Below are 230686 nucleotides of genomic sequence, written 5' to 3' on the forward strand. Positions count from 1 at the left end.
GAGCCGTCGTCGAAGATCAGCGCCTGCTTCCCGTCGGGAACGTGCTTGAACAGCGTGGCGATCGACACGTCCGCCGCGTCGGCGATCTGCGTGACCGTCACCCCGTCGTAGCCGTGCTCGAGGAACAGCCGCAGCGCGGCGTCGGCCAGCGCCCGCCGGGTCGCGGCCTTCCTGCGTTCGCGCCGTCCCTCCGCGGGGTCCGTCCGTGCCATGCGCCCATCGTACGCAGCGATGGAATGACTACGAACTCATAATCGTTATGTTTTCATAGTCGCTCTACTTCGACCCGCCGGGAGGCGATCACCATGACCACCGCTCACCACCCCATCGCGATCATCGGGGCCGGGCTCGGCGGCCTCACGCTGGCCCGCGTCCTGCACGTCCACGGCGTCCGGGCGACCGTGTTCGACCTGGAACCGGGCCCGGACGCCCGCACCCAGGGCGGCATGCTCGACATCCACGATGACTCCGGACAGGCCGCGCTGCGCGCCGCGGACCTGCATGAACCGTTCCGCGCGATCGTCCATCCCGGCGGACAGGCGATGCGCGTCCTGACCAGCGCCGGCACCGTCGCCCTCCAGGAGGACGACGACGGCACCGGCGGCCGTCCCGAGGTCGACCGCGGCCGGCTCCGCGACCTGCTCCTGGACTCGCTGCCCGACGGGACGATCCGGTGGGGCGCCAAGGCGGCCGGCGCCCGTCCGCTCGGCGACGGCCGCCACGAGGTGACCTTCGCCGACGGCTCCGCCATCACCACCGACCTGCTGGTCGGCGCGGACGGCGCCTGGTCCCGGATCCGCCCGCTGGTCTCCCCCGCGCGTCCCGCCTACGCGGGCATCTCGTTCGTCGAGGCGGACCTCCTGGACGCCGACGTCCGCCACCCCGGCAGCGCCGAGATGATCGGCGGCGGCTTCTTCCTCGCGCTCGACGGCGAGCGCGGCTTCCTCGCCCACCGCGAGACCGACGGCAGCCTGCACGTCTACGCCGCGCTCCGGACCGGCGAGGACTGGCTGGACGGCATCGACTTCACCGACACCGCCACCGCCAAGGCCGCCGTCCTCTCCCAGTTCACCGGCTGGGACGCCGCGTTGCAGGCGCTGATCGCCGACGCGGACGGCCCGCTGGTGCCGCGCCGTATCAACGCGCTCCCCATCGGCCACCGCTGGGACCCGGCGCCCGGAGTGACGCTCCTCGGTGACGCCGCGCACCTGATGTCGCCGTTCGCCGGCGAGGGCGCCAACCTCGCCATGCTCGACGGCGCCGAACTCGGCCAGGCCATCGCCGCCCACCCCGGCGGCACCGCGGCCGCCCTCACCGCCTACGAGCAGGCGCTCTTCCCCCGCAGCGAGGCCTCGGCCACCGAATCGGCCGCGTCCCTGGACCAGCTGTTCGGCCCCGACCCGGTCGGCCGCCTGGTCGCGCGGTTCGCCGCCCACTGACCCCTGCGCAGCACCCGCACCCGAAAGGACACCACCATGACCGCCATCGCCGTCGTCCTGGCCGGCACCCGCTCCCGGGCCGAGACCGCCGCCTGACCTCGCTCTCGGCGGCAGGTGAACGGCAAGCGCCTCAGCTGCCGCCGTCGGTGAATTCTTCGAGCGATCCCAGCAGCGCGTCGGGGGCTTCTATCTGCGGCAGGTGCCCGGCCCGCTCGATGACCTGGAAAACGGCTCCCGGAATGGCGTCGGCGTACTCCCTGCCGTATTCGGGGGTCACCATCCGGTCCGCTTCCCCCCACACCACCAGCGCCGGCACGGAGACGGCCGCGAGCCGCTCTTTCAGACTCGGGTCGGCCATCGACTCGCCCCCGTAGACGAGCAGCGACTCCCGGTTTCCCGCCGCGATGCGCTTCTGCTCGTCGCTCATCGCGGAAAGGTCGATCCGGTACGCGTCCGGATCGGCGTAGCTGAGGTCGGCGACCTGGTCGAGCGTCAGCGAGAAGAAGTCCGCGACGGGGTGCTCGGCGCTGGCCAGGCCGACGGCGTCGAGCAGCACGAGCGCCCCCATGCGTCCGGCCGCGACCAGGGCGAGTTCCGCCGCGATCCAGCCGCCGACGGAACTGCCGATGACGGTCGCGTCCTCCAGCGCCGGCTCGTCCAGCAGCCGTGCGTAGACCTCCGCGAGGCCGCGGACCGAGTCGAGCTTCTCCGGACGCGGTGTGCCGCCGAACCCGGGATGGACGGGCGTGAACGTTCGCCACCCCCGCGCGGCCAGCAGTTCGGCGAGACCGCGCACGGAATCGGGGCCGGCCCCGCCGTGCAGCAGCAGAACGGGCCTTCCCTCTCCCTTCTCCTGCACGGTTACCGGAACATCTCCAAAAGACGTGGGCAAAACGTGGTTCGACATCCGTCTCCTATTCGGCGTACTCGGTGGCGGGTTCGGTCGCGTAGCGCTTCATGACCTCGATGGTCGCCTCGGGGGTGAATTCCCCGCCCGACTCGATCATTTCCTTCAGGTCCCGGAAGTACTGCACGTAAAGGTCGGGCGTGAAGGTGTTCAGCAGCACGAGCGGCTCGTCGCCGGGGTTGGCGAACGTGTGCGGCGCGCCCGGCGGGATCATCGCGAGCGTCCCCGCAGGCACGTCGTAACTGGTCTCGCCGACGGTGAACCGGGCGGTTCCCGACACCACGTAGAAGCCCTCGTCGTGCCGTGCGTGCCGGTGCTGCGGCGGCCCCTCGGTGTGCGGGGCGACGGTGATCTCCCCGACGCCCAGCCGGTGGCCGGTCGTGGAGCCGTCCTCCAGGATCCGCATCGTGGTCGGCCCGAGCTGCACGCGCTCCCCCTCGTCCGGCCGGACGATCACGGCTCTGCCCATGACGCTCACTCCCCTTCGTAAGAGCTGACTCTCATGAAGATAGGTGGCTTTCACCAATTCATGCAAGTAAGCTCTCACGAAGAGAGCCACCACTCAGGAAGGACCCGGACGATGGAGACCGCCCCCGGACGCGCGAACCAGAAGGTCCGGACGCGCAAGGCGATCGTGGACGCCTGCCGCGACCTGGCCCGCTCCGGCGCCGAGGTGACGATGCCGCAGGTGGCGGCCGAGGCCCTCGTCTCCGAGGCCACCGCCTACCGCTACTTCCCCGACCTGACCTCGCTCCTCCAGGAAGCCCTGGAGACCGTCTGGTCCGGCCCGGAGGAGGCCCTCGCCCCCGTCGCGGCCTCGACGGACCCCGCCGAGCGCATCGCCTTCGCCACCGCGTATCTGCTCCGGCACGTCCACGCCCACCAGGGCGCCGTCCGCGCGATGATCTCCACCACGATCACCGCGCCGGCCCGCGCCGGCGCCCGTCCCGGCATGCGCTTCGCCCTGATCGACCATGCCCTGGCGCCCTTCGAGGGCCTGCAGCCCGCCGCGATGGCCCGCCTCAAGCGGTCCCTCGCGCTGGCCTGCGGCGCCGAGGCGTTCTTCGTCCTCACCGACCTGTGCGGCCTGTCCCCCGACGACGCCATCGCCACCGCCACGGAAACCGCCACCATCCTCACCAAGGCCGCCTTCGCCGCGGACTCGTAGGGTTCCGGCCCGCGGCCGCTGCGAGCAGCACCCATGCCGTCATTCCCTTGAGGGAATCGCGTCTTTGCAGGTGGGGGCGCAAACTGCTGCACATGAGCGAAACACTCGAACTCAAGCGATGGTCCGACCGCTACATCGCGCAGTGGAACGAACCCGACCCCGCGGCACGGCAGGCACTCGTCCGGGAACTGTGGGCGCCAGACGGCCTCCAGGTCCTGGTCAACCCGCCCCAGGAGGTCCGTGAGGCCGCCGCGAACCTGGCCGTCCCCCATCCTTCGCTCGAGGTCCGCGGCCATGACGGCCTGAACGCCCGGGTGTCGCGCGCCTACGAGCTGTTCGTCGCGCCGGGCGAGCACGTCTTCCGGGCCGCCGAGGAGGCCGCCGTCCTCATGCCCAACGTGATCGCCGTCCGCTGGTCGATGGTCTCGATCGCGACGGGCGAGGTCATGGGCGGCGGCCTGGAGGTCATCACCCTCGACGAGGACGGCCGCATCCGCACCGACCACCAGTTCGTCGGCGTGGGCTGACACACCGCGCCTTCGGCGCCTGGTCACGGGGGGCGCACCTGTTTGCGTGTATAAGTCCTTTCGTGACTGATTCGATCGAGCTGGTGATCTTCGACTGCGACGGCGTGCTGGTCGACAGCGAGCCCATCGCGGTGCGCACCCATTCCGCCGTGCTGACCGCGCTGGGCTGGCCGCTGAGCGAGGCGGAGGTGACCGAGCGGTTCGTCGGCCGCTCCACCGCCTCGATCAACGAGCTGATCGAGGCGCGGCTCGGGCCCGAGCTGACCGCCGAGGCCGGACGCCGGTTCGAGCGGCTGCACGCCGAGGCGGTGGACGCCGGGCTCGCACCGGTCGACGGCATCGCCGAGGCGCTCGCCGCGATCACCCTGCCGACCTGTGTGGCGTCCAGCGGCAGCCACGCCAAGATGCGCCACACGCTCGGCCGGACGGGCCTGCACGCGCACTTCGAGGGCCGGATCTTCAGCGCGACGCAGGTCGCGCGGGGCAAGCCGGCGCCCGACCTGTTCCTGCTCGCCGCCCGCGAGATGGGCGCCGACCCCGGCCGCTGCGTCGTGGTGGAGGACAGCCGCTACGGGGTCCAGGCGGCCCGCGCCGCCGGCATGCGCGTCCTCGGCTACGCGGGCGGCCTGACCCCGGCGGAATGGCTCGAAGGCCCGGGCACCGTCGTCTTCGACGACATGCGCGATCTCCCGCGCCTGCTCGCGGCGGCGGACGAGGCCCCCGTCGCGTCCGGTCGCGCGCAGGGGTAGAACGGGGGGCATGGACGCAGACGAGGGCGCGCGCGGGCCGGTGCCCGTCCGGGTGAGCTGGGACCGCGACGACCGGCACCGGCGGCTGCGCATAGTGGCGGTGGCGGGGCTCGTCGCCGGGGCGCTGATGGCGGTGTTCGGGCTGCCGCCGATCGCCCTCCACAGCCCGCTCCGGCTGATCGGCATGGTGTGCCCGTTGTGCGGCGGCACCCGCGCGGTGCAGGCGTTGATGCGCGGCGACGTCGTCACCGCGTGGCACTACAACCCGCTGGCGTTCGTCGTCGTGCCGGGAGCGCTGCTGGTGCTGGCCAGGTGGGGCGTGGGGCTGGCCACCGGACGGTGGGTGAACGTGCGCGTGCTGCGCCCGGCCGTCTTCTGGACGCTGGTCGCGCTGCTCGTGGCGGTGCTGTGGACGAACCAGGCGTCGCACGCGGCGATGCTGCGCAGCGGCGACGGGAGCTTCCGGGACCAGGTGATGGGCCTCGGCCTCGGAACGGCCGTCGTCGGGGCGGCCGCCGCGGTCCTGATGCTCGTCGTCCTGCCGCTCGCCCGCAGGGTCAGGTCCCGCGCCGCGCAGCGCCCGCGCGGCTGAGCCCGCCCGGCCCGCCCGGTCCCCCCTGCGGAAGGGTGGAGGGACCGGGCGGGCCCCGGGCGGGCGGGTCGGCGCGGGATCAGGCGACGTCGAGCTCCCGGCGCCGCTCGGCCCACTGCAGGGAGTGCCGGATCGCGTCCTCGATCGTGTACTCGGGCTTCCAGCGCAGCAGCTCCCACGCCTTGTCCGGCCGGACGAACGCGCCGACGACGTCGCCGGGACGGGCCGGGGCCTCCTCCGCGACGAACGCCTCCCCGACCACCTCGCGGAACGCCTCGACCAGCTCGCGGACGGTGGTCCCGTCGCCGGTGCCGAGGTTGACCACCTCGTAGCCGGAGCCCTCCCCCGCCGGCCGCAGCGGCGGGACGACCGAGTCGAACCGGTCCGCCGCCTCGCAGAACGCGCGGGCGATGTCCCAGACGTGGATGTAGTCGCGGATCGCGGTGCCGTCGCGGGTGTCCCAGTCCACCCCTGTGATCTTGAACGGGACGCCCAGCTCGTAGGACTCGATCATCTTGCCGAGCGCGTGCGTCGGCTTGCTGCTCTGCAGGCCGGTGCGCAGCTGCGGGTCGGCGCCGATCGGGTTCAGGTAGCGCAGCGAGACGACCCGCAGCGAGGTGGCGCGGCAGACGTCCTCGAGCATCAGCTCGGCCATCATCTTCGAGCGGGTGTAGGGGTTCTGCGGCTCCAGCGCCGAGGTCTCCGTCACCGACAGGTCGGCCTCCGGCCGGTACATGCCCGCCGTCGACGCGAAGATCATCCGGTCGCAGCCGTTGCGGACCAGGTGCTCGGCGAGGTCGCGGGTGCGCCCCAGGTTGACCCGGTAGTAGCGGAGCGGGTCCTTCATCGAGTCGGGCACCACGATCAGCGCCGCGCAGTGCACGGCGACGCCGATGTCCGGATGCTCCCGGAAGATCGCGTCGACGAGGTCCCCGTCCCCGATGTCGCCCTGGTAGAAGATCTTCCCGTCGGTGAACTCCTGCCGGCCGGTGATCAGGCTGTCGAGCACCACCGGCGTGATCCCGCGTTCGGCGAACGCGGACGCGATCGTGCTGCCGATGAAGCCGGCTCCCCCAGTGATCAGGACTTTCATATGGCATCCCCTGAGCCAGTGCGTCCCTGCTCGGTCACGCACAGGATCAGCAGCCGGTCGCGGATGGTCAACGGACCGCACTCCAGGTGACCGGGTCCGGACGGCGGTGAACCGGCGGCCGGGGCGCGGCGTCCGCACGCGGTTCCCCGCACGCGCGCCCGTCACCTGCGATGATCCGCGGGCGGGCGGGCGAGCCGGGTTCGGTGCCCGGTGCGCCGGCCGCCGCGGCCTGTCCGAAACGACTACAGCGTTTGCAGGATCCGGATCACGCCGGCACCGGTCATCGTCGGTGGATGCAACCGATCCGGGTCCTGATCGTGGACGACCACGCGCTGTTCGCCGAGGCGCTCGCCGCCCGGCTGGGCCGCGAGCCCGACCTGGTGATCCTGCCGATCGCCGCGGACTCCCGCCGCGCGCTCGCGCTCGCCGGCACCGAGCGCCCGCAGGTGATCGTGCTGGACATGACGCTCGGCGCCGAGAGCGGCCTGGACGTGCTGGCCCGCGTCCGCGAGGACCACCCGGACGTGCGGGTGGTGGTGCTGACCGCGATGAGCGACCTGGACGCGCTGGTGCAGGCGGTGCGGCGCGGCGCGGTCGGCTGGCTGTCGAAGACCGAGGGCGCGGACCTGGTCGCGCGGGTGATCCGGTCGGCGGCGCGGCAGGGCGGCTGGATCCCGCCGGAGGTGCTCGGCGAGGTGCTGCGCCGGCTCGTCGCGGGCGACGCGCGGGACGCGGGCGGCGCGCGGCTGCTGGCGGACCTGACGCCCCGCGAGCGCGAGGTGCTGCAGTGCATGGTCGACGGCCTCGGCCGGGCGGAGATCGCCGAGCGGCTCGGGCTGTCGGCCAACACCGTCCGCACGCACACGCAGAACCTGCTGGCCAAGCTCGACATGCACTCGGCGCTGGAGGCGATCACCCTCGCGATGCGCGCCGGCATGCGCCCGGGCTCGGGCTGAGCGGCGCGGCGGGCCGTCCCCTCGCGGGGCCACTGATGCAAACGGCGTAGTGGGGGGTCGTCGTTTGGGCGATTCGGGCCGCATCCGGCCTTCCTACGCTCGGCCGTACGAAGCCGGAGGCCGGAGGGGAGACCCGTGGAGATCGATGAGGTCGCGGCGCGCGTCGTCCGCAGCTACTGGGCGCTCCTGCTGGTCATGACGGTCGCCCCGCTGATGCTGGTGGGCGGCGTGATGAGCCGGCAGGACCCGCCCGCGGTCGCCAAGACGCGGCTGCAGGCCACCGCGAAGGCCGCGGACGCGGCCGCCGGGGACGCGGGCGTCAGCACCGAGGTCAGCCAGGTGAAGGCGTTCGCGACCAGCGAGAACCTGCTCGGCGGGGTGCTCGGGCAGCTGCGGCTGCACCGGTCCACCACCAAGCTCGCCAAGGACATCGGGGTCGCCGGGCTCGGCACCTCCACGGTCGTCGAGCTGTCGGTGAAGGACAAGGACCCGCAGGCCGCGCGGCGGCTGACCGACGCGATCGGCGCCGCCGTGGTGAAGGAGATCAACGACTCCAACCAGGGCGCGATCAACCAGCAGCTCGCCACCATCGACAAGCGGGTGCGGGACCTGGAGAAGCGGCTCGGGCCGCTGTCACGGCGGGCGGGCGCGCAGCCCAACCCCGACATCGGCGCCGCGAACGAGCGGGAGCGGGTGCAGGCGGAGCTGACCGACCTGCGGTCGAACCGGTCGGACCTGCAGGCGCAGCTGCTGACGGCGGGCAACGCCTCGGTGGTGCAGCCGGCGGTGATCGCGCCCAAGAGCGACCCGGCGGTCATGATGGCGGTCGTCGCGGGCCTGGCCGGGCTGGTCGCCGGGATCCTGATCGCGGTGGTGACCGAGATGGCCCGCCCGACGATCCCCGGGCAGCGGCGGGTCGCGCGGCGGCTCGGCGTCCCGCTGCTCGGCTGGGCGGACAAGGGCCCGGCGGAGCTCGCCGACCTCGGCCGGCGGGTCCGGCTCGCCGCCCGCAAGGAGGAGGTCGGGCAGGTCACGCTGGTCGGCGCGCCCGGCCCGCTGCCCGCCGACCTGGTGTCGGCGGTGGCGTCGGCGGTGTACGGGGACCGGACGAAGGTGGTCGGCGCGCGGCCCGTCCGGCAGCGTCCGGGCGAGGACGGCGGCACGGTCGCCGGCGCCGCCGCCGCGAAGCGGAAGAACGACGGGCCGAAGCAGGACGGGCCGAAGAACGACGGCGGGTCCGGCGACGGCCCGCCGGTGAACAGCTCCGGCCCCGGCACGGGCAAGAGCACGTCGGTGGTCCGCGCCGGGGGCGGCACCGCCGTGATGACGAAGAAGTCCGGCGAGGCGGTCTCCCCCTCGGAGATCACCCAGCCGGTTCCGGTGCCCGCGCGCGCGGTGTGCCACGTGCACGCGTTCGAGGACGTCGATCCGGGCTCCGACGACGAGGTCGGGGTGGTCGTGGTGGTCGGTCCGGTGACGCGGGTGTCGGGACTGGAGACGGTCCGGGACCTGGTCGCCGCGTCCGGCTGGCCGCTCCTCGGCGTCATCGCCACGTCCCGCAAGATCAAGGGGTAGAAGATGGGTTCAGCCGGTCAGTCCACCGTTCCGTTCACGATCCCGTCGGTGTCCGGCGAGGTGTCGGACGCGGTGGTGAAGGTGCTCGACTCGGGGTGGATCACCACGGGGCCGCAGACGGCGGCGTTCGAGCAGGAGTTCGCCGATCACCTGGGCGCCGCGCACGTCATCGCGGTCGCCTCGTGCACGACCGCGCTGGAGCTGTGCCTGCGCGGGCTGGAGCTGCCGCCGGGGTCGGCGGTGCTGACGCCGAGCCTGACGTTCTGCGGCGCGATCAACGCGATCCTGCACGCGGGCCACCGGCCGGTGCTCGTCGACATCGACGAGGACACGCTGGTGCCGAGCCCCGAGACGGTCGCGGCGGCGGCGGCGCGGGTGAAGCCGGCGGCGATGGTCGTGCAGAACCAGGGCGGCTACCCGGTGGACGTGGCGGCGCTGGCGGAGGCGGCCGGGCTGGACCGGACGCGGATCGTCGAGGACGCGGCGCACGGACCCGGTGCGGCGCGCGGCGGCAAGCCCGTCGGGGCGGAGTCGTTCGCGGCGTGCTTCTCCTTCTACGCCACCAAGAACATGCCGATCGGCGAGGGCGGCGCGATCGCGACCAGCGACGAGGGCCTGCAGGAGAAGGTCCGCGCGATGCGGCTGCACGGGATGAGCAAGGACTCGTGGAAGCGGTACCTGCCGGGCGGCAGCTGGCGCTACGACGTGAAGCAGGTCGGCCTGAAGGCGAACATGACGGACGTGCAGGCCGCGATCGGGCGGGCGCAGCTCGCCGCGCTGCCGGAGTGGCAGCGGCGCCGCGCCGAGATCGTCGCCGCCTACGACGAGGCGTTCCGGGACCTGCCCGGGCTGACGCTGCCGCAGCGGGACCTCGGCGGGATCCAGCACGCCTGGCATCTCTACCAGGTGCGCGTGCCGGACCGGGACGCGATCAGCTCGGAGCTGGAGGCGGCGGGCGTGTCGACGTCCGTGCACTTCATCCCCGCGAACCAGATGACGTCGTACCGGGACATCCTCGGCGCCGACGAGTGCGCGCGGGTGCCGGTGACCGACCGGGTCGGCGAGGAGCTGCTGTCGCTCCCGCTGTATCCGGGGCTGACGTCCGACGGGCAGGACCGCGTCGTGGCCGCACTCACCGAGGCGCTGCGGACCCGGAGCTGACCGTGCGATGGTTCCCGCCGCGCCCGAACCGCCGGGCCGCGCCGCCCCCGCCCGTCCCGGTCAGCCCGCTCGCGCTGCTGATGGGGCGGGACGAGGTGGCCCTCGCCGGGCTGCGCGGGCGGCGCCTCGTCCGGGGCCGGCGCGTGCTGGTCACCGGCGCCTGCGGGACGGTCGGGTCGGCGCTGTGCCGGCAGGTCCGGCGGCTGGAGCCGGAGGCGCTGTGCCTGGTCGACAAGGACGCCGCCGGGCTCGCCCGGCTCGGCCGGGAGCTGTCCGCCGGGCCCGGCGGCGAGCCGGGCGGGACCGCCGTCACGCTCGCCGAGGCGGACGTGCGCGACGGCGGCCGGGTCGACCGGGTCGTCCGGGACGCGCGGCCGGACCTGCTGTTCCACACCGCGGGCCAGAACGAGCTGGCGAAGGTGGAGCAGGACCCGTGCCGGGGCGTCGCCGACAACGTCGTCGGCACCCGGCACGCGGTCGACAGCGCGGTCCGGCACGACGTGCAGCGGATGGTGTTCGTCTCCTCCGACAAGGCGGCCGAGCCGACCTCGGTGTTCGGCGCGACGATGCGGCTCGGCGAGCTGCTGCTGCAGACCGCGACGGGCGGCCCGACGTGCTTCGCGGCGGTCCGCGTCGGCAACGTCATCGGCGAGGCGGGGGCGCTGCTCAGCCTGCTCGCGCACCGCATCTCCTCCGGCGAGGTCGTCACGATCACCCATCCGGAGGTGGCGCGGCACTTCATGACGGTGGCGGAGGCGGCGGGGCTGCTGATCGAGGCGGCGGCGCTGGCGGAGGAGGCGGAGACGTTCGTGCTGGACATGGGCCGTCCCGTCCCGGTGGTGGAGCTGGTGCACCGGTACGCCGAGCAGCTGCGGCTGCCGGAGGTGACGATCCGGTTCAGCGGGCTCGGGCCCGGCGAGAAGCTCGCGGAGAAGGCGTTCGCCGACTCCGAGCGGCGGATCCGCACCGCGCACCCGAAGATCTGGGGGACGCGGCCGGCGCCGCCGCCGGCCGGGCTGCCGCAGCTGCTGGACGAGCTGGCGGCGGCGGCCGGGGCCGGCGACGACGTCCGGGTCCGGCTGCTGCTGCGCCGGCTGCTGCCGGAGTACCACCCGGTGCGGCGCCCGCTCCCGGCCGGCGACCCGCCGCCGTCCGGCCCGTCCGGTCTGTGTGACGCCCGCTCTTTCCATACAGGGTGCAGCCCCGATCCTCCCGGCCTGTGAGGTGCGCGTTGAGTACGAGCAGGAAGCTCCGAGTCGCCACGGTGATCACCCGGTTCAACGGCGGTGCCGGCCAGGTCGCGCTGAACGGCGCGCTGGCGCTGCCGGACGGCGCGTACGAGCGCGCGATCGTCACCGGCGGCGTCGGCATGGACAGTGAGGCACGAGCGACACGCGACACCGTTCTCTACGGCGACGAGGCGGTGGCGAACGCGGCGGCGGGCGACCTGACGCCGCGCGCGCACGCCGCCGGGATGGAGATCGTGCAGGTGGGGCCGCTGGTCCCGCAGATCTCGCCGCGCGACGACCTCGCCGCGCTGAAGACGCTGACGCGGGTGCTCGCCGAGGGCCGCTACGACGTCGTCCACACCCACAGCGCGAAGGGCGGGGTGATCGGGCGGGTCGCGGCGGCCCGCGCGGGCGTCCCCCGAATAGTCCACACCTGGCACGGGTTCCCGTTCAACGAGTTCCAGTCGTGGGCGCGGCGCGGCGTCTACGTCCGGCTGGAGCGGATCGCCGCGAAGCGCACCGACGCGTTCCTGGCGATCGGGTCGGAAACGGTGACGACCGCGCTGCGGCTCGGCCTCACCACGCCGGAACGGGTCCGGCTGTCGTGGCCCGCGGTGGACGTGGACGCCTACGCGACCGCCGCCGGGTCCCGCGCGCAGGCCCGCCGCCGCCTCGATCTGCCGCTCGGGGTGAAGGTCGTCGGCGCGATCGGCCGGCTGACGTTCCAGAAGGGCCCGGAGATCTTCGCGAAGGCGCTGGCGCGGCTGCCCGACGACGTGTTCGGGCTGTGGGTCGGCGGCGGCCCGATGGCGGACGAGCTGGACGCGCTCACCGCCAAGCTCGGCATCGGGGAGCGGATGCGCTGGCTCGGGCACCGCGACGACGTCGCCGAGGTGCTGCCCGCGTTCGACCTGATGGCGATGCCGTCCCGCTGGGAGGGCCTGCCGTGCGTGCTGGTCGAGGCGATCGGCGCGGGCATCCCGCTGGTCGCGACGGCCGTCCCGTCCAACCAGGACCTGGTGCTGGCCGGGGAGACCGGGATGCTCGTCCCGCCGGAGGATCCCGAGCAGCTCGCCGGCGCGATCGGTGCGCTGCTCGACGACCCGGCCGCCGCCGCGCGGATGGCGGAGCGGGCCCGCGGCCGGGTCGGCGACTGGTTCTCCCCCGCGCACCTCGGGACCGTCCTGGACGAGACGTACCGGGGAACCTCCAAGCGCCCGTGGCGGCGCCCATGACCGTACTGACCAAGGCCCTGCCCGTCGCGGACGAGCCCGTCGACGGGCCGCCCGGCGAGCCCGGCGGCGGCGCGCCCGCGCTGAAGAGGCGGTGGCCGCTGACGTCCGTCGCGCTCGTGCTCGGGATCGCGTCGCTGCCGATGCTGATGCCGGCCGGGCTGCCGCCGGGCCCCGGCAACACCGGCCTCCCCGACCTCGCGCTCATCGGGCTGTCCGCCGTGACGCTGCTGTGGGCGGGCACCCGGAAACTGCCGGTGCGGTGGCCGTTCCTGATCCCCACCCTGATGACGATCATCGCCGGCGGGATCGCCGCGGTCGTCAACCAGGCCGGCACTCTCACCCTGGTCAAGGACCTGTTCGTGCTGATGTGGGCGGTCAGCATCGCCAACCTCGGCCGCGACCCGAGGATGCTGCGGCTCGCGCTGCGCTCGTTCGTGGTGATCGGCACCGTCTACGCGGTCGTCGAGATCCTCGGGATGATCCTCGGCATCGAGGCGATGTCGGGCAAGCAGCTCGACGGCGAGCGCGCGATGTTCACCTTCGGCGACGCCAACTACGCCTCCAACTGGTTCATCTGCATCCTGTTCATCATCCGCGCGACCCGGTACCCGGACCGCCGGTGGCTCCGCTGGACGGTCTGCGCGACCGTGCTCACCGCCGAGCTGCTGACCGGCTCCAACGGCGGGCTCCTCGCCCTGTGCGTCGCGCTGCTGCTCGGCTACCTGTTCCGGCTGTTCCGCGAGGGCAAGGCGCACCACGCGATCGCGACCGGCGCGCTGGCCGCCCTCGTGGCCGGCACCGGCGTCGCCGCCGTCACCCTGATCGACATCCAGCCCTACCTGGACCAGGCCAGCCAGATGTCACCGGTGCTGCGCGACTCCATCGGCCGCACCACCGGGGAGAGCACCGAGTCGCGCAGCTCCGTCAACGCCGCGACGATCCAGATGCTCGAGGAGCAGACACACCCGTGGGGCATCGGCCCCAACCAGACCCGCCCGCAGATGCTCGCGCGCCAGTACGGGTACGTCCGCGAGGCGCACAACGACTACATCGCGGCCGTGCTGGAACGCGGGTTCCTCGGCGGGGTCGCGCTGATCACGCTGCTGTTCGTGCTGATCCTGCGGTGCGTGCGGATCGCCCGGCGCGGCGCGCTCACCCCCGAGTACGCGGCGCTCGTCCCGCGCCCGGAGATGTTCGGCGCGCTCCTCGCGGTGTTCCTGGTCTCCGCGCTCTTCTACCAGACCCTGCACTACCGGCACGGCTGGGCCGTCTTCGGCCTGATCGCCGCCCTGGACCTCTTCGGCAGACGCGACCGCGACCCCGCGGAGGGAGCCCGATGACCGACACCCAGCAGCCCGCGGCGGCGCTCACCGCCGAAGCCGACGCCGGACGGCTCCGGCGCCGGCTCCTCGCGCTCGTCGCGGGGAACATGGCGGGACGCATCGGCGCGCTCGGCTCGCTCGGCGTCGCCACGATCCTCGTCGCGCGGATCGGCGGGCCGAAGCTCGTCGGCGCGTTCACGCTCGTGCGGATCCTGCCGGGGCTGCTGTGCCAGCTGTCCAGCGCCGGGCTGCCCGGCGCCGCACCCTACTTCCTGGCCCGCGACTCCTACGACCAGAGCCGGGTGCGGCCCACGCTGGCGTGGCTCACCGTCATCGGCGCGGTCCTCGGCGGCGTCGGGTGGCTCGCCCTCAGCCCGCTCGCCTACCTGGTGTTCTTCAAGTCGTTCGGGATCTGGGTCACGCTCGCCGCGGCGGCGCCGTCGTTCACGCAGGGGTTCGTGTCGGTCGGCAAGGGCCTGCTGCAGGGCACCGACGACCAGCCCGGCGCGAGCCTCGCCATCGCGGTCGAGGAGTTCGTGTTCGTGCCGATCTACCTGCTGCTGCTGACCGGCTGGTACGGGCCGGGCGCGCTGATCGCCGGGCTGGTGCTCGCCGACGTCGCGGCGGCCGCGTGGATCGCGCGGCGCCTGGCGACCCGCGGCTTCTTCCGCGGCTGGGGACGCGCCGACGCGCGCCTCGGCCGGACGATCGCCGGATACGGCGTGCGCGGCTACGTCGGGCAGCTCATCGACCTGCTGCAGCTGCGGTTCGACATGGCGCTGCTCGGCGCGCTCGCCGGCCCGAAGGTCCTCGGCGTCTACACCGTCGCCAGCAAGTTCGCCGAGCTGGTGCAGCTGCCCGGCCTCGCGGTGAACTACGTCCTCTACCCCGACTTCGCCAAGGAGGACCGGGCGAAGGCGACCAGGCGCACCGCGCGCCTCATCCTGCCCGCGCTCGGCGTCTCGGTGGTCGCCGCGGTCCCGCTCGCGCTCATCGCCGGGACGGCGCTGCCGTGGATCTTCGGGAACGTGTTCGACGACGCGGTCGTGCCCACCTACATCCGGCTCGCCGGCGTCGTCACGTTCGGCGTCACCGGGCTGATCATGGCCTACCTGTACGGGGTGGGGCGGCCCGGCGCCGCGTCCACCGGGCAGGGCCTCGGCCTGGTGGTCGTCGTCGTGCTCGGCGCGATCCTCATCCCCCGGCACGGCGCGGTCGGCGCGGCGATCGCCACGTCCATCTCGTTCGTCGCGACCACCGCCGCGCTGCTCGCCTGGTTCCAGCACGTCCGCAAGTCCGCCGTCCGCGCACCCGCCGCCGATCCCGCGCCGGAACCGTCCGGCACCGGGCCCGCGGCGGCCGACGACCCTGCTCCGCACAGCAAGGGGTGACCATGTCCGAGGACCACACCGAACTCGCCGCCCGGCCCGTCGACCCGTCCGACGGCGTCGCGCCGTCGCGCGCGCGCCGCACCCTGGACGTCGCCGGCGCGCTCACCGGGCTGGTGCTGCTCAGCGTCCCGCTGGCGCTCGTCTACCTGCTGGTCCGGCTGTCCAGCAAGGGGCCCGGGGTGTTCCGGCAGACCCGCGTCGGGCAGGGCGGCCGGCCGTTCACCATGTACAAGTTCCGGACGATGCGGCAGGGCGTCGGCGGGCTCACCGTCACCGCCAACTGCGACCCGCGGCTCACCCGGATCGGCAAGCTGCTGCGGCAGTGGTCGCTGGACGAGCTGCCGCAGCTGGTGAACGTGCTGCGCGGGCAGATGACGCTGGTCGGGCCGCGCCCGGAGACCTACGACCTCGCCGTCCACTACGACGCGGACTCGCGCTGGATCTTCGACCACCGGCCGGGGCTGACCGGGGTGTCGGAGGTCCGGTTCCGCGACTTCGACGTGCTCGGCCCCGGCGAGGAGGTCGACCTCGTCAACTACATCGAGCGGATCGTCCCGGCGCGGGTCGCGGTGGACGCGGTCTACCTGCGCGACCCGTCGATGCGGCAGACGCTGCGCGCGCTCTGGGACACCGTCAAGCACATCCTCGGCTTCACGATCCCGCCGCTCCAGGTGGCCTCGGACGGGACGGTCGAGCGGGCGCCCGAACCGGCGCCCGTCCACGAGGCCGCGCGTACGGCAGCCGAGGAGCCCGGCTCCGCGGCCTGAGGACCCGCACCGGTCAGGCCCGCATCGGGGAAAGGGAGACATGGACATCCGGGACGTCCGGTTCAAGGTCTCGGCCGTCGGGGCCGCGGTGGTGCTGGTGGCCGGGTTCCTGCTCTACCTGCAGCACCGGTCGTCGTCGGGCGGGGACGAGCCGTACACCGGCCCGCCCGCGACGCCCGGCACGCCCGCCGCGCAGCCGGGCCAGACCCGCCGCATCGCGCTGAACACCCAGCCGTCGGACTACCCGCGGCTGAAGGAGCTCGGCTACAACCTCGTCGACGCCAAGCCGGACGACTCGCTCGTCGCCGGCGTCCCGGACGGGATGCAGGCGCTGCTGTGGGTCGGCAACTTCACCTGCGGCGCCTTCGACCTCGACTACGACGGGTTCGTCCGGGCCGTGCAGCGGTACGGCCACAACCCGAAGGTGTACGGCTGGTACCTGTCGGACGAGCCGGACACCGGGCGCTGCCCGAAGATCGCCGGGGAGATCCGGCGCCGCGCCGACTACATCCGGCAGAACGCGCCCGGCCAGGTGTCGTTCATCTCGCTCACGGACTGGCCGATGAAGCAGCTCGCGCCGAAGCGGGTCGGCGTCGACCTCTACGGCCTCGACCCGTACCCGTGCAAGGGCTCGGCGGACGCGCAGGACTCGTGCAACATCGGGGCGATCGACCGGATGGTCCGGCTGGCCGACGACGCGGGCATCCCGCGCGCGCGGGTCGCGCCCGTCCTGCAGGCGTTCGGGCAGAGCTGCACCAAGGGCGACAAGCAGTACTGGCTGCCGACGCAGGCCCAGTTCCGGAAGATCCTCGCCCGCTGGGACCGGCTCGCGCCGCGCCCGAAGCTGGAGATCTCCTACTCCTGGGGCCACCAGTCCGAATGGGCGTGCCCGTCGCTCGCGGACGCGTCCGGCGGCGACCACCCCGATCTGCAGAGCGTCATGAAAGCCCGCAACACCGCGAGGTGAGGCCCGCGCCGGGAGCCGGCGGGGGCGTCAGTGCCTCAGTGCTCGGGCGTCAGTGCTTGGGGTGGTCGGCGACCGCGGGATGCGAATCGGGCCCCAGCGGCACGTTGAACGCCCCCATCTTCAGGGCCAGGACCTCACCGCCGGCGACGAGCAGGACGAACACCACCGCCATCAGGCCGAGCTGCGCCCGGCTCGGCTTCCTGATCTTCAGCTTGCCGCCCAGTTTCCCACTGAAAGCCGCCTGAGCACCGCGGTTCACGCGCACCACTTCAACCCCCCAGTTACCGCAAGAAACCTAACACAACACGACACGGGGCCCGGGCCGGACACGCCCCTGCCGGCGTCCCGCCCCGGGCCCCGCGCGCCCCTCCCGCCGACTTGCGGCGTGTCGGCCTTAAGACCGCGGTCTTAAGGCCGACACGCCGCAAGTGAACGGGGTTCGGCGGGTCAGGAGACGCGGCGGCTGGTCAGGTTCGCCGCGCGGGCGTTCACGCACGCGCCGGTCGCCAGGTCGAACGCGAAGTTGTGCGCCAGGCAGTGCACCTGCCCGTCGCGGATGACCGCGCCGACCGACAGGTCCTCGCCGGCGTGCGGGCAGTAGCGCGGGATGTCGTAGCACCCGCCCGACCACTCCACGGTGATCCGCTCGCTCTCGTCCCGCCCCGTCTCATAGGCCTCGACGGCGTTCAGCGCGGGCGCGTTCGCGTGCTTGAGCAGCCCCACCAGGTAGTCGTTGTAGACGTCGGGGTCGCGGTACAGGCTGAGCCGGAAGGAGATGAGCAGGTCCTCCCAGGCCATCCGGCCGGTCAGCACCGAGTCCAGCCAGCGGCCCGCCGTGGTGATCCGGTAGTGCGGGCGGACGTCCGGGGACGCCTCCCCCACCGCCAGCCCGTCCGGGGAGAAGTCCACGTCCCAGACCCCGCCGTTCGGGCCGGTGATCTCGAACCGGACCAGCATCGCGATCTGCCGCAGGAAGTAGTCGCTGAGCGTGCCGAGGTGCTCGAAGTGGGCGACGAACCGGTCGAACAGGTCCGGGCCCGGCACCGGGTACTCGGCGAGGACGCCCTCGATCAGCTCCTTGCGGTCCTCGGCGTACTGCTTGAGGTAGGCGGGCCGCTCGTCGTCGGCGAAGGAGAACTCCGCCGAGACGGGGTCCCGGACGACCTCGCCGGTGTCGAGGTCGACGGAGTCGCCCGGCTTGAAGTAGTCCCAGCGCTGCCCGGGCAGGTGCTCGCGCAGCCACTCCGTCGAGACCTCGGGGTCGCAGAACGCCCCGTCCCGCTGGCCGAGCACCCAGTTGAGGTGGTCGACCTCGCCGTCCAGGAAGCACGGCGGCCCGGCGAACGGGACGGCGAGCTCCGGCTGCGTCTGCCGGACGAGCCGCTGCGCGGCGCGCAGCTTGGAGACCCGCTTGTCCATCGAGACCTTGGCCATCTCCTCGGCCGGGTACTCGTAGCAGATCGGATGCCAGGACGCGCCGGAGGTCTGCAGCGCCATCAGGTCGAGCCGGCCGCCCGCCAGGTGCTTGGCCCGGCGGGCCTGCGCGGCGGTGAGCCGGGCGTCGTTGCAGTGCAGGACGCCGCGGCCGTCCGCGACCACGAGAAAGGCCGCGTCATGGCACATAGGGGAGAGTTCCGGAATGACCGTTATCCAGGAGCCCCGATTGTCGAGCGGGAATTTCTCCCAGGGCTCTATCTCGATTACCTGGCGGGAACCCGCGGCTTCCGCCATCCGTTCCCGGAAGGCCGGGCCCGGATAGCGCGGAATGAGGATCCGGGTCCGCTGCGGAAGCCGGTCGATGACCCAGGGGTCGAAATGATCAAGGTGCTCGTGCGAGACCGCCACCCAGTCCGCGGCGAGCAACCGATCGGTGTCGAGGTGATCGTTTCTGGGGTACTGGTGCCAGGCCCCGATAAAGGCACCCGTCGGAGCGAGCCACGGGTCTGCGAGCAGGTGGAACGCCCGGGCGTGCACCGACACCCCCGCGTGTCCGAGAAATGTGACCGTCGGCATGCCGATACGGTCCCTCGCCGGCCCCGCGGGCGCACCCGCCCGAATGCGCAAAGCGGCTACGCCGTAGGCATGAAGGAAATGCCACAAGCCGAACTGACAATCCTGACTTAGACGCTCGGAGAAAGACCCGAGTTTACCCGGATGGAGGCATGTCCACTTCCGGTCAGGCACCTGTCTGTTGCGGTGAATTGACTGGACACGAGCGGCCGCGGGGGGTGACCGTCGAAGCGGTGCTGGTGAATACGGACGGGGGTCCTTTCATGATCAACGGGCGGTCACGATCCTCCCCCGGTGCCGGCGCGGGCGTGGGGACGCTCGCCGCCGCTCCGGTCCGGGAGGACGGGCGGGAGACCGCGCGCGAGCCCGCGCGGCCGGATCCGCCCCCCGCGCCGGAGACGGCCGGCGAGCACGCGCTGTGGAAGCGGCGGCTGCGGCACGACATCCGGCACGAGCTCGGCACGATCATCATGCTGGCGTCGGCGGTCGTCGTGGCCGAGGACGTCGGCGACGGCAGCCGGGCGCGGATCGAGCAGCTGCTCGGCGAGACCCGCTGGCTCGACCACCTGCTGCGCCGGCTGGACGAGGACGACGACGACCAGCCCCTGCCGAGCCCCGAGCGGATCCGGGTCGACGAGCTGACCGCCGAGGTCGTGACCGGCATGCGGCTCGCCACCCCGCACGAGGTCTGCTTCGGCGGCGGCGAGGCGTGGGCGCACATGGACCCGGTGGCGCTGTGGCGGGCCGTCCGCAACGTGCTCGACAACGCCTGCCGCGTCGCCGAGGGCCGCGTCAACGTCCAGGTCGAGGCCGACCAGGGCTGGGTCGTCATCCAGGTCGACGACGACGGCCCCGGGTTCGGCGCGGGTCCGGGCAGCTCCGGGGCGCGGCGCGGGCTGGCCTCGCTCGGCCTCGGCATCGTCCACGACCTCATCTCCGGCTACGGCGGCAGCCTGGAGATCCGCACCTGCGAGATGGGCGGGGCGCGGGTGCGGATGCTGCTGCCGTCGGCGCCGCCGCCGCGCGAGCCGGACGGCGCGCACGCCGACGACTGGCGGCCGCACCCATGAGAGTGGCCATCTGCGACGACCACGCCGTCTTCGCCGACTCGCTGTCGCTGGTGCTGTCGGACGCCGGGCACGTGGTGGTCGGCGTCGCCTACTCGCCGGAGGAGGCGCTGCCGGTGCTGCGCGGCCGGCAGGCCGACGTGTGCCTGATCGACCTGCAGTTCCCGTCCGGCACCGCGCTGGACTGGATGCCGCGGCTGCGCGCCGCCGCCCCGCAGACGCAGTTCGTGGTGCTGACCGGGTTCCTGGAGCAGCACGTGCTGGAGGCGGGCGTCGCGGCGGGCGTGCGCGGGTTCGCGCACAAGGGGCAGCAGGCCGGCGACGTCCTGACGGTGCTGCGCCGGGTCGCGGCGGGCGAGGTCGTCGTCGACCAGGTCGCCCGGGGCGACGCCGTCCGGCCGCGCACCCAGGCGCAGCGGGTCGCGCGGTTCCTCACCCCGCGCGAGCGGGAGGTGCTGACGCGGCTCGCGCGCGGCGAGTCGACCCAGGCGCTGGCCAAGGCCATGGGCGTCACCCGCAGCACGGCGCGCAGCCACGTGCAGAGCGTGCTGAGCAAGCTCGGCGTGCACTCGCAGCGGGAGGCGGTCATCGAGGCGGCCCGGCACGGGCTGGTCAGCGTCGAGACGGGTGAGTGGCTGGCGGGCTGACCCATGGCAGGGAACGGCCGAATCCGGACATACGGGATTCGGTCCGGACGCGTTAGCGTCCACCTGGGAGGGAGGGGTTCCCATGCCTCGACGGGGAGGCGCGCTGCCCGTCTCGGACGCGGCGGCCCTCGGCTGCCCGGACGCCTTCGCGCGCGGCGTCCCGCACGACCGGCTCGACCGGCTGCGCTCGCGGACGCCGGTCGTGTGGCAGGACGCGGGCGCGGCGGAGCGGCCGGGCGCCTGGGCGGTGCTGCGGTACGCCGACGTCCACTACGCCCTGACGCGCCCGCAGCTGTTCCTGCCGGAGGACGACGGCGTCCTGCACGGCCCGCGGACGGACCGCCCCGGCCTGGAGCACACCGGCCTGGAGCACACCGGCCTGGAGCACTCCGGGCTGGAGCACACCAGGCTGGAGCACACCAGGCTGGAGCATCCGGGCGGTGCGGAACGGCCGCGGGGACGCGGCGACGATCCCGACGCGATCCCGGACGGCGAGCCGTCCCGCGCGCCGATCGACATGGACCCGCCGATGGCCGCGATGCTGGACCGGATCCCGCCGGGCGACACGGTCGACTTCGTCCGGCAGGTGGCGCACGAGCTGCCGGAGACGCTGCGCAACACCCTCGCGGGCGGCCTGCACGCCCTGCTGCGCCATCCGGACGAGTACGCCCGGCTCCGCGCGGAGCGCCGCGACGAGCGGCTGATCGACAGCGCCGTCGAGGAGATGCTGCGCTGGTGGACGCCGGTGCTGCAGGTGCGGCGGCGGGTGCGGCGCGCGACCCGGGTGGGCGCGGTGCCGCTGCTGCCCGGCGAGCGGGTGGCGCTGTGGCTGGTGTCGGCCAACCACGACGCGGAGGTGTTCCGCGAGCCCGGCCGGTTCGCGCCCGAGCGGTTCCTGGCCGAGCGGTCCGCGCAGGGCGGGCGCCCGCATCTGTGCTTCGGCACGGGGCGGCGCGCCTGCCTGGGCGCCCGCCTGGCCCGCGCACACCTGCGGGCGTTCCTCGTGGCGCTGCTGGAGCGGCCCGCGCTCGCGCAGGCGGGGGGCGAGCCTGTAATGTCGAGGTCAAGTGCCCGTCACGGTTTCGAGCGGCTACCCGTCCGCTGGAACGGCTGAGGGCGGGCCCGAGCGCTCTGTGCGCCACATCACCGGAACGCGGCGTCACCCCGCCGCCTTCTCAGCGATCCCCGAAACGGCTCCGGACCGCCACGCCGCGGCTCCGCGCCCTGCCGGCGGTCGCGGCGGAACGGTCCGACCACGTGACCGTCTTCGGAGTTACCCGTTGCGCGCCCGCACCCCGGGCGCCGCACCAGAGGGGGCTGGTTGTGGGGCTGACGAGTTCGGGCCTGCTCGCCGTGCTGTCGCTGCTCACCGCGGCGTGCCTGGCCGGCACCGTGTGGCTGTGGCCGCGCGCCGCCGGCGGCGGCGTCCGCGCCGCCGCGAGCCGCGCCGCGCTGCTCGCGGGCTGCCAGGTCGCCGTGCTGCTGACGCTGCTGACCGCGGTGAACACCTACTACCTGTTCTACGGCTCGTGGCGGGACCTGCTGAGCGCCGCGGGCGGGAAGGCGACGCAGGCGCAGCACCCGCCGCCCGCCGGCCCCGGGACGCTCGCCGCCAGCCAGGCCGTCCGCAAGGTGCGCGCCGACCTCGACCCGGGCGGCAAGGGCAGGCGCACGCCCGCGCGCAACGGCCAGGTCGAGCACCTCGACATCCGCGGCATCCGCACCGGGATCTCCGCCGAGGCCTACGTCTACCTCCCGCCGCAGTACTTCCAGCCCGCCTACGCGGCGCGCCGCTTCCCGGTCGTGCTGCTCATCGCCGGCTACCCCGCCGCCGACCGGATGGTCTGGATGAACAAGGGCCACATCCCCGAGGACGTGGCGAAGGCGCAGGCGGCGGGCCGGATCCAGCCGATGATCTACGTGATGATGCGGCCGACCGTGGAGGAGGGCTGGGACACCGAGTGCGCCGACGTGCCCGGCGGCCCCCAGGTCGAGACGTTCTTCGCCCAGGACGTCCCGGAGGCGGTCGCCGGCGTGTACCGGACGGCGCGCGAGCGCACCGGCTGGGGCCTCGCCGGCTACTCGACCGGCGGGTTCTGCGCGACCAAGCTCCTGCTGAAGCACTCCGACCGGTTCGCCGCGGCCGCGTCCATGGCCGGGCACTTCGACGCGCTGCTCGACCGCACCACCCGCGAGCTCTACGGCGGCAGCAAGACGATCCGGCGCGGCAACGACCTGATCTGGCGGCTGCGCAACCTGCCGCAGCCGCCGGTGTCGGTGCTGGTGGCCTCCGCGGACGTCGGCGAGAAGACGTTCCCGTCGGCGGAGAAGTTCATGGCGGCGGCGCGGCCGCCGCTCGTCGTCGACAAGCTGCTGCTGCCGACCGGCGGCCACAACTTCAAGACCTTCCGCAAGTACATCCCGCCGTCGATCGCGTGGCTGAGCGCGCACCTCAAGGGGGAGTGATGGAGCCGATCGGTGCGGGCTTCCTCGCCCTGGTGTGCGTGCCGGCCGTCGCGTGCCTGGTCGCCGCGGTGGTGCTGTGGCCCCGGTTCGCCGGGCGCGGCGTGCGGCCGGTGGCGGCCCGGACGGGGCTGCTGCTCGGCTCGCAGGCGCTGCTGACGGCCGCGGTCGTGCTGCTCGTCAACCGGTACTTCGTCTTCTACGCGACCTGGGACGACCTGCTCGGCGGCACCACCACGAACGCGAAGGTGAAGCAGGTGCAGCCGAACCGCGGCGCGGAGGCGGCGCCCGCCGGGCTCGCGCACCGCGTCACGACGGCGCTCGGGCCGAAGCGGCGCGGGCACCCGCGCGACCCCGGGAAGGACGGACGGGTCGACCGGCTGGACGTGCAGGGCGCGCGCAGCGGCCTGGACGCGCAGGCCTACGTCTACCTCCCGCCGCAGTACTTCCAGCCCAAGTACGCGCACCAGCGGCTGCCGGTCGTGATCACCATCGCCGACGACGCGTCCGGCGGCGCGGCGGCGTGGCTGCACCAGGCGAAGCTGCCCGACGAGGCCCTCGCCGCGGCCGCGACGGGCGGCGTCCAGCCGATGATCTACGCGATGCTGGGGCCGGTCCGCAGGTTCACGCCCGCCAGGCCGCGGTCGGCGGAGCCGCCGTCCGCGGCCACCCCGCGCACCGGGCCGAGCGGGCGTCCGGGCGAGCGGGGCGGGCGCGGCCACAAGCACCGGACGGACGGTTCGCGCGGGCCCATCGGCGTCACGCCGGTGACGAAGCGGGGGCCGGCCAAGCCGCGCGACGTCCGCCCGGCCGGGTGCCTGGACCTGCCGGGCGTCGCGGGCGGGCAGGCCGAGACCTTCCTCTCCAAGGACCTGCCGCTCGCGCTGGCCGGCACCTACCGGCTGCCGGAGACGCGGGCGGGCTGGGGCCTCGCGGGGCTCACGGCGGGCGGGCAGTGCGCCGCGCGGCTGGCGATGCTGCACTCCGACCTGTTCACCGCCGCCGCGTCGCTGAACGGCCGGTTCGGGCTGCCGACGGACGGGACCGGCGCGCGGACGGTCGTCAAGGTCGCCCCTCCCGCGGCCGGGACGGGCGCAACGGCGAGCGGCGGGTCCGGGCGCCCGGTGAAGCAGGGTCCGGACGACCCGTACGGGGGCAGCGAGGCGTACCGGCTCGAGCAGGACCTGACGTGGCGGCTGCAGCACCTTCCACCGCCGCCGATCTCGGTGCTGGCCGCCGCGCAGTCGGCCGGCGCCGACGCCCAGGCGGCGGAGCGGTTCACGGCGCTGGCGAAGCCGCCGATGCGCGTGGACAAGCTCCTGGTGCCCGGCGCCCGGGTGACGCTGGGTGAGTGGCGCTCCGAGCTGCCGGCGGTGCTGGCGTGGCTCAGCGCCCACCTGAAGGGCGAATGACCGCTATGCCCGCATTGCCCCCGACCGGCCCGCTACCTCCCAGGGAGTAGGCGCGCTGCCTCCTGCCGGCCGACGTGCCGCGCGCCGGCGGTGGCTACCGTGCAGGAATGAGCACTTCGCCGCCGCACGCGGCGGCCCGGCCGCACTGGCCGCGGCCGTCCGCCTGGCCCGTCTGGGTCGTCCCGCTGCTCGTGCTGCTCGTCGAGTTCTTCGGGGCGATGGCCGCGCAGCACGGTGCGACCCGCGACCGGGCGTGGGACCGCGGCGACGGCTGGGGGCGCGGGCACGGCTGGGGCGACGGCTCGCAGGGCTACGGCATCACGCACCTGGACGCGCTCGGGTTCGCGATCGTCCTCGCGGGGCCGGCGCTGCTGCTGCTGCGCCGCCGCTGTCCCGTGCCGACGCTCGCGGCGACCGGCCTGCTCACCGGCCTGTACTTCCTGCGCGCCTACCCCTACGGCCCGGCGTTCGCGGCCGTCGGCGTCGCGATGCTGGGCGCGATCGTCGCCGGGCACCGGCTCGTGACCTGGGCCGGGACGGCGGTCTCGGTGGCCGTGTACTTCGGCATCACCGCGCTGATCGGCGTCCCGTTCGACCAGCGCGGCAAGCCCGGCGTCCTCTTCCCCGTCGAGGAGCCGAGCGTCGGCGGGGTCAGCGTCGTCGTCGGCTGGTCCCTCGCGGTGCTGGTCACCGCCGAGCTCGTCCGGATGACCGGGCAGCGGGCCGCCGAGCGGGACCGCACCCGCGCCGAGGAGGAGCGGCGGCAGGCCAGCGAGGAGCGGCTGCGGATGGCCCGCGAGCTGCACGACGTCCTCGCGCACAACATCTCGATGATCAACGTGCAGGCGGGCGTCGCGCTGCACCTGATGGACGGCGACCCCGAGCAGGCCCGCACCGCGCTCACCGCGATCAAGGACGCCAGCAAGGAGGCGCTGACCGAGATGCGGTCGGTGATCGGGGCGCTGCGGGCGCAGGGCGAGACCGCGCCGCGCTCCCCCACCGCCGGGCTCGCCCGGCTGGACGACCTGCTCGACCGGGCCCGCTCCGCCGGGCTCACGGTGGACGCCGAGACGGCCGGGGAGCCGCGCCCGCTGCCGGCGGGCGCCGACCTCGCCGCGTTCCGGATCGTCCAGGAGTCGCTGACGAACGTGACCCGGCACGCGGGCCCGGGGCCGGTGACGGCGCGGGTCCGCATCGCCTACGGTGAGCGGGAGGTGGAGGTGCGGGTCGAGGACGACGGCCGCGGCGCGCCCCTGCTGGACGACCATCGGGGCGGCAGCGGCATCCGCGGCATGCGGGAGCGGGCCGCCGCGCTCGGCGGGACGTTCGACGCGGGGCCGCGGGCGGGCGGCGGCTTCGCCGTCCGGGCGACGCTGCCGCTCACCGGGGAGCCGGCCGACGCCGCGGACCCCGGTGACGCCGGCGGCGCCGACGACGGCCCGGGCGACCCCGCGGAGAGGGACGGTCAATGATCAAGGTGCTGCTCGCCGACGACCAGGTGCTGGTCCGGGCGGGGTTCCGGGCGCTGCTGGACGCCCAGGACGACATCGAGGTGGCCGGGGAGGCGAGCGACGGCGAGGAGGCCGTGGCGCTGGCGCGCCGGCTGCGCCCCGACGTGATCCTGATGGACATCCGGATGCCGGGCCTGGACGGGCTCGCCGCGACCCGCCGGATCGCCTCCGACGAGCGGCTGGGCGACGTCCGCATCGTGATCTTGACCACGTTCGAGCTGGACGAGTACGTGTTCGAGGCGCTGCGCGGCGGGGCGAGCGGGTTCCTGGTCAAGGACACCGAGCCGGTCGAGCTGATCCACGCGGTGCGGGCGGTCGCGGCCGGCGACGCGCTGCTGTCGCCCGGCGTGACCCGGCGGCTGATCGCCGAGTTCGCGGCGCGGGCGAAGGAGCCGGCGCCGTCGCCGCGGCTGAACGCGCTGACCGACCGGGAGCGCGAGGTGATGGCGCTGGTCGGCGAGGGGCTGTCGAACGAGGAGATCGCGGCGCGGCTGGTGGTCAGCCCGGCGACGGCCAAGACGCACGTGAGCCGGACGATGGTGAAGCTCGGCGCCCGCGACCGGGCGCAGCTGGTGGTGTTCGCCTACGAGTCGGGACTGGTCAAACCGGGCTGGCTGCCCTAGCGTCACGAGCCGGCGCCGGCGGCCCGCGGCGGCGCGGTCCGCGGGCGGGCGGCCCCTGCCCTGGAAATTCGCACTCTGTCGCGATTCACTGTCCCCGTCCGTGGTGACATGACAAGGTGGAACGCACAGGCCGTCACCGAAGCGAAGGAGTCCGGTGCCGCACGACACGAGGATCCTCGCCGTCGACGACCGCGAGGAGAACCTCACCGCCCTTTCGGCGGTGCTCGACGCGCTCCCGGTCGAGGTGGTCCCCGTCTCGTCCGGCCAGGCGGCCCTCAAGGAACTGCTGAGCGACGACTTCGCGCTGATCCTGCTCGACGTCGTGATGCCCGGGATGGACGGCTTCGAGACGGCCCAGCACATCAAGGCGCGGCCGCGCACCCGGGACATCCCGATCATCTTCCTGACCGCGGCCGGCGGGGAGAGCGAGCAGGCGTACCGCGGCTACGCGGCGGGCGCGGTCGACTTCCTGACCAAGCCGTTCGACCCGTGGCTGCTGCGCGCCAAGGTGTCGGTCTTCGTCGACCTGCACCGCAGCAACCTGGAGCTGCGCCGGCAGGCGGCGCTGCTGCGCCGCACCATCGCCGGGAACGGCGCCGCCGGCGCCGGCCTCGACGGCGCGCCGGACGCGGCGGCCTGCGAAGGGCTGCTGCCGGAGCTGGACCGGCGGCTCGCCGAGGTCGAGGACGCCCTCGCCCGGATGCGGTCCGGGGAGCCCTCCGACGACCTCGAGGCGCGCGTCGCCGATCTGCGGCTCGCGCTCGACGCGTTCTCCGCCGGAAGCTGACCCGGCGCGAGGCGCCGCGAACCCCTGCCGTGGCGGGGTTCCGGACGCCCGTCAGTAGTCACTTACCGTAGTGGGTTGCGGCCCGCCCCTCACCCGCCTCGCCGCCCTCCGCGGTGATCAATTTCGCAGGTCAACCGCCCTGATTCTTTACCTTCGAGTTCCCTGGACGGGTTTGCCGCAAGTAAGTACTTGAGGGTAACTTGCACTCAGTGTCACGCACGTGACCCGCATCACCGGGCACCCCCCGCCCGGCCCCCCGACCCCCGAACCCCCCAGGAGCCCCCTATGACCGACTCCGCCGACGCCGGTCTCGGCCGCGTCCGCTGGAAGCGCTTCGCCGCCATCGCCGCCCCCGCCGCGGTCGGCGCGGGCGCCCTGGTCTTCATGACCGCGCAGGGCGCCATCGCCTCGTCGTTCGCCGTCTCCGGCAGCAGCTTCAAGGTCAGCGCCGCCTCCCTCAACGGGACGGGCTTCGTCCAGTACGGCGACGTCGACACCAGCAAGGACGGCGCGAAGCACCCGGTGCAGATCTCCGGGATCAAGAACGCGACGATCACGGACATGTGCCAGTCGATGAAGGTCGGGCCGTTCACGCTGCGGCTCACCGCGGGCGACAAGGGCACCCCCGTCAAGGCGTCCGACCTCGTGCTGGACGTCGAGCAGCTGGACGCGAACGCCGAGTTCTCCAACATCGAGATCGGCCGGGACGCCAGCACCCTCGACAAGGGCCCGAGCGGCGCGAAGGGCGCGGCGGGCATGTTCGGCCAGCAGGCCGACTCGATCAAGCTGACCGGCGTCAAGCAGGTCGCGTGGGCGACCACCGCCGGCACCTTCAAGCTGAGCGACCTCAGCATGAAGCTCGGCAAGGAGTGCTTCTAAAGGCCATGACGGACACGACACCCCACGGGTTCCGCCGCTGGCGGCGGACGCGCCCCTTCTGGGGCGGCGCGTTCGCCGTCCTCGGCGGTGCGGAGCTCATCGCGATCCCCCTCGCCCCGATGCCGCTGGTCGTGCACCAGGGCATCGCCGGAGTGGCGAGCTGGCTGATCGGCGCGCTGCTGGTCGCCGCCGGCGCGCTGATGTGGTTCCAGCCCGCCCAGCGCAGCTTCTTCGGCGTCCTCGCCGTGCTGCTGTCACTGGCGTCGTTCCTCACCTCCAACTTCGGCGGCTTCGTCGTCGGGATGCTGCTCGGCCTCCTCGGCGGCGCGCTCGGCTTCGCCTGGTCGCCGGCGCGCCCCCGCGCCCAGGCCGGGCCGGACGGGCCGGACGCCCCGGAGCCCGCCCGGCCCCGCGCCGGCGGGCACGGGATCGGCGCGCACGCGGCGCCGCGCGGCGGCCGGTTCACCGCGTTCGCGCTGCCGCTGGCGCTGCCCGGCGCCCTGGGCCTGCACCTGCTGAACGCGGCGCCGTCCCCGGCACCGTCGGCGTCCGCGTCCCCGGCGAGCGCGTCTCCGGCCCCTCAGGCCGCGCAGGCGCCCGCACCGGCCGCGAGCACCACGCCCTCCCCCACCGCGACGCCGACGCCGAGCGCGACGCCGTCCGCGACGCCCTCGGCCTCACCGTCCGCCTCGCCGTCGCCGTCGCCGTCCTGCCCGGCCGTCCCGGCGAACGGGGCCGGGCTGTCCCAGGACCAGGCGCGCAAGCTGCTGCAGGAGTTCCGGTCCGCCAAGGACCCGGCCGCCTGCGCCAAGCCCGGCGGGCAGGCCACCGCGGCCGCCGCGGCCGGCTCCCGCGTCTACAGCGACGCCGGCACGCTCCGCGCCTCGTCGCTGACGATGTCGGGCCTCAGCTACGACGGCGTCGCGTCGCTGCCCTCGGCGTCCGGGACGGTGAAGGCGCTGAAGTTCACCATGTCCAAGGCCGTCCTGAAGGACGTCGACCAGACCGCCGCGCGGGGCGGCGTCACCAGCCGGACCAGGACGGGCTCGCTCACGCTCAGCGGCGACGTCGTCATGTACACGACGAAGATGTCGTCGAAGCTGCTCGGCATCCCGCTGACCTTCACGCCCGAGCAGCCGCCGCCGCTCACCCTGCCGTTCATGGTGATGACGGACGTGGTGTCCGAGCAGCCGTCGGTGACCGCGAACGGCGCCCAGATCAGCGGCCTCGCCCAGACGACCTGACGGCCGCGGCCCCGGGCGCCCGGCTAGGGGTGGACCAGGGTCAGGACGGCCATGGTGGCCGTGTGGCCGGAGCCGGCGAGGCCGAGCGTCTCGACCTGGAGCTTGCGGCGCAGGATGAACGCGCCGGCCAGCACCGCCGCCACCACCAGCACCACCGCGACCACGATGATCAGGATCGTCTTGCGGCGCTCCGCCCCGCGGACGTCGTGCACGGGCGGCGGCCCCGGCGGCTGCTGCCAGTTCGAGAACTGGTGCTGCTGCCACGGCGGCGTCTGCGGCTGCCCGTGCTGCGGCGGCGGCGCCCACTCGGTCTCCAGGAGCGTCCGCTCCTCCTGCTCCTGCGCGGGACGGCGCTGCGACGGGGGCTGCGGCGGGTAGGAGTCGCGCTCGTTGCGGACGGGCGCCGGTCCCGGTCCCGGACCCGGGTCGCGGCGGGTGACCGGATCCAGGTCGTCCGGGTCGAGCACGGTCTCCGACGCGTCGTCGCCATAGCGGCGCGGCGGGCCGTCCATCACCGTGTCGTCGGCCGCGGGGGGCCGCGGCATCGCCGCCACCTGCGTCAGCAGCGGCTGCGCCTGCGACGCCGTCATCCGGTGCACCGGCTCGCGCGCCAGCAGGCCGTCCAGGACGCGGGCGAGCGGCCCCGCGTTGCGCGCCGGCGGGACCGGCTCGGACAGCGCCGCCTGCAGCGACGCCATCGCGTCCGGCCGCTCGTACGGGGAGCGGCCCTCGACCGCCGCGTACATCGTCGCGCCGAGCGCCCACAGGTCCGACGCCGGGACGGCGCGCTCGCCCTGCGCGCGCTCCGGCGGGATGTAGGCGGGCGAGCCCATGACCAGGCCCGTCTGCGTGAGGGTCGCGTCGCCCTCCACCTGCGCGATGCCGAAGTCGGTGAGCACGACCCGCCCCGAGTCGGTGATCAGCACGTTGCTCGGCTTGACGTCGCGGTGCAGGATCCCCTTCTCGTGCGCGTGGCGCAGCGCGCCCAGCATCTGCAGCCCGATCGCGGCGACCCGGTGGTGCTCCATCGGCCCGCGGTCGAGCAGGTCCTGCAGCGACGGCGCGAGGACCAGCTCCATCACGATCCACGGCCGGTCCGACTCCTCGACCACGTCGTGGACCGTCACCACGCCCGGGTGGTTCAGCCGCGCCGACGCCCGCGCCTCGCGGAACGTCCGCTCGTACAGGACGGCTCGCTCGGCGTCGTTCAGCCCCGGCGGGAGCAGGACCTCCTTGACCGCGACCTCGCGGTCGAGCATGACGTCGAAGGCGCGCCACACGGTGCCCATCCCGCCGCGGCCGACCACCGAGTCCAGCCGGTAGCGGTTGCCGAGCAGACGTGCCTGTGCCATCTCTTTACGGTCCCCCCAGTGATCATCCCACCCCGGCGGGCTGGAACGTACCGAGCACATCCTTCACTAGTCGCCCGTTGCCGTTCCACTGGGACTCCGGAAGCGCCACCACGACGGCGTACGCGTGCCCGTTCACGATCACGCCCCGGTCGAGGGCGTGCGTCAAGCCGGTGGACCGCGTCCAGGTGAACTGGATGTCGGCGGCCGGGTAGCCCGCCACGCTGGTGCTCGTGATCGGCCCGACCCGGCTGAAGTTCGCCAGGTTGCCGTCGCGGATGGCCTGCTTCTCCCACGTCTTCCAGTGCTGGACGGGGTCGCCCTGCCATGGGGTCTCCTCGACCTGGACGTAGCCCTTGGTGGCGGGGTCGGACCAGATGGCACCGCGGGCCGTCGTCCTCTTCGTCCAGCCGGGCGGCACGCCGATCGAGTAGGTGGAGCTCTTCGCCTTGGTGAGGCCCGCGGGCCAGGTCTTGGACGGGGACGGCGACGGGTCCTGCGACGCCGGGGGGTTCGTCTTGCCCTGACCGGAAGGGTCGCCCTGCGCGGCGGGGTTGTTGTCCACCGGCCCCGGAGTGCGGCCGGAGTCGTGCGGCCAGAGGAAGACCACGGCCGCCGCGACCGCGGCAGCGAGGACGACCGCCCCGGCGAGGATCGGAAGCACCGGCGACCGGCGCTTCGGCGCGACGCCCATCGTGCCGGGCCCGCCCGGCATCGGCGCCCACTGCTGCCCGGCCGTCTCCGGCGGGTAGTGCGCCGTCATGTCCGGGACCGGGATGTGCTGGTCCGGCACGTGCAGCGGCGGCGCCGACCGCGTCGGGCCCGTCCCGGCACCGACCGCCCCGTGCTCGCCCGCGGCCGTCGCGTGGCTCCAGGCGAGTTGCGCGGCGGCCTGGTCCGCGGCGTGCCCGGACGCGATCGCGGCGAGCGCCTCCTCGGCGCGCTCCGCGCCCATCCGCCGGACCGGGTCGCGCTCCAGCAGCCCGAGCAGCACCGGCGCCAGCGGCCCCGCGTTCTTCGGCGGCGGCACGTCCTGCGTCATCACCGCCGCCAGCACCGCCATCGCGTCGCTGCGGTGGTGCGGCGCCCTCCCCTCGCACGCGGCGTACAGGGTCGCGCCGAGCGCCCACAGGTCCGACGCCGGGATCGCCCGGTCGCCGTTGACCCGCTCCGGCGGCATGTACGCCGGCGACCCCATGATCAGCCCGGTGCCGGTCAGCGTCGCGTCGCCCGCCATCTGCGCGATGCCGAAGTCGGTGAGCACCGCCCGGTCGTCCGCGGCGACCAGCACGTTCGCGGGCTTGACGTCGCGGTGCAGGATGCCGATCGCGTGCGCGGCGCGCAGCGCCCCGATGATCTGCCGGCCGACCTCCGCCACCCGCCCGGGCGGCAGCGGCCCGTCCTCGTCGATGATCTCCTGGAGCGAGCGCGCCTGGACCAGCTCCATGACGATCCAGGGCCGGTCGTCCTCGTCGACGACGTCGTGGACGGTCACGACGCCCGGATGGTTCAGCCGCGCCGACGCGCGCGCCTCCCGCAGCGTCCGCTGGTGCCGGGTGTGGCGCTCCTCGTCGCTCAGCCCGGACGGCAGCAGCACCTCCTTGACCGCGACCTCCCGGTCGAGGGTCTCGTCGAGCGCCCGCCAGACCGTGCCCATGCCGCCGCGTCCCACCACCGACAGCAGCCGGTAGCGGCCGGCGAGCAGGCGGCCCTCGTCCATCACGCCTCCGCCGGCTTGAAGTACTGGTACACCGGCTGCAGCTCGGCGAACGTCCGGTCCCAGGCGTCCTGGGGGGCGCGCAGCAGGATCGCATAGCCGTGCCCGTTCGCGACGAACCCGCGGTTCAGGATGTGGATCCGGCCGTGGTCGCCGTTGAAGGTGAACTCCCAGTCGGCCGACCTGTCGCCGTTCCCGGTGTCGGGGACGGGCGGGTGGTCGCCGGTCGGCTCGATCTTGATCCGCTGGTAGCCGGGGAAGCCGGCGCCGCCGTGCTCCTGGTTCCGCCAGTCGCCGATCGCGCTCTTGCCGGGGCTGTCGGTCTGATCGATCTGCACGTAGGTCCGCCGGTCCTTGGCATAGAAGAAGTCACTGGAGCCCTTGCGCTCGGGGCCGGTCCACCCGTCCGGGACCATCACCGAGTAGCCCGAGCCGTCCTTGTGGGTCCGGAACCCCGCGGGCAGCGAGGGGCTCGCGGGCGCGGACGAGCTCGCCGAGGTCGCGGGCGCGGCCGGGCTGTGCGTCGCCGGGGGCGCCGTTCTCGGCTTCGGCTTGCCGTCGCCCGAGCTCGCCCACGCGATCCCGGCGATCACCACGATCACCAGCAGCACGAGCGCCGCGACGATCAGCACGTTGCGGTTGGAGGCGAGCGCCGGCCGCCCGGACGCGGCCGTCGCGCCGGGCGGCGGCGCCGGGCTCTCGGCCGGGCGCGTGTCGGCGCCGGACGGCCACGGCTCGGCCCGGTTCGGGTCGCTGCGCGCCGTCGCGCCCGCCGGGACGTCGAACCGGGTCAGCTGGTCGGGCCGCGCGTCCGGGGACTCGGCGTGCGGCGCCGCCACGCCCTGGCCGCCCACCCAGGGCGCCGCGCGCGTCGCGCCCGCCGAGGGGTCCGGTTCGGGCTCGGGCTCCGCGGGGGCCGGTTCGGTGTAGGGGTCGGGGAGCGTGCTGCCGGGTGCGCCGCCCTGAGGCTCCTCCACGGGGTACTCGACGGCCATCGTCCGCTGCGTGTCGATGGTCTCCTGCCGGACGATGTCGTCCAGCAGCGCGCCGGCCGCGATCGCCTCCATCCGCTGGTCGGGGTTCTTGTGCAGCAGGCCCTCGATCACCGGGGTGAGCCGGCCGCCCTTCTCCGGCGGGTCCGGCTCGTCGGAGATCACCGCGACCAGCGCGGCCATCGGCTCGGAGCGCTCGAACGGCGACCTGCCGTGCAGCATCGCGTACAGGGTCACGCCGAGCGACCACAGGTCGGAGGCGGGGCCCGCGGTGCGGCCGCGGGCGCGTTCGGGAGCGATGTAGGCGGGCGAGCCCATGACCAGGCCCGTCTGGGTGAGGGTCGCGTCGCCGGCGGCGGTGGCGATGCCGAAGTCGGTGAGCACGGCGCGCTCGCCCATCCGGCCGGTGCCGGTGATCAGCACGTTGCTCGGCTTGACGTCGCGGTGCAGCACCCCGGCCTGGTGCGCGGCGTGCAGCGCGGCCAGCATCTGCCGGCCGATCTCGGCGGCACGGCGCGGCTCCAGCGGCCCGTCCTGCTTGATCACCTGGTCCAGGGAGCGGGCCTTGATCAGCTCCATGATGATCCAGGGCCGGCCGTCCTCCTCCACGACGTCGTAGACGGTGACGACGCCGGGATGGCCGAGCCGCGCGGCGGTGCGCGCCTCACGGAACGTACGCTTATGGTGGACAGCGCGTTCCTCATCGGTGAGACCATGCGGGAGGATGACCTCCTTCACCGCGACGTCTCTGCCGAGGACCTCATCGTGTGCCTGCCAGACCGTCCCCATGCCGCCTCGGCCGACCTGGGTCACCAGGCGGTAGCGGCGGGCGAGCAACCGCTCACCGGTGGTCTCATTTGGCATATCCGCGACCATATCGACTTTTGCTGACAACCTTGGATCGAGCTTGCAAGCGACATCCCCCCACCCGTACGACGTCCGGCGCCGCGCCGAGGTTCGCCGCCGGGCGGGCGGGCCCGGACGGGAGCGTGGTGCGCGTGACACCCGGTATGAATAAGCCCGGAACGACCAACAGGGCCACGCACGGCGACGGGGGGACCATGGCGGAGAAGGGTCTACTGGGCGAATGGCGTCGCCTCCTGCAGGCCGCGCCGACCATCTTCTTCTGGTACACCCGCCTCTCCGGGATCCTCTCGCTCCTTGCCTGGGTCTCCTATGGTCTCATCCGCGAGATAGCCGATATCTGGCCCCTGCGGTGGATCGGCTACCTCGGCTGGTTCCCCAGCGTCCCCATCGGGTTGCTGTGGATCCTGCTGTCGATGGGCATCCGGCGGCGCAAGAAGGCCGCCTGGCGGATCCTCGTGCTGATCTTCTGCCTGCCCGCCGCGGTCGGCGTGAGCACCGTGCTGACCACCCTGTTCGACCCGTCCGAACCCACCTCCATCGGAGAGATCGTCACCGCCGGCGTGTACCTGGCGGTGCTCGGCCTGCTCGTCTCCGCCCGCGGCCAGTTCACCACGCTGCCCGACCGCGCCAACCGGCGGCTCGCCGTCACCGTCTTCACCAGCCTGCTGATCGTGACCTGCGGAATCGGCACGTTCCTGGTCACCGTCACCGACGCCAACCCCAAGGGCGGGTTCTGGACGCACCCGTTCTACGCGGTCCTGCAGACCGTCCTCGGGCCGCGCGTCACCGGCAAGCCGATCGACGTGTCCGTCCCGTTCTGGGTCGACGCGATCCTGTGGGTGCTCGGCACCGGGCTGATGATCGCCACGTTCTGGGCGCTGTTCAAGCCGGGCCGCCGCGACCCCGTCCTCAGCCCGCCCGAGGAGCTCGCCGCGCGCCGGCTGCTCGCCGAGTGCGGCGACCAGGACTCGCTCGGCTACTTCGCGCTGCGCCGCGACAAGGACGTCATGGTCGCACCGAACGGCAAGGCGGCCATCGCCTACCGGGTCGAAGGTTCTGTCTCGCTCGCCAGCGGCGACCCCCTCGGCGACCCCGAGTCGTGGGACCAGGCGATCGAGGCGTGGCTGGAGGAGTGCCGCGAGCACGCCTGGATCCCCGGCGCCGTCAGCGTCGGCGAGCGCGGCGCCCACGTCTACCGGCGGCACGGGTTCGACGCCCTGGAGCTCGGCGACGAGGCGATCATCGACCTCACCGACTTCAACCTGGACGGCCGCGAGATGCGGCAGGTCCGGCAGGCCGTCCGGCGGGTCGAGCGGGCCGGGTACACGATCCGGATCCGCCGCCACTCGCAGATCCCCGCCTGGGAGATGGCCAAGCTCATCCGCAACGCCGACGCCTGGCGCGGCGAGGAGACCGAGCGCGGCTTCTCGATGGCCCTCGGCCGGCTCGGCGACCCGACGGACGGGCGCTGCGTGATGGTCGAGGCGTTCGACGCAGGCGGGGAGCTGCGCGGCCTGCTGAGCTTCGTCCCGTGGGGCCGCAGCGGCCTGTCCCTGGACCTGATGCGCCGCGACCGGGCCGCCGAGAACGGCCTGAACGAGTACATGGTCGCCAAGCTCGCCGAGAAGGCCGCCGCGGTCGGCGCGCAGCAGCTGTCGCTGAACTTCGCGATGCTGCGCTCGGCGTTCGAGCGCGGCTCCCAGATCGGCGCCGGGCCCGTCTCCCGGCTCTACTACCGGTTCCTGTCGTTCGCGTCGAAGTTCTGGCAGCTGGAGTCGCTGTACCTGTCCAACGCCAAGTACCTGCCGCACTGGCGGCCCCGCTTCATCTGCTACCGGCAGGGCCGCGACATCATCCGGCTCGGGCTCGCCTACGCCCGCGCCGAAGGCTTCCTGCCGAACCTGAACCGCCCCAAACTGGACCGTGCCGCGGCGATCGTCCCGTCCCCCGACCTGGTCGAGGAGATCAAGCGGATCGAGGAGGCCGCCGACGCGGCCCGCGCCCCGCACCGCCGGCTGTCGGAGCAGGAGCGGGTCCGGCACGCCAAGCTCGACCAGATCCGCGCCGCCGGGATGGAGCCCTACCCGCTCGGGTTCGACCGCGGCGACTTCGCCGCCGGGATCCGCGAGCGGTTCGCCGGCCTGGAGCCCGACACCGGCACCGGCGAGCGGGTCGCGATCGCCGGGCGCGTCGTGCTGGCCCGCGAGCACGGCCGGCTGATCTTCGTGACGGTCCGGGACGAGACCGCCGACCTGCAGGTCATGCTGACCGCCGACGCGCTCGGCGAGGAGTCGCTCGGGCAGTGGAAGTCGATGGTCGACCTCGGCGACCAGGTCGGCGTGCGCGGCGAGGTCGTCACGTCCCGGCGCGGCGAGCTGTCGGTCCTCGCGTCCTGCTGGCAGCTGACCGCCAAGTGCCTGCGGCCGCTGCCGAACAAGCGCACCGGCCTGTCCGACCCCGAGGCCCGCGTCCGGCAGCGCTATGTGGACTTCATCGTCAACGACGAGGCCCGCAAGATGCTGCGGATGCGCGGCGACGCGATCGCCGCCGTCCGCGACCGGCTGCGCGCCGGCGGCTTCCTCGAGGTCGAGACGCCGATGCTGCAGCCGATCCACGGCGGCGCCACCGCCCGGCCGTTCACCACCCGCATCAACGCCTACAACATGCAGCTCTACCTGCGAATCGCCCCCGAGCTGTACCTCAAGCGGCTGCTGGTCGGCGGCGTCGGCCGGGTCTTCGAACTGAACCGCAACTTCCGCAACGAGGGCGTGTCGCAGAAGCACAACCCCGAGTTCACGATGCTGGAGGCGTACGAGCCGTACGGCGACTACGACACGATGGCGAAGCTCACCCGCTCCCTCGTCGTGGACGCGGCGAACGCGGCGCTCGGCACCACCGTCGTCGTCCGCGACGGCGTCGAGTACGACCTCGCCGAGCCGTGGCACGAGATCACCGTGTACGAGTCGGTGTCCAAGGCGCTCGGCGAGGAGGTCACCCCGGACACGCCGGTCGCCGCCGTGCGGGCGCACGCCGAGCGGGTCGGGCTGAACTTCGACCCGGCCTGGGGGCAGGGCAAGGTCGTCCAGGAGCTGTTCGAGGAGCTGGTCGAGGAGCAGCTGACCGCGCCGACGTTCGTCCGCGACTACCCGGCGGAGACCTCGCCGCTGACCCGCCCGCACCGCGACGACCCGCGGCTCGCCGAGAAGTGGGACCTGATCGTCTTCGGCCTGGAGCTCGGCACCGCCTACTCCGAGCTGATCGACCCGATCCTGCAGCGGCAGCGGCTCACCGAGCAGTCGCTGCAGGCCGCGGGCGGCGACCCCGAGGCGATGGAGCTGGACGAGGACTTCCTGCGCGCCCTGGAGTACGCGATGCCCCCGGCGGGCGGCATGGGCATGGGCATCGACCGGCTGCTGATCACCCTCACGGGCCGCAGCATCCGCGAGACGATCCCGTTCCCGCTGGTCCGCCCCGGCTACTGAGCTTCTAAAGGACGCGGGGCCCGGGCCGGAGCCCCTGGCCGGCGAGCCAGCGCCGCGCCCGCCCCCGGCGCTCCTCCTCCGGGGATCCCGCCGGCGCGCCGGGCGGGATCGGGACGTGGCGGCCGCCTTCACCGGACGGCTCGTCCGGCGCGAGGACGTCGCCGCGGTCCAGGTCGAGCAGCCAGAGCCCGTCCGCCGGGCCGGCCTCCAGCGCCTCCGCGACCGCGCCCAGGTCGGCGGGCAGCACCTCCAGGCCGGACGGCCTGCCGTCGAGAGCGGCGGCGAGTTCGGCCGCCAGCTCGGCGTCACCGGGCAGGCCGCGGGCGTCCAGCCGCTCCAGGCACTCGCGGGCCGCCGCCTCCGCACCGTCGAGGGTCCCGGCGACCGCCGCGGCCAGCACGTCCCCCGCGTACTGCAGCACCGGGCCGAGCGGGCGCCCGGCGAGCGCCGCCAGCCCGGCGCGGGCGTCGCCGCGCGCCACGGCCGCCCGGAGCTCCGCCAGCGCGTCCTCGTCCCACCCCGTCACGGGCACCTTTGTACCGACAACCCCTGACCGAATATGGCGAGTGGCGGAAAATCCCACTTCAGCGCCGTGCGGCGAGCCCGTCCATCACGAGCCGCAGCAGGTGGTCGCGGCGCGGGGCGAGGGACGGCGCCGTGTCGGCGATCGACCCGACGGCGCCGAGCAGCGCGAACACGTCGGTCTCGTCCACGTCCGGGCGGACGTCGCCGGATTCCTGCGCGCGCTGGAGGAGGTCCGCGCCCGCCGCCCGCATGCGGCCGCAGGACGCGTGCAGCGCCGTCGTGTCGTCCTCGATCGTGGCGACCAGGGACGCGGCGAGCCCGCGGTAGACGCCGAGCCCGCTCGCGAACTCCCCCAGCCACGCGGCCAGCGCCTCCCCGGGCGGGTGCGCGTCGCGCAGCGCCGCGGCGCGCTCCGCCAGCCGGTCGAACCGCCCGCCGAGCAGCGCTTCGAGGAGTTCCCCGCGGGTCGCGAAGTGCCGGTAGAGCGTGCCCATCCCGACCCCGGCGCGGCGCGCGATGTCGCGCAGCGACGCCTGGGTGCCCTGCTCGGCCACGACCTCGGCGGCCACGTCCAGGATGCGCTCCCGGTTCCGCCGGGCGTCGGCCCGCAGCGCACGCGTCATGCCCCGCATCCTAGGGCGTTGACAATCGGAGCACTGCTCCGGTTACTATTCCGGAGCACTGCTCCATTTTCTCCTTGGAGGCCCTCCGTGAAAGCGATCCGCGCGCACGGCCCCGGCGACCCCGGCGTCCTCGTCCTCGACGACGTCCCCGTCCCCGAGCCCGGCCCCGGCGACGTCCTCGTCCGCGTCCACGCCGCCTGCCTCAACCCGCCCGACTGGTACGCCCGCCGCGACTACGCGATGTTCCCCGACCACCTCTTCCCGGCCGGGGGCCGCCCGCACGTCCGGTTCCCCTGGACGCCCGGCTCCGACGCGTCCGGCGTCGTCGCCGCCCTCGGCCCCGGCGTCACCGGGTTCGCCGTCGGCGACGCCGTCTTCGGCATGATCCGATTCCCCAGCGTGGACGACGGCGGACGCGCCTACGCCGAGTACACGACCGCGCCCGCCGCGCACCTCGCCCGCAAACCCGACTCCGTCGACCACGTCCAGGCCGCCGCCGTCCCCATGGCCGGGCTGACCGCCTACCAGTTCCTCTTCGACCACGTCCGGCTGCCCGAGGGGCAGAAGGTCCTCGTCAACGGCGCCGCCGGCGGCGTCGGGCACTTCGCCGTCCAGCTCGCCAAGACCCGCGGCGCGCACGTCATCGCGGTCGCCTCGTCCCGCCACGAGGACTTCCTCCGCGACCTCGGCGCCGACGAGTACATCGACTACACCGCGACCGCGGCCGAGGACGCCGTCCGCGACGCAGACCTCGTCATCGACACCGTCGGCGGCCCCGACGCCCACCGCTTCCTCAAGACCGTCAGGGACGGCGGGACGATCAGCCCCGTGTTCCACGGCGACTACCACCGCGAGGAGGCCGCCCGCCGCGGCATCGAGTTCCGCGGCGGCCAGGTCCACTCCGACGGCGCGCAGATGGCCGAGCTCGCCGCCCTCCTCGCCGACGGCTCGCTGCGCGCCGGCATCGACTCCGTCCACGACCTCGCCGACGCCGCCGCGGCCCACGAGCGCGCGGAGCGCGGCCACATCCAGGGCAAGATCGTGCTGAGCGGCGGCTAGGCTCGGCCGATGGAGATCATCAAGGGCGCGGGCGCGTGGGCGCCGCCGCAGGCCGGGGACTGGACCGAGCACCTGCGCACGCCCGACCTGTCCGTCGGGACGTACTGCATCCCGGCCGGCGGCGCCGACGGCCAGAGCCCGCACACCGAGGACGAGATCTACGTGGTCACCGCGGGCCGCGCCAGGATCGTCACGCCCGGCGCCGCCGCGGAGGTCGGCCCCGGTGCGGTGATCTTCGTTCCGGCGGGCGAGGAGCACCGCTTCACCGACGTCACCGAGGACCTGGCGCTCCTGGTGGTGTTCGGCCCGGCCTACGGCTCGCGCGGCGCCTGACTGCGCTAGCCGGCCGACTGCTCGCGGTAGACCTCCACCGCGTAGCGCAGCCGCGCGCCGACGAGCAGCGCCTCGTCCTCCGGGCACGCCAGCAGCCGGCTCACCAGGTCGACGAGCTGGTCGTCGTCCAGGTCGGGCTCGTGCTCGGCGACGCGCGCGACGATCTCGATCAGCTCGGGCCGCCGGTACGTCGCGATGGACCGGCCGCGCCGCACCCGCGGCGACTCCCCTCGCGGCGGCGGCACGGGCGGCGCCTCCCGGACACCGCGCCATTCGTCCTCCGCCTGCCCCTGCCCGCGCCGCGGCTCGGGGGGCGCGTTCGGGCCCTGCGCGGGCGGGCCGGCCTGTTCGGGGGGCCTCGGGGCCGAGCGCTCCGGCGCCTCGCCGGGGCGCTGCCCGGGGACGCTCGGGCGGGCGTGACGGCCTGCGGACGGCGGGTCCGGGCGCGGGCCGGTGCGCTGTTCGGGAACCTGCGGGACGTGCCGTTCGGGGGTGCGCGGTTCCTCGGACGGGCGCGCGTGGCGGGCGGCGGGTCGGTCCGGCTCTTGCCGGGCCGCGGGGCGTTCCGGCTCCTGGCGCGCGGCCGGGCGTTCCGGCTCCTGGCGGTCGGCCGGGCGTTCCGGTTCGGGTGCCAGGAGGCCGTAGAGGGTCGCGGTCGGGGTGATGGCGTCGCGGAGGGACGCGGGCAGCGGGGTCGCGGGCGGCGGCCCCTCGGGCTCGGGGAGGTCCGGGCCGGCGGGGCCGACGAGGATGGTGCGGGGCGCGAACCAGAGCAGGAAGAGCGCCTCGGCGCCCGCGTCCTGCCCGCCGTCCACGATGACGGCGTCGAAGGCGTCCGACCGCGGCGGGAGGACGTCGGGGACGCGCCAGAGCGGGACGATCCACGCCGGCACGGTGTCGAGGGGCGGGGCGGGCGCCGGCGGCAGGGACGCGCGGACGGCCGTCCAGGCGCGCGCGGAGGCGAGGGCGGCGCCGGTGCTGCGGAGGCGTTCCTCGGCGGCGCCCAGGGACGCGCGGAGCCGCTGCTCGGTCGGCGACAGGGCGGTCTCGGCGAGGCGGCCGGAGGCGCGCGCCCACGCCCAGGCGTCGTCCCAGCGGCGGGTGCGGTCGTGCCAGGACTCGTCGCCGTCGGTGGCGAGGAGGAGGTTGGCGAGGTCGGGGTGGACGGCGCGGACGCGGTCGAGGAGCTCCTCGCAGCGCAGCTGGAGGGCGCGCTCGTGCCGGGCCTCGGCGAGGGCGCCGAGGCAGCGGCCGTAGGCGGCCGCGTCGCGGGCGTCGATGGCGGCGCGGGCGGCGGTGAGCTCGGGGGGCGCGCCGGGCCCGGCGGGACCGATCGAGTCGCGGAGCGCGTCGAGGTCGGCGGCGGCGCGGTTGACGCCGAGGCCCTCCAGGGCGCTGTCCAGCGCGGCGGCGTAGCCGTGCCACTGCAGCGGATGGGCGAGCGGGACGGCGAGCCCGGCGCGGTCGAGGAGGTCCTTGGTCTCCTCGACGTACGGGACGGCCTGGTGGACGCGTTCGAGCCGGGCGTGCGCGCGGACGAACCGGGCGACGCGCTCGGCGGGCGGGAGGTCGGCGGGGAAGGAGATGCCGGCGGCCTCCCACACGTACTGGAGCTCCTGGCAGGTCATCCGGATCATGACGTCGGTGAAGACCAGTTCCAGGGCCTCGGCGGTGGCGGGCGGCTCGCCGTCGACGGTGACGCCGGCGAGGAGCGCGTCGGCCTGCTTCTGCGCCGCGGACCGCAGCGGCCCGCGCTTGAGGGTGCCGCCTTCGGCGAGGTGGTTGCGCAGGTCCTGGGCGGCGCTCGCGACGCGGCGCAGGTGCACTTCGCCGGGCGGGAGCCGGACGCGGTGGCCGCCCATGCCGTCGAGGGCGCGCTCGGCCCAGCCGGCGCGGGCGGCCGTCTCGACGACCCGCGTCCACACGAGCGGGCGGCGGCGGGCGAGCGCGTCGGCGAACGCGCGGACGGCGAGGTCGGCGGGGTTCCAGCCGCCGGGGTGGCCGTCGAGGCCGAGGTCGCGCAGGGCGGCGCCGACGTTGGACGCGGCGCCGTCGAGCCGGGCGAGCAGGGTGACGTCGTGGGCGCGCAGGCGGCGTGACAGGTCGGTCTCGGAGCGCTGGACGCGGTCGGCGGCGGCGGCCTCCGCCTCGATGAGGGTGCGGACGTAGGGGGCGCTCGGCAGGGCGCCGGGGTCGACGTCGCGCTGGGCGGTGCGGGCCTTGCGCTCGGGGGTCTCGGAGGCGAGCAGGGCGGTGAGCTCGGCGGCCTCGACGGCGGAGATCGGCGGCGTCGGCGGCAGGTCGGGCGCGACGGGCATCCAGGACAGTCCGGGCGCTTCGGCGCGGAGCCGCTCGGCGAGTTCGCCGCGCGCGCCCCGGTAGCCGGATCCGAGGTCGGCGACGGATCCGCTGCGCAGGTGCTCGGTCAGTTCGGCGACGTCCTGCTCGGCCTGCGCCTGCTTCTCGGCGAGGTCGGTGGTCTCAGGGACGGGCGCGGCGGCGCGCGCGCGGACGGCGTCGGCGGCCTGCTCGGCGGTGGCGGGGTCGGCGACGGTGAGCGCGGCGAGGTCGGCGGGCAGGGCGGCGCGCAGCGCGGCGGACGCGGACGCGCCGGACGTGGCGACGAGCACCCGGTGGCCGCGCACCAGCAGCCCGGTGAGCAGGTCCGGGACCGTCTGCGGGGTGCGTTCGGGCACGTGCATGACCTGCGGGCGGCGGGCCGGGTCGACGAACCGGGCGAGGCCCTCGGGGACGCCGCCGGACAGCAGGCCGATCAGCCGGGTGCAGTAGTCGGCGGCGGCCTCGCGGCCGGGCGGCCGGACGACGAGGGCGGGCGCGAGCCGCACCCGCGGGACGGGCGTCGGGCCGCCCTCGGCGGCCCAGTCCTCGCGGTAGTCGACGGTGCCGGTGATCGCGGCCGCGCACCATTTGCGCAGCACATCGCCGACGGAGGCGGTGAGCCCGAAGCCCTGACCGGCCTGGACGGCGTCGGACACCCGGTCGGCGGGCCGGAACCCCGGCGTGTCCGCGAGGAGTTCGCGGTCGCGCAGCGCGGTGCGTCCGGCGAGGACGACGTCGATGCGCTCGGTGCGCTCGTCGAGCGCGATGCGGACGGGGGTGCCGAGCAGGTGGTCGTGGACGGGCGGGGCGTCCGGCGGGCGCCAGGCGAGCAGGCCGGCGGCGAGCACGACGTCGTGGCCGGCGAGGTCGCGCAGGATCCGGTACCAGTGCCGCAGGCCGAGCCAGCCGTCGAACTCCTCCAGCACCGCGGGCGGGGACAGCGGGATGACGGGGACGCTGAACAGCACGTCGCCGGGACCGGCGTCGGTCTCGACGTAGACGTCGCCGGGCAGGTCGGCGAGCCAGTGGACCTGCTCGTGCGCGGTGAGGTCGCGGGAGGGCCGGCGCCGGGACCGCGCGAGGTCGCGCAGGTGGCCGAGCAGCCGCGCGGCGCCCTCCGCCGCACCCGCCTCGGGCGGCGCCTCCGGCGCGGTGCCGGGCACGGCGCCGGGCACGGCGCCGGGCAGCAGGCAGGACAGCAGGGCGAGCAGCCGGACGGTCCACGGCGCCATGCCGAACCGCTGCGCGAGACCCGCGCAGACGCCGCCGATGATCCGGCCGTGACGCGGACGATAGAGGCCGTTCATGGTTTCTTGTCTCCCCGATCCGTCGAGCTGTGAACGCCGGGCCTCGCGGCCCGGGGGCCGCGCTCCTCGCGGCCAACACCATTCACGCTACGAACCGGACACCCGGCCTCACATCCCCCTTCCGAACCCTTCGGACGTCCCCCTCGCGAGCTACGGGATGTTCCCTAGGGGGCGTTGTAGCGGGCGACGAGCGCGGGAAGACTTTCCAGATCGTCGAGGACGAACAGGCACTCGGCGAGCGTCTCGTCGTCCTCCTGGATGTGGCCCCACGGGCCGCGCCGCAGGAACGCCGCCCGCATCCCGAACGCGATCGCGGGACGCGCGTCGTTGTCGATGCGGTCCCCCACGTACAGGACGCGGTCGGGCAGGACGTCGGCGATCTGCGCGCAGCGCTCGAAGAACTCCGTCGCCGGCTTCTGCACGCCCCACACGTCGGAGATGCCGATGACGTCGGCGTCCAGGCCGAGCGCCTCCATCTGCTCGGCCGCCTGCACCGGCTGGTTCCCGGCGATGCCGACGTAGAGGCCCTGGCCGTGCAGCGCCGCCAGGCACTCCCGCGCGTCGGGGTACAGGTCGTCCGCGCCGAACCCGTTGGGGACGCCCGCGTCCGCGCGCCGCTTCTCCTCCGCCTCCAGGTCGAAGCCCGGCCGGAAGTACTCGAACAGGTCCTGGTGGGTGCCGCCGGTCGCGAGGATCGCGCCGAGCTTGGTGAGGAACGTGTGCCGCGGGACGCCGAGCCAGTCGGCCCAGCGGCCGTAGATCTCGCCCTCGTTGATGAGGGTCTCGCCGATGTCGAAGAAGACGGCCTGGATCGCGCGGGGGGCCGCAACGCGGACGTCCTCGCCTAGCGGCTCGGACGTCCGCGCGGAGGCGCCGCCCGCGCGCGCGGAGGCGCCGCCCGCGCGCGCGGAGGCGCCGCCCGCGCGCGCGGAGGCGTCATCCGTCGAGGTCGAGGCGCCGCCCGCGCGCGTGGAGGGGCCGTCGGCCGGGGTGGGGGGCGGGGGGTGAGGGGTCATGGGCGGGCCAGGTCGACGGTGGTGCCGGGGGCCAGGCGGCGGAACTCCCGGCCGAGCTCGTCGCCGGCGCCGGTCAGAACGCGTTCCATCACCGACAGGCCGACGTCGTTGAGCAGGCCGTCGTGGATGGCGAAGGCGCGCTCCGGGCGGACGGCGCGGGCGTACTCGTACAGGTCGACGGCCCGCATCCAGGGCGCGTTGCCCGGCAGGCACAGGGTCGGGACGGGCTCGCCGGGGACGGTGAGCGCGTCGCCGGGGTGGAAGACCTCGCCGTCCACCAGGAAGCCGACGTTGGGGATCGGCGGCAGGTCCGGATGCATGATCTCGTGGTCCTCGCCGTAGACGTGGACGTCGAAGCCGGCGATGGTGAGCGCGTCCTCGTGGCCGACCTGGTGGACGCGTCCGCCGAGGTCGGCGAGGTTCTCGGCGACGACCCGGGACGTCCAGGCCTCCAGCGCGGGGTCGGCGGCCATGGCCCTGCGCAGGCCGTCCGCGTCGAAGTGGTCGAAGTGCTCGTGGGTGATCAGGACGGCCCGCGCCCCGGCGTAGGGGTCGGCGTCCCCGCTGAGCCCGCCGGGGTCGATGACGAGGGTGCGGTCGTCCTCGGTGAGCCGGACGCACGCGTGGCCGAGCTTGGTGAGACGCATTCCGCCAGTTTTCCACGCTGGTGCAATGAACGGACCGCCACCTCCCGAGGGGGGACGACCCCCCACGCCCCCCGGCCGACTTCGTCGGGTTCGTTGACCGGCCCCGTCGCCGCTGATACAACACGGTGAACGTTGCTAGAACGCGTTCTAGTTAGGCGTGCACCGGACCGAGGAGGCGGCGAATGCCCGTTCCCGACCAACGCGATCCCGAGGTCACCAGGGCCGCCCTGGCGGACTGGCTCGGCGAGCGGCTGCCCGGCGCCGCGATCCCGCATCTGGAGACGCCGCAGACCAGCGGCTTCTCCAGCGAGACGCTGATGTTCGACGCCGAGTGGACCGAGGACGGCGCGCGCAGGCGCGAGCCGTACGTGGCGCGGGTGGCGCCCGCGAACTACCAGATCTTCCCCGAGCCGCGGTTCGAGGAGCAGTACCGGCTGATGCGGATCCTGGACGAGCGCACCGGCATCCCGGTGCCGCCGATCCGCTGGTACGAGCCGTCCGACGGCGTGCTCGGGGCGCCGTTCTTCGTGATGGGCCGGATCGACGGCCAGGTCCCGACCGACATGCCGCCGTACCACATGGACGGCTGGGTGACCGAGGTCGCGCCGGACGAGCGGGCCGCGATGTGGTGGTCCACCCTGGAGATCATCGCGCGCCTGCACCGGCTGGACGTGGAGGAACTCGGCCTCGGCTTCCTCGACATGCCCGCCTGGGGCGCGCCGGGCCTGGAGCAGCGGCTCGGTTACTACGAGCACTACCTGCACTGGGCGTACAAGGGCCCGCAGGAGACGGCGCTGAAGGCCCTGGAGTGGCTGAAGGCGAACCGTCCCGAGGAGCCGGACCCGCCGGTCGCGCTGTGGGGCGACGCCCGCATCGGCAACGTGATCTTCCAGTCGGGCGTGCCCGCGGCCGTACTCGACTGGGAGACGGCCATGCTCGGCGCGCCGGAGGAGGACCTCGCCTGGTTCATGTTCCTGGACCGGCACCACTCCGAGGGCGTCGGCGCCGCGCGGCTGGAGGGCTTCCCGTCCTACGCCGACACGATCGCCCGCTACGAGGAGCTGCTCGGGCGGCCGGTGCGGAACATGCCGTACTACGAGATCCTCTCCGGCTTCAAGTTCGCGGTGATCATGGCGCGGATCGGGCAGGCGATGGTCGACTTCGGCTGGATCGACGAGGACTCCGACTTCCCCTACAACAACAACTGCACGCAGCTGCTCGCGCGCATTCTCGGAGGCGACGCGTGACCCTCTCGCCGCTCGACGACTACCCGATCCACCAGGCGCCGGAGGTGATGCGGCACGTCACGACGTCGGACCGCAACTTCTACGACCGCTACTACTTCAACGTCCACCCCTGCTCGGACGAGATGATGATGCTCATCGGCATCGGGCAGTACCCGAACCTCGGGGTGATGGACGCGTTCGCGGTGGTCCGGCGCGGCCCGCTGCACAAGGTGGTGCGGGCCTCGCGAGAGCTCGGGAACGACCGGATGGACACGACGGTCGGGCCGTTCCGCGTCGAGGTGCTCGAAGGGCTGAAGCGGCTGCGGGTCGTGCTGGACGAGACCGAGCACGGCCTCTCGTTCGACCTGACCTGGGAGGGCGCGATCCCCGCGACCCTCGAACCGCCGCACTACCTGCGCTGGCAGGAGCGCGTCGTGTTCGACTCGCGGCGCCTCGCGCAGACCGGCCGCTGGACGGGCACGATCACCGTCGAGGGCGAGACGATCGACGTCACGCCCGACCACTGGCGGGGGTCGCGGGACCGGTCCTGGGGCATCCGCCCGGTCGGCGAGCCGGAACCGCCCGGCATCCAGGTGAAGAACGCCGGGACGTTCTACTGGCTGTACGCGCCGATGCAGTTCGAGGACCACTCGATCCTCTGCATCGTCCAGGAGGACGAGAAGGGCCGCCGGATCCTGGAGGAGTCGACGCGCGTCTGGGCGGACGGCCGCGAACCCGAGTACCTGGGACGCCCCGAATACCGTCCGGAGTACGCGGAGGGGACGCGGGACGTGGTGACGGCGACGCTGCGGTTCGCGCCGCCGGGCGGCGAGCCGTTCGAGATCCGCGCGACGCCGATCCTGCCCGTCCACCTGATGGTCGGCACCGGGTACGGGCTGGAGCCGGACTGGAAGCACGGCATGTACCAGGGGCCGGACCTGAAGGTGCAGGGCGTCGCCTACGACACCCGCAAGCCGGACGACGCCGCCCGCATGTGGGGCATGGTGGACGCCGTCGGCCGCTACGAGTACCTGGACGGCGCCGCGCCCGGGGACTCCGCGACCGGCCACGGGCTGTTCGAGTACTGGGCGCTCGGCCCGCACCCGTCCTTCCCCGAGAACGGGTGAGCGCCGCATGGGTTCTGCCAGACTTGCGGGCGTGACGACGCCGCCATCGCAGGACCCGGGGGACGACGAGCGCCGGGCGCGGCGGAGGGAGCTGGACCGGCAGGTGCGCGACCGCTACGGGACCTGGCGCGACCAGCCGCGCGGGCTGGCCTGCGCGGTGATCGCCGCGTTCCTCGTGCTGACGACGGCGGCGTTCGTGTTCGCGGTCGTCGCCGTGGTGATGGCCGTCCGTTGACAGGACGAAACCGGGGTGCCGATCGCGTGGATCGGCACCCCGGCCCTCGTCTCGGGCCCGCCCGGGGGCGGGCGGTCACCTCACATCGCGGTTCCCTCGGCGATGGTGAAGGCCACGTCGCCCTGCGGGTCGACCTGGGCGTCGAGGGTCTTGTCGTCCAGCATCTGGGCGACGGTGGGCTCCAGGTAGACCTTCGCGCCCTCCTCCTCGACGACCTGGTCGCCGGCCTCGGGGGCGGGAGCCACCGAGAGGCGCAGCGCGTCCGAGCCGTCGAGCCCGGACTCGATGCGGATGCCGGTCTCGGGCGGAAGCTCAGGGCTGGCGGTCACGGTATTGATGACCTGGACGGCACCGCTGGTCAGCGTGAGCACGATCAGCTCCTCACGTCTCATGTCGTTCGTTTCGGATCGGGATCTGCCCCACCCTCCCCGCTGCGCGGCCCGGTAAACCATCGCGGCGGGCGAACTTCCGGATGCGAAGAGCGACGAGTCCCTGCGAATCCCCTCGAAACGATCAGCCGGCGTTGGGGGCGAGGGCCCGCACCGCCTCCGCCGGGGACAGCCCGCCGCCCGGCACGATCGCCAGGACGGGGGTCGTGAGCCCGTTGTCGACGTACTCGCGGATCCGCGCCCGGCACGCCTCCGGCGACCCGTGCACGATCAGGTCGTCGACGACCTCGTCCGGGATGACCTCCAGGGCCTTCTTGCGGTCCCCGGCGGCCCACGCCTCGTTCATCGGGCGCAGCGCGTCGCCGCGGCCGAGCCACTCGTGGAACTTCTGGTAGACGGGCACGTTCATGTAGGCGGCGATCATCCAGCGGCCGATGCCGCGGGCCTCCTCGGCGTTGTCGGTCGGGCAGACGAACAGCCGCGCGACCAGCTCGGGGTCGTCGCCCAGCTCGCCGCGGACCGTCCGGACGTCCTTGGGCGCGAGCCAGTTGGTGATCGCGCCGTCGGCCTCCCGGGCGGCGAGCCGGAGCATGCCGGGGCGCAGCGCGGCCAGCACGATCGGCGGCGGCGTCGCGGGCGCGTTCTCCAGCTTGAAGCCCTTGACCGAGAAGGTCTCGTACTCCTCCTTGACCTTCTCACCGGCGAGCGCCTTGCGCAGGAAGCGCAGGGTGTCGCGGGTGCGCTTGTACGGCTCGGTGAACGGGATGCCGTTCCAGCGCTCGACGATCGTGTCGGACGAGGTGCCGAGGCCGAGCACGAACCGGCCGGGGGCGAGGTCGGCGAGGGTCGCGGCGTGCGAGGCCAGCAGGGCGGGCCCGCGGGTGTAGACCGGCACGATCGCGGGGCCGAGGCGCAGCGCCGGGTCCCACTGGGACGCCAGGGCGAGCGGCGTGAAGGCGTCGGTGCCGTTGGTCTCGGCGGACCAGGCGTCGGTGTAGCCGAGCTCGGACAGGCCCGCGACGATCTCGCGGTGCTCGGCGAGCGGCACGCCGGTCAGCGGAATGGTCAGTCCCCAGCGAGACATGTGCGCCCTCCTCAGGCGATCGATGGGCGGACGGTGGAGCCGCCGTCGACGACGAGGGTCTGCCCGGTCATCCAGGACGAGGCGTCGCCGGCGAGGAACACCGCGGCGTTGGCGATGTCCTCGGGCTCGCCGATGCGGCCGAGCGGCATGTGCTTGCCGATCTGCTCCTCGTTGTTCTCCCACAGGGCGCGCGCGAGGTGGGTCTTGACCAGGCCGGGCGCGATGCAGTTCACGCGGACCCTGGGTGCGAGCTCGATGGCGAACTGCCGGCTGAGGTGGATCACCGCGGCCTTGGTGGCGTTGTAGTAGCCGATGCCGTGCTCGGTGACCATGCCGCCGACCGAGGCGATGTTGATGATCGCGCCGCCGCGCTCCTGGAGGGAGGCGCGCCACGCCAGCTGCGTCCACTGGACGATCGCGAACTGGTTGATCTCGACGGTCTTGGCGGCGGCGGCGGGCTCGATGTCGGCCATCGGGCCGTAGTAGGGGTTGGTTCCGGCGTTGTTGACCAGGACGTCGACGCCGCCGAACTCGGCGACGGCCGCGTCCACGCACGCGGCGGCCTCGTCGGCGTGGCCGACGTGCGCCGCCTTCGGCAGCACCCCGACGCCGGGGCTGGCCGCGCGGATCTCCTCGGCGACCGCGTCCAGCGACTCCTGCTTGCGGGAGGAGATGACGACGTTGGCGCCCTCGGCGGCGAGGGCGACCGCGATGGCCTTCCCGATGCCCCGGGACGCCCCGGTGATCAGGGCCGTCTTCCCCTGAAGTCCAGTCCGCATCCGCATCTTCCCTTCTCGGCCGGCCCTGCGCCGGGGCGCGGGCAACAGAATCAGGCTCGGTCGTTCACTGTACCGAAGTGACTGACGAGTCAGTTAGCTGACCCGCGCAGCTCGCCGCCCCGCTCCAGCACGAACGCCCGGAACCCCTCCACGACCGGCGGCCGCGACCGCTCCGCCGCCCAGACCAGGCCGATCGTCCGCACGCCGCCCGGATCGGCGAGGGTGAGGTGCCGCACGCCCGGGACGTCCTCGCCCGCCGGCGGCGGCGCCACGACCGCGACGCCGAGCCCCGCCGCGACCAGGCCCCGGACCGTCGAGGTCTCCTCCCCCTCGAACGCGATCCGCGGCCGGGCCCCGCACGCCGCGAACAGCTCCTCGGTCACCGCGCGCAGCCCCGTCCCCACCTGGAACGCGACGAACGGCTCGTCCAGGACGTCCCGTACCCGGGCGCGGCTCCGCGACGCCAGCCGGTGGTCGGCGGGCACCGCGAGCTGGAGCCGCTCGGTGACGAGCGGCCGCCAGGTCAGGGACGGGTCGTCCGGGCGCGGGCTGGTGATCGCGAGGTCGGCGCGGCCGTCGAGGACCAGCGCGGCGACCCGCTCGGACCGGTCCTGGCTCAGCCGGAACGCCACGCCGGGATGGTCGCGCCGGTAGCGGCGGATCAGCCCCGGGACGAACGACGGGCCCTGCGTGTGCAGGAAGGCGAGGGACACCTCGCCGCGCTCGGGGTCGGCGGCCTGCGCGAGCGCGCGCCGCGCCGCCTCCTCCTCGGCGACGAGCCGCCGCGCGTGCTCGGCGAACACCCGCCCGTACCGGCTGAGGACGACGCCGCGCCCGACCCGGTCGAACAGCGGCGCGTCCAGCTCGCGTTCGAGGCGGGCGATGGCGCGCGACAGCCCGGGCTGCGAGACGCGCAGCTCGGACGCGGCGTTCGTCACATGCCCGTGCTCCGCGACCGCCAGGAACCACCGCACACTCTGCAGATCCATGCACTCATGATGGATCCGCATTGGTTTCCGCACAAATGCTCATTGGACGCATCACTCCTGGAAGCGGACGCTGGACCCCATGACCGTCGCCGCCTCCCTGGAGGCCCCCGAACGGCACCGGCTCGGCTCGCCCGGCCTGCGCCGCGTCAACCTCGCCCTGTTCGCGGCCGGGCTCACCACGTTCATGTCGCTGTACTGCACGCAGGCGCTGCTGCCCGAGCTGTCGGAGAGCTTCGGCGTCTCCCCCGCCCGGTCGAGCCTGCTCGTCTCGCTCGCCACGGGCGCGGTCGCGATCGCGGTGATCCCGGTCAGCTCGCTGTCGGAGCGGTACGGCCGGACCCGCGTGATGATCGTGTCGTCGGTCGCGTCCGCACTGGTCGGGCTGCTGATCCCGCTGTGCGGCTCGTTCACCGCGCTCGCCGCCGTGCGGGCCGTCCAGGGGCTCGCGCTCGCCGGGGTCCCGGCGGTCGCGATGGCCTACCTCGCCGACGAGGTGCACGGCGAGCACCTGGGCAGCGCGATGGGCCGCTACGTCGCCGGGACCGGCATCGGCGGCGTGCTGGGGCGGATCGTCCCGGGCCTGGTCACCGACGTCGCGGGCTGGCGGTGGGCGCTCGCCGCGACCGGGTTCCTGGCGCTCGCGTTCACCATCGCGTTCTGGCTGCTGCTGCCGCCGTCCCGGTTCTTCCGGCCGGGCCGCGTCGACTACCGGCCGCTGCTCACCCACCTGCGCGACCCCGGCCTGCGCCGCCTCTACCTGATCGCGCTGACCGCGATGGCCGGGTTCGTCACCGTCTACAACTTCCTCACGTACCGGCTGCTCGACGCGCCGTTCCACCTGCCGTACGCCGTGGTCAGCCTGATCGCGGTGATGAACATCGCCGGGTCGGCGGCGTCCGCGCGGGCCGGCATCCTGGCGGACCGGTCGGGGCGGCGCAAGGTGCTCATCGGGTCGCTGGTGCTGGCGGCGGCCGGGCTGTGCCTGACGCTGCCGACCGTCTTGCCGCTCGTCGGGATCGGGCTGCTCGTCTTCACGGTCGGATTCTTCGGGACGCACGCCGTGGCGAGCGGCTGGGTCGGACGGCGCGCGTCCACGGCCCGCGCGCAGGCGTCCGCCCTGTACCTGTTCGCCTACTACCTCGGCAGCAGCATCGGCGGCACCGCCGGCGGCGTCGCCTACGAGCACGGCCATTGGACGGGCACCGCGCTGTACGTCCTGGTGCTGCTCGGCGTCGCGCTGCTGGCCGGGGCCGGGCTGAAGAGTGCCCGCTGGGTGGGACGGCGTTCTTTCTAACAGACGTTTGGTTGTTACTCTGCCAGCGTGACGACCACCGCCAAGAAACGCCTTCCGGCCGTCGAAGGCTGGTTCACCACCGAGAGCGGCGACGTGCGGCTGCTCGGCACGCGCTGCTCGTCCTGCGGGACGCCCTACTTCCCGCGCAACGAGCTGGCCTGCCGCAACCCGCACTGCACCGGCCCCAAGGACGGCTCCGAGCTGGCCGAGTACGCGCTCTCCGCGCGCGGGCGCATCTGGTCCTACGCCGACTCGCGCTACAAGCCGCCGGCCCCGTACGTCTCGCCGGACCCGTTCGTCCCGTACACCGTCGCGGCCGTCGAGCTCGACGCCGAGAAGATGGTCGTGCTCGGGCAGGTCGCGCCGGGCCACACCGTCGACGACCTCGAGGTCGGCATGGAGGTCGAGCTGACCGAGGGCGTCCTGTACGAGGACGACGAGGCCGAGTACACCGTCTGGATGTGGAGGCCCGTCAAGTGAGTCGCGACATCGCCGTCCTCGGCGCGGGCATGCACCCGTGGGGCAAGTGGGGGCGCAACTTCGTCGAGTACGGCCTCGCCGCGGCCCGCGCCGCGCTGGCCGACGCCGGGCTGGCCTGGCCGGACGTCCAGTACGTGGCGGGCGCCGACACCATCCGCAACGGCTACCCGGGGTTCGTCTCCGGCGCGACGTTCGCGCAAGCGCTCGGCTGGAACGGCGCGCGGGTGTCCAGCTGCTACGCGGCGTGCGCGTCCGGCGCGCAGGCCATCGCGACGGCGCGCGCGCAGATCCTCGCCGGGCTGTGCGACGTGGCGCTCGTGGTCGGCGCGGACGCGGCGCCGAAGGGCTTCTTCAAGCCCGTCGGCGGCGACCGCCCCGATGACCCGGACTGGCTGCGGTTCCGCCTCCTCGGCGCCACCAACCCGATCTACTTCGCGCTGTACGCGCGCCGCCGCATGGCGATGTACGGCGCGACGCTGGACGACTTCGCCGCCGTGAAGGTGAAGAACGCCCGGCACGGGCTCGCCAATCCCAACGCCCGGTACCGCAAGGAGGTGACGCTGGAGGACGTCCGCGAGTCCGCCGTCGTCGCCGACCCGCTGCGGCTGCTGGACATCTGCGCGACCAGCGACGGCGGCGCCGCGCTGATGCTGACCTCGATGGACTTCGCGCGCGAGCACGGCATCGCCGACCCGGTGCGGCTGTCCGGCCTGTCGACCGTGACGCCGACGTTCCCCAAGACCGTCGTCGACCTGCCCGACTTCGCCACCGACTCGGCGCTCGCCGTGCCCGAGCCGGAGCGCCCGTTCCGGGCCTCGCTCGCGCACGCCGCCTACGAGGAGGCCGGCATCGGCCCGGACGAGCTGTCGCTCGCCGAGGTCTACGACCTGTCCACGGCCCTGGAGCTCGACTGGTACGAGGACATCGGGCTGTGCGAGGTCGGCGGCGCCGAGGAGCTGCTGCGCTCCGGCGCGACGGCGCTCGGCGGCCGGATTCCGGTGAACCCGAGCGGCGGGCTCGCGAGCTTCGGCGAGGCGATCCCGGCGCAGGCGATCGCGCAGGTCTGCGAGATGACCTGGCAGCTGCGCGGGCAGGCCGAAGGCCGCCAGGTCGAGGGCGCCCGCGCGGGCATCGCGGTGAACCAGGGGCTGTTCGGCCACGGCTCCGCCATGATCGCCGTCCGCTGACCCGCGGCGTGCCGCCCTCCCCCGGCCGGGCGAGGGCGGCACCGGCACGCAGTCCGTGGGCGGGGATCGGCGCCCGCCGGGCCCGCTCACTTCACCGTGAAGCCGTCGCAGCCCATGTAGTAGGCGTCGCCGTTCGGTTTGACGTGCAGCCAGATCGCGGTCCAGTCGCCCTTCGCCAGGGCGAACGCCTCGCCGCCCGCGCCGCTCCACTTGAAGTCGGCGGGGTAGTGCACGTAGAGCCATCCGCTGCCGCCCGGATACGGCCGCGGTTTGCTGTTGACGACGCCCGTGACCATGTTGCCGCCCATCCCCGCAGGCGGGCGCATCTGGACCGCGAGGTAGTAATGCGCCGGCCCCGCGAACTTGAAGCGGACCCCGAGCTCGACGTTCTTGCCGCCGTAGGGCACGCGCGGGGCCGAGGTCTGCATCTGGGTCGCGAGGTTCCCGTTCTCCGGGCGTATGGCGGGCAGGCAGTTGCTGTTCGCCTTGGTCCAGGCGAGGCTCCCGAAGTCGTCCGTCGGCTGCTTCACCAGGACGTTGTCGGGCGGTCCGCCGGTACGGGTCGCGCCGGCGGCCGGTGAACGCGTCGAGCCGCCCGCGCCGGGGCTCGAACCGGTCGGCGCGCCGCCCGCGGTCGTGCCGCCCGTCTTCGCGGCGGCGGCCCCGCCGGAGCGGGTGGCGGACGGCCCGCCCCCGCCCCCGTCCCCGCCGTCGAAGGCGTAGCGGGCGGCGAGCGCACCCGCCAGCACGACGGCGACGACCCCGGCCCCCGCCGCGAGGGCGGCGGCGCGGCGGCGCCCGCCGAGCAGGCCCGGGGCCCGCGCCCGGTCCGGCGGGACGAGCCCGGCCGCGGCGGCCTGCGCGACCGTCACGGGCAGCGCCGGTGGCGCGCCGGCCAGCCGCCGGTACGCGGGGTCCTCGGCGAGCGCGCCGGCGGCCGCGGTCAGCTCGGCGAGCCGGTCCAGCGTGATCCGCTCGCCCGGTTCCTTGCGGGCGCACGCCTCGACGAGCTCGGCGACGCGCGGGTCGGCGCCGTCGAGGTCGATCTCGCCGCTCAGCGTCCGGTGGATGATCGCCTCGATCCGGCCGCCGCCGAACGGGGGCCGTCCGGTCGCGGCATAGGCGATCGTCCCGGCGAGCGAGAAGACGTCGGACGCCGGGAGGGGGCTCTGCTCGCGCACCACCTCGGGCGCCACGTAGCCGGGGGTGCCGTTCCACGCGCCGGTCCGGGTGATCTGCGTCTGGTCCTCACCGCGCGCGATGCCGAAGTCGATCAGCCGCGGGCCGTCCGGCGCGAGGATCACGTTGCCGGGCTTGAGGTCGCGGTGCTGCACGCCCTGCCGGTGGATGTCCAGCAGTCCCCACGCCAGCGCCGACAGCAGCCGCAGGCAGGTGTCGGGCGGCAGCGGCCCGTGCAGTGCCACGGCCTGCCGCAGGGTCGGGCCGGGAACGTACTCGGTCGCCAGCCAGTACGGCGGCGCGTCGAGCCCGGCGCCGACCATCGCGGCGGCGAACCGGCTCCGCACCCGCTCGACGGTCGCGACCTCGCGGCGGAACCGGGCGAGCGCCTCCGGGTTCTCGAAGCCGTCCCGGATCACCTTGAGCGCGATGTGCCGCGCGCCGCCGGTGACGCCGAGATAGACCTGCCCCATGCCGCCCGCGCCGATGCGCGCGAGCACCGGGTACCCGCCGATCCGCGCCGGGTCCTCCGGACGCACTGGTTCCACGTTCGGCCTCCACGCCCGCTTTCAGGAAGACCGAAATGATCTCATTCGCGGCGCGCCGGGGCGACCCGGACCGGGCGCTCAGCGCGCCTTGCGCGAGACGTGCAGGGCCCAGGCGATGAGGGGGGCCTGGAAGGGCAGGCGGCCGTAGGCGGCGGCGCGGAGCGGGAGGGGCTTGCCGCGCCAGTCATGGGCCATCTTGATGTTGGCGGGGAACACCGCGGCCATGAGCCCCGCGGTGGCGAGCGCGCCGGTGCGCCGGGTGCGCGGGAGCGCGACGGCCGCGGCGCACGCGAGTTCCGCGACGCCGCTGGCGTAGGTCCAGGTCCGGGCGCTGCCGGGCAGCTGCTTCGGGATGAGCGCGTCGAACGGCTTCGGGGCGATCAGGTGGGCGGTGCCCATCCCCGCCATGAGGGCGGCGAGACGGCGGGCGGCGCGCGGCGAGTCGGTCATGCCCGAAGTCTGGCAGATCAGACGGCCCGTCCAATAGAGCCGGACGCCCGGTGCCCGGTGTGACCGAGGTCACCGTCCACCACCCGTGTGGCCTGCGGCGGAGCGGTCACGTGTCTGATGTCACCGATTCGTCGGGTGTGTTCGGTTTCCCGGCAGAGCTATCTTTGTACTGACCAGTCAGTGCAAAAACGCTCCGCGGAGGTACCGATGGCATCCGAGACTCCAGGGGCGGTCGCCGCGGCCGGGGGGACCGCCGCGGCCGTCTCTGGACCCTCCCGCGGCTCCGGGACTGGCGGGGGCCGTCCCGGAGCCGGAGCCCCCCGCGCCGCGCGCACCGAAGGGGCGGCCGTCCGCACCCGCGGGCTGTCGCTGCGCGGGGCCCGCGGGTGGGTGTTCCGGGACGTCGACCTGGACGTCCCCGCCGGCGGCCTCGCCGCGGTGAGCGGCATCGCCGGATCCGGGCGCACCGCGCTCCTGCTGGCCCTCGGCGGCCGCATGAAGCCGACCGGCGGCACCGGCACCGTCGGCGGGCTCGCCTTGGACGACCTGCGGGCCGTCCAGCGGATCGCGGCGCTCGGGATCGTCCCCGGCGTGACCGACCTCGATCCGGCACTGACCGTCCGGGAGAACGTGCGGGAGGCGCTCGCGCTCCACGAGGGGATCCTCGGCCGGTTCCGCGGCCGGGACGCCCGGATGCGCGCCGCCCTCGACCGCGCCGGCCTGAAGACGGACCCCCGCACGCTCGCCGAAGACCTCGCCCCCGAGGAGGCGCAACTGCTCGGCGCCGCGCTCGCGCTCGTCGGCGACCCCCGCCTCCTGCTGCTCGACGACATCGACGAAGGCCTGCCCGCCGACCGGCAGCGCGCGCTCTGGCGGCGGCTTTGCGCCATCGCCGACTCCGGCGTCACCGTCATCGCCACCTGCCACGACCCGGGCCCGGCCGAGGGCCTCGCCCGGGCCGTCCGGCTCCCCTAGCCCACACCGCTTCAGAAACAGGGAGATCCCCCCGATGAGGCTTCCCGCACTGACGCCGGGCGGTCTGGAACTGCGCCGGTTCGCCCGGAACCGGCTGACGCGCATCGCGCTCGCCGGACTCGTCCTGCTGCCGCTGCTGTATGCAGGTCTCTACCTCTGGTCTTTCTGGGACCCGTACGCCCGGCTCCGGCACGTGCCGGTGGCGCTCGTCGTCGAGGACCGGCCCGCGAAGGCCGGCGGCGAGACCGTGCACGCGGGCGCCGACCTCGCCGGCGAGCTGAAGAAGCGGGAGGTCTTCGACTGGAAGACCGTCTCGGCGGAGAAGGCCGCGAAGGGCGTCCGGTCCGGGAAGTACTACATGTCGCTGACGATCCCGGCGGACTTCAGCGCGCGCATCGCCTCGCCGTCCGGGAACGGGACGCCGACGGCGGCCGGGCTGCGGCTCCAGATGAACGACGCGAACAACTACGTCGTCGGGACGCTCGCGCAGGCCGCGTTCAAGGAGATCAGCGCCGCCGCGAGCGGGAACGCCGTGCACGGCTACCTCGACCAGATCTTCCTGTCGTTCGACAAGCTCCACACCAGGCTCGGCAAGGCGGCCGAGGGGGCGGACGAGCTCGCGAGCGGGTCCGGGCAGGCGCACGACGGCGCCGGGAAGCTCGCGAAGGGCGCGGGCGACGCGAAGGCCGGCGCCGGAAGGCTCAAGGGCGGCATCGACGAGGCCCGCTCCGGCAGCGGACGGCTCACCTCCGGGCTCGACGACCTGCGCACCGGGACCGGGCAGGTCGCGGCCGGGATGCAGCAGCTGACCACCACCGTCGACAAGGCGGGCGACACCCTCGTCCCGCTGCTGCGCGACCGCGCACCGGAGATCAAGCAGGCGGCGCTGCTCGTCGCGCAGGGCGCGGACGTCCTCGCCGACGGCGCCGGGCGGCTGCCCCGGCAGACCGGCGCCGCCGTGAAGCAGGCCGAGAACGCGCAGGCCGAGCTGAAGACCTACCTCGCCGCGCACCCCGAGGTCCCGGCGAACGTCCGGCAGGACCTGACCCGGGCCGCCGCGCAGGTCGTCACCGTCGCCCGGCAGGTGGACGGCTACATCCGCGACCACACCGGCGACCTGCGCAAGGTCGCCGCCGACGCCCGGACGGTCGGGACCGCCGCGCGCGAACTCGCCAAGGACGCGCCGACACTCGCCGCGAAGGTCGAGAACGCGCGCCGCGACGTCGACCGCCTCAACGCCGGGACCAAGCAGGTCAACGCGGGCGCCGGGCAGCTGCTGTCCGGATCGTCGCAGCTCACGAGCGGTCTCGGCACCCTGTCGGGCGGCGCTGGGCAGCTGGAGACCGGGCTCGGGCGGCTGTCCGGCGGCGCGGTCACGCTGGAGACCGCCCTCGCGCAGATCTCCGACGGCAACCAGCGGCTCGCGAGCGGCCTGAACGACGGCGTCGCGCAGATCCCGTCCTACAGCGACGGTGAGCGCAACGCCCGCGACGACATGATGAGCAACCCCGTCCGGCTGGCGTCCTCGACGGACAACAAGGCGCCGAACTACGGCACCGGCTTCGCGCCGTTCTTCGTGCCGCTGTCGCTGTGGGTCGGCGGGATGATCATCTACATGCTGCTGCGGCCGCTGAACCCGCGCGCGCTCGCGGGCACCGCGCCCGGCCGCCGCGTCGCGCTCGCCGGGTGGCTGCCCGCCGCCGCGGTCGGCGCCGCGCAGGCCGGCGTCGTGCTGGCCGTCCTGCACGTCGCACTCGGGCTGCGCGCCGAGCACTGGGCCGGGCTCACCGCGTTCCTGATGCTGGCGTCCGCCGCGTTCCTCGCCGTGATCCAGTGGGTGAACGCCCGGTTCGGGCCGATCGGCCGGATCATCGCGCTCGCGCTGCTGATGCTGCAGCTCACCTCCGCCGCCGGCACCTACCCGATCGAGACGAGCCCCGGCTTCTTCCAGGCGATCCGTCCGTGGCTGCCGATGCCGTGGGTCGTGGACGCCGTCCGGCACCTGATCGGTGGCGGCGACCTGACCCCGGTATGGCAGGGTTGTGCGGTGCTGGTCGCGTTCCTGGCCGGCGGGCTCGCGCTCACCGCCCTGGCCGTCCGGCACAACCGGGTGTGGACGATGAAACGCCTGCACCCGGCGCTGAAGCTCTAGAAGGCCCGATCGTGGGAGGCAGGGACGTGGCGCGCAGCGCGACCCGGGAGAAGCTGTTCACCGCGGCGATCGAGCTGATCGCCGAGAGCGGGCTCGCCGCCACCACCGTCGACCAGATCGCCGACCGGGCCGGCGTCGCCAAGGGCACCGTCTACTACAACTTCGGCAGCAAGGCGGCGCTGTTCTCGGCGCTGCTGGAGTACGGGGTCGACCGGCTCGCGGGCGCGCTGCGCGACGCCGCGTCCGGCCGCCCGCCGCTGGACGCGCTGGAGGCGGTGGTCAGCGCGGAGCTGGCGTTCATCGGCGAGCACGAGTCGTTCGCGCGGCTGCTGATCGCCGAGACGTGGCGGTCGGGCGGCGACTGGCAGCACACCGCCCGGCTCATCCGGGAGCGCGCCATCGGGGTCGTCGCGGACGTGCTGCGCGGCGCGGTCGAGGCCGGCGACCTGCGCGCGGACCTCGACACCGGCACCGCCGCGTCCGCGGTGTTCGGCATGGTGCTGACCGTCGCGCTCGACTGGCGCGCGCTCGACCCGGACCGCTCCTTCGCCGACGTCCACGCCACCCTGATGGACCTGCTGCGCGGCCGCCTCACCGCGGTCTAGCCGGTCAGGGCAGGTTGCGGACCTGCTCGATCACGCCGGGCATCGCGGCGTTGTTGGCGCCGATCCAGTCGAGGAGGACGGCGATCTGCTCGTCGCTGTAGGTCGCGAGGCGCTCGCGGAAGACGCGGGCGATGGGCTCGAAGTACTCGCCGAACCGGGCGACGTTCTCCGGGACGAGCTCGACGATCACGCGGCGGCGGTCGTCGGGGTCGCGGGTGCGCTTGACGTAGCCGGCCTTCTCCAGCCGGTCGATCACGGCGGTGATGGCGCCGCCGGTGGTGATGCCCATCAGCTCGGCGAGCCGGCCGGGGGTCTGCGGGCCGTCCAGGGTGAGCGCGTTGACGCACTGCGCGTCGGTGACGTTCATCCCCGCCTTGCTCGCGGTCGCGTGGTGCAGCAGCACGGTGAACATCGTGGAGCGCTGCATCCCCGCCTGCAGTTCCGCCATCATCCGCTCGCGGTCCGGGATCGCCACGCCCCACCCCTCGTTCTTTTCTCTGAAATAGAGAGGCTCAGTCTAGTGCGCCGCGGCCGGAACCGACACACGCGCCGCGACGGGAACCGACATCCGCGCCGCGGCAGGAACCGGCACAGCCGGGGGGCGGCCCGGCTGTGTCGCACGAGACACCGGCCGCGGGACGGGGCGGAACGGATCGCCACTAAACTGGCTTTTGTTAGGACCACTAAACAAGCGGTCCGCTCCTGGCCCCGGATCCCACGAAGGTTCGGGGCCGCCCCCTATCCGGCCCCTTCGCCCGCAAGACCGGCTCGCCCGCCGGTCCTGCTCAGCCCTCGTCGGCCTCCCCGGCGACCTGCTTCGCCCACCGGTAGTCCGCCTTCCCCGCCGGGGACCGCTTCATCTCCGGGACGAACGCGTACACCCGCGGCACCTTGTACCCCGACAGCTCCCGCCGGCAGTGCGCGTCCAGCTCCTCGGCCGAAGGCCGCTCGCCCGACGGCTGGATCACCGCCGCGACCCGGTTGCCCCACCGCTCGTCCGGAACGCTCGTCACCACCGCGTCGTACACGCCCGGATGCCCCTTGAGGACGGCCTCGACCTCCTCCGGGAACACCTTCTCCCCGCCGGTGTTGATGGCCTGCGACCCCCGCCCGTAGACGGCGATCGTCCCGTCCTCCTCGACGGTCGCGATGTCGCCGGTGAGCAGCCAGCGCGTCCCGTCGACGACCGGGAACGTCCGGGCCGTCTTCTCCGGGTCGTTGTAGTAGCCGTGCGCGATATAGCCGGTGCGCGCGACCTGCCCGATCACCCCGGAACCCGGCTTCACCGGCTGGAGCGCGTCGTCCAGCACCGTCACGTTCTCCACGTCCGGCGCGAACTTCAGGCCCTTCTCCGGCGTGGAGCCCGCCGTCGCCTCCGCCGTCGAACCCGACTCCGTCGACCCGAACCGGTCCAGGATCATCGTGTTCGGCAGCAGCTTCTGGATCCGGTCGCGGACCGTCCCGGTCAGGATCGCGCCCGTCGACACGAACGCCAGCAGCGACGAGGTGTCGTACCCGCCGCGCCCCAGCTCCTCGGCCATCGGGATCGCCATCGCGTCGCCGGTGATCGTCAGCGAGTTGACCTTCTCCCGCTCGATCGTCCGCCAGATCTCCGCCGCCTCGAACTTGCGCGCGTAGACGAGCGTGGCGCCCATGAACCAGGCGATCCACGTGGCCATCTGCGCGGCGCCGTGCATCAGCGGCGCGATCGGCATCATGATCATCGGACCGCCGCCCGCGGCCATCGCGACGACGTCCTCCGGCTTGCCCGGACGCGGGAACGTCGGGTTCCAGAACGCCAGCAGCATCTGCTCGGTCGACCACATGACGCCCTTCGGCATCCCCGTGGTCCCGCCCGTGTAGATGATGTAGGTGTCGTCGGCCGAGCGGGCCGGGAACCCGCGCGTCCCCGGCTGCGCCGCCAGCGCCTCGTCGTAGGGGACGGCGCCGTCGATCGACGGCGCGCCCCCCACGGCGATCAGGTGCCGCAGCTCCGGCGCCTCCGGGACCGTCGCGGCGACCCGGTCCTCGAACTCCACGTCGTACAGCAGCGCGACGCTGTCGGAGTCCTTGTAGACGTACAGGAGCTCGTTCTCCACGTACCGGTAGTTCACGTTGATCGGCACGGCCCGGATCTTCAGCGCCGCCAGCAGCGCCGCGGCGTACTCGACGCCGTTGTACAGCTGCATCGCGACGTGCTGCCCGGGCCGCACGCCCGCCGACTCCAGATGGTGCGCGAGCCGGTTGGCGTGCTCGTCCAGCTCGGCGTAGGTGAGCCGCCGGTCGCCGCAGACCAGCGCGACCCGGTCCCCGATCGCGTCCGCGACTCCTTCGAACAGGTCAGCGTGGTTGTACTCCATCGGACGTCCTCCGGAGGGGTAGTCGCGCCTAGAAAACGGGGAACAGGGGAGCTGGGAAACGCGAGGATCTACGGCTTGTCGCTGCCGACGACCCACACCGCGAAGAACTGGGCGCCGCCGCCGTAGGCGTGGCCGAGCGCGCGCCGCGCCCCGTCCACCTGGTGGTCGCCCGCCTGCCCGCGGACCTGCAGCGCCGCCTCCGCGAACCGGATCATCCCGGACGCGCCGATCGGGTTGGACGACAGCACCCCGCCCGACGGGTTCCACGGGATGTCCCCGTCGAACGCCGTCGCGCCGGACTCGGTGAGCTTCCAGCCCTCGTTGTCGCCGCAGAACCCGAGGTTCTCCAGCCACATCGGCTCATACCAGGAGAACGGCACGTACACCTCGGCGCAGTCCAGCTCCCGGCGCGGGTCGGTGATGCCGGCCTGCCGGTACACGTCCGCCGCCGCGTCCTTGCCGCCCTGCGGGGAGACGCTGTCGCGGCCCGCGAACTGCATCGGCTCCGACCGCATCGCCGTCCCGTGCACCCACGCCGGCTTGCCCGGCGCCTTCTTCGCCGCGTCCTCCGAGGCCAGCACCATCGCGCAGGCGCCGTCGGACGACGGGCACGTCTCCAGGTAGCGGATCGGCTCCCACAGCATCGGCGTCGACTCGACCATCTCGCGGGAGATGCCGGGGATCTTCAGGTGCGCGTACGGGTTGCGCAGCGCGTTCTGCCGGTCCTTCACCGCGACGAGCGTGCCGATGTGGTCGGGCGCGCCGGACCGCGCCATGTACGCGCGGATGTGCGGCGCGAAGTAGCCGCCGGCCCCGACGACCAGGGACGTCGTGAACGGCCCGTTCACCGTCAGCGCCCACGTCGCGTTCGACTCCGACTGCTTCTCCCACGCGATCGTGAGGACCCGCTCGTGCACGCCGGACTGGATCAGGTTCGCCGCGACGATCGCGGTGGACCCGCCGACGGACCCGGCGGTGTGCACCCGCATCAGCGGCTTGCCCGTCGCGCCGATCGCGTCCGCCAGGAAGACCTCCGGCATCACCACGCCCTCGAACAGGTCGGGCGCCTTGCCGACCACGACGGCGTCGATGTCCTTCCAGGTCAGCCCGGCGTCGTCGAGGGCGCGGCGGGCCGCCTCGCGCAGCAGGCCCGCCATCGACACGTCCAGCCGCTTGGTCCGGTACTGGGTCTGCCCGATGCCGATGACCGCACAGGGGTTAGCCATGGTTCTTCTCTCCCGACATCACGCAGACGAGGTTCTGCTGCAGGCAGGGGCCGGACGCGGCGTGTCCGAGCGCCCGGGACGCCGTCCCGTCGTGGATGCGGGACGCGGCCTCGCCGATGCGGATGAGGCCCGCCGCCATCACCGGGTTCGCCGACAGGGCGCCGCCGGACGGGTTGACCGTCACGCCGTCGCCGAGGCCGAGCGCCTCGCGCAGGATCAGCTCCTCGTGGCTGAACTGGGCGTGCAGCTCCGCGACCTCGACGCCGGCCGCGCCGGCCCTCTCGCCCGCGAGGCGGGCGGACTCCGAGCGGGTCAGGTCGCGCACGCCGAGGGCGTGCGGCTCGGTCCGGTGGTCGATGCCGGTGATCCACGCGGGCCGCTCGCACAGCTCGCGCGCCTTGTCGCCGGCCGCGAGGACGATCGCCGCCGCGCCGTCGGTGACGGGCGCGACGTCGTAGCCGTGCAGCGGCGCGACGTCGTAGTCGTCGCCGTCGGGGTCCGGCAGGTGCAGCGCGAACGGGTTGTCGCGGCCGGACGCCCGGGACCGCGCCGCGACGGCGCGCAGGTCGTCCTCCTTCGCGCCCGCCTTGTCCATGTACGCCCGGGCCTGCATCGCGGCCATCGACACCTGGTCGACGCCGAGCGGCGCCAGGTGGTACGGGTCGAGCTGCTGGGTCATGATCGCGCGCACGTCGCCCTGGGACGACTTGCCGAACCCGTACACCAGCGCGGTGTCGATCGCGCCGATCTGGAGCTTCACCCACGCCTCGTACAGCGCCCACGCGCCGTCCATCTCGACGTGGCTCTCGGAGATCGGCGGCCACGCGCCGAGGGTGTCGAGGGCGGACACGAACGCGAACGGCGCGCCCTGCAGGTAGTCGCACGAGCCCGAGCAGGTGAACCCGAAGCGCGACAGGCCCGTCCGCTCCTTGATCTCGGTGATCACCGGCAGGACCATCTCGGTCTCCGCGAGCCCCTGGTCCTCGGCGCTGTGGTGACTCTGTGCGAACGCGACGACTGCGACATCACGCATTACATGAAGTCCTTGATCTCTTCGAAGGGGACGTCGGGCTCGTCGATCGGCTCGAACCACTTGATGTTGGCCATCGACCGGTCCCACTCCTCGCGGGGCCGCCACGCCGCCTTCACCCGCATGCCCATCCGGACCTGGTCGGCCGGGACGCCCGCGATGAGCGTCAGCATCGTCAGGCCCGCGCCGTCCAGCAGGACGTAGCCGGACACGAACGGCACCTCGGGCGCGCGCGGGTCGGGGATGTTGTTGACCGCGAAGGTGGTGACGGTGCCGGTGTCGGGCAGCTCCACCTCCTCGGTCGTCGGCACGCCGTCGCGCGTGCAGAACCCCTTCATCGGGACGATGACCTTGTCGCACACGGGGCAGCGCTGCCCGATGATGCGGCCCTCGGCGATGCCGTCGAGGAACCGGCCGAGCGCCTGCCCGCCCTTCAGCCGGAACTCCAGGCTCGCCTGCGCGTTGATCATCGTGACCTCGGGCAGGAAGCACTCGATGTCGCCGATCGTCCCGGTGCGCTCCGCGCGGTACTTCGGCCGCACCCGCATCCCGGTCTTCAGCGTCTTCGGCGGCTTGGCGCCCGTGTCGAAGACGCCCATGTCGAGGGCGTGCAGCAGCGCCGTGTCGGCGCCGTCGGGGCGGACCAGCGCCCACGCGAACGGCCGGTCGAACGGGTGCTCCTTGGCCGGGTTCGGCACCCACGACCAGGTCGTGACGGTCCCGCCGGGGCCGACCTCGACGAACTCGCCGGTGACGTCCTCACCGGTCTCCGGGTCGTGCTCCGACGGCGGGACGAGCACCCGGCCGGCGGCCGTGCGGACGCCGACCATCCGGCCGTCGCGCAGCTCGCTCAGGAACCGCCCGATCACCGGGCCGACCGAGCGGGTGTAGCCGCCGGGGAACTCGACGACGTGGTTGATGTCCGTGGTGTCAGATGGCACTGTCGCGGTCCTTCCAGTACGGGTCCCGCAGCTTGCGCTTGAGCAGCTTGCCGTTGGGCTCGCGCGGCATGGTCTCGATGAAGTCGATGCTCTTCGGCCACTTCATCTTCGCCAGCCGCCCCTCGAGGGACGCCAGGATCTCCGCGGCCAGCTCCGGCCCGGGCTCGGTGCCCTCGGCGGGCTCGACGACGGCCTTGATCTGCTCGCCCCACTCGTCGTCGGGGATGCCGAACACGGCGACGTCCGCGACCTTGGGGTGCAGGGTGATCTCGTTCTCGATCTCGGCCGGGTAGATGTTCGCCCCGCCCGAGATGATCATGTCGGCCTTGCGGTCGGACAGGAACAGGAACCCGTCCTCGGTCAGGTAGCCGATGTCGCCGACCGTGAAGAAGTCGCGGAGCCGGTTCTTCTCCGTCTTCTCCTTGTCGCCCTTGTACTCGAACTGGACGCCGGCCATCTTCATGTAGATGGTGCCGTGCTGCCCGGTCGGGACCTCGTTGCCGTCGTCGTCGACGATGAGCAGCTCGCTGATCGCCCACGCGTTGCCGACGGTGCCGGGGTGCGCGCGCCAGTCCTGCGGGCTGGCGATCGTGCCGCCGCCCTCGGTGGCCGCGTAGTACTCCCAGATGCAGTCGCCCCACCAGTCGAGCATCTGCTGCTTGATCGGGACGGGGCACGGCGCCGCCGCGTGGATCGCCCACTTCATCGACGACACGTCGTACTTGCCCCGCACCTCCTCCGGCAGCCCGAGCAGCCGCTTGAAGTGCGTCGGGACCATGTGGGTGTTGCTGATCCGGTGCTCCTGGATCAGCTTCAGCGTCTCCTCGGCCTCCCACTTGTCCATGTAGACGAGGGTGTGGCCCATCTGCAGCGCCGTCCCGCCGAACTGGGTGACGGCGGTGTGGTAGTTCGGCGAGGTGATCAGGTGCGCCTGGTGCTCACCGGTCGCCGGCTTGCCCGGCGTCATCCCGAACAGGCCGAGCAGGAACGTCATCAGCTCTGCGCTGTCGTCGGGGTCGAGCCCGTTCAGCGCGCGCTTGACGCCCTTCGGCCGCCCGGTCGTCCCGGACGTGTAGTGCATCGTCGCGCCGGCGCTGCGGTTGTCCGGCAGCGTGTCCGGCTGCCCGTCGACGAGCTCGGCGTAGGGCCGGAAGCCCTCGACCTTCCCCCACCCGAACCGGCGGGACGCCTCGAGCCCCGCCTCGTCGGCGGCCTTCACGCCCTCGGCGGCGTACCGCTCGTGCACGAAGAACGCCTTGGCCTCGCTGTCGGCGACGATGTAGCCGATCTCCGGGCCGGTCAGATGCCAGTTGATCGGCGTGTAGTACCAGCCCGCCTGGAGCGCCGCCAGGTAGAGGACGAGCCCCTCGACCCCGTTCGGGACGAGCCCGCAGATGCCGTCGCCGTCCTTGAGGCCGAGCTCGCGGAGCCCGTGGACGAGCCGGTTCGCGCGGGCGAGCAGGTCGCCCGCGGAGTACTGCGTGCCGTCCGGATCGACGGCGGCGACCCACTCGGGATCGGCCTGCGCCAACCGCCAAAAGCCCAACGACCCCATCGGATCTCCCTTGAGTGATCACGGTGAGCACCGCCTGCCGGCGGCGCCCGGCGACCAAAGTAGATCACGTTCTCGTTTTGCAGGGCAACCCCTACCGGTAGCGCATCGCCTTAACTAGAATCTGTTCTTGTTTTGCCCATCGCAGGAGGATGTCCATGGCCGAGCTGCTGCCGATCAGCACCGAGCACTGCACCGTCGAGCGGGACGGCCACGTCGTCATCGTCACGATGAACCGCCCCGAGGCGCGCAACGCGCTCAGCACGGCCATGCTCGTCGGCCTCGCCGACGCCTGGGCCTACATGTCCGACACCCCCGAGGTCCGCGCCGGCATCCTCACCGGAGCCGACGGCACCTTCTGCGCGGGCGCCGACCTGAAGGCGATGTCGCAGCCGCCGTCCGACCCCCGCGTCGCGGAGCGCGCCGCGCAGATCACCGACTACCACTGGAAGGGCCTGCTGCGCGACGGCCGCCCGACCAAGCCGCTCATCTGCGCCATCGAGGGCTACGCCGTCGCCGGCGGCACCGAGCTCCTCGCCGGCACCGACCTGCGCGTCGTCGCAGAGGGCGCCACCCTCGGCCTCTTCGAGGCCAAGCGCGGCCTGTTCCCCATGGGCGGCTCCGCCGTCCGCCTCCCCCGCCAGATCGGCACCGCCGCCGCCCTCGACATCCTCCTCACCGCCCGCGAGGTCACCCCGCAGGAGGCCCTCGCGATGGGCCTCATCAACAAGGTCGTCCCGGACGGCCAGGCCCTCGCCGCCGCCCGCGAGATGGCCGACCGGATCGCCGCCTGCGCCCCGCTGTCCGTCCAGGCGATCCTCCGCGCCGTCCGCGAGACCGAGCACCTCCCCGAGGAGGAGGCGCTCAAGGTCTCCGACGAGATCGGCTGGCCCGTCTTCACCACCGAGGACGCCAAGGAGGGCTCGAAGGCCTTCAAGGAGAAGCGCGACCCCATCTACCACGGCAAATAGAACTTCCCTCGCGAAAGCGACGTCGTCCGAGCAGCGCCGGTGCCCTGTCGCTCCGGCGCTGTAGGCTCCGGAACCATGAGCGCAGAACCGATCGAGCCCACTCCGGCGGAGGCGACGACCGAGCCGTACGAAGTCATTCATCTGGGCGGCGAAGCCGCAGCCGTGGTCCCCCTGCGCGACCTCAGGCGGATGAAAGCGCTCGAACGCCGCGCGTCGGCCGATGACATCGAAGAGGCCGACGCCGAAGCGATGTACGCGGAGTTCGAAGAATGGGAGGCGGCGGGCCGGCCGGGAGCGATGTCCCACGAGGAGGTCACGCGCTTCCTTCTCGGTGAAGCCGAGTGAAGATCGAATGGTCGCCTGCGGCCAAGAGGTCCGCGGCACGGTTCATGCGCGACCAGGACGGCATGCGCCGGCTGCTGGCCGCCATCGACCTGCTGGCGGACGACCCCCATCCCCCTGATGCCTTCGTCCGGGGTGAGTACCACCGCCTCCGGGCCGGGCCCTATCGCGTCATGTACCTGGTGCAGGACCAGCTGATCACGGTCGACCACGTCGACCGGATCGCCGACCAGGGCGAATAGCGTCCAGCACAGGCGCCGATGGCGGGCACCGACCGCTGCCGGTTCTACACGACGCCGCCGGCGCCCGTGTAGATCGTCTCTGCGGTCGCCGCCGTCGTCCGGTGGTCGTGCTGCTCTACCGGCTGAACTGCGCGTGAGGCCGCGCTACGGGACGGGCGGGGTCTCGGTGCGGAAGCTGTGGCCGAGCTCCGGGCCGAGGCCGAAGTAGTGCCGGAAGTTGTAGATGAGCGGGCTCCACTCGGCCGGGTCCACGTGCTGCGTGCCAGGGACGACGATGCGCGGATCGGCGTGCACCCGCAGCACCTCGGCCTCGGCGATGACGAAGCCGCTGGCGGCGCCCGGCTCCACCCGCACGGCGTGGGCCTCCAGCTGCAGCGGGCACTCGGCGACGCGGGGCGGCCCGACCGTCTCCGACGCCCTGGGCCGCAGGCCGGACGCGGTGAACTTGTCCGGCTCGAACCGGAAGCGGTCCGCCTTCGCGGCGGGCACCGGGTCGCGGCCCGTCAGCGGCGCCAGCCGCTCCACGGCCCGCCACTGCTCCGGACCGGGCACGTTGATCACCAGCCCGGGGCGCGCCGTCAGGTTGCGGGCGGTCTGCCCCTGCGCGCCCAGCCCCAGCACGACGCTGCGGCCGAGCGCCCACGCCGACGACATCGGCGCGAGGTTGGGGGTCCCGTCCTCGTTCTCCGTCGACAGCAGCACCACCGGCGTGCCGAAGTACAGGATGCTGGGCTCGATCGCGATGTGAGCGGCCTGCTCGGCGGCTGCGGTCTCCATGAGCCGCAGCGTAGGACGCGGTCGTTTCGACGCCCGCCGAACGATCTCCGGCGGGCCGGCGCCCGTCCCTTTCCGGGACGGGCGCCGGTCTCGCTACTTCAGCCTCACTCGCCGCACCGTTACTTGCGGCGCCAGTGCGCCAGGTCGGCCCCCTTCGTCGCCGTGGTGGAGGTCTGCCCGACAGCCCACATGGTCGTGGTCCCCGGGCGGAGGGCCAGTGCGGACGCCCTGACCGTGGTCCCCGCGGGCGCGGCGAGCGTCTCGTTGGACCAGACGCCCGCCTTGGTGCGGTGGCGCAGGGTGCTGCCGGACGTGACCCAGATGCCGCCGGCGCCGTCGGAGGCGATCTTGCCCATGGAAGTGCCGGCGGCGCCGAGGACGTTCGTCCACTTGGTGCCATTCCAGTGCGCCAGCATCGCCCGGGAGGAGGCCTTGCCCGCCGCGTCCGCGACCCGGGCCGTACCGACCGCCCAGACGTCGTTGTCGGAGGCGGCGTACACGTCGCTCAGCGCCGATGCGATCTCGCCCTGGACGGTCCCCGCGACGTCCGGGAACGGGATGGTGGTCCAGGACTTGCCATTCCAGTGGGCGGTGGCGGGCTTGCCCTCGCCCGCCCAGCCGACCACCCACGCGCTGGTGGGCGAGACGGCGGTGATGGCGTAGGGCTTGACCCCGATCGGGGTGTCGGCCCAAGCCGTTCCGTCCCAGTGCTTGGCCTCCGAGAAGCCGACCACCCACGTGCTGCCGGCGCCGGCGGTGGCGATCTCCCTCGGCGTGAAGCTGTACGGGAACTTGGCCGTGCTCCAGGTCTTGCCGTTCCAGTGCAGCACGGCGTTGGTGTCGCCCGAGGTGTTCAGCTGGCCGGCCACCCACAGATTCGACGCCGACGTCGCCGCGACGGCGTTGAAGTAGTACGGGCTCGCGGCCGCGGGCAGCGCCACGTCGGTCCAGGTGTCGCCGGTCAGCCGCTGGAGGATCGGCTTGGAATCCGAGGAGCCGTACTGGCCGCCGGCGGCCCACATGGTGCCGTCCGGGGCCGTGGCGAGACTGCCGAGGGCGTTGCTCTTGTCCGCCGTGGGGGTGCTCTGGACGATGGGCCACACCGTCCCCTCGGCCGCCGCGACCGAGGACGCCGCGTGCTTCTCGCCCGACCCCGTCGCGGTGGTGATCCCGGCCGTGACCGCCGCCGCGCCCAGCGCGACCGCCGCTCCCGTGACGACCAGTTTCCTGCGTGTCTTCACCCTGCTCCTTCGCCTGCCGAAATTGATCTTGAAAGGGCAGAAGCTAACAGGGCCCGGCACGGACGCGTGGAAGAATCTCGAATTTTACCGCTTTGATCATCTTTTTCGGCGATCCTGGATCGGGCCGGAGCGGTTCACCGGCGCGCTGCGCGTCGACGCCATCGAGTACCCGCCGACGCGGCGGCGGCCGGGGCGCGCGATGCGCCCCGGCCGCCGTCCCTGCCCTGGTGGGGGTCAGCCTTCGGTGATCGTGTTGAGCCGCTCGATCGACTCGACGTACTCCTCGATCAGGTCGTAGACGACCTGGGCGGCCGGCTTCACCTGGTTCATCGAGCCGACGATCTGGCCGACCGGGAAGGTGACCAGCTCGCCGTCGCCGGACCGGGCGATCCGCGGCAGCGCGTCGGCGATCAGCATGAACTGCATCGGCATCGGCAGGTAGCCGGGCGACTTCTCGCTCTCCCACGCCTCGGTCCACGCGGTCTTGAGGAACCGCGCGGGCTTGCCCGTCCAGGCCCGGGACCGGACCGTGTCGCGGGAGGTGGCCGCGAGCAGCTTCGGCAGCGCCCGCTCGGGGGTGTCCGCCTCGTCGACGGTCAGCCAGATCGACCCGGTCCAGACGCCGTCGGCGCCGAGCGCGAGCCCGGCCGCCATCTGCCGGCCGCGGCCGATGCCGCCCGCCGCGAGGACGATGGTGTCCTCGCCGACCGCGTCCACGACCTCGGGGATCAGCACCATCGTGGACACGTCGCCGGTGTGGCCGCCGGCCTCGGTGCCCTGCGCGATGATGATGTCCACGCCGGCCTCGACCTGCTTGCGGGCGTGCCGCGCGTTGGAGGCCAGGCCGCCGACCTTCACGCCGTGCTGGTGGGCCAGCTCGGCGACGTCGGCCGGGGGCGGGCCGAGGGCGCTCGCCAGCAGCGCGATCGGGTGCTTGAGGGCGATCTCGACCTGCGGCCGGGCCGTCTGGTCGGTCCAGCCGAGCAGCACCTTGCTCGCGCTCTCGGTGGACGCCTCGACGCCGTGCTCCTGGAGCAGGTTCTCCAGGAACTGACGGTGCTCGGCCGGGATCATGCCCTGGAGCTTGCCGACCAGTTCCTCGGCGTCGCCGAGGTCGGCGCCCTCGTACTTGGCGGGCATCACCACGTCCACGCCGTACGGCTTGCCGCCGACGTGCTCGTCGATCCACTTGAGCTCGAGCTCGAGCTCCTCGGGGGTGAAGTACAGGGCGCCGAGGACGCCCATGCCGCCGGCGCGGCTCACCGCCGCGACGACGTCGCGGCAGTGACTGAACGCAAAGATCGGGTACTCGATGCCGAATTGTTCGGTGACTCGTGTCCGCACGGTCTCGACCCTAGGCGCGTCCGCCCAAAACTGCAACAGGTTCTAGTTGAGGAAATCTCCTGGGCACGCAGAACAGGTGGTCCGAACGTTGCAGACGCCCCTAGAACACGTATCAACATGCGGCCGGGACACGCGAAGGCCCCGCGGCCGGTGCGGCCCGCGGGGCCCGGTGGTGGACGTGAGGGGTCAGCGGCGGCGCGACGGCAGCCGGCGCTGGCGGCCGTCGGACGGCGCCCGCCGTGCCTGCGGCTTGCCGCCCTGGGCGGGCGCCGGTGCGGCACCGTCCGGCTTGGCCGCGGGGGCCGCGCCGCCGTCCGCGAACGACCCGGGCGGGGCCGCGGCACGCGCCGCGAACGACCCGGGCGGCGCGGCGGGAGAGGCGGCCGCGCCCTCACCGGACGCACCGGGGGCCGCGGGCGCGCCTGGGCCGCCGGGTGTTTCGGGGCCGCCGGGTGCGCCGGGTGCGCCGGGTGCGCCGGGGGCCGCCGAGGCGGCGAGGGGCTGGGGCGGGCCCGCGTCGCCGAACTTGCCGTCGGCGCGCCGCGGCGCCTCGACCGGCGGCGGCGTCCGGTCGCGCGCCAGCCCGAGCAGGCCGCCGGCGAGCAGCAGCACCAGCCCGGCGAACACCGTGCCCGCCGGCACGTAGCTGCGCACGAGGTCGATCTGCAGCGCCGTCTTGTCCGACATCTTGACCAGGTCCCGCTGGTCCTTGTCGAGGGTGATCAGGTCGGCCTGCGCGACGAGCATCTTGCCCTTGCCGTCGGGCGTCTGCACCCAGCTGCGGATGTTCTCCCGCTGCTTGACCGGCACGCCGGTGCGCGGGTCCACCCACATGGTGTTGTAGGCCTCGGTGTAGCGGTCGGCCTTCTGGGCGCCCTTGTCGGCGGGCAGCCCGAGCATGTCCGCCGGCATCTTGGTGTCGAGCGAGGCCGTCTTGGTCAGCGGGATGTGCTGGGTGAACCGGTAGGTCGCGAGGCCGCGCACCCGCTCGACGGCGCCGAACTGCATCGGCGCCTGCTGCTTGGTGGTCATGTCGAAGAACGGGTAGTCGCGCTTCTGCACGTTCCCGATCGGGAACAGCAGCCCGTACCCCGACATCCGGACGGTGCTGTCACCCTCGACGTTGGCGCCGCAGCAGTTGACGAGCAGGCCCGTCCGGCGGTCGAACGCGATCCGGAACTTCTGGATCTGCACCGGGGTGTCGGGCTTGGCCTGGTCGTAGATGTCGGTGGTGGAGTCCCAGACGGCGATCTTGTTGTTGCCGCCGTTGGCCCGGACGTCGCCGCGGATGGTGTTGTTGGCGCGCAGCGTGACGCCGTTCTTCAGCTTCAGGTCCGACTGGTCGAAGTAGGTGCTGTTCGGCGACTCCAGCCGGGTGACCTGGTAGTGGTTCAGCGGCGCCTGCACCACCTGGTCGGCCACGTAGAACCGGACCAGCGGCGCGAGCGCGAGAAAGAAGGCGCCCAGGCCGATCAGGATCAGGCCGACCACCGGTCGCCGCATGAACACCTCCGGGACTGCGGTCCGTTCCCCGTGCCGTGAGGCCGGATTCCGGCGTGCGCGGTCAGGCTACAGGACTTGCCAAACCACCCGTCCAATAGCATCCGCCACTCACCGCGCGAATCTGAAGAATCTTCCCATACCGGCGGCCGGTAAGCTCCGCCTGTACTCCCCGTGATCCGTGAGGTTGCCATGGACCGACCGGCCGCTGCCCCGGCGCCCGAGCAGGACCGCCGCGCCGCGCCCGGCCACCGCGCCACGTTCGGCCGGTGCCTCCGGCTGTTCGGCGCGTTCCGCCGGGAGGGCACCGACCCGGAGTACTTCTACGGGCTGATGGCGCGGGACACGGCCGCGCAACTCGGCTCGTACGCCCGCCTGGACGGCGCGACCGTCATCGACGTGGGGACCGGACTCGGCCAGTTCGCGCGCGCGCTGGAGGCGGCCGGGGCGCGCTGCACCGGCATCGACCACGACATCAAGGAACTGACCGCGCTCGGCCCTTCGGCGCCGAACACGCTCGTCGCCAGCGCGCTGGCCCTCCCCTACCGGACGGGCGCCGCCGACGTCTGCTTCTCCTCCAACGTCCTGGAGCACGTGCCCGACCCGTGGCGGATGGCGGGCGAGATGGTCCGGGTGACGCGTCCGGGCGGACTGGTGTTCCTGTCGTTCACGAACTGGCTGTCCCCGTGGGGCGGGCACGAGACGTCGCCATGGCACTACCTCGGCGGTGACCGGGCGGCCCGCCGGTACGAGCGGCGCACCGGACGCCCGCCGCGGAACCGGTACGGCGAGAGCCTGCACCCGGTGTCGGTGGCGGCGGCGCTCGCGTGGGCGCGCGGCAACGCGGACGTCGAGGTGGTCGCGGCGCTGCCCCGCTACCTGCCCCGCTGGGCGGCGGTGATCGTCCGCGTCCCCGGCCTGCGGGAGATCGCGACCTGGAATCTGCTGCTGGTGCTGCGGAAGAAGAGCCCGTGAGGCCGGCGCCGCCGCAGGCCGGGCCCGCTCCGCCGCCGATCTCCGGGCACCAGGACGCGCTGGACGGCGTCCGGGCGCTCGCGGCGCTGGCCGTCCTGGCCTTCCACGTGGCGAGCGCATCGGGGGCGATGACCCGGCAGGGCGGCTCCGGCTGGCTGTTCAACGGCGGCCAGGTCGGCGTGCCGATCTTCTTCACGCTGTCCGGCCTGCTGCTCTACCGGCCGTGGGCGGCGGCGGTGCTGGCCGGGCGGGCCGCGCCGCGCACCGGCGAGTACCTGCTCAAGCGGGTGCTGCGGATCATGCCCGCGTACTGGGCGCTGATCGTCGTCTTCATGGTCACGTCCGCGCGCGCGCACATCGGGGACCCGCTGACGTGGGGTTCGCTGCTGACGCTGACGCAGACGTACCTGCCGCACCCGTGGTGGGGCGGCGGCCTCGGCCCGGCGCGTATCGGGCAGACGTGGAGCCTGGTGGCGGAGGTCGGCTGGTACGCGCTGCTGCCGCTGACCGCGCCGGTGCTGGCCTGGTACGCCAAGCGGGTCCCGACGCACGACCCGGGCGTGCGGGCGAAGCGTCTGCTGCTCGCGATCGGCGTGTACGGGGCGCTCTCGTTCGTCTATGTCGTCCTCATGTTCGTGCCGCACCGGCACAAGCAGATGGGCCTGTGGCCGCCGCACTTCTTCGTGTGGTTCGCGATCGGCATGGCGCTGGCCGTGGTGACGGTGTGGGCCCGGCTGGACCAGCGGCGGCCGGTCGCCGCGATGTGCCGCGCCGTCGCCGACTCCTGGGGCGCCTGCTGGGCGGCGGCGGCGATGCTGTACGTCATCGCCGCGACGCCCGCGACCGGCCCGTACACCCTGCAGACGCCGGACCGCCTGTGGACGTCCGTCCTGCACATGGTCGTGTTCGGGCTCGTCGCGGTCGCGCTGGTCGCGCCGATCGCGTTCGCGCCGGCCGGGCACCCGGTGATCGAGGGCGTGTTCGGCAACCCGGTGATGCGGTTCCTCGGCCGGATCTCCTACGGCGTCTTCCTCTGGCAGATGATCATTCTTCTGGCCTGGTACGACGCGGCGGACCGGCTGTACCAGGGGAACGTCCTGACGGATCTGCCCCTGCTGGCGGCGGCGTCCATCGCAGCGGCGACGGCGAGCTACTACCTGGTGGAGAAGCCGGTGATGGCGCTGCTCTACCGGCGCCGTCCCCGCGGCGGCCCCGACGACCGCGACGACCCCGGCCGGACGGTTCCGGACCCGGTGCCTGCGGCGCGGGCGCGGTCCCGGGCGCGGCGGGCCCCTGCCCGGGAGCGGCCCAGCTGAGCGCGATCCGCCCGGCGGATCCGCCGCCGGGCCCGCCGGGCGGCCGGGGCCGCCACAGCTCCACCGCGACCCGTCCGACGATCACCAGCCCGAGCAGCTGCGGAACGACGTCGCCGAGCAGTCCGTCCGGCTTGGACGGGTTGTCCAGCAGCCCGAACCGGTTCCCGGCGGCGAGGCAGCCCGCTCCGGCGACCATCGCGATCACGACCGTCCACGGGGAGGCGAGGGCGCGCAGCGGCCAGGCCCGCCCCGTCCGCGCCCAGCCGCAGCCGGCCGCCACCGCGGCGGTGACGGCGAGGCCCGGGATCCCGGCGATCCAGCCGCCGAGCGCGGCGGCGAGGCCGATCGCGGCCCAGGCGGGCCAGCCCGTCCCGGGGACCAGGGCGCGGCCGCCGGACGGCCCCGCCCCGCGCCGCTCCCGGGCCGGCCAGACCGCGACCAGCAGCAGGACGAGCAGCAGGTTGAGGCCGGCGACGACGGCGATCCGCTGCGACCGGTCCGGGGTGTAGGTGAGCTGGACGACACCCTTGGTCCCGGCGGGAACGAGCCAGCCCTGCTTCCAGCCGTCGAGCCGGACGGCGCGCAGCGCGGTGCCGCCGGCGGTGGCGCGCCAGCCGGTGTTGAAGTTCTCGTTCACGGTGAGGAACGAGTTCTTCGCGGCGTCGACCTCCAGCTTGCGGGAGCCGGATCCCCAGTTCAGCACCTTGACCGGCTGCGGCTCGTCCGCGCTGCCCGCACCGTCGGCACCGTTCGCGACGGCCTGCGGGCCGGCGGTGACGGTGTCGATGCGGTAGGCGTCCAGCGGCACCGAAGTCAGGTGGTTCAGGCCGGCCTTCAGCGGCGCCTGGCGGCAGGCGGCGAAGCGCAGCGGCCGGCCGGCGAGCAGGTCGCCGAACGTGCCGGTGGCCTTGGTCTGCACGGTCGTCCCGTTCACGCGCAGCTTCGGCCCGTACCCGCACGCGAGCGTCAGCGGGGACTCCGCCACGTCCGGCAGCGGCCGGACGCCGGGGATGGTCAGGTCGGTGAGCTGAACCGGCCCGACCTGGTCGTCCTTGGGGAAGGCGACCGTCAGCCGGTCGGTGGTCATCGGCGCGAACGACAGCCGGCCCAGCCCGTCCGACAGGCCCTCGCGGTACTCGCCGTTCTGCCCCTCGATCCGCACCCGGACCGGGCCGGACGCGCCGGGCGGCCGGTTCAGGGTCAGCTTCGACAGCCGCTTGCGGCCCTTCCACTGGACGGAGATCGCGGGCGCCCGGTCCTTGTCGGCGGCGATCCATGTGGTCGACGGGTCGCCGTCGAACGCCGACCGCGCCTGGTCGGCGGGGTGGTCGGACTGGACGGACGTGGCGGTGACGAGCGGCTGCCCGGCCACGGCCGTGTACCGGGCGATCAGTTGCTGGTCGGTGAGGACGGCGGTCCCGGTGAGCGGCGTCTTGCCGCCCACGGCGGAGGTGTAGGCGCGGTCGAAGCCGTCGCCCTCCTCGTCGCCGGACGCGAGCGACGGCGAGCACACCCACCGCGCGCTGCCCTGCATGCACTCGGACGTGCCGCCGGGCGCCCGGCTCAGCACGTACGTGGCCTGGCCCTTCACCCCGGACGGCGCCGGCAGCGTGTACGTGCGGGTCGGGTGGACGCCGCCGATGCCCAGCTCGGACACGCCGGCGCTGGCGAACGCGGGCACCGCCGGCTTCGTCGCGAGCCCGGTGATCCGCAGCTTCACCCAGCGGCTCGTCCCGTCGGGGGCGCGGAGCGGCTGGGCGGCGGAGGTCCGCTGGACGTCCTGCTCCACGGTGCCGTGCTCGGTCTGGACGGCGACCCGCGCGACGGCGGGGCCGAGCGTGGAGTCCTGGTCGAACACGGCGGTCAGGTTGCGGACGTCGCGGGGTTTGTCGAAGTCGATCCGGAGCCACTGCCCGACGGGCCCGTTCCAGCCGCCGGTCCGCCAGGCGGTGAACGGGTCGCCGTCCAGCGCCGCGTACGGTTCCGCGCCGGGTTTGCGGGACTGCGGGATGGCGTCGTCGGCCGCCGCCGACGTCGACGCGGTGACGTCGCGGACCCCGCCGCCGTAGGTGACGTGGGTGGTGTACCGCTCCCAGCCCTTGTCCAGGACGTCGGTGGCCTGCCCCTTGTGCGCCTGCGTGAGCGTCGGGGACGTCTGGTGCAGCTCGCCGTAGTTGCGTTTCAGCAGCCGGGGCGAGTCGGTCACGACGGGTTCGCCGCGCAGGTCGGGGGCATCGTCGTCGAGCAGGACGGGCCCGGACGGCAGCGCCCGGTCGTCGGCCATCGCCAGCAGCGACTCCGGCCCGCCGTAGACGCGGAGGGCGCCGGACGCGTCCGACAGGTTCGCGACGTCGTCGGCGCCGGAGACCTCATAGACCTCCAGCGCCGGGTACTTCTGGTCGGTGGCCGACACCGCATCGTCGACCAGGTCGCCGCCGACGGGCGCGCCGAACGAGGCGGCGCGGCGGATGCCGGGCGAGTCGGCGAGCGCCTGGTGCAGCCGGGCGGGCCAGGCGCCGCGCAGCGCCTCGCGGCTCAGGTCGTTGCGGACCAGCAGATACCGCACCCCCATCCGGCCCAGGAACGCGGCCAGCCCCGGCGAACCCTGGCCCGAGCGGACCTGCAGATCGATCGCATCCAGCGCCCGCGTGTAGCCGGGCGACCCGGCCGGGACGAGCTGCCGGACGCCCCAGCGGGCGGTCAGCAGCGGCTGCACGATGTCGTCCATCGGCCGGCCCCACACGTACTCGCCGAACGGCGCGCCGGGCAGCGCCAGCACGCCCTGCTGCCCGGCCCGCGCGTTGATCCACGACGCGGCGTCCCGCCAGTACTTCGGCACCTCCGGGAAGGAGCCGGGCCCGGTCAGCCCGTTCGACACGGCCGTCGCGCCGATCCCGGCCAGCGCGACGAGCGCGACGGCGGGCACGCTCAGCACGGCGCGCATCGCGCCGCCGAAGCCCGGGGCGCGCACCCGCGCGGCGTCCTTCCTGCGGACGGCCACGACGAGCAGGTGCGCGAGCCCGAGCGCGAGCGGCAGCCGGACCACCGCGTCGAACTTGTGCAGGTTGCGCAGCGGCGCGAGCGGGCCGTCCAGCAGGTCGCGGGCCTGCGCGGCGAACGGGCCGGGGATGTCGCTGAGGTGCCCCATCGTGATGACCGCGACCCCGGCCAGCAGCGTGAGGAGCAGGAAGGTCCGCTCGGGCAGCAGCCGGCCGAGCAGCCCGGCGAGGCCGAGCGCGGCGATCAGGCCGGTGCAGACGACAGGCAGGGCGCTCACCGACAGGCCGTGCCCGACCGGCCACCAGACCTGCCCGTCGACGATCAGGTAGTTCACCCAGCGCTCGGCGCCGCGGAAGATGTTGATCAGGCCGGTCGGCGCGGTCGTCGTCGCGGCCTTCTCGGTGTAGGTCAGCCAGGAGAAGCCGTAGGTCCCGGTCAGCATCAGCGGGACGAGCCACCACGCCATGGCCGCGCCGGTGCCCGCCGACCACCATGCCAGCAGCCTGATCCGGTGCGACCCGCGCGGCCGCGTGACCACGTACACCAGCGGGACGATCAGCACCGCGACGGTGGCGGTCGCGTTGATGCCGCCGCAGCAGGCGACCGCGAGCCCCGACCGGGCCGCCGCGCGCACCCGCCCGCCCTCGCCGGACGCGGCGGTGACCAGCGGCAGCACGATCCACGGCAGCATCGCGACCGGCATGTACTCCGAGGAGATCTGGCCGAGGGTCGCCAGGGCGTTCGGCGCCAGCGCGTACGCCATCGCGGCGATCAGCCGGCTCCCGGGCCCGCCGATCCCGAGCCGGTTCGCGAGCTTCCACGTCCCGGCGAACGCCAGGCACAGCAGCAGCGACGTCCAGAACCGCTGGGTGATCCACGGCGGCATCCCGACGACGTGCCCGAGCGCGTAGAACGGGCCCATCGGGAACAGGTAGCCGACCGCCTGGTTCTGCAGCTGGCCGAACTGCTCGGCGTCCCACAGGTGCAGCGCGCGGCCGAGGAACCCGAGCGGGTTCACCGCCATGTCGATCTTGGTGTCGGCGAGGATCAGCCCGGGCCGGGTGCCGAACGCCAGCGCGGTCAGCGCCAGGCAGCACGCCGCGACCCGCAGCCGCTCGCGCAGCCGGGCGGCGGCGTCCGGGCCGTCCGGGGGGCGCGGGCCGGAGGCGGGCGGGCTCGCCGGTGGCAGGGAGCCGCCGGCGCGCGGCGGGCTCGCCTCTCCCACTGCCATGCTCGCCCCTTCTGCTCCCGCCCCTTCGCCGACGTCGCCCAGCGCGGCCTACCCGAGGTCGCCGCGCGCGGCCTCGCCGGTGGAACGCGGCCGGCCGAGGAGCCGCTCCACGGCGGTCGCCTCGCGGACCTCGCGGACCTCGCCGGGTCCGGCGAGCAGCTCGTCGCGCACCGGGCCCTCCACCACGCGCAGGTGCACGTCACCGTACCGGTGCACGACCTGTGCCCGGTCATCGGCGGTGGACGACGACCCGGCCCGCACGGCCGCCTCGACCAGCTCGCCCATCCGGCCCGCGGTCCGGGCCCAGTCGAACTCGGCCGCCCACGCCCGGCACCGGGCGGCGACCTCGTCACGGCGGCCCGGCTCGTCGAGCTCCTTGAGCGCGCGTTCCACCACCTCGGCCGGTTCGTCGCCGGGGCCGACGAGCCAGCCGGTGACGCCGTCGCGGACGGCGTCGCGCAGCCCGTCCACGTCGTAGGCGACCGAGGGGACACCGAGCGCGGCGGCCTCGATGACGCTGAGCCCCCAGCCCTCGCCCTGCGAGGTGCTCAAGTGCAGGTCGGCGGTGGCGACGAGGGCGGCCTTGACGTGCTCGGTCACGTAGCCGTGGGCGACAGCGACGCCCCGCAGGCCGCGCTCGTCGATCCCGGCGGCGAGCGCGTCCGACTCCGGGCCCGTCCCGATGATGTGGACCCGGAGCCCCGGGTGCCGGTCGGCGAGGACGCGGACCAGGTCGAGTAGCAGGCCGAGCCGCTTGTGCGGGACGAGCCGCGTCACGCAGGCCAGCTGCGGGTGGCCGGTGGCCACGGCGCCGGTGACGTCCGGCGGTTCGTCGCCGCCGTTCGGGACGAGGTACACCGGCCCCGTCCAGGCGAGGCGTTCCCGCACCGCGTGCAGCGTGGACGGCGACACGGCCACGTACGCGTGCCTCCGGTACGTCCAGCGGCTCACGGGCCCTTCCAGCACGCGTCCGATCCAGGCTAGCCACGGCGGGAAGTGCACGCCGAACTGGGCGTCGTGCACGTGGTGGATCACGCAGAACACCGGGACGCGGCGCGGCAGCGCCCACGGCGTGAAGAACGGGATGCCGTTCTGGCAGTCGATCACTGCGTCGAACCCGCCGCCGCGCCCGAACCGCCGCCCGAGCAGCCACAGCAGGACGAGCGGGTACACGGTGAACCGGCCGCCGAGCCGCACGAAGTCGACGCCGTCGACCCGGTCGCGGCGCGGCTGCCCCGGCGCCCGGGACGTCACGTAGTGCACGCGGGCGCCGCGTTCCGCCGTCCGGCGGGCGATCTCCCACGCGTACCGCTCGGCGCCCCCGGCGGCGGGATGCCAGGGATCGCGCCAGTTGACGACCGCCAGCCTCAACGGCGTGCTCATCCCTGGCCGGCGCTCGACGGCGAGGGCAGGCCGCGCTCGGGCAGGCGCGGCAGCGGGCCGAGGACGGGCTCGGACGCCGGCGCGGGGACCAGCGGGCCCGCGACGCGGGCGCGGATCCGGGCGAGGTCGATCAGGCACTGCAGCGAGTGCCGGCGCACCGAGAACGTCGACCCGGGCCGGTCGCGCCACACGACCGGGATGGCGGTGACCGGCGCGCCGCGCCGCACGCAGTGCGCGAGCAGCTCGACGTCGAAGGAGAACCCGGTGGTGCGCAGGTCGCGGGCCGCGGCGCGGCCGAGCGGCCCGGCGAAGAACTTGAACCCGCACTGGGTGTCCTGGATGCCGCCGACCAGGTCGCGGACGATCCGGTTGAAGGTGATCGCGCCGAGCCGGCGGACCGGCAGCGCGTACCCCTCGACGACGGAGGCCTCGTGCCGCCGCGACCCGACCACCACGGTGCGGCCCTCGCGCAGCAGGGCGAGCGCGTCGTCCAGCGCGGCGAGGTCGGTGGCCATGTCGGCGTCCATGAAACCGATGTAGGGGGCGCGGGTGGCGAGCAGGCCGGCGCGGACCGCGGCGCCCTTGCCGGGCCGCTCGCAGCTCAGCAGCCGTACCGGGACGGGACCGCGCCAGGACCGGACGATCCGCGCCGTCGCGTCGGTGCTGGCGTTGTCGACCACGATCACCTCGGCGCGCGCGGGCAGCGCGGCCAGCCTGCCGCTCAGCAGGTCCAGCCCGGCGGGCAGCCGGCCGGCCTCGTTGCGGGCGGGCACGACGACCTCGAGCAGGGCGGGACCGGGACGCCGGTTCCCCATCAGGTCACGCTGGTCAGGGGGCGCCGTAGTTGTACATCGGCTTGATGACCGGGTCCTTCTGGGACGAATTCGCAAGCTGCACGACGCCGAACGAGGTGCCGGCGGCGAGCAGGACGCCGACGAGTGCGGCGATGGCGATGCGCATCAGGGGGCCCTTCGACTGTGGTGAGGGAGGCGGTCGGGGCTGCGTCTTCGGATACTCCCGAGTAACGGAAGCCCCAGAGTAGTGCCTGGGATCAGGAATGACCAGAAAACCACCGCACTCGCCGCTATCCAGGCAACGATCACCGGCGCCGCCGGAACCCGGTCCTCGTGCCCCGCTTTCGCCCCGTCGACGCGGTAAACGGCCAGGTCAGGGCCGGTGAGCACGGGCACCGCCCCGATGGGCCGGTACTTGGCGGTCTCCGCGTCGACCACGACGTAGCGGACGTCCCGATCACGGAGCGTGGCCGAGTCGGGGTGCGCGGCGGCCAGGGCCAGCGCGATCGCCCGCGGGTCCTCGGCTGGGATGGTCGTCCGGCCGACGATCAGCGCGTCGTTCACCACCACGCGCCGGTGCAGGTAGCGGGGCAGCGGGTCGAGGACGCGCCGCCCGTGGTTCCAGGGGTAGCTGCGGTAGAGCGCCCACGGCAGCACGAGCACGTCCCCGGGCGCCGAGTCGCTGTTGATGATCTCCCGCGCGCGCGCCCAGTCGGCCGGGTAGCGGACGGCGCGCAGGTCGCCCGCCGCGCCCCATGCCAGCGTCGGCAGCAGCAGGACGGGCGCCGCGACGGCACCGACCGCGATCATCGGGAACCGCGCGCCGATCGCCTTGTCGGCGGCGACGCCGAGGCCCACCGCGACCACGACGGCGAGCGGCGCGACGTACTGCTGGCCGTCCCGCAGCACCGCGAACCCGGACCACAGTCCGACCGCGCCCCGCAGCACCGGCGGCGCCACAGCCCCGAGCGCCGCCAGGACGAAGCCGACTGCCGCGGCGACGGCCGCGCCCCGCCGCCACTCCGGCTCCCGGCACCATTTCCAATACGCGAACAGGGAACCGAGCACCACGGCCAGCCAGAACCCGGCCAGGACCGGCGTCCCGTAGCCGCGCGGCACCGTCTCGCCGTTCCAGATGCCGCCGAGCGTCAGCAGGCTGCCGAGGACGCCGAACGGGGTGTCCGCCCGGGCCGCGAACACGTCGACCGCCGTGCCGTCGCCCGGCACGCCGGCCGGGCGCAGCGCCCCGGGCACCAGCCACGGCAGGCTCAACACGACCACGATCCCGACGACCCGCACCGCGCCTTTAAGCCGTTCCGCACCGTTGACCCGTTCGCCGCCGCGCGACCGCGACGACGCCAGCGCGACGACCAGCGCCACCAGCCCCGACATGGCCAGCGCCGCGAACCCGCCGATCGCCGCAAGGACCAGCGCGCGGACGAGCCGCCGCGTCCCGCCACGCTCGCACGTTCGCACCGCCGATGCGACCACCCACGGCAGCGCCGCGTACCCGAGCAGCAGCGCCCACTGGCCGAGCAGCAGCCGCTCCGCGACGAACGGGTTCCAGGCGTAGCAGACCCCGGCGGCCAGGCGCGGCAGCAGCCGCGGCGACGGCACCAGCGACGCCGCCGACATGCACGCCATCACGAAGATCGCGAGCAGGACGAGCTTCTGCACGGCGTCGGAGGGGATCACCGTCGCCAGCGCCGTCACGAACGCGTCGCTCGGCACCTGCCTCGGGACCGTCCCGGTCAGCCCGAACGTCATCGGCGTGAACGCCGGATCCGGCGTGAACACCATGTCGTAGGACAGCACGAACCCGGGCGCGAGCCCCGGCCCGAGTGCCGCAAGCCCGAGCCCCAGCCCGGTCAGTGCGGCCACCAGGTGCCGCCAGCGCTTCCCCATTGCGCCTGGACGCTACCCGGTGGGCTCGGGGTCGCGGGGAAGGCCGAGGATGCGCTCGCCGATCACGTTGAGGTTGACCTCCGTGGTGCCGCCGCCGATCGACATCGCGCGGGACGCCAGCAGGTAGCGGGTCCAGCGCGCGCGCAGGTCGTCCTTCCAGCCGCCGGTCAGCGCGCCGTCCTCGCCGAGCAGCGTGAACCCGAACTCGGTGACCTGCTGCCCGTGCTCCATCGCGACCAGCTTCCGGACGTTCGCCGTCGCGCCCGGGTCGGTGCCCGACAGCTGCTTGAGCGTCGCGCGCAGGCCGAGCAGGTTGAACGCGTGCTCGTCGCAGGCGAGCCGGCCGATGCCGTCGCGGACGAGCGGGTCCCCGTCCAGGCCGAGCTCGGCGGCCAGCCGCAGCAGCTTCGGGACGTCCCCGCCGAGCTGGAACGAGCTGGTCAGCCCGACGCGCTCGTTCGCGAGGGTGTTGCGGGCGACCCGCCACCCCTCGTTGACGGGGCCGACGACCCGGTCGTCGGGGACGAACACGCCGTCCAGGAACACCTCGTTGAACACCGCGTCGCCGGTGCACTCGCGCAGCGGCCGGACGTCGATGCCCTCGGACGCCATGTCCACGATGAAGTAGGTGATGCCGGCGTGCTTGGGCCGGTCCGGGTCGGTGCGCGCGATGCAGATGCCCCACTGCGCGTCGCGGGCCAGGGACGTCCAGATCTTCTGGCCGCTGATCCGCCAGCCGCCCTCGGCCCTCTCCGCGCGGGTGCGCAGGCCGGCGAGGTCGGAGCCCGCGCCCGGCTCGGAGAACAGCTGGCACCAGATGATCTCGCCGCGCAGCGTCGGCGGCAGGAACCGCTCCTGCTGCTCGGCCGTGCCGTACTGGACCAGCGACGGGACGACCCACGCCGCGATCATCAGCGGCACGGGCCGGACCTTCGCCGCCTTCAGCTCCTGCTGGATGACGATCTGCTCCAGCGGTCCGGCGCCGCGTCCCCACGGCTTCGGCAGGTGCGGCGTGACCCAGCCGCCCTTCGCCATCGCGGCGCGCTGGTCGAGCGGCTCCATCGCGGCCATCTCGGCGACGCGCGCGCCGATCTCCGTACGCAGCGGCGCGGCGTCCTCGCCCAGCTCGATGCTCATCGGGCGGCGGACGCCCTTGACCGCGAGTTCCGCGACGTCCGCGCGGTGGCCGCTCGCCCTGCCGATCAGCGCGCGCAGGGTGAGAGCGCGCCGGTAATAGAGGTGCGCGTCGTGCTCGTAGGTGTAGCCGATGCCGCCGTGGACCTGGATGTTGCCCTCGGCGCACAGGACGGCCGCGTCGGCGGCGAGCGCGCCCGCCACCGCGACCGCGTAGGCGCGCTGCTCGGGCTCGTCGCCGAACGACCGTGCCGCGTCCCAGACGGCCGCCCGCGCGCGCTCCAGCGCGATCAGCATCCGGGAGCACTTGTGCTTGACGCCCTGGAACTGGCCGATCGGACGCCCGAACTGCTCGCGGAGCTTGGCGTAGGAGACTGCGTCGTCGAGCGCGCGTCCCGCGACGCCGCACGCCTCTGCGCCCAGCAGGACGACGGCGAGGGCGCGGGCGTCGGGCGCGTCCACGAAACGGTCGTCCGGGACGTCCAGGCCGTCCACGGTCACCGAGCCGACCGGACGGGTGATGTCGAGCGACTCCAGGTCACCGACCTCGACCTCGTCCCGGCCGGCGACCACCCAGCGGCCGCCGGCGGGGAGCAGGAACAGGTCGGCGAGCGGCGCGCCGAGCACCGGGCGCACCGTCCCGGACACCGTGGAGCCGTCCACGTCCAGGCTCCCCGACAGGGCGACGGCGGCCTTGCGGGAACCGTCCGCGAGGCCGGCGAGCAGGCCGGTGCCGGCCCCGGCGGAGTGCAGGATCGCCGAGGCCAGGACGGTCGGGGCGTACGCGCCGGGCGCGACGGCCCGGCCGAGCTCCTCCAGCGCGACGGCCTGCTCCAGCAGGCCGAAGCCCTGCCCGCCCGCGTCCTCGGGCAGGTGCAGGCCGAGCAGCCCCTGCGCCGCGAGCGCGGGCCAGAACCCGGTCCCGGCCGCGCGCGCCGCGTCCGGCGGGATGTTCCGCTCGGCGAAGCCGCGCACCGACGCCGCGAGCGCCTCGTGCTCCTCCGTCAGCCCGATCGCCATGACTGCACCTCTCCGTCGGGGATCGGAGCCAGCCTATTAGAACGGCATTCGGTACTTAAGGGGGGTCAGGCCGCGACCTTCAGCTGGCCCAGGAACTCGTTGAGGTCCGGCCACAGCTTCCTGTTGGTGTTCGGCAGCGACGCGAACACCGCCGCCGGCGTCTTGCCCCCGGTGTCGATCACCGCGGTCGCGACGATCTCCCCGGTCGCCCGCACCCCGGCCCGCTTGTAGGTCAGGTACGAGGCGATCAGCCAGCCCTTGTGCCCGCCGACGTTCAGCGCCTGCGACGCCAGCGGCGCCGTCTTGTGCGGGAACGCGTAGTACTGCGACTCGTAGCCCTGCGCCGCGAGCGCGGTCGTCTTCTTCACGCTCCCCGGCCCCTTGAACGCCCCGAGCAGCGTCGGCGGCAGCACCCCGGTGAGGAGCTGGCCGTACCAGAGCTGCTGCCCGTGCCGCTCGGTCACCACGATCTGCTGCCCCGACCAGCCCGGCGTGCTCAGCTTGTTCTTCTTCGTCGGCACCTGCCACGGCGGGCCGAGGCGCGGGTACGACAGCCCGGACGCCGCGTCCGTCAGCCGCCCGAGGACCTTGCTCGGCTTGCCCGGGAACCGCTTCATCGGCCGGTCCGCCGGGATCGTCACCTGCGGCTCGTCCGGCTGCTCGGCCGCGCCGGTCGGCCCGGCCTTGGCGGGCGGGTCCGCCGGGACGTCGTCGGTCCTGTGCGTCATGTAGTAGACGCCGCCGGCCGCGAGGATCGCGACCACCAGCAGCCCGACGCCGCCGATCAGCACCAGCCGGGACCGGCCGCCGCCCTCGTCGAACCCCTCCGCGGGCGTCCGGGGCGAGCCGCCGAGCTTGGCGTCCGCGGCGGCCTCGTCGGCCATCCAGTCCGGCATCTGCCAGTTGCCGCTGCTCGGCTTGCCGGCCTTCGCCGGGCCCGCGAGGCCGACCTGCACCGCGGGCGCCTCGTCGCCGGCGGACGCCGGCCCGCCGGGCCCGTCCTCGAACAGCGAGCCCTCCCAGCCGGGCGGCTCCTGCCCCGGATCCGGCGCCCCGCCCTGCGCGGGCACGGGCGCGACCCGCACGTCGTCGGCGTCGGGAAGCGCACCGCTCCCGGCCGCGTTCTCGGCGCCTCGCCGCTCCGGCTCGGCCTCGGACGCGGGCTCGCGGCGGGCGGCGGGCTCGCGCTCGGCCGCCGGCTCCTCCCACGCGCCCGGTCCCCGCCCGGCCGCGGGCTCGCCCCAGGGGCCCGGCCCCTGCTCGGCCGGAGGCCCGCCCCAGGGGCCGGGCCGCTGCTCGCGGGCCGGCTCCTCCCAGGTCAGGGGACCCTGGCCGGACGCCTCCGGCTCGTCCGCCGGCTCCTGCGCGGGCGCCTGCTGCGCGGGCGCCTGCTGCGCGGGCGCCTCCTCCGCCTCGGGGGCGTGGCTCTCGACCTTGCCCCAGACGTCGTGCGGCGGCTCCCCGCCGGCGTCGGACAGATCCGGGCGGCCGTGCGGTGCGGGCATGAAGACCTCCGGCACCTTCGGCTCGGAGGAGACCACCTGCGGGCCGGTCGCGCGCCCCGCGTCGGGCGCCGGCGGCCGGCCGGCCGCGTCGCTCTCGCTCATGTCGGTCCAGCGCACACCGCGCTCCCCCTGATCGGACATGCGGAACACGGTACGCGAAGATCATTCATTTCGTACCGCGGGTCATCACGCCGAGGACACATCTTGTCATCACCTCAGCGCGGCCCCGCGGACGCGGGCGCGCCGCCCGCGACCAGCGGGTCGTCCGCGAGCCGCTCCCTGGCCAGCAGGGTCGCGCCGGCCACCGCGCCCGGCATCGCGAACACCGCGCCGAGCGGGATGAGAAAGACCACAAAGGTCGCCGCGCCGAACCCGACGGCGAGCGCCCGGTTCGCCCGCAGCCGCACGAACCGCTCCTTGCGCAGCAGCCCGCGCCGCTCCAGCGCGATCGACGTCAACTCCCCGGCCAGGTAGTAGCCGGACACCAGGGCCGCGATCACCGGCACCACCGTCTGCCCCACCACCGGCAGGAACCCGGCGGCGAAGAACACCACCGCGAACAGCAGCGCGACGAGGCCGAGCAGCACCGCGTCCTTGAGCGCGCGCCCGATCTGCACCAGCAGCGGGACGTCCGGCTCCGGCGGCGCGCCGCCCTGCGACTCCTCGACCCGCACCGCGATCGCCTCGTAGAAGGGGTCGCCGACCAGCAGCGTCACCGCGGTGAAGGTGAGGACGGCGAGGAACACCGACGCGCCGTAGACCGCGATGCCGGCGACGACGCGCGTCGCGGTCCGCGCCGCGCCCGACCAGCCGTCCGCGAACGGCGTCACCCAGTGCGCCAGGTCGTCCAGGTAGAACGCCAGCGCGACCAGCCCCGCCACGTAGACGGCCAGCACGATCAGCGCCGGGATCAGGCCGAACAGCCACTGCGCGGGGTTGCGCGCCGTCCAGCCGATGCCGCGCAGCAGGTAGCGGACGCCGGTGAACAGGTCCTTGAGGGCCGACGGCTTGGGCGCGCCCGGCCGCGGCGCGGCGGCCGCCTGCGGGTGCGGCTGCGGCCCGGGCGCCGGCATCGGCGGGCCGGGCGGCTGCGGGCCCGGCGGCCGGTTCCACGGCGCGGGCTGGTTCGGGGGGACGTGGCTCACGCACCCAAAGCCTAGGGCCTCGCCCAGCCGAGCGTGCGATACCGCGGTTAACGGACCGGAAGGCCGACGAGCCGGGCCGACTGGTCCCACACCGCGCGGCGGAGCACCTCGTCCTTTAGCGGCCCCGCCGCCGGGATCAGCCCCGCGCCGGGCGTCGAGCTGTAGAAGCCGCCGGTGCGGCCCTCGTACTCCTCGTCCAGCGCGAGCTTCAGCGCCATCCGCGCACCCTGCGCCGGCGTCCGCATGACGGGGGTGTGCGACAGCAGCCCGCCGATCCGCCCGCTCCCCGGCAGGTCGCGGGCCAGCCCGGTCGCGACGAACCCCGGGCACATCGCGTTCACCGTGACGCCGGTGCCTTCCAGCCGCCGCGCCAGCTCCTGCGCGAACAGGATGTTCATCAGCTTCGAGCGCCCGTAGACGCGCAGCGACCCGGCCGCCCCGTAGTTGCCCGGTTCCGCCATCCGCGGCACGTCCAGCCGGTCGGCGAACCGGTGCGCCTCGGACGCGACCACGACGATCCGCGACGGCGCGCCCTTCTTCAGCGGCCCGAGCAGCAGGTTCGTCAGCAGGAAGGGTCCGAGGTGGTTCGTCGCGACCATCCGGTCGAACCCGTCGGCGCTCTCCTTCGCCCGCATCAGGTGGACGCCCGCGTTGTCGACGAGCACGTCCAGCCGGTCGAACCGCTCCTCCAGCGACGCCGCGACCCGCCGGACGTCCTCCCGCGCGGACAGGTCGGCGAAGAACGCCTCGACCCGCGCGCCCGGCACGTCCGCGGTCAGCTCGTCCACCGTCGCCGCCGCGCGCATCTCGCTGCGGGCCACGATCGCGACGAGGAACCCCGCGCGCGCCAGCCCGCGCGCGATCTCCTTACCGATCCCGGACGTCCCCCCGGTCACGATCGCGATCTTGTCCCTCATCCCCCCACCGAACCACCGCGCCGAACGCGTGAGCAAGGGGTCGATGTGATTTCTTGCACAAGCCGTGATGCGCGGCCGCCGCGCCGCCCACCGGGACGCCCCCTGGCGACGAACTGAAACCGGTTCTACTATCGGGCGCCATGAGGTTCACCTACGCCGAGGCGATGACCGACCCGTCGTTCTACCTGCCGCTGGCCCGGGCCGCCGAGGCGGCCGGCTACACGAGCATGTCGGTCGCCGACTCGCTCGTCTACCCGCGCGAGTCCGACTCGACCTACCCCTACACCGCCGACGGGAACCGGGAGTTCCTCGAGGACAAGGCCTTCATCGAGACGTTCACGCTGATCGCGGCCATGGGCGCGGTGACGGGCACGCTCCGCTTCACCCCGTTCGTGCTCAAGCTGCCCGTCCGGCCGCCGGTGCTCGTCGCCAAGCAGGCCACCTCGATCGCCTGCCTCACCGGCGGGCGCCTCGGCCTCGGCGTCGGGCTCAGCCCGTGGCGGGAGGACTTCCAGGTCATGGGCGTGCCGTGGGAGCGGCGCGGCAAGCGGATGGACGAGGCCATCGACATCGTCCGCGGCCTCAGCGGCGGCGGCTACTTCGAGTACCACGGCGAGTTCTTCGACGTCCCGGCGATCAAGATGACCCCGGCGCCCGCCGAGCCGATCCCGATCCTCGTCGGCGGGCACAGCGAGCCCGCGCTGCGGCGCGCCGCCGTCCGCGGCGACGGCTGGATGCACGGCGGCGGCCCCGACGACCTCGACGACCTGCTCGGCCGGCTGAACCGGATCCGCGAGGCGGAGGGCAAGGCCGGCGAGCCGTTCGAGGTGCACGTCATCTCCGCCGACGCCTACACCCCCGACGGCGTGAAGCGGCTGGAGGACAAGGGCGTCACCGACGTGATCGTCGGCTTCCGCGTCCCCTACATCAAGGGCCCCGACACCCAGCCGCTGGACAAGAAGGTCGCGGCCCTCGAGCGGTTCGCCGAGACGGTCATCGCGAAGGTCAACGGCTGACCGGAAAACGAGAACACGTTACAGTTCGCCCATGGACGCCCTCATCTGGCACGCCCCCGACGCCGACCACCCGGCCCGCCGCGCCGCCCGCGCCTCCATGACCGCCGTCGGCGCCGGCCGCCGGGCCGAGTGGCTGGCCCTGTTCGCCCCCGACGCCCGCGTCGAGGACCCCGTCGGCCCGTCCTTCCTCGACCCCACCGGCGAGGGCCACCGCGGCCCGGACGGCATCGCCGCCTTCTGGGACTCCTTCATCGCCACCATCAGCGGCTTCCGCTTCGAGATCACCGACTCGTTCGCCAACGGCCCCTGCTGCGCCAACGTCGCCACCATCACCACCACCACGGGCGACGGCTCCACCATGACCATCGACTGCGTCCTCATCTACACCGTCGACGACGCCGGCCTCATCACCTCCCTGCGCGCGCACTGGGAGCCCGACCGCGCCATGGCCACCCTCACCAAGCCCGCGACCTGATCAGTCCCCCGGCGGCAGCAGCAGCCGGGCGGTCGTCCGCTCCAGCCGCCGCACCGCCATCGACTCGCCGACGAACCCCCGGACGGCCTGCAGGAACTGCTGCAGGCCGCCCGGATAGTCCAGGCACGTCTGCAGGATCGCGAACAGGTCCGCCTTCGCCTCCGGCGACCGCGGGATCACTCCCGCGATCATCGGCGACAGCGCCCCCACCAGCCGCTCGCGCCCCCGCTCGTTGCGCATCTGCGGGATGCCCAGCAGGTCGTCCACCATCTGGAACAGCACCGGCACCGGAACCTCATCGGGCGCCACGAACCCTCCACCGCCCTCGGCCGGGCGCGGCTCGTCCTCCCGCACCGCCGGCGGCCCCGCCGGCACCGGCGCCGGCCGCGCCCCCGGCACCATGATCCAGGCCTCGCCCTCGGTCTCCTTCACCGCGACCTCGGCCCGGTACCAGTCACCCGGATCGACGAGCCCCCGCCCGTGCCGCACCACGTCCTCGTACACCCGCCGCGACACGATCACCGCGATCCCCGTCTCCGCGGCGGCCACCGCCTTCTTCAGCGGCTCCGCGTCCAGCAGCCGGAACGCGTGCGTCAGCTCCTCCCCCACCACCCCGTGCGCGTCCGCCTCCGCCTCCCCCACGTTGACCGCCACCCGCAACCGCATCAGCGCCGCCTCGTTCGCCGCCCGGTTGTGGTGCCGCACCTCCGCCCGCAACCGCTCGACCACCCCCGTGAGCAGCCGCTCCGTCCGCACATCCGGCGGCACGATCACCATCACCCCGTCGCCCCGGTCCTCGTGGTAGCAGTCGTCCAACTCCAGCCCGGCGCCGTCCCGCAGGCTCCGCCCCAGCCCCTCGTACATCGACCGCCGCACCCGCAACCGCACCGGATCGTCCCGCGCCGAGGAACTGAACCCGGCGATGTCGCAGACCAGGAACGAGCACAACCCGGCGGGCCGCCATCCGCCCGTCCGCGCCCCATCACCCACGCGCCCCTCCTTCCACCCCCAACAGCGTCCTCGACCACCGAGGCGGACGGCAAGAGCACGGGCACGGGTTCTCGGGCGCGCATCCCATGTCCCTCGGCGTGTCTTCGCGATACCGCCGTCGGGCACGGGGGCGAATCCCTATGATCGTCACGTCGCGGTTAGGCTGGTGCCCCTGAGAACGGGGAGTCGCGACGCTTTTTTGATTGCGGACGAGAGGGGGAGACGGCTGTGCCGAACACTCACGGCAGCGCATCGGCGTCCGTCGGACGCGCGGCCCCCTTCCGCTGGTCCAGACCCGGCTTCGCCGAGCTGGACCGCCTGACGTCGAGCGCGAACGAGATCCTCCGCGCCAGCGCCGTGTACGCAGGCGCCCAACGCCGCACCGCCGGCCGCGTCGTGGCCCACTTCGACAACAAACTGACCGAAGACGACGTCCCCGGGAACAACGGGTAACCGCAGTCGGGAAACGGTCTGGAGCCCGGGAATACGGGCGGCGTCATCGGAAAGCCCCACCTCCGTGACCGCCACAGGGCGACGCTTCGCCCCCGAGTGGGAAAAGGGGCGCCGCGTTTCTCGGCCGAGGAAGGAACGCCGCCATGCCGGATGCCGCCGAAAGCGGGCCCGAATGGCCGTCGGACGGCCTCGACGTCGCGGGCCTGGTCGGCGGAGGGTGGCGGCCCGTCCCCTTCTCCGAGGTCGTGCTCAAGATCCACGGCCGCTGCAACCTGGCCTGCGACTACTGCTACGTCTACGAGAGCACCGACCAGACGTGGCGGACGCGCCCGCGCGCCATGGCGCCCGACGTCGTCGCGAAGACGGCGGCACGGCTGGGCGAGCACGTCCGGGAGCATGCGCTCTCGGAAGTGACGGTCGTCCTGCACGGCGGCGAGCCGCTGCTCGCCGGAGGCTCGGCGATCGCCGGGGCGGTGGAACGGTTCCGGTCCGCCCTCCCCGGTTCCTGCGCCGTTGAGGTCACCACGCAGACGAACGGCGTGCTGCTCTCCGACGCGATGCTCTCGATGCTCGACGACAACGGCGTGGGGGTGGCCGTCAGCCTCGACGGCGACGAGGAGGGTCACGACCGGCACCGGCGCCGCGCCGACGGGCGGGGAAGCCACGCCGACGTCATGCGGGGGCTGAACCGGCTCGCCGGGGCGCACCGGCGGCTCTACCGCGGGCTGCTCTGCACGGTCGATCTCGACAACGATCCGATCCGGACGTACGAGGCCCTCCTGGAGACGCGGCCGCCGCGCATCGACTTCCTGCTTCCGCACGGCACCTGGAGCGCCCCGCCGCCCCGACGCCCCGTCGACGGCGACGCCACGCCCTACGCGGACTGGCTCATCGCGATCTTCGACCGCTGGTACCACGCACCGCGCAAGGAGACGGGCGTGCGGCTGTTCGAGGAGATCCTCAACCTGCTGCTCGGCGCGCAGAGCCGCAGCGAGAACATCGGCCTGTCGCCGGTCGCCATGATCGTCGTCGACACGGACGGGACGATGCAGCAGGTCGACACGCTGAAGACCTCGTACGCCGGGGCGCCGGAGACCGGCCTCACCGTCTTCGGCAGCAGTTTCGACGACGCGCTGCTGCACCCGGGCGTCGTCGCCCGCCAGATCGGCCTGGCGGCTCTGTCGCAGACATGCCGTTCGTGCGGGGTGCGCGACATCTGCGGCGGCGGCGCCTACGCGCACCGCTACCGGGAGGGCGACGGCTACCTCAACCCGTCGGTGTACTGCCCCGACCTGATGGCGCTGATCAGCCACATCGGACGCACCGTCCAGCACGACCTGGCCCTCGCCACGACCGCACCGGGCCACTGACCCGCCGCGTTCACAGGGCGGTGGGCTCGATATCGCATTCGAGCAGTTCGCCGCTTTCGGCCGCCCGCACCTCCGGATGGTCCGCGCCGAGCACCTGCCTCAGCGAGGCCAGTACCGCGCCCGCACCGCTCCCGTCCCCGCTCATGGCGGCGTGGGCGCGTCCCAGGTTCAGCTCGACGGCGAGCGAGTACGGATGCCGCCCGCCGAGACAGGCGATCATCTTCTCCCGGACGCCGGACAGCAGCCGGACCGCGGCCTCCAGCTCACCGAGCAGGTAGTAGTCGCCGGCCAGGCCGACCGTGCCGCAGAGCGCGTAATAGTGGTTCGCGCCGAGATCGCCGGACTCAAGGGCCGCGAGGGCCGCCTGGTCGGACTCCTGTGCGGCGTAGACCTCACCCAGGCGCCGTAGCACCACGCCCCGGCCGATGGCGCAGACCTGGACGAAGGGATGCCCGCTCCCCATCACCTTGCGGTAGCGGTCCAGTGCCCGGTCGATGAGCGGAAGCGCCTCTTCCGGACGTCCGATCGAGCTGGTGGCGAGCGCCAAGCACACCTGGCTGGCCAGGGTGTTCGGATGGGTGTCGCCGAGCCGGCGGACATGGTCGGCGAACGTCTCGGCGGCCAGCCGGTACGCCTCCTCGAACCGGCCGAGCTTGCGCAGCGTCCCCGCGTGGCTCATCTTCGCCTGCAGGACGAGCGCATGGCCGGGCGCGAGAACGGGCCGCAGATTGGCCAGGCTCTCCGCCTGCAGCCGGTGCGCCCTGCCGTACTCTCCCAGCGCGTGCAGGTCCCGGGCGAGGTTGTGGGTGGCGCGGAACCGCTGCCGGTAGGCCTGGTCCTTGCCACCCCAGACCTCCAGGTCGATCTCGTGGGCCCGCTGGAACTCTCCCAGGATCCGCAGGTCGAGAGCGAGGTTGCTGGCCGCGAGCCGGATGTTGGCGAGGCCGTCCCCATAGATCCTGCGCAGGCGCAGCCAGGCGTCCTGGTCGATCTCGTGGGCCCTGCGGAACTCGCCGAGGAAGCGCAGGTCGGCGCCGAAGCCGGTGGCGGCGAAGAGGGTCTGGAGGTGGTCGGCGCCGAACTTGCGGCGCGTCCGCGCCAGGTTGTCCTCGCTGAGTTCGGCCGCAGCACGGTTGTCGCCGAGGCTGCGCAGCGCGTTGGCCAGGACGCGGGAGATGTCCAGGACGGCATCGTCGTCGGCTCCATACCGCTCCAGCCAGCGGGCGAGGGCGATCTCCGCGAGCCGCCGGCTGCCCTCGTACTCCCCCGACTGGTACAGGAACTTCGCCTGGTCGATGCCCACTTCCCGGATGCCGGGATCGTCGGCCTCGAACACCCCCGCCGGCACGACGTGCGGGGTGATCTGGGAGCGGCGCTCCCAGGTCGACTCGACCTCCGGCTCCTCCTGCGGCGTGGCCGCGGCGAGGATCGCGTGGACGGCGGCGCGGACGCGGCGCCGCCCGTCCTCGCCGAGCCGGTCACCGAGGATCGCCCGGACGAGCCGGTGCACCTGCAGGCTGCCCGCCTCCTCCTCGAAACGGGCGAGCGAGAACCGGGAGATGCCGCTCATCGCGTGCCGCAACCGGGCATCGTCGGCGAGCAGGCCGGCCAGTTCCCCGGGCAGCGGCGCCGAGCGGCCGGCGGCCAGCAGCTCGCAGGACACGGGCTCGGAGTCGAAGACCGCCCACAGCTCCAGCAGCAGGCCCGCGACCGGGTCCTCCTCGCGGAGCAGATCGAGGTTCAGGCTGACGCCCGCCGCCAGCGGACCCGGCAGGTCATCGGACACGGCCGCCCCGGCCAGCTCGGCGAGGCGCCCGTCGAACCGGCCGAGGTAGTCCTCGACGGTGCCGCCGGTGACGTCCTGCCAGGCCGCCGCCGGGTGGACCGCGAGCGGAAGGTCGCCGACGCGCTCCGACAGCAGGTCGGCCTCGTCCTCCGTCAGGCGCGGCACCAGGCGGCGAAGCAGGGCGATGCTCTCGCTCCGCTCGAAGACCCCGACGTCCACGACGGACGCGTGCCGTTCCCAGCGCCGGTCCCGCGACGTCACCAGGACGTGCCGCCCGGCTCCGAGATCCGGCCCGGCCTCGCCGCCGGAGAACGGGGTCAGCGGGACGACCTCGTCGGGATCCTGTGCATTGTCGTAGATGAGCAGCCAGCGGCCGTACCTCCGGCCCTCGCGCAGTTCGCGCAGGACGCCGTCCACGGTGTCCTTGATGTCGTCGCTCAACGGCAGGCCGAGCCGGCGCGCCAGCAGCGCGAGGGCCGCGCGGGCCGACGTCGCCTGCTCCGCCGGCACCCACCACACCAGGTCGTACTCGTGGGCGTGGCGATAGGCGTACTCGACCGCGAGGTTGGACTTCCCTTCCCCGCCCGTGCCGAACTCTGACTGGGGCAGGAGCGCCGCGATGCCGCCCTGCAGAGCCGTCCGGACCTCCGCGAGAAGACCGTCGCGTCCCGTGAAGTCGAGGTTGCGGGGCGGCAGCCCGCTGCCGAGCACAGGCTCCCGGGCTTCGGTCCGTGATCCGGCGGGCGCCGGCACCTCGTGCGCCGCCGGCCCGTCGGCGGCCGGGGGCTCGCCCGGCTCCGCGCCGTCCGAGGCCGCCAGCCGCCGCGCCACTTCCCGGTAGGAGCCGCCGAGCCCGGGCAGGGCCTGTGCCGCCACCTGCGCGAACGGAAGATCGGGCGGGAGCCGCACCTCGCCGCGGCCCACCGCCGCGAGCAGCGCCGGGAAGTCCAGCGACGAACCGATCCGGTCGCGGACGACCTCCCACACCGCGCGCAGCACCTGGTAGATCTCGCGCCTGCGCAGCCCCTGCAGCAGGATCTCCCGGACGCCGTCGTGGAACTCGTACGCGATCTCCTCTTCGCCGCCCTCCGCCGGGCGCCCGGTCATCCGCAGCAGCCCGCTCAGGAACACCTCGGCGAGGACGGCGGACGTGGAGGACGGGAGCATCGCCTGCTGGACGAGCCGCATGACGGGCAGCCGCAGCGGAGCCGCCGCCAGGTAGGTGGCGAGCTTGAACGCCGCCGGCGACGACGACGCCCGGAACTGCTTGACGCGCATCTCCGGCGGCATCAGGTCGCCGTCGGCAGGCGGGGCGTCGGCCACCGGCCGGCCGGTGAACAGCGCCGCGCCCTTGATGTCCCGCCCCCCGTGGGCGACCATGTTCGCCCACGACCGCATCCAGCGCTCCTCCAGCTCGACCACCGGGATCGGAATGCCGAGCGGGCGGCCGTCGGGCGGCTGGAGCGGTGCCCGCGACACGGTCAGCCGCTCGTTGGTCACCGCCGGTCCGGACGCGCCGAGCCGGACGGGTTCGATGGCGGCGGCCGTCCGCCACCACAGCCGCTGCGGCAGCGGCTGCGCGATCGCGACGGTCCCGTTGCGGCCCCACCGATCGAGCAGCGCGGCGGCCCGGCCGTCCTGCCACGCCGCGCCGATGCAGTCGCTGACGACCAGGATGAGGCGCCGGCGGGTCGGATCGACCAGCTCGTCCGGATCGCGGTCCGCGCCCGCGCCGAACGCCGACCCGGTGCGCAGCGACAGCCGCTCGCCGCCGGTGTCGAGGTACCACGTCCGCAGGTCGCGGAACGCGCCGAGCTGCTGCAGCAGCGCCCGCAGCTCCTCGACGGTCCGCCGCCACACGACCATCGACGGGCCGACGTCGGCGACGAGCGCGAGGTCGTGGCGGCGTTCCCGGGCCGGGACGAGGACGGGGTCGAAGACGCCGGTCTCGGCGATGTGCTGCGCGGTCGCCGCCTCGTCCAGCTGCTTGCGGGTCAGCGCGGGCACGGTCGCGCGCAGCGGACGCAGCCCCCGCGCCAGCGGCAGCGTCCGTGTGAGGGCCGGCATAGCGGGCAGGCGGACGGGGAACGAGGTCGCGGGCACCTCCTGCCCGGCCATGTAGACCCCCGCCTCCACCGGCTGCGGCGGCGCGGAGTCGTGCTCGGGCGGCACGAGCGGGCCGGCCGGACGCGCCGCCGGCGGCGGATCGGCGGGCTCGCCGCCCTCGTCCGCGCCCCGGCCGCCGGCGGCCCGGTGCGCGGGGCCCTCGTGCGTGCGGAGCCAGTCGGCGAGCCAGAGCGCGTCGGCGACCTCCTCCGCCGTGGGCTGCGGGTCGAGGGCCTGCAGCGCCTCGACGAGCCGGCCGATCATCCCGCGCCGGGCATCTCGATCGGGCGGAGCACCGTGTCGAGGATCTCCTTCAGCCGGGTCTCCGGCGGCCTGCTCCCGGACGTCGCGAGGTAGACGGCGTTGAGGAGCTGGTCGGTGGCGAGCGCCCCGTCGGCGCGGCGGGCGAGGAACTCGTCGATGAGCGCCCCGCTCGCCGCCCGGGCGTCCGCGCCGAGATGCGCCTCGATGATCTCGGCGAGCCGCTCGCGGCCGGGCGGCTCGATCATCAGCCGGATGCAGCGGCGCAGGAAGGCCGGCGGGAACTCGCGCTCGCCGTTGCTGGTGATGACGGCGATGGGGAAGTTCGCGCAGCGCACCTCGCCGTGCTCGATCGGCACGCGCGCGCCGCCGTCCTCGGTCATCACCTCAATCCGCGCCTGCTCCTCCGGGAGCCGCTGCAGCTCGGGGACGGTGAACCGGCCCTCCTCGAACACGTGGAGCAGGTCGTTCGGCAGGTCGATGTTGCTCTTGTCGAGTTCGTCGATGAGCAGGACGCGGGGCCGGTCGCCGGGCAGCAGCGCGGTTCCGAGCGGGCCGAGCCGAATGTAGCGGCCGATGTCGGGCGGGTCGGCGGTGTCCGCCCGGCCGCCGGCTCCGCGCAGGCTCGTCTCGTGGAGGCGGCCGATCGCGTCGTAGTGGTAGAGGCCCGTCTCCAGTGTGGTGTTGCTGGTGATCGACCAGTACAGGACCGAGCCGAGACCGAGTTCGTAGGCGACGTTGTAGGCGAGGGTGGACTTCCCGGACCCGGGTTTCCCCGTCACCAGCAGCGGGCGCCGCAGCAGGACCGCCGCGTTCACCTTGTCGACCACCGACTCGTCGGGCCGGTACGAGATGGCCCGCTGCTCCCGGCGGCCGCGCCCCTCGGCGGTCTCCTCGGGGCTGAACCGGCGCCATGGCGGGGGCGGCGGCAATCTGCGGACGCGGTCGTGGGGCAGGCCGTCACCCCGGTAGATGCGCCAGTCTCCGAGCGGATCGCTGATTTCCGGTTCTGTCGTCATGGCGGTCTCCGGTGCTATGCGGGGGGTCGGAGTCGGACGTACGGCTCGGGAATGCGGTCGGCGTCGTCGAACACCAGCGTCAGATGCAGGCCGAGATGGCCGGAACCGGCGCCCGCGCCGGACAGCGCCTGCCTGCGCAGCTCCATCGTCCGCCGGGGCAGCTTCATCAGGTCCGCCGCCAGCAGGTCCTTGACCTCGCGGGCGAACCGGGCCGGATCGCGGCCGTCCCGGCACCAGGCCATCACCGGGGCCCCCGACAGCAGCCCGACCCAGTGCTCGTCCGGCTCGTCGCTCTCCGCCCAGGGCGGGAACGCCAGCGCCAGGACGGCGGGCGCCTCCGCCAGCCTGGAGAACAGCTCCTCCTGGTCGAACTCGCCGCGCTGCGTGACCAGGCAGACGGGCGCGTCGACCGAATTCCCGCACAGCGCCGCCCACTTGCGCCGCCAGTCGTGGTGGACGGCGGCCAGCCGCATCCGGTCGAGGCTGCGCACCACGACCGGGTACTTGATCCCGATCCGGTACTCGAATCCCGCGACCTTGATCTTCGAGTCCTCGACGGGATGGCCGAGCAGCGGCCGCGGGAGCACGAACTCCACGGTGAGGTCCGGCGTGGGCCGGCCGACCACCGAGCTCTCCGCGGTGAGCAGCCGCTCCAGCAGTTCCGGGATCCGGCTGAGCGGCATCGCCTCGTCGCTGCTGTGCAGCGTGCTGCCGGGCTCGCGGTCCACCTGCAGCCACGCGGTCACCAGGTAGCGGTCCGGGTCCAACGCGTCCGGCGTGCAGGCGATGATCAGGTACGTCTCGGACGGCTCGGGCGCGCTCCTCGCCTCCACCTCGGTCGGCGGCGGCCGGAACCCCACACCGTTCAGCCCCTGGACCGCCGCCTGCCGGCTCACCCATTCCCGCAGCGCGGGCGCCGTCGGCCGGTCCGCGTACTCGGCGAGGTCGCGGACGAAGATCAGTAACGGCGGCACGCCGTCCGGACCGGCGGGCATCTCCTCCAGCAGCGCCACCACGTCGTGCAGGCTGTGCATCTCCCGCTCCAGCAGCGGCCAGGCCGGCCCCACCGCCCGCCGGTAGAGCATCGGGAACCGGCCGAGATGCGCGAGGCCGGGGTCGGCCCGCTCCAGCGAGGTGATCAGCTGGTGCAGCTCGCGCCGCTCGGCCTGGCCGAGCCAGGGGTCGGGGAGCAGTTCGCGCACGAGGTCCGCCAGGGCCGCCACCGACAGGCTGCGCTTGTAGAAGCGCTCCAGGTTGCGCACCAGCGCCTGCGCGGCCCCCGGGTAGTTGAGCAGGACGTCGACGAGCGCCCAGACGTCGAGCTTGTCCTGATCATGGTGCTCGAAGGGCAGCCGGTGCCCGAGCTCGCGCTCCAGGGCGGTCAGGTGCACCTCGCGGCCGCGCCGAACGCTCATCCCGTCGATCCGCAGGATCGCCTCGACCAGCCGATGCTGATCTTCGAGGTTCAGCGACGCGCTCAATGCCCCGTGCCTCCGCCCCGGCCCCGCACGCGGCGGATCACCCCGCCTGCTCGGCCATCCGTGTGCGCCCGAGAATCAACCGACACACTATGACGGAACGAAGCCGCCGGAAACCGCGTCACCTGACACACTTCGGACAAGATCCGGCGATGGCGTCGACCGTCGCATTCTCTCCCCGGTCACATGGGAGTCAGCCGCGCCGCCGAAGGAACGGACCTCGGCCGCGGCCGACCCGTTCATCGAATTCGCCGACACGTGCGACGGCGGTTCCGTGCCTGGCACCGGCGTCTGCAGACTCGCCTCAACGGCCGCCGACGGCTCGGAGACCTCTCCCCGTGCCGCTTCTTGGACCGGCCCGATCAGATCTGCACCGACGCCCAGATCACCCGATGTGAAACCATTGCCCGAATAGCGCAGATGCAAACTGTCGGGTGCGACGCCTTGCGCCGGAAGCCCGGCGAGCACTCCACGGAGAACAAAGGACGTGACGCCGTCCGCGACTCTCTCGACCGATGCGAAAACGATCAAACTTTCGACCAGCACCTCCCCGCGCGCGAACTCACTGCGTAGCATCCATACGAGCAACGGCGCGATGAGGGCGAAGACGAAAGCGATGAGGTATGCAGAGCAGCCGGTCCCCAGGAAATGGATGATCCACCCGCCGCTGAGCGCCCCCAGCGCCACCGCCCCGACACTGAGGAACCGGGTGATGCCGGTGACGAGGCCGAACAGTTCACCGGGGACCACGTTCGCCTGATGGGTCTTCAATGCGATGTTGATGGGGGCTCCGACGACACTGCACAATCCCCAGCCGACCAACCCGATCGCAGGATTCGCCGGAACGGCGACCATCCATACCACTGGAATCCATGCGAGAACGCAGAGCAGGACCGACAATGCCGGGCTGCGCTTCCGGAGAATGAAGGGCGCCAGGACGGCGCCGACGGTGCCCCCCAAACCGGAAAGGGAGAGCAGCAGCCCGACGACATAGCTGGGAATGCCCTCGCGCTCGGCCAGCAGGATCTGCAGCAGCACGATCACCTGGAAGAAGAAGTTCGCCAGGAAGCAGACACCGATGACCGTGCGGGAGAGCACGTCACCGGCGATCAGTCCGAACGCGCGGCCGAGCGTTCCCCGCGCCACCCTCGCCGCACGGCCTTCCGCTCCCTCGGTCCCGTTCGGCCCTGCGTCCCCCGCCGCAGGGGAGCCCGCTCCGGCCTCTCCCTGCCCTCCAGAGCGTCTCCCCAGCTCAACCGGGCGTCTCAGCGCGGTCAGAATGCCGACCGGAAGGAAGGACGTGCAGGCGTCGACCAGGTAGGGCATGGCAGGGTGGATCGCGAGCAGCGCACCGCCCATCGGACGCCCGAGGAGCATGGAGGCGTTCAGTTTCGCCTCATTGCTGCCGATCGCGACGGCCAACGACTCCTTCGCTATCAGTTCCGGGACGGTGGCGATCTCCGCGACCTCGTAGAAGATGGCGCAGCAGCCGTCGATGAATGCCGCCAGTATCAGGACGGGTACGGAGAACGGCATCGACACCAGGTAGAGGCATGTGGCGAGTGCGGAGATGATGCGCACCACCTGGCTCGTCCACATCACCGTGCGCCGGTCGACCCGGTCGGCCAATGCACCGGCCGGCAGATGGAGGACGAGACCCGGAAGAACGCTCGCCGCGGTCACATAACCGGCAGAGATCGGCGACTCGGTGCGGGAGAGCACCAGGAGCGGTCCCGCCGCTGCCACGCCCATCGATCCGAGTTGCGATACCGCCGAACCGGCCGACAGGACAGTGAAATACTGGTTACTATATGACTGCCCGCGAAAAGACCTGTACGATTTTGCGGTGAATCGGCGCAACGTGCCAAAGGACTTGCCAAAGAGCGAGACCTTGGACACCGACTGCCCTTTCCAGCGTTCGCGGCAATCGATTTACCGGGATGACGCTACACAGAGACACCAGGCCGCTTTCCTGGATAAACGTGATTAAACTGGACAAACATCCACATAAATACATAAAGAAGAAGGTAACGCTTTCCAAGACGGCTTGAGTCGCATGGAAATGCATGCTACCAAGAGATATTCCCGCATCCGGTCGTGGTGACCACATCGTTTCCCCGTAGAGCCCCATGGCCGGTGGCATTGAACGGCAAAATGACCAGGGTAAGCCTTAGGTCACCAAAACGACACGGTAAGTGATCGTGTTGCACTTCAAGCGGGCGCGCGAAGTCGAACGCGTGTTCCCTTTTCTGCGGGACGGATCAGCTGGTCCCCGTCAGGGCGCGCTTGGCGATGAGGGCTTCGCGGTTGCGGCTGTCGTGGCCGAGGACGTCCTCGAAGACCGCGCGTGCGGCGCGCGTCCGGCCGGACCGCCAGAGCGCCTGGCCGAGGGCGGTCTGGATCGACAGCTCGTGCGGCAGCCGGCTCGCCGCCGCCTGGAGCTGCCGCACGGCCTCCCCCGCGTCGCCCCCCAGCAGAATCCGACCGATTCCGGCCAGGATCCACCCGACTGCGGCGTTGTCCGGAATGGCCTCGCAGATCGCCGCCGCCTCCCGGTAGCGCAGCACCGCGTTCTTCGTCTCACCCTGCTCGTAGGCGATGTCGCCGAGGAAGGTCGTCGCGGCGGCGAGGACCTTGAGGTCGCCTTCGCCGCAGGCCCGGACGGCAGCCTCCGTGTGGCGCCGCGCGAGTTCCGGGTCGCCGTCCAGGAGCGCCCGGTGCGCCTGGTCCAGACGTATCGAAGGTCCGGGCCGCCGGATGGGCACCGCCCCGCCGTCGAGCCTCCCGATCGGCTCGATCAACCGGGGATGCTGCAGTTGGTAGAAACGGGCCTTGTCACGCAGGCGTGCCCGGATGAGGTGCCCGTCCTGGACCGCGTCGACGACCGCTCGCGGGACATCGTCGTACAGGCGGGTCTCGGACACCCCCGCACGCCCCCACGGCCCGCCGAACACGGCACGGAACCACGACTGGACGTTCGCCGGCCGGAGGCTCTGATCAGCGGCGATCGTGGCGAGGCCGTGCGCGCAGTACTCCCCCAGCGCCCGGTTCACCTCGCCGTGCAGCCGCCCCGCGGACATTGCGGCGTCGGCGGGCAGGTCCTCCAGCAGGCGGGCGCAGACGAGTTGCAGGAGTGCGGGCTCGACGCGCGATGTGGTCTGGACGCCGCCTGCCGTACGGACCGTCCGCAACTCCAGCACCAACGCCTCGGCCAGGTCAGAGTCACAACGACCGGAAGCGCTCAAGAGCGCATACGCGGCTTCGAGCGCCGCTTCGGGCGTCATCGGGTCCAGAGAGCAGGTCGCCGGCGACTCGTGGCCGAGCCGTCCGGCGAGTTCGAGCGCCTCGTCGAGGGAGTCGTCCCGCACGGCCAGGAGCAGATGGAGGCCGGGCTCCTCTTTCATGACCGTCGTCAGGTCGTCGAGGAACTCCCGGCGATGTCGTTCATGCCACGTCGAGGACCTCAGGAGCGCCTCGGCTCCGTCGATGGCGGCGAGCGTGGGCAGCTGCGCGCCGAACCGGTCCATCCGGCGGTGCCTGCGCAGGAACGTGCCGATCGGCTGCTCGGAGATCTGCACCGGTGACGCGCGCGTGTACCACGAGGCCAGCACGGCGATCCTGAAATGGTTGTGCTCCGGAAGCGCCGCCACTGGAAACGACGGCCGATAGGCGACATTCGCCACGGGAAGCACGTTCGCACCCTGATCCCGCAGCAGCGGAACGGCCCCCGCACGCAACAGCGACGTCTTTCCGACGCCGGCGCCGCCGTGCAGAACGGTGATCCGGTTCTTCGCCCACTTCCCCAGGACCTCGCGCGTCTCCGCGGTTCTGCCGCGGAACACGTCCTTATCCGTTTCATCGAGCGCGCGAGCGCCCGCATGCGGACCCGGTGAGCCGAGGGAAGAGCGCGTGACCATCATTCCGTCCCCAGGAGCGGATATCCGCCGGAGAGCTTCGGTGACATCGGATTCAGGATGCCCAGGTCTCCCGAGAATAACGCACCGCCGTTCCCCACGGAGCGGGATCCGGTGGACGCGCTCTCACCGCCGCCATGGCCGGCATCCGGGACGGTATTCGGCCGCGTTCACCGGCTCAAACGCCGTGCAGAGCGCTCCGCTCCGGGTCGGGGGCGAGCCGGTTATCGAATCCGCGGCCCGGCCGGTTCGGTCGCGACACTTCCATCGCGGCCCGCTTGACCCCCGGCGGAACGGAGAAGGAGCGCTCCGGGGCCGGGAGCTCGTTCGTCAGACGGAAGGAACGTTCCTGCATCTGTGTCTCCTCCAACGTCGACACTGCAGAGAGGCACATCCACTTCGCACTTGCCCGCTACGGCAAGGCGATCGTGACCATGGTCTCAGAAAGCCGCCTGCAATGCCATAGGCCGCGTCGCGCGCCGCCACCATGCGGACCCGCACAGAATCGAAATAGGGGCGTCCGAAAAGCGGATCATGATCCGTGTGTCATCTGACACAGACTGGTACGAGCAGCTTCAATACACTATCTTCATTGGCGGAATTACTTGACCACGACGTGATGCGGTGTGTCCGGTGGGGGCGCCGGCATGACGCAGGGGGATCGAGTGACCAACGTACAGCCGGACTCATCGTTCGCCACGGATCGGGTGCCGCAGATCTGGGGCAAGGTCCCTCCGAGAAACAAGAACTTCACCGGCCGGACGGATCTCCTCGAACGACTACGCGGAGGCCTGGACAACCGGGTGACGGCGGTGGTCCCGCACGCGTTGCACGGCCTCGGCGGTGTCGGCAAGACCCAGATGGCGGTCGAATACGCCTACCGGTACAGATCCGCGTACGACCTCGTCTGGTGGATCCCCGCCGACCAGCCCGTCCTGGTGCGCTCGTCCCTCGCCAGCCTCGCGCAGCCCCTCGGCCTGCCCTCCGCCGCCGTGAGCGGCGTCGAGGACGCCGCCAACGCCGTCCTGGACGCGCTGCGCCGCGGCGAGCCCTACACCAACTGGCTCCTGATCTTCGACAACGCCGACGAGCCCGAGGAACTGACCGAGACGCTCCCGCAGGGCCCCGGCCACGTACTGATCACATCGCGGAACCACCGCTGGGCGGGCGTGGTCGACGCCGTGCCCATCGACGTGTTCACCCGTGAAGAGAGCATCGAGTTCCTCACCAGGCGGGTCCCGCGCGGCATCACCGACGAGAACGCCGACAAACTCGCCGAAGAGCTGGGCGACCTCCCGCTCGCGTTGGAACAGGCCGGCGCACTCCACGCAGAGACCGGAATCGAAGTGGAGGAGTACCTGCGGCTCCTCGGGGAGCACACCAGCCAACTGCTCTCCCAGGGAAAGCCGACCGAGTATCCGGCGTCGATGACGGCCGCCTGGGCGCTGTCCGTCTCCAGTCTCAACGAGAAGTTGCCGGAAGCCCTCGACCTCCTGCGATACTGCGCTTTCTTCGGCCCGGAGCCGATCCCGCGCGACGCTTTCAGCAAGGCTCTGCCGGGCCTCAGCCCGCAACTCTCGAAACTGCTCAAGGACCCCATCCGGCTTGGGCGTGCCATCGGCGAACTGGGACGCTTCGCTCTCGCGAGGCTGGACATTCCGGCTCGGACGATTCAGGTCCACCGGCTGATCCAGGCCCTCGTCCGCGACGAGATGCCGGAGGCGGAGCACGAGCGCCTCCGGCATGAGGTTCACCTGCTACTGGCCGGCTACACCCCGGAGACCCCTACCGACTCCTCCAACTGGCCCAGATTCCTCAACACCCTCGGGCATCTGGAACCGGCAGGCATTGCTCAATGCTCCGATCCATCGGTGCGCCGGCTCTGCCTCAACATGATCACTTATCTGTACAGCACGGGTGACTACTCCTCCGCCCAGTCATTCACGGAGTCTTTCCTCGAAGAGTGGGCCGCCTCATCCGGCGCCGACCACGAGGACGTGGTACAACTCCGCGTGGAACAGTGCAACCTCGTTCGCGAACTAGGCAATTACGGAGAAGCCGCCAGGCTGGGCGCACAGACGCTCGCCGTGGCGGAGAAGGCCCTCGGGCTTGATCACGACACGACACTGCGCGCGCTCCGGGGGCGAGCGACCGACCTGAGAGCGAGCGGCGACTTCCAGCAGGCCCATCAGATCGATGAAGACGTGCTCCGGCGTTTCGAGTCGCAGTTCCCAGACGACGACTTGAACATCTGGCGCGCCAAGAACAGTGTCGCACTCGACCATGGGCTCAAGAGCGAGTATGCGAACGCCCGGCTCCTTCTCGAGCAGGTCTATCTCGAGGTGCTCGAAACAGGCAAAGCCGCAGGCGACCCCGCGTCCTACCTGAACATCTATACCGGCCTGGCGCGGGCCGTCCGGCTCGGCGGGGACTTCTCCGAGGCGTGCGATCTCGGTGAGGACGCCTACGCGTTCGGGATCGAGGAACTGTCCCCCGACCACCCCTGGACGCTGCGTACCGGCAAGGACCTGTCGATCGCGCGGCGCCGAGCGGGCGATTACGAACGGGCGCAGGAGATCGCCGAGGACATTCATCAGCGCTACGTGCGCGCCTTCGGCATCGACCATCCCGACACGCTGGCGGCCGCGACCTGCCTGGCGAACATTCGCCGCACCACGGGCATGTTCGAGGAGGCGCTGAAGCTCGCCGAGGACACCGTCCGCCGGTACCCGCGGGTCTATGGCGCCGATCACCCGTACAACCACGCATGTGCGGGGAACCTGGCCATCCTGCAGCGGGTCACCGGCGATCCGGAGGTGGCCCGGAAGACCGACGAGGCCGCACTGGCGGGCCTGGAGGCCAAGCTGGGCCGCGATCACCACTACTCCCTCACCGTCGCCCTCAACCTGGCCAGCGACCTGGCCGTGCTGGGCGAGAACGAGTCGGCGTACCGGCTGTGCTCGGGGACGCTGCGCCGTTTCCGCGCTCTCCTGGGCGACGACCACCCCGTGACGCTCTCGGCGGCGGCGAACGCCGTCGCGGACCTGCGCGCGGTCGGACGGGACGAGGAGGCCGAGGCGCTGTTCGCCGACACCGAGCAGCGCTACCGCCGCACCCTCAACCTCGAGCACCCCGACGCGAAGGTCTTCCTGGAGGGGCGCCGGCTCGACGCCGACTTCGACCCGCCGCCGATCTAGCCGACGGCGGCCGCCGGCCGGACGGACGGGCCGTCCAGGTCGCGGCTGAGCACGTCCCGGATGTGCGTGATCAGCTTGAGCAGGTCGCGGCAGTAGACCGACGGGTTCCGGAAACCGGTGCCCGACTTGTACCGGTGCGGGTAGAGGCCCGCGCCGCAGACCTCGTGCGCGTCGCAGGCCAGGCACTGGTCCGACAGCGCCTGCCGGCCGATCTGCCGCGCGGCGACGGACGGCAGCGACAGCACGGTGTCGAACGGGTCGCGGGACACGTGCAGCCGGGTGCCCGCCGCCCCCTCGTACACGGACTTCAGCGAGTCGACCTGCTCGATCTCGCCGTTGGTCTCCACCACGGCGACGGCGACCGGGGACAGCCCCACGGCCTCGCTGGCGGACATGCGGCCGAACAGCAGCCGGATGATCTCGCTGAACAGCCGGATCCGCACCTCGCCCGCCTCGCCGCCGTACCAGCGGTCGAAGATCGCGATGAGCCAGTCGCCGTACGGCGTCGACTCGTCCGGCGCACGGCCCGGAGGCGGCGCGTCCCAGTTGCCGTGCGGCAGCAGGAAGTCCATCTCCGGCGGCCCGAACTCCAGCAGCGCCTCGTAGGTCGCGACCGGGTCGTTGCGCAGTTCGATCGTGCTGAGCAGCCCACCGAACAGGTGCCGGTACCGCGGATCGTTCAGCCTGTCCAGGCCGGCCCGGACGTCCTGATAGCTGCCGCGTCCGTTCGCGCGCCGCCGATGCCGGTCGTGGCCCTCCTCGTCGCCGTCCACGCTCACGCCCACGCTGACGCCGTGCTCGGCGAACAGGTCGAGGAACATCTCGTCGAGCAGGACGCCGTTGGTCTGCATGCTGAACCCGACGCGCACGTCGGGCTCGCCGGCGGCGCGGATCGTCTCGACCGCGTACCGCAGGTGCTCGACGCCCGCCAGCAGCGGTTCGCCGCCGTGCAGGACGACCTCGACCTCCGGCAGCAGGTTCATCCGCGCGTGCTCGGCGATCCGCTCGGCCACCCACCCGATGACCTGCCGCGACATCCGCCGCGGCTGCCGCCGCCAGCCCTGGTCGGCCATCTCGTACATGTAGCAGTAATCGCACGCGAGGTTGCACCTGCTGTGCACCTTGAGGATGAAGTCGCGGATCGGGGTCGGCCGCCAGCCGCCCTCCAGCAGGGCGCGCACGTCCAGAGCGCCCGGCCACTCGGCTCCCTGGCCGGGTTCGTCCCTGCGGACGCCCACGCTTGCCGACCTCCTAGCTGAGACCAAGACGCGGCGCTGCGTTCGATTTCTTCGGCCTTACATGATCAATAAACGCGATCAACTCTCGTTCGTCAAGGCCCACCGCTCATGGTCCCGCCACGTACCCTCGATCTTGATGTACGCGGGCGAGAACCCCTCCCGGCGGAACCCGAGCCGCTCGACCAGCCGCACCGAATCCACGTTCCCCGGCTGGATGTCGGCCTCGACCCGGTGCAGCCCCAGCCGATCGAAGGCGTACCGGACCGCCAAGGCCACCCCTTCGGTCATGTAACCCCGCCCCGCATGCGGTAAGAACGCCGCGTACCCCAGCACACCGCGCTGGTACGACCCACGGACGATCTCGTTGATGTTGACCATGCCGGCGAGGTCGCCGCCGTCCCGCAGGCAGACCACCATGCCCACCGCGCTCGCCTGGTCGAACCGCGCGAGATAAGCCGCGAACTCCTTCGCGGACCGGGGCAGCGCCACCCACGACCGATGCAGCTCCGCACTCGCCGCCGCGAGCTCGAGGAACCGCCCCTCGTCGTCCGCCCGCACCCGCCGCAACAGGACCCGAGTCCCCACCGTCAGCTCCGCGCTCACCCGCGAAATCTACGCCACAGCCGGACGCCGGTCGGGAGGGGGTGTGGGGGCGTAGCCCCCACACGGGGGTTCCAGGGGGTCGTCCCCCTGGGTGGACATGACGAAGGAGTGGCGGTCCGCGCTGTACGCGGACACACCACTCCCGACGACGAGTGGAGGTGGCGGGAATCGAACCCGCGTCCTTCGGTGATGAGCTAGGGCTTCTCCGGGCGCAGCCTGCTTGGCGTTTTCTCAGTCCCGGCGCTCACGCAGGCGTGTCGCCGACGGACTCAGTCGCTGTTTGTTTTTCCTACCGGTCCCGCGACCGGGCCGGTAGGTGGAGTCTCCTTACGATGCCAGACCCCGGTTCGGAGACGCTACCGGGCTGACAGAGTTCGCTCCTCGCTCAGGCGGCGAGGGCGAACTCGGACTGCTTCTTGTTGGCAGTTATTGGTTTGCTGTCACAGGATTTACGAGGTCACGACAGCAACCCTCGACCCGCTTCCCCTGGCTCGACCTACCGAAGTCGAAGCCGGTCACCCCCATGTTGAGTTGTCAAAGCGGTTGCCCCGGAGGACGCCCGCACGATGACGTTACAAGGATAACGCCCGCCGGGGCAACGTGATTCCCGGGCGGACGGGGCCGGATACGCAGGAACCCCGGTGGCGTGACCGAGTCGCGCCACCGGGGTCGACCGGCAGGGTCAGGCCGGTCCGGACGGCAGAGCCTCCCCCGAGACGAGGCTCTGGTCTCATCACTGCGACCGAGTCCCGCAACCCCCCAAGCGGATTCTCGGTCACCTGGGAAGACGCCGTCCGGTGCCGGGTTGGTTGCACCTCCCGTGCAAAGGGTTCACAAAGTCGCGGCGGCGGGCCGTCAGCCTGCGCTACGGCCGGTCGTCTTGGCGGGCGCGCCGCGCAGGAACTCGGCGGCGACGGAGGACGCGGACGCGGACCCTTCGATCGCGATCGCGAACGCGAGGTCGTTGCCGGCGCCGACGAACCAGGACACCGTCCTGCCCCGCCCGTTGACGGTGTCCTGGGCGAGGGCCGCGGTGCCGAGGACCGAGCCGCCGACGTTCGCGGCGTGGGCGACGCCGGCGGAGCCGGTGACGCTGCGGCCGAGCACGTTCTGCAGCCCGGAGAGGGGCTCCGCAGGCAGGACCTGGGACGGGACGTCCGCGGGCTTGGCCGGGTTGCTGAGGACGTACGGGGACCGCCAGACGCCGGTCCGGGCGGCGCCGGCCAGCAGCGCCATGGCGAGGGGGCTCGCCTGGACGCCCTCGCCGACCATCGCGGCCGCCTTGGCGCCGTCGCCGTTCATCGGGGGCAGCGAGCCGGTGAACGCGGGGACCGACGCGGTCCAGCCCCGGCCGATGCCGAGCTGGGCCGCCTCGGCCTGCAGGCCGCGCGCGTCCAGCTTGCCGCTGAGCTGCGCGAGGGTCGTCCGGCAGCCGAGCGCGAACTGGGTGGAGAAGGGCGCGTCGGGGTGCGCCTTGTTCGTGAACGTCTTGCCGCCGACGGTCACGCTGGCGGGGCAGCTCGTCTTGGTCTTCGGGTCCATTCCGGCGCGCGCGAACAGGGCCTCGGCGGACACGATCCCGAACGCCATGCCGGCCGGGTAGCGGGCCTCGAACGCGCGGTTCTCGCCGCCGGTGCCGTGGTTGGCGACCGCGACGACCTGGCCGGTGCTCGGCTGCACCGCCACCAGGGACGCCGGGTAGGGCAGGTTCTGCAGGGCGGCGTCGGCTCGGCGCTGGGTGCGCGGGACGAGCGTGGTGGAGATCTCCTGCGGCGGCAGCCCGTCCCACTTCTTCAGCACCTGCGTGGTCCGGCCGGAGGGGTCCTGCGCGACGACGCTGATGGTGGGCGTCCCGGCGAGCCGGCGCTGCTGCAGCAGCTGGATGCCGCTGACGCCGATGGTGTCGCCCGGCTGGTAGGGGGCGCCGACCTGCTGGAGCAGGTCCGCGGTGGCGGGGCCGAGGTTGCCGACCAGTTCCGGCGCGTAGTCGGGCGCGCTCGCGGTCTCGATCGGCTCGTTCCGCACGCCGGGGATCTGGATGAGCCGGTTGGCGAGCGGCTTCTGCTCGGGGTACCGCAGGGTCAGCAGCGACAGGAACTTCTGCGGCGGTGCGGAGCGGACCCGGCCGAGCAGCCGCTCGGAGTCCAGCCGCCGGCCGCCGTCGAACTTGGCGGCCTTGGTGATCTGCTCGACGGTGCGCTGCGGGTCGGCGAGGTGCCCGGGGACGACGCCGATGTTGTAGGTGGGCACCTTGTGCAGCACGGTGCGGCCCGTGGAGTCCTTGATCGGGGCGCGGGCCGGGACGTCCGACACGACCGCGAGGCGCTGCCCGGGGCCGAGCTGCGGGTTGATGATCGAGGGGTTCCAGACGACCTTCCACTTGCCGCCGATGCGGCGCAGGTGCATGTGGCCGAGGTACTCCCAGGGCTGCCCGTTCTCGCCGAGGTCGACCTTCACGGAGAACCGCGCGTCGGCGTCGTCGCCATTCTTGGCGATCGCCTTGACCTTGGCGTCCTCGACGCGGCCCTGGTCGCCGGACACGCCGAGCGACAGCCGCAGCGACGCCGCGTCGAGCTGCGCGCGGACGGCGCCGAGCGCGGACGCGACGGACTTGTGGTCGGCGCCGACGGTCTTGTTCGCGGCGGCCGGGTAGTTGCCGACCTGCCAGGCGATGAGGAAGTCGCGGACGGCGGGCATCGCGGACGGCTCCGCCCAGCAGCCCGTCGTCATCGTCGCGACGAGGGCCCCGCAGGCCGCGAGCGAGACGGCGCGGCGGCGCATGGTCCGGCTGCCGCGCGGGAGCCGCCTCGACGCGCGGGCGGCTCGGCCTCGGTTGGTCATCGGCACCCTTACCGTCTCCTGAACCGGGCGGCCGCCGCCTTCTGCATCTCCCGGTCGGCTTCCCGCTTGGCGATGGCCTGGCGTTTGTCGTAGGCCTTCTTACCACGGGCCAGGCCGATCTCGACCTTGGCCTTACCGTCCTTGAAGTACAGCGCCAGCGGGATCAGTGTCCAGCCCGGCTCGGACGACTTGGCGATGATCTTGCCGATCTCGCGCCGGTGCAGCAGCAGCTTGCGGCGGCGGCGCGGCGCGTGGTTGGTCCAGGTGCCCTGCGTGTACTCGGGGATGTGCACGTTCTCCAGCCACACCTCGCCGTCCATCACGTGGGCGTAGCCGTCGGCGAGGGAGGCGCGGCCGGCGCGCAGCGCCTTGACCTCGGTGCCCATCAGCACCATGCCCGCCTCCCACGTCTCGTCGATGTGGTAGTCGTAGCGGGCACGCTTGTTCTGGGCGATGAGCTTGCGCCCTGTGTCGCGTGGCACTGTGATCAGTCCTTGTCCGGCGTCGTCGCTAGCAGGCCGCGCAGCACGCTCCGGCCGCGCTGCTCGGCTACTGAGGGAGGGCGGTCGGCGGAGACCGCCACGTCGGGTTCGATCCCGACCCCGTCGAGGTTACGGCCGCCGGGGGTGCGGTAGCGACCCACGGTCAGCTCGATCGCCGATCCGTCGGCCAGCCGGACCGACTCCTGCACCGAGCCCTTCCCGTACGTACGCGATCCTATGATCACCGCGCGGTCGCGGTCGCGCAGGGATCCGGCGACCACCTCGGCGGCGCTGGCGGTCCCGGCGTCGACCAGCACGACGAGCGGGGTCCGCGCGTCGCCGGGAGCGGTGACCGTGCGCCGCTGGGCGGGCCCGCCGCGCGGTTCGTAGGTCACGACGAGGCCGCCGGGCAGGAACGCCGACGCGGTCTCGACCGCCTCGTCCAGCAGGCCGCCGGGGTCGCCGCGCAGGTCGAGCATGATCCCGCCGGGCGGGTCGCCGGACGGCGGCCGCCCGGTCACCTGCCGTCCGGCCACCGCGGCGCGGACCTGCCGGCCGGTGCCGCGGGTGAACGCGCCGACCCGGATCATCCGGACATGCCCCGGCAGATCGGTCACGGTGACGTCGCCTCCCGGGACGGATGCGCGGACGAGCTGGAACTCCTCTGTCCGACGCCCGCGCAGCACCGTGAGTTCGACGGACGCGCCGGGACGTCCGCGCAGCGCACGGGCGACCCTCGTCACGTCCCAGCCGTTGGCCGGCGTCCCGCCGACCGCGGTCACGACGTCGCCGGCCAGGACACCGGCGCGGGCGGCGGCGGTGCCCGGCTGGACGCTCGCGACCCGCACCCGCGGATCGCCGTCGGCGCTGCCGAGCCACACCCCGACCCCGCTGTAGCGGCCGTTCAGGCGGCCCTCCATGTCGTCGTACCTCGCGGCCGGGTAGTAGCGGGCCCACCGGTCGCCGAGCCCGCGGAGCATGCCCTCGATCGCGGCGCGGTCGAGCTCGCCGCGCCCGACCGGGCGCGCGGCCCGGCTGCCGATCTTCGCGGCGGCCTCGTCCAGCACCGACCCGCCCGCGGCTGCCCGCCGGTCCGGACGGCCCTCGCCGCTCAGCACCCCGAGCCCGTAGGCGCACAGGATCGCGGTGGCGACGGCGGCGCCGCGCAGCAGGCGGCCTGGGGCGGACATGTCGGCCAGTGTAAAACCGGGCCGCGCCGCCCCGGCCGCGTCCGCTAGATCTTCAGGTATCTGCGCAGCGTGAGGAACGACGACGCGGCACAGAGCAGCACGCCGAAGCAGATCGACACGATGATGACCATGATCACCTGGGTCCAGCCGAGCTGGCTGACCAGCTGCACCGTCCCGGCCAGCCGGTCGATCAGCAGCTTCTTGCTGATCACCAGCAGCACCGAGGCGAACAACCCGCCGATCAGGCCCGCGATCGCGCCCTCCAGGATGAAGGGCAACTGGATATAGGTGTTGGACGCGCCGACCAGCCGCATGATGCCGGTCTCCCGCCGCCGGTTGAACGCCGACAGCCGGACCGTGTTCCCGACCAGCAGCACCGACGCGATCACCTGGATCAGCGCGATGCCCAGCGCCGCGGCCTGCAGCCCGTTCAAGATCTTGAAGAACTTCTTCAGGATCTGCTGCTCGTTGATCACCGTATCGACGCCCGCATGCCCCAGCATCGCCTGGGCGACCGGTTTGTACTCCTCCGGGTTCTTCAGCTTCACCCGGAACGAGTCGGGGATGTCGCCCTCACGGGTGCTCTGCACGAACCCCGGCGACCCCGAGAAGCGGTCCTTGAAGCGCGAGAACGCCTGCTGCTTGTTCTCGTACTGGACGTTGGAGACCTGCGGCATCTTCTCCAGCTGCGCCTTGATCTCGCTCCGCTGCTGGTCGGTGACGTCCTGCTGGCGGCAGTTGGCGTTGGAGCTGCTCTTGGCGCACAGGAAGATCGAGACCTCGATCTTGTCGTACCAGTAGTCCTTGGACGCGGCCACCTGCTGGCGCAGCAGCAGTCCGGTGCCGAAGAGCGCCATGGCGATGGCGACGGTGATGACCAGGGAGATCGTCATCGTCAGGTTCCGGCGGAGACCGATCCAGATCTCCTGCATAACGAACTGTACGCGCATGCCTCGCTGTCCTTGATCGCCTGTGTCCGCCGCCGGCACGGGCGCCGCGGTGCGGGCCCGGAACGGGCGTCCCCTCTGGTCTGCCTCTGCTGGGTCGTACGCCCGGTGGGGTCCGTCGGTTCAGATGGAGCCGCCGCTGGAGGGGTCCGCGGCGGTGGCCCGTCGGGCCTGGGTCATTGGGGCTGGGTCATTGGGGCTGCTTGAGGACTGGTGGGGCTCGGTCGCCCGGGCCCGTGCCGGCCGGTGCGCCCGCCCCGCCGTCAGTACGCCTGGCCGTACACCCCGCGGGACTGGTCGCGCACGACCCGCCCGTCCTCCAGCTCGACGACGCGCTTGCGGAACGCGTCGACGATGGCGGCGTCGTGGGTGGCCATGACGACGGTGGTGCCGGTCCGGTTGATGCGGTCGAGCACCTTCATGATGCCGATCGAGGTGGCGGGGTCGATGTTGCCCGTCGGCTCGTCCGCCAGCAGGATCATCGGCCGGTTGACGAACGCCCGCGCGATCGCGACGCGCTGCTGCTCGCCGCCGGACAGCTCGTCCGGCATCCGGTGGGCCTTGCCCTCCAGGCCGACCAGGTCGATGACCTCGGGGACGACCTTGCCGATGAAGCGCCGCGGCTTGCCGATCACCTCGAGGGCGAACGCGACGTTCTCGAAGACGTTCTTGTTGGGGAGCAGCCGGAAGTCCTGGAAGACGCAGCCGATCCTGCGGCGCAGGTGCGGCACCTTCCAGTTGCTCAGGCGGCTCAGGTCCTTGCCCGCCACGTGCACGTGACCCTGGGACGGGCGCTCCTCCTTGAGGATGAGGCGCAGGAAGGTCGACTTCCCGGACCCGGACGGGCCCACCAGGAACAGGAACTCGCCCTTCTCGATGCCGACGTTCACATGCTGAAGGGCGGGGCGGTTCTGGCTTGGATAGACCTTGGTGACGTTGTCGAAATTGATCACGGCTGCATCACGGCGGTTCAGTCTAGGGGTTGGGGAGCGGCCCGGCCGCCGGCCGCGGACTGGCCGTCCGCGTGCTGCGACCTGCGCCGCCCGGCTCCGCGACCAGGGGGGCCGTGGAACCTTCGAGCAGTGTAGAGGGGACAGTCAACTACCTCGTCCCGCTCCGTGGGGTGGGAACGCCCGGGGCCCGCCGCGTTCAACGGCGTGTCGCGCGCGGACGGGACGACGGCGCGGACGGCGCCCCGCGGGGCCCCGACCTGTCCGTGCTGTGTCATGTACCGTCTCCCGACGTCCGGCCGTTTCATGCCGTCAAGCTCCCGGACTTGCCGGAACGACCATACAGTCCGGCTACGCTGGATGATGGTGAAAGATACCTAATCGGTCGACGATCGACGTCATCCCCGCACGGAGCCACGTACCGTTCACGGAGATTGGGGCCCACGACATGAGCTGCGAACATCTGATCTGCGCTCAGTGCTCGAATCCGGTGGTCGAGGGACGCTGCCCCACCTGCCGCGCCGCGCGCGCGGAGCTGCACCACCACGGCCCTTCCGTCCCGCCCGCGGTGGTGCTGGCCGTCCTTGTGGCCCTGCTGTTCGCCGCCCTCGTCCTGCAGCGCGTCTACGGCTGACGGACCGTCCCGCGGGGGCACGCGGAACGCCCCCGTGACGAAGACCTCTTAATCAGGGCCTCTTGAGTGTCAGGGCTTCTTGATGGGCGGGGTGGCGGCCTTGGAGACCGCGCCGCCGTCCGCCACCAGCTCGGCCTTGGGCTGCGGCTTGCCGCTCTTGGAGCGCGGCGGATCGTAGGCGGCGAACTGGAACGTCGCCGTGGTGTCGATCTCGTCACCCTCGACGGTGCCGTCCAGCAGGTGCTCCGCTTCCTTCGGGATCTCCGGCTTCGGTGCGCCGTTCCCCGGGCCGATGAGCGCGTTGTTGCGGAACAGCGAGTACAGGATCAGCCCTCCACCGGTCTTCGTCCGCAGCCCGAAGTAGGGATAAGGCGTGGCCGTGTAGACGATGGTGAGGGTGACGTCCTGTTCCTTGGCCTTCTTCTTGGCGCGCTTGGTCTGCTGGTAGTAGCCGGACGTGAGCGGACCGGTCTCCATCACCTTGGCGGCGACGCTGGCGGAGCCCTCGGCGGCCATGGTCGCCTGTATCCCGCCGACGTCACGGGGCCTGATCAGGATTTTCGAGTCGTCCGCGCCCAACGGCTCCGCATAGCCGTTCGCGTCCAGCTGGATCTTCGGCAGTTGCGCCTTGGGCGAGAGCCGCGTCGCAAGGGTGAGGTGCCAGTCGTCGGCCGGGCTGCGCAGGATGAACGCCATCAGCGCGCTCTGCTTGCTCTTCTTCTCGCCCGGCACGGACCGGTCCACGGACGCGACGAACCACTGCGGGTATGCGTCGGCCTTCAGCTTCGGCACGTACAGCTTCGGCTTGCCATAGGAGAAGCGGCGCACCGGGTCGCCGTCGAAGGCGGCCTTGCGGAACTCGGCGGCGGTGAGGAGGGACTGCCCGTCGGACGTCCAGGTCAGCGCCAGCCGCTCGTCGGCGGCGGCACGCGCCACGTCCTCGTCGGTGATGTAGGTCTGGAACGCCTTGCGGGCGACGTCGAGGGTCAGCGGCACCGGCTGCGGCGGGGTGGTCGACGGCATGCTGGGGGTGGGGCGCGCCTGCGGCTTGGCGCCGCCGGCGCAGCCCGCGGCCATGAGCGGCGGCACCAGCAGCACGGCGGCCGCCACCGCCCGCGCGATCCTTCGCAACTACCGCCCCCCGGCACCGACGCCTCGCCGGGCCGTTTCCCGACCCTGCCTTCGGCCCGTGATTCTGCCATCAGCGCGGGGTGCGCGGGCGTCCGGGCACTGCCCGCACGGCGATAAGCTCGAAGCGTGGCAGGCATCGAACCGGAAGAGCAGCTCAAGGAGCTCGGCTCGACCCTCGCGGGCATCGAGCAGGTGCTGGACCTCGACGGCATGCGGCGTGACATCGCCGAGCTGCGCGAGCAGTCGGCCGACCCCGATCTGTGGAACGACCAGGAGCGCGCCCAGTCGGTGACGCGCCGGCTGTCGTACCTGGAGAGCGAGCTCGGCCGCGTCGAGGGGCTGCGGCAGCGGCTGGACGACGCCGCCACCCTCTACGAGATGGCCGCCGAGATGGACGACGCCGACACGCGCGCGGAGGCCGACGAGGAGCTGGCGTCGCTGCACAAGGCCGTCCAGCAGCTCGAGGTGCGCACGCTCATGTCGGGCGAGTACGACGCCCGTGAGGCGCTGGTCACCATCAACGCGCAGGCCGGCGGGGTGGACGCGGCCGACTGGGCGCAGCAGCTGCAGCGGATGTACCTGCGCTGGGCGGAGCGGCACGGCTACCCGACGGAGATCTACGAGACGTCCTTCGCCGAAGAGGCGGGGATCAAGTCGACGACGTTCACCGTGAAGGCGCCCTACGCGTACGGGACGCTGCGCGGGGAGCACGGCACGCACCGGCTGGTGCGGATCTCCCCGTTCGACAACGCGGCCCGGCGGCAGACCTCGTTCGCTGGGCTGGACGTCGTGCCGGTGGTGGAGCAGAGCGACCACGTCGACATCGACGAGAGCGAGCTGCGGGTCGACGTGTACCGGTCGTCCGGGCCGGGCGGCCAGGGCGTCAACACGACCGACTCGGCGGTGCGGATCACCCACATCCCGACCGGGATCGTGGTGTCCTGCCAGAACGAGCGCAGCCAGCTGCAGAACAAGGCCACGGCGATGAACGTGCTGCAGGCCAAGCTGCTGGAGCGCAAGCGGCAGGAGGAGGCGGAGAAGATGTCCGCGCTGCGCGGTGAGGGCACCAGCAGCTGGGGCACGCAGATCCGCAACTACGTGCTGCACCCGTACCAGATCGTCAAGGACCTGCGCACCGGCGTCGAGGTCGGCAACCCGACCGGGGTGCTGGACGGCGACATCGACGAGTTCATCGAGGCCGAGATCCGCTGGATGCGCCAGCAGGAGACCTCCGCCTGACCCCGGCCCGCGCGGTTTCCGCGCGGTCGCGCCTGCTCTCCGGGTGAGGTCGGCATGCGAGTTTCCGCATTCGGTGAGTGACTGTACGGTCACTCTGCGATTATCTTCCGTGGACCGGATCGCCGACTCCACCACGGGGGGCCGCATGCCCGCACGACGCACCGCCATGTCCACGGCTCTGCCGGCCTGCCTGCTGGCGGGCGCCGCGCTGGCCGCGGCGGGCTGCAACGACAACACCTCCTCCGCCGGGGTGAGCCCGCCCGCGCTGTCCAAGCAGCAGGCCGGGCAGGTGCTGGCCGCCTACACCACCGCCGTGAACCAGGCGGGCCGGCGGCTGGACGGCAAGGCCCTTCCCGGCATCGAGGCCGACCCGCAGCTGTCCATGGACGAGGCCGCGCTGAAGCTGCGCCGTGTCATCGGCCAGAAGCCGCCGGCGATGAAGTTCACGCACACCGTGTACTACATCCCGCGCCTGCACGGGTACCCGCACTGGTTCGCCGCCGACGCGATCACCGGCAAGGGCAAGCAGACGCTCCGGCACGCGCTACTGTTCACGCAGGCCAAGGCGGGTGCGCCGTGGCTGCTGGCGGCCGACCCGTACCCGGCGGACGCGGCGCTGAGCAAGGTGGCGCTCGACCCGGACGGCTACGCCACCCCGGTCGACACCGGCGACAAGGGGCTGCCCGTCGCGCCCGCGAGGCTCGCAGCGATGCACGCCGCGCTGCTGTCCGGCGGCCCGTCGGCGCCCGGGGCGTCCGCCCTGGCGAAGGGCCCGAAGACCAGCGAGACCTACGACGCCCTGAAGCAGGGCGAGCAGACGCTCGCGAAGCGGGGCGTGACGCTGTCCTCGACGTTCGCGGCCGCGCCGTACGCGGTGTACGCGCTGCGCACCAAGGACCGCGGGGCGCTGGTCTGGTACGTCGTCAAGCAGAACGAGGCGTATTCCGCCGCGAAACGGGGCAGGCTGGCTGTGAGCGGTGATCTCACCGGACTGGCCCCGGCGGCGTCCGCCCGGACGCGCATGGACACCACCGTCCTGGTGCAGTACCTGGCCACCGTTCCGCCCAAGGGCCGCGCCACGGTCACCGGCATGTACCGCAAGGCGATCGCCGCCCACGGCTCCTGATCTCCGTCGGGTGCCGGGCCGTCCCGCTCTTCTCGACCGCTGCAGTGGGACGGTCCCGGCATCCGACGGGCCTGCGTTCTTCTACACTGGCGCGACATAGTCGACATTCCGTCCGCCGAGGTGGGAAGTGCGCCGAGCGCCCCGCATCGTCCTCGCCGTGGCCATGGTCGGCGCCACCGCTCTGACCGGGGCCTGCTCCGGCGGCGGCGCGGACGGCGGGACCGCCGAGGCCGCGCCCACCGGGTCCCCGGCGGTCGGCGCGGACGAGTCCCTCAAGGTGCTGCGCGACTGGACGGACCGGCACAACAAGGCCATCACGTCCGGGGACGAGCGGCTCTGGCGCGACACCGTGACCGGCGCCCTCGCCGCGCCCGTCACCGCCCGCGTCCACACCTACGGCCGGCTGCCGGAGTCCGCGACGATCTCCCTGGCGAACCCGGTGCTGTACGTGCCGCGCCGCCCGTCGTACCCGAAGTGGTTCGGGGTGGCGGCGCTGGAACGCTCGGACGGCAAGGACCAGCAGGTCCTCGGCGTGTTCGTGAAGACGACCGCGAAGGACGCCTGGCGGGCCGCGCACTGGCTCACGTTCCGGGGCGACGCGCCCGACCTCACCTACGACGCCGAGGGCTACGCGATCCCCGCGCCCGACCGGGGCCTGCCCGCCGCGCACGCCGCCTACCTGGGCAAAGGCGACACCGGCGGGCTGATCCCGGACGCGTTCTCCGCGAACGCCCGCAAGGCCGAGCAGGGCGGCTGGAAGGTGACGCCCGGCCGGTTCAGACCGGGCCCGGGCCCGTCCTACGCGCTGCGCACCAGCGACGGCGGCTCCCTCATCTGGTACGGGCTGACGCAGGACGCGACGCTCACCGGCGGCACGGAGGACGCCCTGCCCGCCGAGGTCCGCGACTTCCTCGCCAAGGACGGCCGGAAACCGGGCGGGACCGTCCACGCGTCATGGCAGTGGCTCGCCATCGGGTACGCGCCGCCGTCCGGCAAGGGCCGCGTCCTGGGCGAGTCCGTCTCCCTCACCGGCGCCCGCTGAACAACGACCGAGCTCCGGGCGAAAGAGAGCAGCTCAGCAGCCCTGGCCCGGGGCGGCCCGCGAACGACATGGAGCGGGGGCCACCCTTATCGGCGTCGCGATAAGGGTGGCCCCCGCCCCATGTGTCCGTCCGATCAGGCCTCCGTCGACGGGAGGGAGCTGGCCGTCACCAGCGTGCGGACGGAGCCTAGCGCGACCGACAAGGTCGCCAGGTCGAAGCTGTCGCTCTCCCAGATCTCGCTGAGCGTCTGCTGGGCGCGCTGCACCGCGGTCTTGTTCTTCTCCGCCCAGTGCGCCATCCGCTCCTCCGGACGCCCGCCGGGCTCGCTGGTCACCAGCACGTCGCGGGTGAGCGCGGCATGCGCGGCGTACAGGTCGTCGCGCAGCGCCGAACGCGCCATCGAACGCCACCGGTCGTCGCGCGGCAGCGCCACGACCCGGTCGCGCAGCTGGGCCAGCTGCAGCCGGTCGGCGAGGTCGAAGTACACCTCGGCGACCTCCTCCACCGGACGGCCCGACTCGTGCGCGATCCCGACCAGGTCGAACGTCGAGTACGCGGTGACGAGCATCGCGCACTGCTCGGCCAGCTCGTCCGGCACGCCCCGCTCGGCGAAGCCGTCCCGGCGCTGCTCGAACGCCTGCAGGTCCAGGCCGACGAGCAGCTTCGGCAGCTGCGAGGTGAGCGCGGTCGCGCCGGCGCCGAAGAAGTCGATCGTCTCCCGGATGTCGAACGGGGGCCGCCGGTTGTGCAGCAGCCAGCGGGCGCCGCGCTCGGTCAGCTTGCGCGCCTCCAGCAGCATCGCGATCTGCGTGGACTCGGCGACCTGGTGCGACAGCCGCTCCACCGACCGCCAGAACCGCGGCATCTGGAACACCTCGCGGGCCACCAGGTAGGCGCGGGCGATGTCCGACGACGACGCCCCCGTCTCCTCGTTCATCCGGAACACGAACGTGGTGCCGCTGTTGTTGACCAGGTCGTTCACCACCGCGGTGGTGATGATCTCGCGGCGCAGCGGGTGCCGGTCCATGTACGGCTGGAACCGCTCGCGCAGCGGCGTCGGGAAGTAGTCGACCAGCCACGACTCCAGGTAGGGGTCGTCGGGCAGGTCCGAGGCCACGATCTCGTGGTCCAGGGTCAGCTTGGAGTAGGCGAGCAGCACCGAGAACTCGGGGCTGAACAGCCCGAGCCCGGACTGGCGCCGCTCCGCGATGGCCTTGTCGTCCGGCAGGAACTCCAGGCGCCGCTTCAGCCGCCCGTCGCGCTCCAGCTTGCGCATGTACCGGGCGTGGACGTGCAGCATCGCCGGCGCCTGCGCCCGCGACGCGGCCAGCACGACGTTCTGCGAGTAGTTGTCCGGCAGCACCAGCCGCGCGACCTCGTCGGTCATCTCGTACAGCAGCGTGTCGCGCTGCTTGCGGGTCAGCTCGCCGTCCCGCACGACCTGGTCGAGCAGGATCTTGATGTTGACCTCGTGGTCGGAGGTGTCGACGCCGGCGGAGTTGTCGATGAAGTCGGTGTTCACCAGGCCGCCGGTGCGCGCGTACTCGATCCGGCCGAGCTGGGTCATGCCGAGGTTGCCGCCCTCGCCGACGACCTTGCAGCGCAGCTCCTCGCCGTTCACCCGCAGCAGGTCGTTGGCCTTGTCGCCGACGTCGGCGTTGTTCTCCGCCGCCGCCTTGACGTAGGTGCCGATGCCGCCGTTCCACAGCAGGTCGACGGGCGCCTTCAGCGCCGCGTTGATCAGCTGGTACGGCGCCATCGCCTTGACCGACTCGTCGATGCCGAGCGCCGCCCGCACCTGCGGGGTGATCCGGATCGACTTGGCGGTGCGGGGGTGCACGCCGCCGCCCTTGGAGATCAGCGAGGTGTCGTAGTCGGCCCAGCTGCTGCGCGGCAGCTCGAACATCCGGCGCCGTTCGGCGAACGAGACCGCCGGGTCGGGGTCGGGGTCGAGGAAGACGTGCCGGTGGTCGAACGCGCAGACCAGCTTGATGTGCTCCGACAGCAGCATCCCGTTGCCGAACACGTCGCCGGACATGTCGCCGACACCGACGACGGTGAAGTCCTCCCGCTGGACGTCCTTGCCCAGCGACCGGAAGTGGTACTTCACCGACTCCCACGCGCCGCGCGCGGTGATGCCCATCGCCTTGTGGTCGTAGCCGACGGACCCGCCGGACGCGAACGCGTCGCCGAGCCAGAACCCGTACTCGGCGGCGACGCCGTTGGCGATGTCGGAGAACGTCGCGGTGCCCTTGTCGGCGGCGACCACCAGGTAGGTGTCGTCGCCGTCGTGGCGGACCACGTTCGGCGGCGGCACGACCTTGCCGTCCACCAGGTTGTCGGTGACGTCGAGGAGGCCGGAGATGAAGTCCTTGTAGCAGGCGATGCCGGCCTGCAGCCACGCCTCGCGGTCGGCCGACGGGTCGGGCAGCTGCTTGCCGACGAAGCCGCCCTTCGCGCCCGCCGGGACGATGACGGTGTTCTTCACCGCCTGCGCCTTCACCAGGCCGAGGATCTCGGTGCGGAAGTCCTCGCGGCGGTCCGACCAGCGCAGCCCGCCGCGCGCGACGGACCCGAACCGCAGGTGCACGCCCTCCACCTTCGGCGAGTACACGAAGACCTCGTAGGTGGGGCGCGGCTGCGGCAGGTCCGGGATGCCCTCCGGGTCGAACTTCATCGCCAGGTACGGCTTGCCCTGGTAGTGGTTCGTCCGCAGCGTCGCCTGGACGAGCGCCAGGTAGGCGCGCAGGATGCGGTCCTCGTCGAGGCTCGCGACCTCGTCGAGCATCCCGTGCAGCTCCTCGATGATGGCGAGGCTGCGCTCCTCCTCGCCGCCCGCCAGCGCCGGGTCGAGGCGGCTCTCCCACAGCCGCACCAGCAGCCGGGTGATCGCGGCATTGCGCAGCAGCACCTGCTCGATGTACCGCTTGGAGAACGTCGTCCCGGTCTGCCGCAGGTACAGGGCGTAGGCGCGCAGGATCATCGCCTGCCACCAGTTCAGCCCGACGTGCAGGACGAGCGCGTTGAACCCGTCGTTCTCGATCCGGCCCTGCCACAGCGCGGTGAACGCGTCCTGGAACAGGCCCTTGATGGCCTCCTCCGGGACGTCCCCCGGCGGCTCGTACCGCAGGCCCAGGTCGTAGATCCAGTACCGCTGCCCGTCGGAGGTGTTGACCTCGTACGGCCGCTCGTCGATGACCTCGACGCCCATGTTCTGCAGCAGCGGCAGCACCCGCGACAGCGAGATCGGCTCGCCGCGCCGGTAGATCTTCAGCCGCCGCTCGCCGGGCTCGGCGCTGAACGGCTCGTACAGGTTGATGGAGGTGTCGTCCTCGTCGGTGAGACCGTCGACGAAGCGCAGGTCGGCGACCGCGGTGCGGGCCGGGAAGTCGGCCTTGTAGCCGTCGGGGAACGCGTCGCCGTACCGGCGGGCCAGCGTCCCGGACCGCTCCTCGCCGCACTGCTCGACGATCGCGTCGGCGAGGTCGTCCTCCCAGGAGCGGGTCGCGGCGGCGAGCCGGTCCTCCAGGCCCTCGATGTCCACATCGGGCAGGGGGCGGCCCCGCTCGCCGCGCACCACGACGTGCAGCCTGGCCAGCAGCGACTCGGTCACGTTCGCGCTGTAGTCGACGCTGACGCCCTCGAACGCGCGGCGCAGGATCTCCTGGATGCGCAGCCGGATCTTGGTGGTGTAGCGGTCCCGCGGCAGGTAGACCATGCACGACATGAACCGGCCGTACAGGTCCTTGCGCAGGAACAGCTTCAGCTGGCGGCGCTCGCGCAGCCGCAGCACGCCCAGCGAGATGTTCAGCAGGTCGTCGACGGAGATCTGGAACAGCTCGTCGCGCGGGTAGCTCTCCAGGATCTCGATGAGGTCCTGGCCGTCGTAGCTGTCGGCGGTGAACCCGGCGCGCTCCAGCACCTCGTCGAGCTTGCGCTTCAGCACGGGGACGTGCGCGATCGACTCGCTGTAGGCGACGTGCGTGAACAGGCCGAGGAAGCGGCGCTCGCCGACGACCTCGCCGCTCTCGTCGAACTTCTTGACGCCGATGTAGTCCAGGTACAGGCCGCGGTGGACGGTGGAGCGCGAGTTCGCCTTCGTCAGGATCAGCAGCCGCTTCTCGGTGGCCTTCTCCCGCACCTCCGGCGGCAGCGCCGCGAAGCTGTCGGACTCACGCTTGTCGTTGCGCAGGATGCCGAGCCCGGTGCCGGGCTCGGGACGCAGGCCGAGCCTGCTGTGGTCCTCGACCGCGCCGGCCGCGGTCCGCCCGTCGTCGACGAGCGAGTAGTCGCGGTAGCCGAGGAAGGTGAAGTGCCCGTCGGCGAGCCACTCCAGCAGCTCCACGCCCTCGGCGAGCTCCTTGTCCGGCAGCGGCGGCGCCGCGTCCCGGATCGACGCGGCGATCTCCACCGCGCGCGCCCGCATCTTCGGCTCGTCCTCCACCGCGACCCGCACGTCCTGCAGGACGCGGATCAGGTCCTTCTCCAGCCGGTCCAGCATCGCGCGGTCGCTGGTACGGTCCACCTCGATGTGGATCCACGACTCGTCGATGTCGGACGGGCTGTCGTGCTTGCCGCGGAACGCCCGCAGGTGCCCCGCGACGTCGCGGTCCACCCCGAGCAGCGGGTGCACGATCAGGTGGGTGGCGAGCTGGTGCCGGGTCAGCTCCATCGTGACCGAGTCGACCAGGAACGGCATGTCGTCGGTGACGACCTGCACGACCGTGTGGCCGGGGTCCCAGCCGTACTCCTCGACGGTCGGGGTGAACACCCGCACCTTCGCGCGGCCCTGCGGCCGCTCGTCGCCGAGCGCCCGGTGCGCCATCGCGGGGCCGAAGATGTCGGCGGGATCGCGGCTGAGCAGATCCTCCGAGGCCACGTGCCGGTAGTAGAGCCGGAGGTAGGCGGCGGACTCCTCGACGTCCCCCGCCGAACGCGCCCCCGGCCGCTGGGCGCATGTCTCCGCCGCCCTCCGGAGCAGATCGTCCTTCGCCTGATCGAGCCTGCCGCCCATCACCAACAACACTCCCTAGAGAAACTTCGCCACCTCGTTGTGGCGACGCTCACTTGCGCCAGTAAACCAGGGAAACCCCACAAAGCCGACCGGCCGGCCCGCGAGGTCACCGTGGCTTTTCCCACCCTGCCAGGCCGCGCGGGGCCCTCGCTCCAAGATCGTCGAACTCGGGGCCACCCTCCGTTTCACGCCCGCCCGGCGGCGCGCGGGGGCCTGCCGGACACCGGTCACGGCGACGGGCCGAGCCAAGGGAAGAGGGCGTCGAATAACGCCCCTGCGGCCCCCACCGGAACCGCCGCAAGGCCGGACTAAAGGGACGAGCAGAGCCGAGCCCGGGGGCTGCCGGAGTCGCGCCGGTGCGCCACGCCCGCGGGTAAGCCCCGGGCCGGGCCGGTGCGGCGCCTGCGAGTAAGCCGGAGCCGCGCCCGGCACCGGGCCCGCGGGTGAAGCCGGGTCCGGGTTCGAGTCCGGGTCCGGGGCCGGGTCCGCGGGTCAGGCTGAAGCTGGGTCCGATGCCCGGACGGCGGGTCAGGCTGAAGTTGGGTCTGGGGCCGGGGGCCGCGGGTCAGGCGGAGCCCGGCCTGGGGCCGGGACGGCGGGTCAGGCCGAGCCGGGGCCGGGGCCGGGGCCGTGGGTCAGTTGGAGCCGGTGTCGGTGCCGGTGCCCTGGGCGGGCGGGCTGCCGGCCGGCGGGCCCGTGGGCGTGGTGGGGTCGCTCGGCCCGGTCGTGGGGGTCGTGGACGGGTCCGGGCTGTGCGTGGTGTGCGTCGGCGTCGGGTCGTCCGGGGTGGACGGCGTCGTCGTCGGCGAGTCGGACGGGAAGGGGCTCTCCGGCGCTGACCCGGTCGTCGTCGGCGTCGGGTCGTAGGAGGTGCCGGGGGTCGGGTGCGCCGGCGCGTGCCTCGACGGCCCGGTCATCTCCGGCACCTGGCTGGAGGGCACCGCGCCCTGGTCGCGGTCGCCGACCTTCTTGCCCGCCTTGCCCTCGTCGCCGCCGCCGAGCACGAGCACCGCGGACACCACGACCATCGCGACGAACAGCGCGGCGGCGCCGGCGAGCACGGCCGAGCGGCTCGACCCGGCGAGCGAGCGGCGCAGCGCCGCGGCGGCGCCCCCGCCCGCCGCGGCGCGGTCGCGCGGCAGGGTGTCGGCGGCGTTCTCGGCGGCCCACTCCGCGGGCGTCGGCAGCCGCGCGGGCGCGGTGCCGGACGGGTCGGCGCCGTCGCCGGACGGGTCCGTGGCGGCGAAGGCGGCCTGCTCCTGGTCCGCGGCGGGCTCGAAACCGTCGTCGCCGATCTCCGCGGCCAGCACCGAACCGGCCGCGAGCATCGCCGTCTCGTCGGTGTTGCCCGCCGGGGCCACCGGGGCGGGCGCCTCCTCGTGCCCGAGCAGCCGCATCAGCACCTGCCGGGCGGCGGGGCGGCGCGCCGGGTCCTTCTCCAGGCAGTCGACCACCAGGTCGTGCAGCGGTCCGCTCAGGTCGCCGAGCTCCGGCTCCTCGTGCAGGATCCGGTTGATGACGGCCGGGATCGTGTCCTGCCCGAACGGCGGCTCCCCGGTCGCGGCGAACACCAGCGTCGCCGCCCAGCAGAACACGTCCGCCGCGGTGCCGACCTCGTCGCCGCTGATCTGCTCGGGCGCCATGTAGGACGGGGTGCCGATCACGCGGCTGGTCAGCGTGGTGCCGCCGCTGATCGCGCGGGCCACGCCGAAGTCGATGACGCGCGGGCCGTCCGGGCCGATCAGCACGTTGTGCGGCTTGAAGTCGCGGTGGATGATCTTCGCCTGGTGGATCGCGGACAGCGCGGTCGCGGTGCCGACCGCGAGCCGGTCCAGCGCGGCGCCGCGCACCGGGCCGTCCTGCGTGACCAGCTGGTTCAGCGACGGGCCCGGGACGTACTCGCTGACGATGTAGGGGCGGTCGCCGTCGGCGTCGGCGTCCAGCACCTGCGCGGTGCAGAACGGCGCGACCTGCTTGGCCACCTCGAGCTCGCGCAGGAACCGCGCGCGGGCCTTGTCGTCGGAGGTCAGCTCGGCGTGCAGCAGCTTGATCGCGACCTGCCGGCCGTCCTCGTCGGTGCCGAGGAACACCGCGCCCTGCCCGCCCTCGCCCACCCGGCCGACCAGGGCGTAGCGACCCAGCCGCTCCGGGTCTCCGGACCGCAGCGCCCCAACCTCCATGCGTGGAACCGTCCCTCTCTCGTCGACGGGCCGAACGGACCACGGGTCGAATTCTCGCAGACCAGCGCTCCGACAGTGGGACGCGCGAGGCCGTCGGGAAGTTCACCCGGCCATGCGACCTTACGGCGCGATCCGGCCCACCGCCCCTGAACAACCGCATTTGGGCCGAGCGACCACCTTAATGCCCCTCAAGCCCCGCGCGACACCGTGGGAACACGTGTCGCGCGGGGCTTCGCGCGGGTTCGCGCAAGTTCGCGCGGGGCGCCGGCGAGCGGCGGCGCTAGGGGGTGAAGTGGGAGAGGACCTCCGGGTTGGCCATGGCGCCGCGGTTGGCGGCCTGGTCGACCGGCGTGCCCTGGAGGATCTTGCGGACCGGGACCTCCAGCTTCTTGCCCGACAGCGTCCGCGGGATGCCGGGGACGGCGGTGATCTCGTCCGGGACGTGCCGCGGCGACAGCGCCGAGCGGATCTCGCGCTTCAGCCGGGCCGCCAGGTCGTCGGTGAGGTCCGCGCCCTCGGCGAGCTGCACGTACAGCAGCAGCCGCCCCTCCTGCCCGAGCCGCCCGGTGTCGATGACGAGGCTGTCGGTGATCTCGTCGAACGCCTCGACGACCCGGTAGAAGTCCGAGGTCCCCATGCGGACGCCGCCGCGGTTGAGGGTGGAGTCGGACCGCCCGTAGATGACGCTGCCGCCGTCGGGGAGGATCTTGATCCAGTCGCCGTGCCGCCACACGCCCGGGTACATGTCGAAGTAGGACTCGCGGTACCGCTCGCCCTTCTCGTCGTTCCAGAAGAACACCGGCATGGACGGCATCGGCTCGGTGATGACCAGCTCGCCGACCTCGCCGACGACCGGCTTCCCGTCGTCGCCGTAGGCCTCGACCTTCGCGCCCAGGCCACGGCACTGGATGACGCCCGCGCGCACGGGCAGCAGCGGCGACGGCCCGACGAAACCGGTGCACAGGTCGGTGCCGCCGGACAGGGACCCGAGCAGCAGGTCCGCGCCGACCTCCTCGTACACCCACGAGAAGCCTTCGGGCGGCAGCGGCGAACCGGTGGACCCGATGCCGCGCAGACCCGACAGGTCGAACTCGCGTCCGGGGTGGCGTCCGTCCTTGGCGGACGCGGTGATGTAGGGCGCGCCCACTCCCATGTAGGTGACACCGTTCTCGGCGGCCAGCTTCCACAGGTCGAGCGGTGCACCGTCGTACATGACGATGGTGGACCCCACCAGCAGGCCGCCGATGAGGTAGTTCCACATCATCCAGCCGGTGGTGGTGAACCAGAAGAACACATCGCTCGGGCCTAGATCCTGGTGGAAGGACAGGGCCTTGAGGTGCTCCAGGACGACCCCGCCGTGCCCGTGGACGATCGGCTTGGGCAGGCCCGTCGTGCCGGAGGAGTACACCACCCACAGCGGGTGGTCGAACGGGACGTCCTCGAACTCGATGGTGTCGTGGTCGGTGCGCGGCAGGTCGCCGTAGTGCATGCCCACGCGCAGTCCGTCCGGCGTGGCGGCCGGGTCCAGGTACGGGATGAGGACCGTCGCGGCCAGCGTCGGCAGCGCCGCCTCGATCTCACCGACGATCTCCCGCCGGTCGAACGTCTTGCCGTTGTAGGCGTAGCCGTCCACCGCGATCAGAACCTTCGGCTCGATCTGCGCGAAACGGTCGACCACGGAGGACGACCCGAAGTCCGGCGAGCACGACGACCACACCGCGCCCAGCGACGCCGTCGCCAGGAAGCAGATCAGCGCCTCGGGGATGTTCGGGATGTAGGCGACGACCCGGTCGCCCTTGCCGACGCCCAGGCCGGCGAGGCCCGCCCGCACCTCCGCGACGTGCAGGAACAGCTCGCGGTAGGACAGCACCCGGTGGCCGCCGGCCTCCGAGCGGAACACCACCGCCGTCTCCTCCGGCGTCTCCTCGGCGCGGCGCAGCGCGTTCGCGGCGTAGTTCAGGGTGGCGCCGGGGAACCAGCGCAGTCCGTCCACCGGCATGGGCCCGCCCTCGCGGACCGGGCCGTCGCCGCGCTCCCCCACCACGTCGAAGTAGGTCCAGATCGCGTCCCAGAACGCGTCCACCTCGGTGACCGACCAGCGCCAGAGGTCGTCGTAGGTCTCGGCGTTCACGCCCCGGTCCCACAGCCAGTGGACGAAGCGGGTCACCCGCGCGTTCGCGACGACCTCCTCCGACGGCCGCCACAGCGCCGCTCCCTCGGAGACCTCGTGATCACGCGACATCGCTCTCCCTCCCCGCCGCGCCGCGGTGCGCGACCCTCCCAATATCGGCCTCGCCGCCCGGCCCGCGCAACTTCCGCCGATCATGCGCGCGCTGCCGTTGTGTCCGCGTCCCATCGCAGGTCAGTGGCGTGCGGCGGGCAATCCGCGGCGGCCACACATCGCGGCGGCCGGCCATCCCCGCCCGCCACACACCGGGGTTTTCCACAGAACGCGATTCCACTTCCGGTGCCCGCGGGAGGCGCCGAGACTGGTGGCCGATCCGGAAAGGAAGGGGCTGGGCATGGCGAAGGAGCGCGACGGCGGTGCCGCGATCACGGACGGCGGGCGGGAGGTCAGATGCGGGTCAGCTCGGCGACGGCGCTCACCACGGCATCGGTGTCGGCGAGGGTCGCGAGGACGCGGTCGGCGCCGGCGGAGCGCAGTTCGGCCTCGGTGGCGCTTCCGGTGGCGACGCCGATGATCGGCGACCCGGCGATGTGAGCGGCCTGCACGTCGCGGGGCGAGTCCGCGATGTACACGGTGGCCGACTCGGGATAGCGGGCGCCGTGCCGCTCGCCCGCGCGGGTGCGGGCGAGCTCCAGCAGCGCGGCCTTGCTGTAGACGCCGTCCTCGTAGCCGCCGGCGTCCAGGTCGAGGCGGCCGGCGAGGCCGAGCTCGGTCACCTTCAGCACGGCGTTCGGACGCACCGAGCCCGTGAGCACCGACTGCACGACACCCGGCACATGCGCCAGCGCCTCGACGGCCTCGCGGGCGCCGGCCAGCACCCGGCCGTGCACCCGCAGGTCGGCGCGCCGGTTCGCGAACGCCTCGGTCAGCGCGGCGACGAAGGAGGGCAGATGGTCGTCGGTGGTGACGACGTCGTTGAAGGCCAGCGTCTCGAAGACGATCTCGGACTCGGTGCGGCCCGGGGTGGGCGCGAGCCGCACGAGGGGCCGCCCGACGGTGCGCTGGAACGCCTCCGCGTACGCGTCCCGGGTGACCCGCCCGACGTCGACCAGGGTCTGATCGATGTTCCACAGCACCAGCCGGTTCAGCGTCGACATCCCGTTCCCATGCGCGGCTCGAAGGGCGTCGGCGGGCGCGCTCCCGGCACCGGCCCGCCCCGCCGGACGGCGAGGCGGACTAATCGTCGGGCCTCCCGGCCGGTGTCCGCAACCGCGCCGCGGCGGCGGTCAGGGCCCCATGTGGGGGTAGCGGTGGTCGGTCGGCGGGACGAAGGTCTCCTTGATCGCGCGGACGTTCGTCCAGCGGGTCAGGTTGAACACCGATCCGGCCTTGTCGTTGGTGCCGGACGCGCGGGCCCCGCCGAAGGGCTGCTGGCCGACCACGGCGCCGGTCGGCTTGTCGTTGATGTAGAAGTTGCCGGCCGCGAACCGCAGGGCCTCCGTCGCGGCCGCGATGGCCGCCCGGTCCCGCGCGACGATCGCACCGGTCAGCCCGTATTCGGAGGCGCCCTCCATCTGTGCGAGAACGGAGTCGTAGTCATGGTCGTCGTAGACGTGCACGCCGAGGATCGGCCCGAAGTACTCGGTGGTGAAGATCTCGTCGGTCGGGTCCGACGACTCCAGCACCGTGGGCCGGACGAAGTAGCCGACCGAGTCGTCCACCTCGCCGCCCACGAGGATCCGCATGGTGTCGACGCCGCGCGCCCGCTCGATCGCGCGCCGGTGCTTGGCGAAGGCGCGGTCGTCGATCACGGCGCCCATGAAGAGCGACAGGTCATGCGCCACGTTGCCCATGGTGAGGCCCTCGACCTCGGCGCAGAAGTCGTCGCGCATGCCGTCCCAGACGGAACGCGGGATGTAGGCGCGCGACGCCGCCGAGCACTTCTGCCCCTGGTACTCGAACGCGCCCCGCACCAGCACGGTCTTCAGCACCGCCGGGTCCGCGGACGGGTGCGCGATCACGAAGTCCTTGCCGCCGGTCTCGCCGACGATCCGCGGGTAGCCGCGGTACCGGGCGATGTTGTCCCCGATCGTCCGCCACAGCGCCTGGAACGTGGGCGGCGAGCCGGTGAAGTGCAGCCCCGCCAGCTCGGGGCTGGCCAGCGCGACCTCCGAGACGGCCCGCCCGTCCCCGGTGACCATGTTGATCACCCCGGGCGGCAGGCCGGCCGCCTCCAGGAGCCGCATCGTGTGGTGCGCGGCGAGCTGCTGGGTCGGCGACGGCTTCCACACCACGACGTTGCCCATCAGCGCGGGCGAGGTCGGCAGGTTCCCCGCGATCGCGCTGAAGTTGAACGGCGTGATCGCGAGGACGAACCCCTCGAGCGGCCGGTACTCCATCCGGTTCCAGACGCCGGGCGAGGAGTTCGGCTGGATCTCCTGGATCAGCCGCGCGTACGCGACGTTGAACCGCAGGAAGTCGATCAGCTCGCACGCCGAGTCGATCTCCGCCTGCTGCACCGACTTGGACTGGCCGAGGATCGTCGCCGCGTTCAGCGTCGACCGCCACGGTCCCGCCAGCAGCTCGGCGGCCCGCAGGAAGATCGCGGCCCGGTCGTCCGGCGCCATCGCCCGCCAGCCGGGCGCGGCCTCCCTGGCCGCCGCGACCGCCTCGGCGACGTCGGCGTCCGTGGCGTTCCCCATCCGTCCGAGGACATGACCGCGGTCGTGCGGCTCCACCACGTCGATCGGGGTGCCGGCGCCCATCCGCCGCTCCCCGCCGATCGTCATCGTCAGCTCGGTCTCCGCGCCGCCGAGCTCCTTGATCCTCGCCTCCAGCGCCGTCCGCTCGGCGCTGCCCGGCGCATAGCCCTTGACCGGCTCGTTCACCGGTACCGGAACGGTGGTGACGGCGTCCATCTGGTGGCTCCCCGCAAGTCCGACGACCCTGTCGACAAGCCACCCCCTACCCGCCCCCACGCCACGGATACATCCCCCCGAGCCCATCCCCCCACCGGCCCGCCGAGACAGGCCGAGGCGGGGTCAGAGGAGGTGCTGGAGTTCCTGGGTGGCGTACCAGAGGAGTTCGTGGCCTTCGGCACCGTCGACGGTGAAGAGGGCGTCGTCGTCGCCGGCCTCGGCGGCGGGGAGGGCCTCGACCGCGGCGGCGATGTCCGCGGCGGCGCCGTCGTCGTCGACGTGGCCGGAGGCCAGCCGCTTCCACGGGACGGGCGCGGTGATCTCGACGAGCGAGCGGTCGTCGCCGTCGATGGCGGCGTCGCCGCGGGCCCAGCGGACGGATGCGTCGGGGATCTCGGCGGCGAGGACGACGCGGCGGCGCGGCGCGGACGGATCGGCGGCGAGCAGCCGCAGCGAGGCCCGGGCGGCCGCGGTCAGCGCCGCGTACTCCAGCTCCTCCAGGTCGCCGCCCGCGTACCACTCGCGCAGCGCGGGCGTCACCGCGTGCCCGGCGAGGGGCGCGGGGCCGGCCTCGCGCGCGGCATGGACGGCGGCGAGGAGCGGAAGCGTGGACGCAAGGTAGACGCGCATGACGATTCGTCAGTCTGTCACGGGAGGAGGCCCAGCTCGCGCAGTTCGGCGATCGTGGCGTCGGCGGACGTGTGGTGGATCCCGCGGATGCCGAGGGATTCGGCGGCCCGGATGTTGTGCTCGATGTCGTCGATGAAGACGCATTCGGCGGCGTCCAGGCCGAGCAGGCCGAGCGCGTGCCGGAAGATCCGCTCGTCCGGCTTGCGCATGCCGACCTCACAGGAGATCACGACGGCGTCGAAGAGGTCGGCGAACAGGTCGCGGGGGTAGTCGTTGCCCCAGGAGTTGGAGAGGAGGGCGGTGCGGGCGCCGGCGGCGCGGGCCGCGCGGAGCGCCTCGTACATCGGCTCGACCGGGGAGAACGCGCCGAACATGCGGGAGATGAGGCCCGCGGCCGCGACGGGGCCGCCGTCGACGGTGAGCAGCTCGGCGGCGAGGAGGCGCTCGAACTCCTCGGGGGCGAGCGAGCCGTCCTCGAGGCCGTGGATGGGGTTGGCGCCCGCGCCGTCGTAGGCCTGCTTCACCCAGGCCCGCATGACGGTGCGGTACCGGTCGGCGTCGATGCCGTCGGCGGCCAGCCAGGCGCCGACGGCGTCGTTGAGCGGGGAGGTGAGGACGCCGCCCCAGTCCGTGATCACGGCTTTGACCGTCTTGTCTGCAGGCACGGGCCGATGGTAGGCGATCCCGCCCGCATTGACCGAATCTCGTTCTGCCAAACTGGCCGCATGGACTTCGCACTCAGCCCGAAAGCGCAGGACTACCAGGAGAGACTTCAGGAGTTCATGGATGAGCACGTGTACCCGGCGGAGCCGGTGTACACGGCCTGGCGCGCGGAGAACGACCCGCACGCGCTGCCGCCGGTCGTCCAGGAACTGAAGGCCGAGGCCCGCGAGCGGGGCCTGTGGAACCTGTTCCTGCCGGACGTGTCGGGGCTGTCGAACCTGGAGTACGCGACGCTCGCGGAGCTGACGGGGCGCTCCCCCGACCTGGCCCCGGAAGCGGTCAACTGCGCCGCCCCGGACACCGGGAACATGGAGGTCCTGCACATGTTCGGGACCCCCGAGCAGCAGGACCGGTGGCTGAAGCCGCTGCTGGACGGGGAGATCCGCAGCGCGTTCGCGATGACGGAGCCGGAGGTCGCCTCCTCCGACGCCACCAACATCACCACCTCGATCGTCCGGGACGGCGACGAGTACGTGATCAACGGCCGCAAGTGGTTCATCACCGGGGCCGCGGACGAGCGCTGCAAGATCTTCATCGTGATGGGCAAGACGGACCCGGACGGGCCGCCGCACCGGCAGCAGTCGCAGGTGCTCGTCCCGCGGGACGCGCCGGGCGTGACCGTCGTCCGGCACCTGCCGGTCTTCGGCTACCAGGACCAGCACGGCCACTCGGAGATCCTCTTCGAGGACGTCCGGGTGCCGGTGTCGAACCTGCTCGCCGGCGAGGGCGACGGGTTCATGATCGCGCAGGCGCGGCTCGGGCCGGGCCGGATCCACCACTGCATGCGCGCCCTCGGCATGGCGGAGCGGGCGCTGGAGCTGATGTGCCGCCGCGCCGTGGACCGGGTCGCGTTCGGCGGCCCGCTCGCCAAGCAGGGCGTCGTCCGCCAGCAGATCGCCGAGTCGCGGATGGCGATCGAGCAGGCGCGCCTGCTCACCCTGAAGACCGCGTGGCTGATCGACCAGCACGGCGCGAAGGGCGCCCGCTCGGAGATCGCGGCGATCAAGGTGATCGTGCCCCGCATCACGCACGAGGTGCTCGACCGCGCCATCCAGATCCACGGCGGCGCCGGGGTGTCCGACGACACGCCGCTGGCCGCGATGTACGCCTGGGTCCGCGCGATGCGGATCTTCGACGGCCCGGACGAGGTGCACGTGCGCACCGTCGCCCGCCAGGAACTCCGCCAGTACGAGCAGCACTGACCCCGCGCCTTTCCACCCGCACCTGAGAACCGCGGATCGCCGGATCTCAGATGACCGGCTCCGGTGTCCGCCGCCCCTTGTGGAACGGCGGGCCGGAGCCGGAGTGCGTGGTTGGGCCGTGGGAGATCGCGGTGTTCCGCGGATTCCTGGACGACGGCTGTGCGGGCGCCGGGGTGTCGCGTTTGTGGTTCCTCTTGGGTGCGTCCGTGCGGGGTGGGCGTGGTCATGCGATCGGTGCGGGGACGATCACATGACCACGGACCCCGGCGAGCCGGCGGGGGCCGCCGCCGGGCTCGGAAACGGGCGAGGCCCGTCTCAGCGCACCTCGGCCGCCGCGCGAGCGCGTTATCTGACCGGTGGGGCGATGCCGGAGGCAAGCCCTACCGGGAAGCTCGCGAAGCGAGGCCGCGCTCGCCCGAGCACGGTCAAGGACCGAGCCGCTAGGCGAGGCCCTTGGGCTGTGCTCGCGGGAACACAGCCGCCAGGCGAGGCCCTTGGGCCGTGCTCGCGGGAACACGGCCGCCGGGCGAACCCACTGGGCCGGGGTTGCGAGGACACCGTCGTTAGGCGGATCTGAGGCGTTGCAGGGCTTCGCGGACGCCGCCGTCGGTCTCCTCCAGGACCACCGTGGCGCGCGCCGCGGGTACTTCGCCGAGCAGCGAGACCAGGGCGACCCGGGTGTTGCCGCCCGCCTCGTTGAGCGCGTTCTCGCAGGTCCGGTCGTCCATGCCGGTGGCCTCGGTGAGGATGCGCACCAGCCGGGCGCGCAGCTTGGAGTTCAGCGCGTTCACGCTGACCATCAGGTTGGAGTAGGTGCGGCCCATCCTGATCATCAGGGTGGTGGAGAAGGAGTTCAGCACGAGCTTGGTCGCGGTGCCCGCCTTCATCCGGGTGGAGCCGCTGATCACCTCCGGTCCGGTGGCCAGGCCGATGTGCACCTCCACTTCCTCGCCGTAGGGCGTGTGCGGGTTGCAGCTGATCAGGGCGGTGCGGGCGCCGCCCGCGGTGGCGGCGCGCAGCGCGCCGATCACGTACGGGGTGCGGCCGCTGGCGGCGATGCCGATGGCGATGTCGCCGGGCCGGACCTCGCGGGCGTCGCGCATGCCGAGCTCCATGTCGTCCTCGACGCCGGCGACCGCCTGCGACAGCGCGCCGGCGCCGCCGGCCTGGTGCGCGACGACGCGGCCCCAGATGCCGAACGTCGGCGGCAGCTCGGCGGCGTCGATGACCGCGAGCCGGCCGGACGTGCCGGCGCCGAAGTAGTGCACGCGGCCGCCCGCGCGCAGCGAGTCGACGGCGAGGTCGACCAGCCGGGCGACCTCGGGCAGGACGCCCGCCACCACCATCGGGACGGTCGCGTCCTCCGTGTTGATCAGGTGCAGCACCTCCAGGGTCGGCAGCGTGTCGACGTCGAGGGTGCGGGGGTTCCGGCCCTCGGTGGGGAGCTCGCAATCGATCACCGACGCCTCCGGTCGGGTCGCACGGTCCGGCCGCGGACCGCCTCGAACGTGGCTTCCAGGGCCTTGCGGGTCGGCCCGAAGGTGCGCTGCGCCACTCCGACGAAGACGCAGTCGACCACCGTGAGCTGCGCCAGCCGGCTGGCGGTGGCGCCGGAGCGGAAGGTCGTCTCCCGCGCCGCGGTCGTGAGGATCAGATCGGCCACCTCCGCTATGGGGGATTTGGGGAAGTTGGTCAGCGCCACGGTCGTGGCGCCGTTGCTCTTGGCGACCTCCAGGGCGTCGATGGTCTCGACGGTCGCGCCGGTGTGCGAGATGCCGACCGCCACGCTGGTGGGGCCGAGCACGGCGGCGCTGGTGAGCATGATGTGCGCGTCTGCCCAGGCGGAGCAGAACCGTCCGATGCGGTGCAGCTTCTGCTGGAAGTCCATCGCGACGAACGCGCTGGCGCCGACCCCGTAGACGTCGACGCGGTCGGCGTTGACGACGGCGTCGACGACCTGCTCGAGCATCTTGATGTCGAGCTGCGCGGCGGTCTCCTCGACGGCGCGGGCATCGGCGAAGGTCACCTTCTCCACGATCTGCTCGAGTGAGTCGTCGGGGCTGATGTCGCTGCCGATGACCCGTCCGCCGCTGGCGCTCTGGGCCCGTCCCGCCTCGGTGGCGAGGGTCAGTCGGAGCTCTGGATAACCATGGAACCCGATCGCGCGGCAGAACCTGATGACGGTGGTCTCGGAGGTGCCACAGGTCTGGGCGAGTTCGGTGATGGTGGAGTTGGCGACCCCTTCGGGGTCGTCGATGACGCGTTGAGCGACTCGTCGCTCGGCGGGGGGCAGCGAGGGCAGTAGCGAGCGGACCCGCACCACGGTGCTCAGCGGCGTCGCGTCCTTGCGCGCCGGCTCGTCCCGTGCCGCTCCGGGCTCCCCCGTGCTCCCCGGCTCGGGGCCGATGGGTTTCCTCATGGAAGAAAGTTTCTTACTGCCAGGATGTCACGTCAACGGTAGAAAAGGCTACGGTCGGCCTGTGTTGACCCATTTGGCCGGTCCTTACGTGGTCGGCATAGACGCGGGTGGCACGAAGACCCGCTGTGTCGTGCTGACGCTCGGGGGCGCCCTGGCCGGTTCCGGCACCGGCCCCGGGGCCAACCCCAACTCCGGGGGCGACACCGCAGGGGCGCTCACCGCCGCCCTGCGGGAGGCCCTCGGAGACCTCGACCGTACCCACATCCTCACCGGCGTGTTCGGAATCGCCGGAGCCGGTTCGGCCGGCCGGCCCGCGGCCGTGTCCGCGGCGCGCCGGGCCTGGCAGGCCGTCGGGCTGCGCGGCTCGCCCGCCGTGGTGACCGACATCGCCGTGGCGTTCGCCGCCGGCACCACCGAGCCGAAGGGCATCGTGGTGTTCTCCGGCACGGGCGCCGGCGCCGCCGTCATCAGCGACGGCGCGATCGTGCAGCGCGCCGACGGCTACGGCTGGCTGGTGGGGGACGAGGGTTCGGCGGTGTGGCTCGGCAAGGAGGCGGTCCGGGCGGCGCTGGCCGCCTACGACGGCCGCGGCTCGCCGACGCTGCTGACCGACTCGATCCCGCGGGCGCTGCTGGGCCCGGCGGTGGTCGCGGAGATCGACTCGGCCCGGCGAAGACCGCGGCCCCGGACGCTGGCGATGGCGGGCGCGGTCCCGCCGGCGTCCGGTGCGGGCTCGCCGGGGGGCGCCCTCTCCCCGGCGGCCCAGGCGGCGGTGCTGCCCGCCGGCGCGGGCGGCACGGGCACCGCCGTGCTGATCCCCGAGGCCCCGTATCCGCAGCCGGGCGGCGGGCCGACCGGGCCGCCGGGCCCGCTGGGCGCCGCGCCGGGCCGTCCCGGACGTCCCGAGCCGCCCGGGCATCCGGGCCTCGGCGGGCATCCGGAGCTGCCCGGGACGGCGCCGAACCCGCAGCTCGCACAGGCCATCATCAAGGAGGTGTACGGCCGCCCGCCCGCGGCCCTCGGCCGGCTCGGGCCGGTGGTCGCCGCCGCCGCGGCCGCCGGCGACCCGGTCGCCCGGCGCATCACCGACGAGGCCGCGGAGTGGCTGCTGCGCGACGTCGACGCGGTGCGCCCCGCCCTGTCCGATCCCTGCGCGCCGGTCGTCATGCACGGCTCGGTGCTGCGCGAGGGCCCCGTCGCCGAGGCCGTCCGCACCGGGCTGCGCGACCGGTTCGCCGAGGCGCCGCGCAGTGCGGGCGACGGCGCCGTCGGGGCCGCCGGGCTGGCGCTGCGCCGGCTCGGCCATCCCCTGCCGGGCTGAGCGCCCGGCGAACCGCCCGGCCGGGCGGGCGCCGCCGGTGGCCGACCCCCGCCGGACGCCCCGCCGAGAGCCCGCCGAGGACGGCGACGCGGCCGTCCGGCTCATCACGATGGACCCCACCGTATTCCCGTTCCGCTTGCGGTCCCGGGGTCCATCGTGATCAGGCTGTTACCACGGTGGCGGATGATCCGCCGGCGCGGTGCCGTGGCCGATGGGAGCACCGGCCACGGACGTGGCATGCACCGCCATCGGCTGCGTCCCATCGCAGCGTCCCATCGCAGCGTCGCCGCCGTCCGGCGCCGCGAGTCGACAGGGCGGCGGCGAGCGGTTAACGTCGCGACGTCCGAAGCGAGCAGACGACCACGTCGGGGGGCCTGGTCAGGTGCATGCCATTCATGTCCGCGGATAGCCGTTCGCGACCGACCGGAACCGCCCGGCGGCGGCCTCTGCTGAGGGGCGCCGCCCGGCTGCCGCTGGCCGCGGCGGTCGCGCTCGCGCTGCCGCTGGCGGGATGCGCCGGAGGTTCGGGCTCCGGGGCGCACCAGGGGTCGTCGGCGACGTCGGGCCCCTCCGGAAAGAAGGCGCCCGTGACGAAGGACCCGGACGCGTGGATCCCCGGGTACGTCGCGAAGATGAGCCCGCGGGAGAAGGTCGGGCAGCTGTTCGTGCCGACGTTCTCCAGCCGCGCGAGCGCGCTGGCGATCGTCCGCAAGTACCACGTCGGCGGATTCATCTACTTCCCGGAGAACTTCTCCTCGCCCGCCGGGACGGCGGAGCAGTCGAACGCGCTGCAGAAGGCGTCCAAGGTCCCGCTGCTGCTCGGCGTGGACGAGGAGCAGGGCATCGTGTCGCGGACGCCGTTCATCACCCGCTTCCCCGGCAACATGGCCCTCGGCGCGACGCAGAGCACCGCCGACGCGCGCGCCGCCGCGCAGGTCACCGGCACCGAGCTGCGCGCGGTCGGGATCAACCTGGACTACGCGCCGGACGCCGACGTCAACGTGAACCCGCGCAACCCGGTGATCGGTCTGCGCTCGTTCGGCTCCGACCCGGCGCGTGTGTCGCCGCTGCTGACCGCGGCGATCGCGGGCTACCAGGGCGCCGGGGTCGCCGCGACGGCCAAGCACTTCCCCGGGCACGGCGACACCGCGACCGACAGCCACACCGGCCTGCCGGTGATCACGCATTCGGCGGCGCAGTGGCGCAAGCTGGACGCGCCGCCGTTCAAGGCGGCGATCGCCGCCGGCGTCGACATGATCATGACGGCGCACATCGTGGTGCCCGGGCTCGACAGGTCGGGCGATCCGTCCACGCTGTCGAAGACGGTGCTGACCGGGCTGCTGCGCGGCGAGCTCGGCTACAAGGGCGTGATCACCACGGACTCGCTGCAGATGGCGGGCGTCCGGGAGAAGTACGGCGACGCGGTGGTGCCGGTCCGGGCGATCAACGCGGGCGCCGACCAGCTGCTGATGCCGCCGAGCCTGTCCAAGGCGTACAACGCGGTGCTCGGGGCGGTCCAGTCGGGGAAGATCACGCAGAAGCGGCTGGACGAGTCCGTCGCCCGGATCCTGGCCCTCAAGCAGAAGCGCGGGCTGTTCAAGGCGGCGCCGGCCGACCCGGCGAAGGCGGCCGCGCAGATCGGCACGCCGCAGCAGAAGGCCACCGCGCGGCGCGTCGCCGAGCATTCCGTCACGCTCGTCCGCAACGAGCGCGGGCTGCTGCCGCTGAAGGGCAGGAAGGTCAGCGTCACCGGTCCGCAGAGCGCCGCGCTCGGTGAGGCGCTGCGCGCGCAGGGCGTCGCGACGGCCGACCCGGCCACCGCCGACGTCCACGTGCTGACCACGGTGAACGCCGGGACGGCCACGGCCGCACGGGTCCGCGCGCTGGCGTCCAAGCCGGTCGTGGTCGCGGCGCTCGGCCGCCCGTACGACCTCGACCACGCCGCCGGCGCCGCCGCGGCGCTCGCGACGTACTCCTCCGGCGCGACGTCGGTCGGCGCGCTCGCGCGGGTGCTGTCGGGCGCGGTGAAGCCGGCCGGGAAGCTGCCGGTGCCGGCCGGCGGGCAACCCGTTGGTCACGGCTTGTCGTATTGATGGACGCGGGGCCCCGCAGGCTGGGAGGATCGGCCCGCCTTCGCACCCCCGGGAGGTCCCCGTGCGCTTTCGTCCGTTCCTGTCCGCTCTGTCCCTGCTGCCCGCGCTGACCGTCGGTCTCGGCGCCTGCGGCGGGAAGGAGGAGGCGGGGATGCCGCCGCTGACGCCCGAACCGGGCGACTCGCGGCTCGCCGACATGACCGCCCCGGCGAAGGACAGCCTCCCCGCACGGCTCGTGCTCTACAGGTACCTGCGCGGCGTCGCCGCGGGGAACGCCAAGGTGTGCGGTCTCCTGGCCCCCGCCTACGACCGGACGGCGTTCGGGCGCGCGGGCGGCTGCCGGACCGGCGGGCTCGCCGCCGCCCGCGCGAAGCTGCGTCCCGCCGACCTGGCGGCGCTGCGCGGCGTGACCGTCCCGACCTGCGACGACGGCCCCGGCGACGGCGAGTACACGGTCGCGTTCGGGGACCTGAAATGGAAGGGCGACCCGGCGCGTCCCGGCGGCGTCCTCGCGGCGAACTTCACCCTCCGCAAGACCGGCGCCCGCTGGCTCATCGCCGGCTGAGGGCCGCGGCCGCGAAGAAAGACGCTCGCGGCGGGCCGCCCACCCCGACGACCCACCGCGAGCGTGCTCAGATACCGAGGTCCGCCAGCCCCGGGAGATGGGAGCGGGCCGCCTCGCGGGCGCCCGCGGCGGAGCGGGCGGCGCGGGCCGCCTCGGCGGCGCGGCGGCATTCCTCCAGCGTGTGCCGGGCGAGCGCGGCCCGTACCAGCGGGAGCGAGGGGGCGCTCATCGACAGCGACGTCACGCCGAGCCCGACCAGGACGCAGGCGAGCGCCGGGTCGGCGGCCGCCTCGCCGCAGACCCCGCACGGGACGCCCGCCGACGCCGCGGGGGCGACCAGGTCGAGCACGGCGGGCTGCCACGGGTCCTGCAGGTGCGCGAGGCCGCCGACCTGCCGGTCGGCCGCGCACGCGTACTGGGTCAGGTCGTTGGTGCCGACGCTGAAGAACTCCACCTCCGGCGCCAGGTCGCGGGCGCGCAGCGCGGCGGCCGGCACCTCGATCATCACGCCGGGGTGCTCGATGCCGGCCTCGCGGCACGCGCCGGCGAAGAACGCCGCCTCCGCCGCGTCCGCCACCATCGGGGCCATGACCTGCAGCTTCACGCTCAGCCCGGCGGACGCGCGGGCCAGCGCGGCGAGCTGGGCGGTCAGCACGCCGGGATGCCGGCGCGCCATCCGCAGCCCGCGCTCGCCGAGCGCCGGGTTCGGCTCCTCGCCGGGGGGCGGGAGGAAGGCGAGGGGCTTGTCGGCGCCGGCGTCGAGCGTCCGGACGACCACGCGGCCCTCCGGGAACGCCTCCAGCACCTTGCGGTAGGCGTCCTCCTGCTCCTCGTCGGACGGCGGCACCGACCGGTCAAGGAACAGGAACTCGGTGCGGTACAGGCCGACGCCCTCCGCGCCGTTCGCGAGGGCGGCGTCCAGGTCCTTCGGGCCGCCGACGTTCGCCAGCAGCGGGACGGCGTGCCCGTCCTTCGTCGCGCCCGGCCCGGACGCCTCCGCGAGCGCGGAGTCGCGGGCCGCGCCCGCGGCGAGCGCCGCCGCGACCTCGGCCTCGGACGGGTCGGTCCGGACCGTCCCGGCGGACCCGTCCACGAGGACGCGGGTGCCGTCGGCGAGGCCCGTCGCGCCCGCGAGCGCCACCACCGCCGGCACGCCCATCGTGCGGGCGAGGATCGCGGTGTGGCTGGTCGGGCCGCCCTCCTCGGTGACGAACGCGACGACCTGCGCCGGGTCGAGCACCGCGGTGTCGGCGGGCGCGAGGTCCCGCGCGACCAGCACGAACGGCTCGTCGGACTCCGGCACGCCGGGCATCGGCAGGTCGAGGAGGCGGGCGATCGCCCGGTCCCGGATGTCGTCGAGGTCGCTGACCCGGGCGGCCATGTACTCCCCCGCCCCGGCGAGCATCTCCCGGTACACCCCGAACGCCTCGAACACCGCGCGCGCCGCGCCCGTGCCCTCGCCGATCTTGGCGGTGACGCCGTCGGCGAGGCCCGGGTCGCGGGCCATCAGCGCCTGCGCGTTCAGCACGTCGCGGCCGTCGGTGTTGCCGCCCGCCGCCGCGCGCGCGCCGCGTTCCTCAAGGTCGGCGGCGACGGCCTCCAGCGCGGCGAGCGCACCGTCGCGCTCGGCGGCCGCGTCGCCGCCGTGCCGGGACCCGGCGTCCGGCTCCGGGACCGCGCCGGCGATGCGGCGCACCGGGCCCGCGCCGACCCCCGGGCTGACGCCCGCGCCGCTCAGGACCTCAGGCACCTTCCGGCTCCGGCGCGGACAGCAGCGCCTCCAGGCTGTCCAGCAGCTCGTCGGCGCCGTCGCCGTCGGCCGACAGCACGACCTCCTCGCCGTGCCGGGCGTCCATGCCGAGCACCGCGAGGATGCTCTTGGCGTTGACGGGCGAGCCGCCGCGCTTGGCCACGGTCACGTCCATCGGCGCCTTGGCCGCGGTCTGGACGAACAGCGCGGCCGGCCGCGCGTGCAGCCCCACCCGGGACTCGATCTTGACGTTGCGCTCGCTCACAGAATCTCCCTTGCGCCGCGCACCCGCAGCGCGGGGCCCGGCTCGACATTGACTTCCTTCAGGTCCGCGACCACGTGGTCCGCCTCGGCGAGCGCCCCCACCGGCTGGGTGGTGGCGACGCCGACGCAGGTCATCCCGGCCGCCTTCACGGCCGCGACGCCCGCCGGCGCGTCCTCGAACCCGACCGCCCCGCCCGGCGGGACGCCGAGGTCGCGCGCGGCGGCCAGGTACCCCTCCGGGTGCGGCTTGCCGGTGACGACGTCCCCGGCGGTCACCACGATGTCCATCAGGTCGCGGACGCCCAGCGCGGCCAGCAGCCGCTCGGCGTACGGGCGCTGGCCCGAGGTGACGACGGCCAGCGGCACGCCCGCGTCCGCCAGCGACCGCACCAGCTCGACCGCCCCCGGGACGGGGACGTCCTCGGGCACGCCGAGCGCCGTCTCGGTCGACACCGCCTGCTGGAACAGCTCCTCGGCGGTGCGGCCGGGGAACAGGTGCGCCAGGTCCTCCAGCACCTCGATGCCGCGGCGCCCCGCGAACGAGGAGATCAGCTCGTCGTCGTACGGCACGCCGTGCGCCTCGAACAGCCGCGCCCACATCACCCGGTTGCGCGGCTCGGTGTCCATCAGGGTGCCGTCGAGGTCGAACACCGCCGCGCGCAGGCCGATCAGCGCCATCCCGTCAGCTCCATGTGAACAGCTCGGCCCCCTTGACGACCTCGCCCGCCTCCGCGACGTCCGACAGCGCGTCGGCGCCGGCGTCCAGCGCCACCACGGCGCAGATCGGCGAGCGGCCGCCCGCCTCGATGACGGCCGGGTCCCAGGCGACCACCCGCTGGCCGGCGGTGACCTGGTCGCCCTCGGCGACCAGCAGCTCGAACCCCTGGCCCTTGAGCTTGACGGTGTCGATGCCGAGGTGCACGAGGACGCCGTGCTCCTCCTCGTCCACCACCACGTAGGCGTGCGGGTGCAGCTTGACGATCTTGCCGGTGACCGGGGCGATGGCGTGGCCGGGCCCGCGCTCGGGATCGACGGCGGTGCCCGGGCCGACCATGGCCTGGGCGAACACCGGGTCCGGGACGCCGGCCAGGCCGACCACCCGGCCGGCGACCGGGGACAGTACTCGGGTCATGCGGGGGTTCCTTCGGGTCGGTCGGGAAGCGGGCTCAGTCGAGGATGTCCTCGATGTCGCTGGCGATGGTGTCGGCCTCCGGGCCGACGACGACCTGCACGACGGTGCCGCTGCGCATGACGCCGAACGCGCCCGCCTTCTTCAGCGCCGCCTCGTCGACCTTGCCGCCGTCGGAGACCTCGGTGCGCAGCCGGGTCGCGCAGGGCTCGATCTCCACGATGTTGTCGGCGCCGCCCAGCGCGGCGACGATGGCCTCGGCCTTGTCCATGGCGTTCTCTTCTCTCGGTGGGTCGGGTCAGTCCGTCTGGGTGACCTTGTTGAGGCCGCGCGGGACGTCGGGGTCGACGCCGAGGCGGCGGGCGAGGTTCTCGACCAGGATCTGGCCGGGGACGATGAGCCCCAGCGGCGCCGTCCACTCGGGCAGGGCGGGGCCGGGCAGCGCGGCCGTGCAGGCCTGCGCGAGGCCGTCGCCGCCGCCGACGCCGAACGCCCTGGCGCCCGCGCCCTCGACGCGGCGGGCCAGCGCGATCGTGCCGGGCAGCGTCGGGCCGGAGTCGGCCGCGACGAGCAGCGCGGGGGTCTGCTCGTCGACCACGGCGATCGGGCCGTGCAGCAGGTCGGCGTAGGACAGGCCCATGGCGTGCAGGTAGCACGCCTCCTTGATCTTCAGCGCGAGTTCCAGCGCGGTGCCGAACGCGATGCCGCGCCCGGACACGACGGCGCCGGGGACCTTCGCCAGCTCCTCGACGATCTCGGGCAGCGCGGGGGACGCCTCCGCCGCCGCGATCAGCCGGGCCACCTCGTCGGGGACGCGGCGCAGGTCGTCGGCGGCGACGTCGGCGCCGAGCCCGAGGCCGAGCACCGCGAGCGCGGCGAGCTGGGTCGTGTAGGTCTTGGTGGCGGGGACGGCGATCTCGTCGCCGGCCTCGGTGATCAGCGCGACCTCGGCGGCCTCCGCGAGCGGCGACCCGGCGCCGTTGGTGACGGCGACGGTGCGGGCGCCGCAGTCCTTCGCCCAGTCGAGGGTCTCGACGATCTCCTCGGTCTTGCCGGACTGGCTGATCGCCACCGCCAGCACGCCGGACAGGTCGAGGCGCCGCTTGTAGGTCGTCGCGATGGACGGGGCGGCGAGGGTCGCGAGCCGCCCGGCGCGCGATTCCACCAGGTAGCGGCCGTACACGGCGGCGTTGTCGGACGAGCCGCGCGCGATGAACAGCACCTGCCGCGTCTCCCGGGCGAGCGCCCCGACGTCGGGCGTGCGCGGCAGCAGCGCGTCGATCGTCCGGCGCAGCGCATCGGGCTGCTCACCGATCTCGGCGCGCATCAGACTGGTCATGATCCCCCTCCGAAGACTTCCTGCCCGTTGATCCAGGTCGTACGCGCCCGGTGGTCCGGCCCGAGCCAGACGAGGTCGGCGGCCGCGCCGGGCGCGATGCGGCCGAGATCGGGACGGCCGATGAGGTCGGCGGGGACGCGGGTCGCGGCGTCCACCGCCGCGGCCGGGTCGGCGCCGAGGCCGATGGCGTTGCCGACGGCCTCGTCGAGGCGCAGGCCGGACCCGGCGATGGTGCCGTCGGCGCGCAGCGGCGGGCCCTGCTCCGGCATAGTGATCGGCTCGCCGCCCAGCTCGTAGGTGCCGGGCGGCATGCCGGCGGCGGACGCGGCGTCGGTGACGAGCACGACGCGTCCGGCGGCGGCGCGCAGCACCAGCCGCGCGACCTCCGGGCCGACGTGGTGCAGGTCGAGGATGAGGCCGGGGTGCAGCCGCTCGTCGATGAGCGCCTGGACGGCGACGCCGGGGTCGCGGTGGTGGACGCCGCTCTGCGCGTTGAAGATGTGGGTGACCTTGCGGGCGCCTGCGTCGGCGGCCGCGGCGGTCTGCGCGGCGGTCGCGTCGCTGTGCCCGACGCTGACCAGGACACCGGCCTCGGTGAGGCGGCGGATCGCATCGAGCGCGCCGTCCCGCTCCGGTGCCAAGGTGACGAGCTTGACCAGCCCGGTCTCCAGCAGCGTCTCGACCGCTTCTGGCGTCGGGTCGGTGAGGTACGCGGCGTTGTGCGCGCCCTTGCGCTCGGCGGAGAGGAACGGCCCCTCCAGGTGGACGCCGAGCACGCGGGTGCCGGCCGGCAGCTTCGGCAGCAGGTCGCGGGTGCGGCGCAGCGCCTCGGCGTGCGTCGCGACGGGCGCGGTGATGAACGTGGGCAGGAACGCGGTCACGCCGGTCTCGGGGAGCCGGGTGACGACCTCGCGCCAGCCGCTCTCGCCGGCGTCCGCCATGTCGTGCCCGAAGAAGCCGTTGACCTGGAGGTCGACGAGACCGGGGGCGAGCAGCCCGTCCGGCAGGTGCACGCCGGCGCCGGCGGGCGCGCCCTCACCGGCCTCGGTGATGACACCGTCCTCGACGCGGACGTATCCCGGGGAGACGACGCGGGTAGGACCGTCCGCGGGGGTCATGATCACGCGCTCGGCGGTGATCAGCAGTGATGCCATGGGGGTGCACTCTCCGTGATGCGACCGGTCGCCGCCTGCGCGGCGCACTGGTCTAGTCCGGACTAGACCAGTACGCACCATACTCCACGAATCGGATGGAGCTGAAGATGTCGGCCCGAACTCATCCGGGATCGGTGCGCGACGCCTGGTCCGGGGCGTTCGCGGTGCTGCAGCGGATCGGCCGCTCGCTCATGCTGCCGATCGCGGTGCTGCCCGCCGCCGGGATCCTGCTCCGCCTCGGCCAGGACGACCTGCTCGGCAAGGACGGCCTCGGCTGGAACCGGGTCGCCGAGGTGTTCGCCGCCGCCGGCGGCTCCCTGCTCGACAACCTCGCGCTCCTGTTCGCGGTCGGCGTCGCCATCGGGTTCGCCAAGAAGTCCGACGGCTCCACCGCGCTCGCCGCCGTCGCCGCCTACCTCGTCTTCGACCGCGTCTCCAAGACGATGTTCGCGCACAGCCCCGCGCTGAAGGGCAGCGTCGTCCAGCTCGTCCGGCAGGAGGACGGCTCGCTCAAGGAGGTGATCGGCTACGGGCTCATCAACCCGACGCAGGTCATCGGCGGCATCGCGGTCGGCCTGATGGTCGCGCTGCTCTACCAGCGGTTCTACCGGATCAAGCTGCCGTCCTGGCTGGCGTTCTTCGGCGGCCGCCGGTTCGTCCCGATCGTCAGCGCGGCCGGCGCGCTGGTGCTCGGCGTCGTGGTCGGGCTGATCTGGCCGACGCTCGGCGGCTGGATCAACGACTTCGGCGACTGGATCACCGGCGCGGGCGCGGCCGGCGCGGGCGTCTACGGGGTGGCGAACCGGCTGCTGCTGCCGTTCGGCCTGCACCACATCCTCAACTCGCTGATCTGGTTCGTGTTCGGGTCGTACAACGGCCCGGACGGCGTCGTGCACGGCGAGATCAACCGGTACCTCGCGGGCGACCCGCACGCCGGGACGTTCCTCGCCGGGTTCTTCCCCGTGCTGATGTTCGGGCTGCCGGGCGCGGCGCTGGCGATCTGGCGGTGCGCCGAGCCGGACCGCCGCGGCGCCGTCGGCGGCCTGATGATCTCGGCGGCGCTGACGGCGTTCGTCTGCGGGGTGACCGAGCCGATCGAGTTCTCGTTCATGTTCGTCGCGCCGCTGCTGTACGGGATCCACGTCGTGCTGACCGGCGTGTCGATGTACCTGCTCGCGGCGGCGCACGCGCAGCTCGGGTTCAGCTTCTCCGCCGGGCTGATCGACCTGCTGCTGAACGCGACCAAGAGCAACACCCGCCATCTGTGGTACGTGGTCGCGCTCGGCGTGGTCTACTTCTTCGTCTACTACCTGGTCTTCAGCTTCGTGATCAAGAAGTTCGGGCTGGCGACGCCGGGCCGCGAGCCGGTCGAGGACGCCCCGCCGCAGCCCGGCCCGGACGCGCCGCCGGAGCCCGCCGCATGAGCCCTGACCTGCACATTCACCTGATCTTGCGACCTCCGGCACGTGACCCGGTCGTTACGGTTTCGTGCATTGACATGACTTTCCCTCATGTGGTCTAGTCCGGCCTAGACCAGTACGAACCAAGTCGATTCACGCGTCACCCCGCCAAACCCGTCAATACCCCGTCGATACGGCCGCAGAGGCCATCGAGGACACCCCCAGTGACGACCATCGATCCGCACAGCCCCGTCCCGAAGTACTTCCAGCTGCGAGCCATCCTGCTCGACCTCATCGAGAGCGCCGAGCTGCCCGTCGACGCCCCGATCCCCTCGGAGCGCGAGCTGTGCGTGCGGTACGGGCTGTCCCGCATGACCGTCCGCCAGGGCGTCGACCAGCTCGTCTCGGAGGGCCGGCTGTACCGCGTCCCCGGCAAGGGCACCTTCGTCGCCCGCCCCAAGATCGAGATGCCGCTGCGGCTCGTCTCGTTCACCGAGGACATGCTCGCCCGCGGGCTGCGGCCCGGCGCCGTCGACCTGGACCGCCGCACCGCCCCCGCGGACGCGCGGCTGGCCCGGATCTTCGAGGTCGAGCCCGGCACGCCGATCCACGTCATCGAGCGGCTGCGCACCGCCGACGGGGAGCCCATGGCACTCGAACGCGCGCATATCCTTGCCTCGCTCGCCCCGGACCTGCTGGACCGCCGCCTCGCCGACCGCTCCCTCTACGGCGTCCTCGAGGCGGTGTACGGGCTGGTCTTCGACGCCGGCGACCAGACCATCGACGCCAGTCTGGCGGACGCGGCCGACGCCAGGCACCTGCAGATCCCCAAGGGCAGCGCCGTGCTGCTCCTGCAGCGCCGCTCCTACACCGCAGGCGTCTGCGCCGAGCTGGGCGTGTCGACCTACCGGGCCGACCGCTACCAGATCCACACGGCACTCGGAAATCCCCCGCCGCACTCCTGACACACCCCTGAGGAGGAACCTCCCGATGACTTCGACCACCGTGGACGCCGCGCCGCGGCGGGGGTCGCGCGCCCTCGCGGTGCTGCAGCGGATCGGCCGCAGCCTGATGCTGCCGATCGCCGTGCTGCCCGCCGCGGCCCTGCTGCTGCGCTTCGGCCAGCCGGACATGCTCGGCAAGGACGGCCTCGGCTGGATCCGCGTCGCCGAGGTCGTCGGCGGCGCCGGCCAGGCCCTGTTCGACCACCTGCCGCTGCTGTTCGCGGTCGGCGTCGCGATCGGCTTCGCCAAGAAGTCCGACGGCTCCACCGCGCTCGCCGCGGTCGTCGGCTACCTGGTCTTCGACCAGGTCATCAAGATCATGTTCTCGCACTCGGCCGACCTCAAGGGCCAGGTGCTGATCACCAAGGTGACCGACGGTGCCGCCGCGCCCGCCATCGACTTCGGCGCCAAGAACCCGACGGACGTGCTCGGCGGCATCCTCATCGGCGTCGTCGCCGCCCTGCTCTACCAGCGCTTCCACCGCGTGAAGCTGCCCACCTACCTGGCGTTCTTCGGCGGCCGCCGGTTCGTCCCGATCGTCACCGCGCTCGCCGCGCTGGTGCTCGGCGTGCTGATCGGCTTCATCTGGCCGGTGTTCGGCGGCTGGCTCACCGACTTCGGCAACTGGATCACCGGCGCGGGCGCCGCGGGCGCCGGCATCTACGGCGTCGTCAACCGGCTGCTGCTGCCGTTCGGGCTGCACCACATCCCGAACTCGCTCATCTGGTTCGTCTTCGGCTCCTACAACGGCCCGGACGGCGTCGTGCACGGCGAGATCAACCGCTACCTCGCCGGCGACCCGCACTCGGGCGGCTTCCTCGCCGGATTCTTCCCCGTGCTGATGTTCGGCCTGCCCGGCGCCGCGCTCGCCATGTGGCGCGCCGCTCCCCCGCACCGCCGCTCCGCGGTCGGCGGCATCATGATCTCCGCCGCGCTCACCGCGTTCGTCACCGGCGTCACCGAGCCGATCGAGTTCGCGTTCATGTTCGTCGCGCCCGTCCTGTACGCGGTGCACGTCGTCCTCACCGGCATCTCGATGGCGATCCTCAACGCGGCCGGCGCCCAGCTCGGCTTCGGGTTCTCCGCGGGCGGCATCGACATGCTGCTGAACGCCTCGAAGGACAACACCAAGGGCCTGCCGCTCATCATCGGGATGGGGATCCTCTACTTCGTCATCTACTACTTCCTGTTCAAGTTCCTGATCGTGAAGTTCAACTTCGCGACGCCGGGACGGGAACCGGAGGACGAGGACTCCGTCGCCGCCGACCCGGCCGCGGACCCCGAGCTCGCGGCGGGCGAGAAGAAGTCGCGGCGCCGCAAGCCGGCCGCCGACACAGCCGATACGGCCGAGACCGCCGACTCGCCGGCCACCACCTGACCCCATCTCCGCACCCCACTGAACGGCGGTGGGACGCCTTGCCGGCGTCCCGCCGCCGTTCGCTCTGCACGGGCCCCGCCTGCTCGGAGTGGCCGGATGCGGCCGGGGACGTATTTTTCGGCGGGCTCGCGACTCCCGTGCAGAAACGAGTCGGGAGGGTCCCATGGGGCGTCGACGCCAGGTCAGGAACTCCGCGGTCCGCATCGTCCGGTACCGCGCCCTGTCATCGCAGCGGACGGACACATTGCAGCGGACGGACGGGGCGCTCGCGCTCAGCGCCGTCCAGGCGACGGCACGGCGCCGAGACACCGCTCCCGGGCAGCGTGCCACGGCCCCGCCGGTCCATCGAACGCCCGGCCCGCCCGGCGGTGCCGGGCGGGGGCTGCGAGTGGTCCGGCCGGGCGACGGCGTGGAGGCGGAGATGAGCGCCGTCGCCGAGACCGCGCTGCGGATCGTCGTCGAGGTACTCGCCGGGACGCGCCCGCCGCACCAGCTGTCCCTGGTCGCGGTGCCCGCCGTGTGCCGCGGCCTGGCGCCGCACCGCCGCGCCGTTCCGGACGGACGGCGGATCGTCCCGCCGCGCGTCCTGTCCAGCCGGCTCCAGCGGCCCTCGCACACCATCGCCGAGACGTCCGCCGTCGTCGTCATGGCCGGACGCGTCCACGCCGTCGCGCTGCGGCTCCAGCACCTGCGCGGACGGTGGCGCTGCACGGCCGTCGAGACGACCGCCCCCTGACACGCCGCGAGGCGGCCTCCCGGACGACCGGGAGACCGCCTCGCAGGGCGCTCGCGAACCGCTACTTGTTGCGCGGGTCGCCGTGGCAGCGCTTGAACTTCTTACCGGAACCGCACGGGCACGGGTCGTTGCGGGACACGCCCGCGTACTCGTCCTCCGCGTCCTCGGTGTGGTGCTCCACACCGCCCTCGCCGTCGACCGTCGGCGCCGAGTAGTCCAGCTTCTTCGGCCGCTTCGGCTCGTCCAGGCCCTTGGCGTGGATGACCGGCTCCTCCGCGTCGGCCTCCGCCGGCTCCTCGTCCGCCGCCTCCCCGGCGGCCGGGGCGGACTTGGCGACCGACACCGGCTTCGCGCCGACCTGCGGGGCCTCCGGCTGCTCCTCCACCTCGACCTCGAGGTTGAACAGGTAGCCGACCGACTCCTCCTTGATGCCGTCGAGCATCGCGTTGAACATGTCGTAGCCCTCGCGCTGGTACTCCACCAGCGGGTCGCGCTGCGCCATGGCCCGCAGGCCGATGCCCTCCTGGAGGTAGTCCATCTCGTAGAGGTGCTCGCGCCACTTGCGGTCCAGCACCGACAGCACGACCCGGCGCTCCAGCTCCCGCATGACCTCGGAGCCGAGCTCCTCCTCGCGCTTCTCGTACGCCTCCTGCGCGTCGTCGCGGATCTTCTCCGCGAGCGTCTCCGCGTCCAGGCCCGAGATGTCGCCGCCCGCCTCGTCCTCGACCAGCTGGTCGACGGTGAGGCCGATCGGGTACAGCTGCTTGAACGCCTTCCACAGCTTCTCGAGGTCCCAGTCCTCGGCGAAGCCCTCGCCGGTGGCACCGGCGACGTAGCCCGCGACCACCTCGTCGATCATCCGGCGGACCTGGTCGTGCAGGTCCGCGCCCTCCAGCACCTTGCGGCGCTCGGCGTAGATGACCTTGCGCTGCCGGTTCAGCACCTCGTCGTACTTCAGGACGTTCTTGCGCATCTCGAAGTTCTGCTGCTCGACCTGGCTCTGCGCCGAGCGGATCGCGTTCGAGACGATCTTGGACTCGATCGGGACGTCGTCCGGGATGTTCAGCCGCGTCATGATCGCCTCGACGCGGGCCGAGTTGAACAGCCGCATCAGGTCGTCCTCCAGCGACAGGTAGAACCGGGACTCGCCCGGGTCGCCCTGCCGGCCGGACCGGCCGCGCAGCTGGTTGTCGATGCGCCGCGACTCGTGCCGCTCGGTCGCGAGCACGTACAGGCCGCCGATCTCGACGACCTCCTCGTGCTCGCCCTTCACGGCCTCCTTGGCCTTGTCCAGCGCCTCCGGCCAGGCCGCCTCGTACTCCTCCGGAGTCTCCAGCGGCGACAGCCCGCGCTGGTGCAGCTCCAGGTCGGCGCGGAAGTCGGGGTTGCCGCCGAGCATGATGTCGGTACCGCGGCCCGCCATGTTCGTCGCGACGGTCACGCCGCCCTTGCGGCCCGCCTCCGCGACGATCGCCGACTCCTGCTCGTGGTTCTTGGCGTTCAGCACCTGGTGCGTGATGCCGCGCCGCTTGAGCATCTTGCTCAGCCGCTCGGACTTCTCCACCGACGTCGTGCCGACCAGGACCGGCTGGCCCTTCTCGTGCCGCTCGGCGATGTCGTCGACCACGGCCTCGAACTTGGCCTGCTCGGTCTTGTAGACGACGTCCGCGACGTCCTGGCGGATCATCGGCTTGTTCGTCGGGATCGGCACCACGCCGATCTTGTAGGTCTTGTTGAACTCCGCCGCCTCGGTCTCGGCGGTACCGGTCATCCCGGACAGCTTGCCGTAGAGGCGGAAGTAGTTCTGCAGGGTGATCGTGGCGAGCGTCTGGTTCTCGTCCTTGATCGCCACGCCCTCTTTGGCCTCGATTGCCTGGTGCATGCCCTCGTTGTAGCGGCGGCCGTGCAGGATGCGCCCGGTGAACTCGTCGACGATCAGGACCTCGCCGTTCATCACGACGTAGTCCTTGTCGCGCTTGTACAGCTCCTTGGCCTTCAGCGCGTTGTTCAGGAAGCTCACCAGCGGCGTGTTCACCGAGTCGTAGAGGTTGTCGATGCCGAGGTAGTCCTCGACCTTCTCCACGCCGGACTCGGTGATGCCGACCGTGCGCTTCTTCTCGTTCACCTCGTAGTCGCCCGGGCCGTACTCGTCGACCTGCCCGGCGGTACTCACCAGCTCGGCCCGCTTCAGCCGCGGGACGATCTTGGCGAACTCCGAGTACCACTTGGAGTTCTGCTCGGCCGGCCCGGAGATGATCAGCGGGGTCCGCGCCTCGTCGATGAGGATCGAGTCGACCTCGTCCACGATCGCGAAGTTGTGCCCGCGCTGGACGCACTCCTCCAGGCTCCACGCCATGTTGTCGCGCAGGTAGTCGAACCCGAACTCGTTGTTCGTCCCGTAGGTGATGTCGGCGGCGTAGGCCACGCGGCGCTCGTCCGGGGTCATCTGCGGGAGGATGACGCCGACCTCGAGGCCGAGGAACTGGTGGACGCGGCCCATCCACTCGGCGTCGCGCTTGGCCAGGTAGTCGTTCACCGTGACCACGTGCACGCCGTCGCCGGACAGCGCGTTCAGGTACGCCGGGAGGACGCAGGTCAGGGTCTTGCCCTCACCCGTCTTCATCTCCGCGATGTTGCCCAGGTGCAGCGCCGCCCCGCCCATGATCTGGACGTCGTAGTGACGCTGGCCGAGGACCCGCTTGGCGGCCTCCCGGGCGGTCGCGAACGCCTCGGGGAGCAGCTCGTCGAGGGACTCCCCCTCGGCGATGCGCTCGCGGTACTTGTCGGTCAGCTCACGCAACTCGGCGTCGGTCATGTCGACGAAGTCTTCTTCGATCGAGTTGACCTGATCCGCGAGCTTCTTGAGCTTGCGCAGAATTTTTCCCTCGCCCGCACGAAGGATCTTGTCGATGACTGGCGGCACTCTCGAAGGCTCCTTGCAGATCGTGGTTCACCGCTCCTGGCGGCACGCACACCACTCGTACGATGCCCATCGTAGGCGAGACCCAGAATGGTCTAGGTCACTCCGCAGCGCAATCCACCGGCCGCCCCGTTTGACGCACGGGGTCCGGGAGAAGATCTGAGGCACCATCGGAGGGGAGGCGCAATGTCCGAAGAGTCGCACGGGTCCCACGCCGGCCGGCCGAGTTCCTGGGTCGCCGTCTCGATCATCTTCATCGGCTTCGCGGTGGGCGGTGTCGCGCTCTGCAACGGCCCGATGTGGATCATGTTCTGGGTCGGCGTCGGGATCATCGTCCTCGGCCTGCTGGCCAGCTGGGTCGTCCACCTGTTCTCCGACGTGGTGCTGGACGCCCCGCGGGTGATCCCCGAGATCGTCGACTACACGCTCTTCGGTTCGCGCAGCGCGAAGCGCCGCGGCGGCGACGCCGGCGAGATCCTCGACCGCCCCACCGCCACCGACCCCCAGCACACCCCCCACGGCTGACCACCGCCCCTCACGACGCGCCCGGCTCCCGGCGAGCCGGGCGCGTCCGCGTCTCCGGCCGCGGAAGCGGCTGTTTCGGGAGGGCGAAGTCCCCGCGGCGAACCGCCCGATATGCCGGAGTCCGCGTGGCGGGCGGCCGGGGAGCGCGGGTCAGGAGGGTCCGGCCTTGAGCGCGGCGTCGACGAGCGTGCGGTCGAGACCGTCCGGGACGATCCGTTCGACGCGGACGTCGTCGCAGCCGACCCACGCCGCTGCCCGCCACAGCGCGGTCGCCAGCGACACGGCGGACGCCTCGGCGCGCCCCGCGGTCCGGATCGCCCACGGCTCGAACGACACCTGGCGGGCGACGAGCGTGCCGCCCTCCCGCGCCGGGTCGACCCGCCCGAGCAGCCGCCCGCCGGCCAGCAGCGGCATCGCGAAGTATCCGTGGACGCGCTTGCCCTTCGGGACGTAGGCCTCCAGCCGGTGGTCGAACCCGAACATCCGGGACGCCCGCGCGCGGTCCCACACCAGGGAGTCGAACGGCGACAGCAGCGTCGTGGCGTGCCGTCCCCGCGCCGGGACCGCGAGGGCCTCCGGGTCGGCCCAGGCCCGCTGGCTCCATCCCGCCACCTTCACCGGGACGAGCCCGGTCGCCTCGACGACCCCGGCCACCTGGTCCTGCTTGAGCCGGTAGTAGTCCGCGAGGTCGCTCCGCGTCGCCACGCCGAGCGCCCGGCCCGACCGCGCGACGAGGGCCGTCAGGCAGGTCTCGTCGTCGGGGTCCTGCGCGAGCAGCTCCGCCGGGACGGCCCGTTCCGCCAGGTCGTAGACCCGCCGCCAGCCGACCCGCTCGGCGCACACGACCTCCCCGACGTCGAGCAGCCACTCGATGCCGATCTTGTGCTCGCTCCAGTCCCACCATTCGGCGCTCGCCTTCGCGCCGCCGAGCTCCTTGGTGGTCAGCGGGCCGTCCGAGCGCAGCCGGGCCCGGATCTCGTCGCACACGCCCTCGGGCACCTTGTGCCAGCGCCAGCCCCGCCGCAGGTAGGCGCGCCGCCGGAACGCGAACAGCGGCCAGTCGCGCATCGGCAGGATCGATGCCGCGTGCGCCCAGTACTCGAAGGCGCCGAACGAGCCGTTCCCCCAGTAGGCCGCCTCGATCGCACCGCGCCCGACCGAACCCAGCCGCGCGTACGGCACGAGCTCGTGGGACCGCGCCAGTACCGAGATCGTGTCCAGCTGGACGGCCCCCAGCCGCTCCAGCATCGCCGTCACCCCGCCCCTCGGCCGCGCCCCCAGGAACCCCTGGGCGCGCAGCTGGAGCCGCCGTGCCTCGTCCGCGCTCAGCTCTACCTCGACCACGCCCGCGATGCTAGGCCACAACACCGACAAAACCACATTGCCGGTAACCCCCGCCCCGCCCACACCCCAGCCGCCCCCGCCCGCCAACGGCCGGGATCTCACTGGGCGGGTGGTGGGTCAGGTGATCTCCAGGAGTTTCTCCCGGACGGCGTAGACGACCGCTTCCATGCGCGAGTGGAGCTGGAGCTTCTCGAGGATGTTGCGGACGTGGTTCTTGACCGTGTTCTCGGAGATGAACAGCTCCCGCGCGATCTCCCTGTTGCCGAGGCCGCGGGCGACGAGGCGAAGGACCTCCATCTCGCGCTCGGTGAGGCGGGGCGCGGGGACCTGCTGGGTGCGCTCCTCGCTGCGCTTGGCGAGCGAGGCGAACTCGGTGATCAGTTTGGACGCCATGGACGGGCTGATCAGCGACTGCCCGCCGTGCACGGCGCGGACCGCCTGCGGGACCTCGTCGATCGAGATCTCCTTGAGCAGGTAGCCGCTGGCCCCGGCCTTGATCGCCTCGAAGAGGTCCTCCTCCTCGTCGCTGATCGTCAGCATCACGATCTTGGCGCTGGGCGCGGCGTCCTTAATCGCCGTGCAGGCCTCGATGCCGCTGCGCCGCGGCATCCGGATGTCCATCAGCACCACGTCGGGCAGCAGGTCGCCGGCCATCTCGACCGCCTCGTGCCCGTCGCCGCCCTCGCCGATGACCTCGATGTCGTCCTCGGCCTGCAGGACCATCTCCAGGCCTCTGCGGAACAGCGCGTGGTCGTCGACGATGAGCACGCGGATCGGGTCGGCCGCATCGCCCGGCCGCGCGGCCCGCCGCTCGGCGGGGGTGGCGGCGGCGCCGCCCTGCCGGGGCACCGTCACGGCTTCGCGAGCCTCGGGATTCTCGCTCACCTGAGTCGCGGCGTGGAGGAGACGCCGCTTCCCCCCTTCACTGTCAGTGATCTGAAACTACCGGAGGGTCGGGCTCCAGGGTCGCCCCCGGAGGTTCTTCGCGGGGTCCGGGGTCGCCCCCGGGACGAAGGGGGCAGGGCCGAACCGGCGTGGTGCCGGCCACTGCGACGCCCCTCAGCCCCTACGTTACGGGGTTTTCCGCCGTTCCCAGCGTCTCGCGGGGCCGACGTCCGCCCACAAAATCCGGGAACTCCGGCCGGCCCGGACGCCCCGCGCCGTCCGGCGGGGGGTGCGCGGGCCGGCCGGTGCCCTGCCGATCCCGGCGTCGCTCCTCACTGGCGGGCGCCGCTCCTCACTCCTCTACGAGCCTGATCACTCCGTAGTCCCAGCCCCTTCTGCGGTAGACGACCGAGGGATGCCCGGTGGCCTTGTCGCGGTAAAGGAAGAAGTCGTGCCCCACGAGCTCCATCTCGAAGAGCGCCTGCTCGATGCCCATCGGCTCGGCCTTGTGGAACTTCTCGCGGACGACGACGGGCCCGTCGCCCTCCATCGGGATCGGGACGATGCTCTCGTCCACCTGTGCTCCGGCCATCGCGGCGCCGGTCTCCTCCTCGGCGACCGCCGTGGCCGTGCGCCCGGCGCGGGACGAGCCCTCGGGCACGGGCGCGGTCATCGGCACCGGTTCGGGGAGCGGTTCCATCGTGGCGAGCTTGGCGCGGCCCTTGCCGCCGTGGGCCTTGCGGCGCCCGCAGTCGCGCCGCAGCCGCGACTCCAGCTTGTCGAGCGCCATGTCGAGGGCGCCGTAGCGGTCGTCGGCGGCGGCCTCGGCCCGGATCACCGGGCCGCGGGACCGGATGGTGAGCTCCACTCGTTCGCGCTGGTCGGCGAGCCGCGGGTTGCGTTCCTCGGACACCTCCACGTCCACGCGGATGACCTTCTGGTCGAGCCGCTCGATCTTGGCCAGTTTGCTGTCGACGTGCCGACGGAACCTGTCGTTGACCTCGGTGTGCCGGCCCCTCACGATGATGTCCACGTGGGTCCCCCCTTCTCCCGGTTGCGATACACGCCCGGTACGGGACCCCTGATGGCCCCGTACGGGCACCACAGCACGGTGGGTCGCACCCGCCCGGCCGACCTGGTCTTCGTCCCCACATCCGCCTGCTGAGGGGCTCGCGGCGCTCTCGCCACTACTGCCCTTCTCCCGGTTCGGGGGATGTCGGATCCCTCGACGGGGCAGGACTTACCTCTAAGGCGCACCGTGATCGGTCGACGAAAAGTCGCCTTACGTGGGCCGTTTCGCCTGCGCCTGGCATCGGCTAGCCGGATCGTCTGCTGTGCTCCTGACGAGCACTGCGATCCGACGCAACCACGGACCCGGGCGGGTGCCATGTCAGGAACGCTAACCCCTTACGCCACGAATGTCAGGGGGGTGGGGCGAGGAAAAACTCACTGACCGTCATCGAGGACCCCCGCAGCGCCGTCCCCGGGCCCGCCCCGGGCGGACGCGCGAGGCCGCTGAGGCCCCTGGCGCCAGGGGGTGCGCGGCTTCGGGCCGCCCAGGTCAGACCCCCGCGTCCGCCGCCTGGGTTTGGAAAAATCTGTACTCCCGCCATGGAGCAATGTGACCCGAATTACCCCGTTTGTCGCCGACCGGGCCCGGCGGCGGCCACGGGGACGGCTACGTTAGGTAGCTACCTGCCCGTCCGCAGGGTCGACGTGAAGAAAGTCACCATCCCCTCCGCAGGGGCGTGGACGCCACGGTCGCCGACGCGACGACCTCGGCGCCAGCCGCCTTCAGCGCGCGCGTCGCCTCGGCCAGCGAGGCCCCGGTCGTGACGACGTCGTCGACCAGGACGACTCTGCGTCCGGCGAGAGGCGCCCGCGGTACGGCCTCCAGCGCGCCGCTCAGATTGTCCCTGCGGGCCTTCGCCCCCAGGCCGGCCTGGTCGGCGACCCGGCGGCGCTGGCGCAACCCGCCCACCGCGGCCACCCGGACGCCGCTCGCCCGCAGCCGGTGCACGGCCACCTCCACGGCCCGCGCCATGGGATCGTGCCCGCGCCGGCGTGCCGCGCCCCGGCGCGACGGGACCCACACGACCGCCATCGGCTCCGCCAGCCGCCCGGACTCCACCAGCCGCGCAGACCCCGCCAGCCGCGCAGACCCCGCCAGCCGCGTAAACTCTCCCAGCCGCGCGGGCTCCGGCGATCGCGCAGACCCCGCCGATCGCGCAGGCCCCGCCGATCGCGCGGACTCCGGCGATGGCGCGGACTCCGGCAGGGCGCCGGGCGGCGGGCCCGGCCGGGCCCGCGGTTCCGGCAGGGCCGCGTCCACGGCTTTGGCCAGCGCCTCGCCGAGCGGGGCGGCGAGCCGGGTCCTGCCGTGCTCCTTGTAGGCCGAGAAGATCTTCTGGACGGCGCCCTCGTAGGAGGCGACCGTCCACGGCTGCGGGACGCCCGGAGGCGCGGGGCGCGCCGGCCGGGCGGGGCCGTCCAGCGCGGCGGCGCAGGACCCGCACAGCAGGACGGGCGCGCCGCCGCACCCGGCGCAGGTCTCGGGGAGCAGGAAGTCGATCAGGTCGGCGAGGAAGCTCATGACCTCGACGATCCCGGCCGCGGCGGGCCGCCGGAAGACCGGCGCCGAAATGTGGATAACCGCGTCGCGGCGTTTGTCCACAGTTCCGCGTTCGCCTCCCGGCCGGGCCTGCGAACCGCTATCCCCGGCCGCTCAGCGCCCCGCAGCCGCCTCAGCGGCCCGGTCGCGGCTCAGTGCGCGTAGCTGGGGTCCCGGGCCGGGGTCGGGCAGATCCAGGGGCTGTAGGAGGTGACGGGCGGGCGCTGGCGGCACACCTGGTCCTTGCCGGACGACGTGGTGCCGATCAGGACCGGGGACCCCGGGGCGGCTGCGATGGTGCGCGGCTCGCCGAGGGCGCCGACACCCAGCGACGTGATGGCGCTGCCGCTCACCGGCATCAGGTACGGGAGCGTCTGCGAGTCGCGCTTGGCGCGGCCCAGCACGGCGAGGGTGTCGTAGTCGCGCCATGCCAGGTCGACGGCGTTCTGGAGTTCGGACGAGACGGGCAGGAACGACCCCACGTCCAGGGACCCGTCGGGAGCGGTGGCTATGCGGCCGATCTGGACCTCGGGTCGCCCGTCGATGCTGACGATGACCGCGGCACGGACGCCGTCGCGGGCGACGTGGAAGGCGAGCACCTGGCGTCCGCCCAGGCCCCAGTGGCCGGCCTTCACGGGCGCCTTGCCGGGACGCCGCACCCAGAGCCACGACGCCTTCTTCGTGCTCTCCACCGTCCACAGGCTGCCGTCACGACTCCAGGAGGGCGCCGTGAAGCTCCCACCGGTGTGCGCGGTCAGGAGCACGCGGACGGCCGGGTTGCCCGCGACCGGCGCGGCGGTGAAGAGCTTGGCGCCGTCATGGCTGAGCCCTGCGAGCTCCTGGTAGTTCGGCGATACGGCGGGGTGGGACAGCCGTCCGGCGGCACCGGTGACCACGGGTTGGGCACGGTCGCCCTGGAGGGTGCCTATGAAGCCGGCGGTACCGGCGACATAGGCGGTCTGGCGGACCTGCTCGTCGGGGTCTTGCCCGTCGGGCGAGTTGCCGTCCCACGCGTGCACGGACTGTGTGGCGTCGGAGCCGTCCGGTGTGATGGTCTCGCCGTTGATCTGCAGCCGCCAGCGTTTGATCTCCGAGAGCTGCCGCAGCGTCCAGCTCAGCTGCGCCGACATGCGCTCCACGTTGCCGCCGCGGGCCTCCTGCGTGAGGTCGACGATCGCGAGGTCCTTGTCGATGCGGACGGTCCCGCCGCGCAGCCTGGTCCCCTTGGGGAACGCGCTCTGCACTGCCCCGTTGAGCCAGGACGTGGGACCGGACAGCAGTGCCTGGACGAGCTGGGTGGGCAGCGTCTCACGGTCGACCACCGGCAGGAAGACGCCGTTGGGCACGAGGGTGTGCTGGTCAGGGGCGAAGAAGTAGAGGTTGACCGTGCGCATCGCGCGTTCGACGTCGTCCTTGGTCAGGAACAGCCCGGCCTTGTCGTTGCCGGGCAGGTCGGTGATGCGCCATACGCCCTGCTGGGTCTTGGCCAGCTGGAAGTCCGCCTCGAAGCTCTTGGGGGCGGCCGTGTACTGGCCGTCGGAGTCGATCGTGCCGAGCTGGTCGCCGGTGACGTGCACGGTGGCCTGATTGGCGGACGTCTGGTCCACGTGCGGGTCGACCGTGCGGCTCGACAGGACGTCCACGTACGGCCGCAGGCCCGGCTCCCAGCCGTTGGGGGTGCTCAGGTACTCCTTGGCGACCGCATGGCCGTCGTCGAAGCTCGAGGAGGCGGTGAGGAAGCCGGAGACGATCTGGGTGGGCGTCCAGTCGGGCTGGGGGCCGACCGGGATCAGGCGGACGTACGGGTCGTCCACGCGCTCGGCCTTCTCGGCGGGCTTGCCGGTGACCACCTGCCCGCCCGTGGGCACGTTGGCGCATCCCGCCATGCAGAGCACGAGGACGACCGCGACGGCGACGGCGGGCCGTACCCGCCGGGCCTGGGGGCTTCGTGTCTCGCGGTGGTCGCCGGTCAATCCCCCGCCTCCAGTTCGGCGAAGAGGGGGCGCGCGTCGCCGGCCCCCGGCGGGACGAGCGGGAGCGGCGATCCGCGCAGTTCGGCTCCGGCGACGCGGGGCAGCGACAGGCGGAACTGGGACCCGACGCCGGGTTCGCCCCATGCCTGGAGCCATCCGCCGTGCAGCTGGGCGTCCTCCCGGGAGATGGACAACCCCAGCCCGGTGCCGCCGGTAGTGCGCGCGCGGGCGGGGTCCGCGCGCCAGAAGCGGTCGAAGACCATCTGTCCCTCCCCCGGTTTGAGGCCGACGCCGTGGTCCCGCACAGAGACGGCGACGGCGTCGCGGTCGGCGGCGACCGACACGACGATGTCCTCGCCCTCGCCGTGCTCGACGGCGTTGACGACGAGGTTGCGCAGGATGCGCTCGACCCTGCGGCGGTCCACCTCCGCCATGCAGGGTTCACCCGGCAGCTGCAGGACGACCTTGCTGCCCTTGCGCTCGGCGAGGCCCTGGATGTCGCCGACGACGCGCAGGACCAGGTCTCGCATGTCGAGCGATTCGGCGTCGAGCGTGGCGGCGCCTGCGTCGTGGCGGCTGATCTCCAGCAGGTCGGCGAGCAGCGACTCGAACCGTTCGAGCTGGCTCTGCAGGAGTTCCGCGGACCGCCCCACGGCGGGGTCGTCGAAGGTGTCGCGGTTCTCGTAGAGCATGTCGGCCGCGATCCTGATGGTGGTCAGGGGCGTGCGGAGCTCGTGCGAGACGTCGGAGACGAACTGGCGCTGCAGTTGCGACAGGTCCTCCAGCTCGCCGATCTTCTCCTGGAGGTTGGCGGCCATGTCGTTGAAGGAGCGGGCCAGGCGGGCGAGGTCGTCCTCGCCGCGCACGCGCATGCGCTCTTCGAGCCGCCCTGCGGCGAGCCTCTGCGCTCCCTGTGCGGCCAGCCGTACCGGTATGACGACCTGGCGCGTCACCAGCGAGGCGATGGCGGCCAGGAGCAGCACCAGGACGACGCCCACGCCGACCATGGAGCGGCTCACGTTGGTGAGGGTCTTCTGCTCCTGTTCCAGGGGGAACAGGTAGTACAGCTCGAACTGGCCGGACTTGCCGCCCACGATGAGGCCGCGTTCGGACGGGTGGCCTCCGACGTAGGTGAGCTTGCCGTAGGTGTAGGCGCGCGCGCCCCCGGGGGCGTGCTTCATCTCTTCCCTGAGGCGCTTGGGGACGCTCTCCTTACGAAGCTCGTTGGTGGCGTACCCGTCGAAGTACTCCGCGGTGGTGTCGCGGATGTACACCTCGTACAGGCCGGACGGGCCGCTGCGCGCCTTCAGGCGGTTCACCACGGCGTTGAGCTGGCTGCCGTCCTCCGATGCGGACGACGAGTTGTTCCCCAGGTCCCGCTGGACCTGGGCCAGGCCCTCGTCCAGCTGGAGGCGGGCCGCCTTGACCTTGCCGTCCATGAGCGCGGACGACACCTGCTGCATGAGGAACGCGCCCAGGATGGCCACCACGATCGCGGAAATGAACAGCGTGGAGGTGACCACTCGTACCTGGATGGAGCGGCGCCAGCGCATGTAGGCACGGCTCGCCGTGCCGCGCACGACGCGCTGCAGCGTCACCAGCCCGCACCGCACAAGGCGCTTGGCCCTCGTCATGTCGACTTTCACGAGGGGTCCTGGCGGCGGGGTCGGGTGTCGGTCATCGGCGTGCCGTTCCGGCTGTCACGAGGGGCGCGGTACCGGGGGTTCAGGCGGGCCCGGGTGTTCAGGCCGGCCCGGCCTTGTAGCCGACACCGCGCACGGTGACGACGATCTCGGGCCGCTCCGGGTCCTTCTCGATCTTGGCGCGGAGCCGCTGGACGTGGACGTTCACCAGGCGGGTGTCGGCGGCGTGCCGGTACCCCCAGACCTGCTCCAGCAGGACCTCGCGGGTGAACACCTGGCGGGGCTTGCGGGCCAGGGCCACGAGCAGGTCGAACTCCAGCGGGGTCAGCGGGATGTGCCGGTCGGCGCGTTTCACCGAGTGCCCGGCCACGTCGATGGTGATGTCGCCGATCTGCAGGGTCTCGGGGGCGGGCTCGTCGGTGCGGCGCAGGCGCGCGCGCACACGGGCGACCAGCTCCTTGGGCTTGAACGGCTTGACGATGTAGTCGTCGGCGCCCGATTCGAGGCCGAGGACCACATCGACGGTGTCGCTCTTGGCCGTCAGCATGACGATCGGCACGCCGGACTCGGCGCGGATCTGCCGGCAGACGTCGATACCGTCGGCGCCCGGCAGCATCAGGTCCAGCAGCACCAGGTCGGGCCGGGTCTCCCGGAACGCCTCGAGCGCCTTGTCGCCGTCGTGCACGAACGACGGCTCGAAGCCCTCGCCCCTCAGCACGATGCCGAGCATCTCGGCGAGCGCGAGGTCGTCGTCGACGACCAGTACACGTCCTCTCATGGCCCTCATCGTCACAAAGTCGGGGTTCGGTGGAGTGGGGTGAGATGCTCCGGCCCCACCTCGCCAGGGAGAGATATGCCTTGGCGTGCAAGGTTACCTGCGTTTGCCTCGTACATGACTCCTCCAGGCGTCCGGTGACCGCCCCCTTGACGCATGCCGGGGGACGGCATGGCAGGAGGCCCGCCTTATGCGCGCCTTATGCGACACCCCGTACAAGGGCGGGATTGTAAACGGGACTCCCGAAACCCATGCCAGGTTGTCCGAGATCGGAAGCTTTCGTCCACGCGCCTGCCCGTCAGGGCACAGATCGTCATCGACCGGGCCGGTGTCGGCATATGCGGCGGCTCGCCCGTGACAGGATGACCTGACCGGCGGCCGCGGTCACCATGGGCCGGCCCGCCGGGACACCCCCCGCCGAAGACCGCAGGGAGCCGACATGCCGGGACCGGACGGCTGGGACGACGACGCGGACACCGCCGTCCCGTTCCGCCCCATGTCCATCTCGGAGATGCTGGACGGCTCCATAGCCGGGATACGCCGGCGCCCACGCACGGCCCTGGGGATCGCCCTGGCGTTCAGCACGGTCATCCAGGTGGCGAGTTCCGTCGCGGCGTACTTCTTCATCGGCAACGAGGCGCGCAACGAGGTCACGCCCGGGCTGCTCATACGGTCGTTCGGCGCGCAGGTGACGCTGGCGGTCATGGGGCTGGTCCTGTCGGCGTACGGGATCCTGGTGCTGTCCGGGCTGCTGGCGCCGATCCTCGGCCGGGAACTGGTGGGCATGCCGGTGGCGCCCCGCCAGGCGTGGCGCGACGCCCGTCCCCGCCTGGGCCGGCTCGCCGCCACCGCGGCACTGGTGCTGCTGGTGCCGCTCGCCGCGATGACCGCGCCGATCATCCCGTTCATCCTCCTGGTGGCCTCGAACGCGCATCCGGCGCTGGGCGCGCTGGCGGCGATCGTCGGCTTCCCCATCGGCATAGGGCTGATGGTGTGGTCGTACATCCTGCTCGTGCAGGCCGTTCCGGCCGTGGTGCTGGAACGCACGACCGTCGGCGGCGCGCTTAAACGGGCCCGTGTCCTGTCCAAGGGACGGTGGTTCCGCACGTGCGGGACGCTGCTGCTGGCGATCCTCATCACGGTGTTCATGGGGTTCTTCGCCTTGCGGATCCCCTTCCTGGTCATCCAGCTCATCCTCTTCGGGACCGGCTCGGACGGCGGCTCGACGGTGGGCGCGCTCGCGGTCGACACGGCGGGGCGCATCATCAGCTGGGCGGTGGTCCTGCCGTTCGACGCCGGCGTCATCGCACTGCTCTACATGGACCGCCGTATGCGCCGCGAGGGTCTGGACTTGGACCTGCGCACGCGGGGACGGTCCGCGGCCGCGGTGGCGGCCGGTTCCGGCCGTGACGCTAGTGGCCCTAGTAGCGAAAGCGATCCGAGTGACGGAAACGGCCGAGCGGACGAGGGCGACGAGGAGGGTTTCATCGACCTATGGCGGCCCCGCCCTGTAGGCGCCTGGCACGGAACCGGACCTGAAGCGGGGGCGCGCGGGTGATGCTCGATCCGATCGGCCGCGACGAGGCCCGCGATATGGCGCGCCGCGAGCTGGACAAGCAGATCTACCAGCGGGACAAGCCGTCCTGGCTGGAGCGGGTGTGGGACCGCTTCTCCGACTGGCTCCAGAGCCTGTTCAGCCACGCCTCCCATCCGAAGGCGCACGGCAACGGCGGCGGATGGGTCTCCATCGTCGTCATCGTGGTGATCGCACTGGTCGCGGTGGCCCTGGTCGTGTGGCTCATGTGGGATCGCCGGAACCCGCGCTCCAGGAAGGACCCCCTCCTGGAGGACAAGCCCTCCAGGGCTCTCGACCACCGGGACGCCGCGGAACGGCTCGCCGCGCAGGGGCAGTGGGCCGAGGCCATCCGGGAGAGGCTCCGCGCCATCGCCCGCGACCTGGAGGAGCGCGCCGTGCTCGCGCCGCGTCCCGGGCGCACGGCCGACGAGCTGGCGGCGGAGGCGGGCGAGGCGGTGCCCGAGCTGGCGGACGCGCTGCGCACCGGCGTGCGGATCTTCGATGACGTCTGGTACGGCGACCGGCCCGGCACGGCCGAGCGGTACGCGCAGGTCAAGGAGCTGGACGAGCGGCTGCGCGCGGCCCGCCCGAAGCCGCTGGAGCCCGACGGCCCCACGCCGGCGGGCGTCGGTGCGGACGACGCGGACGGGGGCCAGCGATGGTGATCCAGTCGCCTGCGCGCGCGCAGGAGGCGGGCGGCGAGCCGTCCGCCCGGCAGGTCGCCGGGCGCCGCTGGCGGTCGGCGCGCGGCGTGGTGGCGGCGCTGCTCGCCATGGCCGTCATCGCGGTGATCCTGGCCGCGCTGCGCCCATCCGGCTCACCCGAACGGCTCGATCCGACGTCGCCGAAGAAGGACGGCTCGCGCGCGCTCGCGGAGATCCTCAAGCAGCACGGGACGCCCGTGACGGTGGCCAGGCACGCCGCCCAGGCCGTCGACCAGTCCGGCTCTGGCACGGTCATGGTGGTGACGCGCAGCGAGCGGCTCACCCAGGACGACATCGACCGGTTGCGGGGCGTGCAAGGAGGGCTGCTCCTCGTCGAGCCCACGACGCCGGTGCTGGAGGCTCTCGCGCCCGGTGTGCGAACGGGAAACATCAGCTTCGCCAATACGGCCGATCCCCAGTGCTCGCTGCAAGCCGCCACGCTGGCGGGCACGGTGACGCTCGGCGAATCGCAGACCTACGAAACATCCGGCAACGCCGTCAGCTGCTACCAGGTGGACCGAGAGGCACGCCTCGTCCAGGTACAGGACGGCCCCAGAACCGTAACGGTGCTGGGCTCCAGTACGCCGCTCACCAACCAGCATCTCGCTGAAGAGGGCAACGCGGCGCTGCTGATGAACCTCGCGGGGGCGCGCGGGTCCGTGGTGTGGCTCGCCCCGGACGTCCCCGCCAAAGGCGCCGGCGCGGGGCAGGAGTCGCTGACCGACCTGCTTCCCTTCGGCGTCAAGCTGTTCTTCCTGGAGCTGGTCATCGCGGTCATCCTGGTGGCGCTGTGGCGTGGGCGTCGCCTCGGCCCGGTGGTGGCGGAGGCGCTACCCGTGGCCGTCCGCTCCGCAGAGACGGTCGAGGGGCGCGCGCGCCTGTACCGGGCGAGCCGCGCCCGGGACCGCGCCGCTGACGCGCTGCGCTCCGGCGCGCGCGAACGCATCGTCCCCCTCCTCGGCCTGCCGCGCACCAGCGCGCAGGACCCCGCGGCCGCGCGGGAGATCGTCGCGGCCGTGGCCCGCCGGACCGCCCAGGACGAGGCGTACGTCGGCGCGGCCCTGTACGGTCCCGAACCCGTGGACGACGCCGGGCTGATCGCCCTCACCTCCGTCCTCGACGACCTGGAAAGGCAGGTACGCCAGTCGTGAACCACCCTGTTGACCTCGGAAAGGACGAGGCCCCCGGGCCGGCGCCGGGAGACGCCGTGCCGGGCGCCGGGGGCGTGTCCGAGGAGACCCGGCGGCAGTCCGAGACCGCCCGCGCGGCGCTCGCGGCGCTGCGCGGCGAGGTGGCCAAGACGGTCGTCGGCCAGGACTCGGTGGTGACGGGGCTCGTCATCGCGCTGCTGTGCCGCGGCCACGTGCTGCTGGAGGGCGTCCCCGGCACGGCCAAGACACTGCTCATCAAGACGCTGTCGCGGGCCCTCGACCTCGACTTCAAGCGCGTCCAGTTCACCCCCGACCTGATGCCGGGCGATGTGACCGGGTCCCTGGTGTACGACAACCGGACCGCGGAGTTCGAGTTCCGCGAGGGCCCGGTCTTCACCAACCTGCTGCTCGCCGACGAGATCAACCGGACCCCGCCGAAGACGCAGGCGTCGCTGCTGGAGGCCATGGAGGAGCGGCAGGTCTCGGTGGAGGGCACGGCCCGCCCCCTGCCCGACCCGTTCGTGGTGTGCGCGACGCAGAACCCGATCGAGTACGAGGGCACCTACCCGCTGCCGGAGGCGCAGCTCGACCGGTTCCTGGTGAAGCTCACCGTCCCCGTGCCCACGCGGGACGAGGAGATCAGGATGCTGCAGCGGCACGCCGCGGGGTTCGACCCCCGCGACCTGTCGGAGGTCAAGCCCGTCGCGGGCGCGGCGGAACTGGCGGCCGGACGCGCCGCCGTACGGGCCGTGCACCTGGACCCGAAGGTCGCCGCATACGTCGTGGACCTATGCCGGGCCACCCGCCAGTCGCCGTCGCTCCAGCTGGGCGTGTCCCCGCGCGGCGCCACGGCACTGCTGGCCACCTCGCGCGCGTGGGCGTGGCTGTCCGGCCGCGACTACGTGACGCCGGACGACGTGAAGGCGCTGGCCCGGCCGACGCTCCGGCACCGCGTGCAGCTGCGCCCCGAGGCCGAGCTCGAGGGCGCGACGGCCGACGGGGTGCTGGAGGGCATCCTCGCCCACGTCCCCGCGCCGCGCTGATGGCGCTCACCGGACGCCTGGGGCTGCTGGCGCTGCTCGGCGCGCTAGTGCCGATCCTGGTGCCGAGATGGTGGGCGCTGCTCGCGGTGTGGGGCGTCCTCCTGCTCGGCGTGCTGGTGGACCTCGCCCTGGCCGGGAACGTGCGGGCGCTGCGGTTCCACCGGTCGGGCGACACCAACGTCCGGCTCGGTGAGACGGCCCAGGTGGCGCTCATCGTGGAGAACCTCGGCAGGCGGCGGCTCAAGGCGCGGCTGAGGGACGTGTGGCCGCCCAGCGCCGCCGCCGCGCCCCGCACCGTGCAGGTGGACGTCCCCGCGGGGGAACGCCGCCGCGTCGACATGGCGCTGACGCCGACGAGGCGCGGCGACCGGCGCGCCGTCACCGTCGTGGTCCGCTCTGTGGGGCCGCTGGGACTGGCCGCCCGGCAGCTGTCACGGTCCGCGCCCTGGACGGTGCGGGCGCTCCCCGCGTTCCCGTCGCGGCGCCACCTGCCCGCGAAGCTGGCGCGCCTGCGGGAGCTGACCGGCGCGCACATCGCGCTCATCCGCGGCCAGGGGACCGAGTTCGACTCGCTGCGCGAGTACGTCGACGGCGACGACGTCCGCTCGATCGACTGGCGCGCCACCGCGCGCCGCGCGGACGTGGTGGTCCGGACATGGCGTCCCGAACGCGACCGCCGGATCTACATGGTGCTGGACACGGGCCGCACGTCCGCGGGCCGGGTCGGGGACATCCCGCGCCTGGACTGCTCCATGGACGCGGCGCTCCTGCTGGGCGCGCTCGCGTCCCGGGCCGGTGACCGCGTGGACCTCCTCGCCTACGACCGGCGCGTCCGTACGCGCGTCGAGGGCGCCTCACGCACCGACCTGCTGCCGGCGATGGTGCACGCGATGGCCCCGCTGGAGCCGGAGCTGCTGGAGTTCGACGCGGCGGGGATGGTGTCGACGCTGATGGCGCGCGTCCGGCAGCGGTGCCTCGTCGTGCTGCTGACGGAGCTGAACACCGCGGCGATCGAGGAGGGGCTGCTGCCGCTGCTCCCGCTGCTGACGGCCCGCCACCTCGTCATGATCGCCGCCGTGACCGACCCGCGGATCGGCGAGATGGCCGACGGGCGGGGCGATCTCGCGGCGGTGTACGACGCGGCCGCCGCGGAGCGGGCGCGGGCCGAGCGGCGCCGGCTCACCGCCGAGCTCCGCAAGCACGGCGTCGAGGTCGTGGACGCACCGCCTCAGGAGATCGCTCCGGCCCTCGCGGACGCCTACCTCGCCCTCAAGGCGGCCGGGCGGCTCTGAACGGCTCAGCGATCCTCTCAGCGGCGCCTGGACGGCGGCGGGCGGCCGAACCTCGGTCAGCCGGCGACCGGGACGAGGTCGGGACGCAGTTCGGCGTCGCCGGTCTCCCCCTGCCGGGTGGCGCGGCGGCCCAGCACGATCACGTAGGTGAGGAACGCCGCCTCGGCGACCACGCCGATCGCGATGCGCAGCCACGTGACGTGCACCCAGCCGGTGACGAAGCCCTCGATCATCCCGGACACGAGCAGCACGCCGACCAGGCCGATCGCGATGCTGATCGCGGCGCGCCCCTCCTCGGCGAGCGCCTGGCCGCGGCGCCGGCGGCCCGGGTCGACGACCGTCCAGCCGAGCTTCAGCCCGCCCGCGCACGCGAGGTAGACCGCGGTCAGCTCCAGCAGGCCGTGCGGCAGGATCAGGCCGAAGAACACGTCGCCCTTGCCGTAGGCGAACATCAGCCCGCCCGTGACGCCGAGGTTGATCTGGTTCATCAGCAGCACGTAGACGGTCGGGATGCCCAGCAGGATCCCGAAGATGAGCGCGATCGCCGACACCCACGCGTTGTTCGTCCACACCTGGAACGCGAACGACGCCGCCGAATGCTCGGTGTAGTAGTTCGCGAAGTCGTGCTCGACCAGGTCCCGGATCTCGCTCGGCGTGCCGATGCTCGACTGCACGTGCGGGCTGTGCACGACCCAGATCGCCAGGGCGAGGGCCAGCAGGTTGCCGAGCACCGCGTTCCCGAGCCACCACCATCGCATCCTGTAGGCGGCGGCGGGGAACGACACCGTCGCGAACCGCGTGACGTCGCGCCACATCGGCGCCTGGGCGCCCGCCACGGCGGCCCGGCCGCGGGCCACGAGCGACGAGAGCCGGCCCACGAGGTCCGGATCGGGCGAGCTCGACCGGACGACGGACAGGTGCGTCGCCGTCCGCTGATACAACTCGACCAGTTCGTCGGCCTCGGCGCCGGTCAGCCTGCGGCCGCGGTTGATGAGCTGCTCGAGGCGCAGCCAGTCGGCGTTGTGCGCGGCCACATAGGCGTCGACGTCCACCCGGGGAGACTAACGCCTCGGGCGGCGAAGGCGGCAAGATGGACCGGCCCCGGCATTGGAGGATCAGGACATGGCCGAACTCGTCACCGGCGAGGCAGTCGCGCTCGACATCCGGGTCGCGCGGCTGGCCAGCCGGGGCTGTGCCCTGCTGCTGGACCTGCTGTTCCAGCTCATCCTGCTGAACATCGCCATCTACGTGACGGGCCTGACGGCCCTGGTGGCGGACGAGGCATGGACCATAGGGCTGTCCCTGGTCGCCGTCGTCGCCGTGGTGGTCGGCTACCCGTGCGCGTTCGAGACGCTGTCGCGGGGGCGGACCCTGGGCAAGATGGCGCTCGGGATCCGGGTCGTGGCCGACGACGGAGGACCGGTCAGGTTCCGGCAGGCCCTCGTGCGCGCGCTCGCCGCCTTCATCGAGTTCTGGACGCTCTACGGCGCGCCGGCCCTGATCACCTCGTTCTGCAACCGGCGCGGGAAGCGCCTCGGCGACCTGTTCGCCGGGACGATCGTCATCCAGGAGCGGACCCCGGCGTCGGGCCGCCTCGGCCCCGTCGCGGTCATGCCGCCGCAGCTCGCCTGGTGGGCGCGGTCGCTGGAGCTCTCCATGCTCTCGGACGAGCTGGCCATGACGGCCCGCCAGTACCTGTCGCGGTTCTGGGAGCTGCTGCCGGAGGTACGGGACTCCCTGGGGCAGCGCATAGCGGCGCAGGTCGTCGCCGTGGTCAGCCCTCCGCCGCCTCCAGGCGTCCGACCGGAGATCCTGCTGTCGGCCGTCCTCGCCGAGCGGCGGCACCGCGAGGAATGGCGGCTGGCCCAGCGGCGCGCACGACGGTTGCGCCGCAACGGGCAGACCGGCTGGACGCAGGCGCCCGCTCCTGCCGCCGCGCCTGCGCCCGTCCCCGCGATGGCCATGGCCGGTACAGGCCAGGCTCCCCCGCCCGGGTGGCAGGGCCCTCCGCCCGGATGGCAGGGGCCTCCCGCAGGCCCGCCGGCGCAGCCCGGCCCGTACCCGACCGGCCATTACCCGACCGGTCCCCACGCGACGGGCTCGTACCCGGCCGGTGGTCACCCGACGGGGCCGTATGCAGGGGCCCAGCCGGCCCCCTATCCGGGCCAGGGCATGCCGCCCGGCCCGTATCCCAACGGCGGCGCACAGCCGCCGCGCCGGTAGCGAACCTGCGCGGCGCAGGCGGCGCCGACCAGCGGCGGAAGCGCCGCGTTGTCAGCTGACGCCGTAAGCCGGCGCTGTTGTTGTGGACTTCTACGACTTCCCCAAGAACCCCACGCCTCCTAATATCCGAACAAATTTCACGTTCAGGAGGCGGGATGCGCGTCCGCAGTGCCCTCGGCCGGATCACCCTGACCACCGCGCTGGCCCTCGCCGGAAGCGCGGGGACCGGAGCGGCCGGCGCCCCCGCGCACGCGGACGCCGCGCCGCCGCCCACCATCACCGACGACCAGGGCCGGACGCTGATCCTGCACGGCCTCAACACCTCGGGCAGCGCCAAAGGCGACAACGGGCTGCCGTGGATCGACAGGAACGACGTCGTCCGCGAGGCCCGCGAGCTGGGCACCAACTCCGTCCGGTACCTGATCCTGTGGCGGAACATCGAACCGAAGCCGGGCCAGTACGACGACGCCTACCTCGACGAGGTCGCCAAGCGGGTGGCCTGGTACCGCGAACAGGGGATGCACGTCATCCTGGACATGCACCAGGACATCTACGGCCCTGACGCGTGCAAGGGCGCCGGGGACGGCGCCCCGGCCTGGGCCACGATCACCGACGGGCTCCCCTGCACGCCGCAGGACCCCTGGGTGCTCACCTACCTCCAGCCCGCCATCCTGCGCGCGTACGACAACTTCTGGAACAACACCGGGAAGCACCCGGAGCTGATGCAGCGGTACGCGGCCATGTGGCAGCACGTGGCGAAGCGCTTCGCCAAGGACCCCGCCGTGCTCGGCTACGACCTCATGAACGAGCCGTTCGGCGGGACCAGGCAGTTCGGCTTCTTCGAAGGCCCCATCCTGACCCCCTTCTACCAGCGCGTCGTGGACGCCATCCGGAAGGTCGACCGGGACAACTGGGTGTTCGTGGAGCCCGAGGCCCTGGGCTCCAACGAGGGCGCCGAATCGTCCATCGCCCCGGTGAAGGACCCGCGCCCGGGTACGCCGCACATCGTGCTGGCACCGCACTTCTACCCGGGCGGGGTGGACCTCGGCGGCGCCTACAGCGGCGCCACGAAACTCCTCATCCAGGCGCAGTTCGCGCTGTGGAAGCGCAACATGCCCGCTGCGGCGCGCCGCTTGAACGCCCCGATGTGGCTCGGGGAGGTCGGCGGCATGGGCCAGGACGCCCCCGGTGCGGCGGACTTCACCGGCGACTGGCTCTCCATGGCCGACGACCTGGGCATGGGCTGGTCCTACTGGTCCAACGACCCCGGCTCGGTGGGCGTGACCGACGGCAAGGGGAATCCGACGCTCTTCGCCAAGCTTCTGGCCCGCCCTTATGCCAGGGCCATAGCCGGCACCCCGGTCAAGATGTCGTACTCCTCGAAGACGCTGACGGTCTCCTGGCGCAACAAGGCCGGTGTGTCCGGCCCCACGGAGATCTGGTTCCCGTCCACGCCGAAGGTCGCCTCGTCCGACCCGGCCGGGAAGTGGCGGATGTCCTGGGACGCGAGCCGCCACGTCCTGTCCGTCTGGGCCGATCCCCGCACGGCCGCGCACACCGTCACCGTCACGCCATAGTCAGCCCTATGCGGAGCGGCTCTCTATGCGGCTGCTCTCTATGCGGCACTGCTCCAGGCCCGGCGCGCCACAGGAGGCAGGACACGACCGAAGACGTGACCCGCGAAGTGGCCGCCGGCCAGCAGCGTGCGCTCGTCCTCCAGTTCGGCCAGCAGCGACTCCCGGGTGGCGGCGGCTTCCGCCGGGGCGTCGTCGAACAGGAAGCCCCAGCCGCTCTCGGCGACCTGGACCTGGCAGTGCATCACGTCGCCCAGGATGATCAGGCGCCGGTCGTCGCCCGGGCCGGTGACGACGAGGCTCTGGTGCCCGGGAGTGTGACCGGGAGTGGCGCGGACGCGGACGCCGGGCGCGATGTCCTCTCCGTCCTCGACGAACTCGATACGTCCCGCCAGGGGCCCCTGCACGGCGGCCGGGTCCGGGCCGATGGTCTCCGCCGTCCCCTTCCAGTGCCTCCACTCGGCCTCGGCGACGAGGTGGCGCGCGTTGGCGAACGTCAGGCCGCCGGGCGTGCTCCCGGCGGGCAGTGCGGGCCCGGGCGCCAGATCACTGGTCCAGCCCACGTGGTCGTGGTGCAGATGTGTGTAGACGACCGTGTCGACGTCGTCCGGGGTGAGTCCTTCCGCGGCGAGACTGCGCAACAACCCCCCGCCCTTGAACGACGCCAGGCCGGGGACGTCGAAGTCCACCTCGCCCAAGCCGAGGTCCACCAGGACGACGCGGTCGTCCGCGCGCACGAGGAAGGAGCCGATGCTGATGGGGAGCCGCCCGTCGGCGTCCAGGAACTCGCTGTGCGTCGCCCAGCCGGTCGGGTCGCTCGCGGGGAACACCGCCGTGGGGACGACCCTGGCGTGCCCGTCGGGCAGGAAGGTGACACTGGTGCGGCCTAGGCGGACCTGGGCGCGGGAAGCCGGTAGAACCATGACGATCCTTTCGTGGGGGCGGCCCCGTACGGGCCGCTGTCACCCACTATTGGAGAGTCACTAACTATTGGGAAGTACGCACTTGCAAGTGCGTGGCGGCCGAGTCGAACTCCAGGCGGGCCCGCTCCACCTCGTTGATGTGCCGCTCCGCCCAGTCCCGGACGGCGGCCAGCGGTTCCTCGAGCGTCCGGCCGAGGTCCGTCAGCCGGTACTCGACCTTGGGCGGCACCGTCGGATGGACGCGCCGGGCCACCAGGCCGTCGCGCTCCATGCTGCGGAGCGTCTGGGTGAGCATCTTGTCGCTGATGCCGCCGACCTCCGCGCGCAGCTCGGAGAAGCGCAGCGTCCCGCCGGACAGGGCACCGACGATCAGCGCCGTCCATTTGTCGGCGATCCGGTCCAGCGCGGCCCGGGACGGGCACGGCGCGCTGTACACGTCGGCGGGCCGCCCGTCCGGCAGCCAGGCGAGGGGCGAGCGGCCCGGTGTGCCCGGACGCGGTCTGCGGGTGCGCGACGGTCTCGGCATGCCGCAACACTAACCATCGGAGAGCGAGCCGTCAGCGGCCTGCGTGGTGCGATGCGGGGCTCCGGGCGGGCTCCCCGCCGTCCGAGGCCGCGGGACGGCGTTCGAGCCGGAGGAGGGCCGCCAGGGCAGCCAGGGCGAGCACTGCGACGGCCGCGGTGAACGCGACGGCCGCACCGCGCAGCCCGAACGCCTGCGCCGCGACCCCGACGAGGATCACCGGCAGGGAGATCCCGGCGTAGGCGGTGAGGAAGAAGCTCGACACCGTCTGCGCGCGCTGGGCGGCCGGGGTACCCGCGGTCACGGCGGCCAGTCCGGCGCGGAAGCCGAGGCTCTGGCCCAGTCCCACCACGACCGTTCCGGTGACGAGCAGAGGGAGCGACTCGGCCAGCAGTGCACCGGCTATGGCGGCGAGGCCGGCGACGAGCACCGCGCACCCCGCCGGTAGTGCGATCCTCTCCGGCACCTTGGCGAAGAGCACCTGTCCCACCGTGGAGGCGCCGAACATGGCGAACACGACGATCCCCGCCAGGGCCCGGTCCGGGTGGTGCAGCACGTTGACGAGGATCCCCGGCACCACGGCGGTGACGAGGCCGAAGACCGCGAACGCGGAGAACGCGGCGATGGCCGCGGGGACGAACACCGGTCGCACCTCCGCCGGCACTGCGGGACGCTGCGCGCGCGGCCACATCATCCGGCGGTCTTGCACCGTCTCGGGCGCCGCTAGGACGGCCACTAGCGCGAATGCCAGGAGCACGAAGTCCACGACGAAGGGCAGTGCCAGTGGATGCGGCGCGTACTCGGCGAGGAGACCGGCGAGCAGCGGCCCGCTGCCCAGCCCGAACATGTTGACCGCCGCAGCGAGCAGGGCCGCCGCGCCGCGGCGTTCCGGACGGACGAGCTCGACCAGCGTGACGGTCCCGGTCGCGGTGACGACCCCCGCCGACAGGCCCGACAGGACCCGCGCCGCCAGCAGGACGGGAACGTTCCCCGCCACCAGGTACACGACCGCGGCGACCATCGACACCGCGACCCCCGCGAGCATCACCCGGCGCCGGCCGAGCGCGTCCGAGGACCGCCCGAACAGCAGCGCGAAGATCACACCGGCCGCGTAGACGGCGAAGACGACGGTCGTGACCAGGCTTCCGAAGCCGAGATGCCGCTGGTAGAGGGGATAGAGCGGCGTCGCGAGGGTCGTGCCGAGCATGACCGCCCAGAACGCGTACGCCATCAGCGCCGGGCCTGCCGCCCGCCGCAGCCCCTGTCCCTGCCCCTGCTCCGAGCCCTGCCCCCGAATCCCCATCAATCCTCCCCTTCCACCCGGAACACCCTTCCCAGGTTGGCGGAGACGACCACCATCAGTCCAACGCATGATTCCGATACCGGCGATCGGTAGAGTCGATCCATGGAGCTGCGCCAGCTCGAGCACTTCGTCGCCGTCGCCGAGGAGCTGCACTTCACCCGTGCCGCCGCGCGCGTCCATGTCGTCCAGTCCAGCCTGTCCAGCTCTATCGGCGCCCTAGAACGCGAACTAGGCGCGCGCCTGTTCACCCGTACCAACCGCCGTGTCGAGCTGACCGAGGCGGGCCGCGCACTCCTGCCTTCCGCACGGGGCGCACTGGCCGCCGCCGAGAGCGGCCGCGACGCCGTCGCCGGGGTGCGCGGGCTGCTGCGCGGCCGCCTCACCATCGGCGCGATCCAGACCCTCGGGGTGCTCGACCTGCCCGCGCTGCTCGCCCGCTACCGGCGCCGCCACCCCGGCGTCGTGCTGCGGCTGCGGCACGCGGGCGCCGCCGCGCTCGCCCGGGAGACCGCGGCCGGCACGCTCGACATCGCGTTCGTCGACCGGGCCAGCGGCGAGCCCCGGCTCGCCGAGCACCCGCTCGGCGGCGACCGGCTCGTCCTCGCCGTCCCCCGCGCGGACCCCCTGGCCGCCCGCAGCGTGATCCGCCTCGCCGACCCCGCGCTCGCCGGCCGCGACTTCGTCGAGTACCGCGCCGACTCCGCGCTGCGCGCCCAGATCGACGCCGCCTGCACCGCAGCCGGGCTGGACCGCCGCATCGCCGCGGAAGTCGACACCATCCAGTACCTGGTGGAGCTCGTCGGCCACGGGCTGGGCGTGGCGCTGCTGCCGCCCCAGGCCCTCCGCAACGCCGCGGACCGCGTCGCCGCCGTCCCGACCAACCCGCCGCTCGACCGCACCCTGGTCGCGGTCACCCCCGCCGGCCGTCCGCCGGCACCGGCGGTGGAGGCACTGCTGGCACTCCTCCAGGACGCCTAGGAGAGCGGGTTGGGCGGAGACTCCAGGTCCGTGAGTTCCACGCCCGGGGCGGCCAGGGCGACGTCACCGGCCAGGTACAGGGTCTCGATCTCGCCCGTGGCCAGGTCGGTGATCTCGTACTCCGAAACGGTCAGGGGCTCGGTCTCTGTTTCATGAACCGATGTTCCCGCCCGGCGCCAGCGACACAGCGTGGTCAGTGCCGACAGCGAGGTTCCGCTCAGCCGGACGAGAGGCACATCGGCCTGCGCGTTCTCGTCCGGCCCGAGCGAGCGCGCCACGGCGACCAGGAACCCCGGCGAATCGGAGACGAACCCGGCGGCGCGCGCGCTGTGCTCGGTGCCCGTCTCCCCCGCCGCGCGCACCCAAGCCAGTTCGGGTCCGGTCACGCCGCCGCGCAGCCACCATTCCGGCGTGACGAGCTCGACGCGGATCTGCCGCCAGCGCGCGTCCACGACGAGGTCCAGGCGGACGCCGTCGTCCCGCCGGGACGTGTAGCGCCAGCCGCCCGGCCCCGGGGCGCACTGGAAGCGCTCCTCGATCCCCCCGTCGAGATGCAGGTACGTCCCGGACGGCACGGGTCAGGACCCGATGCGCCAGGAGTGCAGGTAGTCCTCCTGGTCCGGGGTGAGGAGGTCGATGGCGATGGACATCGACGCCAGCTTGAGCCGGGCGACCTCCGTGTCGATCTCCTTCGGGACGTCGTGGACGGCCGGCGCCAGGGACTCGTGGGCCTTGGCGAGCCAGGCGCAGGTGAGGGCCTGGTCGGCGAAGGACATGTCCATCACCGCGGCGGGATGCCCCTCGGCGGCCGCGAGGTTGACCAGGCGCCCCTCGGCCAGCAGGACGAGGCGCCGGCCGTCGGCCAGCACGTACTCGTCGGTCTGCGGGCGCACGCCGTGGTGCACCGCCACGGCCATCTCCTCCAGGGCGCGGACGTCGATCTCGACGTCGAAGTGGCCGGAGTTCGCGAGGATCGCGCCGTCCTTCATGGCGGCGAGGTGCTCGGCGTTCACGACGTCGCGGTTGCCGGTGACGGTGATGAACACGTCGCCGTCCGCGGCGGCCTCGGCCATCGGCTGCACCGCGAAGCCCTGCAGCGCGGCGTCCAGGGCCTTCACCGGGTCGATCTCGGTGATGACGACGCGGGCGCCGAGCCCCCGCGCGCGCTCTGCGAGGCCCCGGCCGCAGTAGCCGAAGCCCGCGATGACCACCGTTTTGCCTGCGAGCAAGGTGTTGGTCGCGCGCACGATGCCGTCGAGCGTCGACTGCCCGGTGCCGTACCGGTTGTCGAACATGTGCTTCGTGTCGGTGTCGTTGACCGCGACCATGGGGAACCGGAGGGCGCCCTCAAGGGCCATCTGGTGGAGGCGTATGACGCCCGTCGTCGTCTGCTCGCATCCGGCCTTCACCGTGGGCAGCAGGTCGGTGCGCTCTATGTGCAGCGTGTTGACCAGATCGCAGCCGTCGTCCAAGACGAGGTCGGGCGCGGTCTCCAGCGCCTGGTGGATGTGCGCGTAATAGCCCTCACGGTCGATGCCCGCGCGAGCGAAGACCTCCGCGCCGTCCTCCTGCACGAGCGCGGCGGCGGTGTCGTCCTGCGTCGACAGCGGATTGGACGATGCGAGCGCCACGCTCGCCCCGCCCGCCTGCAGGGTGCGGATCAGGCAGGCCGTCTCCGTCGTGATGTGCATGCACGCCGCGATGCGCAGGCCGTCCAGCGGGCGTTCCTCGGCGAACCGCTCCCGGATCTGCCGCAGCACGGGCATGCTCCGGTCCGCCCACTCGATCCGCTTGACGCCCTCGTACGCCAGCGACGCGTCCGCGATATCGCTCATCCGTCCCCCTCAAGGCACAAACCGCCGCACGGCCCTGGGCCGTGCGGCGGTCCGAACGCTACAGGCGATCAGTAGCGGTAGTGGTCCGGCTTGTACGGGCCCTCGACGTGGACGCCGATGTAGGAGGCCTGCTCCTTGGTGAGCGTGGTCAGCTTGACGCCGAGCGCGTCCAGGTGCAGGCGGGCGACCTTCTCGTCCAGGTGCTTCGGCAGCACGTACACGCCGACCGGGTACTCCTCGGTCTTGGTGAACAGCTCGATCTGCGCGATCACCTGGTTGGTGAACGAGTTGGACATGACGAACGACGGGTGGCCGGTGGCGCAGCCGAGGTTCATCAGCCGGCCCTCGGCCAGCACGATGATCGAGTGGCCGTCCTCGAACCGCCACTCGTGCACCTGCGGCTTGATCTCGATCTTCTCGATGCCGTCGATCTTCGCGAGGCCGGCCATGTCGATCTCGTTGTCGAAGTGGCCGATGTTGGAGACGATCGCCTGGTGCTTCATCCGGCTCATCTGGTCGGCCGAGATGATGTTGAAGTTGCCGGTGGTGGTGACGAAGATGTCGGCGATGCCGACGACGTCCTCCAGCGTGGTGACCTGGAAGCCGTCCATCGCGGCCTGCAGCGCGCAGATCGGGTCGATCTCGGTGACGATGACGCGGGCGCCCTGGCCCTTCAGCGCCTCGGCGCAGCCCTTGCCGACGTCGCCGTAGCCGCAGACGACGGCGACCTTGCCGCCGATCAGCACGTCGGTGGCGCGGTTGAGGCCGTCGATGACCGAGTGCCGGCAGCCGTACTTGTTGTCGAACTTCGACTTGGTGACCGAGTCGTTGACGTTGATCGCCGGGAAGGCGAGCGTGCCGGCCTTCGCCATCTCGTAGAGGCGGTGGACGCCGGTGGTGGTCTCCTCGGTGACGCCCTTGATCGCGGCGGCGGTCTCGGTCCAGCGGCCCGGCTTCTCGGCGATGGTGCGGCGCAGGGTCTCCAGGATGATCCCCCACTCCTCCGGGTCGTCCTCGGTCGCCTGCGGGACGGCGCCCGCCTTCTCGTACTCGGCGCCCTTGTGGACGAGCAGGGTCGCGTCGCCGCCGTCGTCGAGGATCATGTTCGGGGCCGAGCCGTCCGGCCACTGCAGGGCCTGGTCGGTGCACCACCAGTACTCGTCGAGCGTCTCGCCCTTCCAGGCGAACACCGGTACGCCCTTCGGGTCGTCGACGGTGCCGTCCTTGCCGACGACGATCGCGGCGGCGGCGTGGTCCTGGGTGGAGAAGATGTTGCAGGACACCCAGCGGACGTCGGCGCCGAGCTCGACCAGCGTCTCGATCAGCACGGCGGTCTGGATCGTCATGTGCAGCGAGCCCATGATCTTGGCGCCGCGCAGCGGCTTGGCGGCGGAGTACTCCGCGCGCACCGCCATCAGGCCGGGCATCTCGTGCTCGGCGAGCCGGATCTCCCGGCGGCCGAAGTCCGCCAGCGACAGGTCGGCGACCTTGTAGTCCATGCTTTCGTTGCTCCTTGTCTGCTTCCTGGCAGCACGGTCCGCTCTGCAGCAGGTCCGCTCGTGCGCGGCGGGTCCGCTCGGTCCGCGGGTTCCACGCCGTCCGTCCGCGAGGACCGGCCCCCCGGGCCGGCCGACCCGGCCGAGTCTACGGGCGGGGACGGTCCGGAGGCACGGTCGGGGGCGCATTTCTGACACGGATTTGTCAGAATCGACGGATGCGCATCACGGAGGCCGCTCGGCGGCTCGGCACCTCGCCCCGCATGCTCCGCTACCGGGAGACGCTCGGGCTGCTGCCCGCGACCCGCGACACCGGCCCGGCCGGCGCCGGGACGGGCCGCGGCGGCGGGCACCGGCGGTTCGGCGACGCCGAGCTGCGCGCCGTCGCGCTCGCGCTCGCGCTGGAGAAGCGCTACGACATCGGCCCCGCCGAGCTGGCGTTCGGCCTCCGCGTGCTCGCCGAGCCGCAGGTCCAGGCGCACGTCCGCGAGCTGGGCGAGCGCATCGGCCGGCTGTCCGCGCCGCCCGCCCGCGCGCTGGACTTCGAGAAGGAGAAGGCGCTGCGGCTGCTGCGCCGCCGCTAGCCGGGGCCGGACGCGGGCCGGACGGGCGCGGCCCGCGTTCCGTCGGCGGCACCCACTACGATCCCGCTGGACGGACGGGAGGCGGCGCGTGAGGAACTGGCTCTACGGGGTGCTCGGCCTCGTGCTCGGGATCGGCCTGTTCATCGGCGGCGTCTCGTCGCTGCCGGGCGGCACGGTGAAGTGCGGCGAGCGCGTGATGTCGCCCGGCGACAGCTGCACGACGATCCGGAAGGGGCGCGCCACCGACCGGTCCTACGACGAGCAGAAGTCCAAGGACGGCCGCGAGGCGGTCATCATGATGATCGTCGGTCCGCTGCTGGCGATCGGCTGCGGGGTCGTCTTCCTCGGCCCGGCCATCGTCCGCGGCCGCAAGAGCAAGGGATACGCCGTCATCCCCGCCGCCCCCGGGTACGCCGCCCCGCCGCCACCGCCGAACGCGAGACCGGCCGACATCCCGCCGCCGCAGCCCTACCCGCCGTCAGCTCCCGGCCCCTACCCGCCGCCGTCCGGCCCCTACGCACCGCCTGGCTCGTACCCGCCCGCCTGACCCGTCCCAGCGGACCGGGAGCGCTCTAGCCGGCGGCCCCCTCACCGGGGACGACCACGCCGGACTCGTAGGCGAGCATGACGGCCTGAGCCCGGTCCCGCAGGCCGAGCTTGGTGAAGACCCTCGCGACGTGCGTCTTCACCGTGTGCTCGCTGACCACCAGCCGGGCGGCGATCTCGGCGTTCGACAGCCCGCCCGCGATCAGCACGAGCACCTCGTTCTCCCGGGCCGTCAGCGTGGACAGCTCCGACGGCGGCTGCGGCCGGCTGCGCCGCTGCTTGGTGAACTCGCGGATCAGCCGCCCGGTGACCTGCGGGGCGAGCAGCGAGTCGCCGCGCGCGACGACCCGGACCGCGGAGACCAGCTCGTCGGCGGTCGCGTCCTTGAGCAGGAACCCGGACGCGCCGACGGCGAGCGCGTCGTAGACGTACTCGTCCACGTCGAAGGTGGTCAGCACGAGGACGCGGACGCCCTCGGAGCCGGGCTGCGCGAGGATGCGGCGGGTGGCCTCGATGCCGTCCATGCCGGGCATCCGGATGTCCATGACGACGACGTCGGGGCGGCCCCGCTCGGCGAGCGCGACGGCCTGCCGCCCGTCGCCGGCCTCGCCGACGACGGTGATGTCGTCCTGCGCGGCGAGCAGGGCGGCGAACCCGGCGCGGACGATGGTCTGGTCGTCCGCCACCAGCACCCGGATCACCGGTGGGTCTCCGTCGCGGGGCGGGCGAGAGCGCGGTCAGCGGCGGCCGGGGGGCGCCTCGGAACCGTGTCCACTGGTGGAATTCCCCTCCCTCGTCAGCGGCAGTTCGGCCTCCACCAGGAACCCGCCGTCGGTCGCCGGGCCGGCGGAGAACCGTCCGCCCAGCATGGTCGCACGTTCCCGCATGCCAACGAGACCGTGTCCGCCACCGTGTCCACCGGCCTGCCCCCCGGCCTGCGGCGGCGCGCCCTCCAGCCGTGTCGGTCCGGCCGGACCGCCGGCAGGCGCGCCGCCCGTGGGGTCCAATACGGCGGTACGGGCCGCCGGGTCGTCGCGGTTCAGCACCTGTGTGTGCGCGGCGGGACCGTTGTCGCGGACGCGGACCGCGAGCCGGTCCGGCAGGAAGGTCAGGTCCACGTGCACGCCCGCGCCGGGCGCGTGCCGCCGCGCGTTCGTGAGGGCCTCCTGGACGATCCGGTACGCCGACAGCTCAACGGTCGTGGAAAGCGCGCGCGGGTCGCCGTGCACGGCGAGGTCGACGGCACCGCCCGCGCCCCGGTGCTGGTCGATCAGGTCGGGCAGCCGGTCGAGGCGGGGCTGCGGGGAGTTCGCGGTGTCCGGCTCGGGCTTGGCGTCGGCGCGCAGCACGCTGAGCAGCCGGCGCATCTCCACGAGCGCGTCCCGGGCCGTCTTCGCGATCTCGGTGTAGCCGGCGCGGGCCTCGGGCGACAGGTCGTCCATGGTGTACGGGGCGGTCTCCGCCTGCACCGCGATCATGGAGACGGAGTGCGCGACGACGTCGTGCAGCTCGCGGGCGATGCGGGCGCGCTCGCGCATGACGGCCTGCTCGCGCTGGACGGCGGTGAGCCGGGTGAGGGTCTCGTTGGTGCGCTCCGCCGCCTCCGCCTCGGTGCGCCCGGCGGACTCGACGGCGCGGCGCGCGTCGCCGAGGCCGATGGCTGCCAGCACGGCGACGACCGCGGCGGGCCAGGGGACGTCGTCGAGCGTGCCGGTGGCGAGGTAGACGACGGCGACGGTGGCGACGCTCCCGGCCGCGAGGACGCCCGCGGACTGCCGGGGCAGCTGCCGTCCGAGCGCGTACAGCGTGTACAGCGCGGCGAACGCGGTGGTGATCAGCAGCTGCTGCCCGGTGAGCAGCCCGGCCGCGAACGCGCCGAGCACGACGGCGGCGACGGGCCGCAGGTTCTCGCGCCGCCAGACGAGCGGGAGCGTGGAGGCGACCGCGAAGCCGCCGGCGAGGCTCAGCGGGGACCCGGTGCTCGGCGCCAGCTCCGCCAGCGCGGCGATCGTCAGCGCCAGGCCGGTGAGCGGCGCGAAGTACCAGGCGCCGGTGAACTCGGTCCAGGTGTTGATCCAGCGGGGCAGCGGCGCCGTCTCCCCGGCCGGGGGCGCGCCCGGCGCCCCGGGCGCGGGCGGGCGGGCGGCGCCGTTCAGCCGGGCGCCGAGCCGCACGGCCACCGGCCGCAGCAGATGCCCGATGCCGGTCAGGATCCAGAGCAGGAGCTGCCCCACCCCCGCCACGATCCGGCCGGACAGCCGCCACGCCTGGTGCGCGACGGCTGGGCCGAACCCCGCGGGGTCGGGTCCGGTCCGGGCCTTGTCATCGCTGGTCACTACTCAATACTGACCGGTGGAGGGCCTCATCACCTCACCGTGCGGTGGTATGCGCTCGCCCGGAATCCCCCTGGAGGACGACCCCCGGTCCCTCCTTGCGGGGGACGTGCGGGCGGCCCGCGGAGACGTAATGTCTTAACCGTGACCGCAACGGCGGCGCCGCCGACGTAGGGGGTTCGGCGGGGCTGCCGCGGTCACGCCAACCGCCCGGTTTCAGGGGTCCGGGCGGGGAAGCATGGGAAGCACCTCGCCGGACGGCCGCGCCGCCCGCCTCCGCGGAGGCACTCGCCGGTCTCGCCTGGGCTGGGGTTCGGCCGGCATCCGGTGCCGGCCGCCCGGCGAGGGATCCCGTGCGGCCGCCCGCGCCGGCCCGGACAGGGCCGCGCGGCGCCGCCGTCTCGCGACGGATCCCGTGAATCCGGGACGGCCGTCAGGACGAGGCCGGGGTCTCCGGCTTCGCGCCCTCGCCCGCACTCGCAGCCGTCCCGGCCGTTCCCGCCGGCTTGGCGGCGTTCTTGCGGTCCGCCTCGTCCAGCGCCGGCTCCAGGTAGATCAGGCCCGCCTCCGGGATCACCGCGCGGACCTTGGCCTCGGCGGCGTCGATGCCCCTGGCCACCTCCGCGGCGGTGTCGTCGTGGTTCACGGCGATCTTGGCGGCGATCAGCAGCGCCTCCGGGCCGATGTACTCGGTCCGGATGTGGATGACGTGGTCGACCTGCTCCACCGACTCCAGCGCGCCGATGATCCGCTTCTCCTGGTCGGCGTCCACGCCCTCGCCGATCAGCAGGCTCTTGGTCTCGATCGCCAGCACCGTGGCGACCAGGCCGAGCAGGACGCCGATGCCGACGGTGCCGATGCCGTCCCAGACCCCGTCGCCGGTCGCGACCGCCATCGACACGCCGAACAGCGCGAGGACCAGGCCGATCAGCGCCGCCGCGTCCTCCAGCAGGACGACGGGCAGCTCCGGCGCCTTAGCGCGGCGGATGAACGCCCACCAGGAGTCGCTTCCGCGCAGCGTGTTCGACTCCTTGATCGCGGTGCGGAAGGAGAAGCCCTCCATCCCGATCGCGATGATCAGCACCGCGAACGCCCAGATCGGGGCGTCGATGTCCTCCGGGTGGATGATCTTGTGGTAGCCCTCGTACAGCGAGAACGCCGAGCCGACGGTGAACAGCACCACGGCGACGACGAACGCGTAGAAGTAGCGTTCCCGGCCGAAGCCGAACGGGTGCTCGGGCGTCCGGTCGCGCTCGGAGCGCTTGCGTCCGAGCAGCAGCAGCCCCTGGTTCCCCGAGTCGGCGACCGAGTGGATCGACTCCGCCAGCATCGACGACGACCCCGTGAACGCGAACGCGACCATCTTGGACGCGGCGATTCCGAGGTTGGCGGCCAGGGCCGCGATGATGGCCTTCGTCCCACCCTCAGCACTCATCTAGGCAATCCTCGCTTTGAGCTCTTGAATGGCCGGTACGGGCGTCGGGTCGACGCCCAGCGTGATGGCCAAGTAAACCGTGACATAGTCCGCCAGCGCGATCATTGTCGCGATTCTCTCGAGCGGATGGTCCCCCTCGGCGCGGATCTCGGTCACCGCGACGCCCCTGTCGCGGGCCATCTCGACGGACGCCGCCCGCCGCTTGGCGGTCTGCGGGTGCTCCTCGGTGTCGCGCAGAACGACCAGGTGCAGGCCGTGCTCGGCGTCCTCGGAGCGGTCGCGGAAGAAGTCGTCCAGATCGGACGGGCCGGACGGCGACCCGCCGCGCGCGAAGAAGCCGTCGAACGCCATCACCTGGTTGTGGTCCGCCTCCGGCAGGCCGCCGTAGACGGCCGGGTACTTGGCGTTCTCGTTGAGCTGGCAGCACATCCGGTACGCGGCCGTCTCGGCGAGCGGCGACGTCCCCCACACCAGCGGCACGTCGCCGGCGAGGTCCAGCGCGATCCGCTTCGCCGGGTTCACGAACGGCTCGCTGTCCGGACGGCAGCGGTGCGCGACGTCCTCCAGCCGGGCCGCCGTGGACTCCAGCACCGCGTCGGGCACGTCCGCCAGGCCGAGCGCGCGCGCGGCGACGAGCAGCGGGACCGTCAGCCCCCACAGCGTCGACCGCGGCTGCCCCACCGACCGCACCGGCACGAACACGCCGCGGCTGCGGGCGGCGAGGTCGGCCAGCGGCGAGCCCGCGCCGCCGACGCACAGCAGCCGGCAGCCGCGCCGCGCCGCCTGCGCGGCCACCTCGAGGGTCTCCTCGGTGGTGCCGGAGCAGGACACCGCGATCACCAGGTCGGCGGCGCCGACCCAGCCGGGCAGCCGGTACCCGCGCACCGTCGTGACCGGGACCGGGCAGCCGAGCCCGCACACCGCCGCGAGCACGTCCCCGGAGATCCCGGAGCCGCCCATGCCGGTGACGACGACCGCGCGCGGCCGGCCGTCCTCGGCGAGCGCCCCGGCGCCCGCCTCGACGGCGGCGCGCAGCGCCTCCCGGATCTGCGCCGCCGACGAGGCGACCTGCCGCAGCATCCCGCCCGGATCGGCCGCCTCGACGTCCTGCGCCTCCTCCAGCCGGCCCGGATCCAGGGTGCTCACGAAGCGGGGGCCCGGGCCTCGTCGACGAGGAGGACGGGGATGTCGTCGCGGACCGGGTAGGCGTAGCCGCAGGAGCCGGTGCACACCAGCTCGGCGGCCGCGTCGTCGGCGCGCAGCTCGCCGCCGCAGTTCGGGCAGGCCAGGATCTCCAGCAGCCAGTCGTCCAGCTTCATGCTCATAGCAGCGTCACTTCTCCCTCACGATGGCCAGGACCTCGTCGCGGATCGCCGCCATGGTGGCCTCGTCGCCGGCCTCCGCGTTGAGGCGCAGCAGCGGCTCGGTGTTGGACGGCCGCAGGTTGAACCACCATCCGGCGGACTCGTCCCCGACGGTCAGGCCGTCCAGCTCGTCGATCGTAACGCCGGGGCGGCCCGCGAACGCCTCGCGCACCTGGCCCGCGGCGGCGTCCTGGTCGGCGACCTCGCTGTTGATCTCGCCGGACGCGACGTACCGGGTGTACTCGCCGAGCAGCGCCGACAGCGGCCCGTCCTGCTCGCCGAGGGCGGCGAGGACGTGCAGCGCGGCCAGCATGCCGGAGTCGGCGAACCAGAAGTCGCGGAAGTAGAAGTGCGCCGAGTGCTCGCCGCCGAACACCGCGCCCGACTCGGCCATCGTCTGCTTGATGAACGAGTGCCCGACCCGGGTCCGGACGGGGCTGCCGCCGTGCTCGGTGACGATCTCCGGGACGGCCTTGGAGGTGATCAGGTTGTGCACGATCGGGGCGCCCGGGTGCTTGGCCAGCTCCCGGACCGCGACCAGCGCGGTGATCGCGGAGGGGGCGACGATCTCGCCGCGCTCGTCCACCACGAAGCAGCGGTCGGCGTCGCCGTCGAAGGCCAGGCCGATGTCGGCGCCGGTCTCGCGGACCTTGGCCTGCAGGTCGCGCAGGTTCGCCGGCTCGATCGGGTTGGCCTCGTGGTTGGGGAAGGTGCCGTCCAGCTCGAAGTACAGCGGGACGAGGTCGATCGGCAGCCCCTCGAACACGACCGGGACGGTGTGCCCGCCCATGCCGTTTCCGGCGTCCGCGACGACCTTCAGCGGCCGGATCGAGGACAGGTCGACCAGCGTCTTCAGGTGCTCGGCGTAGCCGTGCAGGACGTCGCGCCGCGACACCGTCCCGGGCTCGCCGTCGTACGCCGGGACGCCGTTCTCGATCATCTCGCGGATCTCGGTGAGGCCGGTGTCGCGGCCGACCGGCTTGGCGCCCGCCCGGCACAGCTTGATGCCGTTGTACTTGGCCGGGTTGTGGCTCGCGGTGAACATCGCGCCGGGGATGCCGAGGTCGCCGCTGGCGTAGTAGAGCATGTCGGTGGAGCCGAGGCCGGCCTCGATCACGTCCGCGCCCTGCGAGGTCGCGCCGCGCGCGAACGCGGCGGCCAGCGGCCCGGACGACTCGCGCATGTCGTGCGCGGTGACGATCGCGTCCGCCCCCGTCACCCGGACGAACGCCGCGCCGGCCGCCTCGGCGACCGCGGGGTCCAGCTCGTCGGGCACGACGCCGCGGATGTCGTACGCCTTGAAGATCTTGGCGAGGTCGCCCACTCCTGCTCCCCTGTACGCAAGTGATGGCCGTGTACGCAAGTGATGGCCGAAAGGACGGCGGGACAACCGAGCCTACCGGCAGGCGCGGCGGCGGCCCGCGCCGGTGCCGGTCTCCGGCGTGACGGGGGTCACTCCTGCGGCTGGGTGCCCGCGGGCTCCGAGCGCAGCACCCGCAGGTGGCCGCGGCGGCCGACCTCGGTGCCCTGGCCGACCGGCTCCTGGCCGGGGGCCGGCGCGGGCCGGGCGGCCTCGCGGACGGCGTCGGCGAGCGCCTCGAGGTCGTCGGCGCTCGGCTCGGACTCCTCCTCGACGGGGAGCCGGACGAGCTCCCAGCCCATGGGGGCGGTCAGCCGCTCCGAATGCTCCGCGCACAGGTCGTAGCAGTGCGGCTCGGCGTACGTGGCGAGGGGCCCCAGAACAGCGGTCGAGTCGCGGTAGACGTACGTGAGCGTGAAGACTGCGGGCGCCTTGCAGGCGGTGCGGGAGCAGGTGCGGACGGGGCTCACGATGGCCGACCGTACCTCGCTCCCGCCGCCTCCGCCACCACCCGGGCGCACGTGTCGCCGTTACCGGCCGATTTCCGGGGCAACGGCTACATACCGTGTGCTCCCGACCCCTCATCGTGCGGCGTCGTTCGGGGGCGCTGTCCCCGGCGCCACTCTGGTGTTCCCGGTGTGCAGGAGGGTGTTCCTGGTGCGGGGGCGGGGGTCCGCGCGCGGCGGGAGGTAACCTGTGGGGGTGCGATCCCGTGTGGCAGGCGTACGGCGCCGCGATCGGCACGGTCGCGGCCTCCGTGGCCCTCTGACGCCCCCGCAGGCGCCGGTCTCGCGGACCCGCGCGGAGAAGTTCGACGACCTCGTCGAGGACGAGGTGCGCCGGCTCGGTGCGCGCTGGGGACGGGAGCTGTCGGGCGTGGTGTTCGGCGTCGAGGAGGTCCCGGACGTCGAGCCGGGGTACGACGGACCCGTGCCGCTCGGCCGGACCGTCTCCGGCGACGGCGGCCCGGCGGTCCGGATCATGGTGTTCCGCCGCCCGGTGGAGGCGCGGGCGTCCGGCGAGCAGGAGCTCGGCCGGCTGATCCGCGACCTGCTGGTGGAGGAGGTCGCCGACCTGCTCGGCCTGTCCCCGGAGTCCGTCGACCCGAGCTACGACTCCCCGGACGATTAGCTAGGGGATCAGCGCGGTCTGGCTGTCGCCGGCGGGCGGGAGCCGCAGCATGGTGGGCGCGGGCATCAGCGGCAGGACGGTGAACAGGTAGCCGTCGCCCTTGCCCTTGGCCATGATCCTCGCGCCGTAGACGGGGCCCGAGCCGGGCTTGACCGTGATGACGGCCCCGTAGCCCTTGTCGCCGCCGCGGGGTGCGGCGAGCCTGGTCTCGACGGTGCGTCCCGCGCCGATCTCGACGTCCTGCGGCGCGCCCGCGCCCTGCGCGTCCATCGTGGTGATCTGGACGCCGGCGCGGCCGGCGGGCGCGGTGAGCACGACGGACGCGTCGTACCGGTCGTCGGCGACGACCGCGGACGCGCCGGACGCGCCGCCGAGCGGGTCGGTGGCCGTGCCGTAGGCGGCGTCGGCGCCGCGCAAGGCGGCGAACCCGGCGATGACCGGCTGGTCGGAGTCCAGCCGGACGGCGGCGGCGCGGCCCGACAGGGACCCGGCGAGGTCGATGGACGTGACGCTCTGCGCGGGCGCCTCGACGGTGTCCTGGCCCTGCGGGGCGAACGCGCCGTCGGCGGTGACGGCCCGCACCTTGATCCGGGCGTCGGCCTCGCCGGGCACCGCGACGAGGAGCCTGCGCTGCCCGTCACCGCCCGGCACACCGGGCACGACCAGGGACGTCGCGGGCCCGGGCGACAGCGGCAGCCACTCGATCCCCTTCTTCGCGCCGATACGCACCCGCAGCGACGCGGCGACGCGCCCGCCGGTGGCGTGCACGTTGAGGGCGAGGTCGCGGGCCGTCTTGACGATGTCGCCGAGGCCCTCCGGCTGCTCGCCGATCTTGATGACGCTGGTGGCGTACGGCGCGACGGGCGTGGCGCGCCCCTCGGTGGTGTCGAGGGGCCCCTCGCCGGACAGGGCGGTGACGTCCACGGACGCCGGCTGGGCGTCGACGTTCGTCAGGTACAGGTCGAGCCGGTCGGCGGCGAGCGGGCCGGGGCCGAGGAACCACAGGTCGGTGCCGGGCCGGGCGCAGCGGGCGTTGGCGAGGCCGCGGTCGTCGCCGCCGCCCCAGTGGGTGGTCTGCTCCGCCTCCAGCCCGGCGGCGAGGGCGCCGCTCGCGCGGACGGTGAAGGAGTCCTTGGTGGTGCCCATGTCCTTGTCCCAGCCCTGGCCGGGCGCGGTCATGGACGCGAGCGGGGATCCGCCGCGGGTGGGTGCGACGTCGAGGCGCCCGCCGGTCCGCTTCTGCGGGAGGGACCGGATGCCGACGCGCCCGCCCTCGTGCCCCGGGCAGACCATCACGGCGGCGTCGACGGGTTCGGTGTGTCCCTTCGCCTCGGCGCTTCCGGGCCGGGAGAACGACGCGGCGCCGTAGAGGGCGGCCACGCCGACCAGGACGAGGGCGGCGATGGCGTAGCGCATGCCGAGGAGCTTCAGCACTCGTTCCATGTCAGCTCTGCTCCTCCGACGCCACGGGCTCGGGCACGGGCTCGGCCTCAGGTTCGGCTTCGGGCTTGGTCTCCGACTCCTGTGCCGGTTCCTTCTGCGCTGGTTCCTTCTGTGCTGGTTCCTTTTGTGCCGGTTCCTTTTGTGCCGGAGGCTCGTGGCGGACGCGGGCGCGATGCCCGCCGCGCTTCGCGCGCCTGCCTCGCCGCTCGCGCCGTTCGCGGTGCCGGTCGCCGCCCGGCACGAACGTGTCGGCGCGCGCGCCCGGCAGCGCCAGCACGGCGACCAGCAGCAGCGCCACGCCCTGGACGATGAGCCACGCGTGCCGCATCCGCATGCCGCGCGTCAGCGTGAACTCGCCGCCGGACGTGGGGATGTCGTAGCCCTGCGCCCATCCGTCCACGGTCCGCGACTTGAGGCCGTGGCCGTTCAGCCGGGCGTTCCAGCCGCCGTCGGCCGGTTCGGCGAGCAGCAGTGTGCGCGCGCCGGTACCCGCCGGGATGCGGACGCGTGCGTCGATCTCGCCCGCCGGCAGCGGCGTGATGGTGGAGCCCTGCAGAAGCATCATGCGGGCCGAGTTCGCCTGCAGGCTCCATACCGCGAACGACCCGGTACGGCTGAGGCGCGACAGTTCGGGCGCCGCGTCCAGCACCTTGGTGACGGGATCGGAACCGGGATGCGGCACCAGCACGTACTGGACGCCCATACGCGACAGCGCAGGGCCGTCGTCGCCCTCCCGGTTCACGGCGAGGCCCGCGACCAGGTCGTCCAGGCGCCGCCGGCCGGGCCCGTCGGGCTGCGTCTCGGCCTCGCCGAGGCGCGGGCGGTCGCCGCGCAGCAGCGTGTAGGCGACGCGTCCGGACGGGCCGCCGCCGTGCAGGACGAGCGTGCGCGGCCCGCCCGGCCCCTTGACGAACTCGGGGACGGTGTCGGCGTCGACGGTGCCCAGCGGGCCGTCCGCGCCCCGCGCCACCCACGCGCCCGCCGCGAGCAGCGGCGCGGTGAGCGCGGCGAGGACGACGACCGCGCCCCCCGCCTTGTAGATCAGGTGCTTGCCGGCGAGGACCTCGGTCCCGCGCTGGACGGCGGCGGTCGCGGCCAGCAGCACCCCGGCGCCCGCGAAGACGAGCGCGACGCCGGGCCAGGCGGGCGCCGCGTCCGCGCCCTTGGTGATCGTCGCGGCGCCGGTCAGGATCGCGACGAGCAGCCCGGCGACGGCGAGCAGCCAGCCCGCGAGGACGGCGGTGCGGCGGCCGCGCAGCGGCAGCGCGCAGACGGCCGCGGCGAGCAGCCCGGCGAACGTCCACCACACGGGCGTCCCCGGGCCGCCGGGGTCGAGGGCGAGCAGTTCGGCGGCGGTCGCGGGCTCGAACGTCCGGTGCAGCCCCGCCTCCAGCAGGAACCGCGACGGGTGCAGCAGCAGCCCGACCGTCCAGGGGAACAGCAGCAGCGGCGGGACGGCCAGCGCGATGACGAGGTTGCGGCGGTCCTGGCGGCGGCGCCGGTCGAACAGCGCCCACACCAGCCCGCCGCCCGCGAGCGCGAGCGGCCACGCGAGCGGGACGAACGCCGTCGCGACGGTCAGCAGCAGCGCGACCGCCCACGCCGCGCGCCCGGCGCGTTTGCGCAGCGTGGCGGGGTCGGCGGCGAAGCGCGGCAGCCCGTACATGCGGGCGACCTGCACGCCGATCAGCGGCAGCAGCACGAGGACGACAGCGGTGCCGAGCCGTCCGCCCGCGATGGCGCCGGTCGCGGCGGGCAGCAGCGCGTACGCGGCGGCGAACCACACGCGGACGGCGGCGACGGGGATGCGGCGGCCTTCGGCGCGCGCGCGGCGGCCGGTCCGCGGCGGCTCCAGCACCAGCAGCCGGGAAGCGCGGTAGGCGGTGAGCCCGGCCAGCGGGACACTGCCGAGCAGCAGCACCGCGACCGCCAGCCACGGCTTGCCGAACAGGACCGTCGACAGCAGCGCCAGGAACCCGACGTACGGGGCGCCGCCCGCGCCGGTGCCGAGCCCGACCGGGTGGAAGCCGGACAGGTACTGCTCCCACAGGTCGCTCGCACCGCCCCACGCGGGCACGAGCGCGCCGCCGCCGAGCCGCGCCGCCCCGGTGATCAGCGACCGCTCGGCCGCGACCGTGACGGCGGCCAGCGCCAGCAGGAGCAGCACGCCGGGACGGGCGAGGAGCCGGCGGATCGGGCCGGGCTCGTCGGTGATCTCGTCCTCGGCCTCGCGGTCGTGCTCGTGGGCGGCGAAGAACTCCGAGACCGCCTCGCCGGTGCGGCGCAGCACGACCATCCGGGGCTGGAACCGCCGGACGCTGCGGTGCACATGTGCCCGCCCCTCGGCGCGGGTGGCGCGGGCCCGGCGCAGACGGCCGGGATCGCGCAGCACGTCGGCGAGCGCGGCCACCTCCGCGCGCGCGGCGGCGGGCCGTTTGGTGGCCATCAGGACGAGCGCGTGCAACAGCGACGCCCAGACGTTGCGTACCAGCGTCCGCAGCATCGCGCGGAACGGCTGGTTCGCCAGCAGCGTCCACAGGGCGTTGCGGCGGTCGCGGCGGAGCGGATGCTCGGCGGTCATGCCGATCTCGCGGATCCCGCGGCGGGCGGCCTCGGCGTGGTAGACCACCGCGTCGGTCGCGACGACCACCCGGTGCCCGGCCGCGTGCGCGCGCCAGCAGAAGTCCAGGTCGTCGCGGAAGATGCCGTACTCGACGTCGAAGCCGCCGAGCCGGTCCCACACGTCGCGCCGCACCAGCATCCCGGCGCTGGAGACGGCCAGCACGTCGCGGACGCCGTCGTGCTGGCCCTGGTCGAACTCGCGGCGGTCGATGCCGGTCCAGCGGCGCCCGGCGGCGTCGACGGACGTCCCGGCCTCGCGCAGCACGCGCCGGTCGCCGAAGTCGCGGACCTTGGGGCCGACGACCGCGATGCCCGGGTCGGACCCGGCCGTCCGCAGCAGGTGGCCGAGGGCGTCGTGGTCGGGCACGCAGTCGTCGTGCAGCAGCCAGATCCACTCGATCCTGGGGTTGCCCGGCTCGTCGTCGGGGACGGGGGCGGACGCGGCGGTCTGCCGCAGCGCCTCCGCGACGGCCTCGCCGTAGCCGGTGGTGCGGGGCAGCGTGAGGACGTCGCCGCCGCCGAGCACCTCGGCGAGGACGGCGGGGCCGCGGTCGCGGCTCCCGGTGTCCACGGTCACGAGGCGCTGCACGGGCCGCGCCTGCGTCAGCAGCGCCTTGAGCGCCTCCGGCAGCCAGCGCGCGCCGTCATGGGCGACGAGGACGGCGGTGACGACATGGCGATCGAGTGTGGGGGCCAAGGATCGCTCGATCTGTGGGACGACGGTTCTTCCTGCTGGAACGCAGCAGCCGTGCCGGCCCAGGGGCCGACACGGCTGCTTACTGTACGCGCGGCCGCACGAGCACGCTCCGGATCCCCGGGATCCGGGCGCCGGTGCGGCCGCCGCGGGCGTCCGGAAGGGGCTCAGCGCGGCGCCGCTCCCCTTCGGCGCCCGCGAACCGGCCTGCCGGTGACCCGCGGGTCGTGGACGTCAGACGGCTTGGCGCTTCAGCTTGCGGCGTTCGCGTTCGGACAGTCCCCCCCAAATACCGAAACGTTCATCGTGCTGCAGCGCGTACTCCAAGCACTCCGTCCGCACCTCGCATGCCCGGCACACCTTCTTGGCCTCGCGAGTGGAGCCGCCCTTCTCCGGAAAAAACGCCTCCGGGTCCGTCTGCGCGCACAGTGCGCGCTCCTGCCAGCCCATCTCTTCGCCGTCTGTGCCGTGCGCCAGCGGGATGACGACCTCGCTCACAGCGCACCTCCTGCCCGTGGAACCCCCTGGTCAATGCCGTCCTCAAGATCTCTCCCCCGGGAAGGCATTGAAACTACACCGACGAAATTACACGCGTGTAGCGCCCGCCCCGTCAAGCGGAACGAGTTTCCAGGGCGACATAGCGGCTTATGCGGTGAACCGCTCGCCGAACCTCAGATGAAGATCAGTTAATCCGCGGGTCACCCGCGCGGATCACCGAGGCGGATCACCGAGGCGGATCACTGGGGCGGAGGGGGCCGGTTGTCCCGGTACCAGTCGCCGCCCTCCTCGGGCCGCTGCTCGCCCTGCGGCTGCCCGGGGTGGGTGCCCTGCGGGCCCTGCTGGCCCGTGCCCTCCTGGCCGGATCCGCCGTAGGCGCGGGTCCACTCGCCCATCTCCTCCTGCTGGTCGGCGGGCTGCTGCGGCTGTGCCTGCGGCTGCTCGCCCTGCTGGGGCTGGGCCTGCGGCTGCCCCGGCTGGGCCTGGCCCGGCTGCGCCTGCCCGGGCTGGCCGTACTGCTGGTACTGCTGCTGCCCGTACGCCTGCTGGCCGTACTGCTGCTGTCCGTACTGCTGCTGGCCGGCCTGCTGCCCTTCGGCGCCCGGCTGGCCGTACTGCTGATACTGCTGATACTGCTGCTGCCCGTAGCCCTGCTCGCCGTACGGCTGCTGCCCGGGCTGGCCGTACGGCTGCTGCCCCTGCTGGTAGCCGTAGTCGGGGTAGCCCTGCTGCATCTGCTGCTGCGGGCGGGCGGGCTGCATGCCCTGGAAGACGGTGAAGACGAACCATCCGGCTATGCCGATCACGGCGATCTTGCCGCCGCCGGTGAGGAACACCGCGAGCTTGCCGATCGCGGTGGCGCCGTCGGCGGCCATCGCGCTCAGCCAGGAGATGACGGCGAACAGGGCGGTGACGCCGAGCACGCCGAGCCCGCCCATGGTGATGGTCCGGGCCTGCGCGGTCGCGGTGCCCCAGGTGCTCAGCAGCACCGCGAGGACGACCAGCCCGACGCAGACGATCTGCGTGAACAGGGTGTCCTGCGCGGCCGAGAGCGCGCGGTAGGTGAAGGAGCCACCGCCGCCCAACAGGAGGATGATGCCACCGAGCAGTTGGACGCCCGCGGAGGCGAGCAGTACCCAGGCGGCCGGTTCGCGCAGGCGCTGGACGGCTTCCTTGTTCACGGTGACTTCTCCAGACCGAGGCAATCGGATGACAGCCAAAGCTTTGCACATCCCGCCCAGGGACGTCTCTGTCCCTCGCTGGCCGCCAAACCATGAGAAAGCCGGGTCCGGGTCCCGCCGCCGCGCGCCCGCGCCCGCGGCCCTTCGGCCGGAGGCCGGGCCCTTCGGCCGGGGGCGCCGCCGGTACGGCCTAGGCTGATCGGCATGAGGATCGTGGCGCTGGCGGGCGGCATCGGGGGAGCCCGCTTCCTGCGCGGGCTCCAGGCCGCCGCCCCCGAGGCGGAGATCACCGTCATCGGCAACACCGGGGACGACATCTCCCTGTTCGGGCTGCGGGTCTGCCCCGACCTGGACACCGTGATGTACACCCTCGGCGGCGGGATCAACGAGGAGCAGGGCTGGGGGCGGGCGGACGAGGCGTTCACCGTCAAGGAGGAGCTGGCCGCCTACGGCGTCGGGCCCGCCTGGTTCGGGCTCGGCGACCGCGACTTCGCCACCCACATCGTGCGGACGCAGATGCTGGAGGCCGGGTACAAGCTGTCGTCGGTGACCGAGGCGCTGTGCGACCGGTGGAAGCCGGGCGTGCGGCTGATCCCGATGACCGACGAGCAGGTCGAGACGCACGTGGTGGTGGACGACCCGGAGCAGGGCCGGCGCGCGATCCACTTCCAGGAGTGGTGGGTGCGGCTGCGCGCGTCGCTGCCGGCGCTGTCGATCGCGCCGGTCGGCGCGGACGGGGCGAAGCCGGCGCCGGGGGTGCTCAAGGCGATCGAGGAGGCGGACGTGGTGCTGTTCCCGCCGTCCAACCCGGTCGTCAGCATCGGGACGATCCTGGCGATCCCCGGCATCCGGGAGGCGGTCGCGGCGAACACCGTGGTCGGCGTGTCGCCGATCATCGGCGGCGCCCCGGTGCGCGGGATGGCGGACGCGTGCCTGACCGCGATCGGGGTGGAGACGTCGGCGAAGGCGGTGGCCGAGCACTACGGGCTCGGGCTGCTGGACGGCTGGCTGGTCGACGAGGCGGACGCGGACGTGCGGGTCGAGGGCATCGAGGTGCGGTCCCGGCCGCTGCTGATGAGCGACCCGGAGGCGACGGCCGCGATCGCGCGCGCGGCGCTCGACCTGGCCGTCGAACTGACGAAGGAAGCCCCGTGAACCTGCAGGTCTTCGGCATTCCCGGACTTCCGGAGATCGGCGAGGGCGACGACATCGCCGCGCTGGTCCCGGCGGACATGGTCGAGGACGGCGACGTGCTGGTCGTCACGTCCAAGATCGTGAGCAAGGCGGAGGGCCGGGTCCTGGTCGCGGGCGACCGGGAGAAGGCGATCGACGCCGAGACGGTGCGGGTCGTGGCGCGGCGCAGGCACGCGCGCGGCGAGACGCGGATCGTGGAGACGCGGCAGGGCCTGGTGCTGGCGGCGGCGGGCGTGGACGCGTCCAACACCGCGCCGGGCACCGTGCTGCTGCTGCCGGAGGACTCCGACGCCTCCGCGCGCCGCATCCGCGCGGGCGTCCGGGAGCGGACCGGCGCGGACGTCGCGGTGATCGTGTCCGACACGCTCGGCCGGCCGTGGCGCAACGGGCTGACGGACCAGGCGATCGGCGTCGCCGGCCTCGCCCCGCTCAGCGACCTGCGCGGCAGCGACGACAAGTACGGCAACCGGCTCGAGGCCACCATCACCGCCGTCGCCGACGAGATCGCGGCGGCGGGCGAGCTGGTGAAGGGCAAGCTCGACGGCGTGCCGATCGCGGTCGTGCGCGGGCTGTCCCACCTGGTCACGGCCGATGACGGGCCGGGTGCGCGGCAGCTCGTCCGGCCGCCCGCCGAGGACATGTTCCGGTACGGGTCGGCGGACGTCCTGCACGCGCGCCGCACCATCCGCGAGTTCACCGAGGACCCGGTCGACCCGGAGGCGGTGCGCCGCGCGGTCGCCGCCGCGATCACCGCGCCGGCGCCGCACCACACCACGCCGTGGCGGTTCGTCCTGCTGGAGTCGGCGGAGTCCCGGACGCGGCTGCTGGACGCGATGCGCGACGCGTGGGAGGGCGACCTGCGCCGCGACGGCTTCTCCGAGGAGTCGGTCGCCAAGCGGCTGCGGCGCGGCGACGTGCTGCGCCGCGCGCCCTACCTCGTCGTCCCGTGCCTGGTCATGGACGGCTCGCACGACTACCCGGACGCGCGCCGCGCGACCGCCGAGCGCGAGATGTTCGTCGTGGCGACCGGCGCGGGCGTGGAGAACCTGCTGGTCGCGCTGGCGGTGGAGGGGCTCGGGTCGTGCTGGGTGTCCAGCACGATGTTCTGCCGCGACGTCGTCCGCGAGGCCCTCGACCTGCCGGACGAGTGGGACCCGATGGGCGCCGTCGGCGTCGGCCATCCCGCCGCCCCGCCGCGCGACCGTCCGCCGCGCGAGCCGGACGCGTTCATCGAGGTCCGCTAGCCGGGCGTCTGGCCGGGCGTCACGCCTTCCAGGACGCCAGGGCGCGGTCGATCTCCTTGCGCGTCGGGAAGCGCAGGGCGCGGGGAGGCGCCGCGGGCAGGCCGTGCTCGCGGGCGTAGGCGTCGCCGAACGTGCCGTCGGGCGCGCGGAACCCGGCCCGCTGCAGCGCGTCGCGGGCGGACCGCGCGCCGAGCGCGTCGCCGAACGCGGCCGCCGCGTCGCGGTGCCGCCGGTCGCGGGCCGTCACGGCGTACGGGTGGTCGAGCATGAGCGTGCCCTCGGCCGGGACGATCGGCGCCACCGGGTTGGGGCGGTGCGCGTCGTCGTAGGCGACGGCCGCCTGCTCGGTGGTGACGACGAGGGGCCGGTCGTAGCGTTCGGCGCCGGTGAGCCCGGCGAGCACCGCGGCGGAGCCGCCGGACGCGTCGTCCACCGGTGACGGCGCGGATCTCCGCAGGTCGCCGACGACGTCGCCGGGGTCGCCGCCGGTCTGGCCGAGCGCGAGCATCGCGACCGTCCCGCTCATCCCGACGCCGGGGTCGGCGGCCTTCCGGGCGAGGCCCATCCCGTCCACCTCGGACTTCAGCAGCAGTTTCCAGCCGACGGTGACCCCGGCGCCGGCGAACTCGTCCGCGACCGGGCGGGTCGTGGCGAGGACGACGGGCGTGGCGGCGACCGGCGTCCCGCCCGCGGGGACGTCCTTGCCGCCCGCGTCGCGGACGATGCCGAGCCACAGCGACGACTCCGGGACCCAGGCGTCCGCGCGCCTCCGCAGGTCGGGGCGCCGCGCGAACTCGGCGGGCGCGACGGCCGTCACGCGCGCGCGGACGCACCGCCCGCCGACCCGGTGCTTCTCCACGTTGAACCGGGACGCGACGTCGCGCAGCGCGGGCGCGATCTCCGGCTGCGCGGCGACCGACACCCGCACCGTCCCGCTCGCGCACTCCGACGGCAGCGTCAGCAGGCCGAGCGCCCACGCCCCGCCGCCGCCCGCCGTGACGACCAGCACGGCGGCCGGCGCCCACACCTTCCACCCCACGCGTCAGTCATACCGGACGGTCTGTGGCGTGTCGCCCCTCTGCGAACGACACGCCACAGACCACTACTGAACGGGCGTCAGCGTGAGCGAGGGACGTCCGAAGTGGCCGATGCCGTCGGTCTTGCGGGCGGCTTCGATGCGTTCGGCGGGGACCTCGCCGTAGAGGGTGGTGCGCTGCCTGGCGGGACGGCCCGCGAGCGCGGCGATCTGCTCCAGCTCGCTGATCGGCTTGAACGAGCCGTTCTCCGACCCGGCCATCCGGCTGATGGTCTCCTCCATCAGCGTCCCGCCGAGGTCGTTGACGCCGCCCTTCAGCACCCGCGTGCACAGCTCGTCGCCGAGCTTCACCCAGGACGTCTGGATGTTGGAGATCGCGCCGTGCAGCAGGATCCGCGCGAGGGCGTGGACGGCGATGTTCTCCCGCACCGTCGGCCCCGGCCGCGCGAGTCCCGCCAGGTAGATCGGCGAGTTGTGGTGGACGAACGGCAGCAGCACGAACTCGCTGAACCCGCCTGTGCGCTCCTGGATGGAGCGCAGCAGCTTGAGGTGCGCGACCCAGTGCGCGGGGGTGTCGACATGCCCGTACATCATCGTCGACGTCGTCGGGATGCCGATCTCGTGCGCGGTGGTGACGACCTCGACCCACTGGTCGGTGGGCAGCTTGCCCTTGGTCAGCACCCAGCGGACGTCGTCGTCGAGGATCTCGGCGGCCGTCCCGGGCAGCGAGTCGACGCCGGCCTCCTTCGCCGCCTGCAGCCATTCGCGGATGGACAGGTCGGTGCGGGACGCGCCGTTCACGACCTCCATCGGGCTGTAGGAGTGCAGGTGGATGCCGGGCGCGCGGCGCTTCACCTCGCGAGCGAGGTCGAAGTAGGCGGTGCCGGGCAGGTCGGGGTGGATGCCGCCCTGCATGCAGATCTCGGTCGCGCCCGCCTCCCACGCCTCGTCCACGCGGTCGCCGACCTGCTGGAGCGACAGCGTGTACGCGTCGGCGTCGGTGCGGCGCTGCGCGAACGCGCAGAACCGGCAGCCGGTGTAGCAGACGTTCGTGAAGTTGATGTTCCGGGTGACGACGTAGGTGACGTCGTCGCCGACCGTGTCGCGGCGCAGGTCGTCGGCCAGTTTCGCGAGCGCGTCCAGCTCGGGGCCGTCGGCGTGCAGCAGCGCCAGCGCCTCGTCGTCGGACAGGCCCGCCGGGTCGCGTTCGGCGGCGGCGAGCGCGGCCTTGACGTCGGCGTCGAAGCGCTGCGGCGCGCTCATCCGGTCCTTGAGGGCGTCCCAGTCGCCGTAGACCTCGTCGAAGTCGTCGCGCCGGTCGGACGTGCGGCCGGTCGTGTCGATCTCGGTGTGCAGGTCGGTGCGTCCGGACGCCTCGAACCCGCCGTCGGGCTCCTGCCACGGGCGCCCTTCGAGGACGGCGTCCTCGCGGGCGAGGCCGGTCGCCGGGTCGGCGAGGGCGGCCACGTGCCCGATCAGCCGCGGGTCCAGCCACGGCTCGCCGCGCTTGACGTACTCGGGGTAGATCGTGAGGCGTTCGCGCAGCTCGAAGCCCGACTCGCGGGTCCGCTCGGCGAGCTCGTCGATCTGCGGCCACGGACGCTCGGGGTTCACGTGGTCGGGGGTCAGCGGGGACACCCCGCCCCAGTCGTCGATGCCGGCGCGCAGCATCAGCGCGTACTGGTCGGCCACCAGGTTCGGCGGTGCCTGGACGCGCGCCTTCGGGCCGAGGACGATGCGCGTGACGGCGATCGTCGCGGCCAGCTCGTCCAGCTCGGCGTCGGGCGTGTCGCGCATCTTGGTGTCCGGCTTCGCGCGGAAGTTCTGCACGATCACTTCCTGGACGGCGCCGTACTCGCGCATCGTCTTGCGGATCTCGAAGATCGCGTCCGCGCGCTCTTCGACCGTCTCGCCGATGCCGATGAGGATCCCGGTGGTGAACGGGACGTTGGTCCGGCCGGCGTCCTCCAGCACCCGCAGCCGGACGGCCGGGTCCTTGTCCGGCGACCCGAAGTGCGGGCCGCCGCGCTCGCTGAACAGCCGCGTCGCGGTCGTCTCCAGCATCATCCCCATGGACGGCGCGACCGGCTTGAGCCGCTGGAAGTCGCGCCAGGTCAGCACGCCGGGGTTCAGGTGCGGCAGCAGCCCGGTCTCCTCCAGCACCCGGATCGCCATCGCCCGCACGTACGAGAGCGTGTCGTCGTAGCCGTGCGCGTCGAGCCACTCGCGGGCCTGCTTCCACCGGTCCTCGGGGCGGTCCCCGAGCGTGAACAGCGCCTCCTTGCAGCCCATCGCGGCACCCTGCCGCGCGATGTCGAGGACCTCGTCCGGGCTGAGGTAAGGCGACTCCAGCTTGTGCGGGACGGTCGCGAACGTGCAGTAGCCGCAGCGGTCCCGGCAGAGCCGGGTCAGCGGGATGAAGACCTTGCGGCTGTAGGTGATGATCCCGGGACGTCCCGCCGCCGCGAGGCCGGCGTCCCTGGTCCTCGCGGCGTAGGCGAGGAGATCGTCCAGTTGCGGCCCGCGGGCCTGCAGCAGCGTCGTGGCCTCGGACCGATCGAGCGTCTTCCCGTCACGCGCACGGGCCAGGGCCCGCCTCACCGCGTTCTCAGTGGCCTCCATGCGGGCACTCTATGCCAATCGTCATATTTTGCGGACCGCCGGGGCCCGGGAAACAGCCGATCATCCGGATAAGGCCGCCGCACCCCCGACCTATTCCCGGACAGGGCACCCCGTCCCGGGATGTAGCGGAACTTAATGAATCGGTCTAGAAACAGTCGCTGGTCCTCAATGTTGGACTGAGTCAAACTATAAGTGCGAGAGGGTCGTCCCCCCGGGCGGAACCACCGCCGCACGGCCCTCGCCGAAGGACAGTCCCATGTTGGTCATGCTCGCGATCATCGTCGTGCTCGCCGTCCTCGCGCCGGTCTTCGGCGCGGACACCCGCGACGGACTCAGCTGGACCCCGAACAACTTCTGGCTCCCCCGCAGTGCTCACCGGCACCGCCCTCGGCGTCGGGCGCTGGGCGCCCTCCTTCCACGGGCGTCGCGGCGATCGCTGCATCGCTCCGACTCGCCCAGGGGCTCGCTGCGCGATCAGGTTCTCGCAAGCTCGAACCTGCCTTCGGACGCGATCGCAACGCCCGGGGCCGGCGACGGTCGAGGCGACGAGCCGAGCGATGCGCGGATCAGAAGCCGCGGTAGTCGCGGACGGGAAGACGGGGGCCGCGCCGCGGAGGGCGCGCGCCGGACGATTCCAGCAGCCGGGTGACCCGGTACCGATGCCCCGCGTACGGAGCCAGCAGCTCCAGCATCCCGTCGTCGTCGACCTTGCGGCCCGCCAGCGCCCAGCCCACCATGCCGGGCAGGTTGTAGTCGCCGACGGAGACGGCGTCGGGATCGCCCGCGGCCCGCTGCCGGACCTCCGCCGCCGTCCAGACCCCGACGCCCGGCAGCGTCCGCAGCCGGGCCTCGGCCGGGTCGTCCTCCAGCCGGGCGGCGACCCGCGCCGCGCCGATGATCGTCCGGGCCCGGACGGCCTCCAGCCCGGACCGGTGCCACTCCCACGACGGGATCCGGATCCAGACCGCGGGCGGCGGCGGGACCCGCAACCGCAGCGCGGCGGGCGCGCCCGGCGCCGGCCCGCCGAACCGGCGCAGCAGGTACCCCCAGGCCCGCCACGCCTCCTCCGCGAGGACCTTCTGCTCCATCACCGCCGGGACGAGCGCCTCGAACACCCGGTTCGTCCGGCCGATCCGCAGGCCCGGCCGCAGTAGCGCCTGCCGCCGGACGATCTCGTGGTGCGCCTCGAACCCGTCCGGCTCGTCGGACGCCCCGAGCAGGTCCGGCAGGCCGTCGAGCAGCCATTCGGCGCCCGGCCCCCACGCACGCCCCTCGACGACGTCTCCGGCACGGCGGATCCGCAGCGTGCCCGGGCCTTCGGGGGTGTAGGACGCGCGCCAGACCGTCCCGTCCCGCTCCATCCGGAACGCCGGATCGTGGTGGCCGCGCCGATGCGGCGCCAGCGTCGCCCCCACGTCGACGGGGAACGGCGGCCTCCACTCCCGCCGCAGCCCCTCGGCGGCGCGTCCCGGCAGCGGCCCGGACGCGACGCCCGCCGGGCCGTCAGGCATCGGTGGAGAAGCGGACCGCGGTCGCCGGGAGCTCGATCCCCGGCCAGACCCGCAGCCCGCAGCACAGCTCGTTGCCCGGCCCGACCACCGCGCCGTCGCCGAGGATGACCCCGTCCAGCACCGCTCCGGGGCCGACGCGCGCGCCGCGGCTCAGCACCGAGTCGCGGACGGTCGCGCCCTCCGCGACGAACGAGTCGTCCAGCAGCACGCTGCCGATGACGGTCGCGCCCGCCTCGACCACCGCGCCGCGCCCGACGGTCGTGCCGCCGCGCACCACCGCGCCCGGCGACACCGTCGAACCGGCGAGCGTGAGCCGCTCGCCCGGCCCGCCCGGCATCGCCGGCGAGTCGAGCCGGCCGAGGACGAGGTCGCAGGAGCCGCGGACGAACGCCTCGGGCGTGCCGACGTCCAGCCAGTAGCCCGACTCGACATGGCCCATGACGACCGCGCCGGAGGAGATCAGGGTGGGGAACGTCTCGCGCTCGACGGAGACGACCTCGTCCTCGGGGATGGTGTCGATCGCCGAGCGGCGGAACACGTAGCAGCCCGCGTTGATCTGGTTCGTCACCGGATGGGACGTCTTCTCCAGGAACGCGGTGACGCGTCCGGCGCCGTCGGTCGGGACGCAGCCGAACCGGGACGGGTCGTCCACCTCGGTGAGGTGCAGCGTCACCGCCGCGCCGGCGGCCTCGTGCAGCTTCACCTGGGCGCGCATGTCGTGGCCGGTCAGGATGTCCCCGTTGAGGATCAGGACCGGGTCGTCCGGGCCGCAGGTCAGCGCGCGCGCCGCGTTGCGGATCGCGCCGCCGGTGCCGAGCGGCTGCGGCTCGCTGACGTACACCAGGTCGACGCCGTGTGCGCGCGGGCCGAACGCCGCCTCGAACATCTCCGCGCGGTAGGACGTCGCGAACACGATGCGCTCGACGCCCGCCGCGTGCGCGCGCGCGAGCTGGTGCGCCAGGAAGGCGACGCCCGCCGTGGGGAGCAGCGGCTTCGGGGTGGAGATCGTCAGGGGGCGCAGGCGGGTGCCCTGGCCTCCCACCAGGAGGATCGCTTCCACTGGTTTCCTTTCTCCACCACGGTCGTGGTGTCGAAGCCTAGTGGGTGGCGGAGGCGGACCCGTGACCGTGGGAGGCGGCGTGCTGACGGACGGCCCGCTCGTAGGAGGCCACGTGCGCCTCCGCGGACGCCGTCCAGGTGAACTCCAGCGACCGCGTGTAGGCGGCCTCCGCGAGGCCGGCGCGGTGGGCCGGGTCGCCGGTCAGCGCGGTCAGCGCCGTCGCGATGCCCTCCGGGTCGGGCTCGGTGTAGGCGACCGCGTCGCCGCCGACCTCCGGTAGCGGCCCGCGCCGCGTCGTCAGCACGGGCGCGCCGCACGCCATCGCCTCCAGCACCGGCAGCCCGAACCCCTCGCCGCGGCTCGGCAGCGCCACCACCAGCGCGCCGCCGAAGAACCCGGGCAGCATCGACCACGGCAGGTACCCGGGGCGCAGCACCCGCAGCCGCGGCGGCACCGTCGCCATCGCCGCGTCGACCTCGTCGTCCCAGCCGCCGCTTCCCGCCAGCACCAGCGCGGGCGGCTCCTCCAGCCCCGCGCAGGCGCGCACCCAACCGCGGATCAGGTTCGGGACGTTCTTGCGCGGCTCCAGCGCGCCCAGGTAGGCGACGTACGGGCGGCCGTGCCGGCCGAGCCGGTCGGAGACCTGCTTCACCTCCGCCTCGGACGGGCGGTGGAACACCTCGTGGTCGACGCCGTGGTAGGCGACGTCGATGTGCTCGGGGTCGGCGCCCAGCACCCGGACCAGCTCGTCCCGCGTCGCCCGCGACGGGACGATCAGCCGGGTCGCGCGGCGCGCCGCGGTGCGGGTCGCCGACTTGACGTAGGTGGTGCGGACCGGGTCGTGCACCTCCGGCTCCGCGAACAGCGTCACGTCGTGGATGGTCACCACCGTCGGGCGGACGGCGCTGACCGGCATCGTGTACGTCGGCAGGTGGATCACGTCCGCGGCGACGCTGTCGGCGACGTGCGGCAGGCCCGTCTGCTCCCATGCCAGCCGGGTCGCGCGGTGCGCCAGCGCCGCCGGGCCCGCGACGATCCGGGCCCCGGGCGCGAGCTGGGCGTACCGCTGCTCGTCCGCGCGCTGGCAGGCGACGGCGAGGTCGGCGCCGAGCGCGTGCAGGGCCGACAGCAGGCCGTCGACGTACCGTCCGAGCCCGCCCCTGTCGGCGGGTACCGCGGTGGCGTCGAGCAGGATCCGAGGCGCCACGGTCCACTCCCCCATTCCGGCGCTTCCGCCGTAGTGGCGTAGATCACTCTTTACCGTCCGAGCCTACGCCCGCGACCGGGCCGGGCGTGCGACCTCCGCGCCCCTCGCGGCCGCGAGTCATGCCGAGGGCCCTACCCCGGGCCCTGGGCCCTTACCGTTCGCCCCGGCCCGCCGCACCTATCTCTTGCGCGCGTGCACCAGGACGATGCTGCCCTGCCGGTTCGGCGCGCTCCGGTCGGCGAGCGCCACCAGCGGCGCCAGCGGGGCCGCCGCGTTGAAGCCGACCTTCCCGCCGTACGTCGACAGCGACAGGTAGAGGCGCTCGGTCGCGGCCGTCCTGAACTGGTAGGAGTGCCGCACCAGGTCGAGGCCGCGCTCGTCCATCAGCTTGCGGAGGCTCTCGTGGGTGTAGGTGTGCTGGACGTGGTACTTCGCCTTGTGCGCGTCGCGCAGCTTCGGCCATTCGTCCGCGCGGCTGAGCACGTCGGCGGACATGAAGATCTCACCGCCGGGCTTCAGCACCCGCGCCATCTCGTCGAGGGACTTCCCGCCGTCGTCGAAGTGCTCGATCGCGCACACCGACAGGACGGCGTCGAACGAGGCGTCGCCGAACGGCAGCCGCAGCGCGTCGCACTCGATCAGCGCGGGCGCGTCGGCGAGCGTCCGGCCGTAGACCATCTTGCCGCGGGCGAGGTCGATCGAGACGGCGTGGGCGCCGCGCCTGCGCGCGCGCCCGGCCCAGTAGCCGTCGCCCCCGGCGACGTCGAGGACCCGCTTGCCGTGCAGGTCCCGCCCCATCCAGGACAGCAGGGTCCCCGCCTCGCGGTAGCGGCACACGTGCACCTGGTGCCCCATGAAGGCGACCACATCCGAGAGTTTCATCGCCCCCAACTGTAGGGCGCGGCGGGCGGCGGCGCGGCCGAAGCGGCGGTCTCCGAGCCGCGGCGCGGGGCGATCCCGGGTCGCCTACGCTGGGCGCGTGAACATCAAGGTCGTCGCCATGCGGGCGCTGCGCGTGCTGCTGGTCCTGCTCGCGCTCGGGTTCTGCGCCTTCAGCGTGGTCCAGCGCTGGGACGAGACGACGAAGGCGTTCCAGGAGATGTCCTGGCCCACGCTCACCGGCGCGCTCCTGCTGGGCCTGGCCGGCCTGTTCGCCTGGACGCTCGGGTGGCGGACCTTCCTCGGCGGCCTCGGCTCGCCCCTGCCGCTGCGCGTCGCGTACCGGATCTCGGCGATCTCCCAGCTCGGCAAGTACGTGCCGGGCAAGGTGTGGGCGCTGGTCACCCAGATCGAGATGGCCCGCGAGCACAAGGTGCCCGCCGAGCGCAGCTTCGGCTCGACGCTGCTGGCCGTGGCGTCCTCCACCGCCTGCGGGCTCGCCGTGGCGGCGGTGACGCTGCCGCTGACGTCCGCGGCGGCGCGCCGCGAGTACTGGTGGCTGTTCCTGCTCGCCCCGTTCATGCTCGCGGCGCTGCACCCGAAGATCGTGACGTGGGCGCTCGGCGTGATGCTCAGGCTCGTCCGGCGGCCGCCGCTGGAGCACCCCGTCAGCCTCGGCGTGACGCTGCGGGCCGTCGGCTGGACGGTCCTCGGCTGGGCGCTGTTCGGCGCGCACACCTGGCTGCTGTGCATGGCCGTCGGCGGCGACGGCCCCGGCCTGCCGTTCCTCGCGACCGGCGCCTACGCGCTCGCGTTCGTCGCCGGGTTCCTGGTCTTCATCGCGCCGGGCGGCATCGGCGCGCGGGAGGCCGCGCTGACGCTGGTGCTGACGCCGGTGCTGCCGCCCGGCGCGCCCATCGTCGTCGCGATCGCCTCCCGTGTGCTGCTGACGGCCGCCGACCTGCTCAACGCGGGCGCCGGCGTCCTGCTCGGCCGCCCTTCCCGGCGCCCCCGCCCGCAGTCCGGCGGCACCGCGGACGCGGACGGGAATGAAGGCGATCGTCCCGCGCTTGTCAGGGGTACCAAGCCAACGAAGGAGTGACCGTGACGGCCCCCATCAGCGTGACCGACGCCACGTTCGCCGAGGAAGTCCTGAACAGCGACGTGCCGGTGCTCGTCGACTTCTGGGCGGACTGGTGCGGCCCGTGCCGCATGATCGCCCCCGTCCTCGACCAGATCGCCGCCGAGCAGGACGGCAAGATCAAGATCGCCAAGCTGGACTACGACGCGAACCCGCAGACCCCGCAGAAGTACGGGGTGCTGGGCCTGCCGACGCTGCTGCTGCTGAAGAACGGCGAGGTCGTCGAGCAGATCACCGGCGCGAAGCCGAAGCGGGCCCTGCTCAAGGTCATCGAGCCGCACCTGTGAGCCCGGTGAGGCGCTCCAGGTAGGCGGCCCAGACCGGGCCGTGGTCGACCGGGCGGACGCCGGAGCGCAGCCGCTCCGGCTCCCCCGGCGCGTAGAACCGGGTGAGGGCGGCCGCCAGCGCGGGCGCGTCGCCGGGCGGGCAGACCAGCCCGTCCACGCCGTCGCGGACCTGCTCGGCGAACCCGCCGACGTCCGTCGCGATCACCGGCAGGCCGTGCTCGTAGGCCATCCACACGTTCTGCGACGCGGTGGCCGTCCGGTACGGCAGGACGAGCGCGTCCGCGGCGGCGAACAGGCCGGGGACGTCCGCGGCGGGCACGTAACCGGGCCGCAGGTCCACCCGGGACTCCAGATCCAGCTCCCTGATCAGCGCGCGGGTCTCGTCCAGGCCGCCCCAGAACTCGCCGGCGACGGTCAGCCCGACGTCGCCGGGGCCGTCGGCGAGCGCGCGCAGCAGGACGTCCAGGCCCTTGTACGGGCGGACGATCCCCCAGAACAGCAGCCGCCGCCGCACCTTCCCGTCGCCGCCGCCTGCGGGCGCGCCGCCGGACGCGGGCAGGTGCGCGGGCATCTCCGCCACGCGGACGGGGCGCGAGGTCAGCCCGCGCGCCAGGTCAGCCTGCGCCTCGGAGTGGACGAGGACGCCGTCGACCTTGCGCAGCAGCCGCTTCATCAGCGGCTCGTCGTACGGCTTGCGCTCGTGCGGCAGCACGTTGTGGCACAGCGCCACGACTCTGCTCCCCGAGGGGGGACGCCCCCCCACACCCCCCGCAAGGCTTTTGGTCCGGTGCCGGAGACCGGCGAGTATGCCCAGGTAGGACGGCACCTGGACGGGGCTGAGCACCGCCAGCACGACCAGGTCGCAGGCGCGCAGCGCCCGGCCGGTGCGGTACCAGCCGTCGGGGCGGCGCCAGTCGAGGCGGTGCCGGGTGCCGGGGAACGGCTCGCCCTCCGGCTCGGAGATCGTCTGCTGCCCCGGGTACAGGAAGCCGGGGTACTGGGCGCGCCACGACTCGATCGCGACGTCGTGCCCCGCCGCGGCCAGCCGCCGCGCCAGCTCGGTGGTGTGGTGGGCGCCGCCCCCCTTGTACGGGAAGGCGGGCCCGACGATCGCGACCCGCACTAGACGTCGCCGCGGGATCGGACGATCAGGTCGGCCAGCAGCGCCAGCGACGCGATGATCAGCCCCGTCACGAAGATCATGATGGTGTTGTTGGCGAAGTAGCCGATGTGCACCACCATGTCGAACACGCCCTTGAGCAGCCCGATCCCGATCAGCCACAGCGCCAGCGGCATCAGCACCTTGAGCGGGTTGAAGTACATCACCATCCGCAGCACCTGCAGGATGTAGCGGTAGGCGTCCTTGGTGAAGTGGAACTTGGACTTGCCGGCCCGCTTGGCGTAGTCGATCGGCGTGTAGTGCACGGGGTGCTGGTTCGACAGGAACGCGATCGTGATCGTGGTGACGCAGGAGAACCCGGGCGGCAGCAGCCGCAGGTAGGGCAGCGACACCTCGCGGCGGAACGCGCGCAGCCCCGAGTTCAGGTCGGGGATCCGCGAGTTGGTGAGCCGCTCGGCGACCTTGCGGATGAACCACTTCGCGGGCACCCGCAGCAGCTTGTGCGTGCCCTCCTCGGTGGTGCGGGCCCCGACGACCTGGTCGATGGACGGGTCGGTGTCCAGGATGTCGACGAGGTCGGGGATCCGCTCGTTCGGGTAGGACATGTCGGCGTCGGTCCACACCACGATGTCGCCGCGGGCCTGCTGGGAGCCGATCCGCCGGACCGTCCCCGAGCCGCTGTTGTGCTGGAACGCCATGACCCGCATCTGCGGGAAGCGCGGCGCCGCCTCCTCCAGCCGGGCGAGGGTGTCGTCGGTGGAGCAGTCGTCGACGGCGAGCAGCTCGTAGCTCTTGCCGCTGTTGTCCATGGCCTTCGTGATGCGCTCGACCTCGTCGATCACGTGGTCCTGCTCGTTGTAGCAGGGCAGGACGATGGTGACGTGCACGGGGTCGCTCGGCTCGGCGCTTTCGGGCGTGGCTCGCTGCGCTGGCTCGGCGGGCTGGGTACTCACGCACCGCGAGAATACTCGCAACCGGGGACCCCGGCCGACTCACCGGCCGGAACAGGGCCCGTCAGGGGGCCGTCGGCTCGGCGATCCACACGTCGAAGGCGAGGCCCCAGGACCCGCCCGGAGGCTTGTCGAGGGTCCGCCCGTCCTGCCGGGAGCGCAGCGCCATGATCTGCCGGGGGCGGCCGTACGGCGCCACCTGCTCGGGCTTGGAGCCCATGACCACCGGGTGCCGCCCGACGCGGTCGATCTTCCGCAGGACGCGGCGGACGTCGGACTGCGTCGCGAACGAGGTGCTGCGCGCGGAGGGGATCCCGCACATCCCGCGCAGGACCTGCAGGAAGCGGTCGGCGGTGCCGGCCTCGACCACCACGACGGACCGTCCGGGCCCGAGCCTGTCGCACATCGCGTTGACGGCGCCGACCTCCTTCTGGTCGGTGCGGCCCACCATGTACGGCGCGGACGTGATGACGATCGGCACGAGCATCAGCACGACGCCCGACACCGCCGACACCTGCACCACCCGCCGCGAGTACCCGAGCCGCCGGAGCCGCTTGGTGATCCACGCGGCCGCGAACACCGTGAACAGCAGCAGCCCGGGGATGACCAGGCCGATCAGCCGCCGGGACGCCCACGGGTGGTCCGGGGTGATGCCCGGCCTGACCAGCACCTGGACGGTCGTCCAGACGACGATCGCGTAGGGCAGCGGCCACTGCGGCGACTGGCGGCGCATCAGCCGCCGCACGAGCAGCGCCGCGCCGAACGTGGCGAGCAGCAGCGCGGGGATGCCGATGTACCAGACGACCCAGTACAGCGACAGCTCCGAGTACTGCCGGGTGCCGTCCAGCGGCAGGTGGTCGACCTTCTGGACGGCCTCGATGAACTGGGCGTTCAGCCGGTCGTCGGTGTTGGTCGGGACGCGCCGGACGGTCTGCACGAGGGGCCGGACGGCGAACCCGACCATGACCAGCGCGGTGAGGACGGCGGCGGCGCCGGGCAGCCGGCCGCGCCCGATCGCCGCGCCGGCCGCGCGCAGCCGCCGGCCCGTCGCGTCCCAGCGGAGCAGGAGCACCATCAGGACGGTCGCGGCGACGATCGCGCCGGAGATGAGCAGCAGCGGGTCCAGCGAGGCGTGCAGGTAGTCCAGGTACGGGCGGGACTTCAGGTAACCCTCGACGAGCCCGGCGGCGGCGCCGAGCGCGAGCCCGCCCGCGAGGGCGTAGCCGGTCCGGCGCCGCCACGCGACGAGCAGCCCGGCGTACACCACGGCGGGCAGGATGTCGCGGATCCCGTCGATCCGGACGAGCACGATCAGCCCGAGCGCGAGGCCGCCGAGGAACGCCTTCACCATCGCCGGGCGGGGCCGCTCCGTCCGGCCGTCGTGCAGCAGCGACAGCCCGCCGAGCAGCAGGATCAGCGCCGGCGGCTCGCTGAACGTGGACCGCGACACCCACAGCATCGGCAGGGTCAGCGCCAGCAGCAGCGCCCCGGCGGGCGCCCACCGCGGGCCGACCAGCCGGGCGACGAGCCCGCCGAACGCCAGCACGCTGCAGGCGCCCAGCAGCGGCGCCATCAGCAGCATCCCGTGGACGCCGCCCGCCCAGCCGCCGAGCGCGAGGATCAGCGGCAGGCCCGCCATGAACTGCGGGACGACCGACCCGCCGTGCTCGTAGAAGGCGGGGCTGTCGAAGCTCAGCGCCGGGTCGCCGCCGCCGAACGCCCAGCGCATCTGCGGGATCGGCAGCGAGCCGTGGTCCTGCAGCCACGTCGCGAACTGCACGTAGGAGGCGGGGTCGCGGCGGACGATGATCTGCTCGGAGCACATCAGCGCCTCGAACACCAGGAACGCGACGGCGACGGCGATCACGCCGGCCGCCGACCACCACGGCGCGGGGCCGAGCGGGCCGTCCCGCTCGGCGGTCTCGTCGCGGGGGCGGCGCCGCAGGCCGAGCCAGAGCGCCGCGGCGGCGGCCGGCACCCACAGCAGGATCGCCGGGCCCGGCCGGAACACCCCGCCCATGAGCAGCGGGAGCGCCACCACGAGCCAGGCCGCGACCAGCAGCGCCGGCGCCACGGTGATCCGGGCGAGCAGCCGACCCGCGTTCATGAACCCGCCCCGTGCTCGTCCGATCCGTGCTCAGTCATCGGAGTCGGAGCGTAGCGGTACCGGCCCGTTGCCGAGTCCCGGCCGGTCACGGGGCTCTACGCTCGCCCCATGAGCCAGAGCGAACCCGCCGCGTCCGGACCCGCCGAGCTGCTGCGGCGGCGGTTGGACGACGACCCGTCCCGGCCCCTCGTCACCTACTACGACGACGCGCGGGGCGAGCGCGTCGAGCTGTCCGCGCGGACGTTCGACAACTGGGTGGCCAAGACCGCGAACTTCCTGGTGGACGGGCTGGCCGCGGAGCCGGGCGGGCGCGTCGTGCTCGCGCTGCCGCCGCACTGGCAGACCGCGGTGTGGCTGGCGGCCTGCTGGTCGGCGGGGCTGGTGGCCGAGCCGGTCGACCCGGCGGCGCTGCGCGAGCGCGCCGCGGCGGGCGCCGAACCGCTCGGGGCGTCCGGGCCGTACATCCTGGCGGCGGCCGAGGAGGTGCTGGACGTGGTGCTGGCGGACCCGGGGTTGGACACCGACGCGGAGGAGGTCGTCGGGCTGTCGCTGCACCCGCTCGGCGGCCCGCTGGCCGACTGCCCCGTGGGGGTCACCGACTACGCGGCGGAGGTCCGCTCCTACGGCGACCGGTTCGCCGCGGGCCCGCAGGTGTCGCCCGCGCTGCCCGCCCTGGATGTGACAAAGACCACATTCACCGGCGCCGAGCTGGTCGCCGAGGCGCGCGCGGCCGCCCGGAAATGGGAGCTGGGCGCGTCCTCGCGGATCCTGGTCGACATGCCGTTCGGCACCCTCGACGGGGTTCTTGCCGGCCTGGTCGCACCACTAGCCTCAGGTGCTTCCGTCATAATCCAACGAAACTTTGACAAAGCCACCCTAGATCGACGCTTGACCGTGGAGCATGTGACGGCGGTGGCGGGACTGCCCGGCTGGAAAGACGCATCCGGGTCCGTGCGCCGGCTCGCCTGACCTACGCTCTCTTTGCCCGCGCTTTGTCAACCGAGCCACGGCCAGCCCCGTCACAGCAGTAGGACAGTTCGAGCAGGACAGACCGTTCCAGCAGAGCAGACCAAGCCGACCGATCCCCTGAAAGCGGGCCGCGCCCCCCGGACACGGAGCCGATGAACAGCAACCCGATGTACATGGAGTACGTCGACGACGCCGACCCGCAGCCGGCGCCGCGTCGACGCGGCTGGCGCATCCTCGGGTGGGCGTGCGTCGGACTGTCGGCGGTCATGGTGGCCGGCTCGCTCACGGCCTACGGCCTGTACCGGCAGGCGATGGGCAACATCAACCACGAGGACGTCAACGCCCAGCTCGGCCCCAACCGGCCGAAGAAGCTGAACAGCGCGATGAACATCCTGCTGCTCGGGTCCGACACCCGCGCCGGCGCCAACGCCAGCTACGGCCGGTCGATGAAGAACGACCCGCCGCGCTCGGACACGATGATCCTGCTGCACCTGTCCCCGGGCGGCAGCCAGGCGATGGGCATCAGCTTCCCGCGCGACCTCATCGTGCACATCCCGTCGTGCAAGACCCACGCCGGCGGCATGTCGCCCGACCAGCCGCACGCGCAGATCAACTCCGCGTTCACCATCGGCGGCGCCGCCTGCGTCATCAAGACGATCGAGGGCCTGTCCGACATCCGGATCGACCACTTCATGCAGGTCGACTTCACCGGCTTCAAGGCCATCACGAGCGCGGTCGGCGGCGTCCCGGTCTGCCTGCCGAAGGCCGTGAACGACCCGAAGTCGGGGCTGCGCCTGTCCAAGGGCAGGCACACCATCAAGGGCTCCACCGCCCTCGCCTACGTGCGCGTCCGGCACGGCCTCGGCGACGGCTCCGACCTCGACCGCATCAAGCGGCAGCAGAAGTTCATGGGCGCGCTGGCGAGCAAGGCCATGAGCGCCGGGGTGCTGAGCAACCCGACCAAGATGCTGCCGCTGATGAACGCGACGACCAAGTCGCTCACCACCGACAAGGAACTGACCCCCCAGGTCATGATCAAGATCGCCCAGGGCATGCAGGGCATGACCTCGGGCAAGCTGCGCTTCGTCACCGCGCCCAACGGCCCGGACCCCTCCGACCCGAACCGGGTGGTGCTCACCTCCGCCGCGCAGCCGTTCTTCTCCTCGATCCGCAACGACAAGACCGTGCCGACCGAGTCCAAGACGGCCGCCCCCAAGATCCAGCCCGACCAGGTGCGGGTGCGGGTCTACAACGGCAGCGGCATCGCCGGGCAGGCCAGCCGCGTCGCCTCCGACCTGGAGGCGCAGGGCTTCCAGGTGACGGTCGGCGGCAACGCCTCCGCCACGAAGACCACCAAGGTGCTGTACGGTTCCGGGGCCGACCAGCAGGCCCAGACGCTCACCGCGCTGATCCCGAGCAAGCCGGCCCCGGCCGCGCGGACCAGTGGCGGAACGCCCGGCGTGGTGGACCTGGTCGTCGGCTCCGACTGGACGGCCCTGAAGAGCGCCAAGGGGGGCATCCCCGCGCAGCAGGGCGAGATCCGCGCCAACGACGACATCTGCAAGGGGGCTTGAACCGGCAGGCCATGACGTACAGCACCTGGCCCTCGGGGGCCGAGACGGGACCGCAGGCCGCCGCGCCGACGGCGGCCGACCAGCCGATACCGGAGGGCCGGAGCGCACCCGCCGTCCCCGACCCCCGCCCCGACCCGGCGGCGCCTCCCGACGCGGCGGCGCCCGCCGGCGCGGTCGCGACGGCCCCGGCCCCGCCCGAGGGCGAGCGGCAGGGCGCCGGTCCGGTCCGGATCGCCTCGCCGCCGAAGCCGCGCAGGGAGCGCGACCCGTTCTTCGACAACGCGAAGTACTTCGCGATCCTGCTGGTGGTGTCGGGGCACTCGATCGCCAACCTGCAGAACGTCCCGATGGCCAAGGGCCTGTACATCTTCATCTACATGTTCCACATGCCGCTGTTCATCGTGATCACCGGCTACTTCTCGCGGAACTGGACGTTCTCCCCCGGCAAGGCCCGCAAGCTCATCACCAACGTCGGCGTCCCGTACGTGGTGTTCGAGGTCGCGTACTCGCTGTACGACTGGCTGGCGGGCCGCCACGACCTGGAGATCAGCCTGCTGAGCCCGTACTACCTGACGTGGTTCCTGTGCGCGCTGTTCCTGTGGCGGCTGTCGACCCCGGTGTGGCAGCAGATCCGGTGGCCGCTGGCCGTCGCGATGGGGTTCGCCCTGCTGTCCTACATGAGCGACCTCGGCGGCACCTTCGACATCCACCGGGTGTTCGGGCTGCTGCCGTTCTACGTCCTCGGGCTGAAGCTCAGGCCGGAGCACTTCGAGCTGCTGAAGAAGCCGATCGCGCGGCCCATCGGCGCGGTCGTCCTCGTCATCGGGCTGGCGTGCTCCTACCTGGTCATGAAGCACATGTCGGTGAGCTGGATCTTCTGGAAGGACCCGCACGACAAGCTCGGCGTCGGCGACTTCAAGGGCACCCTGATGCGGCTGGCGATGTTCGCGAGCGCGACGGTGCTGGTCGCCGCCTTCCTGACCCTGATCCCGCGCAAGCGGTACTGGTTCACCGCGCTGGGCGCGACGACGCTGTACTGCTACCTGCTGCACGGCTTCGTCACCCGGCTGCTGAACTTCACCGGCTGGTGGGGCGCGGACTGGATGCACACGCCGGCCGGCGTGGTCGCGGTGATCTGCGGGGCCGTCGTCGTCGGAACGTTCCTGTGCTCCCCGCCGGTCCGCCGGACCATGAGCTGGGCGCTGGAGCCCAAGATGACCTGGGTGTTCACCCCGCTGCGCCGGCCGAGCCGCGGCTGAGGGCCGGGCCGGACCGGAACAATCCGGCAACCGGCCCCAGGAGCGCCGATCGCGGACTAGAGTCGCCCTGCCCGCACGTGAACGGTAGTCACGGACGAAATGAATCCTTCGGAGACATGACGGAAACCCTCCCCCAGCCCCGTCCCCCGGAGCCCGGCGGTCCGCCCGCGGGCGGGCCGGCGCCCGTCCCGCCGGCGGTCCCCGAGCCCCCCGTCGCGCGGCCCGCGCCGCAGCCCCCCGCTCCGCCCCGGCAGCGCGACGCCTACTTCGACAACGTCAAGTTCTTCCTGATCCTGCTGGTCGTCCTCGGGCACGTGTGGGAGGTCCTGCGCAAGGACAGCCACGCCGTGGACGCGGCCTACACCGTGGTGTACGGCTTCCACATGCCGGTGTTCGTCTTCGTCTCCGGTTACTTCGCCCGCGGATTCATGCGGTCGACCGACAAATTCAGGGTAATTTTCCCCACGTTGGTCGTTCCGTACGTGATCTTCGCCGTGCTTTACCGGCTGCAGCTGGTGTACATCCGGGGAAATGATTTCCGGCTGCAGGAACTTTTCCGTCCGCAGTTCCTGATGTGGTTCCTCGTCGCGCTGGTGCTGTGGCGGCTGAGCGCCCCGCTGTGGGCGCACCTGCGGCACCCCGTCGCGGTGTCGGTGGCGTTGTCGCTGGTCGCCGGGAGCTGGAGCTTCAACACCGACCCGACGCTGTGCCGGGCCGCCGCGCTGCTGCCGTTCTTCGTCCTCGGCCTCACGATCAGGCCCGAGCTGGCGCAGGCCCCGCGCAACCGCGAGTGGGCGCGCTGGGCCGGCATCGCGGTGCTGCTGGCGGCGCTGCCGGTCGCCTACGTCTGGGAGCGCGGCACCGTCCTGCCGAAGATCGCGCACGGTGTGCTGCTGTGGAACCGCGGCTACGAGCAACTGCACTTCAGCGCGGTGGAGGGCATGGGATACCGGCTGCTCGCGCTGGCGCTCGCCGTCGGCCTCGGCACCGCGTTCCTCGCGGCCGTCCCGCGCGGCCGGGCCTGGTACACCGCGCTCGGGACCCGGACGATGTACGTCTACCTGCTGCACGGCCTCATCGTGAAGACGCTGGACTACGGCGGCGTCTTCGACGCGCACTTCTTCAACACCCCGGCGGGCGTGGTCGCCGCGACGCTGGGGGCGCTCGCGGCCGGCGTGCTGCTCGGCACCGCCCCCGTGCAGCGGCTCACCCATTGGGCGATCGAGCCCAAGGGCCGATGGCTACTCAAGCCCTCTCATGGCAGGACATAAGATTTACCTGCCGGATGCGGGTATGATCCAGATTCATCGAGTAGTTGATTGGCGTTCGCGTGAGCAGTGAATACGACATCTCCCTGAGCATCATCGTGCCCGTGCACAAAGTGCAGGGGTACCTGCGGCAGTGCCTGGATTCGCTGCTGGTCCCGGACGTGCCGAACCTGGAGATCATCGCGATCGACGACGCCTCGCCGGACGCCTGCGGCGAGATCCTGGACGAGTACGCCGAGCGCGACTCCCGGGTGAAGGTGCGCCACCTCGTCGACAACGTGGGCCTCGGCGAGGCCCGCAACGTCGGGCTGGACATGGCGACCGGCGACTACGTCTGGTTCTTCGACAGCGACGACTACGCCACCGAGGGCGCCGTCAAGGCGATCTGCGACCGGCTCGCCGAGACCAACCCCGACGTGCTGATGTTCGACTACGCCCGGTCCTACTGGAACGGGCGGGTCAAGCGCAGCATCATCAACCACCTGTTCCGGGAGCCGCCCGCGCCCGAGGTGTTCACGCTCGCCGACCGGCCGAGCCTGCTGGAGATGTTCACCTCGGTCTGGAACCGGGCGATCCGCCGCGAGTTCATGATCGAGCACGGGCTGCGCTTCAACAGCGGCTACTACGAGGACGTCAGCATCACCTACCCCGTCCTCATGGCCGCCGAGCGGGTCAGCTTCCTGGACCGGGTCTGCTACGTCTACCGGCAGCGGCGCAGCGGCGCGATCACCAAGACCGCCAGCGCCAAGCACTTCGACGCTTTCGACCAGTACGACCGCATCTTCGCGTTCATGGACCACCTGGGCCCGCAGATGGACCGGTTCCGGCCCGTGATGTTCGACCGGACGATCTGGCACCTGCTGGTCATCATCGAGCGCGCCGACCGCGTCTACCCCTCGGAGAAGCAGCGGTTCTTCGCCGAGATGTCCAAGACCTACAACCGCTACAAGCCGGCGGGGCACGTCCCGCCGGACGACGAGCCCGGCCTGGCCGACAAGCACCGCGCGATCGAGCGGGGCGACTTCAAGGCGTGGGAGCGGCTCAACACCCCGAAGCTCGCGACGAAGGCCAAGAAGCGCGGCCGCAAGGTCCGGCGGCTGCAGAAGCAGGGCGTGCTGCGCTCCAAGGAAGTGGCCAAGGAGCGCTACTACGCGATGCGGCGGCACATGCCGATCGAGGAGAACCTCGCGGTCTTCGCCGCCTACTGGTACCGCGGGTACTCCTGCAACCCCGCCGCGATCTACGAGAAGGTCCGGGAGATCGCGCCGCACATCCGCTGCGTGTGGATCGTGAAGCCGGGCGCGCGCAAGACCATGCCGGACGGCGTGGAGTACGTGGTGGCCGGGTCGGCGGAGTACTACCGGACGCTCGCCGCCGCGAAGTACTTCGTCAACAACGTCAACTTCCCCGACAACCTCGTCAAGCGGCCCGGCCAGGTGCACCTGGAGACCCAGCACGGCACCCCGCTGAAGAAGATGGGCCTCGACCAGATGGAGTACCCGGTCGGCGCCGCCGACATGGACTTCAAGGCGCTGATCGAGCGGTCCGACCGGTGGGACTTCCTGCTGTCGGCCAACCCGCTGATGAGCGAGGCGTGGGAGCGGGGCTTCCCCTGCAAGTACGAGCTGCTGGAGACCGGCTACCCGCGCAACGACCGGCTGGTGCGCGCGACGCCGCAGGAGCAGGCGCGGCTGCGCGACGAGCTCGGCGTCCCCGAGGGCAAGACGGCGGTCCTGTACGCGCCGACGCACCGCGACTACCAGCGGCGCTACGCCCCGATGTTCGACATCGGCCGGGTCATGGAGCAGCTCGGCGACGACCACGTCCTGCTGCTGCGCGCGCACTACTACTACAAGCTCAAGAACATGGCCGCGGACCTCGGCTGGTCCGAGGACCAGGTCATCGACGTCTCCAAGCACCCGTCCGTCGAGGATCTGATGATCGCCTCGGACGCGCTGCTCACCGACTACTCGTCGGTCATGTTCGACTACGCCAACCTCGGCAAGCCGATCGTGATCTACGCCAACGACTGGGAGACCTACAAGCTCACCCGGGGCGTGAACTTCGACCTCACCGAGTTCCCGCCCGGCGTCGTCGCCTACGCCGAGTCCGAGCTCGTCGACGCGTTCGCGTCCCGGGCGGCCTGGGGCGACGCCGCGGCGAAGAACCTCGAGGCGTTCCGGGCGCGGTTCTGCCCCTGGGACGACGGCAACGCGGCCGAGCGGGCCGTGCGCCGGGTGTTCCTCGGCGAGGAGCTCCCGCCGATGCCGTCCCCGGCGGCGCCGTCGGAGGCCTCCTCCGCGGGGTCCGGCCCGGCGTAGCGGCCGCGTGCCGGGACGCCGGCCTCCCATCCCCTGACCGTCCGCGACCGGACCGCCGGCTCCGGCTCGCACAGCCCTCGAAGGAGTGGGCATGACCGCCCCCAGGATCAGTGTCATCGTGCTCGCGCACGGCGCGGGAGAGGACCTCGGCGACGCCCTGGACTCGATCGCGGCCCAGACGTTCCAGGACCTCGAGGTCCTGGTCGTGGACGACGGCACCGGCACGGCCGCCCGCGCGGAGCTGCCCGACGAGCGGTTCCGGATCGTCCGCAGCGGAGCGCCGAGCAGGGGGGCGGCCCGCAACCTCGGGGTGGCCGAGAGCCGCGGCGAGTTCCTGCTGTTCGCGGGCGGCGGCGACCCGCTGCCGCCGGACGCGGTCGCCGTGCTGCTGACCTCGCTGGAGGCGTCCGGGTCCGACCTCGCGATGGGTCCCGACGCGTCCCGCGAGTGGACGGGGCAGGTGTCGCAGTGGAAGGCGCGCGGCGACAACCCGGATCCCGCCAAGGCCACCGACCTGCAGCACAGCCCGGACCTGCTGCACGTCCGCAAGATCGCCACGGCGCTGGTGCGCCGCTCGTTCTGGGACTCCGCGGGCCTGGAGTTCCCCGACCTCGGCCGCTACGACGACCTGCCGGTCATGGTGCGCGCGCTGCACCTGGCCACGTCCGTCGACGTGGTGCCGGACGTCGTCCTGCACCGCCGGTCACGGCGGTTCCCGCCGACCACCGAGCCGCAGGAGATCGCCGACGGCTTCGGCGCGGCGAACCTCGCGACGTCGTGGCTCGCCGAGCGCGGCGACGTCAAGGAGCTGCGCCGGCTGCAGCTCGCGCTCGTCACGACCGAGCTGAAACTGTTCCTGGACGCCCTGCCGGACCTGTCCGGCGAGGAGCGCGAGCAGGTCGTCGCGCAGGCCGCGGCGTACGCCAAGGGCGTGTCGCCGAAGGTGTTCGCCGAGGCGTCCGCGCTGACCCGGCTGAAGTGGCACCTGGCCGCCGAGGGCCACACGATGGAGCTGGTGAAGGTCGTCCGGTACGAGCGGGGCAAGTCCTCGCCGTCGATCGTGCGGGACCCGCTGCGCCGCTACGTCGTCTACCCGTACTGGAAGGACGCGAAGGTCGACGTCCCGCGCGAGGTGTACCGGGCGCGCGACGAGGTGAAGATGCGGGGCCGGGCGCACGCGGTGCGCTGGGAGGGCGACCGGCTGGTCGTCACCGGCGAGGCCTACATCAACTCGGTCAGCTCCCGCCGCCGCTGGACGTCGATCAAGACGGTGACGCTGCGCAGCGGCCGCCGCAAGATCCACCTGAAGGCGCGGCAGACGCCGAAGCCGGGCAAGTCGTCGGGCGGCTGGACCGGGTTCGAGTTCGCGCTGGACGCGGCGAAGCTGAAGGACCGCGGCGCGTGGGCGGAGGGCACCTGGGAGGTGCACGCCTCGGTGCTGAACGCGGGCGTGTTCCGGCAGGGCCCGGTGCGCGGCGGCGGCTCGGGGACGGGCGCGCACCCGCCCTACCGGTACGTCGCCGACGACGTGCGGGTCGTCCCGAAGGTCGTGGACGGACAGCTGGTCGTGCAGGTGGAGCGGGTCCGCGAGCGCGCGACGGCGCTGCGCTGGGACGGGTCCGCGCTGATCATCGAGGTGGAGGCGGCCGGCGGGCCGCCCGCGGAGCTGGTGCTGACGCTCGGCGACGCGCGCGTCCCGGTCCCGGTGGCGCAGCGGCCGGGCGGCTGGACGGCCCGCGTCGACCCGGACGCGCTGGACGTCGACATCGATCCCGACGCGATCGACGACACCCGCGACTGGACGCTGTCGGCGGACGGCCGGCCGCTCGTCCTCGCGGAGGGCGTGGAGGAGGCGCGGCGCACGTCCGGCGCGCTGGAGGTCAGCGCGGGCCACGGCCCCGGCGGGTACGTGCGGGTGCGGCGGGCGACGACGCGGCTGTCGGTGAGCGACTGCGTGTGGCGCCCCGACGGGACCCTGTCGCTGGCGGCGACGCACCCGGCGCACGCGTCCGGGCAGATCGTGGTGCGCAGCCGCGGGCGCCGCAAGGAGCACGCGTTCGACCTGGTCCCCGACGACTCGGGCACGCTGCGGGCGGAGGTCCCGGCGGCGGCGGTGCCGAGCGTCGCGGGGATCCTGCCGCTGCGGCCGGGCCGCTGGGACGTGCTGTTCCGGCCGCCGGGCGGGCGGGCGCTGACGGTCCGGCTGACGGAGGCGGCGCAGCGCGGCCTGCCGGGCCTGCTGGAGGTGGCGCGGCGCGGCTACGCGCTGGAGGCCAAGGACGGCCGGCTCGTCGTCGCCGTCACCGGCGACGTGTCCGGCGAGGAGAAGAGCGCTGGCGCGAAGTACCGGGAGGAGGCGCGGCGCAAGGTGGCCCGGGACGGGCTCCGCGACGCGGTGCTGTTCTCGTGCTTCAACGGGCGCCAGTACTCCGACAGCCCGAAGGCGATCCACGAGGAGCTGCTGCGGCGCGGCGCCGATCTGGAGCAGCTGTGGGTCGTGAACGACGCGCAGGCCGAGCTCCCTGACACGCTGAAGGCCGTCCGGCTGAACGGCAGGGAGTGGCAGGAGGCGGTGACGACGTCGAAGTACATCGTCACCAACCACCGGCTCGGCGACTGGTTCCAGCGCCACCCCGACCAGGTCGTCCTGCAGACCTGGCACGGCACCCCGCTGAAGAAGATCGGCCGGGACGTCAAGGAGGTCCACTTCGCGTACGCGCCGGGGATGAAGTCGGCGCTGCAGAGCAAGGACAAGGGGCCGTCCGGCCCGGCGGTGCCGGAGTGGAGCCACCTGCTGTCGCCGAACCCGTTCAGCACGGAGATCTTCCGCCGGGCGTTCGCGTTCAAGGGCGAGATGCTGGAGGTCGGGTACCCGCGCAACGACCTGCTGTACAGCCCGGAGGCGGACGCGGTCGCGAGGTCGGTCCGGGCGCGGCTCGGCATCCCGGAGGGCAAGCGGGTCGTGCTGTACGCGCCGACGTGGCGCGACGACCAGTACTACAGCCGGGGCCGGTACAAGCACGACATGCGCCTCGACCTGGACCGCGCGCGCGCCGCGCTCGGCGACGACCACGTCCTGCTCGTCCGGCTGCATTCCAACGTGGTGGACGGCGTCACCGAGGACGAGCACGGCTTCGTCCGGGACGTGTCGCTGTACCCCGACATCACCGAGCTGTACCTGATCTCCGACATGATGATCAGCGACTACTCGTCGGTGATGTTCGACTACGCCAACACCGGTCGGCCGATGCTGTTCTTCACCTACGACCTGGCCGACTACCGGGACCGGCTGCGCGGCTTCTACTTCGACTTCGAGGCGGAGGCGCCGGGGCCGCTGGTGGAGACCTCCGACGACCTGATCGACGCGATCCGCGACGTCGAGGCGGCGACGGCGGGCCACCAGGACAGGTACAAGGAGTTCGTGGCGCGGTTCTGCCCGCTGGACGACGGGAAGGCCGCGGCGCGGACCGTGGACCGGGTGTTCCCGCCGCAAAGCTGAGCAACTGTAGCGATCCGTGACCGGGCGGAACCGATGCGTTGATAGGCTGCCCGCCCGGCACGACAGACATCGGGGAAGGCTCGGACATTGGACGCCGTGGCGAACCATTGCCGTGTGGGCTCCGACGACCGCCTGCGCATCCGGTGGCCCGCACCCCTGCCGGAGGGGTGCCGGGTCGCGCTGCGGCACCGGGCGTCGGGCGAGACGCGCCCGGCGCCCGTGGCGGGCGACCGGCGCTCGCTGGAGGTGGACGTGGCCGGTCTGGCGACCGGGACGTGGGAGCCGGTCTTCGAGGCCGGGGACGGCGCCGTCCTGCCGGTGCCGACGGACGACCCGGGCTTCTCGCTGGACGAGCTGCGCGCCTACTCCGGACTCCCGCGGGAGCAGGCGGTCCGCGTGGTGCGGACGCGGAAGGGGCACGCCCGGCTGCGCGTCCGCGCGGTCGCGCCGCACGCCGAGGTCGCGGCGGTCCACCCGCGCGACGGCGAGATCCGGGTCGACGGGTGGCTCGCGTACGCGGGCCCGCGGCCCGGCGAGACGGCGCGGCTCGTCGCCGCGGCGCGCGAGGGCGGCGGCACCGTGTCCGGTGAGGCCCGCCTCGACGGGACGGCGTTCCACGGCCGGCTGCCCGTCGAGGCGTTCGCCGCCGCCGAGCCCGCCCTGTGGGACCTGTGGCTCGACGTGGGCGACGTGCACGCCCGCCTCGGCACCTGGCTGGACGACGCGCCCGGCAAGCGCGGCAAGCTCTCCTACCCCCGGCAGGTCGCCGCGCCGGGCGGCCGGGAGATGGCCGTGCGCCCTTACTACACCGAGCGGGACCAGCTCGCGGTCTCGTGCCGCCCCGCGGGGGACGACGGCACATGAAGATCACTTTCCTGCTGCTGGAGGCCTTCTCCATCGACGGCACCGTCCGCTGCACGTTCACCCTCGCCGACGAGCTGTCGCGGCGGCACGACGTCGAGGTCGTGAGCGTGCTGCGGGACCGGGACAAGCCCGTCCTGCCGCTGTCGGACCGGGTGCGGCTGCGCTCCCTGGTCGACCTGCGGCCCGGCGCGGCCGTCCCGTGGCCGCACACCGCGCGCGCCGAGCGGCTGATGCCGGAGCCGTCGGCGATGGTCCACCCGGAGGAGCGCAGCTTCAACAAGTACAGCGCCTGGACCGATGACCGGCTGACCCGGTTCCTGCGGCGCCCGCACACCGACGTGCTGGTCACGACGCGCGCCGGGCTGAACCTGGCGGCGGCGCGGCTGGCCCCCCGCCGGGTGGTCGTGGTCGGCCAGGAGCATCTCCAGCTCGGCATCAACGAGCCGGGGATCCTCGCGGAGATCAAGGAGTGGTACCCGCGGCTGGACGCGCTCACCTGCCTGACCGCCGCGGACCGCGCCGCCTACGAGGAGCTGCTGCCCGCCGGGACGTGCCCGGTGCGCACGATCCCGAACGGGCTGCCGGCCCGGGTGCATCCGCGGTCCCGGCAGGAGAACCGGGTCGTCGTCGCGGCCGGCCGGGTCGTCTGGATCAAGGGCTACGACCTGCTGATCGACGCGTTCGCGAAGGTCGCGGAGAAGCGCCCGGAGTGGAGCCTGCGGATCTACGGGGACGGCCCCCGGCGCGAGGAGCTGCGCCGCCGGGCGACGCGGCTCGGGCTCTACAACAACGTCCTGATGATGGAGCCGACCGACGACATGGAGGGCGAGCTCGCCAAGGCGTCGGTGCTCGCGGTGTCCTCGCGCGCCGAGTCGTTCGGCATGACGATCATCGAGGGGTTCGCGTGCGGGCTGCCGGTGGTCGCGTTCGACTGCCCGTGCGGGCCGCGCGAGATCGTCACCGACGGCCGCGACGGGCTGCTCGTCCCGCCGGAGGACTCCGGCGCGTTCGCGGAGGCGCTGCTGCGCATGATCGACGACGTGGAGCTGCGCCGGGACATGGCGGTGCACGCCGCGGCGGCGGCGTCCCGGTTCGACATCGCCGTGGTGGCCGAGAGCTGGGAGCGGATGCTGGCGGAGCTGCAGGCCCGCCCGCGCCGCCACACCGGGCGCTAGGCGCCCCCGGGCCTGCCGTCGGGCGCCTGGCGGCCGGACATCAGGCGCTGAGGGACTTCTCGGCGGCGGGCGCGTCGTCGTCCTGGCCCTCGCCCGGGCCGTCCACCGGGTCCTCGCGGACGCGGCGCGGCGACGGGATGAGCGCGAGGCCGAGCGCCACGCACGCGAACGGCACGGCGGGCAGCACGTAGCGGTAGTCGAAGTCGGCGGTCGCCGCCGGGATGACCAGCAGCGCGAGGCTCGTCCCCCACGGCATGAGCGCGCCGGTCCCCCAGTGCCGGACGGGCCCGAACCACCGCCACCGGGTGCCGCGCCGCCCGATGTGCGGCAGCGCGAGCACCAGCCCGCCGAGCAGGACGAGCCCGAGGACCGTGCCGGGCATCGACATGTGGCTCTGGTACGTCAGCATCCGGCCGGCCCAGGGCTGGACGACCTTCGTCTCCCCGCCGGCCGGGTCGTACTTCGCGGCCACGAGCGCCTGCTCGTCGTCCCACGACTCGCCCGGGGAGAACCTGTACTCCAGCCACGTCCACGGCGTCGGGTACGGCTCGCGGTTCCAGTCGAAGGACCGCCAGGTGTCGCGGACCACGATGCGCGCGTAGTCGCCGGGCTGCTTCTCGATCGCGTCCTTGGTGAACTCGCTCGCCATCCGGTTGGCCTGCTCCCCGGTGATCCATCCGGGGATCTGCCGGAACGGGGAGTCGGGCGTCCACAGCACGGCGAACGCCGGGGCGATCTGCGGGTTGCTGTCCTTCGGGCACATGATCCGCAGCTCGGGCGGCGGCTTGATCTTGGCGCAGTCGGCGAATGCGGCGGTGCGCCCGTAGATCCAGATGGAGCTCGCCCGGGTGACGGTGAAGTCGCCGTAGGTCTGCTTGAACCAGTACATGTAGCCGCCGAGCGGCAGCACGAACGCGATCACCGCGGCGGCGAGGGCGCGCCACCCGGCGCGCCGCAGCAGCATGCCGAGCAGGATGATCGCGACGAGCGGCAGCCCGGCCGACCTTGTCACCGCGGCGAACGCGGCGAGCATCCCGGCGAGCGCGCCGAGCCACCACGTCGCCCGGCGCCGCCACAGCGCGGCCGTCACCGCCGCCAGCAGCAGGAACGTGAACAGCGAGTCCGACATGAGCAGGTGCTCGAGGGCGAGCTGGTAGCTGTCCAGCAGCACCGGCACCGTCAGCGCGGCGCCCAGCAGCCCGGGGACGAGGTGGCGCCAGGCCAGGCGGCCCGCGTCGCCGCCGGGGCCGACCGGCCACGCCGCCCGCCCGGCCCGCCAGACCAGCAGGTACACCAGGACGCCGCAGAGCACGCCGATCGCGTGCTGGACCGCCACCATCACCGTGAAGGAGTGGAACGGCTTCAGCATCCACAGCAGGATCGGGTAGCCGCTCGGCCGGGTCTCGCCGGGCCGGAGGTCAAGGGCGGCCTGGAGGTAGCTGGGCGAGTCGCCCGTCCAGTGTGGCGCCGGATACCCGCGGACCGCGACGATCCGGATCCAGACGGCCACCGCCAGCACGCAGGCGAAGGGCAATTGGGCGAGAACTGCCATAGGTCTGACGCGCACCGCCAAAGCCTACCCAGGGCCATCGATCAAAACGATCCGGACGAGCGGCACAGGCGTCCCGTAGGCCTCGTCTCCCCCACTAACCGAGTCACGAGTCGGTGACAATGCCCGAGACCGCATCCGGACAGCCGATACCATCGAGCGGTTCCAGGACGAAAGGAATCCCTCCATGGCGAACTTCACGCTCGACGACGTTCGGCAACGGACGTACAAGGCGCGTGACGCGTGGTGGACGGTCGTGCTGGTCGACCCGCTCGCCTCCCACCTGGTGAAGTTCACCGCGAACCGGACGCGGATCACGCCGAACCAGCTGACCGTGGGCGCGCTGGTCCTCGGCCTCGGGGCGGGCGCCTGCTTCGCGGCGGCGTCCTGGCCGTGGCTGCTCGTCGGCGCGCTGCTCTACCACCTGTCGTTCACGCTCGACTGCATGGACGGCAAGATCGCGCGCCTCAAGGGCACCGGGTCGGTGTTCGGCGCGTGGCTGGACTACATCTTCGACCGGGTGCGGGTGCTGGCCTGCGCGGTCGCGCTGATGGCCGGGCAGTACGCGGCGACGGACAACGTCGCCTACGTGTGGACGGCGCTCGGCGTCGTCTTCCTGGACATGCTCCGCTACATGGACGCCCTGGAGATCTACAAGGTGCGTTCGCAGATGCGGACCACGCTGATCGAGACGCGGCGCCAGGCGGAGGAGCTGGAGGAGGCGGTCCGGCGGGCGAGCGGCGCCGCGCCGGAGGCCGGCGAGGTCGGCGCGGACCTGCGCTCGGCGGAGGGCGCGCTCGGCGCCGACCCCGAGATGGAGGAGCGGGTCCTCGGCGACACCGACCGCGCCAACCACGACCTGCAGGCGGGCTTCTACAAGCGGTTCCCCTGGTACCTGCGGATCCGCAACGTGCTGCTGCGCGGCCGGATCCGCCCGCACCTGATCAGCGGCATCGAGTTCCAGATGGGCGTGTTCATCGTCGCCCCGGTGATCGCCGCGGCGGTGCCGGGCGCGATCATCCCGGTGGTGTGCGTGAGCGCGGCCGGCATGCTGGCCTTCGAGCTGTTCATCATCTACAAGTTCTGGCTGTCCAGCCGGGACTACAGCCGCAGCCTCGCCAGCCTGAACGGCAAGATCGAGGGCTACCGGGCGCAGCTGCCCGCCGAGGAGATCGGCGAGGCCGCCGGCGCCGCGGTCGTCGGCAGCTCCGGCTGACCCTCCCGTCCGGTCTCCGCCCGCGGGTGGAGGCCGGATGAGGCGGTCAGGACGCCGACAGCGCGCCGTCGCGGCAGGTGTCCCACGGCTCGCCGCCCTTGACGGGCCCGGTGATCGAGACCGTGCCGCCGGACGCCACGCTCGCGAAGGTCCGGCGGGCGACCGTCCCGCAGGTGAGGGTGAACGGCCGCCTGGGCCCGCTCCCGTCGATGCGGCCGGAGCCGCTCAGCTCGACGACGCCCCGCTCCCGGTCGACGATCCACAGGCCGCCCCGCTGGACGACGGCGGTGATCGTCGGATAGGTCCGCACCCGCCAGGTGAGCTTCCCGAAGTCGGACACGGACTCGTCACGCGACTTGATGTCGCCATAGGGAGTGAGACCGAACGGGCATTCCGCCCTGGGAACGCCGCGGGTCTCCGCGCACCGGTCGATGACCGCGTCGTACGCCTGCGACACCGCGCGCTGCCCGGCGGGCGTGACGGTGAACTCCGGCACCACGCCCACCCACCCCGGTGAGGAGCCGTTGGCACCGGGAAGTACGGGCGTCTGCCCGGCGGCGACCCGGAGCAGGTCCTGCCGGCCCTGGTAGAAGCGGTAGAGGCCGGGGAGCACCCGGTACTCCACGCTGAGGCTCTCGGTCCGGGGGTCCCCCTGGTAGGGCGCCCGCATCCCGCCGGCCTCGACGTAGTCCATGGCGGTCGCCTGGAACCGCAGGCTCATCAGCGGCTCGGCGATCCGCACGCCGCCCCGCCCCTTCACCAGCTTCACGGTCCCCTCGTAC

Annotated in this window: 188 protein-coding genes, 1 other RNA gene and 2 pseudogenes (2 of these 191 only partly in view); 83 read left to right on the forward strand and 108 right to left on the reverse strand. The window is 73.0% G+C overall.

The features are described 5' to 3' along the window. On the reverse strand, positions 1-212 hold the 5' end (the start) of the coding sequence (locus J4709_RS03435) for a TetR/AcrR family transcriptional regulator (protein ID WP_208236752.1). Its footprint begins 388 nt before the window's first position; only the first 212 of its 600 coding nucleotides appear in the window; the start codon lies at positions 210-212; its stop codon lies off the left edge, out of view. 93 nt (positions 213-305) lie between these two features. Here J4709_RS03435 and J4709_RS03440 point away from each other — a divergent pair, with 93 nt between their 5' ends. Continuing rightward, the gene (locus tag J4709_RS03440; protein WP_208236754.1) at positions 306-1439 is read left to right on the forward strand and encodes an FAD-dependent oxidoreductase; all 1134 of its coding nucleotides are present in this window, start codon (positions 306-308) and stop codon (positions 1437-1439) included. Positions 1440-1569: 130 nt separating this feature from the next. On the opposite strand, the gene J4709_RS03445 is transcribed toward J4709_RS03440, so the two are convergent. Then, complete coding sequence (locus J4709_RS03445; RefSeq protein WP_208236756.1) at positions 1570-2298, reverse strand: alpha/beta fold hydrolase; 729 nt, start codon at positions 2296-2298, stop codon at positions 1570-1572. Positions 2299-2353: 55 nt separating this feature from the next. Next, a complete protein-coding gene (locus tag J4709_RS03450; protein WP_208236758.1) occupies positions 2354-2815 on the reverse strand; it encodes a cupin domain-containing protein in 462 nt (153 codons plus the stop codon). A 111-nt stretch (positions 2816-2926) separates the two neighbouring features. On the opposite strand from J4709_RS03450, the gene J4709_RS03455 reads away from it, so the two are divergent. The 4 genes from J4709_RS03455 (at position 2927) to J4709_RS03470 (ending at position 5382) form a co-directional block, all read left to right on the forward strand. Beyond that, positions 2927-3514, forward strand: coding sequence for a TetR/AcrR family transcriptional regulator (locus tag J4709_RS03455; protein ID WP_208236760.1), 588 nt, complete (start codon positions 2927-2929; stop codon positions 3512-3514). A gap of 92 nt (positions 3515-3606) precedes the next feature. Then, positions 3607-4041 (forward strand): hypothetical protein, encoded by a 435-nt coding sequence (locus J4709_RS03460; protein ID WP_208236762.1) that lies wholly within the window; start codon positions 3607-3609, stop codon positions 4039-4041. 62 nt (positions 4042-4103) lie between these two features. Further along, a complete protein-coding gene (locus J4709_RS03465) occupies positions 4104-4790 on the forward strand; it encodes an HAD family hydrolase (RefSeq protein WP_307800912.1) in 687 nt (228 codons plus the stop codon). 10 nt (positions 4791-4800) lie between these two features. After that, positions 4801-5382: a DUF2752 domain-containing protein gene (locus J4709_RS03470; protein WP_208236763.1), complete on the forward strand. Its 582-nt coding sequence runs from the start codon at positions 4801-4803 to the stop codon at positions 5380-5382. Between the two features lie 79 nt (positions 5383-5461). Here the strand turns inward: J4709_RS03470 and galE are convergent, their stop codons facing one another. Next, a complete protein-coding gene (galE, locus tag J4709_RS03475) occupies positions 5462-6475 on the reverse strand; it encodes a UDP-glucose 4-epimerase GalE (protein WP_208236765.1) in 1014 nt (337 codons plus the stop codon). A gap of 293 nt (positions 6476-6768) precedes the next feature. Here galE and J4709_RS03480 point away from each other — a divergent pair, with 293 nt between their 5' ends. From J4709_RS03480 to J4709_RS03520, 9 genes are all read left to right on the forward strand, one after another. After that, complete coding sequence (locus J4709_RS03480; protein ID WP_208236767.1) at positions 6769-7431, forward strand: response regulator; 663 nt, start codon at positions 6769-6771, stop codon at positions 7429-7431. Between the two features lie 135 nt (positions 7432-7566). Next, on the forward strand, positions 7567-9006 hold the full coding sequence (locus J4709_RS03485; RefSeq protein WP_208236769.1) for a YveK family protein: 1440 nt from the start codon (positions 7567-7569) through the stop codon (positions 9004-9006). A 3-nt stretch (positions 9007-9009) separates the two neighbouring features. Further along, entirely contained in the window at positions 9010-10167 is a 1158-nt protein-coding gene (locus J4709_RS03490; RefSeq protein ID WP_208236771.1) for a DegT/DnrJ/EryC1/StrS family aminotransferase, read from the forward strand. Positions 10168-10169: 2 nt separating this feature from the next. Further along, positions 10170-11390, forward strand: coding sequence for a polysaccharide biosynthesis protein (locus tag J4709_RS03495; RefSeq protein WP_208236773.1), 1221 nt, complete (start codon positions 10170-10172; stop codon positions 11388-11390). 8 nt (positions 11391-11398) lie between these two features. Then, positions 11399-12631, forward strand: a complete 1233-nt coding sequence (locus J4709_RS03500) for a glycosyltransferase (protein ID WP_208236775.1) — start codon at positions 11399-11401, stop codon at positions 12629-12631. Further along, positions 12628-13971, forward strand: coding sequence for an O-antigen ligase family protein (locus J4709_RS03505; RefSeq protein ID WP_208236777.1), 1344 nt, complete (start codon positions 12628-12630; stop codon positions 13969-13971). Before J4709_RS03500 ends, J4709_RS03505 begins: the two co-directional genes overlap by 4 nt. Next, a complete protein-coding gene (locus J4709_RS03510; RefSeq protein ID WP_208236779.1) occupies positions 13968-15344 on the forward strand; it encodes a lipopolysaccharide biosynthesis protein in 1377 nt (458 codons plus the stop codon). The genes J4709_RS03505 and J4709_RS03510 overlap by 4 nt, the downstream gene beginning before the upstream one ends. A gap of 2 nt (positions 15345-15346) precedes the next feature. Next, positions 15347-16111: a sugar transferase gene (locus J4709_RS03515; RefSeq protein WP_208236781.1), complete on the forward strand. Its 765-nt coding sequence runs from the start codon at positions 15347-15349 to the stop codon at positions 16109-16111. 40 nt (positions 16112-16151) lie between these two features. Further along, positions 16152-17078: a hypothetical protein gene (locus J4709_RS03520; RefSeq protein WP_208236783.1), complete on the forward strand. Its 927-nt coding sequence runs from the start codon at positions 16152-16154 to the stop codon at positions 17076-17078. Positions 17079-17127: 49 nt separating this feature from the next. On the opposite strand, the gene J4709_RS03525 is transcribed toward J4709_RS03520, so the two are convergent. Both J4709_RS03525 and J4709_RS03530 read right to left on the reverse strand, forming a co-directional pair. After that, complete coding sequence (locus tag J4709_RS03525; protein WP_208236785.1) at positions 17128-17337, reverse strand: hypothetical protein; 210 nt, start codon at positions 17335-17337, stop codon at positions 17128-17130. A 188-nt stretch (positions 17338-17525) separates the two neighbouring features. After that, positions 17526-18701, reverse strand: coding sequence for a Rieske (2Fe-2S) protein (locus tag J4709_RS03530; protein ID WP_232382892.1), 1176 nt, complete (start codon positions 18699-18701; stop codon positions 17526-17528). Between the two features lie 650 nt (positions 18702-19351). Here J4709_RS03530 and J4709_RS03535 point away from each other — a divergent pair. The 10 genes from J4709_RS03535 to J4709_RS03580 all read left to right on the forward strand — a co-directional run bounded on the left by J4709_RS03535 (position 19352) and on the right by J4709_RS03580 (position 29721). After that, the gene (locus J4709_RS03535) at positions 19352-20158 is read left to right on the forward strand and encodes a sensor histidine kinase (RefSeq protein ID WP_208236789.1); all 807 of its coding nucleotides are present in this window, start codon (positions 19352-19354) and stop codon (positions 20156-20158) included. Then, the gene (locus J4709_RS03540) at positions 20155-20802 is read left to right on the forward strand and encodes a response regulator transcription factor (RefSeq protein ID WP_208236791.1); all 648 of its coding nucleotides are present in this window, start codon (positions 20155-20157) and stop codon (positions 20800-20802) included. The genes J4709_RS03535 and J4709_RS03540 overlap by 4 nt, the downstream gene beginning before the upstream one ends. An 82-nt stretch (positions 20803-20884) precedes the next feature. After that, positions 20885-21916, forward strand: coding sequence for a cytochrome P450 (locus J4709_RS03545; RefSeq protein ID WP_208236793.1), 1032 nt, complete (start codon positions 20885-20887; stop codon positions 21914-21916). 209 nt (positions 21917-22125) lie between these two features. After that, positions 22126-23268, forward strand: a complete 1143-nt coding sequence (locus J4709_RS03550; protein ID WP_208236795.1) for an alpha/beta hydrolase — start codon at positions 22126-22128, stop codon at positions 23266-23268. Beyond that, positions 23268-24677: an alpha/beta hydrolase gene (locus J4709_RS03555; RefSeq protein ID WP_208236797.1), complete on the forward strand. Its 1410-nt coding sequence runs from the start codon at positions 23268-23270 to the stop codon at positions 24675-24677. The genes J4709_RS03550 and J4709_RS03555 overlap by 1 nt, the downstream gene beginning before the upstream one ends. A 107-nt stretch (positions 24678-24784) precedes the next feature. After that, positions 24785-26149 carry a sensor histidine kinase gene (locus tag J4709_RS03560; protein WP_232382893.1) on the forward strand — a complete coding sequence of 455 codons (1365 nt, stop codon included), beginning with the start codon at positions 24785-24787 and terminating at the stop codon, positions 26147-26149. Next, entirely contained in the window at positions 26146-26811 is a 666-nt protein-coding gene (locus tag J4709_RS03565) for a response regulator (protein ID WP_173098912.1), read from the forward strand. The genes J4709_RS03560 and J4709_RS03565 overlap by 4 nt, the downstream gene beginning before the upstream one ends. A gap of 154 nt (positions 26812-26965) precedes the next feature. Further along, positions 26966-27598 carry a response regulator gene (locus tag J4709_RS03570; RefSeq protein WP_208236799.1) on the forward strand — a complete coding sequence of 211 codons (633 nt, stop codon included), beginning with the start codon at positions 26966-26968 and terminating at the stop codon, positions 27596-27598. 285 nt (positions 27599-27883) lie between these two features. Further along, entirely contained in the window at positions 27884-28477 is a 594-nt protein-coding gene (locus J4709_RS03575; protein WP_208236801.1) for a DUF6230 family protein, read from the forward strand. Between the two features lie 5 nt (positions 28478-28482). After that, complete coding sequence (locus J4709_RS03580; RefSeq protein WP_208236803.1) at positions 28483-29721, forward strand: DUF6114 domain-containing protein; 1239 nt, start codon at positions 28483-28485, stop codon at positions 29719-29721. A gap of 23 nt (positions 29722-29744) precedes the next feature. Here the strand turns inward: J4709_RS03580 and J4709_RS03585 are convergent, their stop codons facing one another. Genes J4709_RS03585 through J4709_RS52850 form a run of 3 tightly spaced genes read right to left on the reverse strand, consistent with a single transcriptional unit; the run spans position 29745 to position 34643 of the window. After that, positions 29745-31073: a serine/threonine-protein kinase gene (locus J4709_RS03585; protein ID WP_208236805.1), complete on the reverse strand. Its 1329-nt coding sequence runs from the start codon at positions 31071-31073 to the stop codon at positions 29745-29747. A gap of 22 nt (positions 31074-31095) precedes the next feature. After that, on the reverse strand, positions 31096-32790 hold the full coding sequence (locus J4709_RS03590; RefSeq protein WP_208236807.1) for a serine/threonine-protein kinase: 1695 nt from the start codon (positions 32788-32790) through the stop codon (positions 31096-31098). Beyond that, on the reverse strand, positions 32790-34643 hold the full coding sequence (locus J4709_RS52850; RefSeq protein WP_232382894.1) for a serine/threonine-protein kinase: 1854 nt from the start codon (positions 34641-34643) through the stop codon (positions 32790-32792). Before J4709_RS52850 ends, J4709_RS03590 begins: the two co-directional genes overlap by 1 nt. A 197-nt stretch (positions 34644-34840) precedes the next feature. Between J4709_RS52850 and lysX the strand changes: the two genes are divergently transcribed. Further along, positions 34841-38128 (forward strand): bifunctional lysylphosphatidylglycerol synthetase/lysine--tRNA ligase LysX, encoded by a 3288-nt coding sequence (gene lysX, locus J4709_RS03600; RefSeq protein WP_208236809.1) that lies wholly within the window; start codon positions 34841-34843, stop codon positions 38126-38128. Between the two features lie 4 nt (positions 38129-38132). Here lysX and J4709_RS03605 read toward each other — a convergent pair whose 3' ends face one another. Further along, on the reverse strand, positions 38133-38654 hold the full coding sequence (locus J4709_RS03605) for a hypothetical protein (protein ID WP_208236811.1): 522 nt from the start codon (positions 38652-38654) through the stop codon (positions 38133-38135). Between the two features lie 58 nt (positions 38655-38712). Continuing rightward, positions 38713-39276 carry a TetR/AcrR family transcriptional regulator gene (locus J4709_RS03610; protein WP_232382895.1) on the reverse strand — a complete coding sequence of 188 codons (564 nt, stop codon included), beginning with the start codon at positions 39274-39276 and terminating at the stop codon, positions 38713-38715. A gap of 87 nt (positions 39277-39363) precedes the next feature. On the opposite strand from J4709_RS03610, the gene J4709_RS03615 reads away from it, so the two are divergent. Next, positions 39364-40335 carry an NADP-dependent oxidoreductase gene (locus J4709_RS03615; protein WP_208236815.1) on the forward strand — a complete coding sequence of 324 codons (972 nt, stop codon included), beginning with the start codon at positions 39364-39366 and terminating at the stop codon, positions 40333-40335. Positions 40336-40344: 9 nt separating this feature from the next. Beyond that, positions 40345-40668, forward strand: a complete 324-nt coding sequence (locus J4709_RS03620) for a cupin domain-containing protein (protein ID WP_208236817.1) — start codon at positions 40345-40347, stop codon at positions 40666-40668. A gap of 5 nt (positions 40669-40673) precedes the next feature. On the opposite strand, the gene J4709_RS52855 is transcribed toward J4709_RS03620, so the two are convergent. The 3 genes from J4709_RS52855 to J4709_RS03635 all read right to left on the reverse strand — a co-directional run bounded on the left by J4709_RS52855 (position 40674) and on the right by J4709_RS03635 (position 45978). Then, positions 40674-44315, reverse strand: coding sequence for a PspC domain-containing protein (locus J4709_RS52855; RefSeq protein ID WP_232382896.1), 3642 nt, complete (start codon positions 44313-44315; stop codon positions 40674-40676). 164 nt (positions 44316-44479) lie between these two features. Beyond that, entirely contained in the window at positions 44480-45331 is an 852-nt protein-coding gene (locus J4709_RS03630; protein ID WP_208236819.1) for an HAD family hydrolase, read from the reverse strand. After that, positions 45328-45978 (reverse strand): MBL fold metallo-hydrolase, encoded by a 651-nt coding sequence (locus J4709_RS03635; RefSeq protein WP_208236820.1) that lies wholly within the window; start codon positions 45976-45978, stop codon positions 45328-45330. The genes J4709_RS03630 and J4709_RS03635 overlap by 4 nt, the downstream gene beginning before the upstream one ends. A gap of 182 nt (positions 45979-46160) precedes the next feature. Between J4709_RS03635 and J4709_RS03640 the strand changes: the two genes are divergently transcribed. From J4709_RS03640 to J4709_RS03650, 3 genes are read left to right on the forward strand one after another with little or no spacing between them, the layout of a single operon-like run. After that, a complete protein-coding gene (locus J4709_RS03640) occupies positions 46161-47225 on the forward strand; it encodes a phosphotransferase family protein (protein WP_208236822.1) in 1065 nt (354 codons plus the stop codon). Continuing rightward, positions 47222-48331, forward strand: coding sequence for an Rv3169 family protein (locus J4709_RS03645; protein WP_208236824.1), 1110 nt, complete (start codon positions 47222-47224; stop codon positions 48329-48331). The genes J4709_RS03640 and J4709_RS03645 overlap by 4 nt, the downstream gene beginning before the upstream one ends. 31 nt (positions 48332-48362) lie before the next feature. Then, positions 48363-48566, forward strand: coding sequence for a hypothetical protein (locus tag J4709_RS03650; RefSeq protein ID WP_208236826.1), 204 nt, complete (start codon positions 48363-48365; stop codon positions 48564-48566). Positions 48567-48646: 80 nt separating this feature from the next. Here J4709_RS03650 and J4709_RS03655 read toward each other — a convergent pair whose 3' ends face one another. The 4 genes from J4709_RS03655 to J4709_RS03670 form a co-directional block, all read right to left on the reverse strand. Continuing rightward, on the reverse strand, positions 48647-48958 hold the full coding sequence (locus J4709_RS03655; RefSeq protein WP_232382897.1) for a Fe-S cluster assembly protein HesB: 312 nt from the start codon (positions 48956-48958) through the stop codon (positions 48647-48649). A gap of 121 nt (positions 48959-49079) precedes the next feature. After that, entirely contained in the window at positions 49080-50039 is a 960-nt protein-coding gene (locus J4709_RS03660) for an LLM class F420-dependent oxidoreductase (protein WP_208236828.1), read from the reverse strand. A gap of 11 nt (positions 50040-50050) precedes the next feature. After that, complete coding sequence (locus tag J4709_RS03665; protein ID WP_208236830.1) at positions 50051-50818, reverse strand: SDR family oxidoreductase; 768 nt, start codon at positions 50816-50818, stop codon at positions 50051-50053. Positions 50819-50907: 89 nt separating this feature from the next. Beyond that, a complete protein-coding gene (locus J4709_RS03670; RefSeq protein ID WP_208236832.1) occupies positions 50908-51807 on the reverse strand; it encodes a LysR family transcriptional regulator in 900 nt (299 codons plus the stop codon). Positions 51808-51886: 79 nt separating this feature from the next. Here J4709_RS03670 and J4709_RS03675 point away from each other — a divergent pair, with 79 nt between their 5' ends. The 3 genes from J4709_RS03675 to J4709_RS03685 are packed head-to-tail and all read left to right on the forward strand — an operon-like array spanning position 51887 to position 54768. Continuing rightward, positions 51887-53101, forward strand: coding sequence for an MFS transporter (locus J4709_RS03675; protein WP_208236834.1), 1215 nt, complete (start codon positions 51887-51889; stop codon positions 53099-53101). Between the two features lie 27 nt (positions 53102-53128). Beyond that, on the forward strand, positions 53129-53581 hold the full coding sequence (locus J4709_RS03680; RefSeq protein ID WP_173098892.1) for a Zn-ribbon domain-containing OB-fold protein: 453 nt from the start codon (positions 53129-53131) through the stop codon (positions 53579-53581). Between the two features lie 29 nt (positions 53582-53610). Continuing rightward, on the forward strand, positions 53611-54768 hold the full coding sequence (locus J4709_RS03685) for a lipid-transfer protein (protein WP_232382963.1): 1158 nt from the start codon (positions 53611-53613) through the stop codon (positions 54766-54768). An 86-nt stretch (positions 54769-54854) separates the two neighbouring features. On the opposite strand, the gene J4709_RS03690 is transcribed toward J4709_RS03685, so the two are convergent. Both J4709_RS03690 and J4709_RS03695 read right to left on the reverse strand, forming a co-directional pair. Continuing rightward, complete coding sequence (locus tag J4709_RS03690) at positions 54855-56495, reverse strand: serine/threonine-protein kinase (RefSeq protein ID WP_208236838.1); 1641 nt, start codon at positions 56493-56495, stop codon at positions 54855-54857. A gap of 78 nt (positions 56496-56573) precedes the next feature. Further along, positions 56574-56945 carry a DoxX family protein gene (locus J4709_RS03695; RefSeq protein WP_208236840.1) on the reverse strand — a complete coding sequence of 124 codons (372 nt, stop codon included), beginning with the start codon at positions 56943-56945 and terminating at the stop codon, positions 56574-56576. A gap of 207 nt (positions 56946-57152) precedes the next feature. Between J4709_RS03695 and J4709_RS03700 the strand changes: the two genes are divergently transcribed. From J4709_RS03700 to J4709_RS03710, 3 genes are read left to right on the forward strand one after another with little or no spacing between them, the layout of a single operon-like run. Then, positions 57153-57920 carry an ATP-binding cassette domain-containing protein gene (locus J4709_RS03700; protein ID WP_232382898.1) on the forward strand — a complete coding sequence of 256 codons (768 nt, stop codon included), beginning with the start codon at positions 57153-57155 and terminating at the stop codon, positions 57918-57920. Between the two features lie 34 nt (positions 57921-57954). After that, positions 57955-60072, forward strand: a complete 2118-nt coding sequence (locus tag J4709_RS03705; RefSeq protein WP_208236842.1) for a YhgE/Pip domain-containing protein — start codon at positions 57955-57957, stop codon at positions 60070-60072. Between the two features lie 26 nt (positions 60073-60098). Beyond that, positions 60099-60677: a TetR/AcrR family transcriptional regulator gene (locus J4709_RS03710; protein ID WP_208237160.1), complete on the forward strand. Its 579-nt coding sequence runs from the start codon at positions 60099-60101 to the stop codon at positions 60675-60677. 4 nt (positions 60678-60681) lie between these two features. Here J4709_RS03710 and J4709_RS03715 read toward each other — a convergent pair whose 3' ends face one another. The 6 genes from J4709_RS03715 to J4709_RS03740 all read right to left on the reverse strand — a co-directional run bounded on the left by J4709_RS03715 (position 60682) and on the right by J4709_RS03740 (position 67789). Beyond that, entirely contained in the window at positions 60682-61152 is a 471-nt protein-coding gene (locus tag J4709_RS03715; RefSeq protein WP_208236844.1) for a MarR family winged helix-turn-helix transcriptional regulator, read from the reverse strand. Positions 61153-61462: 310 nt separating this feature from the next. Then, positions 61463-63037, reverse strand: coding sequence for an acyl-CoA synthetase (locus tag J4709_RS03720; RefSeq protein WP_208236846.1), 1575 nt, complete (start codon positions 63035-63037; stop codon positions 61463-61465). 68 nt (positions 63038-63105) lie between these two features. Continuing rightward, positions 63106-64263 carry a thiolase family protein gene (locus J4709_RS03725; RefSeq protein ID WP_208236848.1) on the reverse strand — a complete coding sequence of 386 codons (1158 nt, stop codon included), beginning with the start codon at positions 64261-64263 and terminating at the stop codon, positions 63106-63108. Then, positions 64256-65296 carry a thiolase family protein gene (locus J4709_RS03730; protein WP_208236850.1) on the reverse strand — a complete coding sequence of 347 codons (1041 nt, stop codon included), beginning with the start codon at positions 65294-65296 and terminating at the stop codon, positions 64256-64258. Before J4709_RS03730 ends, J4709_RS03725 begins: the two co-directional genes overlap by 8 nt. After that, on the reverse strand, positions 65296-66234 hold the full coding sequence (locus tag J4709_RS03735) for a Zn-ribbon domain-containing OB-fold protein (protein ID WP_307800920.1): 939 nt from the start codon (positions 66232-66234) through the stop codon (positions 65296-65298). Before J4709_RS03735 ends, J4709_RS03730 begins: the two co-directional genes overlap by 1 nt. Then, positions 66224-67789, reverse strand: a complete 1566-nt coding sequence (locus J4709_RS03740) for an acyl-CoA synthetase (protein WP_208236852.1) — start codon at positions 67787-67789, stop codon at positions 66224-66226. The genes J4709_RS03735 and J4709_RS03740 overlap by 11 nt, the downstream gene beginning before the upstream one ends. A gap of 155 nt (positions 67790-67944) precedes the next feature. On the opposite strand from J4709_RS03740, the gene J4709_RS03745 reads away from it, so the two are divergent. The 3 genes from J4709_RS03745 (at position 67945) to J4709_RS03755 (ending at position 69341) form a co-directional block, all read left to right on the forward strand. Further along, on the forward strand, positions 67945-68757 hold the full coding sequence (locus tag J4709_RS03745; RefSeq protein WP_208236854.1) for a crotonase/enoyl-CoA hydratase family protein: 813 nt from the start codon (positions 67945-67947) through the stop codon (positions 68755-68757). 75 nt (positions 68758-68832) lie between these two features. Beyond that, positions 68833-69102, forward strand: a complete 270-nt coding sequence (locus J4709_RS03750; RefSeq protein WP_208236856.1) for a hypothetical protein — start codon at positions 68833-68835, stop codon at positions 69100-69102. Further along, complete coding sequence (locus J4709_RS03755; RefSeq protein ID WP_208236858.1) at positions 69099-69341, forward strand: type II toxin-antitoxin system RelE family toxin; 243 nt, start codon at positions 69099-69101, stop codon at positions 69339-69341. The genes J4709_RS03750 and J4709_RS03755 overlap by 4 nt, the downstream gene beginning before the upstream one ends. Before the next feature lie 144 nt (positions 69342-69485). On the opposite strand, the gene J4709_RS03760 is transcribed toward J4709_RS03755, so the two are convergent. The 4 genes from J4709_RS03760 to pgfA all read right to left on the reverse strand — a co-directional run bounded on the left by J4709_RS03760 (position 69486) and on the right by pgfA (position 74206). Then, positions 69486-70118 carry a flavin reductase family protein gene (locus tag J4709_RS03760; RefSeq protein ID WP_208236861.1) on the reverse strand — a complete coding sequence of 211 codons (633 nt, stop codon included), beginning with the start codon at positions 70116-70118 and terminating at the stop codon, positions 69486-69488. 119 nt (positions 70119-70237) lie between these two features. Continuing rightward, positions 70238-71359: a hypothetical protein gene (locus J4709_RS03765; protein ID WP_208236863.1), complete on the reverse strand. Its 1122-nt coding sequence runs from the start codon at positions 71357-71359 to the stop codon at positions 70238-70240. A gap of 234 nt (positions 71360-71593) precedes the next feature. Beyond that, positions 71594-72703, reverse strand: coding sequence for an NAD(P)H-dependent flavin oxidoreductase (locus J4709_RS03770; protein ID WP_208236865.1), 1110 nt, complete (start codon positions 72701-72703; stop codon positions 71594-71596). A 186-nt stretch (positions 72704-72889) separates the two neighbouring features. Next, positions 72890-74206, reverse strand: a complete 1317-nt coding sequence (gene pgfA / locus J4709_RS03775; RefSeq protein ID WP_208236867.1) for a cell envelope lipid trafficking protein PgfA — start codon at positions 74204-74206, stop codon at positions 72890-72892. A gap of 189 nt (positions 74207-74395) precedes the next feature. Here pgfA and J4709_RS03780 point away from each other — a divergent pair, with 189 nt between their 5' ends. Then, positions 74396-75178: a class I SAM-dependent methyltransferase gene (locus J4709_RS03780; RefSeq protein WP_208236869.1), complete on the forward strand. Its 783-nt coding sequence runs from the start codon at positions 74396-74398 to the stop codon at positions 75176-75178. Continuing rightward, a complete protein-coding gene (locus J4709_RS52860; RefSeq protein WP_307800923.1) occupies positions 75175-76494 on the forward strand; it encodes an acyltransferase family protein in 1320 nt (439 codons plus the stop codon). Before J4709_RS03780 ends, J4709_RS52860 begins: the two co-directional genes overlap by 4 nt. A gap of 1051 nt (positions 76495-77545) precedes the next feature. Here J4709_RS52860 and J4709_RS52865 read toward each other — a convergent pair. The 9 genes and pseudogenes from J4709_RS52865 to J4709_RS03820 all read right to left on the reverse strand — a co-directional run. Further along, a pseudogene (locus tag J4709_RS52865) lies at positions 77546-80725 on the reverse strand (alpha-(1->3)-arabinofuranosyltransferase domain-containing protein); the annotation flags it as partial. Between the two features lie 48 nt (positions 80726-80773). Continuing rightward, positions 80774-82096, reverse strand: a complete 1323-nt coding sequence (locus J4709_RS03790; RefSeq protein ID WP_232382900.1) for a glycosyltransferase family 4 protein — start codon at positions 82094-82096, stop codon at positions 80774-80776. 8 nt (positions 82097-82104) lie between these two features. After that, on the reverse strand, positions 82105-82923 hold the full coding sequence (locus J4709_RS03795; protein ID WP_208236874.1) for a glycosyltransferase: 819 nt from the start codon (positions 82921-82923) through the stop codon (positions 82105-82107). 13 nt (positions 82924-82936) lie between these two features. Further along, positions 82937-83068 carry a hypothetical protein gene (locus J4709_RS54470; RefSeq protein ID WP_269757057.1) on the reverse strand — a complete coding sequence of 44 codons (132 nt, stop codon included), beginning with the start codon at positions 83066-83068 and terminating at the stop codon, positions 82937-82939. After that, a complete protein-coding gene (locus tag J4709_RS03800) occupies positions 83068-84807 on the reverse strand; it encodes an MmpA family trehalose lipid delivery protein (protein ID WP_208236882.1) in 1740 nt (579 codons plus the stop codon). Before J4709_RS03800 ends, J4709_RS54470 begins: the two co-directional genes overlap by 1 nt. A gap of 12 nt (positions 84808-84819) precedes the next feature. Next, positions 84820-86961, reverse strand: a complete 2142-nt coding sequence (locus J4709_RS03805) for an acyl-CoA dehydrogenase family protein (RefSeq protein WP_208236884.1) — start codon at positions 86959-86961, stop codon at positions 84820-84822. Between the two features lie 65 nt (positions 86962-87026). Then, a complete protein-coding gene (locus tag J4709_RS03810; protein WP_208236886.1) occupies positions 87027-88607 on the reverse strand; it encodes a hypothetical protein in 1581 nt (526 codons plus the stop codon). Between the two features lie 74 nt (positions 88608-88681). Beyond that, positions 88682-89611 carry an EI24 domain-containing protein gene (locus J4709_RS03815; RefSeq protein ID WP_307800925.1) on the reverse strand — a complete coding sequence of 310 codons (930 nt, stop codon included), beginning with the start codon at positions 89609-89611 and terminating at the stop codon, positions 88682-88684. Positions 89612-89658: 47 nt separating this feature from the next. Further along, complete coding sequence (locus J4709_RS03820) at positions 89659-90528, reverse strand: SDR family NAD(P)-dependent oxidoreductase (RefSeq protein ID WP_208236894.1); 870 nt, start codon at positions 90526-90528, stop codon at positions 89659-89661. Positions 90529-90668: 140 nt separating this feature from the next. Here J4709_RS03820 and J4709_RS03825 point away from each other — a divergent pair, with 140 nt between their 5' ends. Beyond that, positions 90669-91544, forward strand: coding sequence for a TIGR03619 family F420-dependent LLM class oxidoreductase (locus J4709_RS03825; RefSeq protein WP_208236896.1), 876 nt, complete (start codon positions 90669-90671; stop codon positions 91542-91544). A gap of 31 nt (positions 91545-91575) precedes the next feature. Further along, a complete protein-coding gene (locus J4709_RS03830; protein WP_208236899.1) occupies positions 91576-92019 on the forward strand; it encodes a nuclear transport factor 2 family protein in 444 nt (147 codons plus the stop codon). Here J4709_RS03830 and J4709_RS55395 read toward each other — a convergent pair whose 3' ends face one another. After that, entirely contained in the window at positions 92020-93009 is a 990-nt protein-coding gene (locus J4709_RS55395) for an effector-associated domain 2-containing protein (RefSeq protein WP_208236900.1), read from the reverse strand. It lies immediately after the preceding gene. A gap of 228 nt (positions 93010-93237) precedes the next feature. Here J4709_RS55395 and J4709_RS03840 point away from each other — a divergent pair, with 228 nt between their 5' ends. Continuing rightward, a complete protein-coding gene (locus J4709_RS03840) occupies positions 93238-93462 on the forward strand; it encodes a hypothetical protein (RefSeq protein WP_208236902.1) in 225 nt (74 codons plus the stop codon). A 143-nt stretch (positions 93463-93605) separates the two neighbouring features. Beyond that, complete coding sequence (locus J4709_RS03845) at positions 93606-94832, forward strand: FxsB family cyclophane-forming radical SAM/SPASM peptide maturase (protein ID WP_208236910.1); 1227 nt, start codon at positions 93606-93608, stop codon at positions 94830-94832. A 10-nt stretch (positions 94833-94842) separates the two neighbouring features. On the opposite strand, the gene fxsT (J4709_RS03850) is transcribed toward J4709_RS03845, so the two are convergent. The 5 genes from fxsT (J4709_RS03850) to J4709_RS03870 form a co-directional block, all read right to left on the reverse strand. Beyond that, the gene (gene fxsT, locus J4709_RS03850; protein WP_208236912.1) at positions 94843-98988 is read right to left on the reverse strand and encodes an FxSxx-COOH system tetratricopeptide repeat protein; all 4146 of its coding nucleotides are present in this window, start codon (positions 98986-98988) and stop codon (positions 94843-94845) included. Beyond that, complete coding sequence (locus tag J4709_RS03855; protein WP_208236914.1) at positions 98985-100004, reverse strand: AAA family ATPase; 1020 nt, start codon at positions 100002-100004, stop codon at positions 98985-98987. Before J4709_RS03855 ends, fxsT (J4709_RS03850) begins: the two co-directional genes overlap by 4 nt. Positions 100005-100018: 14 nt before the next feature. After that, a complete protein-coding gene (locus J4709_RS03860) occupies positions 100019-101485 on the reverse strand; it encodes a VMAP-C domain-containing protein (protein ID WP_208236916.1) in 1467 nt (488 codons plus the stop codon). A gap of 87 nt (positions 101486-101572) precedes the next feature. Further along, entirely contained in the window at positions 101573-103381 is a 1809-nt protein-coding gene (locus J4709_RS03865; protein ID WP_208236918.1) for an MFS transporter, read from the reverse strand. Positions 103382-103743: 362 nt separating this feature from the next. Then, the gene (locus tag J4709_RS03870; RefSeq protein WP_208236920.1) at positions 103744-105402 is read right to left on the reverse strand and encodes a tetratricopeptide repeat protein; all 1659 of its coding nucleotides are present in this window, start codon (positions 105400-105402) and stop codon (positions 103744-103746) included. 659 nt (positions 105403-106061) lie between these two features. Here J4709_RS03870 and fxsT (J4709_RS03875) point away from each other — a divergent pair. Next, a complete protein-coding gene (gene fxsT, locus J4709_RS03875) occupies positions 106062-108593 on the forward strand; it encodes an FxSxx-COOH system tetratricopeptide repeat protein (RefSeq protein ID WP_307800928.1) in 2532 nt (843 codons plus the stop codon). On the opposite strand, the gene J4709_RS03880 is transcribed toward fxsT (J4709_RS03875), so the two are convergent. The 8 genes from J4709_RS03880 to ftsE all read right to left on the reverse strand — a co-directional run bounded on the left by J4709_RS03880 (position 108590) and on the right by ftsE (position 116847). After that, positions 108590-109831 carry an FxsB family cyclophane-forming radical SAM/SPASM peptide maturase gene (locus tag J4709_RS03880; protein WP_307800929.1) on the reverse strand — a complete coding sequence of 414 codons (1242 nt, stop codon included), beginning with the start codon at positions 109829-109831 and terminating at the stop codon, positions 108590-108592. The genes fxsT (J4709_RS03875) and J4709_RS03880 overlap by 4 nt on opposite strands. Before the next feature lie 78 nt (positions 109832-109909). After that, positions 109910-110434 (reverse strand): GNAT family N-acetyltransferase, encoded by a 525-nt coding sequence (locus tag J4709_RS03885; protein WP_208236924.1) that lies wholly within the window; start codon positions 110432-110434, stop codon positions 109910-109912. Positions 110435-110584: 150 nt separating this feature from the next. Continuing rightward, positions 110585-110957, reverse strand: a transfer-messenger RNA (tmRNA) gene (ssrA, locus tag J4709_RS03890). A 332-nt stretch (positions 110958-111289) separates the two neighbouring features. After that, positions 111290-113275 (reverse strand): penicillin-binding transpeptidase domain-containing protein, encoded by a 1986-nt coding sequence (locus tag J4709_RS03895; RefSeq protein ID WP_208236926.1) that lies wholly within the window; start codon positions 113273-113275, stop codon positions 111290-111292. Between the two features lie 8 nt (positions 113276-113283). Further along, positions 113284-113757, reverse strand: a complete 474-nt coding sequence (smpB, locus tag J4709_RS03900) for an SsrA-binding protein SmpB (protein WP_173098855.1) — start codon at positions 113755-113757, stop codon at positions 113284-113286. 5 nt (positions 113758-113762) lie between these two features. After that, entirely contained in the window at positions 113763-114947 is a 1185-nt protein-coding gene (locus J4709_RS03905; RefSeq protein ID WP_208236928.1) for a S41 family peptidase, read from the reverse strand. 44 nt (positions 114948-114991) lie between these two features. Then, positions 114992-115897 carry a permease-like cell division protein FtsX gene (ftsX, locus tag J4709_RS03910; protein ID WP_173098853.1) on the reverse strand — a complete coding sequence of 302 codons (906 nt, stop codon included), beginning with the start codon at positions 115895-115897 and terminating at the stop codon, positions 114992-114994. Positions 115898-116157: 260 nt separating this feature from the next. After that, a complete protein-coding gene (gene ftsE, locus J4709_RS03915; protein ID WP_151541270.1) occupies positions 116158-116847 on the reverse strand; it encodes a cell division ATP-binding protein FtsE in 690 nt (229 codons plus the stop codon). 445 nt (positions 116848-117292) lie between these two features. Here ftsE and J4709_RS03920 point away from each other — a divergent pair, with 445 nt between their 5' ends. After that, positions 117293-117478 (forward strand): hypothetical protein, encoded by a 186-nt coding sequence (locus J4709_RS03920; protein ID WP_208236930.1) that lies wholly within the window; start codon positions 117293-117295, stop codon positions 117476-117478. Positions 117479-117547: 69 nt separating this feature from the next. On the opposite strand, the gene J4709_RS03925 is transcribed toward J4709_RS03920, so the two are convergent. After that, complete coding sequence (locus J4709_RS03925) at positions 117548-118588, reverse strand: DUF8094 domain-containing protein (protein WP_307800930.1); 1041 nt, start codon at positions 118586-118588, stop codon at positions 117548-117550. Positions 118589-118735: 147 nt separating this feature from the next. On the opposite strand from J4709_RS03925, the gene prfB reads away from it, so the two are divergent. The 3 genes from prfB (at position 118736) to J4709_RS03940 (ending at position 122016) form a co-directional block, all read left to right on the forward strand. Beyond that, complete coding sequence (gene prfB / locus J4709_RS03930) at positions 118736-119848, forward strand: peptide chain release factor 2 (protein WP_208236933.1); 1113 nt, start codon at positions 118736-118738, stop codon at positions 119846-119848. Between the two features lie 145 nt (positions 119849-119993). After that, positions 119994-120974, forward strand: coding sequence for a DUF8094 domain-containing protein (locus tag J4709_RS03935; protein ID WP_208236935.1), 981 nt, complete (start codon positions 119994-119996; stop codon positions 120972-120974). Between the two features lie 127 nt (positions 120975-121101). Further along, complete coding sequence (locus tag J4709_RS03940; RefSeq protein WP_208236938.1) at positions 121102-122016, forward strand: DUF8094 domain-containing protein; 915 nt, start codon at positions 121102-121104, stop codon at positions 122014-122016. 134 nt (positions 122017-122150) lie between these two features. Here the strand turns inward: J4709_RS03940 and J4709_RS03945 are convergent, their stop codons facing one another. The 7 genes from J4709_RS03945 to J4709_RS03975 form a co-directional block, all read right to left on the reverse strand. Continuing rightward, positions 122151-127031 carry an NAD-glutamate dehydrogenase gene (locus J4709_RS03945; protein ID WP_208236940.1) on the reverse strand — a complete coding sequence of 1627 codons (4881 nt, stop codon included), beginning with the start codon at positions 127029-127031 and terminating at the stop codon, positions 122151-122153. Positions 127032-127666: 635 nt separating this feature from the next. Next, a complete protein-coding gene (locus J4709_RS03950; RefSeq protein ID WP_208236949.1) occupies positions 127667-129211 on the reverse strand; it encodes a serine/threonine-protein kinase in 1545 nt (514 codons plus the stop codon). Positions 129212-129491: 280 nt separating this feature from the next. After that, entirely contained in the window at positions 129492-131453 is a 1962-nt protein-coding gene (locus J4709_RS03955; RefSeq protein ID WP_208236951.1) for an acetoacetate--CoA ligase, read from the reverse strand. A 332-nt stretch (positions 131454-131785) separates the two neighbouring features. After that, entirely contained in the window at positions 131786-132496 is a 711-nt protein-coding gene (locus tag J4709_RS03960) for an HAD family hydrolase (protein ID WP_208236953.1), read from the reverse strand. A 129-nt stretch (positions 132497-132625) separates the two neighbouring features. Next, positions 132626-134257, reverse strand: a complete 1632-nt coding sequence (pruA, locus tag J4709_RS03965) for an L-glutamate gamma-semialdehyde dehydrogenase (protein WP_208236955.1) — start codon at positions 134255-134257, stop codon at positions 132626-132628. A 123-nt stretch (positions 134258-134380) separates the two neighbouring features. Continuing rightward, positions 134381-134887 (reverse strand): DUF6912 family protein, encoded by a 507-nt coding sequence (locus J4709_RS03970; RefSeq protein WP_173098842.1) that lies wholly within the window; start codon positions 134885-134887, stop codon positions 134381-134383. A 17-nt stretch (positions 134888-134904) separates the two neighbouring features. Next, on the reverse strand, positions 134905-135552 hold the full coding sequence (locus J4709_RS03975; RefSeq protein ID WP_307800931.1) for an HAD family hydrolase: 648 nt from the start codon (positions 135550-135552) through the stop codon (positions 134905-134907). A 60-nt stretch (positions 135553-135612) separates the two neighbouring features. Between J4709_RS03975 and J4709_RS03980 the strand changes: the two genes are divergently transcribed. Next, positions 135613-136812, forward strand: coding sequence for an acyl-CoA dehydrogenase family protein (locus tag J4709_RS03980; protein ID WP_208236965.1), 1200 nt, complete (start codon positions 135613-135615; stop codon positions 136810-136812). Between the two features lie 563 nt (positions 136813-137375). On the opposite strand, the gene J4709_RS03985 is transcribed toward J4709_RS03980, so the two are convergent. Continuing rightward, positions 137376-138272, reverse strand: coding sequence for an N-acetylmuramic acid 6-phosphate etherase (locus tag J4709_RS03985; RefSeq protein ID WP_208236967.1), 897 nt, complete (start codon positions 138270-138272; stop codon positions 137376-137378). Continuing rightward, positions 138269-139231, reverse strand: coding sequence for a MurR/RpiR family transcriptional regulator (locus J4709_RS03990; protein ID WP_232382901.1), 963 nt, complete (start codon positions 139229-139231; stop codon positions 138269-138271). Before J4709_RS03990 ends, J4709_RS03985 begins: the two co-directional genes overlap by 4 nt. 61 nt (positions 139232-139292) lie before the next feature. Between J4709_RS03990 and J4709_RS03995 the strand changes: the two genes are divergently transcribed. The 3 genes from J4709_RS03995 (at position 139293) to J4709_RS04005 (ending at position 143210) form a co-directional block, all read left to right on the forward strand. Further along, positions 139293-140552: an N-acetylglucosamine kinase gene (locus J4709_RS03995; protein ID WP_307800932.1), complete on the forward strand. Its 1260-nt coding sequence runs from the start codon at positions 139293-139295 to the stop codon at positions 140550-140552. 587 nt (positions 140553-141139) lie between these two features. Beyond that, on the forward strand, positions 141140-142645 hold the full coding sequence (locus J4709_RS04000; RefSeq protein WP_307800933.1) for a glycoside hydrolase family 3 protein: 1506 nt from the start codon (positions 141140-141142) through the stop codon (positions 142643-142645). 61 nt (positions 142646-142706) lie between these two features. Continuing rightward, positions 142707-143210: a hypothetical protein gene (locus J4709_RS04005; RefSeq protein WP_208236970.1), complete on the forward strand. Its 504-nt coding sequence runs from the start codon at positions 142707-142709 to the stop codon at positions 143208-143210. 67 nt (positions 143211-143277) lie between these two features. On the opposite strand, the gene ptsP is transcribed toward J4709_RS04005, so the two are convergent. The 7 genes from ptsP to nagA are packed head-to-tail and all read right to left on the reverse strand — an operon-like array spanning position 143278 to position 148846. Beyond that, positions 143278-144960, reverse strand: a complete 1683-nt coding sequence (gene ptsP / locus J4709_RS04010; RefSeq protein ID WP_208236972.1) for a phosphoenolpyruvate--protein phosphotransferase — start codon at positions 144958-144960, stop codon at positions 143278-143280. Next, positions 144953-145225: an HPr family phosphocarrier protein gene (locus J4709_RS04015; RefSeq protein WP_208236974.1), complete on the reverse strand. Its 273-nt coding sequence runs from the start codon at positions 145223-145225 to the stop codon at positions 144953-144955. Before J4709_RS04015 ends, ptsP begins: the two co-directional genes overlap by 8 nt. Next, positions 145222-145902, reverse strand: coding sequence for an HAD family hydrolase (locus J4709_RS04020; RefSeq protein ID WP_208236976.1), 681 nt, complete (start codon positions 145900-145902; stop codon positions 145222-145224). The genes J4709_RS04015 and J4709_RS04020 overlap by 4 nt, the downstream gene beginning before the upstream one ends. 4 nt (positions 145903-145906) lie before the next feature. Beyond that, complete coding sequence (locus J4709_RS04025; RefSeq protein WP_208236978.1) at positions 145907-146356, reverse strand: PTS sugar transporter subunit IIA; 450 nt, start codon at positions 146354-146356, stop codon at positions 145907-145909. Positions 146357-146390: 34 nt separating this feature from the next. Then, positions 146391-146624: a PTS sugar transporter subunit IIB gene (locus J4709_RS04030; RefSeq protein WP_151538615.1), complete on the reverse strand. Its 234-nt coding sequence runs from the start codon at positions 146622-146624 to the stop codon at positions 146391-146393. Between the two features lie 27 nt (positions 146625-146651). Continuing rightward, the gene (locus tag J4709_RS04035) at positions 146652-147692 is read right to left on the reverse strand and encodes an SIS domain-containing protein (RefSeq protein ID WP_232382902.1); all 1041 of its coding nucleotides are present in this window, start codon (positions 147690-147692) and stop codon (positions 146652-146654) included. Then, entirely contained in the window at positions 147689-148846 is a 1158-nt protein-coding gene (nagA, locus tag J4709_RS04040; protein WP_208236987.1) for an N-acetylglucosamine-6-phosphate deacetylase, read from the reverse strand. Before nagA ends, J4709_RS04035 begins: the two co-directional genes overlap by 4 nt. A 107-nt stretch (positions 148847-148953) precedes the next feature. On the opposite strand from nagA, the gene J4709_RS04045 reads away from it, so the two are divergent. From J4709_RS04045 to J4709_RS55400, 4 genes are all read left to right on the forward strand, one after another. Beyond that, positions 148954-150270, forward strand: coding sequence for a PTS transporter subunit EIIC (locus J4709_RS04045; protein ID WP_208236989.1), 1317 nt, complete (start codon positions 148954-148956; stop codon positions 150268-150270). Between the two features lie 200 nt (positions 150271-150470). Then, positions 150471-151211 (forward strand): GntR family transcriptional regulator, encoded by a 741-nt coding sequence (locus J4709_RS04050; protein ID WP_208236990.1) that lies wholly within the window; start codon positions 150471-150473, stop codon positions 151209-151211. A gap of 25 nt (positions 151212-151236) precedes the next feature. Then, positions 151237-152628 carry a PTS transporter subunit EIIC gene (locus J4709_RS04055; protein WP_208236992.1) on the forward strand — a complete coding sequence of 464 codons (1392 nt, stop codon included), beginning with the start codon at positions 151237-151239 and terminating at the stop codon, positions 152626-152628. A gap of 421 nt (positions 152629-153049) precedes the next feature. Beyond that, on the forward strand, positions 153050-153364 hold the full coding sequence (locus tag J4709_RS55400; protein WP_208236994.1) for an Rv3235 family protein: 315 nt from the start codon (positions 153050-153052) through the stop codon (positions 153362-153364). A gap of 61 nt (positions 153365-153425) precedes the next feature. On the opposite strand, the gene J4709_RS56350 is transcribed toward J4709_RS55400, so the two are convergent. Together J4709_RS56350 and secA are read right to left on the reverse strand one after the other, a co-directional pair. Further along, positions 153426-153749 carry an SEC-C metal-binding domain-containing protein gene (locus tag J4709_RS56350; RefSeq protein ID WP_443608286.1) on the reverse strand — a complete coding sequence of 108 codons (324 nt, stop codon included), beginning with the start codon at positions 153747-153749 and terminating at the stop codon, positions 153426-153428. Beyond that, positions 153746-156287: pseudogene (secA, locus tag J4709_RS04065) on the reverse strand (preprotein translocase subunit SecA); the annotation flags it as partial. The pseudogene secA and the gene J4709_RS56350, both read right to left, overlap by 4 nt. A 183-nt stretch (positions 156288-156470) precedes the next feature. On the opposite strand from secA, the gene J4709_RS04070 reads away from it, so the two are divergent. Then, positions 156471-156809, forward strand: a complete 339-nt coding sequence (locus J4709_RS04070) for an HGxxPAAW family protein (protein WP_208237005.1) — start codon at positions 156471-156473, stop codon at positions 156807-156809. Between the two features lie 150 nt (positions 156810-156959). Here the strand turns inward: J4709_RS04070 and J4709_RS04075 are convergent, their stop codons facing one another. The 7 genes from J4709_RS04075 to mtrA form a co-directional block, all read right to left on the reverse strand. Continuing rightward, complete coding sequence (locus J4709_RS04075) at positions 156960-158153, reverse strand: winged helix-turn-helix domain-containing protein (protein ID WP_307800935.1); 1194 nt, start codon at positions 158151-158153, stop codon at positions 156960-156962. A 117-nt stretch (positions 158154-158270) separates the two neighbouring features. Beyond that, entirely contained in the window at positions 158271-159002 is a 732-nt protein-coding gene (locus J4709_RS04080) for a response regulator (RefSeq protein WP_151538674.1), read from the reverse strand. Between the two features lie 388 nt (positions 159003-159390). After that, entirely contained in the window at positions 159391-160071 is a 681-nt protein-coding gene (gene hpf, locus J4709_RS04085; RefSeq protein WP_208237007.1) for a ribosome hibernation-promoting factor, HPF/YfiA family, read from the reverse strand. Positions 160072-160764: 693 nt separating this feature from the next. Continuing rightward, positions 160765-161631: a ComF family protein gene (locus J4709_RS04090; protein ID WP_208237008.1), complete on the reverse strand. Its 867-nt coding sequence runs from the start codon at positions 161629-161631 to the stop codon at positions 160765-160767. A gap of 170 nt (positions 161632-161801) precedes the next feature. Beyond that, positions 161802-163622, reverse strand: coding sequence for an LpqB family beta-propeller domain-containing protein (locus tag J4709_RS04095; protein WP_232382903.1), 1821 nt, complete (start codon positions 163620-163622; stop codon positions 161802-161804). Beyond that, entirely contained in the window at positions 163619-165256 is a 1638-nt protein-coding gene (gene mtrB / locus J4709_RS04100; RefSeq protein WP_208237194.1) for an MtrAB system histidine kinase MtrB, read from the reverse strand. The genes J4709_RS04095 and mtrB overlap by 4 nt, the downstream gene beginning before the upstream one ends. Before the next feature lie 109 nt (positions 165257-165365). After that, positions 165366-166043 carry an MtrAB system response regulator MtrA gene (mtrA, locus tag J4709_RS04105; RefSeq protein ID WP_151538627.1) on the reverse strand — a complete coding sequence of 226 codons (678 nt, stop codon included), beginning with the start codon at positions 166041-166043 and terminating at the stop codon, positions 165366-165368. 436 nt (positions 166044-166479) lie between these two features. Here mtrA and J4709_RS04110 point away from each other — a divergent pair, with 436 nt between their 5' ends. From J4709_RS04110 to J4709_RS04130, 5 genes are read left to right on the forward strand one after another with little or no spacing between them, the layout of a single operon-like run. Next, positions 166480-167598, forward strand: a complete 1119-nt coding sequence (locus J4709_RS04110) for a hypothetical protein (protein ID WP_208237010.1) — start codon at positions 166480-166482, stop codon at positions 167596-167598. Continuing rightward, positions 167598-168281: a DUF4129 domain-containing protein gene (locus tag J4709_RS04115; protein ID WP_232382904.1), complete on the forward strand. Its 684-nt coding sequence runs from the start codon at positions 167598-167600 to the stop codon at positions 168279-168281. Before J4709_RS04110 ends, J4709_RS04115 begins: the two co-directional genes overlap by 1 nt. Further along, entirely contained in the window at positions 168275-169471 is a 1197-nt protein-coding gene (locus tag J4709_RS04120; RefSeq protein ID WP_208237014.1) for a DUF4350 domain-containing protein, read from the forward strand. The genes J4709_RS04115 and J4709_RS04120 overlap by 7 nt, the downstream gene beginning before the upstream one ends. A gap of 56 nt (positions 169472-169527) precedes the next feature. Then, positions 169528-170514 carry an AAA family ATPase gene (locus tag J4709_RS04125; protein ID WP_307800948.1) on the forward strand — a complete coding sequence of 329 codons (987 nt, stop codon included), beginning with the start codon at positions 169528-169530 and terminating at the stop codon, positions 170512-170514. Beyond that, entirely contained in the window at positions 170514-171806 is a 1293-nt protein-coding gene (locus J4709_RS04130) for a DUF58 domain-containing protein (RefSeq protein ID WP_208237019.1), read from the forward strand. Before J4709_RS04125 ends, J4709_RS04130 begins: the two co-directional genes overlap by 1 nt. Positions 171807-171862: 56 nt before the next feature. Here J4709_RS04130 and J4709_RS04135 read toward each other — a convergent pair whose 3' ends face one another. After that, positions 171863-172858 carry a stage II sporulation protein M gene (locus J4709_RS04135; protein ID WP_208237021.1) on the reverse strand — a complete coding sequence of 332 codons (996 nt, stop codon included), beginning with the start codon at positions 172856-172858 and terminating at the stop codon, positions 171863-171865. Between the two features lie 70 nt (positions 172859-172928). On the opposite strand from J4709_RS04135, the gene J4709_RS04140 reads away from it, so the two are divergent. Continuing rightward, positions 172929-174029 (forward strand): RDD family protein, encoded by a 1101-nt coding sequence (locus J4709_RS04140; RefSeq protein ID WP_208237023.1) that lies wholly within the window; start codon positions 172929-172931, stop codon positions 174027-174029. 155 nt (positions 174030-174184) lie between these two features. Beyond that, positions 174185-175606: a cellulase family glycosylhydrolase gene (locus J4709_RS04145; RefSeq protein ID WP_208237025.1), complete on the forward strand. Its 1422-nt coding sequence runs from the start codon at positions 174185-174187 to the stop codon at positions 175604-175606. A 38-nt stretch (positions 175607-175644) separates the two neighbouring features. Here J4709_RS04145 and J4709_RS04150 read toward each other — a convergent pair whose 3' ends face one another. From J4709_RS04150 to J4709_RS04160, 3 genes are all read right to left on the reverse strand, one after another. Next, positions 175645-176526 carry an MBL fold metallo-hydrolase gene (locus tag J4709_RS04150; RefSeq protein WP_208237027.1) on the reverse strand — a complete coding sequence of 294 codons (882 nt, stop codon included), beginning with the start codon at positions 176524-176526 and terminating at the stop codon, positions 175645-175647. 64 nt (positions 176527-176590) lie between these two features. Continuing rightward, the gene (locus J4709_RS04155; RefSeq protein ID WP_208237029.1) at positions 176591-177052 is read right to left on the reverse strand and encodes a winged helix-turn-helix transcriptional regulator; all 462 of its coding nucleotides are present in this window, start codon (positions 177050-177052) and stop codon (positions 176591-176593) included. Positions 177053-177083: 31 nt separating this feature from the next. After that, a complete protein-coding gene (locus J4709_RS04160) occupies positions 177084-178352 on the reverse strand; it encodes an MFS transporter (RefSeq protein WP_208237031.1) in 1269 nt (422 codons plus the stop codon). Between the two features lie 102 nt (positions 178353-178454). Between J4709_RS04160 and J4709_RS04165 the strand changes: the two genes are divergently transcribed. Further along, the gene (locus J4709_RS04165; RefSeq protein WP_208237032.1) at positions 178455-179330 is read left to right on the forward strand and encodes a LysR family transcriptional regulator; all 876 of its coding nucleotides are present in this window, start codon (positions 178455-178457) and stop codon (positions 179328-179330) included. Here the strand turns inward: J4709_RS04165 and J4709_RS04170 are convergent. From J4709_RS04170 to ahcY (J4709_RS04180), 3 genes are all read right to left on the reverse strand, one after another. Further along, positions 179327-179905, reverse strand: coding sequence for a hypothetical protein (locus J4709_RS04170; RefSeq protein ID WP_208237034.1), 579 nt, complete (start codon positions 179903-179905; stop codon positions 179327-179329). The two genes, J4709_RS04165 and J4709_RS04170, sit on opposite strands and share 4 nt — an antisense overlap. A gap of 3 nt (positions 179906-179908) precedes the next feature. Beyond that, positions 179909-181165 carry an adenosylhomocysteinase gene (ahcY, locus tag J4709_RS04175; RefSeq protein WP_208237036.1) on the reverse strand — a complete coding sequence of 419 codons (1257 nt, stop codon included), beginning with the start codon at positions 181163-181165 and terminating at the stop codon, positions 179909-179911. Positions 181166-181233: 68 nt separating this feature from the next. Further along, positions 181234-182664 (reverse strand): adenosylhomocysteinase, encoded by a 1431-nt coding sequence (gene ahcY, locus J4709_RS04180; RefSeq protein ID WP_208237038.1) that lies wholly within the window; start codon positions 182662-182664, stop codon positions 181234-181236. 215 nt (positions 182665-182879) lie between these two features. Between ahcY (J4709_RS04180) and J4709_RS04185 the strand changes: the two genes are divergently transcribed. Continuing rightward, a complete protein-coding gene (locus J4709_RS04185; protein WP_208237040.1) occupies positions 182880-183245 on the forward strand; it encodes a MerR family transcriptional regulator in 366 nt (121 codons plus the stop codon). A gap of 88 nt (positions 183246-183333) precedes the next feature. After that, positions 183334-183792 carry a hypothetical protein gene (locus J4709_RS04190; protein ID WP_208237043.1) on the forward strand — a complete coding sequence of 153 codons (459 nt, stop codon included), beginning with the start codon at positions 183334-183336 and terminating at the stop codon, positions 183790-183792. Between the two features lie 25 nt (positions 183793-183817). Here the strand turns inward: J4709_RS04190 and J4709_RS04195 are convergent, their stop codons facing one another. The 7 genes from J4709_RS04195 to J4709_RS04225 all read right to left on the reverse strand — a co-directional run bounded on the left by J4709_RS04195 (position 183818) and on the right by J4709_RS04225 (position 190753). Beyond that, positions 183818-184492 carry a response regulator gene (locus J4709_RS04195; RefSeq protein ID WP_208237045.1) on the reverse strand — a complete coding sequence of 225 codons (675 nt, stop codon included), beginning with the start codon at positions 184490-184492 and terminating at the stop codon, positions 183818-183820. A gap of 36 nt (positions 184493-184528) precedes the next feature. Continuing rightward, positions 184529-186127: a sensor histidine kinase gene (locus tag J4709_RS55405; RefSeq protein ID WP_307800939.1), complete on the reverse strand. Its 1599-nt coding sequence runs from the start codon at positions 186125-186127 to the stop codon at positions 184529-184531. Positions 186128-186557: 430 nt separating this feature from the next. Continuing rightward, on the reverse strand, positions 186558-187559 hold the full coding sequence (locus J4709_RS04205; protein ID WP_208237046.1) for a cation diffusion facilitator family transporter: 1002 nt from the start codon (positions 187557-187559) through the stop codon (positions 186558-186560). After that, positions 187560-188705 carry a bifunctional phosphoglucose/phosphomannose isomerase gene (locus J4709_RS04210; RefSeq protein ID WP_307800940.1) on the reverse strand — a complete coding sequence of 382 codons (1146 nt, stop codon included), beginning with the start codon at positions 188703-188705 and terminating at the stop codon, positions 187560-187562. Then, entirely contained in the window at positions 188702-188884 is a 183-nt protein-coding gene (locus J4709_RS04215) for a Trm112 family protein (RefSeq protein ID WP_151538645.1), read from the reverse strand. The genes J4709_RS04210 and J4709_RS04215 overlap by 4 nt, the downstream gene beginning before the upstream one ends. 7 nt (positions 188885-188891) lie before the next feature. Beyond that, a complete protein-coding gene (locus tag J4709_RS04220; protein WP_208237048.1) occupies positions 188892-190247 on the reverse strand; it encodes a phosphomannomutase/phosphoglucomutase in 1356 nt (451 codons plus the stop codon). 128 nt (positions 190248-190375) lie between these two features. Beyond that, the gene (locus tag J4709_RS04225) at positions 190376-190753 is read right to left on the reverse strand and encodes a DUF3499 domain-containing protein (protein ID WP_173098803.1); all 378 of its coding nucleotides are present in this window, start codon (positions 190751-190753) and stop codon (positions 190376-190378) included. Between the two features lie 232 nt (positions 190754-190985). Here J4709_RS04225 and J4709_RS04230 point away from each other — a divergent pair, with 232 nt between their 5' ends. Next, complete coding sequence (locus J4709_RS04230) at positions 190986-191414, forward strand: metallopeptidase family protein (protein WP_246342340.1); 429 nt, start codon at positions 190986-190988, stop codon at positions 191412-191414. On the opposite strand, the gene J4709_RS04235 is transcribed toward J4709_RS04230, so the two are convergent. From J4709_RS04235 to J4709_RS04250, 4 genes are all read right to left on the reverse strand, one after another. After that, positions 191415-192857 carry a DUF5719 family protein gene (locus J4709_RS04235; RefSeq protein ID WP_208237050.1) on the reverse strand — a complete coding sequence of 481 codons (1443 nt, stop codon included), beginning with the start codon at positions 192855-192857 and terminating at the stop codon, positions 191415-191417. 1 nt (position 192858) lies between these two features. Then, the gene (locus tag J4709_RS04240; protein ID WP_232382906.1) at positions 192859-196176 is read right to left on the reverse strand and encodes a glycosyltransferase family 2 protein; all 3318 of its coding nucleotides are present in this window, start codon (positions 196174-196176) and stop codon (positions 192859-192861) included. Positions 196177-196407: 231 nt separating this feature from the next. After that, positions 196408-196623, reverse strand: a complete 216-nt coding sequence (locus tag J4709_RS04245) for a WhiB family transcriptional regulator (RefSeq protein ID WP_171064042.1) — start codon at positions 196621-196623, stop codon at positions 196408-196410. 287 nt (positions 196624-196910) lie between these two features. Next, positions 196911-197852 (reverse strand): hypothetical protein, encoded by a 942-nt coding sequence (locus tag J4709_RS04250; RefSeq protein WP_208237052.1) that lies wholly within the window; start codon positions 197850-197852, stop codon positions 196911-196913. Positions 197853-198056: 204 nt separating this feature from the next. Here J4709_RS04250 and cofD point away from each other — a divergent pair, with 204 nt between their 5' ends. Together cofD and J4709_RS04260 are read left to right on the forward strand one after the other, a co-directional pair. Further along, positions 198057-199007 carry a 2-phospho-L-lactate transferase gene (cofD, locus tag J4709_RS04255; RefSeq protein ID WP_208237054.1) on the forward strand — a complete coding sequence of 317 codons (951 nt, stop codon included), beginning with the start codon at positions 198057-198059 and terminating at the stop codon, positions 199005-199007. After that, entirely contained in the window at positions 199004-200290 is a 1287-nt protein-coding gene (locus tag J4709_RS04260) for a coenzyme F420-0:L-glutamate ligase (RefSeq protein WP_208237055.1), read from the forward strand. The genes cofD and J4709_RS04260 overlap by 4 nt, the downstream gene beginning before the upstream one ends. 19 nt (positions 200291-200309) lie before the next feature. On the opposite strand, the gene J4709_RS04265 is transcribed toward J4709_RS04260, so the two are convergent. From J4709_RS04265 to J4709_RS04290, 6 genes are all read right to left on the reverse strand, one after another. Beyond that, positions 200310-201329, reverse strand: a complete 1020-nt coding sequence (locus J4709_RS04265) for a substrate-binding domain-containing protein (protein ID WP_208237057.1) — start codon at positions 201327-201329, stop codon at positions 200310-200312. Between the two features lie 63 nt (positions 201330-201392). Continuing rightward, a complete protein-coding gene (locus J4709_RS04270) occupies positions 201393-203948 on the reverse strand; it encodes a bifunctional FO biosynthesis protein CofGH (RefSeq protein WP_208237065.1) in 2556 nt (851 codons plus the stop codon). Between the two features lie 566 nt (positions 203949-204514). Beyond that, positions 204515-205459 (reverse strand): DNA-3-methyladenine glycosylase family protein, encoded by a 945-nt coding sequence (locus J4709_RS04275; RefSeq protein WP_208237067.1) that lies wholly within the window; start codon positions 205457-205459, stop codon positions 204515-204517. Next, on the reverse strand, positions 205452-206519 hold the full coding sequence (gene manB / locus J4709_RS04280) for a mannose-1-phosphate guanylyltransferase (RefSeq protein ID WP_208237069.1): 1068 nt from the start codon (positions 206517-206519) through the stop codon (positions 205452-205454). The genes J4709_RS04275 and manB overlap by 8 nt, the downstream gene beginning before the upstream one ends. 37 nt (positions 206520-206556) lie before the next feature. Next, the gene (locus J4709_RS04285) at positions 206557-207726 is read right to left on the reverse strand and encodes a glycosyltransferase family 4 protein (RefSeq protein WP_307800943.1); all 1170 of its coding nucleotides are present in this window, start codon (positions 207724-207726) and stop codon (positions 206557-206559) included. A gap of 177 nt (positions 207727-207903) precedes the next feature. Beyond that, the gene (locus J4709_RS04290) at positions 207904-208608 is read right to left on the reverse strand and encodes a class I SAM-dependent methyltransferase (protein ID WP_208237071.1); all 705 of its coding nucleotides are present in this window, start codon (positions 208606-208608) and stop codon (positions 207904-207906) included. A 97-nt stretch (positions 208609-208705) separates the two neighbouring features. On the opposite strand from J4709_RS04290, the gene J4709_RS04295 reads away from it, so the two are divergent. Together J4709_RS04295 and trxA are read left to right on the forward strand one after the other, a co-directional pair. Continuing rightward, positions 208706-209707, forward strand: a complete 1002-nt coding sequence (locus J4709_RS04295) for a lysylphosphatidylglycerol synthase transmembrane domain-containing protein (RefSeq protein ID WP_307800945.1) — start codon at positions 208706-208708, stop codon at positions 209705-209707. Between the two features lie 2 nt (positions 209708-209709). Next, positions 209710-210033, forward strand: coding sequence for a thioredoxin (trxA, locus tag J4709_RS04300; protein WP_173098792.1), 324 nt, complete (start codon positions 209710-209712; stop codon positions 210031-210033). Here trxA and J4709_RS04305 read toward each other — a convergent pair. The 3 genes from J4709_RS04305 to J4709_RS04315 all read right to left on the reverse strand — a co-directional run bounded on the left by J4709_RS04305 (position 210014) and on the right by J4709_RS04315 (position 214210). Further along, positions 210014-211156, reverse strand: coding sequence for a glycosyltransferase family 4 protein (locus tag J4709_RS04305; protein ID WP_208237073.1), 1143 nt, complete (start codon positions 211154-211156; stop codon positions 210014-210016). The two genes, trxA and J4709_RS04305, sit on opposite strands and share 20 nt — an antisense overlap. Beyond that, positions 211156-212040 carry a glycosyltransferase family 2 protein gene (locus J4709_RS04310; protein ID WP_307800949.1) on the reverse strand — a complete coding sequence of 295 codons (885 nt, stop codon included), beginning with the start codon at positions 212038-212040 and terminating at the stop codon, positions 211156-211158. Before J4709_RS04310 ends, J4709_RS04305 begins: the two co-directional genes overlap by 1 nt. Positions 212041-212167: 127 nt before the next feature. Beyond that, positions 212168-214210 (reverse strand): hypothetical protein, encoded by a 2043-nt coding sequence (locus J4709_RS04315; RefSeq protein ID WP_208237077.1) that lies wholly within the window; start codon positions 214208-214210, stop codon positions 212168-212170. Positions 214211-214318: 108 nt separating this feature from the next. Here J4709_RS04315 and J4709_RS04320 point away from each other — a divergent pair, with 108 nt between their 5' ends. The 8 genes from J4709_RS04320 (at position 214319) to J4709_RS04355 (ending at position 227139) form a co-directional block, all read left to right on the forward strand. Beyond that, positions 214319-215179, forward strand: a complete 861-nt coding sequence (locus J4709_RS04320; RefSeq protein ID WP_208237079.1) for a TIGR03089 family protein — start codon at positions 214319-214321, stop codon at positions 215177-215179. Between the two features lie 152 nt (positions 215180-215331). After that, positions 215332-216753 (forward strand): LCP family protein, encoded by a 1422-nt coding sequence (locus tag J4709_RS04325; RefSeq protein ID WP_208237081.1) that lies wholly within the window; start codon positions 215332-215334, stop codon positions 216751-216753. Between the two features lie 11 nt (positions 216754-216764). Then, complete coding sequence (locus J4709_RS04330) at positions 216765-218012, forward strand: acyltransferase family protein (protein ID WP_208237083.1); 1248 nt, start codon at positions 216765-216767, stop codon at positions 218010-218012. Positions 218013-218128: 116 nt separating this feature from the next. Further along, positions 218129-219283, forward strand: a complete 1155-nt coding sequence (locus J4709_RS04335) for an acyltransferase family protein (protein ID WP_208237085.1) — start codon at positions 218129-218131, stop codon at positions 219281-219283. Positions 219284-219342: 59 nt separating this feature from the next. Next, on the forward strand, positions 219343-221601 hold the full coding sequence (locus J4709_RS04340) for a bifunctional glycosyltransferase/CDP-glycerol:glycerophosphate glycerophosphotransferase (protein ID WP_208237087.1): 2259 nt from the start codon (positions 219343-219345) through the stop codon (positions 221599-221601). Between the two features lie 91 nt (positions 221602-221692). Continuing rightward, positions 221693-225100, forward strand: a complete 3408-nt coding sequence (locus tag J4709_RS04345) for a bifunctional glycosyltransferase/CDP-glycerol:glycerophosphate glycerophosphotransferase (RefSeq protein WP_208237089.1) — start codon at positions 221693-221695, stop codon at positions 225098-225100. Between the two features lie 114 nt (positions 225101-225214). Beyond that, positions 225215-225964 carry a hypothetical protein gene (locus J4709_RS04350; protein ID WP_208237091.1) on the forward strand — a complete coding sequence of 250 codons (750 nt, stop codon included), beginning with the start codon at positions 225215-225217 and terminating at the stop codon, positions 225962-225964. Continuing rightward, entirely contained in the window at positions 225961-227139 is a 1179-nt protein-coding gene (locus tag J4709_RS04355) for a glycosyltransferase family 4 protein (protein ID WP_208237093.1), read from the forward strand. Before J4709_RS04350 ends, J4709_RS04355 begins: the two co-directional genes overlap by 4 nt. A 40-nt stretch (positions 227140-227179) precedes the next feature. On the opposite strand, the gene J4709_RS04360 is transcribed toward J4709_RS04355, so the two are convergent. Further along, positions 227180-228706, reverse strand: a complete 1527-nt coding sequence (locus J4709_RS04360) for a hypothetical protein (RefSeq protein ID WP_208237095.1) — start codon at positions 228704-228706, stop codon at positions 227180-227182. A 169-nt stretch (positions 228707-228875) separates the two neighbouring features. On the opposite strand from J4709_RS04360, the gene J4709_RS04365 reads away from it, so the two are divergent. Next, positions 228876-229904, forward strand: coding sequence for a CDP-alcohol phosphatidyltransferase family protein (locus tag J4709_RS04365; protein ID WP_208237097.1), 1029 nt, complete (start codon positions 228876-228878; stop codon positions 229902-229904). Positions 229905-229950: 46 nt separating this feature from the next. Here the strand turns inward: J4709_RS04365 and J4709_RS04370 are convergent, their stop codons facing one another. Beyond that, positions 229951-230686, reverse strand: partial view of a hypothetical protein gene (locus J4709_RS04370; protein ID WP_208237099.1) — the 3' portion only. Its footprint extends 335 nt past the window's final position; 736 of the gene's 1071 nt are visible here — the last part of the coding sequence; its start codon lies beyond the right edge, outside the window — the gene reads right to left on this strand; it ends in the stop codon at positions 229951-229953.

Source organism: Actinomadura violacea (genome assembly GCF_017573465.1).
GTDB classification, from domain to species: Bacteria; Actinomycetota; Actinomycetes; order Streptosporangiales; family Streptosporangiaceae; genus Spirillospora; species Spirillospora violacea.

Coding starts and splice junctions, on each gene's coding strand:
- J4709_RS03520 (WP_208236783.1), top strand. CDS start 16,152: ATGGACATCCGGGACGTCCGGTTCAAGGTCTCGGCCGTCGGGGCCGCG.
- J4709_RS04160 (WP_208237031.1), bottom strand. CDS start 178,352: ATGGGGATTCGGGGGCAGGGCTCGGAGCAGGGGCAGGGACAGGGGCTG.
- J4709_RS03805 (WP_208236884.1), bottom strand. CDS start 86,961: ATGGCGATCGGGCTGACGGAGGAGCACGAGGCGCTCGCGGCGTCGGTG.
- J4709_RS04345 (WP_208237089.1), top strand. CDS start 221,693: ATGACCGCCCCCAGGATCAGTGTCATCGTGCTCGCGCACGGCGCGGGA.
- J4709_RS04090 (WP_208237008.1), bottom strand. CDS start 161,631: ATGAGCTTCCTCGCCGACCTGATCGACTTCCTGCTCCCCGAGACCTGC.
- J4709_RS52855 (WP_232382896.1), bottom strand. CDS start 44,315: ATGAACGGCCTCTATCGTCCGCGTCACGGCCGGATCATCGGCGGCGTC.
- J4709_RS03895 (WP_208236926.1), bottom strand. CDS start 113,275: ATGACCAACCGAGGCCGAGCCGCCCGCGCGTCGAGGCGGCTCCCGCGC.
- ftsX (WP_173098853.1), bottom strand. CDS start 115,897: ATGCGCGTACAGTTCGTTATGCAGGAGATCTGGATCGGTCTCCGCCGG.
- J4709_RS03980 (WP_208236965.1), top strand. CDS start 135,613: ATGGACTTCGCACTCAGCCCGAAAGCGCAGGACTACCAGGAGAGACTT.
- J4709_RS03515 (WP_208236781.1), top strand. CDS start 15,347: ATGTCCGAGGACCACACCGAACTCGCCGCCCGGCCCGTCGACCCGTCC.
- J4709_RS04245 (WP_171064042.1), bottom strand. CDS start 196,623: ATGGGCTGGCAGGAGCGCGCACTGTGCGCGCAGACGGACCCGGAGGCG.
- mtrB (WP_208237194.1), bottom strand. CDS start 165,256: ATGACGAGGGCCAAGCGCCTTGTGCGGTGCGGGCTGGTGACGCTGCAG.
- J4709_RS03620 (WP_208236817.1), top strand. CDS start 40,345: ATGGAGATCATCAAGGGCGCGGGCGCGTGGGCGCCGCCGCAGGCCGGG.
- J4709_RS03720 (WP_208236846.1), bottom strand. CDS start 63,037: ATGGAGTACAACCACGCTGACCTGTTCGAAGGAGTCGCGGACGCGATC.
- J4709_RS55400 (WP_208236994.1), top strand. CDS start 153,050: ATGAGCGCCGTCGCCGAGACCGCGCTGCGGATCGTCGTCGAGGTACTC.
- J4709_RS04035 (WP_232382902.1), bottom strand. CDS start 147,692: ATGACCAGTCTGATGCGCGCCGAGATCGGTGAGCAGCCCGATGCGCTG.
- J4709_RS03440 (WP_208236754.1), top strand. CDS start 306: ATGACCACCGCTCACCACCCCATCGCGATCATCGGGGCCGGGCTCGGC.
- J4709_RS03535 (WP_208236789.1), top strand. CDS start 19,352: ATGATCAACGGGCGGTCACGATCCTCCCCCGGTGCCGGCGCGGGCGTG.
- J4709_RS03695 (WP_208236840.1), bottom strand. CDS start 56,945: ATGACCGACTCGCCGCGCGCCGCCCGCCGTCTCGCCGCCCTCATGGCG.
- J4709_RS04045 (WP_208236989.1), top strand. CDS start 148,954: ATGTCGGCCCGAACTCATCCGGGATCGGTGCGCGACGCCTGGTCCGGG.
- J4709_RS04290 (WP_208237071.1), bottom strand. CDS start 208,608: ATGAAACTCTCGGATGTGGTCGCCTTCATGGGGCACCAGGTGCACGTG.
- J4709_RS03555 (WP_208236797.1), top strand. CDS start 23,268: ATGGAGCCGATCGGTGCGGGCTTCCTCGCCCTGGTGTGCGTGCCGGCC.
- J4709_RS03780 (WP_208236869.1), top strand. CDS start 74,396: ATGGACCGACCGGCCGCTGCCCCGGCGCCCGAGCAGGACCGCCGCGCC.
- J4709_RS03960 (WP_208236953.1), bottom strand. CDS start 132,496: ATGTCGACGCTGAACCGGCTGGTGCTGTGGAACATCGATCAGACCCTG.
- J4709_RS03935 (WP_208236935.1), top strand. CDS start 119,994: ATGCCCGCACGACGCACCGCCATGTCCACGGCTCTGCCGGCCTGCCTG.
- J4709_RS04120 (WP_208237014.1), top strand. CDS start 168,275: ATGGTGATCCAGTCGCCTGCGCGCGCGCAGGAGGCGGGCGGCGAGCCG.
- J4709_RS04335 (WP_208237085.1), top strand. CDS start 218,129: ATGACGGAAACCCTCCCCCAGCCCCGTCCCCCGGAGCCCGGCGGTCCG.
- J4709_RS03630 (WP_208236819.1), bottom strand. CDS start 45,331: ATGACCCCTCACCCCCCGCCCCCCACCCCGGCCGACGGCCCCTCCACG.
- J4709_RS04025 (WP_208236978.1), bottom strand. CDS start 146,356: ATGACCCGAGTACTGTCCCCGGTCGCCGGCCGGGTGGTCGGCCTGGCC.
- J4709_RS03870 (WP_208236920.1), bottom strand. CDS start 105,402: ATGATGGTCACGCGCTCTTCCCTCGGCTCACCGGGTCCGCATGCGGGC.
- J4709_RS03825 (WP_208236896.1), top strand. CDS start 90,669: ATGAGGTTCACCTACGCCGAGGCGATGACCGACCCGTCGTTCTACCTG.
- mtrA (WP_151538627.1), bottom strand. CDS start 166,043: ATGAGAGGACGTGTACTGGTCGTCGACGACGACCTCGCGCTCGCCGAG.
- J4709_RS54470 (WP_269757057.1), bottom strand. CDS start 83,068: ATGCGCATCGCCATCGCCGCACTCGTCGGCGTCCTGCTCGCCGCCGGC.
- J4709_RS03810 (WP_208236886.1), bottom strand. CDS start 88,607: ATGTCCGATCAGGGGGAGCGCGGTGTGCGCTGGACCGACATGAGCGAG.
- J4709_RS03610 (WP_232382895.1), bottom strand. CDS start 39,276: ATGACGCGTGCGCTGCGGGCCGACGCCCGGCGGAACCGGGAGCGCATC.
- J4709_RS03750 (WP_208236856.1), top strand. CDS start 68,833: ATGAGCGCAGAACCGATCGAGCCCACTCCGGCGGAGGCGACGACCGAG.
- J4709_RS03745 (WP_208236854.1), top strand. CDS start 67,945: ATGGCCGAGCTGCTGCCGATCAGCACCGAGCACTGCACCGTCGAGCGG.
- J4709_RS03970 (WP_173098842.1), bottom strand. CDS start 134,887: ATGCGCGTCTACCTTGCGTCCACGCTTCCGCTCCTCGCCGCCGTCCAT.
- lysX (WP_208236809.1), top strand. CDS start 34,841: ATGGCGGAGAAGGGTCTACTGGGCGAATGGCGTCGCCTCCTGCAGGCC.
- J4709_RS03545 (WP_208236793.1), top strand. CDS start 20,885: ATGCCTCGACGGGGAGGCGCGCTGCCCGTCTCGGACGCGGCGGCCCTC.
- J4709_RS04270 (WP_208237065.1), bottom strand. CDS start 203,948: ATGGAGGCCACTGAGAACGCGGTGAGGCGGGCCCTGGCCCGTGCGCGT.
- J4709_RS03455 (WP_208236760.1), top strand. CDS start 2,927: ATGGAGACCGCCCCCGGACGCGCGAACCAGAAGGTCCGGACGCGCAAG.
- J4709_RS04070 (WP_208237005.1), top strand. CDS start 156,471: ATGTCCGAAGAGTCGCACGGGTCCCACGCCGGCCGGCCGAGTTCCTGG.
- J4709_RS04140 (WP_208237023.1), top strand. CDS start 172,929: ATGGCCGAACTCGTCACCGGCGAGGCAGTCGCGCTCGACATCCGGGTC.
- J4709_RS03795 (WP_208236874.1), bottom strand. CDS start 82,923: ATGGGGAACCGGCGTCCCGGTCCCGCCCTGCTCGAGGTCGTCGTGCCC.
- J4709_RS03505 (WP_208236777.1), top strand. CDS start 12,628: ATGACCGTACTGACCAAGGCCCTGCCCGTCGCGGACGAGCCCGTCGAC.
- J4709_RS04165 (WP_208237032.1), top strand. CDS start 178,455: ATGGAGCTGCGCCAGCTCGAGCACTTCGTCGCCGTCGCCGAGGAGCTG.
- J4709_RS03580 (WP_208236803.1), top strand. CDS start 28,483: ATGACGGACACGACACCCCACGGGTTCCGCCGCTGGCGGCGGACGCGC.
- J4709_RS04325 (WP_208237081.1), top strand. CDS start 215,332: ATGAACAGCAACCCGATGTACATGGAGTACGTCGACGACGCCGACCCG.
- J4709_RS03655 (WP_232382897.1), bottom strand. CDS start 48,958: ATGAGACGTGAGGAGCTGATCGTGCTCACGCTGACCAGCGGTGCCGTC.
- J4709_RS04235 (WP_208237050.1), bottom strand. CDS start 192,857: ATGGAACGAGTGCTGAAGCTCCTCGGCATGCGCTACGCCATCGCCGCC.
- J4709_RS03730 (WP_208236850.1), bottom strand. CDS start 65,296: ATGCGTGATGTCGCAGTCGTCGCGTTCGCACAGAGTCACCACAGCGCC.
- nagA (WP_208236987.1), bottom strand. CDS start 148,846: ATGGCATCACTGCTGATCACCGCCGAGCGCGTGATCATGACCCCCGCG.
- J4709_RS04355 (WP_208237093.1), top strand. CDS start 225,961: ATGAAGATCACTTTCCTGCTGCTGGAGGCCTTCTCCATCGACGGCACC.
- ahcY (WP_208237036.1), bottom strand. CDS start 181,165: ATGAGCGATATCGCGGACGCGTCGCTGGCGTACGAGGGCGTCAAGCGG.
- J4709_RS04155 (WP_208237029.1), bottom strand. CDS start 177,052: ATGCCGAGACCGTCGCGCACCCGCAGACCGCGTCCGGGCACACCGGGC.
- J4709_RS03660 (WP_208236828.1), bottom strand. CDS start 50,039: ATGTCTCGCTGGGGACTGACCATTCCGCTGACCGGCGTGCCGCTCGCC.
- J4709_RS04115 (WP_232382904.1), top strand. CDS start 167,598: ATGCTCGATCCGATCGGCCGCGACGAGGCCCGCGATATGGCGCGCCGC.
- J4709_RS04275 (WP_208237067.1), bottom strand. CDS start 205,459: ATGCCTGACGGCCCGGCGGGCGTCGCGTCCGGGCCGCTGCCGGGACGC.
- J4709_RS04020 (WP_208236976.1), bottom strand. CDS start 145,902: ATGGCGCTGATCGGCCTGCGCGCGGCGGTGTTCGACCTCGACGGCACC.
- J4709_RS03480 (WP_208236767.1), top strand. CDS start 6,769: ATGCAACCGATCCGGGTCCTGATCGTGGACGACCACGCGCTGTTCGCC.
- J4709_RS03585 (WP_208236805.1), bottom strand. CDS start 31,073: ATGGCACAGGCACGTCTGCTCGGCAACCGCTACCGGCTGGACTCGGTG.
- J4709_RS04150 (WP_208237027.1), bottom strand. CDS start 176,526: ATGGTTCTACCGGCTTCCCGCGCCCAGGTCCGCCTAGGCCGCACCAGT.
- cofD (WP_208237054.1), top strand. CDS start 198,057: ATGAGGATCGTGGCGCTGGCGGGCGGCATCGGGGGAGCCCGCTTCCTG.
- pgfA (WP_208236867.1), bottom strand. CDS start 74,206: ATGCGGCGACCGGTGGTCGGCCTGATCCTGATCGGCCTGGGCGCCTTC.
- J4709_RS03590 (WP_208236807.1), bottom strand. CDS start 32,790: ATGGACGAGGGCCGCCTGCTCGCCGGCCGCTACCGGCTGCTGTCGGTG.
- J4709_RS03820 (WP_208236894.1), bottom strand. CDS start 90,528: ATGAGGGACAAGATCGCGATCGTGACCGGGGGGACGTCCGGGATCGGT.
- J4709_RS03830 (WP_208236899.1), top strand. CDS start 91,576: ATGGACGCCCTCATCTGGCACGCCCCCGACGCCGACCACCCGGCCCGC.
- J4709_RS04130 (WP_208237019.1), top strand. CDS start 170,514: ATGGCGCTCACCGGACGCCTGGGGCTGCTGGCGCTGCTCGGCGCGCTA.
- J4709_RS03945 (WP_208236940.1), bottom strand. CDS start 127,031: ATGGGCGGCAGGCTCGATCAGGCGAAGGACGATCTGCTCCGGAGGGCG.
- J4709_RS04215 (WP_151538645.1), bottom strand. CDS start 188,884: ATGAGCATGAAGCTGGACGACTGGCTGCTGGAGATCCTGGCCTGCCCG.
- J4709_RS03845 (WP_208236910.1), top strand. CDS start 93,606: ATGCCGGATGCCGCCGAAAGCGGGCCCGAATGGCCGTCGGACGGCCTC.
- J4709_RS04055 (WP_208236992.1), top strand. CDS start 151,237: ATGACTTCGACCACCGTGGACGCCGCGCCGCGGCGGGGGTCGCGCGCC.
- J4709_RS03510 (WP_208236779.1), top strand. CDS start 13,968: ATGACCGACACCCAGCAGCCCGCGGCGGCGCTCACCGCCGAAGCCGAC.
- ahcY (WP_208237038.1), bottom strand. CDS start 182,664: ATGGACTACAAGGTCGCCGACCTGTCGCTGGCGGACTTCGGCCGCCGG.
- J4709_RS04030 (WP_151538615.1), bottom strand. CDS start 146,624: ATGGACAAGGCCGAGGCCATCGTCGCCGCGCTGGGCGGCGCCGACAAC.
- J4709_RS03685 (WP_232382963.1), top strand. CDS start 53,611: ATGCACCCGTGGGGCAAGTGGGGGCGCAACTTCGTCGAGTACGGCCTC.
- J4709_RS04185 (WP_208237040.1), top strand. CDS start 182,880: ATGCGCATCACGGAGGCCGCTCGGCGGCTCGGCACCTCGCCCCGCATG.
- J4709_RS52850 (WP_232382894.1), bottom strand. CDS start 34,643: ATGCCAAATGAGACCACCGGTGAGCGGTTGCTCGCCCGCCGCTACCGC.
- J4709_RS03700 (WP_232382898.1), top strand. CDS start 57,153: ATGGCATCCGAGACTCCAGGGGCGGTCGCCGCGGCCGGGGGGACCGCC.
- J4709_RS03635 (WP_208236820.1), bottom strand. CDS start 45,978: ATGCGTCTCACCAAGCTCGGCCACGCGTGCGTCCGGCTCACCGAGGAC.
- J4709_RS03760 (WP_208236861.1), bottom strand. CDS start 70,118: ATGGAGACCGCAGCCGCCGAGCAGGCCGCTCACATCGCGATCGAGCCC.
- J4709_RS04110 (WP_208237010.1), top strand. CDS start 166,480: ATGCCGGGACCGGACGGCTGGGACGACGACGCGGACACCGCCGTCCCG.
- J4709_RS04205 (WP_208237046.1), bottom strand. CDS start 187,559: ATGAGTGCTGAGGGTGGGACGAAGGCCATCATCGCGGCCCTGGCCGCC.
- J4709_RS03450 (WP_208236758.1), bottom strand. CDS start 2,815: ATGGGCAGAGCCGTGATCGTCCGGCCGGACGAGGGGGAGCGCGTGCAG.
- J4709_RS04320 (WP_208237079.1), top strand. CDS start 214,319: ATGAGCCAGAGCGAACCCGCCGCGTCCGGACCCGCCGAGCTGCTGCGG.
- J4709_RS03665 (WP_208236830.1), bottom strand. CDS start 50,818: ATGCGGACTGGACTTCAGGGGAAGACGGCCCTGATCACCGGGGCGTCC.
- J4709_RS03470 (WP_208236763.1), top strand. CDS start 4,801: ATGGACGCAGACGAGGGCGCGCGCGGGCCGGTGCCCGTCCGGGTGAGC.
- J4709_RS03565 (WP_173098912.1), top strand. CDS start 26,146: ATGATCAAGGTGCTGCTCGCCGACGACCAGGTGCTGGTCCGGGCGGGG.
- J4709_RS03955 (WP_208236951.1), bottom strand. CDS start 131,453: ATGTCGCGTGATCACGAGGTCTCCGAGGGAGCGGCGCTGTGGCGGCCG.
- J4709_RS03905 (WP_208236928.1), bottom strand. CDS start 114,947: ATGTCCGCCCCAGGCCGCCTGCTGCGCGGCGCCGCCGTCGCCACCGCG.
- J4709_RS03670 (WP_208236832.1), bottom strand. CDS start 51,807: ATGGATCTGCAGAGTGTGCGGTGGTTCCTGGCGGTCGCGGAGCACGGG.
- J4709_RS04315 (WP_208237077.1), bottom strand. CDS start 214,210: ATGAACGCGGGTCGGCTGCTCGCCCGGATCACCGTGGCGCCGGCGCTG.
- J4709_RS03705 (WP_208236842.1), top strand. CDS start 57,955: ATGAGGCTTCCCGCACTGACGCCGGGCGGTCTGGAACTGCGCCGGTTC.
- J4709_RS03460 (WP_208236762.1), top strand. CDS start 3,607: ATGAGCGAAACACTCGAACTCAAGCGATGGTCCGACCGCTACATCGCG.
- J4709_RS03530 (WP_232382892.1), bottom strand. CDS start 18,701: ATGTGCCATGACGCGGCCTTTCTCGTGGTCGCGGACGGCCGCGGCGTC.
- J4709_RS03540 (WP_208236791.1), top strand. CDS start 20,155: ATGAGAGTGGCCATCTGCGACGACCACGCCGTCTTCGCCGACTCGCTG.
- J4709_RS04330 (WP_208237083.1), top strand. CDS start 216,765: ATGACGTACAGCACCTGGCCCTCGGGGGCCGAGACGGGACCGCAGGCC.
- J4709_RS03990 (WP_232382901.1), bottom strand. CDS start 139,231: ATGAGGAAACCCATCGGCCCCGAGCCGGGGAGCACGGGGGAGCCCGGA.
- J4709_RS03575 (WP_208236801.1), top strand. CDS start 27,884: ATGACCGACTCCGCCGACGCCGGTCTCGGCCGCGTCCGCTGGAAGCGC.
- fxsT (WP_208236912.1), bottom strand. CDS start 98,988: ATGATCGGCCGGCTCGTCGAGGCGCTGCAGGCCCTCGACCCGCAGCCC.
- J4709_RS04145 (WP_208237025.1), top strand. CDS start 174,185: ATGCGCGTCCGCAGTGCCCTCGGCCGGATCACCCTGACCACCGCGCTG.
- J4709_RS03740 (WP_208236852.1), bottom strand. CDS start 67,789: ATGGGGTCGTTGGGCTTTTGGCGGTTGGCGCAGGCCGATCCCGAGTGG.
- J4709_RS03675 (WP_208236834.1), top strand. CDS start 51,887: ATGACCGTCGCCGCCTCCCTGGAGGCCCCCGAACGGCACCGGCTCGGC.
- J4709_RS03950 (WP_208236949.1), bottom strand. CDS start 129,211: ATGGAGGTTGGGGCGCTGCGGTCCGGAGACCCGGAGCGGCTGGGTCGC.
- J4709_RS03640 (WP_208236822.1), top strand. CDS start 46,161: ATGCCCGTTCCCGACCAACGCGATCCCGAGGTCACCAGGGCCGCCCTG.
- J4709_RS04365 (WP_208237097.1), top strand. CDS start 228,876: ATGGCGAACTTCACGCTCGACGACGTTCGGCAACGGACGTACAAGGCG.
- J4709_RS03560 (WP_232382893.1), top strand. CDS start 24,785: ATGAGCACTTCGCCGCCGCACGCGGCGGCCCGGCCGCACTGGCCGCGG.
- J4709_RS03725 (WP_208236848.1), bottom strand. CDS start 64,263: ATGGCTAACCCCTGTGCGGTCATCGGCATCGGGCAGACCCAGTACCGG.
- J4709_RS03920 (WP_208236930.1), top strand. CDS start 117,293: ATGAGCTGCGAACATCTGATCTGCGCTCAGTGCTCGAATCCGGTGGTC.
- J4709_RS03490 (WP_208236771.1), top strand. CDS start 9,010: ATGGGTTCAGCCGGTCAGTCCACCGTTCCGTTCACGATCCCGTCGGTG.
- pruA (WP_208236955.1), bottom strand. CDS start 134,257: ATGGACGCCGTCACCACCGTTCCGGTACCGGTGAACGAGCCGGTCAAG.
- J4709_RS03855 (WP_208236914.1), bottom strand. CDS start 100,004: ATGACGACAGAACCGGAAATCAGCGATCCGCTCGGAGACTGGCGCATC.
- galE (WP_208236765.1), bottom strand. CDS start 6,475: ATGAAAGTCCTGATCACTGGGGGAGCCGGCTTCATCGGCAGCACGATC.
- J4709_RS03800 (WP_208236882.1), bottom strand. CDS start 84,807: ATGGGGAAGCGCTGGCGGCACCTGGTGGCCGCACTGACCGGGCTGGGG.